Origin of the sequence: Kitasatospora sp. NPDC089913 (genome assembly GCF_044748625.1) — a bacterium.
GTDB lineage: Bacteria > Actinomycetota > Actinomycetes > Streptomycetales > Streptomycetaceae > Kitasatospora.
In genome coordinates this window covers 395,271-623,743 of record NZ_JBIVGI010000001.1, presented here as the reverse complement: position 1 = coordinate 623,743, position 228,473 = coordinate 395,271, and the positions used below count along the sequence as shown (strand labels likewise).

Sequence of the window (228,473 nt, the reverse complement as noted above, 5' to 3'; positions counted from 1 at the left end):
ATGCCACGCGGAGGGCCCGTATCGCTCCCACCGAAAGCCGGACAGCCAAGAACACGGAGCACCGGGAATCCCGCAGCACGGGAGAATCGGCGTCCGTCTTGCGACCGTGGGGTCTTCGACAGATGCGAGCGCGACCTGCTCCGTCCGAGGCGCGCAGGCCCGCAGCGCAACTTGTAGCATACGGGGACGGCCAGGCACGGTCAACGCCAACAACGGCAAGACGGTGGAGCCCGGCATGGAACAGGCCATATCCTCCGATTGCGCACCGCGAGGTGGCGGCCGAAGGGACCCCTTCCCCGGATGCCACCGCCGGGATCCCGGCCCTCTCGGACCGGATCGCGACAGCGGCGCTTCCGCAGACGACACCCTACGCGATGGGCCTTCTCACCGTGACCGGCACCCCCCTCCCCGAGCCCGACGATCTTGACGAGGACGGCGACGACGCGGTAAGGAGGTCCGCCGGCGCCGGCGAGAGCAGCCGTGCCAGCCGCCACTGGTGGGACCGCAACGCCGACGAGTACCAGGACGAGCACGGCGAGTTCCTCGGCGACGACCGCTTCACCTGGTGCCCCGAGGGCCTCGACGAGGCCGACGCCCGCCTGCTCGGCGAGGTCGCCGGGAAGGACGTGCTGGAGATCGGCGCCGGCGCCGCCCAGTGCTCGCGCTGGCTGACCGCCCGCGGCGCCCGCCCGGTCGCCCTCGACATCTCCTACCGCCAGCTCCAGCACTCCCGCCGGATCGACCTCGCCCGCGGCACCGCACCCGTGGCCGTGGTCCAGGCCGACGCCGCCGTCCTCCCGTTCGCCGACGGCGCCTTCGACCTCGCCTGCTCCGCCTACGGAGCCGTCCCGTTCAGCGCCGACACCGAGGCCCTGATGCGCGAGGTGCACCGGGTGCTGCGGCCCGGCGGGCGCTGGGTCTTCTCGGTCACCCACCCGGTCCGCTGGGCCTTCCCCGACGAACCCGGCGTCGAGGGCCTCACCGCGGTCTCCTCCTACTTCGACCGCACCCCGTACGTGGAGGAGGACGAACAGGGCCGCGCCAGCTACGTCGAGCACCACCGCACCCTCGGCGACCGGGTCCGCGAACTCGTCGCCGCCGGCTTCCGGCTGGTCGACCTCGTCGAGCCCGAGTGGCCGGAGGGGCACGAGCAGGACTGGGGCGGCTGGTCCCCGCTGCGCGGGCGACTCATCCCCGGCACCGCGATCTTCGTCGCCGAACGGGGCTGACACCTTGCCACTCGACCGATCAGCAGGGGCGGCCTGGCGCGACCTGCCGGTCCGCACCGCCCTGCCCGCGCTGCACGAGGCGCTGGACGGGCCCGGCACCGCCGTGCTCGCCGCACCGCCCGGCACCGGCAAGACCACCCTGGTGCCGCTCGCCCTCGCCGGACTGCTCGACGACGGCCGGCCCGTCCGCCGGGTGCTGGTCGCCGAACCGCGCCGGCTCGCCGTCCGGGCCGCCGCCCACCGGATGGCCTGGTTGCTCGGCTCCTCCGTGGGCCGCGAGGTCGGGTACACCGTGCGCGGCGAGCGCCGCGTCGGCCCGGGGACCGCGGTCGAGGTGGTCACCACCGGCGTGCTGCTGCAACGCCTCCAGCGCGACCAGGAGCTGCCCGGCGTCGACGTCGTCGTGCTCGACGAGTGCCACGAACGCCACCTGGACGCCGACACCGCGCTCGCCTTCCTGCTCGACGTCCGCGCCGCCCTGCGGCCCGAGCTGCGGATCGTCTGCGCCTCCGCCACCTCCGACACCGCGGCCTGGGCCGAACTCCTGGACGGCGCGCCGGTGGTCGAGGCGCACGGTGTCTCGCACCCGGTCGAGGTGGTGTGGGCGCCGCCGCCGCGCGCCGTCCGGCCCGCGCACGGCACCCGGGTGGACTTCGCCCTGCTCGACCACGTCGCGGCGACGGTGCGGCGGGCCCTGGACGAACGCGAGGGGGACGTGCTCTGCTTCCTGCCCGGTGTCGGCGAGATCGCCCGGGTCGCCGGGCAGTTGGGCGGGGCACCGGCCGAGGTGCTGCAGCTGCACGGGCGTGCGCCGCAGACCGTGCAGGACGCCGCGCTCACTCCCTCCGCCTCCCGCCGCGTCGTCCTGTCCACCGCCGTCGCCGAGTCGTCGCTCACCGTGCCCGGGGTCCGGATCGTGGTCGACGCCGGACTCGCCCGGGAACCCCGCACCGACCACGCCCGGGGGCTCGCCGCCCTGGTCACCGTCCGCGCCTCGCTCGCCGCCGCCCGCCAACGCGCCGGCCGCGCGGGCCGCGAGGCGCCCGGCACCGTCTACCGCTGCTGGCACGAGGCCGAGGACGCCCGCGCCGCCCGCTTCCCGACCCCCGAGATCGCGCTCGCCGACCTGACGTCGTTCGCCCTCCGGGCGGCCGTGTGGGGCGACCCGGACGCCACCGGACTCGCCCTGCCCGACCGCCCGCCGGCGGGCGCGATGGCCGCCGCCCGGGAGACGCTGCTCGCCCTCGGGGCGGTGGACGCGGACGGCCGGGCGACGGAGCGCGGCGGGCGGCTCGCCCGCACCGGGCTGCACCCGCGGCTGGCCCGTGCCCTGGTCGACGGCGCGCCCGCCGTGGGGGCCCGGCGGGCGGCCGAGGTGGTCGCGCTGCTCTCCGAGGAGCCGCCGCGGGCGCTGGGGGACGACCTCGGCGCGGTGTGGCGCGCGGTGAAGGCCTCCCGCGACCCCTACGCGGGCCGCTGGCGCGACGAAGTCCGCCGCCTGCTGCGCGCCACCTCCGACGAACCCGCCACCGCGCTGGACGACGCCACCGCCGTCGGCCTCGTCGTCGCCCTGGCCTTCCCCGAACGAATCGCCCGCGCGAGGGTCGAGCGGCCCGAACCCGGCCAGCGCAGCCCGTACCTGATGGCCTCGGGCACCGCCGCCGAACTCGCCCCCGGCACCACCCTGGGCTCACTCCCCTGGCTCGCCGTCGCGGCGGCCGACCGCCCGGCCGGCGCGCACTCGGCCCGGATCCTGCACGCCGCCGCCCTCGACGAGGAGACCGCCCTGCTCGCCGGCGCGCCGCTCCTCGCCTCCCGCGCCGAGGTCCACTGGGACACCCGTCACGGCGAGGTCGTCTCCCGCCGGGTCGAAGCCCTCGGCGCCGTCGAACTCGCCGAGAAGCCACTCGAGCGCCCCGACGCCGCTCTCGTCCGGGCGGCCGTCCTCGAAGGCCTCACCCGCGAGGGCGTGAGCGCCCTGCTGACCTTCCCGTCCAACCTGCGCGAACGCCTCGCCTTCCTCCACACTGCCATCGGCGACCCGTGGCCCGACGTCTCCGATTCCGCCCTGCTGGAACGCTCCGAGGAGTGGCTGGAACCCGAGCTGTCCCGAGCCCGCCGCCGCGCCGACCTGGCGAGGATCAACACGACCGACGCCCTGCAACGCCTGCTCCCCTGGGCGAGCGGCCAGGCCGGCCGCCTCGACGAGTTGGCCCCCGAGCGCATCACCGTGCCCACCGGCTCGAAGATCCGGGTCGACTACAGCACCGGTCGCCCCGTGCTGTCGGTGAAGTTGCAGGAGCTCTTCGGCTGGAAGGCCGCCCCGGCCCTGGCCGGCGGACGCGTCCCGCTCACCGTGCAGTTGTTGTCCCCCGCCGGCCGGCCCGCCGCCGTCACCGGTGATCTGGAGGGTTTCTGGAAGAACGGCTACCACGCCGTCAGAGCGGATCTCCGGGGCCGCTACCCCCGCCACCCCTGGCCCGAGGACCCGACCACGGCCGAGCCGACCAGGCGCACCAACGCCAGGAAGTAGCCGGGGAGTCCCCGGTCCGCCGAAGCGCGGCTAACGCACCACGGGGATCGCGCCGGAGCGCCAGTCGGCCAACCGCCTGCGGATGTTCGGGCGCATCGGCAGCCCGTCCGTCCCGTCCGGCGCGAACCACGCCACTTCGTGGGACTCGCCGGACACCCGCAACTCCCCGCCGAGCGGGCGCCCGAGAAGGCAGACGGAGAACTCCTGGCGGACCTCGCCGTCGTCGTACGCGAAGACATGACGGGGATCGGTGTAGGTACCGACGATCCCGGTGATCTCGATCTCGATGCCGGTCTCCTCCCACGTCTCCCGGACAGCGCACCCGGCGATCGACTCACCGATCTCCATCACGCCGCCCGGCAGGGCCCACATCCCGTTGTCGGTGCGGCGCTGGAGGAGGACACGGCCCGCGTCGTCGACCACGACGACCGAGGCCGCCGGGACGAGGGAGTTGACCTCCGGGGCGTCCGGATCGTCCTCGTAGTCACGCCTGGCCACAACCACCCGCCTCCGTCGGCCGCCCCGGACCCACCCGGAGCGGACAGCCCGTACGCACGACTACCACGCCTCCGCCGGAAAGCCGAGCACGGACGCGCCCCCTGCCTCGCCGCCGCGCCCGCCGAGCACCGCGCCCGCCGGGGCGGCCGTGCCCCCACGCACGGCCGCCCCGGCCCCGGAGAGCACTTTGCAAAGCACTTTGCAAAGTGCCAGCAGGACTTTGCAAAGTGCTCTGAACCCCCGTTTTCCCTGCCTCGAGGGGACTTTGCAAAGTCTCACCAGACTTTGCAAAGTCCATCCGCCCACCCGCTCACCCGCCACCCACCCATGACCTGCGCACCGTCACCCGCCACCGGACCCGAGCCACCCTCAGATGGGCGCTCCGCGCAGGAAGTCGACCCCGTCGACTTCCTGCGCGGCCACCGAGTTGCATCGACGCCGTCCTCGCGGTCGATCTCGACGCCCGGGCCGACGCGAAGTGGCCCGACGTCCCCTTCCCGCGGGAAGTCGGCCGCTCCGACTTCCCACGCGAGGCGCTCGACCCGAGAGCGGCTCCGGCGCTCAGGCCGTCAGGGCGACGACGGTGGTCCGGTCGGCACCCAGGCCGTCCTCCGCCGGCCCGGTGCAGACGCCTTCGCTGTCGATCCGGCCGGTCGCCATCACCCCGGCCCCGCCCGGTGGAACACCAACTCCCCACCCACCGAAACACCGTGCGTCCAGCGCGGGAGGAGCCTTCCGCCGGCCGGGTCGACGAAGGGTGCCGCCCCTTCCTGTCGCTGTCGGACCGTCGTCGGCCCGATGGAAGAGCAGTCCCCCGGGCATGCATGCTTCCTCCTCGGCCGGAGGGCAGGGGCGCGCCCCGCGCTACGCCGTCCCGGAGGGCGCGGACCACCAGGTCGAGGGGGCCGCGACGGTGTACCCCAGCGACTCGTACAGCGGCCTGCCCAGCTTCGAGGCGGTGAGGGTGGCCGGGAGGTCCGCCACCCCGGCGAGGGCACCGAGCATGACGGCCCGGCCCACGCCGCGCGAGCGGAAGGACGCGGAGGTGGCGATCCAGTAGTGGCTGGCGACGCCGCCGGCCACGACGCTCACGCCGGCGCCCGCGGTGACACCGTCGATCGAGGCGAGGAACACGTCCACACCCGGGTGTTCGACCAGCGCCTCCGGGAAGAGCTCACCGGGGCGGTGGGGCTCGAAGCCGTCCAGCTCGAAACCCTCGATCACGACCCGCTCGGCCGCCCGGAGGTCCTCGGGAGTCCGGACCCGGATCACGTCCAGTGCCGGGGCGTCGACGGGGCCGGGCGGGCGCAGCATGACCGGCATCTGCCAGGTGCGCATGCCCAGGTGGCCCAGGTCCGTCGAGCTGAACGGGTCCTCGACGGTCACCGGCCCGACGGCCCGGCGGAGCAGCTCGCCCACCTCGGCGACCTCGTCCGGGTCGAGGTCGGGCTCCTGGATCAGGATCCGCAGGCCCGCGCGCTCGTCACCGGCGACGGCGAGGAGACCGCGGCGCCGGATCACCTCGTGTCCCCGGCTCCGGCCGGTCGCCGCCCAGAAGGCGGCGGAGTTGCGGGCCTGGAGCAGCGGTGCCGCGGCCGGGGAGGCGGGCCGGTCGGTCGAGTCGGATTCCATGGTCATCGTGCTCACGGTAGTACGAAACCGACTCCGTGACACGGGTTGATCAATGGTGGCCGGGCCGGCGCAGTGCGGCGACGCGCTGCGCCGGCCCGGCCTGCCGGGACGTCAGAGCTGGCTGACCCAGTAGGGCTCGACGGTCATCCAGCCGTTGCCCCGGGCACCGTTGAGCTGCCCGGTGCTGGTGCGGGCGAGGGTGTACCAGGACTCCACGTAGTCCGGGTCGTCGGTCCACCAGGACGAGGGCAGCGCCGCGAGGACGGCGTTGACCAGCGGGATGTAGGCGCCCTGGTCGGCGATGGTGAGCAGGACGGCGGCGACGGCCTGGGCGAGGGCCAGGTAGTTGGTGTCGCCGTCGTCCTCCATCAGGACGACGTCGGCCAGGTTGTACTTGTAGTTCGACCAGTTGACCAGGATCTGGTTCGGGTAGTAGGTCGTGCCGTCGTACTGGAGGTACGGCATGGCGACCGAGTCGACGCGGACCTTGCCGTCCTGGCCGAAGCCGGAGAGCAGGCTGAACATCTCGGCGGCGCCCTTGAACCAGGGCTCCTCGTCGTCGTTCACCCGGACGGAGGTGATCTTGGTGCCCCACCAGCCGGCGGCCTGGACCGCGGCCGGGGCCGACGCGGCGGAGCCGACGCCGCGGGCGGCCAATTCCCGCTGGAGCAGGTCGATCCCGGCGTTCAGCGCCTTGGCCGTGTCGATGTCGACCAGGTAGACCGGGCGGGTGGGCAGGGTGGCCGCGTCGAGGGCGCAGGCCCGGCCGGCGGTGTCGTAGGCGCGGACGGTGCGGGCGTGCTCGTCGGTGCCGGCGGTGGCCACCAGCGGCGCGGCGCCGGCGTCCAGGGCGGCCCGCATCGACGGGTCGGCCAGCTGGACCCGCAGCAGCGGGCCGAGGTCGGCGCCGAGGCCCTTGGCGGCGGCGACGCCGAGGTCCGCGCGGGCGGTGGTGGCGGCGAGACCGCGGGCGGCGGCGCCGGACAGGCCGGCGGCCAGCGGGGCGAGTTCGGCGCCGGCGGGTGCGGCGGCGGTGGCGGAGCGCAGGCGCTCGCGCAGGGCGGGGTCGGCGAGGGAGGCGGCGAGGGTGCGGGCCACCTCGTCCTCGATCGCGGTCACCTTCGAGGTGGCGGCGGGGGCGGGGGCCGGGGTCGGGGCGGCCACGGCCTGGCCCGCGCCGAGCGCGAGCAGGGGCAGGGCCGTCAGCGCGACAACGGCGCGCCGCAGGCGGGACTGGGACATGAGGGGATCTCCAGACTCGTCGGGTGAGGCGTCGGAGCGGTGGAGCGGTGGAACCGTGGAGCCGTGAGGCGTCGGAGCGGTGAGGCGTCGAAGCATCGGGAGCCGTGGGCGGTGGGGCGTCGGAGCGGGTGGTGCCGTGCCCACGATCAAGGACGGCGGCGCCATGACAAGTGAACGGCCTTCCCGACGTGGCATCAACCCCCCGGTGCCGCGGCGCCGGACCGGCGGAACCCGGCGACCGTCCGGCCCCACGGACACCGGCGCGACGGCCGGCACCCCGCCGCCGACGCTCAGGACCGCTGCTCCGGCGGGGCATCGGCGGCAGGGACGACGGCGGGCGACGCGTCCGCGGGCACCGCGCCCGCGGGGGCGGCCGGGCCGGTCCGGTGAGCGGTGGACGGACGAACCGCCACGGGGATTTTCCGCGCCGTTCGCCGGGCGGCGACGGGCTCACCCGCCCCCGGAGAACCCCCCGCCCGAGTTGGCCGAGCCCGAGCCGCCGTACACCCAGCCGCCGGACGGGACCGGGGGCTTGCGCCGGACGCGGCGTTCGGTGCGGCGCACCACGCGCACGCCGGCCGGGCCGAGCAGGTCCTCCAGGGACCGGTGGAGCGCGTCGGCGTCGGTGCCCTTCGGCGCACTGTGCGGGCCCTCGCCGCCGGTCGAGGTCACCACCGTGATGGCGAGGGTACGGGCGGCGGGCGCGGGGTCGCCCTCGTAGGGCTCCTCCACGGACTCGTCCAGCCGGACGTGCCGCAGGTCGGAGATCGGCGCCCAGGCGCCGGTGCGGGCACCCAGGACGAACCGCAGTTCGGTCGGGGCCCGGGCCGGGGCGAACTGCACCCGGCGGACCGAGCGCAGCTCGGCGACCGCGAAGAGCACCCACAGGACCAGCGCGCCGGACAGCCACAGCAGCGCACAGACGGTCGCCGCGGCCGCGAAGGTGGCACCGATGATCACCGCGACCACCACGACGATCACACCGACCGGGAGGGCGACGACACCCGTGGCGGGCAGGACCACGAGGGCGCGCAGCACCAGGAGCGCGGCGGCGGGCCAGGAGCCTCCGCCCGGCTCGAACACCAGGTCCACGGTGGCCCCGTCACGGCCGGGGCGGAGCACCTCGTCGGCAGGCATACCCGCCAGGGTAGGACCGCTCCCCGGCGCCGGAAAGGCCCCGGGCGTCACTTCGACGAAGCTCCGCCCGGGGCGATTTGACGGAACGTCAGCGCACCACGGCCTGACGGAACGTCAGTGCGCCGCGACCTCCCAGTTGACGCCGACGCCGACCGAGACGTCCAGCGGGGCCCGCAGCGGGTAGGCGCCGGCCATCTGCTCGCGCACGAGCGCCTCGACCGGCTCGCGCTCGCCCGGGGCCAGCTCCAGCACGATTTCGTCGTGCACCTGGAGCAGCATCCGGGAGGCCAGCCCCGCCGTGCGCAGCGCCTCGTCCACCCGCAGCATGGCGATCTTGACGATGTCGGCGGCGGAGCCCTGGATCGGGGCGTTGAGGGCCATCCGCTCGGCCATCTCGCGGCGCTGGCGGTTGTCGCTGTTGAGGTCCGGCAGGTAGCGGCGGCGGCCGAGCAGGGTCTCGGTGTAGCCGGTGGCGCGGGCCTCCTCGACCACCCGGTGCAGGTAGTCGCGCACGCCGCCGAAGCGCTCGAAGTAGGTGTCCATCAGACCCTGCGCCTCGGCCGGCTTGATGCCGAGCTGCTGGGAGAGCCCGTAGGCGGACAGCCCGTAGGCGAGGCCGTAGGACATCGCCTTGATCTTGCGGCGCATCTCGGCGTCGACGGAGCCGCCGGGGACCTCGAAGACCTGGGAGGCGACGGTGGTGTGGAGGTCCTCGCCGGTGGCGAAGGCCTCGATCAGCGCCTCGTCCTCGGAGAGGTGGGCCATGATCCGCAGCTCGATCTGCGAGTAGTCGGCGGTGAGCAGCGACTCGTAGCCCTCGCCGACCACGAAGGCCCGGCGGATCATCCGGCCCTCCTCGGTGCGGACCGGGATGTTCTGCAGGTTCGGGTCCTGCGAGGAGAGCCGGCCGGTGGCGGCGACCATCTGGTTGAAGGTGGTGTGGATCCGCCCGGCCGGGGAGACCGTCTTGAGCAGGCCCTCGACGGTGGTGCGCAGCTTGGCCTGGTCGCGGTGGCGCAGCAGGATCACCGGCAGCTCGTTGTCGGTCTGGGTGGCGAGCCAGGTGAGCGCGTCGGCGTCGGTGGTGTACCCGGTCTTGATCTTCTTGGTCTTGGGCAGCGCCAGCTCGCCGAAGAGGATCTCCTGGAGCTGCTTGGGCGAGCCGAGGTTGAACTCGTGGCCGGCGGCGGCGTGCGCCTCCTCGACCACGCGCTGGATCTCGGCGGCGAACTGCGCCTCCAGGCCGGTGAGCCAGTCGCGGTCGGCGGCGATTCCGGTGCGCTCCATCCGGGCGAGCAGGGCGGCGATCGGCAGCTCCATGTCGCGCAGCAGCCCGGTGGCGCCGACCTCGGCGAGGCGGGTGTCGAACAGCGTGGCGAGGTCGAGCACGGCGCGGGCCTGGAGCATCAGCGCCTGGGCGCCGGCGGTCGGGTCCTCCTCCGGGGCGTCGAAGGCGAGCTGGCCGGACTCGGCGGCCGGGGCCGGGGTGAGCGAGCGGGCGAGGTACTCCTCGGCGAGCACCTCCAGGGTGAAGGTGCGGCGGCCGGGCTTCTCGAGGTAGGCGGCGAGGGCGGTGTCGGCGACGACTCCCTCGATGGTCCAGCCGCGCTCGGCGAAGGCCCGCATGACCTGCTTGGCGATGTGCAGGGCCTTGGGGGCGGCGGGGTCGGCGAGCCAGCCGGCGAAGGCCCGCTCGTCCTCCTCGGCGAGCAGCGCCGGGTCGAACCAGGCGGCCGTCTCCCCGGCGGCGAGCGCGACCTCGGTGACCTCGCCGCTGCCGAGCGCCCACCGGTAGACGGCGGCCAGCGCGACCGGGGTCTTGTCGGCGGCGTGCTCGCGCAGCCAGGCGGCGAGGGTGCCGGGGTCGGTGAGGAGTTCGCCGTCGACCTCGACGCCGGGGGCGAGTTCGGCGGCCTCGGGCTCGGCGGCGGCCGGGTCGATGCCGTGGACGCGGTCGCGGAAGTTGGCGTTGCGGAACTCCAGCGTCTCCATGAGGGCGGTGACGGCCTGGCTGTCGAACGGCGCGCGGGCCAGGTCGGCCACGCCGAGCGGGAGTTCGACGTCCCGGACCAGCTCGGTCAGGACGCGGTTGCGCTTGACCGAGTCGAGGTGCTCGCGCAGCTTCTCGCCGATCTTGCCCTTGACCTCGTCGGCCCGGGCGACGAGTTCGTCGAAGGACCCGAACTGGTTGACCCACTTGGCGGCGGTCTTCTCGCCGACGCCGGGAATGCCGGGCAGGTTGTCGGACGGGTCGCCGCGCAGGGCGGCGAGGTCCGGGTACTGGCGGGGGGTGACGCCGTACTTCTCGGCGACCTTCTCCGGGGTGTAGCGGGTCAGTTCGGAGACGCCCTTGGTCGGGTAGAGCACGGTGACGTGCTCGGTGACCAGCTGGAGCGAGTCGCGGTCGCCGGTGACGATGTCGACGTCGTAGCCGGCCGCCTCGGCGGCGGTGGCCAGGGTGGCGATGATGTCGTCCGCCTCGAAGCCCTCGGCGGTCAGCCGCGGCACGTGCATCGCGTCGAGCAGCTCGCCGATCAGCCCGATCTGGCTGCGGAACTCGTCCGGGGTCTTGGCCCGGTTGGCCTTGTAGTCGGGGAACTCGACCGAGCGGAAGGTCTGGCGGGAGAGGTCGAAGGCGACCGCGAGGTGGGTGGGCGCCTCGTCCCGGACGGTGTTGGCGAGCATCGAGGCGAAGCCGTACACCGCGTTGGTCGGCTGGCCGGTGGAGGTGTTGAAGTTCTCCACGGGCAGCGCGTAGAACGCCCGGTAGGCCATGGAGTGCCCGTCGAGCAGCATCAGGCGGGGCCGCGATCCGGCTCCGCCACCACCCGCCGCGCCCTTGTCCGTACTCTGCGTAGCCACGTCAACGTCCGTTCCTGCCGATTCCACTACCGGCCACCGATCCTAGGGCCCGCCACTGACAAAAGGGGCATGCCGGGGGCGGGCGCCCCGCGGGTGCGCTCGCACCCCGGGCGCCACTCCGGTTTTCTCCCGCCACCGCCACTACCGCCGAGTAGGACGGTCGTACGATCACAGTCAGTACGACGACGCGACCCCCGAGCGGCAGGAGCTCCCCATGACCGATCCGGCCCCCGACACCGACTCCGGCGCCGGCACCGCGCCCGGCACCGACGCCGCGCCCGCCCCTGCGCCCGGCGGCGCCGACGCCTCCCCCCTCATCGACGTCCCGCAGGAGATGCTGGACCACTTCGCCAAGCTCGGCGTGGACCCGGCCACCTTCTCCGGCGGCCGGCTGGGCGACAAGCTGGGCATCAGGATCGTCGAGGCCTCGGGCGACCGGGTGGTCGGCACCATGCCGGTGGACGGCAACCAGCAGCCGTACGGGCTGCTGCACGGCGGCGCCTCGGCGGCACTGGCGGAGACGCTCGGCTCGGTCGGGGCGATGCTGCACGCCGGGCCGGGCCGGTACGCAGTGGGCGTGGACCTGAACGCGACCCACCACCGCTCGGCGACCTCGGGCCTGGTCACCGGCGTGGCGACCGCGGTGTTCAAGGGCCGCACCGCCGCCACCTACGAGATCGCGATCACCGACGACACCGGCAAGCGGGTCACCAGCTGCCGCCTCACCTGCATGCTGCGCGACCTCTGAGCCAAATTTCCGTCAAATCCCTTGCCCGCCCCCTTGTTTGACCTTCGACAGCACTGGGCAGTCGTTGGTCTGGACAAGGGGGCGGTGGCATGTCCGGCCATCCGGAGCGATGTAACCGTGCGTAACAAGCAGGAAATCCGAGCAGTCGAGGACCCCGGGGGGTCGGATCCGGTCGAGAACAGCGCCCGACGGCCGTCGACGTCCGATATTCGGACGCATACGCCCGACTCCAACAGCGCGGACACTCTTGTCCGGTAATCGGTGAGTTCAGGAGTCACCTGCCGTTCTACGCCTTACATGGCGCGAGTTGGCCCGGGAACACTGGGGTCCGGTCGAGCCGGTCGAGCCGGAACGACCACATGCTGAGACGACTTCTCCGTGTGCTCATAACAAGAGAATCACAGCCTCGCCGCAGCACTGCCAGAGCCGCCGACCGGCATCTAGAGTCACGGCCAGTCACCGCGCCACCGGAATGGGCCAGGCCCACCGCGCATCCAGGCTCCCGCCGTTCAGGCGCGGCGCCCTCCTGAACCGAAGGGGACCCCCCGTGCGTCATCGTTCAGCAGTTGTCGTGAGCATTGCCGTCATCGGCGCCCTCAGCCTCACCGCGTGCGGCTCCCGCGACGACAAGAAGTCCGGGGACAGCGGCCAGGCCGGCGGCTCCACCACCGTCACCATCGGCGTCGACGCCCCCCTCACCGGCGACCTCTCCGCCCTCGGCCTCGGCATCCGCAACTCCGTCGAACTCGCGGTCAAGCAGGCCAACGAGAAGAACGAGGTCCCCGGCGTCAAGTTCCAGATCAAGGGCCTCGACGACACCGGCAAGCCCGCCCCCGGCCAGCAGAACGCCACCCAGCTGGTCGGCGACAAGGACGTCATCGGCGTCGTCGGCCCGCTGAACTCCAGCGTCGCCCAGTCGATGCAGCAGATCTTCAACGACGCCAACCTCGTCCAGATCTCCCCCGCCAACACCGGCGTCGCCCTCAGCCAGGGCGAGAAGTGGGCCAGCGGCGTCAAGGCCCGCCCCTTCAAGAGCTACTTCCGCACCGCCACCACCGACGCCGTCCAGGGCCCCTTCGCCGCCGACTTCCTGATCAAGGACGCGAAGAAGACCAAGGTCTTCCTCATCGACGACCAGAAGACCTACGGCGCCGGCCTCGCCGCCACCTTCAAGGGCCAGTTCACCAAGAACGGCGGCCAGATCGTCGGCGAGGAGCACGTCAACCCCGACGACCGCGACTTCGCCGCCGTCGTCACCAAGGTCAAGTCCTCCGGCGCCGAAGCCGTCTACTACGGCGGCGAGTACCCCGCCGCCGGCCCCCTCTCGCTCCAGCTCAAGGACGCCGGCGTCAGCATCCCGCTGATGGGCGGCGACGGCATCCAGAGCGGCGACTTCATCAAGCTCAACCCCAAGGGCCAGGGCGACTACGCCACCGCCGTCGGCCTGCCCGTCGAGCAGCTGCCGACCGCCGCCAAGTTCATCGCCGACTACAAGGCCGCCGGCTACAAGGACGCCTACGAGACCTACGGCGGCTACTCCTACGACAGCGCCTGGGCCATCATCCAGGGCGTCAAGGCCGTCGTCACCGCCAACAACGGCAAGCTGCCCGACAGCCCCCGCGCCAAGGTCGTCGAAGCCGTCCAGAAGGTCTCCTTCGAAGGCGTGACCGGCAAGGTCTCCTTCGACGAGTACGGCGACACCACCAACAAGCAGCTCACCGTCTACACCGTCAAGGACGGCAAGTGGGCCGTGGAGAAGTCCGGCACGTTCAGCGGCTGACCCTCACCTGATCCCGGATCAGGAACGCCACAGCACACCGGAGTTACCGCGCGGGGGCGCCACGAGTGCCCCCGCGCGCACCCACATCCACCACCCACGCGGACACCCCACACGCACAACGGAGGCCCAGCGGTGCACGACCTACCGCAGCAGCTGGCCAACGGCCTGATCCTCGGCGCCCTCTACGGCCTCGTCGCGATCGGCTACACGATGGTCTACGGCATCGTCCAGCTCATCAACTTCGCCCACGGCGAGATCGTCATGGTCGGCGGCTTCGGCGCCCTGACCGCCTACCTCGCCCTCCCCGGCGGCACCACCCTGTGGCTGGCCCTACCGCTGATGCTGATCGCCGGCATCCTGGTCTCCACCCTCACCGCCGTCGCCGCCGAGCGCTTCGCCTACCGGCCACTGCGCTCCGCCCCCCGGCTCGCCCCCCTCATCACCGCGATCGGCCTGTCCATCGCCCTGCAGCAGCTCGTCTTCGCCTTCTACCCCGACGCCAAGAAGGCCCGGGTCTTCCCGAAGATCCCCGGCGACCCCTTCGAGATCGGCTCCGTCGCCATCCAGCGCAGCGACATCTTCCTCCTCGTCGCCGCCCCGCTCTGCATGCTCGCCCTCGGCTGGTTCGTCACCCGCACCCGCTCCGGCCGCGCCATGCAGGCCACCAGCCAGGACCCCGACACCGCCAAGCTGATGGGCATCGACACCGACCGGATCATCGTCATGGCCTTCGCCATCGGCGCCGCCTTCGCCGCCGTCGCCGCCGTCGCCTACGGCCTGCGCAGCGGCCAGGTCGACTTCCGGATGGGCTTCCTGCTCGGCCTCAAGGCCTTCACCGCCGCCGTCCTCGGCGGCATCGGCAACATCTACGGCGCCATGCTCGGCGGCATCACCCTCGGCCTCGCCGAAGCCCTCGCCACCGGCTACATCCAGCACCTGCCCGGCATGCACCTCTTCGGAGGCGGCGCCTGGAAGGACGTCTGGGCCTTCGTACTCCTCATCGTCGTCCTGCTCGTCCGGCCCCAGGGGCTGCTCGGCGCGCGCGTCTCGGACAGGGTGTGAGCACCATGACCACCAGCAGCACCGAGACCACCCCGGTCATCGCCCTCCCCGGCCGCACCGCCGCCCTCCTCACCGGCCTCGGCGCCACCGCCACCGCCGCCTCCGCCCTGATGGCCTGGACCTGGACCTCCGACTACCCCGGCGACCTCACCTACTACGGCTCCCCCGCCGGCCTCCAGTGGCTCGCCCTCACCGCCGGACTCGCCACCCTCGTCCTCCTCCTCGCCACCCAGGGCGTCCCCGGCCTGCGCTGGGCCGCACCCCGCCGCAGCAACAACGCCGTCGTCCTCGCCGCCGCCGGCGCCGTCGCCGTCGGCTGGTTCTCGGTGATCTCCATCTCCACCGACCTCGGCGGCCTCGCCAACCTCGAACCCGGCGGCTGGGTCCTCGCCGCCGGCTCCCTGCTCGCCCTCGCCGGCTCCCTCGGCCTGCCGCTCGACCGACGCACCGCCGTCCCGCTGCGCATCCTCGACCGGCGACTGTTCCTCCTCGTCCCGATCGCCCCCCTCGTCTGGGTCGCCACCCACGCGATCCCCGAGGACAAGCCGGTCGCCCCCGTACTCACCGCCCTCGCCGGCGGCCTCGCCATCGCCACCGGCGCCGTCCTCCTGCTCCAGCTCGGCCACGCCGCCAACAGCTGGCTGCGACTCGGCACCGTCCACCGGCCGCTGCCCGCCCCGCGCGAACTGCCGTCCTGGGTCGAGGTCGCCCTCATCGTGGTCGCCTTCGCCATCGCCCTGTTCGCCATCACCTTCGGCATCGACACCGAGTACGGCGAACTCTTCACCGGCTACCTGCTGCTCGCCGCCTCCGTCGTCGCCGCGTTCGGCCGCTCCGGCCTGCTGCCCCGGCTCCGCGCCCTCACCGTCAAGTACCAGACCGTCACCACCGGCGCCGCCTTCGCCGCCGCCGCCAGCTTCCCCTTCACCCAGACCAGCGACCAGTACACCTCCGTCGCCACCAACATCCTGATCTTCGCCACCGTCGCCCTCGGCCTGAACATCGTCGTCGGCCTGGCCGGCCTGCTCGACCTCGGCTACGTCGCCTTCCTCGGCGTCGGCGCCTACAGCGCCGCCCTCGTCTCCGGCTCCCCCGCCTCGCCGATCCACGTCCAGTTCCCCTTCTGGGGCGCCATGCTCACCGGCGCCGTCGTCTCCATGGTCTTCGGCGTCGTCATCGGCGCCCCGACCCTGCGACTGCGCGGCGACTACCTCGCCATCGTCACCCTCGGCTTCGGCGAGATCTTCCGCATCACCATGCTCAACCTCAACGGCACCACCGGCCCGAAGATCACCAACGGCTCCAACGGCATCCCCCGGATCCCCGACCTCGAAATCCTCGGCTGGAACCTCGGCAAGCCCACCACCGTCTTCGGCATCGAACTCGGCCGGTTCTCCAACTACTACCTGCTGATGCTCGCCGTCACCGCCCTCGTCGTCCTCGTCTTCGCCCGCGTCGGCAACTCCCGCATCGGCCGCGCCTGGGTCGCCATCCGCGAGGACGAGACCGCCGCCGAAGCCATGGGCATCAACGGCTTCCGCCTCAAGCTCCTCGCCTTCGCCCTCGGCGCCTGCCTCGCCGGCCTCGCCGGCACCGTCCAGGCCCACGTCAGCTACACCGTCACCCCCGACCAGTACACCTTCGCCGAAGCCCTCCCCCCCAACTCCGCCTTCCTGCTCGCCGCCGTCATCCTCGGCGGCATGGGCACCATCAGCGGACCCCTGGCCGGCGCCACCCTGCTCTTCCTCATCCCGAAGAAGCTCGAATTCCTCGCCGACTACCAACTGCTCGCCTTCGGCATCGCCCTCATCGTCCTCATGCGGGTCCGCCCCGAAGGCCTCATCCCCAACCGGCGCCGCCAACTCGAATTCCACGAGGCCGACGCCGACATCCCGGCACAGGCCACCGGCGACACCGTCGCCCTCTCCAAGGCAGGGGCGTGACCCACAGATGACCACCACCGACGCCCCCGCCCCCACCCCGGCACCGGCACCCGCCCCCACCGAGACCCTGCTCGACGTCTCCGGCGTCACCATGCGCTTCGGCGGCCTCACCGCCGTCAACAACGTCTCCCTCACCGTCGGCCGCGGCGAGATCATCGGCCTCATCGGCCCCAACGGCGCCGGCAAGACCACCTTCTTCAACTGCCTCACCGGCCTCTACGTCCCCACCGAAGGCACCGTCACCTACCAGGGCACCGTCCTCCCCCCCAAACCCCACCTCGTCACCCAGGCCGGCATCGCCCGCACCTTCCAGAACATCCGGCTCTTCGCCAACATGACCGTCCTCGAGAACGTCCAGGTCGGCCGCCACAGCCGCATGCACCAAGGCCTCCTCTCCGCCGTCCTGCGCGGCCCCGGCTACCGCCGCTCCGAACAGGAGAGCCGCGACAAGGCCATGGAACTCCTCGAGTTCACCGGCCTCGCCGGCAAGGCCGACCACCTCGCCCGCAACCTCCCCTACGGCGAACAACGCAAGCTCGAAATCGCCCGCGCCCTCGCCTCCGACCCCGGCCTGCTGCTCCTCGACGAGCCCACCGCCGGCATGAACCCGCAGGAGACCCGCGCCGCCGAGGAACTCGTCTTCGCCATCCGCGACCGGGGCGTCTCCGTCCTCGTCATCGAGCACGACATGCGCTTCATCTTCAACCTCTGCGACCGCACCGCCGTGCTGGTCCAGGGCCAGAAGATCGTCGAGGGCGACCGCGAGACGGTCCAGAACGACGAACGCGTCATCACCGCCTACCTCGGCGCCCCGCTCGAAGGCACCACCCCCGTTACGGAGACCGACCAGTGACCGCACTCCTCGAAGTCCAGGACCTCCGCGTCTCCTACGGCAAGATCGAAGCCGTCAAGGGCATCAGCTTCACCGTCAACCAGGGCGAGGTCACCACCCTGATCGGCACCAACGGCGCCGGCAAGACCACCACCCTGCGCACCCTGTCCGGCCTGCTCAAGCCCACCGCCGGCACCATCACCTTCGACGGCCAGCCCCTCGCCGCCGTCCCCGCCCACAAGATCGTCGCCCTGGGCCTGGCCCACTCCCCCGAGGGCCGGCACATCTTCCCGCGCATGACCATCGAGGAGAACCTCCTCCTCGGCGCCTTCCTGCGCAACGACACCGACGGCATCACCAAGGACGTCGAACGGGCCTACGGCCTCTTCCCCATCCTCGGCGAACGCCGCAAGCAGGCCGCCGGCACCCTCTCCGGCGGCGAGCAGCAGATGCTCGCCATGGGACGCGCCCTGATGTCCCGGCCCAAGCTGCTGATGCTCGACGAGCCCTCCATGGGCCTCTCGCCGCTCATGATGCAGAAGATCATGGCGACCATCGTCGAACTCAAGGCCGACGGCACCACCATCCTGCTGGTCGAACAGAACGCCCAGGCCGCGCTCTCGCTCTCCGACCGCGGCTACGTCATGGAGATCGGCAGCATCGTCCTCCAGGGCACCGGCGCCGACCTCCTGCACGACGAGTCGGTCCGCAAGGCCTACCTCGGCGAGGACTGACCTCCCCGCCCGTACGGCGGAGGGCCCGGCACGAGTGTGCCGGGCCCTCCGCCGTACGCTCCGCCCGCCGACTACTCGGACGCGGCCTCCTCGGCCTTCTTCTTGTCCTGGGCCTCGCCCTCTTCGATCACGGCCTCGGCCACCGCCGCCATCGTCATCCGGCGGTCCATCGAGGTCTTCTGGATCCACCGGAACGCGGCCGGCTCGTTCAGCCCGAACTTCGTCTGCAGCACGCTCTTCGCCCGGTCCACCAGCTTCCGGGTCTCCAGCCGCTGGGTGAGATCCGCGATCTCCTCCTCCAGCGTCCGCATCTCCGTGTACCGGGACACCGCCATCTCGATCGCCGGCACCAGGTCGCTCTTGGAGAACGGCTTCACGATGTACGCCATCGCGCCCGCGTCCCGCGCCCGGTCCACCAGCTCGCGCTGCGAGAACGCCGTCAGCATCAGCACCGGCGCCAGGTGCGCCTCGTGGATCTGCTCGGCCGCGGACAGCCCGTCCAGCACCGGCATCTTCACGTCGAGGATCGCCAGGTCCGGCTTCAGCTCCTGGACCAGCCGGACCGCCGTCGCCCCGTCCCCGGCCTCGCCGACGACGGTGTACCCCTCCTCTTCCAGCATCTCCTTGAGGTCGAGGCGGATCAGCGCCTCGTCCTCGGCGATCACAATGCGGGTGATCTGGGGCGAATCGGTCTCAAGCGGCTCTGCCTGCTCGTCGGCGGTGCTCACGGGGCTCCTCGTTCCGGCGGGGTACTGCATGCACGAGGGTACCTAGACACGGTATGTTTGAGACCAAGCAGGGTCGGAGCAAACCTTCGATTCAGCGGTTGCCCCGGTAGCCCAGCGGAAGAGGCCATGGTCTCAAACACCATACAGCGTGGGTTCGAATCCCACCCGGGGCACTTTTCCTTCATTTCCAAGGTCATGAAAATCGGCCCAACGGTTGGCGATCTTCATCACTTCGAATGAAGATTCGCATGACCCCCAATGATGTACGCCCGAGCGGCGCAGGCTCGGGCACATGTACGACACGGCTGCACGGCAACGCGCCCTCGACCTCCATGCGTCCGGCCTGACCTTCAGCCAGGTGAGCCGCGCCACCGGGATCTCCCGTTATGCGGTCCGGCAGTGGACCACACAACCCGATCCCCGCAAGCCGAACGACTGCCCGGCACCCTCCGGCCGACCGAGCCCGTCCGTTCCCCGGGCCGACTACGCCTATCTTCTCGGCCTCTACCTCGGCGACGGCTGTATCAGTGAGGGCCGACGCAAAGTCCATGCCCTCCGAATCGCCTGCGGCAACAACTGGCCGGGCCTGATCAACGAGTGCGAGCGAGCAATGGCCGCCGTCATGCCACGAAACAAGGTCACGCGTGTGCGTGCCACCGGCTGCACCAGCGTGGTCGGCACCAGCAAGCACTGGCCCTGCCTGATCCCCCAACACGGTCCCGGCCCGAAGCACCTACGTCGGATAGCCCTCGAGCCCTGGCAGCAGGAGATCGTCGACGCCCACCCCTGGGAATTCCTCCGCGGCCTGATCCACTCCGACGGCTGCCGGATCACCAACTGGACGACCCGGACCGTCGGTGGCGTCCCGAAGCGCTACGAGTACCCGCGCTACTTCTTCACCAACACCTCGACCGACATCGTCCGCCTCTTCACCGACACCCTCGACGCGGTCGGTGTCCAGTGGAAGGCCACGGCCCCCCGACCGACCGGCCAGATCAACGTCTCCGTCGCCCGCAAGGAGTCCGTGGCGCTCATGGACGCCCACATCGGCCCCAAGCACTGACCCCGGTGCGGCTCCGCCCAGGGCGGAGCCGCACCGGACCGCGTCAGTTGTCCAGGGCACCCACGTGGTGGACCCGGACGAGGTTGGTGGAGCCGGCCAGGCCGGGCGGGGAGCCGGCGGTGATGACGACGATGTCGCCCTTCTCGCAGCGGCCCAGGGAGAGCAGCGCGGCGTCGACCTGTTCGACCATCTCGTCGGTGGTGGGCGCGAACGGGCCGAGGAAGGTCTCCACGCCCCAGGTGAGTGCCAGTTGGCTGCGGACGGCGGGTTCGTAGGTGAAGGCCAGGACCGGGATCGGTGAGCGGTAGCGGGTCAGCCGGCGGGCGGTGTCGCCGGACTGGGTGAAGGCGATCAGGTACTTGGCGTGCAGGAAGTCGCCGATCTCGGCGGCGGCCCGGGCGACGGCGCCGCCCTGGGTGCGGGGTTTGTTGCTCGGGGTGAGGACGGGCAGGCCTTCGGCGAGCACGTCCTGTTCGGCGGCCTCGATGATCCGGGCCATGGTGCGGACCGTCTCGGAGGGGTATTTGCCGACGGAGGTCTCGCCGGAGAGCATCACCGCGTCGGTGCCGTCGAGGACGGCGTTGGCGACGTCGGAGGCCTCGGCGCGGGTGGGGCGCGAGGAGTTGATCATCGAGTCGAGCATCTGGGTGGCGACGATGACCGGCTTGGCGTTCCGGCGGGCGAGCTTGACCGCCCGCTTCTGCACCATGGGCACGACTTCGAGCGGCATCTCGACGCCGAGGTCGCCGCGGGCGACCATGATGCCGTCGAAGCGGTCGACGATGGAGTCGAGGTTCTGCACCGCCTGCGGCTTCTCGATCTTGGCGATGACGGGGACCCGGCGCCCTTCCTCGTCCATGACCCGGTGGACGTCCTCGACGTCGCGGCCGCTGCGGACGAAGGAGAGTGCGATCAGGTCGGCCCCGGTCCGCAGGGCCCAGCGCAGGTCGGCGACGTCCTTGTCGCTGAGTGCGGGCACCGAGACGGCGATCCCGGGGAGGTTGAGGCCCTTGTGGTCGGAGACGAGGCCGCCCTCGACGACGAGGCAGCGGACCCGGGGGCCGTCGACCTCGACGACCTCGAGGGTGACCCGGCCGTCGTCGACGAGGATCCGTTCACCGGCGGTGACGTCTTCCGCGAGGCCGGGGTAGGTGGTGCCGCAGCCGTTCTGGTCCCCGTCGACGTCTTTGTCGGTGGAGATGGTGAACTCGTCGCCGCGTTCGAGAAGTACGGGGCCCTCGGCGAAGGTTCCGAGGCGGATCTTCGGGCCTTGAAGGTCGGCGAGCACGCCGATACTGCGGCCGCTCTCGTCGGCGGCCTTGCGGACCCGGCGGTACCGCTCCTCGTGCTCGATGTGGGAGCCGTGGCTCAGGTTGAATCGGGCGATGTCCATCCCGGCGTCGACCAGGGACTTGATCTGGTCGTAGGTGTCGGTGGCTGGCCCGAGGGTACAGACGATTTTTGCTCGGCGCATAGTGCTGAGAGTAGGCATTACCGGCGCGTAACGTCGATGCCGGTCCGGACAACCGGATGGCCGTTGCCGTAAGGAGAGTTGAACAATCTGACACAACGTCGGACCGAAGTGCGAGAGGTTCCCGGCGGTCCGCCCCCGCTCGATCCCCGATGCGATTCCGTGAAGGGCTGTTCACCCCTGGTTCACCGGGACTTACGCCCCCGCTCCCGGCCCGGCGGGACGCTCGTCACCCGGGTGGGCCATGAACGTTGTGACGAGGGGGGAAGCTTCCGGAATGAAGCGCGTGATCGGAGTACTGACGGCACTTCTGGTACTCGGGGGTCTGGTCGTCGCGGTCCTGAACAGATCGAAGGACGATCCCACTCCCGGGCCGGGCAAGGTCGTCACCCTCACCGGCATGGTCGGCTCGGAGAAGGGCGCGTTCTTCGGGGACCAGAAGGTCAAGGATGCGCTGAAGGCCCGCGGCCTGGTGGTGAACACCCAGAGCGCGGGCTCCTGGCAGATGGGCGATCTCAAGAACGACAACCTGGACTTCGTCTTCCCGGCGAGCCAGCAGCCCGCCGAGGCGATCAAGGCGGACCACCAGCTGAAGAGCACCCCGACCCGGCCGTTCTACTCGCCGCTGGTGATCGTCACCCGCCAGGACACCGCCGAGGTGCTGAAGGAGAACAACCTGGCCTCCTGCGACGAGAAGAGCAACGTCTGCAAGTTCTCGATGCAGGAGTTCCTCCGGGGCATCGACGAGAAGCGGACCTGGCAGCAGCTCCCGAAGCCGCCCGCGGAGAAGAAGCCCGGCGACCTCGTCGGATCCATCTTCCTGACCACCACCAACCCGGAGACGTCCTCCTCGGGCGCCCTGTATCTCGCCATGGTGTCCTACCTGCTGAACGGCGGGCAGGTGATCACGGAGCCCGGAGGGGTGACGGCGCCGATCGGCACGAAGCTGCGCGCGGTCATCACCCCGCAGGGGGTCATGAAGAACTCCACCGAGGAACCGTTCATGGACTTCGTGTCCGGCAACGGCCGCCCGCTGGTCCTGGCGTACGAGTCCCAGGTGCTCGAACTGGTCCTGAAGCAGAAGGCCCCGCCGGACATGGTGATGTTCTACCCGGACACCACCGTGGTGTCCGACCACACGATCGTGGCCCTGAACGACAAGGGCAAGCTGCTCGCCGACGCGCTGGCCACCGACCCGGCGCTGCGCGAGCAGGAGCTCCGGTACGGCTTCCGGCCGGCCGACGCGGCGGGCGCGGCGGAGTTCGCCGCCCGGGTCCAGAGCGCACAGCCGGGCGGGCCGAAGCCGTTGTTCGCGTTCGCGCCCGACCTGCGGGACGCCAAGATCTCGCAGGCCACGGTGCCGACGCCGGAGGTCATGACGAGCCTGGTCAACGCGACCAAGAACGGGTGACGGGGGACATGGGAACGGGAGCGGGCACGATGCGCAGGAGTGGTGTGCGGGGCCTGATGGCCGGGCTGGCGCTGCTGGTGGCGACCTCGGTGGCGGCGTGCACGTCGTCGCCGGCGCCGCCGCCGAAGCCCGGGCCGAGCGACGCGCCCGCGCCGAGCGCGCAGCCGGGGGTGCTGCGGGTGCTGGCGGGCAGTGAACTGCAGGACATGGCGCCGGTGCTGGAGGAGGCGCAGAAGGCCACCGGGGTGACGGTGCAGTTCGCCTGGACGGGTTCGCTGGACGGTGCGGACGCGGTGTCCGCGGGTCGGACGGACGGCAAGTACGACGCGATCTGGTTCCCGTCGAACCAGTATCTGCACCTGGACGAGGGGAGCAAGTCGAAGTTGCTCTCGGAGACTCCGATCATGGCCTCGCCGGTGGCTTTCGGTATCCGTTCGGCGGTGCTGGGCGACCTGGGCTGGGGTGACGGTTCGAAGGTGACCTGGGGCAATCTGGCGGAGGCCGCGGTCGGCGGCAAGCTGTCGTACGGCATGGCGGACCCGTCGCGGTCCAATTCGGGTTTCTCCGCGCTGGTGTCGGTGGCCTCGGCGTTCTCCGGCGCGAGTTCGGCGCTGACCGAGGCCGATGTGCAGAAGGCGACGCCGCAGCTGAAGCAGTTCTTCGCCGGCCAGAGGCTGACGTCCGGCTCTTCGGGCTGGCTGGCGCAGGCGTACGGCCGGGCGGAGCGGGGTTCGATCGGCGCGCTGGTGAACTACGAGTCGGTGCTGTTGTCGCTGAACAAGACGCTGGCGGCCGATCAGCAGCTCACCGTGGTCCGTCCGGTCGACGGTGTGGTCTCGGGCAACTATCCGTTGACGTTGCTGAGCTCTTCGCAGCAGCGGGAGCGGGAGTCTTTTCAGCGGCTGACCTCCTACCTGCTGAAGGAGGACGTGCAGAAGCGGATCTCCGAGCTGACGCTGCGCCGTCCGGTGACGGCGGGGGTGGCTCCGGCGGCGGGGTTGCCGACGGACCGGCGGCACGAGCTGCCGTTCCCCGGTACCCGGGCGGTGGCGGACGGGTTGTTGTCCTCGTACCAGAACGAGCTGCGTCGGCCTTCGCGCACGGTGTACGTGCTGGACACGTCGGGTTCGATGGCCGGGCAGCGGCTGAGTTCGCTGAAGTCGGCGATGGGCCGGTTGACGGGTGCGGACGACACTCGGGGGGTGCGGCGGTTCCGGGACCGTGAGGAGGTCACGTTGATCTCCTTCGCCTCGAAGGTGAAGTCGACGAAGACGCACTCGGTGCCGAGCGGGGTGGGGGCGCAGCAGGAGTTGGCGTCGATCAACGGGGATGTGCAGGCGTTGTCGGCGGACGGTGGGACGGCGGTGTACTCGTCGTTGCAGGAGGCGTACCGGGTGATCCAGCGGCAGCAGTCGGCGGCGGGGGACGACCGGTTCACGTCGATCGTGCTGATGACGGACGGGGAGAGCAACGAGGGGGCGTCGGACAAGGATTTCCGGACGTTCTACGGGGGGTTGTCGTCGGTGCAGAAGGCGACGCCGGTGTTCCCGATCCTGTTCGGTGATGCCGCGAAGGAGCAGTTGCAGGGGATCGCGGATCTGACCGGTGGGAAGTTGTTCGACGGGACGGGTTCGCTGGACGGGGCGTTCGAGGAGATTCGTGGCTACCAGTAGCGGTGGCGGGGGCGGTCCCGACGGGGCCGGTGGGCGGGTGTGGGTGTATCTGACCTCTGCCCGGCATTATGTGGCGAGCGGGGCGGCGGTGGTCGGGGTGGTGGCGTCGATCGCGTTGCAGAGTCCGGTGGCGTTGTCGGCGCTGCTGGTGGCGGGGCCGTACGTGGCGACGGTGACCCTGTGGCCGCGTCCGGACCCGCCGGGGCCTTCGAGGCCGCCGAAGCCGCCGACTTCTCCGGACGACCCGCCGGACGATCCGTCGAGCGGGGGGAGTGTGTCCGGGTCGGTGGGTTCCGGGGTGTCGGGGCCTGTGCCGGCCGAGCGGGAGTTCCCGTTGGGTACGGCGCGCCGTACTCGGCCGTTGGCTCCTGTGGCCGCGCGGGCCGCGCGGCCGGCGGCGGAGGCGTCCTCGCGGCCTCCGGTCCCGTCGGTGCTCTGGCCCCAGTTGGAGGAGTTGGCGGCGTTCGTGGGTTCGGCGCCGTTGCCGCCGTCGGCGAACGTGCCGGGGTTGCTGGAGCGGCTGCGCAGCGCCGGTCCGGGGCCGACCACGGAGCCGATCGTGCGGCGGCGGCTGCCGCTGGCGGTGGACGGTTATCTGCGGGCGTTGACGTGGCAGCCGTGGGCGGTGGACGGGGCCGACCCGGCGGCCGAGTTGGCGCGGGCGGTGGACGAGATGGCGGCCCTGGTTCCGGCGGCCTGACGGCGTCGAGGCAGCGGTTGTACGGCCCCGGTCCCCCGTGGACCGGGGCCGTTCGCGTTCCCCGCCCGCCTGCCCGTCCGTCCGTCCGTCCGTCCGCACGCCCGTCCGCCCGTCCGTCCGCCCGTCCGCCCGTCCGCCCGTCGGTCCCGTCAGGCTTCCAGCGCGCCGGGGAGTTCGAGCCGCCGCCGCACCCCCAGTTTGCGGAAGCTGTTGGTGAGGTGGGTCTCCACCGTCCGTACCGCGAGGTGGAGCATGGCGGCGATCTCGGCGTTGGAGTGCCCGGCGGCGGCGAGCCGGCAGATCCGCAGTTCGCTGTCGGTGAGTGCCTCCGCCCCGGCGTGGTCGCCGCGGCCGACGCGTGCGCCGGAGGCCCGCAGCGCCTCCAGTGCGGCGGAGCGCTGCCGGACGGCGCCGAGGCGTTCGGCGCGTCCGGCGGCCTCGCGCAGGGCCCGCCGGGCGGCGCCGCGTCGGCCGCCGTCGCCGAGCAGTCGGCCGTAGGTGATGAGGGCGGGGACGAGTTCGGTGTCGATCTCGGCGGTGCGCAGCAGTTGGACGGCTTCGGTGGCGAGGTCGAGGCCGTGCCGTCCGCCGGTGGCTGCGGCGAGGGCGCGCAGGGCGCGGCCGACGGTGCGCGGGGTGCCCCAGATCCGGGCGAGGCGGAGTTCTTCCTCGGCGAGGGTGACGGCCGGGCCGGGGGCGCCGAGTTGGAGGTGGCATTCGGCGGCGGCGGAGCGCCAGGGGGTGACGATGGGGCTGTGGACCTGGCGTTCGCCCTGGCGGCGGCCGCATTCGAGGAGGTCGGCGAGGGCTTCGGCGGGTTCGCCGGAGGCGAGTCGGAGCAGGCCGCGGGCGTAGAGGTATTCGTTCCATTCCCAGGAGTCGCGGGCGCGGTCGGCGGCGACGGCGCGGGCGAGGCCGTGGGCCTGCCAGAGCCGGCCGGTCTCGACGAGGGCGATGACGGCCTGGGCGACGAGGTGGGCGTTCTGCTGGCCGAGGAGTTCGGCGTAGCGGGCGGGGGTGGTGTCCCCGGCGGCGGTGCGGGCTTCGGGCGCGGTCTGGGCGGTCTGCTCGGTCCCGGCGACCGGTGCCGTCGGGGCGGTCGGGGCGACGGGGGCGCTCCAGGCGGGCAGTCGGGGCAGTCCGGGCGGGCCCCAGGGGGTGGCCGGGTGGGTGGTGCGGGCGGGTGCCTGGCCGGTGGTCGTGGGGCCGGCGGAGGAGCCGGGGGCGGTGAGGGCGTAGTCCTCCAGCAGGGCCTGGTACTCGCCGCGCATGATCCTGGCCTCGGCGCGGACGCTGAGCAGGCACTGGTAGCCGGGGTCGAGGGGGCCGCCGCGGAAGTGGGAGAGGCCGCGGACGGCCAGTTCGTCGGCCTCGTCGAGCAGGTCGGCCCACTGGGAGAGGGTGGCGAGGGAGATCAGCAGGTAGGAGCGGCAGAGCGGGTCGACGGGGGAGGCTTCGAGTTCGTGGACGCGTTCGGCGACCTCGGTGGCGGCGAGCAGGCCGCTGGTGGCGTCGAATTCGGTGAGCAGCGCGTAGGCGGGCGGTGCGAGGCGGTGCGGGGTGCGGGTGGCGAGGCGTTGGAGTCCTTCGACGACCTGGAGCCAGCTGCGGCCGTCGTGGGCGGCGATCTGGGCGGTGGCGGCCTGGACGGCGTGCAGGACGTCGTCCTGGTCGGCGAACCGGTGGGCCAGTTCGTCCATGAGTTCGATGGCGGCGGCGGTGTCGCCGCGGGTGGCGAGGACGGCGCCGAGGGTGCCGGCGGCGCGGAAGACGCCTTCGTCGGTCTGCTGGAGGTGGACGGCTTCGGCGAGGTGGCGCAGTCCCACGGTGCGTTCGGCGGGGCCGAGGGTGACTTCGAGGCTGCCGAGTTCGGAGAGCAGCAGTCCGCGGCGGCGGTCGCTGAGGGGTTCGGCGAGGACGCGGCGCAGCAGGGCGACGGCGTCGGCGGGGCGGTCGGTGTCGGCGGCGGCGCGGGCGGCGCGGCGCAGGGTGTCGGCGGCCCAGTGGGGGGCGGGGGCGGGGGTGAGCAGGAGGTGGCCGGCGACGAGTTCGTCGGGGGCGCCGGCGTGGTGGAGGTGCTCGGCGGCGGCGAGGTGGACGTCGGCGCGGTGTCCGGGGGCGTGGCCGGAGAGGACGGCGTCGGCGAGCAGGGGGTGGGCGAAGCGGGGCCAGTGGCCGGTGTCGGGGGTGTCGAGGTGGTGGTGGGCGGTGAGGTCGGCGAGCCAGCCGGTGAGGCGGCCGGGGTCGGCGGCGGCGAGGTGGGCGAGCAGGGGGACGGGGTCCAGGGGCGGGGTGCCGGGGGTGGGGGTGGTGTCGGCGGCGGGGTGTTCGCGCATCCGGGCGAGGACGCGGGCGGCGGTGACGGCGTGTTCGCCGGCGCCGTGCAGCCAGGTTTCGACGGCTTCGGCGAAGGCGCCGCCGGGGAGGGCGCCGCACTGCTCGGGGAGGGTCGGGGGGAGCGTTGCGGCGGGTGGGGCGGTGTCGGCCGGGTTCCCGTGCGGGCTGTCGTGCCTGTCGTGCTTGTCGTGCCTGTCGTGCCTGTCGTGCCTGTCGTCGGTCGCCGCGAGGTCGGCGAGCAGTGCGGTGAGCAGCAGCGGGTTGCCGCCGGTGGCGCGGGCGCAGTCGGCGGCGAGGGTGGGAGGTGTGCCGGGTCCGAGCCGCTGTCCGGCGAGCTGGACGGCCGCCGGGGTGCCGAGCGGGGCGAGGCGCAGGGTGGTGGCGAGTTCGGGCGGCAGGTCGCGGGCGAAGCGGTCGGTCCGGCCGGTGAGGGTGGCCTGTCGGGGTTCGGTGGCGATCAGCAGGGCGGGCAGGCGGTCGATGCGGCGGGCGACCTGGCGCAGCCAGCGGCGGGAGGGTTCGTCGGCGAGGTGGATGTCGTCGATCGCGAGGAGCAGCGGGTGGTGGGTGCCGTGCAGTCGGAGGAGGGACCAGAGGGTGGATTCGGCGGTGTCGGGTCCGGTGCCGTCGGCGGGCGTCTCGGTGGGGGCGGTGGACGCTGTGCGGGGGGTCCAGGCGGTGTGGACGTAGGGGCCGGCGGGGGTCGGGCCGGTGTCGAAGAGCTGGCGGGCGGCCGCGTAGGGGGTGGTGGTCTCCTCGGCGGAGCAGCGGGCCCGGAGCACGGTGGTGCCGTCGGCGGCGGCCCGGCGGGCGGCCTCGGCGAGGAGTGCGGTGCGGCCGGTGCCGACGGCGCCGGTGAGCAGCAGGACGTGGCCGGTGCCGCGGCGGGCGTCGGCGGCCCGGTCGGTGATCAGCCGCAGCTGCGGTTCGCGGTCCACGAGGCGGGTGGACGTGGCGGTGCTCATTCAGGTGCTCCTCTTTGCCCTTCCCGGGTCTTCGTCGGTGTCCGAACGGGCACACCCTGTCGTTCTACCGGGTAAACGGCTTGACGTCCTAACCACGTGTTACTGGCGAGTCAGGTTTCCGCCCCGGGGGCCGGTTTCTCGACCGGACCGCCACGGCCTCCCGATTTGTCGGTTTTGCGGTGTCCGGCGGCCTCTTCGATGCACCTCTCCCATGTTCCAGACCACCTGGGGGTCGGAAAGCGTTGCCTCCCCCCGATCGGCGGGGACCGGTCGGCGGGCCCGATCTCGTGGTGGACCACGATGGCCGGGGGCCTGCCCGGGCGGGAAGCATGGTGGTTGATTCCGGGGCACGGGCAGCGCTGCCGGATCGCCGTCGACAACGGTCGGCCAGCCCGGGTGGGGCGCCACGCCCTGACGTTCGGGGTCCGCCGGGTGGCCGGGCCGGCTTCTCCAGGAGGGGGCCAGATTTGACTGTTCTGCACACCGAGTACGACCGCCGGGGTACGGCGGCGGGGTTGTCCGGGTCGGCGTCCGCCACCCGTGCGGTCCCGCCGCAGCGCCCGTCGGCGTCCCGCTCGGTCACCACGAACACCCATGCCGTCGGCAGCGCCGCGGCGTCCGTCCACCCCCAGGCCGTCGTGGCCGTGCGCGGTGCGGCCGGGGCCGGGCGGGCGGCGGTCGCGGCGGGCGCCCGCAGTTCGACGGTGCCGGTCGCCGTCCAGGCCGCCGATCCGCTGTCCCGTGCGGGGGCCGAGGCGCAGCTGCGCCGTTTCCCCGGGGTGGCGGTGGTCGACCCGAGCGGTTCCGCGGGTCCGGGCACGGTCACCGTGCTGGTTGCCGAGTCCGCCGACGCGGCCGCGACGGCGGCCCTGCGCCGGCTGGTCCGCGGCGCCGGGCAGCGGGTGGTGCTGGTGGTCGAGCGGCTGCGCGAGACCGAGCTGATGGAGGCCGTCGAGTGCGGGGTGGCGGCGATCCTGTGGCGGCGGGAGGCGACGCCGGAGCGGCTCGGCCGGGCGGTGCTCGCCGCCGCCCGGGGTGACGGCGATCTGCCGGCCGATCTCCAGGGGCGCCTGATCGCCCAGGTGGGGCGGCTGCAGCGGTCCGTCCAGGGCATGCCGGGCCAGGCACCGACGGGTCTGTCGGAGCGTGAGTCGGACGTGCTGCGGCTGGTCGCCGAGGGCTGGGACACCGGGGAGATCGCGGCCCGGCTGTCGTACTCCGAGCGGACCGTGAAGAACGTGCTGCACGGTCTGACGACGCGGCTGCAACTGCGCAACCGGGCGCACGCGGTGGCCCACGCGGTGCGCGAGGGCTACATCTAGCGGAGCTGCCGCGGCAGCGCGGCGGGGCCGCGCCGGACCTGCGGCGGGGCTCCGCCGGCACTGCGGCGGGGCTGTGCCGTGACCGGGGCGGGCGGGTACCGTACCCGCCCGCCCGGGTCACGAACGAGTCGCCAAGATCTCACCTGTTGGAAAGGTCCGGGGGCTATCCGCCGGAGGGGAGCGCACGGCAGACTGCTGCGCGCGTACTTCTACGCGCGTCAACGCGCCTGCCCCGCCGACACCGGCGGTGCTCCCGGCCGTCGTTGACGGTCCGTTGCCGCCGTCCCCACCGGGAGAGTCGTCCATGCCCCTGAACCGCCGTGACTTCGTCACCCGGTCCGCCGCCACCGCCGCAGGAGCCGCCCTCGTGAGCGGCGGCGCCCTCGCCGCCGCCGGCCCGGCGGCCGCGGCCGGACCGGACGAGGCCCGCGCCAAGGGCCGGACCAAGCGCCAGGCCTTCACCGTCATGGGCACCACCGACCTCCACGGCCGGGTGCTCAACTGGGACTACTTCACCGACGCCGTCTACGCCGACAAGGCGCACAACGAGGTCGGCCTCGCCAAGATCTCCACGCTGGCCAAGCAGGTCCGCGAGGAGAAGGGCTGGGACCGCTGCCTGCTCATCGACGCCGGTGACACCATCCAGGGCACCCAGCTGACCTACTACTACGCCCGGATCGAGCCGATCGCCACCGAGGCCGACACCGCGCCCGAGCACCCGATGGCGCTCGCCATGAACACCATGGAGTACACCGCCGCCGCGCTCGGCAACCACGAGTTCAACTACGGCATCGACACCCTGCGCGCCTACGAGGAGCAGCTGGACTTCCCGCTGCTCGGCGCCAACGCGCTGAACGCCCGCAACGACAAGCCGGCCTTCCCGCCCTACGTGATCCGCAAGGTCAAGCTGGGCGGCGGCCCGGCCCTCAAGGTCGGCATCGTCGGTCTGACCAACCCGGGCATCGCGATCTGGGACAAGGCGAACGTCGCCGGGAAGATGACGTTCCCGGGCATCGTCGAGACGGCGAGGGTCTGGGTGCCGAAGGTCAGGGCCGCCGGCGCGGACGTCGTCGTGGTCGCCTGCCACTCCGGCATGGACGAGGCCACCTCCTACGGCGACCAGCTGCCCTGGGGGGAGAACGTCTCGGTCGCGCTGGCCGAGCAGGTGCCCGGCATCGACGCCGTCCTGGTGGGCCACGCCCACAAGGAGATCCCGCAGCGCCTGGTCGTCAACAAGGAGACCGGGAAGACCGTCGTGCTGTCCGAGCCGCTGTGCTGGGGCCAGCGGCTGACCTGCTTCGACTTCGAGGTCGAGCTCGACGGCGGCGCGTGGAAGGTCGTCTCGCTCTCCTCCCGGGTGCTGAACTCCAACACCGTGCCGGAGGACCCGGAGATCGTCGGCCTGATGACCGAGCAGCACAAGAAGGTCGTCGAGTACGTCAACCAGGTCATCGGCACCGCCAGGACCGAGCTGTCCATCGCCGAGGCGCCGTTCAGGGACACCCCGATCATCGACCTCATCGGCCGGGTCCAGGCCGACGTGGTGCGCGCCGCGCTGGCCGGCGGCCAGTACGCCAAGCTGCCGGTGCTCGCCCAGGCCGCGCCGTTCAACCGCAGCGCCGTCATCCCGGCCGGCCAGGTCAAGCTGCGCGACGCGGCCGGTCTGTACATCTACGAGAACACCCTGGAGGCCCGCATCCTGACGGGCGCCCAGATCAAGGACTACCTGGAGTTCTCGGCCAAGTACTACAACCAGCTCGCCCCGGGCGCGCCGGTCGACAAGGCCACCCTGACCAACGCCCAGAACACCCCGGACTACAACTACGACTCGGTGTACGGCGTTTCGTACGACATCGACATCGCCCAGCCGGTCGGCTCGCGGATCGTCGGCCTCGCCTTCGAGGGCCGTCCGATCGACCCCACCGCCCAGTTCGTCCTCGCGGTGAACAACTACCGCGCCAACGGCGGCGGCAACTTCCCGCACGTCGCGGCCGCCCAGAAGGTGTGGGCCAACTCGGACGAGATCCGCAACGCGATGATCGCCTGGGTGAAGGAGAAGGGCGTCATCGACCCGGCCGACTTCGCCGCCGAGTCCTGGCGCCTGGTCCGGGCCGGCAGCCCGGTCTTCTGACCGACCCGGCCCGGGGCCGGCAGCCCGGCCCGCACGACCGAACAGCCCCCGGGGCCCGTACCCCGGGGGCTGTTCCCCTCCTCCGCCCCCTCCCCCGCCCGCCTGCCCGCCCGCTCGCCCGCTCGCCCGCCCGCCCGCCCTCTCGCCCGCCGGTAACCTGGCCGGTATGCGGACCATCGCCTCCTGGCCCCTGGACGCCCCGCCCCCGGCCGACGTGCCGGCCGAGTTCCACGTCCCCTGCGCCCGCGTCGGACGGGACCTGCGGCAGCTGCCCGCCGGCGCCCGACTGCCGGACGGCGTCCGCTGGGAGCTCTCCGAGGAACCCTGGTCCGGGTTCCTGCTCGGCCTCGGCAGCGCCCGGGGCCTGTGCTACACCCTCGAAGTGGACCCCTACCTGCCGCCCGGGCCGCTCACCGCGCTCGTCGCCGAGCAGGTGCAGGACCACGTCACCGGCTACGAGTTCCTCCAGTGGCCGACCTGCCCCGGCCACGTCCACCTGCTGGTTCCGGCCGCGGACCCGGACGACGCCGAGCGGGCCTGGTGGCGCTGTCGGCGGTCCGGCGCCCCTCTCGTCCGCATCGGCGACCTGTGAGCCGCCACGGCCCGCGCACCGGCGCCCGGGCCGGGCCGGGCCGCTGCGACCCGCGCACCGGCCCCGGGCCGGTGCCCTACGGCGCGAGCAGCCCCGTCATGGCCTCCCGCTCGATCCGGGCCAGCTCCGCCAGCAGCGCGCCGGCCCGGGCCAGATGCGCCGCGTCCCCGCTCTCCCCCGCCGCGGCGACCAGGGCGGCCACCTCCGTCCAGCCGGCCGCCGCCTCGGCGTAGCGGTCGCGGGCGGCCCGCACCCGGGCGTCGTCGAGCAGCTCGGCGCACTCGCCGAGGAAGTCCCGGTACAGGTTGCGGAACAGTGCGCCACCGGTGCCCGCCAGCTCCATCATCCGGGCGGCCTGGGGCAGTTGGCGGCCGGGATCGGTGGCGCGGGTCAGCCAGCCCGGCACCAGGGCGGCGGCCCTGGCGATCCCGCGGTGGCCGAGGTTGGCGATCGGCGGGTGCAGGAACGCCTCCGCGCAGTCGGCCAGCGCCGGTGCCAGCAGCTCGCGCGGTTCGGGGAGTTCGCCGCGCCGGGCGAGGGTGAAGGAGCGGTTGCGGGCGGTCATCGGGCCGCGTTCGGCGCGCGCCGCCGCGAGCGAGGCCAGACTGGTGCGGACGGCGCCGCCCTGCTGCGCGGTGTCCACCAGGTGGGCGTCGTGCGCGTCGTGGCCGACCAACGCGACCGTGTGGCCGCCGAAGTGCACCTTCGAGCTGAAGTACTCCAGGTGGTAGCTGTCGAGCTGGAGCCCGACCGGGCGGCCGGCGGCGAGCCCGTCGGCCGCGTTCTGCCAGGCCCGGCGGGCCGAGCCGGTCTCCCGGACGTCCAGCTCCAGGCCGAGCCGGGCGGCCACGGCCCGGGTCGGCCCGAACGGCTTGGTCCGGCCGCCGAGGAAGGGGAAGTCCAGCCCCTTGCCGTCCCAGTAGACGAACGACAGCCCGGCACCGAGCCCGAACAGCATCGGCTCCGACAGCTCGATGCCCTCGTGCCGCAGCAGCACGCCCAGCGTCGTCGTCTCGCAGTGTGCGCCGCCGCCCACGCCCCGGTCCGCGTCCCGGTCCGGTTCCGTCATGATCCGCTCCCCCACGTCCCGTTCTCCGCCCTCTCCTCGACCCGGACGACCACCCTGGTCGTCCACTCCTCCGCCGCGGCCTCGCCCGGACCGACCAGGTACGCCTCGCGAACCGGCGGCACCGGCCGCAGTCCGCGCTCGTGCACCGCCGCCAGCAACGCGTGGTAGGCCAGCGGAAGCCGGGTGTACGGACCGTGGTGCACGACCGACAGGGCCGGACCGCCCGGCAGGACCGTCCGCTCCGGCCCCGGCGGCACCTCCGGAGCGACCGGGAGCGGCGGCACCTCGGCCCCCACCGCGATCCGCATCCCCTCCCCGAGGTCCAGCGGGAACAGCCCCCACAGCGGCGGCCGCCACGGCACCCCGTCCAGTTGTGCCAGCAGCCTGCCGACGCACTCGCCGACCCGCTCGCCCAGCCCGGCCGGCCCGGCCACGGCCCGGACGACGGCCAGCCGCCGTTCCGGCTCCCGGTCGTCGGCGACCTGGTAGTCGGGCAGCCCGCCGCCGTCCGCGAGCCGTTCCAGCAGTTCCAGCCGGGCCCGGTCCCGGGTGATCCGTTCGGCGACCCGGTCGCGTTCGGCGCGCAGCAACCGCGCCCGGTCCGCCCCGTCGGCGGCCAGGGTCGCGGCGATCACCGCGAGCGGCACGTCGAGTTCACGCAGCAGGGCGACGGTCAGGGCGTCGCGGGCCCGGTCGGCGGCGTAGTAGCGGTAGCCGGTGACGGGGTCGACCCGGGTCGGCGGCAGCAGCCCGCTGTCGTCGTAGTGGCGGAGCTGTTTGACGCTCAGCCGGCAGAGCCGGGCGAAGCGCCCGATGGTGAGGAGTTCGTCCTGTTCGCGCACGCCGCCATGGTGGACCCTCCCGCCGCGGGAGGGTCCACCGCGGTCGGCCGCCCGGCGGGGGGGGTCCACCGCGGTCGGCCGCCTGGCAGGGGGGACGCCGGGACGACCGGCCGGCGGGACGTCAGGACGACCGGCGGGCGGAACGCCGGGACGACCGGCCGGCGAGACGCTGGGACATCTTCCCGAGACCGCAGGATATTCAGCCGCGCGCCGGGCCTGCCTACCGTTGATCACGTCACCGAGAGCGGTGCACCGTCCCGAGAAGGAGCAGTCCCGTGCGCGCAGTTGTCCAGAAGTCCGTCGGCGGCCCCGAGGTCCTGGAGGTCGTCGAGACCGACCGGCCCGTCCCGCGCGGCGGCGAGGTGCTCGTCCGCGTCCACGCCAGCGGCGTCAACCCGGTGGACGTGGCGGTCCGTTCGGGCGCCTACCCGCTGCTCGGCGAGCCGCCCTTCGGCGTCGGCTGGGACATCTCCGGCGTCGTCGAGGTGGCCGGTCCGGGAGCCCGGTTCAAGGCCGGTGACGAGGTGTTTGGCCTGCCGTTCTTCCCCCGGGCCGCCACCGGCTACGCCGAGTACGTCGCGGTGCCGTCCCGCCAGGTGGCCCGCAAGCCCGCCGCGCTGAACCACGTCGAGGCCGCCGCACTGCCGCTGGCCGCGCTCACCGCCTGGCAGGGCCTGGTGGACGCGGCGGGCCTGTCCGAGGGGCAGCGGGTGCTGATCCACCGTGCGGCCGGCGGCGTCGGTCACCTCGCCGTCCAGATCGCCAAGGCCCGCGGCGCGTACGTGATCGCCCTGGCGAGCGAGCCGAAGCACGACTTCGTGCGCGGCCTGGGCGCGGACGAGGTGATCGACTACCGCACCGAGGGCTTCCTGGCGGCGGTCGGCCAGGTGGACGTGGTGCTCGACTCCTCCTCGCAGGGCACCGCCTCGCTGGAGGTGCTGCGCGAGGGCGGCGTGCTGGTCTCGATCATGGAGCACTGGAACACCGCGCTGGCCGCCGAGGTCGAGGCCGCCGGACGGCGGTTCGCCGGTGTCTCGGTGGAGCCGGACTACGCCTCGCTGGAGGCGATCGCCCGGCTGGTCGAGGAGGGCCGGATCCGGCCGCACATCGCCGAGACCTTCCCGCTGGAGGAGGCCGGCAAGGCGCACGAGCTGATCGCCACCGGCCGCACCCAGGGCAAGATCGTCCTCACCGTCGCCTGAGCCGTAGGGTTCCGGTGGAGAACGTACCGACCGGGGGAGGCGGCATGGACATCCTGACCGAGGCGCTGGGTTCGATGCGGACGGGGCAGCCCGCCTCCGTCCGCACCGAGGGCCGGGCCCCGTGGGGACTGCGGCTGCCCCCGGTCGCCGGCGCCGGGTTCCACGTCGTCCTCTACGGCACCTGCTGGCTGGTGCCGCTGGAGGACGACACGGCCGGGCCGATAGCGCTCAGCCCGGGGGACGTGGTCTTCCTGCGGGACGGCCGGGGCCACGTCCTCGCCGACCGGCCGGACACCCCGGCACTCCCCGAGCAGCCCTCGCAGTTCCGGCCGAGCCTGCCGATCGGCACCGTCACCGTCGGCGGGGACGGGCCGCGCACCAGCCTGCTGTGCGGCAACTACCACCTCGACCAGGCGCGCCCGCACCCGCTGGTGCGGCAACTGCCGGAGATCGTCCACCTGCAGACCCGGCACGGCCGCCACCCCGAACTGAGCGCCGCGGTCCAGCTCCTCGGCGCCGAACTGGAGAACCCGCGGATCGGTTCGGCCGGCATCGTGCCGGCGCTGATCGACTCGCTGCTGCTGTACATCCTGCGGGCCTGGTTCGAGGAGCAGCCGCCCGCCACCGCGGCCGGCTGGGCGGCGGCGCTCGGCGACGCGGCGGTGGCACCGGCGCTCACCGCGATCCACGAGGCGCCGTCCACGCCGTGGACGGTGGAGTCGCTGGCCACCAGGGCCGGCCTCTCCCGGGCGGCCTTCGCCCGCCGCTTCACCGCCCTGGTCGGCGAGCCGCCGATGGCGTACCTGACCCGCTGGCGGATGACCACGGCGGCCCGGCTGCTGCGCGAGTCCGAGGCCCCGCTCACCGCCGTCGCCGCGAAGACCGGCTACGGCTCGGAGTACGCCTTCGCCAAGGCCTTCAAACGCGAGTTCGGCCTCGCCCCGGGCGGCTACCGCCGCGAGGCCCGCACCGCCTGAGGCCGGGCGCCGACGCAACACCACACCGGAGCGCGGGCAGGGTGGGAGGATGGCCCCATGAGCGAGTTCCGGATCCCCGAACGGCACGCCCAGCTGCTGGCCTACGCCCGGACCCTGACCCCACCGTCGGGCTGGAAGATCGAGGTGTCGGGCGACGAGATCATCATGATGGCCGGGCCATCGGTGATCCACCAACGCAATCTGCTACTCGTCCGCGAGCAGTTCGATGCCCGTCGCCCGAAGGATCTGATGCCCAGCGAGAACACCGACCTCGGCTCTCCCCACACCGGCAAGCTCCGCAACCCCGACCTGACCTACATCCCCCTCGCCGCCGTCGAGCTCGGCGGCAACCAGGTCCCCGCCGAACTCGCCGTGATCGCCGTCGAGATCGTTTCCCCCTCCAACCCGGAGAACGACCTGGTCGGCAAGGTCCGCGACTACCCGCAGATGGGCATCCCGCTCTACCTGGTGATCGACCCGCGCGAGGGCACCCTCGCCCTGCACTCCGAACCCGGCGGCGGCACCTATCACCGCCGGTGGGCCGGGAAGTTCGGCGACGCGGTGCCGATCCCGGCACCCTTCGCCTTCGAGCTGGAGACCGCCGAACTGCTCCGCTACTGAAGCTTCTCCGCCACGCCCGCCCAGATGCCGACCTGGGAGTCGGTGGGCTGCTCGGGGGCGTCGGGGCGCCACATCGGGGCGGTGACCAGGCCGGGGTCGGTGAGCTCCAGACCGTCGAAGAAGCGCAGCACCTGTTCGCGCGAGCGCATGGTGAGCTGGGCGGAGGCACTGCGGTAGACGGCCGGGCCGCGAGCGGCGTCGGCGGTGGGGGTGAAGTCCAGGGTGCCGTGGGAGAGCACGAGCCGGCTGCCGGGCGGCAGGGCGTCCACCAGGGTGCGCACGATGCCGCAGGGGTCGTCCTGCTCGTCGACGAAGTGCAGCACCGCGACCAGCAGCAGCCCGACCGGTTCGCCGGAGTCCAGGGCCTGCCGGACCTCCGGGGCGGCCAGGATCCCCGCCGGGTCGCGCAGATCGGCCCGGACCACCGCGGTGCTCTGCGGGGTGCTGCCGCTCAGCAGCGCGCGGCCGTGCACCAGCACGATCGGGTCGTTGTCGAGGTACACCACCCGGGCGTCGGGCCGCACCCGCTGGGCGACCTCGTGGGTGTTCCCGGCGCTCGGGATGCCGGTGCCGATGTCGACGAACCGGCGGATGCCGTCCTCGGCCAGGTGCCGCACCGCGCGGCCGAGGAACGCCCGGTTGGCGAGGGCGCTGATCCGCACCATCGGGCTGATCGCGAGCACCTTCTCGGCGGCCTCGCGGTCGGCCGGGAAATTGTCCTTGCCGCCGATGTAGTAGTCGTACATCCGGGCGGGGTGCGGGACTTCGGGACGCAGATCGGCGGGCGGCCGCGCACCGTCCGCCCCGTCACCGTCCGCGCCGTCCCCGGCGAGCCACTCCCGGCCGATCTCCTGAAACCCGGTCACCCGGCCACCCCTTCGATCCGTCGGACACCGGAGAACGGGGCCCGGCCGGCCCTCCAGCGGGCCGGCCGGGTCCCCGGAGCCGCTCAGAACGGGAAGCGGCTGCGCCCGTGCTGGATCGAGATCCACTTCACCGTGGTGAAGGCGTCCACCGTGGACTCGCCGTTCAGCCGGCCGACGCCCGAGTTCTTCTCGCCGCCGAACGGCACCACGGGCTCGTCCGCGATGGTCCCGTCGTTGACGTGGATCATGCCGGTCTCGATCCGCTGCGCCACCCGCACCCCGCGCTCGACGTCGGCGGTGTGCACCGCGCCGCTGAGCCCGAACGGCGTGTCGTTGGCTATCCGCACCGCCTCGTCCTCGCCGTCGAACTCGACCACCAGCACCACCGGGCCGAACAGCTCGCGCTGCAGGATCGGCGCGCCGGCGGGCAGGCCGCCGAGCACGACCGGGTCCATCAGGCTGCCGACGGTGGTGCCGCGCAGCAGCGCGGTCGCGCCGTCGGCGACGGCCTGGTCCACCTGTGCGGAGATCGCGTCGGCCTGGACCGGGTTGATCAGCGGGCCGATGTGGGTGGCCGGGTCCCTCGGGTCGCCGACCTTCAGGGTGGCGACCTTGGCGACGAATTTCCGGGTGAACTCCTCGGCGACGCTGCGGTCGACGAGCACCCGGTTGGCGGCCATGCAGACCTGGCCCTGGTGCACGAAGCGGCTGAACACGGCCGCGTCCACGGCGTAGTCGATGTCGGCGTCGTCCAGCACGATCAGCGCGCTGTTGCCGCCGAGCTCCAGCACGGTCCGCTTGAAGTGGGAGGCCGCGACGGTGGCGACGTGCCGACCGACCTTGTCGGAGCCGGTGAAGGAGATCACCTTGGCGAGCGGGTGCTCGATGAACGCGTCACCGATCTCGGCGATGTCGGTGATCACGACGTTCAGCAGGCCGGCCGGAAGTCCGGCCTCCTCGAAGATCTTGGCGATCAGGGTGCCGCCGACCACCGGGGTCTCCTGGTGCGGCTTGAGCACCACGCCGTTGCCGAGCGCCAGCGCCGGGGCGACGGCCTTCATCGACAGGAACAGCGGGAAGTTGAACGGGCTGATCACCCCGACGACGCCGACCGGCAGCCGGTAGAGCCGGTTCTCCTTGCCGTCCACCGGCGAGGGCAGCAGCCGTCCCTCGGCCCGCAGGGACAGCTGCATCGCCTCGCGCAGCATGTCCTTGGTGAGGGAGAGTTCGAACCAGGCCTTGACGGCGGTGCCGCCGAGCTCGGCCATGATGTCCCGGGTGATCTCCTGCTCGCGGTCCTCCAGGATCCGCAGCGCGCGCTCGAAGACCAGCCGCCGGGTGTAGGGGTTGGTGGCCGCCCATTCCTTCTGCGCCGTCGCCGCGGCCCGGTAGGCCTGGTCGACCTCGTCGACGGTGGCCACGGTGATGCTCGCGAGCTTGTCCCCGGTGAAGGGGTCGACGTCGACGATGTCCCAGGAGCCGCTGCCCTCGCGCCACTCGCCGTCGATGTACTGCAGCGCCAACTCGGAAAGGTACGACATCCGATCCCTCTCATACCGTTCGGGAACGCCCGCGATTCTCCAACGGTCGTTCGCGATCAGAACTGATCGGGGCTCATCGTACTTACCTGCTACAGCTCTTGGCGTACGGAGCGGAGAACTTCTCGTGTCCGCTCAGGGGAAAGGCTGTCCGCCACCAGACCGTCCATCGCCCCCGCGTACTCGGCGACCTCGGCCGGCCTGTCGAGGTAGAGGGCGGTGGTGAACTGCTCCAGGTAGACGATGTCCGGCAGTTCCTGCTCGTCGAAGGCCAGCACCGAGAACGCCCCGCCCTCCGCGCGCAGCCCGCCGAAGCCCAGCGGCATCACCTGGAGCACCACGTTCGGGCGTTCGGTCAGCTCCAGCAGGCGGTCGATCTGCGCCCGCATCACCTGCTGACCGCCCCAGGGGCGGCGCAGCGCGGCCTCGTCCAGCACCGCGACCAGCCGCGGCGCCCGCTCGGCGCCCAGCACGTGCTGCCGCTTGAGCCGCACCTCCACCCGGCGCTCGATCTCGGCCGGTTCGGTCACATGGCCGCCGTGGGTGATCACCGCCCGCGCGTAGTCGGCGGTCTGCAGCAGCCCGTGGACGAACTGGACCTCGTAGCTGCGGATCTCGGTGGCGGCCTCCTCCAGGCCGAGGTAGTTCTGGAACCAGCCCGGCAGGACGTCCCCGTACCCGTGCCACCAGGAGGTCGCGTTGGCGGCCCGGACCAGCCCGAGCACCGAGGCCCGTTCCGGCTCCGCGTCGACCCCGTACAGGGTCAGCAGATCGGCGACGTCGCGCTCCTTGAAGCCGACCCGGCCGAGCTCCATCCGGCTGATCTTCGACTCGGAGGCCCGGATCGAGTACCCGGCCTCCTCCCGGCTGACCCCGCGGGCCTCCCGGAGCCGTCGCAGCTGCGACCCCAGCAGCAGACGCCGCACCGTGGCACCGCCACCCGCCTGAGTCGCACTCATCGCCTCAACCTCCGCACGTCAGCAGCCCCCCGGCCGTGGCCGCAGTCTTCCACCAGGGACCGACGAACAACAGTCCTCGGAACGCCCTCATCGGGATCTTCCGCCCCCTCGGGGCCGCCCGGACGAGCAGCGTCCGGATACGCGCGGTAGCCGAACCGTAGCTCCCCGGAACGCACTCTAGTCCCCCGCCGCCGCCGTGCACATCCCCAACCCCCGCCACCACCCGTAGGTCGACCACAACTCGGCCGGAACCGACAACAGTTGACGGAACCCGAGCGCGCGACCGAACGTCCCCCACGGTGTGCTGAGACGACTGCCCACCGCCGCGCTCCTGCTCGCCGTGCTGTCCGTGCTCGCCGCCGTCCCCGGCGAACCCTCCCGCGCACCCGCGGCCGCGCCCGCCGTCCCGGAGCAGGCCGTCCCGGAGCAGGCCGACGCCCCGCCCCTCACCGCCGAGGTCATGGACCGGGCCCGCCGGGTGGCGGAGGCCTGGCCCGGCTCCGAGGCCGAGCGGATCTGGCGCACCGGCTACTACCCGGCCCTGGGCGGCGAGACCTGGCTGCCGGAGGACTTCACCTCCGACGACGGAGCCTTCGCGGCCTTCCTCGACGGCCGGATCGACCTCGCCGCCGACTTCCCGCCGTTCTCCGGCACCGGGACGGTCTCCTTCCCGGACGGGACGTCCACGGCCCTGCCGCTGACCGACCCGCGTACCGTCTACGAGGACCGCATCAGGTACCGCGACGGCTGCCGTAACGAACCCTGCGACACCCGGCTCACCGTCACGGCCGTCCGACCCTCCACCCGCCGCCAGCGCACCAGTCGCGGGACGGTCACGGCACCGGTCTGGGAGTTCGTGTTCGCGGGCCTCGACCACCCCTACGCGGTGGCCGCCGTGCAGTCGCAGGCGCCGTTCATCGACTACAGCGTCGAGGACGCGGACCTTCCCGCCGGCGTGACCGATGTCGTCCTCGCTTCCGAGGAGGAGCAGTGGCTGGAGGGCATGGTCAGGCCGGAGAACTGCGCCGACGCACGGCCGGGCGAGGTGTACGCGACCGCCGACGTCCTGGTGCTGATCGGCCGCACGACCGGCCGCCCGAGGACCTGCCCGGAGCCCAGCAACGCCCAGTACCCCCGGTTCGCCTTCACCCGCCCCCTAGGCGACCGGGTGGTGCTCAACCTCGCCGGGCGCCCCGTCCTGTTCCCCGAACTCGTCCCGGAGGGCTGAGAACCGCCCCCGGGCACGCGAACGGCGCCTGCCCCCAAACTGGTCGGGGATGTGGGCAGGCGCCAGGGACCGCGGTGGCCCGGCGACGCTGACGGGGTGCGGCTCGGTACGACCCGGCGAATGCGGCGCCGGGCTACCTGGACCGGATCAGACCACCAGAGGGCGGTCCGTCGGCCGGATCGGTGCGGGCAGCGGGGTCTTGCCGCCCAAGTAGGTGTCGACCGCCGCGGCGGCCGAGCGGCCCTCCGCGATGGCCCAGACGATCAGCGACTGGCCACGGCCGGCATCGCCGCAGACGTAGACGCCATCGACATTGGTGGCGAACTTCGCGTCCCGGGACACATTACCGCGTGCGTCGAGGTCCACGCCCAGCTGCTCGACCAGACCGTTGCGGACGTCCGTGCCGGTGAAGCCCATCGCCAGGGTGACCAGCTGCGCCGGGATCGCCCGCTCGCTGCCCGGCACCTGCTCGAACTTCCCGTCCTTGAACTCCACCTCGACCAGGTGCAGCTCCTGGACGTTGCCGTCCTCGTCGCCACTGAAGTGGGTGGTGGAGACGGAGTAGATCCGCTCGCCGCCCTCCTCGTGCGCGGAGGTGACCTTGTAGGTCATCGGCATGGTCGGCCACGGCTGGCCGGCCGGCCGCTCCTCGCCCGGCCGCGGCATGATCTCCAGCTGGGTGACCGAGAGCGCCCCCTGCCGGTGGGCGGTGCCGACGCAGTCCGCGCCGGTGTCGCCGCCGCCGATGACCACGACGTGCTTGCCCTTGGCGCTGATCGGCGGCTCGACGAAGTCGCCCTCCTGCACCTTGTTGGCCAGCGGCAGGTACTCCATCGCCTGGTGGACGCCCTTGAGCTCGCGCCCGGGCACCGGCAGGTCACGGGCGGTGGTGGCGCCGGCGGCCACGACGACCGCGTCGAAGCGCTCGCGAAGCTGCTGCCCGGTGATGTCCTCGCCCACGTGCACGCCGGTGCGGAACCGGGTGCCCTCCGCGCGCATCTGCTCGACGCGGCGGTTGATGTGGCGCTTCTCCATCTTGAACTCGGGGATGCCGTAGCGCAGCAGTCCGCCGATCCGGTCGGCCCGCTCGTACACCACGACGGTGTGCCCGGCCCGGGTGAGCTGCTGGGCGGCGGCCAGCCCGGCCGGGCCGGAGCCGACCACGGCGACCGTCTTGCCGGACAGCCGCTCCGGCACCTGCGGGGTGACCCCGCCGCGGTCCCAGGCCTTGTCGATGATGGTGACCTCGACGTTCTTGATGGTCACCGCGTCCTGGTTGATGCCGAGCACGCAGGCCGACTCGCAGGGCGCCGGGCAGAGCCGCCCGGTGAACTCCGGGAAGTTGTTGGTCGCGTGCAGCCGCTCGATCGCGCCGGACCAGTCGTCCCGGTAGGCGAGGTCGTTCCACTCGGGGATGAGGTTCCCGAGCGGGCAGCCGTTGTGGCAGAACGGGATGCCGCAGTCCATGCAGCGGCCGGCCTGCTTGGTGATGATCGGCAGCAGGCTGCGCTCGACGTAGACCTCGTTCCAGTCCCGGATGCGCACGTCCACGGGACGCCGCTCGGCGAGCTGCTTGGGCGTGGTCAGGAAGCCCTTGGGGTCAGCCATGTGCCGCCTCCATCATCTTGCGAGTGGTCTCGGCCTCGGAGAGGCCATCGCGCTCAGCGGCGTCCTTGGCGGCGAGCACTGCCTTGTAGTCGGTCGGCATGATCGTGGAGAAGCGGGAGACCCCGCTGCCCCAGTCCGCCAGGAGTTCGGCCGCGACGGTGGAGCCGGTCTCCTCGTAGTGCTGCTGCACGGTCTCGCGCAGCCATTCGCGGTCGGCCGCGCCGGGGGCCTCGATGCCCACCATGCCGCTGTTGACGTTCGCCGGGCGCAGGTCCAGCACGTAGGCGACGCCGCCGGACATGCCGGCCGCCAGGTTGCGTCCGGTCTCGCCGAGGATGACGACCCGGCCGCCGGTCATGTACTCCAGGCCGTGGTCGCCCACGCCCTCGACGACCAGGGTGGCACCCGAGTTGCGGACGGCGAACCGCTCGCCGGCCTTGCCGCGCAGGTGGATCCGGCCGCTGGTGGCGCCGTAGCCGATGGTGTTGCCGGCGATGACGTGGTTCTGCGCGTCGTTGCCGATGGCCGCCGCGTCGCGGGCCGGGCGGACCACGAGCACGCCGCCGGACAGGCCCTTGCCGACGTAGTCGTTGGCGTCGCCCTCCAGCCGCAGCGTCACGCCGCGCGGCACGAAGGCGCCGAAGGACTGGCCGGCCGAACCGGTGAAGGTGACGTCGATGGTGCCCTCGGGCAGGCCCTCGCCGCGGTACCGCTTGGTCACGTGGTGGCCGAGCATGGTGCCGACGGTCCGGTTGACGTTGCGGATCGGCAGCTGGATGCGGACGGCGTCGCCGTTCTCCAGGGCGTCCTGGGCCAGGTCGATCAGCTGGTTGTCCAGGGCCTTGTCCAGCGCGTGGTCCTGCGTGGTGGTGCGGTGCAGCGCCGCGCCCTCGGGCAGCTCCGGGACGTGGAACAGCGGGGCCAGGTCGAGCCCGGCGGCCTTCCAGTGGTCGACCGCGGCCTCGGCGTCGATGTGCTCGGCGTGGCCGACGGCCTCCTCGATCGAGCGGAAGCCCAGGCCGGCCAGGATCTCCCGGACCTCCTCGGCGATGAACTCGAAGAAGTTGACCACGAACTCCGGCTTGCCGGAGAAGCGCTCGCGCAGCACCGGGTTCTGGGTGGCGACGCCGACCGGGCAGGTGTCCAGGTGGCAGACGCGCATCATGATGCAGCCGGAGACCACCAGCGGGGCGGTCGCGAAGCCGAACTCCTCGGCGCCCAGCAGCGCGGCGATCACCACGTCGCGGCCGGTCTTCAGCTGGCCGTCGGTCTGCACCACGATCCGGTCGCGCAGGCCGTTCAGCAGCAGGGTCTGCTGGGTCTCGGCGAGGCCGAGCTCCCAGGGGCCGCCCGCGTGCTTGAGCGAGGTCAGCGGCGAGGCGCCGGTGCCGCCGTCGTGGCCGGAGACCAGCACGACGTCCGCGTGCGCCTTGGAGACGCCGGCCGCGACCGTGCCGACGCCGACCTCGGAGACCAGCTTCACGTGGATGCGGGCCTCGGGGTTGGCGTTCTTGAGGTCGTGGATCAGCTGCGCCAGGTCCTCGATCGAGTAGATGTCGTGGTGCGGCGGCGGCGAGATCAGACCGACACCCGGGGTGGAGTGCCGGGTCTTGGCGACCCACGGGTAGACCTTGTGACCGGGCAGCTGGCCGCCCTCGCCGGGCTTGGCGCCCTGGGCCATCTTGATCTGGATGTCGTCGGCGTTGACCAGGTACTCGGAGGTGACGCCGAAGCGGCCGGAGGCGACCTGCTTGATCGCCGAGCGGCGCTCCGGGTCGTACAGGCGGTCCGGGTCCTCCCCGCCCTCACCGGTGTTGGACTTGGCGCCGAGCCGGTTCATCGCGATCGCCAGCGTCTCGTGCGCCTCGAGCGAGATCGAGCCGTACGACATGGCGCCGGTGGAGAACCGCTTGACGATCTCGGAGACCGGCTCGACCTCCTCGAGCGGCACCGGGGTGCGGCCGAGCCCGTCGAGCTTGAACAGGCCGCGCAGCGTCATCAGCCGCTCGGACTGCTCGTTCACCCGGTCCGTGTACTGCTTGAAGATGTCGTACCGGCGGTTGCGGGTGGAGTGCTGCAGCCGGAAGACGGTGTCCGGGTCGAACAGGTGCGGTTCGCCCTCGCGGCGCCACTGGTACTCGCCGCCGATCTCCAGGGCGCGGTGCGCGGCCGGGATGCCGGAGGCCGGGTACGCCTTGGCGTGCCGGGCGGCGGTCTCCCGGGCGACCTCGTCCAGGCCGATGCCGCCGAGCTTGCTGGTGGTGCCGGCGAAGTAGGCGTCGACCAGCTCCTGGGCGAGGCCGATGGCCTCGAAGACCTGCGCGCCGCGGTAGGAGGCGACGGTGGAGATGCCCATCTTGGACATCACCTTGAGCACGCCCTTGCCGAGCGCCTTGATCAGGTTCTTGATCGCCTTGTCGGCCTCGACACCGGTCAGGAAGGTGCCCTGGGCGACGAGGTCCTCGACCGACTCCATGGCCAGGTACGGGTTGACCGCGCCGGCGCCGTAGCCGATCAGCAGCGCGACGTGGTGCACCTCGCGCACGTCGCCGGCCTCGACCAGCAGCGACACCCGGGTGCGCTGCTTGGTGCGGATCAGGTGGTGGTGGATCGCGGAGGTGAGCAGCAGCGAGGGGATCGGGGCGTGCTCGGCGTCGGAGTGCCGGTCGGAGAGCACGATGATCCGGGCGCCGTCGGCGATCGCCGCGTCCGCCTCGCTGGCGATGGCGGCGAGCCGGGCGGCCAGGCCTTCGCCGCCGGTGGCGACCCGGTACAGGCCGGACAGGGTGACGGCCTTGAGGCCGGGCTGGTCGCCGTCCGCGTTGATGTGGACCAGCTTGGCCAGCTCGTCGTTGTCGATCACCGGGAAGGTGATGCCGACCGAGCGGCAGGAGGCGGCCTCGGCTGCCAGCAGGTTGCCCTCGGGGCCGAGGTTGGACAGCAGCGAGGTGACGAGCTCCTCGCGGATGGCGTCCAGCGGCGGGTTGGTGACCTGCGCGAAGAGCTGCACGAAGTAGTCGAACAGCAGTCGCGGCTTCTCGCTCAGCGCGGCGATCGGCGAGTCGGTGCCCATCGAGCCGAGCGCCTCGGCGCCGGTCTTCGCCATCGGGGCCAGGACGACCCGCAGCTCCTCCTCGGTGTAGCCGAAGGTCTGCTGGCGGCGGGTGACGGAGGCGTGGGTGTGCGCGATGTGCTCGCGCTCGGGGAGCCTGGCGAGCTCGATCTGCCCGCCCTCGACCCACTCCGCGTAGGGGTGCTCGGCGGCCAGCGCCGACTTGATCTCCTCGTCCTCGACGATCCGGTGCTCGGCGGTGTCGACGAGGAACATCCGGCCGGGCTGCAGCCGGCCCTTCTTGACCACCCGGGTCTGCTCGATGTCGAGCACGCCGACCTCGGAGGAGAGGACGACCAGGCCGTCCTCGGTGATCCAGTAGCGGGCGGGGCGCAGGCCGTTGCGGTCCAGCACGGCGCCGATCTGCGTGCCGTCGGTGAAGGTGACGCAGGCCGGGCCGTCCCAGGGCTCCATCAGGTTGGAGTGGTACTGGTAGAAGGCGCGGCGGGCCGGGTCCATCGTGACGTGGTTCTCCCACGCCTCGGGGATCATCATCAGCACCGCGTGCGGCAGCGAACGGCCGCCGAGGTGGAGCAGCTCCAGGACCTCGTCGAAGGAGGCCGAGTCGGAGTGGTCCGGGGTGCAGACCGGGAAGATCCGCTCCAGGCCCTGGCCGTTGCGGTTGGCGGGGATCAGGTCGGTGGCGAGCTGGGACTCCCGGGCGGTCATCCAGTTCCGGTTGCCCTTGACCGTGTTGATCTCGCCGTTGTGCGCGACGAAGCGGTACGGGTGGGCGAGCGGCCAGCTCGGGAAGGTGTTGGTGGAGAACCGCGAGTGCACCAGGCCGAGCGCGGAGGCGTAGAGCCGGTCCGACAGGTCGGGGAAGAAGGGCTCCAGCTGGCCGGTGGTCAGCATGCCCTTGTAGACGATGGTGCGCGCGGACAGCGACGGGAAGTAGACCCCGGCCTCGCGCTCGGAGCGCTTGCGGACCACGAAGGCGATCCGGTCGAGCTCGATGCCGCTCAGGTCCGCGGCGCCGAGGAACAGCTGGCGGAACCGGGGCATGACGCCGCGGGCGGTGGCGCCCAGCAGGTCCGGAGTGACCGGGACGTCGCGCCAGCCGAGGACGGTCAGGTCCTCCTCGGCCGCGATGGCCTCGATCCGCGCGACGGCGGCGGCGTCCTGGTCGTCGGCGTCGGGCAGGAAGGCGATGCCGACCGCGTAGGAGCCGGCGGCCGGGAGGTCGAAGTCGACCTTGGCGCGCAGGAAGGCGTCGGGGATCTGGGTGAGGATGCCGGCGCCGTCACCGGAGTCCGGCTCGGCGCCGGTGGCGCCGCGGTGCTCCAGGTTGCGCAGCACGGTCAGTGCCTGCTCGACGACGGTGTGGTCGGCGATGCCGGTCAGCGTGGCGACGAATCCGACGCCACAGGCGTCGTGCTCGTTCCGCGGGTCGTACAGGCCCTGAGCAGCAGGTCGCGCATCCGGAACGAGCGCGTACGGCGGGCGGGCGGCGCCGGCCTGGGGCTCGTTGGCGGAGTGCATGGATGCAGACAGCATCGGCTCTCCCGTCGTCGTCTTTGGAGGCTGGTGCAGTAGGGACGACGTTGGCCCTGATGCGATTTCGTGCAAGTTACATGATGCCGAACATCCCGGGAAGCGGGATACCTCGTCCACATCGCGGGACGGATCCGCAGGTCACGGGTGCTGCGGGAGGGCGTGCCGCGCCGCACGCCCTGACGATTGTGCCCGGCCGTCGACCGCCTGAAACAGGGGCGACATCCGCCCGCCACGGGTGTTGGCCAAGGGCGCCTGCGAATCCATTCCCACACTCGATCGGCAGATGCGATTCCTCGGCCCGATCGGCTCGAATACTGAGACAAGCCAGGCGGAGCCGGAGCTTCATGTGCGCAATGTCACCCAGGGGAATGCATAACCATGCAACAGCACAGCGTGCCGTCCTCCCACCGACCGGCCCCGCTCCCCCCGACCCCGCTCCCCCGGCCCCGCCGCCGCTCCCGCCCCCGACCGGGCCCGACCCGACTCCGCCCCCGGTCCCGGCCCGGCCCTCCGGCGCGCTCCTCCGCAGGTCCCTGCCGGGACTTTGCAAAGTCCCGGCAGACTTTGCAAAGTGCACTTTGCAAAGTGCGGCACTAGCCGATCTGCCCGCCGATCAGCCACCCCAGCAGATACGTCACCCCGGCGGCCGCACCACCCAGCACCAGCTGCCGCAGCCCGCTGAACCACCAGCTGCGCGCGGTCACCCGTGCCACCACCGCGCCGCAGGCGAACAGCCCGGCCGCGGAGAGCAGCAGCGCCGGCACCAGCGAGGTCGCCCCCAGCAGGTACGGCAGCAGCGGGAGCAGCGCGCCCACCGCGAAGCAGACGAAGGAGGATCCGGCCGCCACCCACGGCGAGGGCAGGTCGTTGGGGTCGACGCCCAGCTCCTCCCGGGCGTGCACCTCCAGCGTCCGGTCCGGGTCGGCGGACAGCTGCCGGGCCACCTCGTGGGCGAGCTCCGGCTCCACCCCGCGGTCGACGTACACCTGGGCCAGCTCGGCCAGCTCACCGTGCGGGTTGCGGCTCAGCTCCAGCCGCTCCGCCTCGATCTCGGCCTGCACCAGCTCCCGCTGGGAGGCCACCGAGGTGTACTCCCCCGCGGCCATCGAGCAGGCGCCGGCCGCCAGCCCGGCCAGGCCGGTGAGCACCACCGTGCTGCTGGGAACGGCGCCGCCGACGACGCCGGTCATCAGGGCGAAGTTGGAGACCAGCCCGTCCATCGCACCGAACACCGCCGGTCGCAGCCAGCCGCCGTTGACGTCCCGGTGGTGCCCCGCCGCGGGTATCCGCGGGTGCTGCCCGGCCTCGTGCTCCAGGATGGTCGCGGTCACGACTCTTCCCCCTCCGTCCATTGGTCCGATCGCCTTACTTATCGACCGTAGCCCTCTTGACCTGGGCATTTCCAGCAAAGTAAGGCTGTCCGAACATGACGGCGGCCGCCCTCCGCACCGGGTGCGGAAGGCGGCCACGGGCCTGGATCGGCGCAGCTCAGGCCGGGTTCCTGGCGTCCTTCTCCAACTTGTCGAGCTTCTCGGCGAGGGCGCCCTGGGCCGTCCCGCCCGACTTTCCGTCGGACTTTCCGTCGGACTTTTCCCCGGGCTTCCCGTCGGGCCGCACGTCGGACCTCTCGTCCGCCTTGCCGCCCGGCTCGCCGGCGGTCGGGTCGGCCGAAGCCCCCGCCGCTCCCGGTGCCCGCTCGTCCGCCTCGGCCATCGGGTCGATGCTCGCCGGGTCCTCCCGGCCGGGGTGCTTCTTGCCGACGATCACGAAGTACGCGACGGCGCCGAGGAAGACGAGGATCGCCACCCAGTCGTTCAGCCGCAGGCCGAGGATGTGGTGCGCGTCGTCGATCCGCAGCCACTCGATCCAGAACCGGCCGACCGTGTACGTGGCCACGTACAGCGCGAAGACCCGGCCGTGGCCCAGGGTGAACCGCTTGTCCGCCCAGATCACCAGCAGCGCGACACCCACGCACCAGAGCGACTCGTAGAGGAAGGTCGGGTGGTAGATCCCGGTGACCGTCTCCCCGCTCGGCAGCTTCTTGTCGATCTCCAGGCCCCACGGCAGCGTGGTCTCCCGGCCGTAGAGCTCCTGGTTGAACCAGTTGCCCCAACGGCCCAGCGCCTGGGCGAGCGCGATGCCGGGGGCGATCGCGTCGGCGTAGGCGGGCAGCGGCACGCCCCGGCGGCGGGCTCCGATCCAGGCGCCGACCGCGCCCAGCGCGATCGCGCCCCAGATACCGAGGCCGCCCTCCCAGATCTTGAAGGCGTTCCAGGGGTTCTTGCCCTCGGCGAAGTACAGCTGGTGGTCGGTGATCACGTGGTAGAGCCGGCCGCCGACCAGGCCGAACGGCACAGCCCAGACGGCGATGTCGCCGACCGTGTGCTTGCCACCACCGCGGGCGACCCAGCGCTTGCTGCCGAGCCAGACGGCCACGACGACACCGAGGATGATGCAGAAGGCGTAGGCGCGCAGCGGGACCGGTCCGATGTACAGGACACCCCGCGACGGGCTGGGAATGTAGGCGATATCCATGGCAGCTCCGACGCTACAGGGTCGACGGCCCGCCCAGGACACCCCGGCGGGTCACAGTCGGTGCACAGATCGGCGCGCGGCCCGGCCACGGAACCGCCGCCCCCTCCGGCGGGAAGGGGACGGCGGCGGTGTGCGGGCCCGCGGGCCGGGGTCAGCCCGCCTTCGGCGAGGGGTTGTTGCTCTCCGAGGCGGTGCTGGTGGGGGCGGGCGACTGTCCGTGGGTGCCAGGGGTGCCCAGCGTCTTGCCCTGGTTGGCGGCGTCGACCCACTTCACCAGGTTCTCCGGGGTGATCTCCTCGTTGTTGTACTTCGGGTAGATCGGCTGCCCGTTGAGCAGCACGGTGGGCGTGGACTTGTAGCTCGACTTGTCGAAGTCCTGCTGGACCGCCGACACCCATCCGCTGTACGTGGAGTTGTTGACGCAGGCCTCGAAGGCGGGGGTGTCGAGGCCGTTGACCTGCTTGCCGAGGCTGATCAGGGTCGCCTTGTCGCCGAAGGCGTCGCTGGTCTCGTCCGGCTGGTTGCGGTAGAGCACGTCGTGGTAGTCGCGGAAGTGCCCGGCGTCCTGGGCGCAGGCCAGCGCGTTGGCGCCGTAGCGGGAGCCCTTGCCCGGCACCGCCCGGTCGATGAACGAGACGATGTGGTAGTTGGTGTAGATCTTGCCCGCGTCCTCGAGCTGGCTGATGGTGGGCGAGAACTCCCGCTCGAAGGTGCCGCAGGCGGGGCAGCGCGGGTCCTCGTAGACGGTGAGGACGGCGGGCGAGTTGTCCGAGCCGACCGGGATCACCAGGTTCTTGTCCCCGATCGTTCCGGCCGGGGCGGCGGTGGGGGTCTCCGGCTTGGAGCGCTGGTCCTGCACCACCACGCCGGTGACCACGGCGGCGGCGATCACCGCGAGCGCCACCCCGCCGATGATCAGCTTCTTCTTCTTCCGGCCGCGGGCCTCGTCCGCGGCCCGGTCCGCCAGCATCCGCTCGCGGGCGGTGCGCTTGCCTTCTCGGTTCTTCTCGCTCATCAGCCTTGGACATTCCAGATTCGGGGGCGGGGGTGGTGCGGTGGGAGGAGGACGGGGCGCTCAGCGCGCCAGCCAGCCGTCCACCGAGAACTTGGTGCGGGGCCACCGGAGCAGCCAGGCGGCCAGCAGCAGGAACCCGGTGTCGCGCAGGATCTCCTGCAGGTACTCGGTCTGCGAGGAGTCGACCGCCCCGCCGCCGCCGAAGCATCCGCAGTCGATCGAGATGCCGCGTGCCCAGGCGGAGGCGATCCCAGCGACGAAGGCCAGCAGCAGCCCCGCCGAGAGTGCCGCGACCAGGCGGGTGCCCAGACCGACCACCAGCAGCAGCGCGAGCGCCAGCTCCAGGAAGGGCAGTCCGTGGCCGACCGGTTTGACCAGGGCCTCGGGCAGGATCTCGTACGCGCGCACCGCCTGGGCGGCCTCCGCCGGGTCGGCGATCTTCGCCAGCCCCGCCCAGCCCCAGACCACGGCCAGGCCCAACCGGGCCGCCGTGCCGATCCACTCCGTCACCGGCCCGGCCATCCGGACAACCCCCTCGGGAAACACCGTCACGCCCTATGAACCGCCGACGGTGACGCCGGGTTCCTCCGGTTTCGCGACTTAAGCCGAAAGAGTGAACATTGGTAGTGGTTGACCGGCTTTCACCCTAACGAGCGACCGGGTCGCAGCCGGGCGGCCACCCGAGCTCGTACCGGTCGACCGGGTACCTCGCGGGCTCGTACCGGCTGTCGCCGAGGAGGGCCGGCCGCCCCTGCGGATCCGAGCGCCCGGCCCGCGCCACCGCCTCCATCCGGACCGCCTCGGCGCACACGTAGGCGTCCCGCTCGGCCCGCTCCACCCCCCGTTTGGCCAGGGCCGGGACGACCGCCGCCTGCGCCCCGAGCGCGGCGCCGAGGGCCAGCGCGGCCGCGGCCGCCCGTAGCAGCACGGCTCGCTGAAGACCGGGCATCGGCCGACCCCTTCCGCTCGCTCCCGCGCCCCGGGGGCACGTGGTTCGTGCACTCGTCCCTCCACTCAACGCCGGTCAACCCCCGCTGATGCGCGCGCCCCGCACTGTTCACCCGTTCGGGTCCGGCCGGCCGCCCGCACCCGGGGGAACGCCGACGGCCCGCCACCTCCGGGGAGGTGACGGGCCGTCGGACCGTGGTGCTACTTCCGGCGGACGCCCTGCGCCAGCTCGCCGGCCAGCTCGCGGACCGCCGTCAGCGCGGCCCCCTCGTCCCCGTCCGCGTCCAGGATCCGCTGGACGAAGGCCGAGCCGACGATGACGCCGTCCGCGAACCCGGCGACCTGCGCCGCCTGCTCGCGGGTCGACACCCCGAGGCCGACGCAGACCGGCAGCTCGGTGGTGGCCCTGGTGCGGGCGACCAGGTCCTCGGCGAGGTCGCCGACCTGCGCCCGGCTGCCGGTCACGCCCATCACCGCGGCCGCGTACACGAAACCGCTGCCGGCCGCGGTGACCTCCGCGAGGCGGCCGTCCTTGCTGCTCGGCGCGACCACGAACACGGTGTCCAGACCGTGCTCCTCGGCCGCCTTGCGCCACTCCACGGACTCCTCCACCGGCAGGTCCGGCAGGATGCAGCCCGCCCCGCCGGCCGCGGCCAGGTCGGCGGCGAACCGCGCGACGCCGTACCGGTCCACCGGGTTCCAGTAGGTCATGACCAGCACCGCCGCGGCGGGGTGCGCCGCGGCCACCTCCCGGACGGTGCGCAGCACGTCCTTGATCCGCACCCCGCCCCGCAGCGCGATGTCGTCCGCGGTCTGGATGGTCGGGCCGTCCAGCACCGGGTCCGAGTGCGGCAGGCCGATCTCGACGATGTCGCAGCCGCCCTCGACCAGGGCGCCGGTGGCGCGGATGCCGCCGTCCACGGACGGGAAGCCGGCCGGCAGGTAGCCGATCAGCGCGGCGCGGCCCTCCGCCTTGGCGGCGGCCAGAATGCCACTGAGCTTGGAAGCCATGGTCACTTACCCCCGTGGGCGGAGCCGGCGCCCGGCTCGTCGTAGAGGCCGAAGTACTCGGCGGCGGTGTGCATGTCCTTGTCGCCGCGCCCGGAGAGCGAGACCAGGATCGTGGCCTCCGGCCCGAGTTCGCGGCCCAGCTCCAGGGCGCCGGCGAGCGCGTGCGCGCTCTCGATGGCCGGGATGATGCCCTCGGTGCGGGACAGCAGCCGCAGCGCCTGCATGGCGGCGTCGTCGGTGACCGGGCGGTACTCGGCCCGGCCGGTGTCCTTCAGCCAGGCGTGCTCCGGGCCGACGCCCGGGTAGTCGAGGCCGGCCGAGATCGAGTGCGACTCGATGGTCTGGCCGTCCTCGTCCTGCAGCACGTACGTCCGGGAGCCGTGCAGCACCCCCGGGTCGCCCTTGGTGAGGGTGGCGGCGTGCCTGGGCGTCTCGGCGCCCTCGCCGGCCGCCTCGCAGCCGATCAGCCGCACCCCGGCGTCCGGGATGAACTCGTGGAAGATGCCCATCGCGTTGGAGCCGCCGCCGACGCAGGCCACCACCGCGTCGGGGAGCCGGCCGGTGCGGTCCAGCACCTGCCGGCGCGCCTCGACCCCGATGACCCGGTGGAAGTCCCGGACCATCATCGGGAACGGGTGCGGACCGGCCACGGTGCCGAACAGGTAGTGGGTGGAGTCGACGTTGGCGACCCAGTCGCGGAACGCCTCGTTGATGGCGTCCTTGAGCGTTCGGCTGCCGGAGGTCACCGAGACCACCTCGGCGCCCAGCATCCGCATCCGGGCGACGTTGAGCGCCTGGCGCCGGGTGTCGACCTCGCCCATGTAGATGGTGCAGTCGAAGCCGAACAGGGCGCAGGCGGTGGCGGTGGCCACGCCGTGCTGGCCGGCGCCGGTCTCGGCGATGATCCGGGTCTTGCCCATCCGCCTGGTGAGCAGGGCCTGCCCCAGGACGTTGTTGATCTTGTGCGAGCCGGTGTGGTTGAGGTCCTCGCGCTTGAGCAGGATCCGCGCGCCGCCGGCCTCGGCGGAGAACCGCCGCACATCGGTCAGCGGGCTGGGGCGGCCGGTGTAGTCCTTGAGCAGCGCGTCGAGCTCGGCGGCGAAGGCCGGGTCGGCCTTGGCCTTCTCGTACTCCTCGGCGACCTGCTCCACGGCGGCGACGAGCGCCTCCGGGATGAAGCGGCCGCCGTACGCGCCGAAGTAGCCGCGCGCGTCCGGCACCTCGGCGCCGGGCAGGTAGTCCTTCTCGGACTTTTCGGACATGGTGAAGTCCCTCGGGATGATGTCGGCGCACGATCGCCGACGGATGACGTGACGTCTGATGGCCGTGGTCAGCCGGACGTCGGACGCCATCGCCTCCCCGGTACCTGTCCGGGCTCGCAGCCGATGACGTACCGCACCCGCCGCCCCAGCACCCGGCGCGCGGGCGCGCGGCAGCCGCGCGGGCGGCAGCCGGGGGCGAGACGAGTGGCGATCTTCATGGCGGCGGGATCAGTCCTTGTGCCGGATCGCCGGGTGGGCGCCGGCCGCGACCAGGTCGGCCACGGCGGCCCGCGGGTCCTTGCCGGTCACCAGGGACTCGCCGACCAGGACCGCGTCCGCGCCCAGGTTGGCGTAGGAGATCACGTCCAGCGGACCGCGCACCCCGGACTCGGCGATCTTGACGATGCCGTCCGGGATCGCGTGCACGACGTTGCCGAAGGTGTTGCGGTCCACCTCGAGGGTCTTGAGGTTGCGGGCGTTGACACCGATGATCCGCGCCCCGGCGTCCACCGCGCGCTTGATCTCCTCCTCGTCGTGCACCTCCACCAGCGGGGTGAGGCCGATCGACTCGGCGCGCTCGATCAGCGACACCAGGGCCGGCTGCTCGAGGGCCGCGACGATCAGCAGCGCGAGGTCGGCGCCGTGCGCGCGGGCCTCCCACAGCTGGTAGGCGGTGACGATGAAGTCCTTGCGGAGCAGCGGGGTGTCCACGGCGGCGCGGACGGCGTCCAGGTCCGCCAGCGAGCCGCCGAAGCGGCGCTGCTCGGTCAGGACGCTGATCGCGGCGGCACCGCCGGCCGCGTAGTCGGTCGCCAGGGAGGCCGGGTCGGCGATCGTGGCCAGCGCGCCCTTGGACGGGCTGGAGCGCTTGACCTCGCAGATCACCCGGATGCCGTCACCGCGCAGCGCGGCCACGCCGTCCTTGGCGTCCGGGGCCTTGGCGGCGAGCTCCTTGAGCTCGTCCAGCGAGACCCGGGCCTGCCGCTCGGCGAGGTCCTCGCGGACCCCTTCGACGATCGAGTCGAGCACACTCACTCGGGCGCCCCCATCATGATTTGCCGGTACTACTGGCGAGGAGCCGGTGGCCAATGGGCCTCCGGCCCTTCGATGGTATCGGCACGGGGGGGCGCACAGCGCATCCGCCCGGCGCGCGTCTCGTGGTGCGGACACCGTTCGGGGGCTCCGGCCTGCGTCTTCACCCCGCCGCCACCCCTCCCGGCCGTTCCGCCGGACACACCGGGCCGGTGCGCGCCGCCCCCCGGCACGGACCGGGCGGAGCCGGGAACGGACCGGGGGGAGCCTGGCTCAGAGCGGCCGGAGCCGGGCACGGACCGGGCGGAGCCGGGCTCAGAGCGCCGGCGGGGCCAGACCGGCGCCGACCGGAAGATTGCGAACCACCGTGAAGACCAGCACGAACAGCGCCACCAGCACCCAGCGCCGGGCCCCGAGCGCGAGCCGGGGTCCGGGCAGTCCGCGCAGCGCCGCCCAGAGCCAGCGCGCCCAGAGCACCGCCAGCACCACGAACAGCAGCACCGCCACCGCGTTGTCGTGCAGGGCGCCGTTGAAGTCCCCGTGGGTCAGCGCGTGCACACAGCGCAGCCCGCCACAGCCCGGGCACCACCAGCCGGTGGCCGCCAGGAAGGGACAGTCCGGGTAGTGCCCGGGGTTGTTCGGGTCCACCGCGGCGATGTACCCGGCGGGGACGGCCACGGCGACCGCGGCGGTCAGCGGCGGAACCAGCCGGCGGGGGCCGGACGGCCGGGCGGCGGCGGTGGGAGCGGGGGCGGCGTTCACGCCCATGATTGTGCCCCTCCCGGCGGCCCGGTGGGAGAAACGAAACGGCGGGCCTGCCGCCCGCCGTTCACGTGGGGAGGTGCGACCGGGTCAGGCCGTGCCGGCGGCCAGCGCCGCCTGCTCCTCCGGGGTGTAGGTGTAGGCGCTGGGCTGCGCGCCCATGCCCGCCATCGCCATGGCCTTGCCGACCACGCCGCCCAGCACCACGACCGCCAGGCCGCCCCAGACCAGCAGCACCGACGGCAGGATCATCGCGACACCCGCGATGGCGAAGCCGATGAAGGAGATCGTCACGCCGGTCCAGGCGGCGACGGTGTGGCCGCTGGCAGCCTTCGTTCCTGCAGACATCTGATGGTGCTCCTACGCTCTCGGGGCCCCGGCCGGGCCTGCGGGCCCCTGGCGGGTTGACGTCTCCATTGTGCCGGGCCGCACACCGGCGGCCCAAAGCGGGTGGCGGGTCTATCGCGTCACAGTGCGACCGGGCCCGGCGGGCTCAGCGCGCGGTCGGGTCCTCGCCCCGGTCCAGCGCCTTCCACAGGTCCGCCGGGGTCTGGTCCGCCGGATTCCGGGCCGCCGCCCGCCGGACCGGCGCCCGGCCGGTCGGCGCCTCGTAGCGGCTGCCCATGGCCGGCCAGCCGCGCCCGAACCGGACGGTCAGGAACCCGGCCAGCGCCAGCAGCAGCCCGCCCAGCAGCGCCACCCACGGCCAGGCGGTGTGCCCGACCCCGGTCGCGGCGGAACCGGTCAGCGCCAGCTTGCGGGCCGCCTCCCCGTCCAGCGCGGCGGTGTCCCCGGCGCCCGCGGCCGCGGCCGCCGCGGCGCCCAGCCCGGCCAGTACCGTCAGCGCCCCGACCACGAGCCGGCCCGCGCCGCGCACCGCGAACACCGCGACCGCCGCCGCCAGCGCCACCAGGGCCAGCCCGGCGGGCAGTTCGGAGATCTTCCCGCCGGTGACGGACACCTCCAGGGTGCCGGCCAGGCCCTCGGCCCAGACCCGCCCGGCGGCGGTCAGCACCAGCACCGCGCCCAGCACGGTGAGCAGCAGCATCACCCCGAGCGTGCGCCGCCCGGCCCGTGCGGCGGGCGCGGCGGGCGCGGGTGCGGGGGCGGCGGCGGGTTCGGCGGACACGGCGTCGGTACGGGCTTCAGCGGTCACCGGACCAGTGTCCCCCGCCCTCACCCCGCCGCCGCACCCGGGGTCGGCGGCTCGACCGGGAAGTCGCCCGTCTCCAGCACCAGCGTCCGCTCCCCCAGCGGCAGGAAGAGATCGTTCCCGAACGGCACCCGCTCCGCCTCCCGGTAAGCCCCGGTCCGGGACGGCGCGCTGTACACCGTGCTGAATCCCTCCGCCGGATCGATGACCACGTGGACCGGGATCCCGCACTCGGCGTACGCCTTGACCTTCTTGACGTAGTCGTTGGTCTCGCCGGAGGGGGAGACGACCTCCAGCACCGCCTCCACGTCGTGCCACTCGAACCGCCGCCTGCTGTTCCGCTCGGCACCCGGCGCGATCACCGCCATGTCGGGGGCGTAGCCGAACAGCGTCGACGGGAAGTCGATCATGACATCCGACAGGATGCGTCCCTTGCCCGAGAGCTGCTTCTTGATCTGCGTCGAAGCGCTGAGGATCACCTCCCACTGGTTCTCCCCCTGGGGGGTCATGATGATCCTTCCGTCCGTGATCTCGACCCGGTACCCCTCCGGAAGGTTCACACCTTCAAGAACGTCCCAAGCACTCGCCGTGGTCATCGCGGTCATCCCGGCCGCCTCCCTCAGCAGCTCGACGTGTCGCCGCTCTCACGATAGTGGTGCGCGCAGCGTATTCGCGGTGGCGACCGCCCGCAGGACGGCGGCGGCCTTGTTGCGGCATTCGGTGTCCTCGCCGTGCGGGTCGGAGTCGGCCACCACCCCGGCACCGGCCTGGACGTAGGCCGTGCCGTCGCGCAGCACCGCGGTGCGGATCGCGATCGCGGTGTCCGAGTCCCCCGCGAAGTCCAGGTAACCGACGCAGCCGCCGTACAGGCCGCGGCGGGTGGGCTCCAGTTCCTCGATGATCCGCATCGCCCGCGGCTTCGGCGCGCCGGAGAGCGTGCCGGCCGGGAAGCACGCGGTGAGGACGTCGAAGGCGGTGCGCCCCTCGGCGACCTTCCCGGTCACCGTGGAGACGATGTGCATGACGTGGCTGTAGCGCTCGATCTGCATGAAGTCGACCACCTCGACGCTGCCCGGCTCGCAGACCCGTCCGAGGTCGTTGCGGCCGAGGTCCACCAGCATCAGGTGCTCGGCCCGCTCCTTGGGGTCGGCGAGGAGTTCGGCGGCCAGCCCGGCGTCCTCGTGCGGGGTGGCGCCGCGGTGCCGGGTGCCGGCGATCGGGTGCAGCATCGCCTCGCCGTCGGTGACCTTGACCAGCGCCTCCGGGCTGGAGCCGACCACGTCGAAGCCGCCCTCCGCGCTCCCGTCCGGGCCGGGGAAGCGGAACAGGTACATGTAGGGGCTGGGGTTGGTGGTGCGCAGCACCCGGTAGACGTCCAGCGCGGAGGCCGGGCAGGGCGCCTCGAACCGCTGCGAGGGCACCACCTGGAACGCCTCGCCGGCCCGGATCCGCTCCTTGATCTCCTCCACCGCGGCCCGGTAGGGCGCCCCGCCGAACGGCGAGCGGACCTCGCCCGGGCCGGTCGGGGTGAAGGTGGCCAGGCCCGGGTCGACCGGCTTCAGCAGGTCGGCCTCCATCCGGTCGAGCCGGGCAACGGCGTCCGCGTAGGCCTCGTCCACCCCGCTCTCGAGGTCGTTGTGGTTGACGGCGTTGGCGATCAGCAGCACGGTGCCGTCGACGTGGTCGAGCACGGCGAGGTCGGTGGCGAGCAGCAGGGTGAGCTCGGGCAGCCGCAGGTCGTCCGGACTGAGGTCGGGAAGCTTCTCCAGGCGCCGCACCACGTCGTAGCCGAGGTAGCCGACCAGGCCGCCGGTGAGCGGCGGCAGGCCGTCGTCGGGGTGGCGCGGGGTGTGCAGGGTCCGCAGTGCGGCGCGCAGCACCTCGAGCGGGTCGCCGGTGGTGGGGATGCCGACCGGCGGGGCGCCGAGCCAGCGGGCGTCGCCGTCCGGGCCGACGGTCAGGGTGGCGGCGCTGCGGACCCCGACGAAGGAGTAGCGCGACCAGCTGCGGCCCTGTTCGGCGGACTCCAGCAGGAAGGTGCCGGGGCGCTCGGCGGCGAGGCCGCGGTAGAGGCCGATCGGGGTGAGGCCGTCCGCGAGGAGCCTGCGGGTGACCGGGATGACCCGGGTGTCGACGGCGAGCTTGCGGAAGGCTTCGAGGTCCATGCGGGGCGGCACCTTACGGGGAGGAGCGGGGCGGGCGGTTCAGCCGAGCGGGAGCACGTCGGCGTCGAAGCAGGTGCGGTCGCCGGTGTGGCAGGCCGCGCCGGTCTGGTCGACCTTGACCAGCAGGGTGTCGCCGTCGCAGTCCAGTGCGACGGACTTGACCAGCTGGACGTGGCCGGAGGTGTCGCCCTTCACCCAGTACTCGTGGCGGCTGCGGCTCCAGTAGGTGCAGCGGCCGGTGGTGAGGGTGCGGTGCAGCGCCTCGTCGTCCATCCAGCCCAGCATCAGCACCTCGCCGGTGTCGTACTGCTGCGCGACGGCGGGGAGCAGTCCGTCCGCGGTCCGCTTGAGCCGGGCGGCGATCTCGGGGGCCAGGGCGGTGGAGCCGGGAGCGGCGGGTGTGGTGGACATGGGGCCATTGTGACAGCCCGGTCCGGGCGCGAGGGCCGCCGTCCGGATCGCGGCCGCGCCCATGGGCGCAGGTGGGGGCGGGGGCGCGGGGTGCGGCGCGCGGCCGGGAGGACCATCCGATCGAACGAGTTGTGCCAACCGCCTGCCGGGTGCCCCCGCTCTGCGCCATTCTCGTGGTCATGACCTCCGAGCAGCACTCCGCCGGGCCCGCCGAGCCGTCCGGCCGCGACCGGTCCGACGCCGAGCGGCCCGGCGAGCGGTCCGACGAGCTGCCGGGCGGCGACGCCCGGGCCTCCCGGGGCCTGCGGGTCGGTGTCGCCGCGGTGCTGGTGCTGCTGCTCGCGGTGGTCGCCACGGTCCTGCTCTGGCCGGGGGACGACCCGGCCCCCGCGCCGCCCCCGCCCTCCCCCACCGCGACGCAGACACCCACCCCGACACCCACGCCCACCCCCACGCCGACCCCGACGCCGACGCCGACCAAGGCGGTCCCGTACGCCTTCTTCACCGTCGGCACCTGCCTGGACCACCCGCAGCTGAGCCGGACCGTCACCAAGCCGGAGGCCCGCCCCTGCGAGGGCAGGCACGACGGGGAGGCGATCGCCGACCAGCTGCTGCCGGACGGGCTGACCGGCGACTACCAGGTCGCCAACGCGATGCGGGACGGCTGCAAGGAGGCCCAGGCCGCCGCCGCGGCCCGGCAGGACGGCGGCGGGCCGTACTACAGCTACCCGGTGGGCCCGAGCTACGCCTTCTACCAGCAGGGCTGGCGCGACTACACCTGCATCCTGACGGCGGGAAACCGGCCGGACACCGGCAAGCTCACCGGGCACCTGCGCTGACTCCCCGTCGGCACTCGTAGGGTGGTCCGCATGTCTAACCACGCTCTCGCCGAGCGCCACCGTCTGGCCGAACTGCTGGCCGCCGCCGGGCCGGACGCGCCCACCCTCTGCGACGGGTGGTCCACCCGGGACCTCGCCGCCCACCTGGTCCTCCGCGAGCGGCGGCCGGACGCCGCCGCCGGTATCCGGATCGGCCCGCTGGCCGGCTGGACCCAGCGGGTGCAGGAGTCCTACGCCGAGCGGCCCTACGAGGAGCTGGTCCGGATGTTCCGCGCCGGTCCGCCCCCGTTCTCGCTGTTCTCGCTGCCCGGCGCGGACGAGGCGGGCAACACCGTCGAGTACTACGTGCACGCCGAGGACGTCGCCCGGGCCGGTGACGGCCCGGCGCCGACGGCGGTGCCGGCCGGCCGGGCCGAGGCGCTCTGGCGCCGGCTGTCGCTGCCCGCCCGGATGGAGGCGGGCCGCCGCTCCCCGGTGCGGCTGGAGCTGTGCCACCCCGACGGCCGGACCCTGGCCGTCGGCCCGGCCGGACCGGCGACGGTGCGGATCACCGGCGAGCCGGGCGAGCTGGTGCTGCTGGCCTTCGGCCGGGGCGCCCGCGCCCGGGTCGAGGTGGACGGCCCGCACGACGCCGTCGAGGCCCTGCGGCACGCCCTCCCGCTCCCCGAGCGCGACTAGGGGTTACGGCCCGTCGGTCCCCGCCCCGGCTGCGGATGTCGGTGGCGGGGTGCAGACTCGCAGGGGGCCGGGAGGGGCGCCGCCGGGCCGCGGTGGCGGCTGTCCGGCCCCTGCCCGTCGTTACCGTCTCCGTCGAAGGGACGCGACACCATGCTCACCACCGACTTCCCGGCCGGCTCCCCCTGCTGGGTCGACCTCGGCAGCCCCGACCCGGCCGCCGCCGCCGCGTTCTACGGGGCGGTGTTCGGCTGGACCTTCCGGTCGGCCGGCCCGGAGGCCGGCGACTACGGCTTCCTCCAGCTGGACGGCCGGACGGTCGCCGCCGTCGGCCCGCTCACCGAGGAGGGCGCGCGCTCCGCCTGGACGACGTACTTCCGCACCCCGGACGCGGAGGCCGCCGGCGCGGCCGTCGAGCGGGCCGGCGGCACCGTCCGGGTCCCGGCCTTCGACGTGATGGACGCCGGGCGGATGGCCCAGCTGACCGACCCCCAGGGCGCGCAGTTCGCGGTCTGGCAGCCGGGCGCCGTCACCGGCCTGGACGCCGTGTCCGAGGACGGCGCGCTGATCTGGATCGAGCTGCACACCGGCTCCGTCGACGCCGGCTTCGGCTTCTACCGCACGGTGTTCGGCTGGCGCGAGGAGGACTTCCCGGCGCCCGGCATGACGTACAAGGTGATCTCCCCGGCCGAGGGGGACCTGCGGGCCACCACCTTCGGCGGCATCGCCCCGGTGATGGCCGACTCCGGGCCGCCGGCCTGGACGCCGTACTTCGGCTCCTCCGACGTGGACGCGGTGGTCGCCCGGGCCACCGCCGCCGGGGCGAGCGTGCTGATGGGCCCGGAGAGCGTGCCGGACGTCGGCCGGCTCGCGTGGCTGGCCGACCCGTTCGGTGCCCCGTTCGCCCTGATCAAGGGCGAACCGCCGAAGGACGCCTGACCGGCGACCCACCGGCGCGGCCCGGCCCCGGCGTGCGACCGCCCCGACGCGCGACCGGGCGGTCGCACGCCGGGGCGGGGGCCGGCGCCGGGCCGAACGGTCAGCGGACCGGGTGCCCGGCCTCCCGCAGCGCGCCCTTGACCTCGCCGATCCGCAGGTCCCCGAAGTGGAAGACGCTGGCGGCGAGCACCGCGTCCGCGCCGGCCTCCACCGCGGGGGCGAAGTCGGCGAGCTTCCCGGCCCCGCCGGAGGCGATCACCGGGACGGAGACGGCCGCGCGGACGGCCCGGATCAGCTCCAGGTCGTAGCCGTCCTTGGTGCCGTCGGCGTCCATCGAGTTGAGCAGGATCTCGCCGGCGCCCAGCTCGGCGGCCCGCCCGGCCCACTCGACGGCGTCCAGACCGGTGCCCTTGCGGCCGCCGTGGGTGGTGACCTCGAAGCCGGACGCGGTCTCGGCGCCCTCGGCGCAGCGGCGGGCGTCCACCGACAGCACCAGCACCTGGCGGCCGAACCGCCGGGCGATCTCGCGGACCAGCTCGGGGCGGGCGATGGCCGCGGTGTTGACGCCGACCTTGTCGGCGCCGGCCCGCAGCAGCTTGTCCACGTCCTCGACGGCGCGGACGCCGCCGCCGACGGTGAGCGGGATGAACACCTGCTCGGCGGTGCGGCGGACCACGTCGTAGGTGGTCTCGCGGTCGCCGGAGGACGCGGTGATGTCGAGGAAGGTCAGCTCGTCGGCGCCCTCGGCGTCGTAGAGCCTGGCCATCTCGACCGGGTCCCCGGCGTCCCGCAGGTTCTGGAAGTTGACGCCCTTGACCACGCGGCCGGCGTCGACGTCCAGACAGGGGATGACACGTACTGCGAGGGTCACGGCTGCTTGCCTTCCAGAGCTTCCAGGGTGGCGGCGAGTCCGGCGCGGTGGGCGTCGAGTTCGACCTCGACGAGCAGCCGCGAGTCGACCAGGCTCTGCACCACCACGAGGGTGGTGACCGGGCGCACGGCCCCGAAGAGCTCCTGGTGGGCGCGGCCCGCCGCGTCGATGTCACGGGAGTGGGTGAGGTACACCCGGGTGCGGACCACGTCGTCCGCCGTCAGACCGTACGCGGCCAGGGCCTCCAGCGCGTTGCCGACGGCGGCCCGCAGCTGCTCGTAGGGGTCGCCCTCGCCCTGCAGCACGCCGTCCACCAGCGGCCTGGCGCCGGCCACGTGGACGTGGTCCCCGGCGGCGATCGCCTGGGCCGCGCCGAGGCGTTCCTCCCAGGGGGAGAACCCGCCGACCCGGCCGCCCACGATCCGACGCTCCGTCATCCCGAAACCGCCTCCAACGCCTCTCCGAGGGTGAACTTCTGCTCGTAGAGTGCCTTGCCGACGATCGCGCCCTCGACTCCCTCGCCGACCAGGCCGGCGATCGCGACCAGGTCGTCCAGCGAGGAGACGCCGCCGGAGGCGACCACCGGGCGGTCGGTGGCGGCGCACACGTCGCGCAGCAGCTGGAGGTTGGGGCCGGTCAGGGTGCCGTCCCGGTTGACGTCCGTGACCACGTAGCGGGCGCAGCCCTCGGCGTCCAGGCGGGCCAGCACCTCGAAGAGCTGGCCGCCCTCGCTGGTCCAGCCCCGGCCGCGCAGGGTGGTGCCGACCACGTCCAGGCCGACGGCGATCCGGTCGCCGTGCTCGGCGATGACCTTGGCGACCCAGTCGGGGCTCTCCAGGGCGGCGGTGCCGAGGTTGACCCGGGTGCAGCCGGTGGCGAGGGCGGCGGCCAGCGAGGCGTCGTCGCGGATGCCGCCGGACAGCTCGACCTTGATGTCGAGGGTCTCGGTGATGCCGCGGACCAGCTCGCGGTTGGAGCCGGTGCCGAAGGCGGCGTCGAGGTCGACCAGGTGCAGCCACTCGGCGCCGGCGCTCTGCCAGGCGAGGGCGGCGGCGAGCGGCTCGCCGAAGGAGGTCTCGGTGCCGGAGGCGCCCTTGACCAGGCGGACGGCCTGCCCGTCCCGGACGTCGACGGCGGGCAGCAGTTCGAGGCGGCTCATGAGGTACACGTCTTCCGTGGTCAGAGGGTGTTGACCCAGTTGGTCAGCAGGGCGGCGCCGGCGTCGCCGGACTTCTCGGGGTGGAACTGGGTGGCCCAGAGCGGGCCGTTCTCGATCGCCGCCACGAACGGCTGCCCGTGCGTGGCCCAGGTGACCAGCGGCGGGTTGATCCGCGCGCTGTGCGTCTCGAGTTCCCAGTGGCGCACCCCGTAGGAGTGGACGAAGTAGAAGCGGGCGTCCGCGTCCAGGCCGGCGAACATCCGGTTGCCCTCGGGGGCGTCCACGGTGTTCCAGCCCATGTGCGGGACGACCGGGGCCTCCAGCGGCTCCACGGTGCCCGGCCACTCGTCGCAGCCGGCGGTCTCCACCCCGTGCTCGACGCCCTTCTCGAAGAGGATCTGCATGCCCACGCAGATGCCCATGACCGGTCGGCCGCCGGCCAGCCGGCGCCCGACGATCCAGTCCCCGCGGACCGACTTCAGTCCGCGCATGCAGGCCTCGAAGGCGCCGACGCCGGGGACGAGCAGGCCGTCGGCGTCCATCGCCTTCCGGTAGTCGGAGGTGACGGTGACGGTGGCGCCGGTCCGCTCCAGGGCGCGCTGCGCCGAGCGGAGGTTGCCGGAGCCGTAGTCGAGCACCACGACGTTCTTGCCCATGTTCAGGTGTCCAGTCTTTCGTTCGCCGGTCTTCGTTCGCGCGGTTACAGGCGCATCAGGCCGGCGCCCAGGCACATGGCCGAGCCCAGCGCGAGGACGAGGATGACGCCCTTCGCCTGCTTCTGCTTCCAGAACGAGATCACGCCGCCGGCCAGGAAGAGCCCGACGAAGATGAGGATCATCGCGGTGTTGCTCACAGCGCACCCTTGGTCGACGGGAGGATGCCGGCCGCGCGCGGGTCGCGCTCGGCGGCGTAGCGCAGGGCCCGGGCCAGCGCCTTGAACTGGCACTCCACGATGTGGTGCGCGTTGCGCCCGTAGGGCACGTGGACGTGCAGGGCGATCCGGGCCTGGGCCACGAAGGACTCCAGGATGTGCCGGGTCATGGTGGTGTCGTAGGCGCCGATCATCGGCGCCATGTTCTCCGGCTCGGTGTGCACCAGGTAGGGGCGGCCGGAGAGGTCGACGGTCACCTGGGCGAGCGACTCGTCCAGCGGGACGGTGCAGTTGCCGAAGCGGTAGATGCCGACCTTGTCGCCGAGCGCCTGCCGGAAGGCCGCGCCCAGTGCGAGGGCGGTGTCCTCGATCGTGTGGTGGCTGTCGATGTGCAGGTCGCCGTCGGTCTTCACGGTCAGGTCGAAGAGGCCGTGGCGCCCGAGCTGGTCGAGCATGTGGTCGTAGAAGCCGACGCCCGTGGAGATGTCGGTCTTGCCGGTGCCGTCGAGGTCTATTTCGACCAGGACGGACGTCTCCTTGGTGGTGCGTTCGACGCGTCCGATGCGGGTCATACGGGGTTACAGCTCCTTGATCACTGAGGCGACGGCGGCCAGGAAGGCGTCGTTCTCGGCGGGGGTGCCGGCGGTGACGCGCAGCCACCCGGGGACGCCGTTGTCACGGACCAGGACGCCGTGGTCGAGGATGGCCTGCCAGACGGCGTGGGTGTCGGCGAAGCGGCCGAACTGGACGAAGTTGGCGTCCGAGTCGGTCACCTCGAGGCCGAGGCCGCGCAGGGCCCCGACCAGCCGGTCGCGCTCGTCCTTGAGCCGGCCGACGTAGCCGAGCAGGGTGTCGGTGTGCTCCAGGCAGGCCAGCGCGGTCGCCTGGGTGACGGCCGACAGGTGGTACGGCAGGCGCACCAGCTGGACCGCGTCCACCACCGCCGGGTCGGCGGCCAGGTAGCCCAGCCGCAGCCCGGCCGCGCCGAACGCCTTGGACATGGTGCGGGTGACCACCAGGTTGGGGCGGCCCGCGATCAGCGACAGCAGCGATTCGCGGTGCGAGAACTCGACGTACGCCTCGTCGACCACGACCAGGCCGGGCCGGGCGGCCTGCGCGGCCTCGTACAGCCGCAGCACGGTGTCGGCGGCGACGGCGGTCCCGGTCGGGTTGTTGGGCGAGCAGACGAACAGCACGTGCGGCCGGTGCTCGGCGATCGCCGCGGCGGCGGTGTCCGGGTCGACGGTGAAGTCGTCGTTGCGCGGGCCGGAGATCCAGTCGGTGCCGGTGCCCCGGGAGATCAGCGCGTGCATCGAGTACGAGGGCTCGAAGCCGAGCGCGGTGCGGCCGGGGCCGCCGAAGGTCTGGAGCAGCTGCTGCAGCACCTCGTTGGAGCCGTTGGCGGCCCAGACGTTCTCCCGGGCGACGGCGAAGCCGGTGGTCCGGGTCAGGTACCCGGCCAGGCCCTCGCGCAGCTCGACCGCGTCCCGGTCGGGGTAGCGGTTGAGGTGGCGGGCGGCCTCGGCGACCCGCTCGGCGATCCGGGCGACCAGCTCCTCGGGGAGCGGGTACGGGTTCTCGTTGGTGTTCAGCTGGACCGGGACGTCGAGCTGCGGGGCGCCGTAGGGCGACTGGCCGCGCAGCTCGTCCCGGACGGGGAGGTCGTCGATCGTGGTCACGTGCCGGGAACCGTCCACTCGTTCTGCCAATTCTTCTCGTCTCCGACGAACCGCGCCTTGATCGCGTCGCCGTGACCGGGCAGGTCCTCGGCGTCCGCCAGGGTGACCACGTGCGCGGCGATGCCGGCCAGCGCCTCGCGGTCGTACTCGACGACCTGCACGCCGCGCAGGAAGGTCTGCACGGACAGGCCCGCGGAGTGGCAGGCGCAGCCGCCGGTGGGCAGCACGTGGTTGGAACCGGCCGCGTAGTCGCCGAGCGAGACCGGGGTGTACCGGCCGATGAAGATCGCGCCCGCGTTGCGGACCTTCGCGGCGACCGCGTGCGGGTCCCGGGTCTGGATCTCCAGGTGCTCGGCCGCGTAGGCGTTGACGACGGCCAGGCCCTGCTCCACGTCGTCGACCAGGATGATGCCGGACTGCCGGCCGCCGAGGGCCTCGGCCACCCGCTCGCCGTGCTTGGTCCGGGCGACCTGGACCTTCAGCTCGGCCTCGACCGCGTCGGCGAGCGCCACCGAGGCGGTGACCAGCACCGAGCCCGAGGTCGGGCCGTGCTCGGCCTGGCTGATCAGGTCGGCGGCGACCTCCGCCGGGTCGGCGCTGTCGTCGGCGAGCACGGCGATCTCGGTCGGTCCGGCCTCGGAGTCGATGCCGATCCGGCCCGCGAAGTAGCGCTTGGCGGCGGCCACGTAGATGTTGCCGGGGCCGGTGACCATGTTCACCGGCTCGCACTCCTCGGTGCCGAGCGCGAACATCGCGACCGCCTGGGCACCGCCGACCGAGTACACCTCGGTGACGCCGAGCAGCGCGCACGCGGCCAGGATGGTCGGGTGCACCCGGCCGCCGAAGGCCTTCTGCGGCGGCGAGGTCACCGCGATCCCGGCGACGCCCGCCTCCTGGGCCGGCACCACGTTCATCACTACGGAGGACGGGTAGACGGCCAGACCGCCCGGCACGTACAGCCCGACCCGGTCCACCGGCACCCAGCGCTGGGTCACCGTGCCGCCGGGCACCACCTGGGTGGTGTGCCCCTCGCGGCGCTGGTCGGCGTGGACCAGCCGGGCCCGGCGGATCGACTCCTCCAGTGCGGCGCGCACCTTCGGCTCCAGCTCCGCGAGGGCCTCGGCGAGCTGCTCGGCCGGGACCCGGGTGGACTCCAGCCGCACGCCGTCGAAGCGTTCGGTGATCTCGATCAGCGCCGCGACCCCGCGATGATGCACGTCCTCGGCGATCGGGCGCACCTTCTCCAGGGCGGCCGCGACGTCGAAGTCGGCACGGGGCAGCAGGTCGCGCGGGTCGTCGAGCGAGCCGCGCAGATCGATTCGAGAGATCACGCCCCCAGTGTAAGGAGTGGCCGGAACCCGCGATCCCGCATTTCAGTCCGTGATACGAAGGGCGAGACAACCGGGGGACACGGGGGGCGGCATGGCGGAGCGGGCACCGGACGGCTGGACGGCGGCCGAGCAGGCACTGTGGCAGGCGTTCCGGCACGGCCGGACCCTCGACCTGCGCAGCGGCGACGCGGCGGCGGACGACCCGTTCGGCGAGGCCGTCTGGGACGCCCGCCGCACGGTCCGGGCCGAGGTGCTGTCCCGGCTGCTGCTGGACGGTCCCGGCCCCGTGCCCGGCCGGGTCGCCTCGCTGAAACTGACCGGCGCCCTGGTCACGGGGCCGCTGCGGCTGGCCGGCGGCACGATCGGGCACTACGTCGAGCTCCACGACTGCCGGTTCGACCAGAAGATCCTGATGTCCGAGGCCGAGGCCGGCACGCTGCGCTTCATCAACTGCCTCCTCCCCCGGCTGGAGGCCTCCCGGCTGGCCACCTCCGGCGACCTGCACCTGGCCCGCTGCCGAATACGCCAGGGGGTCCGGCTCACCGATGCCCGGATCGGCACCGACCTGCTGCTCAACCAGGCCGTGCTGGGCGGCGACCGGTTCGGCCGGGCGCTGTCCGCCGACGGCATCGCGGTGAACCAGGACTGCGAGGCCGACCGGCTCGCCACCGACGGCGAGGTCAGCCTGCGCACCGCCCGGATCGGCGGCCGGCTCTCGCTGCGCGGCGCCCAGCTGCGCGCCGTCCCGGGCAACCGCAACGCCCTCAACGCCGTCCGGCTCACCGTCGGCCACACGCTGTACCTGAGCGGCTCGGCCGACGGCGGCTGGTACGGCTCGCAGACCTACTACGGCTCCGGGTACGGCGAGGTGCCGCCGCCGGGCTCGCCGAGCACACCGTTCCGCGCCTTCGGCCAGGTCCGGCTGTCCGACGGCCGGTTCGAGAACGCCTGCCTGCTCTCCGACGCCGAGTTCCACCTCGACGGGGACGACGAGGTCACCCTGCGCCGGATCCAGACCCCGGAGCTGCGCTTCACCTGCCGCTTCCCGGCCGGCGGCACGGTCTCGCTGTCCCGGGCCCGGATCGGCAACCTGGTCGACGCCCCCGGCGCCTGGCCGCAGGGCGGCACGGTCCGGCTCACCGGCTTCACCTACGAGTGCCTGCGCCCGGCCGTGCCGTTCCCCACCCAGGAGCGGATCGCCTGGCTGGAGGGCGCCGCGGTGGAGTTCCAGCCCGAGTCCTACGAGCAGCTCGCCGCCGCGCTGCGCCGCGACGGCGCCGACGACGACGCCCGCGAGGTGCTGCACGCCAAGCAGCGGCGCCGCCGGCAGACCCTGCCGCTGCCGGCCCGGATCTGGGGCCGGGTCCAGGACGCCACGGTCGGCTACGGCTACCGGCCCGGCCGGGCCGCGCTCTGGCTGCTGCTCGCGTGGGCGCTCGGCAGCCTGTACTTCGCCACCCACCCGCTCCAGCCGCTGAAGGCCGACGAGCGGCCGCACTGGAACCCGGTGCTGTACGCGCTCGGCCAGCTGCTGCCGGTCGTCGACCTGGGCCAGGGCGGCTGGAACCCCGGCGGAGCCTCCCAGTGGGTCTCGGCGGGCCTGGTCGTCGTCGGCTGGGTGCTCGCCACCACCGTCGCCGCCGGCGCCAGCCGGATGCTCCAGCGCGGCTGACGCCCGCCGGGCCGGTAACCCCGGAGCGCTCGCGGCGTCCGGGGAACTACGCTGTCCGCCGTGACAGAACGGCTGCCGCTCTTCCCGCTGAACAACGTGCTCTACCCGGGCCTGGTCATGCCCCTGAACGTCTTCGAGGAGCGCTACCGCCGTCTCGTCGCCGATCTGCTCGACGGGCCCGAGGACCGCCCGCGCCGCTTCGGCGTGCTCGCCATCAAGGACGGCCGCGAGGTGGCCCCGGTCCGTCCCGAGGACGGACCGGCCGGTCCGCTGGACGGCCTCGGCACCGCCACCGGCGACCCGCTGGAGGCGCTGCACCACATCGGCTGCGTCGCGGACGTCACCTCCGTCCAGCCGCAGGCCGACGGCCGCTACGAACTGCTGGTCACCGGCACCACCCGGTTCCGGCTGCGCTCGGTCGACGTCGGCGGCCCGTACCTGGTCGGCGAGGCCGAACCGATCGAGGAGCGCACCGGCGAGGGCTCCGGGGCCCTGGCCGCCGAGGTCGAGCGCGCCTTCCGCACCTACCAGCGGCGGCTCGCCGGGGCCCGGGAGGCCAGCACCGTCGGCCGCCAGGAGCTGCCCGACGACCCGCAGGTGCTGTCCTACCTGGTCGCGGCCGCCGCCGTGCTGGAGGTCCCGCTCAAGCAGCGGCTGCTCGCCAGCCCGGACAACGCCCATCGGCTGCGGGCCGAACTCGAGCTGCTGCGCCGCGAGAGCGCGGTGCTCGGCTGGCTCCCCTCGCTGCCCGCCGTCAATCTGACCCGTCAGTCCTTCAGCCCCAACTGAACCGGCCCGGACCCACCGGCCCGGACCCAGCACCCGAACCCGCCCCGACCGACCACCGGAGGCCCCGTGGCCACGAAACCGAAGAAGGGCGGCCGGGGCACCCCCGCGACCGTCGCCCTGGAGACCGCCGGGGTGCCGTTCACGGTGCACGCCTACGAGCACGACCCGGCGGCCGCCTCGTACGGCGAGGAGGCCGCCGAGGCGCTCGGGGTGACCGCCGAGCGGGTCCTCAAGACCCTGGTCGCCGACGTGGACGGCGTGCTGACCGTGGGCGTGGTCCCGGTCTCCGGGCAGCTGGACCTCAAGGCGCTGGCCGCGGCGGTCGGCGGCAAGCGCGCCGGGATGGCCGACCCGGCCGCCGCCGAGCGCAGCAGCGGCTACGTCCGGGGCGGCATCTCCCCGCTCGGCCAGCGCCGGGCGCTGCGCACCGTCGTCGACGCGAGCGCGCTCGCCCACCCCACCGTCTACGTCTCCGCGGGGCGCCGGGGCCTGGAGGTCGAACTCTCCCCCGCGGACCTGGTCACCCTGACCGGGGCCCGCACCGCCCCCATCGCCCGCTGAGACGGGTCGCGCGGGCGGTCAGCCCTCCCGCCGGTCCCGCGGCGCGTCCTCCCACCGGTCCGCCCGGTCCGCCCGATCCGCTCCGCGGTCCTCCGGCGGGGCGGCCGGGTGCGCGGCCGGGTGCGCCGCGGGAAGGCCCGCGCCCTGGACCGGCGGCCCCGGGACCCAGTACGGCGGCGGGTCCTCCTCGCGCTTGCCGAACGCGGCCGACAGCGCCAGCAGCAGCACCATGGCGGCCATCGGCCACGCCAGCACCGCGCCGTACGCCCCGAGGTCGATGTCCGCCGAGAAGTGTCCGCCGTTGCCGACCCGCCGCGCCTGGGCGACCAGGTCCCGGCCCGGCCCGAGCCAGCGGCCGAGCCCCCACGCGCCGACCGAGGCCAGCAGTCCGCCGACCGCGAGCCCGGCCGCCACGGAGATCCCGCCGCCCCGCTTCCGGGTGAACAGGAACGCGCCCAGCGCGGTCAGGAGGCCCGCCCCCAGGCCGAGCAGCACGAAGACGCTGTCGGCCCCGGCCCGCTGCTCGCCCTCCGGGTCGGCGTAGAGGATCTTGTTGCCGTCCACCACCAGCGGCACCTTGGGCGCCAGCCAGACCCACAGCGCGCCCATCGCGACCCCGAGCACCAGACAGGCCAGCACGGTGGCCGCGCCGATCCTCAGCTCGGGCAGCAACCGCTGCGCGAGCGGCTCGGCCGACCGCTCCTTCCCGGCCGTCGGGTCCACCCCGGGCGGCAGCCCGTACAGCTCGGACGCGGGCCCGGGCGCGGCGTACGGATCACGGTCGGCGGCGTACGGGGCGGGCACGGCATCGGTGACACCGTCGGCGCGCGCGGGATCCGGAGGTGTGTTCGGTACGGTCACGCCCCCATCGTTTCACGCTCACGACCGCCGCGGCCCGGCCACCCACCCAACCGGCCGGGGGCCCGGGCGTGATCCACGGGCCAGGCCCGGCACAGGCCGGGGACGGTCGCGGGAGAGCCCTAGGGGTTGTCTGACAATTCCCGCCGCGCGCGCGACGCGAATTGTCAGACAACCCCTAGCGCCGGGTCGCCCGCCGGTACGCCCAGGTGGCCACGGCCAGCGAGACCACGCCCACCCCGGCGCACACCCCGAGGTCCGCGACCACCGCCGCCCAGTCGGGGCCCGGCCGGAACGTCCGGGCGAAGGCCTCCACCCCGTAGGTGGAGGGCAGCAGGTCGCGCAGCCACAGCACCGGCTGCGGCAGGTGGTCGACCGGCAGGACACCGAGCAGCAGCGCCGCCGACATGCCGAGCTGCCCCAGCATGGTGGCGATCTCCTGCCGGGGCGCGAGCAGCCCGCAGGCCGCGCCGAGCCCGGCCAGCGCCGCGCCGGCCAGCGGCACCACGGCGAGCAGCACCCACAGCTGCCCCAGCGGCAGCCCGAACATGACCGCGCCCGCGGCCGCCGTGACCAGCGCCCCCGGCAGGGTGAACGAGGCGAACGCGGCGGCCGCGCCGAGCACCACCGAGGCGGCCGGCACCGGCAGCGTCGCGTAGTGGTCCAGGCCGCCGCTGGCCCGCAGCCGCCCGAAGTACTGGGCGAGCAGGTTGAGCGCCACGAAGGCGACCACCAGCACGCTGGAGCCGGCCACCACGTACCGGGCGGCCGAGGTCTGCCCGGAGTCGACGACGCCGCGCATCATCACCAGGATGCCGAGCGACTGGAAGGTGGCCACGAACAGCAGCGGGATCCGCGCCACCCTGGCCCGGGCGAGCTGCGCCCGGTAGACGGCCGCGAGGGCGGGCAGCAGCCGGGCGGCGGGGGCGAGCGGGGCGGGTTCGCCGGCCGTGGCCGGGGTGGTCCGCGGCGGTGCCGAGAGCAGCGTCACTTGGCCAGTCCTCCGTGGCGGCCGCCCAGCTTGAGGTACGCGTCCTCGAGGCTCGGGGTGGCCAGGGTGAAGTCGTCCAGGGCGGCGAACGCCGGGCCGGTGGTGACGGCCGAGACCAGTTCGCGGGCCTGCTCGGGAGTGGTGCGGACGGTCCAGCGGCGGCCGGTGCGCTCGGCCCGCTCGGCCAGCGCCGCCACGGCGGGCACGCCCAGCGGCGCCTCGTCCCGCCAGACCAGGTCGAGCCGGACGTCGCCGTCGACGAGCGCCTTGAGCCCGCCGGGGGTGTCGCAGGCGATCACCCGGCCCTCGTCGATCACGGCGACCCGGTCCAGTACGGTCTCCGCCTCGATCACGTTGTGGGTGACCAGCAGCACGGTGGTGGAGCGTTCGGCCCGGCGGCGCTCGACCGCCGACCAGACGGCCCGCCGGGCGACCGGGTCCATGCCGGTGGTCGGCTCGTCGAGGACGAGCAGCGGCCGGTCGCCGACCAGGGTGGCGGCGAAGCAGGCGAGCCTGCGCTGGCCGCCGGACAGCTTGGCGAGCGGCCGGTGGGCGAGCGGTTCCAGGCCCAGTTCGGTGATCACCGCGTCCGTCGCCGCGCGGGCCTCGGTCCGGCCGAGGCCGCGCAGCCGCCCGGTGGTCTCGGCCGCGAGGGCGACGGTCAGCTCGTCGAGCGCGGTGGACTCCTGGCCGAGGTAGCCGAGCAGCCGGGCGGCCCGTTCGGGGTGCCGGACCACGTCGTGGCCGAGGATCTCGATGCTGCCGGAGTCGGGCCGCAGCAGGCCGGTGAGCTGGCGGACCAGGGTGGACTTGCCCGCGCCGTTGGGTCCGAGCAGGCCGAAGATCTCGCCCTGCCGGACGGTCATGGTGATGCCGTCGTTGGCCCGGACCGTCTCACCGCCGCCGCCCCGCCCGGCGCGGTACGTCCTCACCAGGTCGCGTACGGCGCAGCACGGCGCGGTGTCCTGGGGTGCCCGCCCGGCCGACTCGCTCACGACCGAAGACTCTACGCGGTGCGACCGGCGAACCGGACAACGGGGCCCGTTCCGCCCCGCTCCCCGCCGCCCCGCCTGCGGTCAGTCGTCGACCACGACCAGGTTCCCGCCGGGGACGCGGGCGGCGAGCTCCTTCCAGAACCCGGCCCGGATCGCGTACCGGTCGTGCTCGTCGATCTGGTCGTCCTTGTGCGCGAGCAGCCCGAACCGGGCGGCGTAGCGCAGCAGCTCGCCGTCGACCCGGTGCGGGATCCGGGGGTAGTCGGGCCACAGCACGGTGAGCCGTTCGACGTCGCCGGCCCGGCTGGTCCAGCGGCGGGCGAAGACCTGGCCGACCTCGTGGGCGTCGCCGCCGATGGAGGTGATGTCCTCCTCGCGGTCGGCCCAGCGCTGCTCGGCCGTGGTGAGCTGGGCGAGGGTGGGCAGGCCGTCCCCGGCGGTGACGGCGGGTTCCTGGGCGGGCCGCTCGATCCAGCCCCGGTCGGAGGACCAGCGCAGCACCGGGCCGGTCTGGTGGCGGTCGGCGGCGGTGGCCTGCCGGTCGGCGCTGCGCCCGGCGAGGTCCTTGGGGGTGGGGACGACCTTGAGCCCGACGGCGGTGGCCGGCTGGGCGCGTCCGTCGGGGGCAGGACCGGCGGCGGCCGCGGTGGCGACGGCCGCCGCGGGTGCCCCGGCGGCGGGACGGCCGGGCACCGGCCCGGCGGGCAGCGGGCCGGGCAGTCCGGCCGGCGGCGCGGCGGGCGGCGCGGCGAGGATCTTGGCGATGTCGTGCCGGGCGCCGGGGGCGGGGAAGACGCTGGAGGTGTCGCGCAGGCTGAACGATCCTTCGATCCACTCGCGGTCCAGCACCCGGCGTTCGTCGGCCTCGCCGACCAGGTCCTCGGACTGGTTGAAATCGCCGTCGGCGGCCTGGAGCGCCCAGAGGTGGACGACGACGCCGTGCTCCTTGGCGGACATCATGCCGGGCAGCAGGTCCCCGTCGCCGGTGATCAGCACGACGTCGGCGCAGGCCCGGTTGCGGGCGAGTTCGGAGAGTTCGGCGTGCATCGCGGCGTCGACGCCCTTCTGCACCCAGCGGCCCTCGGCCCGGGTGAGCGCGCCGAGCCGGACGGTGACCCGGGGCAGGACCCGCAGCCGCCGGTGCTCGGGCATCGGGCGGCGCTCGGGCGCGGCGTCGAACCAGTAGATCCGCAGCAGCGGGAGGCCGGTCTCGGCCTCGGCGCGTTCGCGCAGCGCGGCGATCAGCGCGATGTGGTCGACGGTGACCTTGGAGCGGGACGGGTCACCGGCGAGCAGGCTGGCGGCGGCGCCCAGCAGGTATCCGGCATCCACGAGGACGACACAGCGGTCCATCGCGCACCTCTTTCCGCTCGCCCTCGGGGTGGGGGCTCCGCCGGGCCGACGGTGCCGGGGTGGGCGCGCTCCGCCCGGCGGCCGGGCGGGGTGGGGTGAGGGGGTGCCCGCAGCCGCCCGATCGTTGGGTCACCTTTTCCCACTGACCCGCCCGCCGAACCTCGGGCTCCGCCGCTGTCCCGCGACAGGCCGAAGGGCCCCGTCCGGTCGTGGACGGAGCCCTTCGGCGCGATGCGGCAGGTCAGCCCCGGAGCTCGGCGGCGACCAGCTCGGCCAGCTGGACGGCGTTGAGCGCGGCGCCCTTGCGCAGGTTGTCGTTGGAGACGAACAGCGACAGGCCGTTCTCGACCGTCTCGTCGACCCGGATCCGGCCGACGTAGCTCGGGTCCCGGCCGGCGGCCTGGAGCGGGGTGGGGATCTCGCTCAGCTCGACGCCGGGGGCGCCGGTGAGCAGCTCGACCGCGCGCTCGGGGCTGATCGGGCGCTCGAAGCGGGCGTTGATCTGCAGCGAGTGGCCGGAGAAGACCGGCACGCGCACGCAGGTGCCGGCCACCTTGAGCCCGGGGATGCCGAGGATCTTGCGGCTCTCGTGGCGGAGCTTCTGCTCCTCGTCGGTCTCGTTGGAGCCGTCCTCGACGATCGAGCCGGCCAGCGGGACGACGTTGAAGGCGATCGGGCGCTTGTAGACCTGGGGCTCGGGGAAGTCCACCGCGGAGCCGTCGTGGGCGAGCGCGGCGGCGCTGTCGACGACCTTGGCGGCCTGGCCGTGGAGTTCGGCCACGCCGGCCACGCCGCTGCCGGAGACGGCCTGGTAGGTGGAGACGACCAGGGCGGCGAGGCCGGCCTCCTCGTGCAGCGGGCGCAGCACGGGCATGGCCGCCATGGTGGTGCAGTTCGGGTTGGCGACGATGCCCTTGGGGCGGTCGGCGAGGGCCTGCGGGTTGACCTCGGAGACGACCAGCGGGACCTCGGGGTCGCGGCGCCAGGCGGAGGAGTTGTCGATGACGACGGCGCCCGCGGCGGCGGCCTTGGGGGCGAGCTCCTTGGAGGTGGAGCCGCCGGCGGAGAAGATCACGATGTCCAGGCCGGTGTAGTCGGCCGTGGCCGCGTCCTCGACGGTGATCTCGGTGCCCTGCCAGGGCAGGGTGCGCCCGGCCGAACGGGCCGAGGCGAACAGCCGCAGCTGCTCCACCGGGCCGACGCCGCCCGGGAGGCCCGCGCGCTCCGCCAGGATCTCGCGGACCACGCCGCCGACCTGACCGGTGGCCCCGACAATGCCGATCTTCATCCGTCTGCTCCTCTTGATGTCGCCGTTCGATGTCGCCGTTCACGGCCGCACTCCGCCCATCATGCCTTGTCACGGGCGCCGGACGGCCGGACATTCCATCCTGTGGTCCTCAGTGGTCCAGACCACTGAGGAGTTCCAGCACCCGCTCGACCGCCGCCGGACCGGCCGGCAGCAGCGGCAGCCGCACGTCCGGGGTCGGGATCCGCCCCTGCGCGTGCAGCACCCCCTTGACCACCGCCGGGTTCGGCGCCGCGAAGGCCGCCACCGCCAGCCCGGCCAGCCGGTGGCCCAGCGCCCTGGCCCGGGCCGCGTCCCCGGCCCGCCACGCCTCGGCCAGCTCGACCCAGCGCGCGGTGGCGAGGTGGGCGGAGGCCAGGACGCCGCCGGCCGCGCCCAGCGCGAGCAGCGGCGCCAGCACCGCGTCGTCCCCGCCCAGCACCGAGAACCCGGCCGGGGCGGAGGCCAGCAGCTCCACCGCCGCCTGGTCCACCCCGCCGGTGGCGTACTTCACACCCACCACCCCGGGCAGCGCGGCCAGTTCCAGCAGCGCGGCGCCCGACAGCTCCTGCCCGGTCCGGTACGGGATGTGGTAGAAGACCAGCGGCACCGAACTGGCCTCGGCCAGCGCCCGGAAGTGCGCCACGGTGCCCGCCTCCCCCGGCCGGACGAACGACGGCACGGTGACCAGCGCACCCGCCGCCCCCGGCACCCGTTCGGCCAGCCCGGCCAGCTCCTCGGCGGCCGCGGCGGTGCCCGGCCCGCCCGCCCCGACCAGCAGCGGCACGTCCCGGTCGGCGCAGACCGCCGCGCAGACCCCGATCACCGCCCGCCGCTCGTCCGCGGTCAGCGTGGCCGGCTCGCCGGTGGTGCCGAGCGCGACCAGACCGGACGCGCCCTCGTCCAGCAGCGAGCCGGCCAGCTTCTCCAGCGCGTCCAGCGCCACCGAGCCGTCGGCCGCGAAGGGGGTGACCAGGGGGACGAGAATGCCCTTGAGTTCCATGCCCACGATCCTGCGGCCGGGTGATCCCCCGGGTCCAGTTCATGTTTCCGACGCTTCTCGTAAGCTGGGCCGATGCTCGACGTCCGACGCCTGCGCCTGCTGCGCGAACTCGCCCACCTCGGCACCATCGCCGCCGTCGCCGAGGCGCTCAGCTTCAGCCCCTCGGCGGTGTCCCAGCAGCTGTCCGTCCTGGAGAAGGAGGCCGGTGTCCCGCTGCTCGAACGCACCGGCCGCCGGGTCGTCCTCACCCCCGCCGGACGCAACCTGGTCCGGCACGCCGAGGCCGTGCTCGAACGGCTGGAGCAGGCGGGCGCCGAACTCGCCCACGCCCGCGAGGGCCTGGCCGGCCCGCTGCGGATCGGCACCTACCCGTCGGCGGCCCGCGCCATCGTCCCGGCCGTGCTCGCCGAACTCGCCGGCTGGCACCCGGGGCTGGAGCCGATGGTCACCGAGGTGGACCCGGCCGAGGTCGCGGCGGCGCTGCGGGCCGGCGAACTCGACGTCGCCCTGGTCCACGAGTACGACCTGGTCCCGGCCGACCCGGAACCCGGCCTGGCGACGACCCGGCCCGTCTTCACCGAACCGATGTACCTCGCCGCCCGCGCCCCCGGCACCGTCGCCGACCAGCGCGCCGAACCGTGGATCCTCTCCCCGCCCGGCACCCTGTGCCACAGCATGGCCGTCCGGGCCTGCGAGAGCGCCGGGTTCGCGCCCCGGATCAGGCACCGGATCGACGACTTCGCCACCGTGCTCGCCCTGGTGGCGGCCGGTCAGGGCGTGGCGCTGGTCCCCCACCTCGGCATCGACCGGCCCCCGCCCGGGGTCGTCCTCACCCGGCTGCCGATGTACCGCCGCACCCGCGCCGCCTTCCGCGCCGGCGCCGGGGCCCACCCGGCGGTCTCCGCCTTCGTCTCCGCCCTGCACACCGCCGTCCCGGCCCCGCTGCGCAACTCCGCCTGACGGGGCGCCGGGGCCTGACGGGGGCGCCCGGTCCGGGCGCCCCCGCCGGCGGCGTCAGCCCCCCGTGCCGGCGGCCGCGTTGGCCGCCAGACAGCTCGGCCCGAGCAGCTGCTTGAGGTCGCCGAACAGCGCCGGGTCCGACTTCACCCGGTGCCGGTCCAGCCGCAGCAGCGTCGTCCGGTGCTCCTCCTCCAGCCGGACCCGGACCTCCGTCGTCCCCCGGTGGCTGCTCAGCACCTCGCCGAGCCGCGCCACCAGCGGCGGCGTCACCTTGCCGTCCGGGATGATGATGACGATCGGCGGCTCGGCGTGCGCGTTCGACAGGTCGGGGGCGCTCAGTTCCATCCCCATCAGCCGCGGCACGTCCTCCCGCTTGTCCACCTTGCCCCGGACGAACACCACCGCGTCCTCGACCAGTTGCGCGGACACCAGCTGGTAGCTGGCCGGGAAGAACATGCAGTCGATCGAGCCCGCGAGGTCCTCGACCGTCGCGATCGCCCAGGCGTTGCCCTGCTTGGTCATCTTCCGCTGGAGGCCCGAGATGATGCCGCCGATGGTGACGATCGTCCCGTCCGGCCGCTCGGCGAGCTCCGCCACCGCGCAGTCCGCCTTCTCCGCGAGCACGTGCTCGATGCCGTGCAGCGGGTGCGAGGAGACGTACAGGCCCAGCATCTCCCGCTCCTGGGCGAGCAGGAAGGACTTCTCCCACTCCTCCTCGGAGAAGACCACGTCCAGCCCGAAGGTCGGCTCGTCGCTGGTCGCGTCACCGCCGAAGAGGTCGAACTGCCCCTCCGCCTCCTTGCGCTTGATGCCCACCACGTTGTCGATCATCGGCTCGAACTCCGCGCTCAGGCCCTTGCGGGTGTGCCCGAGCGAGTCGAAAGCGCCGGCCTTGATCAGCGACTCGACGGTCCGCTTGTTGCAGACCACCGACTCCACCTTGTCCAGGAAGTCCGGGAAGGAGGCGAACTTCCCCTTGGCCCTCCTGGTCCGGATCATCGACTCCACGACCGGCCCGCCGACGTTGCGGATGGCGGTCAGGCCGAACCGGACCAGGGTGTCCCCGTGCGGCGTGAAGTCGGAGTCCGACTCGTTGACGTCCGGCGGGAGCACCTGGATGCCCATCTTGCGGCACTCGTTGAGGTAGACCGCCGACTTGTCCTTGTCGTCCTTGACCGAGGTCAGCAGGCCCGACATGTACTCGGCCGGGTAGTTGGCCTTGAGGTACGCCGTCCAGTACGAGACCAGCCCGTACCCCGCCGTGTGCGCCTTGTTGAACGCGTAGCCGGAGAAGGGGACGAGGACGTCCCACACCGCCTGGATCGCCGCGTCCGAGTAGCCGCGCTCCCGGCAGCCCTTCTGGAACGGGACGAACTCCGCCTCCAGGATCTCCTTCTTCTTCTTGCCCATCGCCCGGCGCAGCAGGTCGGCCTGGCCGAGCGAGTACCCGGCGAGGATCTGCGCCGCCTTCTGCACCTGCTCCTGGTAGACGATCAGGCCGTAGGTGGGCCGGAGCACCTCCTCCAGGGGAGCCTCCAGCTCCCGGTGGATCGGGGTGATCTCCTGCTGGCCGTTCTTGCGCAGCGCGTAGTTGGTGTGCGAGTTGACGCCCATCGGGCCCGGCCGGTACAGCGCCAGTACGGCGGAGATGTCCTCGAAGTTGTCCGGCTTCATCAGCCGCAGCAGCGAGCGCATCGGGCCGCCGTCGAGCTGGAAGACACCCAGCGTGTCGCCCCGGGCCAGCAGTTCGTAGGTCGGCTTGTCGTCCAGGGGCAGCTCGAGGAGGTTGATCCTGACGCCCTTGTTCTTCTCGATCGCCTTGACGGCATCGTCCATGATCGTCAGGTTGCGCAGGCCGAGGAAGTCCATCTTGAGAAGGCCGAGGCCCTCGCAGGTGGGGTAGTCGAACTGCGTGATGGTGACGCCGTCGGTGTGCCGGGTCCAGACCGGGATGTGGTCGGTCAGCGGCTCGGCGGACATGATGACGCCCGCCGCGTGCACACCGGGCTGGCGGATCAGGCCCTCGATGCCGCGCGCGGTGTCGATCACCTTCCGCACGTCGGGGTCGTTCTCGTACAGCCCGCGGATCTCGCCGGCCTCGCTGTAGCGCGGGTGGCTGCTGTCCGTGATGCCGGACAGCGGGATGCCCTTGCCCATGACGTCCGGCGGCATCGCCTTGGTGATCCGGTCACCCATCGCGTAGGGGTAGCCGAGGACCCGCGAGGAGTCCTTGATGGCGGCCTTCGCCTTGATGGTGCCGTAGGTGACGATCATGGCGACCTTGTCGGATCCCCACTTCTCGGTCACGTACCGGATCACGTCACCGCGCCGGCGCTCGTCGAAGTCGATGTCGACATCGGGCATGGAGACGCGCTCGGGGTTGAGGAAGCGCTCGAAGATCAGGCCGTGCGGGATCGGGTCGAGGTCGGTGATGCCCATCGCGTAGGCGACCAGCGAACCGGCCGCCGAACCGCGGCCGGGGCCCACCGCGATGCCCTGCCCCTTGGCCCACATGATGAAGTCCGCGACCACGAGGAAGTACGCCGGGAACCCCATCTGCACGATGGTGTCCATCTCGTACTCGGCGAGCTTGCGGTGCTCGTCGTCGTACCCGTTCGGGAAGCGCCACTCCATGCCCTGCCACACCTGGGACCGGAAGAAGTCCGCCTCGGAGTCGAAGCCCTCCGGGATCGGGAAGCGCGGCATCAGGTTGCGGAACTCGAACATGCCCGCGGTGTCCACCCGCTCGGCCACCAGCAGTTGGCTGTTGCGGCAGCCCTCCTGCCAGGCGTCGGACCCGTCCAGCGCGTACATCTCGGCGGCCGACTTGATGTAGTAGCCGGTGCCGTCGAACCGGAAGCGGTCCGGGTCGGAGAGGTTCTTCCCGGTCTGCACGCAGAGCAGCAGGTCGTGGGCGCCCGCGTCGGCCTCGGTGGTGTAGTGCGAGTCGTTGGTGACCACCGGCGGGATGCCGAGCCTGCGCCCGATCTCGATCAGCCCGTCCCGGACCCGCTTCTCGATGTCGAGGCCGTGGTCCATCAGCTCCAGGAAGTAGTTCTCCCTGCCGAAGATCTCCTGGTACTCGCCGGCCGACCGCAGCGCCTCGTCGAACTGCCCGAGGCGCAGCCGGGTCTGCACCTCGCCGGACGGACAGCCGGTGGTCGCCATCAGACCGCCGGACAGCTCGGAGATCAGCTCCTTGTCCATCCGCGGCCACTTGACCAGCCAGCCCTCGGAGTACGAGCGCGAGGTCAGCTTGAAGAGGTTGTGCAGGCCCTCCTTGTTCCGGGCCCAGATCGTCTTGTGGGTGTAGGCACCGGACGCCGAGACGTCGTCCTTCTTCTGGTGCGGCTGGCCCCACAGGATCCGCTTGGTGTTCGAACGGGACTCCGGGGCGACGTACGCCTCGATGCCGATCACCGGGGTGATGCCCGCGTCGGTGGCCTGCCGGTGGAACTCGGCGGCGCCGTACATGTTGCCGTGGTCGGTCATCGCGACATGGGTCTGCCCGAGCCGCTCGACCTCCTTGAACATCTGCTTCAGCCGGGCTGCGCCGTCCAGCATCGAGTACTCGGTGTGGACGTGCAGGTGCGCGAACGGCTGATCGCTCAAGGCGGGGCCTCCGTAGCTCGTGCTGGCAGATGGGCCGGCGAACGCGCAGGTCACAGAGGGTTCCCGAAAGAAATGAACAAGGCCCGAGCCACTGACCGGACCCGGACCGCCACTCACGCGTTCACGCTCCCTACTCTAGCCCTCAGGCCCTCGACTCCCCTTATCCACCCACCGCAAGGGAACCGCCACCATGCCCCATCAGTCGCCCTCCGCCACCGACCGTGCGGAGACCGTCCTCGGCGTCTTCGACACGGCGTTCGGCGAACTCCTCGCCCAGGACCCGGCGGCCTTCCGGGTGAAGTTCCGCAAGATGGCGGCCTCGGCGTTCGCCTTCTACCGGGGCACCGCCGCCCTCTACTACGCGGACCTCACCACCGCCCCGTTCGATTCCTACGGCGCGTCCTTCCTCGACGACCGCACCCGCCGGGTCTGGATCCACGGCGACCTGCACGCGGAGAACTTCGGCACCTACCTGAACGCCGAGGGCCGGCTCGTCTTCAACGTGAACGACTTCGACGAGGCCTACGTCGGCGCCTTCACCTGGGACGTCCAGCGGCTCGCCGCCTCGCTCGCCCTGATCGGCTACGCCAAGGCCCTGTCGGACGCGACCATCACCGAACTGGTCACGGCCTTCGCCGGGGCGTACCGGGCCCGGATCGCCGCCCACGTCACCTCCGGCGACGCCGACCCGTACACCCTGGACACCGCCACCGGCCCGATCCTCGACACCCTGCGGAAGGCCAGGCTGCAGACCCGGGTCTCGCTGCTCGACGGCGACACCGTGGTCGAGGACTACGACCGCCGCTTCCGCCTCGGCGGCGGCGCGTTCGCGCTGGACGAACCCACCAAGCAGGAGGTCCTGACCGCCTTCGAGCGCTACCTCGCCACCCTGCCGCCGTCCTCCCGGGTCAGCCCGACCGCCCTGCGGGTCAAGGACGTGGTCGGCCGTCGCGGCATCGGCATCGGTTCGGCGGGCCTGCCGTCCTACAACGTCCTCCTCGAAGGGCACACCGACGCCCTCGAGAACGACGTGATCATCTACATGAAGCAGGGCCAGACCCCGGCGGTCGCCCGCCATGTCACCGACCCCGCCATCGCCGGCTACTTCGAGCACGAGGGCCACCGCACGGTGATCTCCCAGCGCGCCCTGCAGTCCCACAGCGACCCCTGGCTCGGCCACACCACGCTGCGCGGCCGCGGCCAGCTGGTCGCCGAGGTGTCCCCGTACGCGACCGACCTCGACTGGCGGGACCTCAACGAGCTCCCCGACCTGCTGGCGGTCACCGAGTACCTGGGCCGCGCCACCGCCACCATGCACGCGGCGGCGGACGAGTCGTCCAGCGGCCACACCCTGGTCCCGTTCTCCACCGAGCACGCCATCCACGAGGCCATCGGCCGCGACGAGGCCGGCTTCACGCAGATGCTGGTCGACTTCGCCCACGCCTACGGTGCCCAGGCCCGCGCCGACCACCAGCTCTTCGTCGACCTCTACCGCAACGGCCGCATCCCGGGCCTGTAGGCCCTACCCGGTCAGGGCCGCCAACCGCTCGCGGGCGGCGGCCCTGACCTCTGTCTCCTCCAGCGCGTCGTCCCTGAGGTACACCAGCCGCTCCCTCACCTCGGGCCGGTCCGGCGCGTGCCGGACCCCCAGCAGTCGGGCATCGCCCTCGCAGTCCCAGAGGCACTCCACGTACACCGACTCCAGTCCGGTCGGATCGATCTCCGCGAGTGCCTCCAGATAGCTGACCCGCTCGTAGGAGTGCGGCGTCCACAGCCACAATCGCCTGAGCAGAGACACCGCCCCGCGGGCCTCGGCCCCGAACCGCGCCAGCCCGTCGGCCGTCCGCTTCGGCCCGCACCACCGCCGCTCCACCCAGTCCCGCTCCAGGTCCGCAACCAGCACGGGCACGTCCTCGGCCTCCCCGCACGCGGCCAGCACGTCGTGCCCCCGCCGCCGCAACCACTCCGGTTCCGTCGCTACGGCCCACTCCCTCGCGGCGGGCACCGCCAGCGCCCCGAGCTTGTCGACCACCCCGATCAGCGGCCACAACATGTACTTCCCGTCCGCCGTGCCCAGCGACGGCACCAGCGGGATCACTCCGGGCTCCGGCCCCCGGTCGTCGATCACATCGAGCGCGGCGGCCCTGCGCTCCTCCGACTCCTCGGGATCCGCCAGCAGCTCCAGCAGCCGGGCGTTGTCGACCTCCGCGAACGGCTTGCGCTCCCGGGACCCGTGCACCGGCCCCGGACCGGCCAGCCCCCACCGGTACCACGGCTCCCCCCACCGGTCCTCCGGGTCCCGCTCCGCCCGCTCCCGCCCGGTCTCCGCCAGGTCGTCCCACCACTCCACCGGCCACCGGCACGCCATCTCCTCCAGCACCGCGACCCAGTGCTCCCCCTCCTTCACGTAAGCCCGCAGGGCGTCCCGCGCCTCCCCCGACCCGCCCAACGCCAGCAACCCCAGCACCCGGGCCGCCCGCTCATTGGCCGTCTCCCCCAAGCCCAGGCCCTCCACCACCGGCCCGAGCGGCAAGCCCAGATCCCGCACCAGCCGCGCCAGGTACAGCCCCCGCTCGTCGACCGAGTCCCACCGCCAGTCCCACCGGACGCACCCGTAGACGATCTCCGCCGCGCCCGCCGGATCCTCCAGAGCCATCCGCGCCCCGAGTCCCCGCCCCCGCTGCACCAGCCCGATCAACGACCCCGCCGGCGCGTACCGCCCGTCACTCATCCTCGTCACACCCCCATCCTCCCCCGGGCCATTCAGCAGCCGGACACCTCCACCAAGGCGCAGACCACCTCCATCACCACCAGCACCGCGCCAGCCCCACCGTCTCCGAGCGCACCATCGACGGCCGCCTCCTCGTCGACTTCGGCGCCGCCCCCGTCTCCACCCTCCTCAACCTCCTCACCCTGCTGCGCGAGGTGACCCGGGAATGAGCACCTTCCTCGTCGGCGCCGCCTTCACCGTCCTCCTCGCCCTCGCCATCGCCACCGTGATCACCGGCGTCGTCACCGCCCTCAGGATCGGCCCGCCCCCACCCCCGATCACCCGCCACGGCCACTGGGAACCCCACACCCACCCCGACGGCACCACCGAACACACCTGGACCCCCCACCAGACCGATCCCAAGAACCCACAGCCAGCAAGGGGCCACCAGGAAAGACCTCCCTCGGAGTGAGAAGTCGGGACCGGCGACTTCCCACTCCGATCCCGGCTGTGCACCTCGGAACAACCGGCTGCACGTGGGAAGTCGGCCGTTCCGACTTCCCACGCCCCCGGTGACGCAGCTCGGCCCCGGTGGCTCCCTTGCCACGCGCAAGGGAGCCACCGGATTCGGCTTTCACGATGTGCCCCAGCAGTAGGAAGTCGACCTCGTCGACTTCCTACTGCTCCTGCCCCTCGACCTCACCGGGGAACGGCCGGATATGAGCGGCTGTCCCTCGCTCGGTTCGAGCGAGGGACAGCAGGCGCCAAGCCGGGCGAATCAACCCCACCCACCGCTCGCTCGTACTTCCCCGGTTAGCCCCTTGCGGACAGCAAGGGACCACCGGAACAGAACTCTCAGATCAGGAAGTCGGCCGCGCCGACTTCCTGCGCAACAGGCACAACGGACTACGCCGCGTCCAGCTCCGCCAGGAAGTCCAGCGCGACCGCCCACGCCTGCTCCGCCGCCTCGGCGTCGTAGTCGGGCAGCTCCGGGTCGGTGAAGAGGTGCCCGGCGCCGCGGTAGCGGTGCACCTCCACGTCCGCGCCGGCCTTGCGCATCCCCAGGTACCAGGCGTTCAGCCAGTCCTCCGACTCGAACGGGTCCGGCTCCGCCACGTGCAGCTGGACGGGGATCGCGGTGGCCGCGTCCTCGCGGATGTCCGAGGTGCCGTGCAGGAGCAGCAGGCCGAGGGCCTTCTCGTCGGCGAGTGCGAGGTTCTGGGCGAGCGAGCCGCCGAGCGAGAAGCCCGCGTAGACGAGCGGCGTCCCGGAGCCCAGCAGCGGAGCGGCGACCCCGACGGCGCGGCGCAGGAGTTCGTCGCTGCCGATCTCCTCCTTGAACGCCATACCCTCCTCGACGTCGTCGAAGGTCCGCCCTTCGAAGAGGTCGGGGGTGTGCACGGTGTGCCCGGCGGCGCGCAGCCGGTCGGCGGCAACCTGGACGGCGGGGCGCAGGCCGTACACGGAGTGGAGGAGCAGGACGTGTGCCACGGGCGGGACTTCCTTGCGACGGGGGCCGGAACAGCCTCCCATCATCGCGCATGTCCGCCGGGTGACCGCGCCCACCCGGCGGGGTGGCGGGACGTCACGCCGTGGTGAAGTGACAACGAACAGTCAGTTCAGCATATGGAACACCGCGTTACCCGCCGGTAGCCTGTCCGCCGTGACTGACCTTGTCAATGACATGACCGCCGCCCGCCCCCACCGACGCCAGGTGCTCAAGGCCACCGCCGTCGTCGCGGGCGCCGCCGCCCTGCCGCTCGCCCTCGGCGCCGCCGCCCAGGCCGCCACCGTCCCGCAGTTCCTCCACGGCGTCGCCTCGGGCGACCCGCTGCCCGACGGCATCCTGCTCTGGACCCGGGTCACCCCGGCCCCCGAGGCCGTGCCCGGCTCCGGCCTCGGCGCCGACACCGAGGTCCGCTGGGAGATCGCCGCCGACAAGGGCTTCGCCCGGATCGCCGCCGGCGGCACCGTCACCAGCAACGCCGCCACCGACCACACCGTCAAGGTCGACGTCCGCGGCCTCGCCCCGGACACCGCCTACTGGTACCGCTTCACGGCCGGCGCGACCGTCTCCCCCGTCGGCCGCACCCGCACCACCCCGGCCGCCGACGCCGCCCTCGACCGGCTCCGCTTCGGCGTCGCCTCCTGCGCCAACTGGGAGGCCGGCTACTTCTCCGCGTACCGCCACCTGGCGGCCCGCGGCGACCTCGACGCCTTCCTCTTCCTCGGCGACTACATCTACGAGTACAAGAGCGGCGAGTTCTGCGCCCGCGGCTCCGTGGTCCGCCCGCACGCCCCCGCCCACGAAATCCTCAGCCTCGCCGACTACCGCACCCGGCACGGCCGCTACAAGACGGACGAGGACCTCCAGGCGCTGCACGCGCAGGTCCCGACCATCGCGATCTGGGACGACCACGAGTTCGCCAACGACGCCTGGTCCGGCGGCGCCGAGAACCACACCCCGGGCGCCGAGGGCGACTGGGCGGCCCGGGTGGCCGCCGCGAAGCAGGCCTACTTCGAGTGGATGCCGGTCCGCCCCTCCATCGCCGGCACCACCTACCGCCGCCTGCGCTACGGCAAGCTCGCCGACCTGCACCTGATGGACCAGCGCTCGTTCCGCTCCCAGCAGGTCAAGGTCGGCAACGGCGACGTCGACTCGGCCGACCGCACCCTGACCGGCCGTGCCCAGATGGACTGGCTGAAGTCCGGTCTCGCCGCGTCCGACACCGCCTGGCGCCTGATCGGCAACGAGGTGATGATCTCCCCGGTCGCCCTCTTCTCGCTGCCGGACTACCTGCTGCGCCCGCTGGCCAAGCTGCTCGGCCTGCCCGGCGAGGGCCTGGCGATCAACACGGACCAGTGGGACGGCTACACCCACGACCGCCGTGAGCTGCTCGGCCACCTGAAGTCGAACGGCATCACCAACACCGTCTTCCTGACCGGGGACATCCACTCCGCCTGGGCCTCGGACGTCCCGAACGAGGCCGCCACCTACCCGCTGTCGGGCAGTGTCGCCACCGAGTTCGTGGTCACCTCGGTCACCTCGGACAACATCGACGACTTCCTCAAGGTCGCGCCGCAGACCCTCTCCCTGGTCGCCGCCGCCGCGATCAAGGCCGCCAACCGCCACGTCCAGTGGGTCGACCTCGACTCCCACGGCTACGGCGTCCTGGAGGTCACCCCGGCCCAGACCCAGATGGACTACTACGTGCTCTCCGACCGGACCCGCAAGGACGCCACCACCAAGTGGTCGCGCTCCTACCGCACCCGGTCCGGCACCCAGCAGGTCGAGCGGGTCTACTCCCCCGTCAAGTAGTCCCACGGGTCGAGCAGGCCCACGAACGACGGACCCCGCCCGCCGTCCCCCGGCGGGCGGGGTCCGCCTCCCGGGGTCCGCCTCCCGGGGTCCGCCCACCGCACCGCTACGACACCACGTCCTTGCGCGCGAAGCCCCGGAACGCGAGCGCCAGCAGCACCACCGCGTAGGACAGCGACAGCGAGACCCCCTGCACCATCCCGCCCCACTCCATCCGCGGCTGCAGGGCGTCCGCCCACGCCCACTGCCAGTGCGCCGGCAGCCAGGCCCGCAGGTCGCCGAGGGCGGTGATGGCGTCCAGCACCCCGGCGACGATCGAGGCGAACACCGCCCCGCCGACCGCCCCCAGCGGCGCGTCCGTGGCGGTCGAGAGCCAGAACGCCAGCGCCGCGATCACGACCTCGCTGAGGAACACGAACGCCACCGCCACCGCCAGCCGGGGCAGTGCCTCGCCCGCGGTCAGACTCGCCCCGGCCGGCAGCCGCAGGTCGCCCCAGCCGTACGCCGCCGTGCCGACCGCCAGCCCGACCAACGGCAGCAGCACCACGGCGGCCGCCGAGAACAGCAGCCCGACCAGGAACTTGCGCATCAGCAGCCGCGCCCTCGGCACCGGCGCCGCCAGCAGGTACCGCAGCGAGGACCAGCTGGCCTCCGAGGCCACCGTGTCGCCGCAGAACAGCGCGACCGGGATCACCAGCATGAAGCCGGTGCCCATGAACAGCATGGTGGTCGCGAAGTTCGGCCCGGACGAGGTCGCGAGCTCGATGAACGTGGTCCGGTCGGCCCGCCCGGGCGTCCCGGCCACCGCGAACGCCGCCAGGACGACCAGCGGCATCCCGGCCAGCACCGCGCCGATCACCATCGTGCGGCGCCGCCGCAACTGGCGGACCACCTCCACCCGGAACGGCAGCGTCCGCCCGGGCCGGTAACCGGCCGCGTGGTCCGCCGACACCTCAGCAACCGCGGCGCTCACGCCGCACCTCCGATCAGTGACAGGAACGCGTCCTCCAGCCGGCGCTGCGGCCCGGCCGACTCCACCGGCACCCCGAGCCGGACCAGCTCGGCCAGCAGCCGGCTCGCCGCCATCCCGTCCAGCCCGACCAGCAGCCCGCCCTCGACGGCCTCCGCCGCGGCGACCCCGTCCAGCGCGGCGACCTTGTCGGCCGCCGCCGCCAGCTCCGCCGCGTCGTACGACGCCGCAGTGCCGATCAGCAGCTGCGAACCCGCGCCGACGATCTCCGCGACCGCGCCCGTGGTCACCAGCCGGCCCCGGTCCATCACCACCAGGTCGGTGCAGCTCTGCTCGACCTCGGCCAGCAGGTGGCTGGAGACGATGACGGTCCGCCCGGCCGCCGCGTACCGGATCATCACCTCGCGCATCTCGCGGATCTGCGGCGGGTCGAGCCCGTTGGTCGGCTCGTCGAGGATCAGCAGGTCCGGCAGCCCCAGCATGGCCTGGGCGATCGCCAGCCGCTGCCGCATGCCCTGCGAGTAGGTGCGCACCGCCCGGTCCAGCGCCTCGCCGAGCCCGGCGATCGCCAGCGCCTCGTCCAGGTGGGCGTCCGCCTCCGGACGGCCGGTGGCCTGCCAGTAGAGCCGCAGGTTGGCCCGCCCGGTGAGGTGCGGCAGGAAACCCGCGCCCTCGACGAAGGCGCCGACCCGGGACAGCACGGGTGCGCCGGGCCGGATCAGGTGGCCGAAGACCCTGATCTCGCCGGCGTCCGGCCGGATCAGCCCCATCAGCATCCGCAGGGTGGTGGTCTTCCCGGCGCCGTTGGGGCCGAGCAGGCCGAGCACCTGACCCCTTTCCACCCGGAAGCCCAGCTCGCGGACGGCGTACCGGTCGGCGGCGCCCTTGTAGCGCTTGCTCAGGCCGGTGATCACCAGCGGCACCCCGGCGAGCGCCGGGTCGTACCCGGGTCCGTGCGCGCGCCGCCCGGCCCCGGCCGCCCGCAGCCGCGGCACCAGCACCAGCCCGGCGGCCAGCGCGAGCGCGACCAGCGGCAGCACCCAGGTGCGGTTCGGCAGCGGCGCGGCCTCGGTGACCAGCCCGTCCACCGTGGGCAGGGTGACCGGCCCGGTGACGGCCGCCCGGTAGGTGGCCGGCTCGACCGGCGAGGCGTACGCGAGGTCGGTGGAGGCGAGCACCAGCCGCAGCCGGTGCCCGGCGTCGAAGGTGTGGTCGACGGTGGGCAGCGCCACGGTGACGCTCCGGCCGTCGGGGGCGTCCGCCCCGGTCACCCGCAACGGGGCGGACAGTTGCTGCGGCAGGCTCTGCTTGCCGTCGGGGGCGACGTCGTACAGCTTGGCGAAGAGCACCGCGTCCGGCCGGTCGGCCCGGACCCGGACCGGCACCGTCGGCTGCCCGGTCAGGTGGACCGAGGAGTCCAGCGGCGCCGACTCGAAGGTGGCGAACTGGCCGGGGAAGTCCAGCGCGAGGCCGGCGCCCAGCGCGGACGCCTGGCCGAGCAGGCCGCCGAGGCCGGGCAGGGCGGAGATGTTGGACGGCGCCCCGCCGGGCGGGTTGGCGAAGGACTGCTCGGGTGCGCCGTCCGGGGCCTTCAGCTCGAACCGCCGCGAACCGGTGCCGCCGAGGCCGGGGTAGCTGTCGGCGGTCGCGCCGCGCAGCACCGCCTGGAAGCCGGTCGAGTCGACCCCGCCGGTCCGGGTCACCCGGAACGCCGCGCCGGCCCCGCCGGTGCTCGCGCCCCCGTCACCCTTCAGATAGTGGTCGAACCAGGCCGTGACCCGGTCGTCCACCCGGTCGCTGGTGTCGGTCGCGCCGTCGTGCCCGCCCGCGAACCAGTCCACCGCCACCGGGGCGCCGTTGGCGGCCACCGCCTTGGCGATCGCGTCGCCCTGGTCGAGCGGGAACAGCGAGTCCTGCTGGCCCTGGACCACCAGGGTGGGCGCCTTGAGCCGGTCCGCGACCGAGGAGGGGCTGGACCGGTCGAGCAGGGCCACGGCCTCCGGGTCGGCCCGCCCGGCGGTCGCCACCCGGTCGTACATCCGGCACAGCTCGTCCAGGAACCGCCCGCAGCCGACCTGCCCGTCGCCCTGCTCGGGGGCGAGGGCCGGACGCGCCGCGCCGCCGGACGGGCCGAGTTCGCCCACCGAACCGGTGGTGAAGAAGATCCCGGACCACAGCTTCTTGAACACGCCGTCGACCGCGCCCGAGCCGCGCACCCCCTGCGGGAACAGCGCGTCGGCCAGGTTCCACCAGGTGATCGCACTGGCCACGGCGTCGATCCGGGGGTCGTACGCGGAGCCGAGCAGCGCCACCGCGCCGCCGTAGGAGGCGCCGGTGATGCCCACCCGAGGGTCGCCGGGCCCGTCCAGCTGGACCTCGGGGCGCTGCGCCAGCCAGTCGACCAGGTGCTTGACGTCCTCGACCTCGCGGTCCGGCGCGTTCAGCCCGATCTTCCCGCCGGAGCGGCCGAAGCCGCGCGCCGACCAGGTCAGCACCGCGTACCCCTGCCGGGCCAGCTTCTGGGCGCGCTCCCGCTCGCCCTCCTTGGAGCCGCCGAAGCCGTGCCCGAGCAGGACGGCGGGGCGCGGGCCGCTGCCGGTGGTGAAGAAGGAGGTGTCGAGCTGGACGATCTGCGAGCTGCCGGGGGTCTCGGCCATCGCGAGGAAGCGGTCCTCCTGGCGGACGGCCTGTTCGCCCCCGGCGGCGACGGCCGCGGCCGTCCCGACCGCGACGACGGCCGTCAGGGCCACCGCCCCGGCCACCAGTCTCCGTCCGGCGGCCGTCCCACGGCCTCGCCACCGGCGCCACGCCCCACCGAGCTCCATGGGCGTGATCGTAGTCGCCCCCGGAGTAGGCGTCCGATAAGAACAGCGGCCCCCGGACGCGCACGGCCCCGGGGACGCGCGGCCCCCGGGAGCTCTCCCGGGGGCCGCGCCCTGCCTCGTCCCCCGGTGCTACAGCACCCGGGTCATCGTCCGGTGCGGAATCCCGGCGTCGTCGTACACCGGCCCCTCGGCCGTGTACCCGAGGCGCTCGTAGAACCCGAGCGCCTGCACCTGGGCGTGCAGCTCCATCTCGCGCGCGCCGTGCTCCCGCCCCGCGGCCTCGACGGCCCGCACCAGTTCGGCGCCGAGCCCGGTCCCCCGGGCGGTCTTCAGCACGGCGAGCCGGCCGAGCAGCACCCGGCCGGCGACCCCGCCGGTGATCCCGAGCGCCTGCTCGCCGAAGATCAGCCGCGCCGTGCCGACGGGCTCACCCTCCGGTCCGACCGCCAGCAGGTGTTCCGAGGTGGGGTCGAGGTCGTCCCACTCCTCCTCCTCGGCGATCCCCTGCTCGACGATGAAGACCTCCCGCCGGACCTCGTGCACCAGCGCGAGGTCCGCCTCCCCCCGCGCGACCCTGATCGTCACCGTCATCCCGGTTCCCCTCGACTCTCCGACCCGGCCCTGCGGATCGGCCCTGCCACTCGGCGCTGCGAATCGGCCCTGCGAATCGGCTCTCCGGCCGGACGCTCCGGCTCAGCTCTCCGACGCGATGATGTCCAGCGCCTTCCGCAGGTCCGCGGGGTACTCGCTGGAGAACTGCACCCACTCGCCGTCCGACGGGTGCTCGAAGCCGAGCGAGACGGCGTGCAGCCACTGCCGGGTCAGCCCGAGCCGCTTGGCGAGGGTCGGGTCGGCCCCGTAGGTGATGTCGCCGACGCAGGGGTGCCGCAGCGCGGACATGTGCACCCGGATCTGGTGGGTGCGGCCGGTCTCCAGCTTGATGTCCATCAGCGAGGCGGCCCGGTAGGCCTCGATGAGGTCGTAGTGGGTGACCGACGGCTTGCCCTCGCGGGTGACGGCCCACTTCCAGTCCGCGCTGGGGTGGCGCCCGATCGGCGCGTCCACGGTGCCGCTCAGCGGGTCCGGGTGGCCCTGGACGAGCGTGTGGTACTTCTTCTCGGTCACCCGGTCGTGGAACTGCCGCTTGAGGTCGGTGTAGGCGCGCTCCGACTTGGCCACCACCATCAGCCCGGAGGTGCCGACGTCGAGCCGGTGCACGACGCCCTGGCGCTCGGCCGCGCCGGAGGTGGAGATCCGGTAGCCGGCCGCGGCCAGCCCGCCGATCACGGTGGGGCCGGTCCAGCCCGGGCTCGGGTGCGCGGCGACGCCGACCGGCTTGTCGACGAGCACGATGTCCTCGTCGTCGTGGACGATGCGCATGCCGTCGACCGGTTCGGCGACGATCTGCACCGGCGCGGCGGGGGCCGGGATCTCGACCTCCAGCCAGGAGCCGGCGGTGACCCGGTCCGACTTGCCGGCGACGGCGCCGTCGAGCGTCACCTTGCCGTCGGCGGCCAGCTCGGCGGCCTTGGTCCGGGAGAAGCCGAACATCCGGGCCAGGGCGGCGTCGAGGCGTTCGCCCTCCAGGCCGTCGGGAACGGGGAGGCTTCGGGTCTGCGCTGCGGTACTCACCCGTACGAGTATGCCGGACGCGCGGGCCCTCGCCCGCGCCGCGCCCGGCGGGGGCGGAGGCCGCAGCGCCCTACTCGCCCTTGTCCGCCCGCTCGCCCTTCTCCGCCTGCTCGCCCTTGTCCGCCTGCTGGTGCACGGTGCCGTCCGGGTTGCTGCCCCGGAAGGAGAGCAGGACGACCAGGATGCCGCCGCAGACGATCGCCGAGTCGGCGAGGTTGAAGACCGCGAAGTGCTGGACGGAGATGAAGTCGACCACGTGCCCGCGGAAGACCCCGGGCGAGCGGAACAGCCGGTCGGTCAGGTTGCCGAGCGCGCCGCCCAGCAGCAGACCGAGCGCGATCGCCCAGGGGAGGCTGTACAGCCGCCGGGCGATCCGCCAGATCACCACGATGACGGCCGAGGCGATCATGGTGAAGACGACGGTCAGCGCCTGTCCCATGCCGAAGGCGGCGCCGGAGTTGCGGATCACCTGGAAGGTCACCACATCGCCGATCACCTTGATCGCCGAGTGGTTCTCCAGCCGGGCCACGACCAGCAGCTTGCTGCCGAAGTCGACCAGGAAGGCGAGCAGCGCGACGACCAGGAGCACGCCGATCCGCCTGCGCCCCTTCGGCTCCTCCGCCCCGGCCGGCTCGACCGGGAGCGACGCCGGAGCCTGGACCGCGGCCTGGACCGGGGCCGGAGCCGGGAGGGACTCCTGGGCCGGCGCGGGGGCCGCGACCGCCTCGGGGGCCGCCGGCCGGGCCGGAGCCCCGTCACCGGGCCCGGCCACGTCCCCGGCCGGGGCCACGACGTCGGCGGGCGTGGGGACGGAGTCGTCCCGCGTCTGGGGGGAACCTTGCGTACTGATGATCCGCTCCGCTGCCGTGACGTGGGGGGCCGATGGGCCGGTGGGAAGCCCGATCTCCGACGGATCGTCCGACGGATCAGGCGACGTTACGGGGTCGAGCCTACGGCAAGCCCGACCCCTCCCGTCGTCCCGGTCGGCCGCCCGGAGCGGTCAGCGGCGTTCCTGCTTGGCCTTGCACTGGACGCAGAGCGTCGCCCGCGGGAAGGCCTGCATCCGTGCCTTGCCGATGGCCTGGCCGCAGGACTCGCAGGTGCCGAATCCGACGCCCTCCAGCCGGGCCAGCGCGTGCTCGGTCTGGGCGAGGCTGTCGCGGGCGTTGTTGGCCAGCGCCACCTCGCTCTCGCGCGAGATGTTCTTCGTACCGGCGTCCACCTGGTCGTCGCCGGCTCCGTCGTTGGAGTCCCGCATCAGACCGGTGATGGCCGCCTCGGCCGCGTCGATCTCCTGCTGGAGCCGCTCCAGATCGTTGATCAGCTCGGCGTGCAGCTCGCGCACCTCCTCGGAGGTCCACGGGTCCTCGCCGGGCCGGACCGGCAGCTCGGCCGGGTCGACCGACTCGGCACCGCCGGTACGGGCGGTGGCCCCGGCCGGCGTACGGGTGCGGCCGGGGGCCACGAGAGTGGTGTCGGTGGTGTTCTTGCGCCGTGCGGTAGTGGTCACGGTCCCCTCCCCTGGATCGCCTGCCACGGCCTTGCGTGCCCGCTTGGTGGCGGTACCCGCGACGGTTGTCTTCTCAGCCATGGCTTCGACCCCATCTACGAACGAATCGAGCCGCCGGTTCCCGGCGGCCTCCAGTGCCGGAACGATAATCCCGATCAAAAATGGTCACAACATGACATACCGACGCCTCACCATGATCCCACCCAGCCAGCCGCCACACGCGACACGCCCATCGCGCCGAACAGAGTTGTGCCCCCCGCCCCGGCGCGCCGAAACCGACTTGCGACGGCCGATACACTGGGCCTGCAAGGCGCAGATGGGGACGAGTACCGCAGTACGCAGCCACCAGCGACCCGGGGACGGTGCGAGCCCGGGGGTGTGCACCGCGCGAAGATCACCCCGGAGCCGCCGGAAGAACGGTCCGCGATCCCCTTCGTCGGCCCGCTAGACCCGGCAGCAAGCCCAAACAAGAGGGCCGCGGACAGCATCGCGGCCAAGGAGGGTGGTACCGCGGGGCGGCATGCCGTCTCGTCCCTCCGTCGGATCCCGTCCATGCATCCGCCGGAGGTAGACGCCCGTCATGGCCAGCTCCTACAACCCCGTCCCCGCGCAGGTCGACCTGCCCGCCCTCGAACACCGGATCCTGTCGTTCTGGCAGGACAACAAGGTCTTCCAGCGCAGCCTGGAGCAGTCCGAGGGCCGCCCCGAGTGGGTCTTCTACGAGGGCCCGCCGACCGCCAACGGCATGCCCGGCGCCCACCACATCGAGGCCCGCGTCTTCAAGGACGTCTTCCCCCGGTACCGGACGATGAAGGGCTACCACGTCGCCCGCAAGGCCGGCTGGGACTGCCACGGCCTCCCGGTGGAGCTCGCCGTCGAGAAGGAGCTCGGCTTCTCCGGCAAGCAGGACATCGAGGCGTACGGCATCGCCGAGTTCAACGCCAAGTGCCGCGAGTCGGTGACCCGCCACACCGACGCCTTCGTCGAGCTCACCAACCGGATGGGCTACTGGGTCGACCTCGACCAGGCCTACCGCACCATGGACCCGTCCTACGTGCAGTCCGTCTGGTGGTCGCTCAAGCAGATCTTCGACAAGGGCCTGCTGGTCCAGGACCACCGGGTCGCCCCCTGGTGCCCGCGCTGCGGCACCGGCCTCTCCGACCACGAGCTGGCCCAGGGCTACGAGACCGTCGTCGACCCCTCGGTCTTCGTCCGCTTCCCGCTGACCAGCGGCCCGCTGGCCGACCGGGCCGCGCTGCTGGTCTGGACCACCACCCCGTGGACCCTGGTCTCCAACACCGCCGCCGCCGTCCACCCCGAGGTCACCTACGTGGTGGCCACCGACGGCACCGAGCAGCTGGTGGTCGCCGAGCCGCTGCTGGCCAAGGCCCTCGGCGAGGGCTGGGAGGCGACCGGCGAGTCCTTCACCGGCGCCGAGATGGAGCGCTGGGCCTACCGCCGCCCGTTCGACCTGGTCGAGATCGAGAACGCGCACTACGTCCTCAACGCCGAGTACGTCACCACCGAGGACGGCACCGGCATCGTCCACCAGTCGCCCGCCTTCGGTGCCGACGACCTCGCCACCTGCCGCAAGTACGGCCTGCCGGTGGTCAACCCGGTCCTCACCGACGGCACCTTCGACCCCGAGCTCCCGCTGGTCGGCGGCCAGTTCTTCAAGAAGGCCGACGAGGCCCTGGTCGCGGACCTCCAGGAGCGCGGCCTGCTCTTCCGCCACCTCCCGTACGAGCACAGCTACCCGCACTGCTGGCGCTGCCACACCGCGCTGCTCTACTACGCGCAGCCGTCCTGGTACATCCGCACCACCGCGGTCAAGGACGCGATGATCCGGGAGAACGAGGCCACCAACTGGTTCCCGGACACCGTCAAGCACGGCCGCTTCGGCGACTGGCTGAACAACAACATCGACTGGGCGCTCAGCCGCAACCGCTACTGGGGCACCCCGCTGCCGGTCTGGCGCTGCGAGGAGAACCACCTCACCTGCGTCGGCTCGCTGGCCGAGCTGTCCGAGCTCACCGGCACCGACCAGAGCGGCCTCGACCCGCACCGCCCGTTCATCGACGAGGTCACCTTCGGCTGCCGCGAGTGCGGCGGCACCTCGACCCGTGTGCCCGAGGTCATCGACGCCTGGTACGACTCGGGCTCGATGCCCTTCGCCCAGTACGGCTACCCGTACCAGAACAAGGAGCTGTTCGAGAAGCGCTACCCGGCGCAGTTCATCTCCGAGGCGATCGACCAGACCCGCGGCTGGTTCTACACCCTGATGGCCGTCGGGACCCTGGTCTTCGACAAGAGCTCGTACGAGAACGTCGTCTGCCTGGGCCACATCCTGGCCGAGGACGGCCGCAAGATGTCCAAGCACCTGGGCAACATCCTGCAGCCGATCCCGCTCATGGACCAGCACGGCGCCGACGCCGTCCGCTGGTTCATGGCCGCCGGCGGCTCGCCCTGGTCGGCCCGCCGGGTCGGCCACGGCACGATCCAGGAGGTGGTCCGCAAGACCCTCCTCACCTTCTGGAACACCGTCGCCTTCCAGGCCCTGTACGCCCGCACCTCCGGCTGGGCGCCGTCCGCGGCCGACCCGGCCCCGGCCGACCGCCCGCAGCTGGACCGCTGGGTGCTCTCCGAGCTGAACGCCCTGGTCCGCGACGTCGACGCGGCCTTCGAGGCCTACGACACCCAGCGCGCCGGCAAGCTGCTCTCCGCCTTCGTCGACGACCTCTCCAACTGGTACGTCCGCCGCGGCCGCCGCCGCTTCTGGCAGGGCGACGCCGCCGCGCTCGCCACCCTGCACGAGGCGCTGGAGACCGTCACCCGGCTGATGGCCCCGCTCACCCCGTTCATCACCGAGCAGGTCTGGCAGGACCTGGTCGTCCCGGTCGTCCCGGACGCCCCGGCCTCGGTCCACCTGGCCTCCTGGCCGGAGGCGGACGAGTCGCTGATCGACACCGACCTCTCCCGCCACATGGCGCTGGTCCGTCGGCTGGTCGAGCTGGGCCGGGCCACCCGCGCCGAGTCGGGCGTGAAGACCCGCCAGCCGCTGTCCCGCGCGCTGGTCGCCGCCCAGGGCTGGGACGAGCTGCCGCAGGACCTGCGCGCGCAGATCGCCGAGGAGCTCAACGTCTCCGCCCTGGAGTCGCTCGCGAACGTCGGCGGCTCGCTGGTCGACACCACCGCCAAGGCCAACTTCCGCGCGCTGGGCAAGCGTTTCGGCAAGGGCGTGCAGGACGTCGCCAAGGCGGTCGCCGCCGCGGACGCCGCCCGGCTCGCCGCCGAGCTTCGCGCCGGGGGCACCACCTCGGTCGAGCTGAACGGTGAGACGGTGGCCCTGTCCCCGGACGAGGTGATCATCACCGAGACCCCGCGCGAGGGCTGGGCCGTCGCCAACGAGTCCGGCGCCACCGTCGCGCTGGACCTCGCGATCACCCCCGAGCTCAAGCGCCTCGGTGTCGCCCGGGACGCGATCCGCCAGATCCAGGAGGCCCGCAAGAACTCCGGCCTGGACGTCGCCGACCGGATCGTGCTGCGCTGGCGCGCGAGCAACGACGAGACCGCCGAGGCCATCGCCGAGCACGGTGCCCTGGTCGCCGAGGAGGTGCTCGCCACCGACTTCGCCGCCGGCGCCGCCGACTGGGAGTCCGACACCTTCGCCGACGAGTCCCTCGGCCTCGCCTTCCAGCTGCGCAAGGCCTGACCCGGCTCCGGAGCCGCCGTCGCCCACCGGGCGGCGGCGGCTCCGCCGTTCCCCCTCCCGCCAGGAAGGCCCCCCACGGGAGGCGGCCCTGCCCGACCCCGCCCGCACGAAGGGCGGCCCCGCGCACCCATGGACGGCTCCGCGCACACGAAAGCGCCCCCTCCCCGACCCCGAAGGGTCGAGCAGGGGGCGCCCGTGCCGACGGCTACCGCTTAGTTGTCGCCGTCCTCGTCGATCAGGAAGCCCCGCATCGGAGCCGGCGCCTGCTGCATCGGCTGCGGCGGCTGCGGACGGACGGCCGCCATCGGCTGGGTCATCCCGGCCGGCTGCATCTGCGGCGCACCCGAGTTGCCCGCGGCCGACGGCCCGCCGAAGCTCGGCGCACCGTTCCCGCCGAAGGCGCTCTGCCCGCCGAAGGACGGCTGGCCGCCGAACGACTGCTGGCCACCACCGAAGCTCGGCGCCGGGCTCATCGCGCCCGCACCGGCCGGAGCCATCGACGACGCGGCCGGCGGCAGCGAAGCGGTGGCCGGGATCCGCGGCGGCGCGAGCGAGTCGTCCGCCTGCGACTCCAGCTGACGGAGCTGGGTCTCCAGGTAGGACTTCAGGCGCGTCCGGTACTCACGCTCGAACGCCCGCAGGTCCTCGACCTTGCGCTCCAGCGTGGCGCGGGCGGACTCCAGGGAGCCCATCGCGACGCGGTGCTTCTCCTGCGCGTCCCGCTCCAGCGCGTCGGCCTTGGCGCGGGCGTCCCGCTCCAGGCCCTCGGCGCGGCTGCGCGCCTCGCCGACGATCTTGTTGGCCTCGGAACGGGCCTCGGAGATCGCCTGGTCCGCGGTCTGCTGGGCGAGCGCCAGCACCCGCGCGGCGCTGTCGCCACCGGGGTTCTGCTGCTGCTGCATCGGGGCGCCCATCGGGCCGCCCATCTGCTGCGGGCCGCCCATGGGGCCGCCCATCTGCTGCATCTGCTGCTGGCCCATGCCCTGGCCCATCGGGTTGCCCATGCCCTGCGGGCCGCCGGGGCCGCCCATCGGCTGGAGCATCTGACCGCCCATCGGCTGGACCAGCTGCTGCTGGCCGCCCATGGTCTGGCCCATCTGCTGCTGGCCCATCTGCTGCTGCTGGCCGGGGCCGCCCATCGGGCCGCCCTGACCTGCGGGCAGCTGCGGGGCGCCGGACGGCAGGCCGAGCGGCTGGTTGCCCATCTGCTGCTGCGGACCGGGGCCCATCTGCTGCTGCTGCGGACCGCCCGGGCCCATCTGCTGCTGCGGACCGGGGCCGCCCTGCTGGCCGGGGACCGGCGGGCCGGATATGGCGGCCGGCACCGGGGCGCCGGGACGCGCGTCCTGCGGCGGCTCCTTGCGCATGTTGGCCTGGTTCTGCGCGGCGGCACGGGTCGCTGCGGCCAGCTTGGCGCGCAGGTCCTCGTTCTCGCGGAGGAGACGGGTCAGCTCCGCCTCGACCTCGTCGAGGAAGGCATCGACCTCGTCCTCGTCATAGCCTTCGCGCAGGCGGACGGTCGTGAACTGCTTGTTCCGAACGTCCTCGGGGGTCAATGGCATCTCTTCACCTCAACGTGATCGTCGGCACACCGGCATCCTGTCGCATCGCTCACCTACGACTAGGGCCGCACAAGCGAGATCAGGACATACACAATGATCATCAGTACGAAGAAGGACAGGTCGAGCGCCACGCCCCCGAGACGCAACGGCGGAATGAACCGCCGCAGAAGCTTGAGCGGCGGATCCGTGACAGTGTACGTGGCCTCCAGGACCAGGACCATGGCCTTGCCGGGCCGCCACGAACGCGCGAACTGGAAGACCCAGTCCATCACCAGCCGCACGAGCAGGAACACCAGGAAGACGGTCAGTGCGTAATAGAGCACCTCCCACACGATCTCCATCGCGCTTCCCTCTCCCCGGTTGTCGGCCCTTGGGCCGCTCGCCTTGTCGCTGACTCACTGTCGATCAGATCCACACGTAAAGTCGTGGTCGGGTCAGCTCTGGTTGAAGAACCCACCCTCGGCGATCCGAGCCTTGTCCTCCGCCGTGACATCGACGTTAGCAGGCGACAGGAGGAACACCTTCTGCGTCACGCGCTCGATACTGCCGTGCAGACCGAAGACGAGTCCAGCGGCGAAGTCTACGAGCCGCTTGGCATCCGTGTCGTCCATCTCGGTCAGATTCATGATCACAGGAGTCCCGCCACGGAACTGTTCCCCGATGGTACGGGCCTCGTTGTAGGTCCTCGGGTGCAGCGTGGTGATGCGGTAGGGCTCTCGTTCGTTCACTACCTTGGGCATGATCACCGGGGCGCTCTTCTCCAGGTTGTGGCGGCGTTCGGGTGTGATGGACGACACTGGTGCCATCCTCGGGGTCTCCTGGCGGATCGGGACCGCGGCCGGCACCGGCTGCGGGGTGATGGAGGAGACCGGCGCGGGTGCCGGGGAGGCCGGCCGCGGAATGTCCTCGGTCCGTCCGGTCCGGATCGGCTCGGGGTCCGCGTCGTAGTCGTCGTCGGGGTCGTACCCCTGGCCGTCGTACGTCTCGTCCTCCACGAGGCCGAGGTAGACCGCCATCTTGCGCATTGCGCCGGCCATGCTCCTGTCTCCTCCGCTTGTGGTGGACCGACTCCGTCCCGACGGCCGGGCCGAACGGCCCCGTCCGCGGATTCCGCGGTCCGCCCACGACGCTTCGTCAGGCCGACGGCCAATCAGAGTTCGTGGATGAGGGCCGCGGAGCTGCGATCCACGGTTGGCTAGCGCTCCGATAAGCTGCTAGCTTCTGTCCTATTTTGTCCTGCAGTCTGATCTACTACCCGGTGACGTTACCTGAGGGGTGACCGCACTCCGAGTACCGCCGTTCCGACGCGCACATGTGTCGCTCCGGCGGCAATGGCCTGCTCCAGGTCGCCGCTCATCCCTGCCGAGACCATGGTGGCAGCCGGATGGGCCGCCCGTACGGCGGTTGCGATTTCCGCCAGCCGATCGAAGGCCGCCGCCGGATCGCCGGCCAGCGGACCCGCGAGCGGAGCGACCGTCATCACACCGTCCATGCGCAGTCCGGGCGTGTCGGCGATCGCGTCGGCCAGCGCGAGCACGTCCGCCGGGGCGACCCCGGCACGGTGCTCGCCCTCGCCGGCCTCCTTGTCCAGGGCCACCTGCACCAGGCAGCCCAGGTCGGCGCGTCCGGCCTTGACGACCGCCGCGCCGAGCGACTCCACCAGCCGCGCCCGGTCCACCGAGTGCACGTGGTCGGCGTACCGGACCACCGAGCGGACCTTGTTGGTCTGCAGCTGGCCGACGAAGTGCCAGTCAAGAGGAAGGTTTCTGCACTGCTCCGCCTTGGGTGCGGCGTCCTGGTCGCGGTTCTCCGCGACATCGGTGACGCCCAGCCCGGCCAGCAGCGCGGTGTCCTCGGCGGGGTAGGTCTTGGTGACCACGATCAGCCGGACCTCGTCGCGGGCCCGCCCGGCGGCGGCGCAGGCGTCGGCGATCCGCCGCTCGACGACCTCCAGGTTGGTACCGAGTTCCTCGTACCGGGCCCGTTGGCCCTCCGTCAGCGCGTCCAGCCAGGACTTGTCCGGGAATCGGGCGGAATCGCCCGGGAACGGTCCGTAGATGTCATTCGTCATCAGTGTGAAGAGCCCAACCAGACGTAGCTCGCGAGCCGGCCCGTGCGCTGCTCGCGCCGATAGGAGTAGTGGTCGGCCGATTCGAGGGTGCAGACCGGTGACAGCACCGGCCCGGTGACACCCGCGGCGGCCAGCTGGGCCGCGACTCCCGCCGGCACGTCCAGGGCCGGGGTCCCCCAGGAGGTCACCGCATGTGCCGCGGGCACCCGCCCAGCGACCTCGGCCCGCAGCTGCGCGGGCACCTCGTAGCAGCGGCCGCAGACGGCGGGTCCGGTGGCGGCGGCGATCCGCGCGGGCTCGGCGCCGAGCGCCACCATCGCCCGGACCACGGCCGGCACCACACCGGCCGCGAGACCGGGCCGTCCGGCGTGGGCCGCGCCGACCACCCCCGCGACCGGGTCCGCCAGCAGCACCGGGGTGCAGTCCGCGGTCAGCACGGCCAGCGCCAGCGGCCGGTCGGTGACCACCGCGTCGACCGTGGGGGCCTCCCCCGCCGGCTGCCGCTCCGTCACCACGGCCACGTCCGCCCCGTGCACCTGGTTCATCCACACCACGTCGGCCGGGTCGAGGCCGAGCTCGCGGGCCGCGATCGCCCGGTTCTCCAGGACGGCCGCCGGGTCGTCCCCCACCGCGCCGCCGAGGTTCAGCTCCCCGTACGGCGAAGTGCTCACCCCGCCCCACCGACTGGTGAAGGCGAAGTGAGCACCGTCGCGGACCGCGTGGTCGATCACTTAAGGAAGTCCGGCACGTCGAGTTCCTCGGCCGGGCTCTCCACGAACGGCTGCCGGGCCGGCTGCACCTGCGGCGGCACCGGGGCGGCCGTGGTGGTGGCCGGCGACTCGGCCGGACGGGAGGAGGAGGCGCTGTCGCCCTCGGAGCGGGAGGTGACCGAGCCGATGCCGCCGTACGCGGGCCGGCCGGCCGGACGCTCCGGGGTGCCCGAGGAGGCCGGCGGGTTGGCCGGGGCCGCGCTCGCCTTGACCACCGGCTCGCGGACGATCGCCGGCGGCTGGCCGCCGTCGAAGCCCGCCGCGATGACGGTGACCCGGACCTCGTCGCCCAGGGCGTCGTCGATGACGGCACCGAAGATGATGTTCGCCTCGGGGTGGGCCGCCTCGCTGACCAGCTGGGCGGACTCGTTGATCTCGAACAGGCCGAGGTCGGAGCCGCCGGAGATGGACAGCAGCACACCGCGGGCGCCGTCGATCGAGGCCTCCAGCAGCGGAGAGGAGATCGCCATCACGGCGGCCGCCTTGGCGCGGTCCTCGCCGCGGGCCGAGCCGATGCCCATGAGCGCCGAACCGGCGTCCGACATGACCGACTTGACGTCGGCGAAGTCGAGGTTGATCAGACCCGGCGTGGTGATCAGGTCTGTGATCCCCTGGACACCGGAGAGCAGCACCTGGTCGGCGGAGCGGAACGCGTCCAGCACGCTGACCTGGCGGTCCGAGATGGACAGCAGCCGGTCGTTGGGGATGACGATGAGGGTGTCGACCTCTTCGCGCAGCGAGGCGATGCCGTCCTCGGCCTGGTTGGCGCGCCGCCGGCCCTCGAAGGTGAACGGGCGGGTGACCACGCCGATGGTCAGCGCGCCCAGCGAGCGGGCGATGTTGGCGACCACCGGCGCGCCGCCCGTGCCGGTGCCGCCGCCCTCGCCGGCGGTGACGAAGACCATGTCGGCCCCCTTGAGGACCTCCTCGATCTCCTCGCGGTGGTCCTCGGCGGCCTTCCGGCCGACCTCGGGGTTGGCGCCGGCGCCGAGGCCCCGGGTGAGTTCACGGCCCACATCGAGCTTGACGTCGGCGTCGCTCATGAGGAGGGCCTGCGCATCGGTGTTGATCGCGATGAACTCGACGCCCTTGAGACCGACCTCGATCATCCGGTTGATGGCGTTGACACCACCGCCGCCGATACCGACGACCTTGATGACTGCGAGGTAGTTCTGCGGTGCTGCCACGTCGAAGGCCTCTCGCCTCGAATTTCCAGGTCGGCCCGAATGCCCGATCAGGGCCGGACCGACGGATGTCGATGGGTAGGGAGCCTGGTTCCTGACGTAATGTCCGAAATGCCGACCGCCGACCCCAACCCTAAACTTGACCTTTAGGGTTAGTGCTGTGCCTCTGTCACATCACCAGGGAACACAGTCTGGTGAGACAGGACACTAGGTGGCTCCGGCCACGTGTTTCAACGAACACGCCGAGCTTCCCTTTTTCTTTTGAGCCTATGTGATCATCGACCGGCGGATGACACCGGGGTGACCACCAAGGGTCGGGCCGCCACGAAGCCGCGTCAACCCCGCCCGCAGCCCGCCGCCGTCCTCCGGCGGCACGCTCCACGCGCACCCTTGCGCACAGAACCTACCGGATCATCCGGACACCGCAGGCGCGTCCGGAGCGCTCACATCGAAGTTCGTACCCTTCTGACGCAGCAGCGCCACCAGCACCCGGGCTTTGCGATCCGTCTGCTCGGGACTCCCCCAGCGCACCGTCGCACCCCCGGCCAACTGCAGCTGGATGTCGTCGAACGAGTGCACCAGAACGGCCCCGGCCCGCTGCCGGACCTCCTCCGGCAGCCCGGCCGCCACCGCCACCGCGCCCTCCACCAGCTGGTTCCGGCCGATCACCGACTCGGTGTCGACAGCCTGCTGGCTGAGCCTCAGCTCCACCACCGGCACCCCGGACGGGGCGGCCGGCTCGGTGGCGAAGCTCACTCCGGCCGCGTCGACCTGGGTGAAGCGGCCGTCCTCGCCCTTCACCGCGGCGACCGCCGTGCGCTGGGTGACCTTCACCCGAAGGGTGTTCGGCCAGCCCCGCCAGACCTCCGCCCCGGCCACCCGGGGGATCGCCTCCACCCGCGCGCGGGCGTCGTCGAGGTCCACCCGGGCCAGCGGCCCCGAACCGACGCCGCCGATCGCCGTCCTGACCTCGTCGGCCGTCAGCCGCTCGTCCTGGAGGCCCTGCACCGCGACGGAGCGCACCTCCAGCACCGAGGAGAAGAAGACCAGCCAGGACAGCAGCCCCAGCAGCAGCGCGACCAGGGCGCCCAGCACCACCGCGCCCCGGCGGGAGAGCCGGAGCCGGGGAGCGTGCTCCCCGGCCTCGAACTCCTCGTCCAGGGGGTCGGCGAGCCGGGCGTCAGCCACGACGGCGGCCGCCCCGGGCGGCCTCGATGGCCTCGTAGACCATGCCGACGAGCAGCTCGTCGGCGTCCCGGCGGCCGAACTCGGCGGCCGACCGGCTCATGTCCCACAGCCGCTGCGGGTCCGTCAGGACCGGCAGCACGTTCTGCAGCACCCAGTCCGGGGTGAGCTCGGCGTCGTCGACCAGCAGGCCGCCGCCGGCCTTCACCATCGGCTGGGCGTTCAGCCGCTGCTCGCCGTTGCCGATCGGCAGCGGCACGAACGCGGCCGGCAGGCCGACCGCGGCCAGCTCGGCCACCGTCATGGCGCCGGCCCGGCAGAGCATCATGTCGGCCGCCGCGTAGGCGAGGTCCATCCGGTCCAGGTACGGCACCGCGCGGTACGGCGGCATCCCCGGGATGTCGTCCACCTGGGGCAGCTCGTTCTTGGGGCCGACCGCGTGCAGGATCTGCACCCCGTACTGCTGGAGCCGGGGGGCGATCGCGGTGATCGTCTCGTTCAGCCGGCGGGCGCCCTGCGAGCCGCCGGTGACCAGCAGGGTGGGCAGCCGCTGGTCGAGGCCGAAGTAGTGCCGCGCCTCCGGGCGGGCCGCGTTCCGGTCCAGGGTCGCGATGGTCCGGCGCAGCGGGATGCCGATGTAGCGGGAGTCGCGCAGCTTGCTGTCCGGCGTGGAGACGGCGACGAAGTCGCTGTACCGGGCGCCGATCTTGTTGGCCAGGCCGGGCCGGGCGTTGGCCTCGTGCACCACGATCGGCACCCCGGCCCGCTTGGCGGCCAGATAGGCGGGCATCGCGACGTAGCCGCCGAAGCCGACCACGGCGTCCGCGTTCACCCGCTCGATGATCTCCTGGGCGGCCCGGACGGTGCCGCGCAGCCGGCCCGGTACGGTGATCAGCTCGGGGGTGGGCTTGCGGGGCAGCGGGACGGCCGGGATCAGCTCCAGCTGGTAGCCGCGCTCGGGGACCAACCGGGTCTCCAGGCCGCGCTCGGTGCCGAGGGCGGTGATCCCGACGGACGGGTCGTGCCTGCGGAGGGCGTCCGCGAGGGCCATGGCCGGCTCGATGTGACCGGCGGTCCCCCCGCCGGCGAGTACGACATGCACCGAAATTCACCGCTCCCTGCGTGCCGGTCCTGGGACCGGGCGCGCTGTGGTTCGTCGTCGTGGCAGCACCCGGGCCAGCTGCTTCCTGATCCGGGAGTTCTTGCTCCGGGCGGCCAGGGCCGCCTTCGCGCCCGAGCTGCTGCGTGCCAGGCAGAGCAGCACCCCGATCGCGGACATGGCCGACAGCATGGCGGAACCGCCGTAGGAGAACAGCGGGAGCGGGACGCCCGCGATGGGCAGCAGTCCCAGCGCCGACCCCAGGTTGATCACGGCCTGAGCCATGATCCAGGTGGTGGCGGCCCCCGCGGCGTACCTGACGAAGGGATCCCTCGTACCGATGGCCACACGGATACCCGCGTAGCCTAGTGCCGCGAAGAGACCGATCACCGACAGCGTCCCCACCAGACCCATTTCCTCACCGGTGGTGGCGAAGATGAAGTCGGTGTGCGCCTCCGGGAGCTGGCCCCATTTCTCGACGCCGGCGCCGAGTCCGGAGCCGACCAGGCCCCCGAGGCCGAACGAGTAGACGCCGTGCAGGGCCTGGAAGCAGGCGCCGGCCGGGTCGAGCTTGGTCACCCCGATGCAGGACAGCCGCTCGGCCCGGTGCGGGACGGTGACGACCAGCGCGGTGCAGACCACCACGGCCACCCCGAGGGTGGCGACGAACAGCCGCATCGGTGCCCCGACCATCCAGAGCAGTCCGAACAGCATGGCCACCAGGATCATCGTGGTGCCCATGTCGCCGCCGAGCATGATCAGCACGATCAGCAGCAGGGTGCCGGGCACCAGCGGGATCAGCAGGTGCTTCCACTCGCCGAGGGTGCCGGTCTTCTGCTTGCGGGCCAGCAGGTCGGCGCCCCAGAGCACGAGGGCGAGCTTGGCGAACTCGGAGGGCTGGAACTGGAACACCCCGAAATCCAGCCAGTTCCGGTTGCCGTTGACCTCCATGCCGATGCCGGGGATCGCCACCAGCACCATGGCCCCGATCACGGCGAACATCACCGGGTAGACGATCACCCGCAGCACCGCCACCGGGACGAGGGCGAAGCCGAGCAGCAGCGCGAGGCCGAGCAGGACGGCGAGCAACTGCTTGTAGAAGTAGAACTGGGTCGAGCGGTGCTGGCCCAGCGCGAGGATCTGCGAGGCCGAGGAGACCATCATCAGACCGAGCACGACCAGCAGCAGCACCGTGCCGGCGATCAGCAGGTACGGCGTCAGCGGCCGGTCCAGGGCGTACCGCACCCGGGCCCGGAACGCCTGCAGCCGGGCCAGCGGACCGGCCGACTTGTAGGCGGTGGTGGTGGCCGAGATCACCCGCAGCGGCTCGGCCGGGCCGCCCTTCTCCGGCATGCCCGAACCACCCGCCCTGCCGCTCCCGGCCACAACGCTCCCCTTCTGTCGTGCCCCGTCGGCCTCCGGCGGGCGCGGCGACCGCGGCCGGAGGCCGTCCGCCGCGCTACCGGTCCCCGTCCGCCAGCTCCCGGACGGACGCGGCGAAGAGGTCTCCGCGCTCGCCGTAGTTGGTGAACATGTCCATCGAGGCACAGGCCGGGGCCAACAGCACCGTGTCACCCGTTCGGGCGAGCGAAGCGGCCGCGCGGACCACCTCGGTCATCGCCACCGCGCCAGTCTGGCCCTCGGCCGCCTCGATCACCGGGACATCCGGCGCGTGTCGCGCCAGCGCCTCCCGGATCAGCGCGCGGTCCTCGCCGATCAGCACGGCGGCCCGCAGCCGCTCGGCCGCCCCCCGGACCAGGTCGTCGAACTCCGCGCCCTTGGCCAGGCCGCCGGCGATCCAGACCACCGGCCGGTACGCGGCCAGCGAGGCGGCGGCGGCGTGGGTGTTGGTCGCCTTGGAGTCGTCGATCCAGGTGACGCCGTCGACCACCGCGACCTCGGCGATCCGGTGCGCGTCGGGGCGGAAGGCCCGCAGGCCCTCGCGGACCGCCTTCGGCTCCACCCCGTAGGCGCGGGCCAGCGCGGCGGCGGCCAGCGCGTTGCTGATGTTGTGCGGGGCCGGCGGGCTGACGTCCTCGACCGAGCCGAGCTCAGCCGCGTTCTTGGCCCGGTCGGACACGAACGCCCGGTCCACCAGCAGGCCGTCGACCACGCCGAGGTTCGACAGGCCGGGCGCGCCGAGGCCGAAGCCGATCGCCCGGCAGCCCTCCTCGACGTCGGCCTCGCGGACCAGCGCCTCGGTGGCCGGGTCGGCCAGGTTGTACACGCAGGCGACGGTGTTGCCCTGGTAGATCCGGCCCTTGTCGGCGGCGTACGCCTCCATCGAGCCGTGCCAGTCCAGGTGGTCCGGGGCCAGGTTGAGCACGGCCGCCGAGTGCGGGCGCAGCGAGGACGCCCAGTGCAGCTGGTAGCTGGAGAGCTCGACGGCGAGCACGTCGTACGGCTCCTCGGCGAGCACCGCGTCCAGCACCGAGACGCCGACGTTGCCGACGGCGGCGGTGCGCCAGCCGGCGGCGGTCAGGATCGAGGCCAGCATCTGGACCGTGGTGGTCTTGCCGTTGGTGCCGGTGACGGCCAGCCAGGGGGCCGGCTCGCCGGTGGCGGGGTGCGGCCTGCGCAGCCGCCAGGCCAGCTCGACGTCGCCCCAGATGTCGACGCCGGCCCGGCCGGCGGCCGCGAACAGCGGGCTGCTCGGCGGCCAGCCGGGCGAGGTGACGACGAGGCGGGTGCCCTCGGGCAGGGTGTCGCCGTCGCCGAGGCGGACGGTGACGTCGAGCGCCTCGAGCTCGGCCGCGCGGGCCTTCAGGCCCTCGCCGGAGCCGCCGTCGACGACCGTGACCAGCGCGCCGAGACCGTGCAGGACCCGGGCGGCGCTGATGCCGGAGACGCCGAGACCGGCGACGGTGACCGGCAGGCCGGACCAGTCGGGCAGGTCGGTGTCCGGGGCCCCGGACAGGTCGGCGTCGGTCATCCGGTCACCCATCCCGCGTAGAAGAGGCCGAGGCCGACGGCCACGCACAGGCCCTGGATGATCCAGAACCGGACCACGACCAGGACCTCGCTCCAGCCCTTGAGTTCGAAGTGGTGCTGCAACGGGGCCATCTTGAACACGCGCTTGCCGGTCATCCGGAACGAGCCGACCTGGATGATCACCGAGAGGGTGATGATCACGAAGAGGCCGCCCAGCAGGACGAGCAGGATCTCGGTGCGCGAGCAGATCGCCAGACCGGCCAGCGCGCCGCCGAGGGCCAGCGAGCCGGTGTCGCCCATGAAGATCTTGGCGGGCGAGGTGTTCCACCAGAGGAAGCCGAAGCAGGAGCCCATCAGGGCGGCGGCGACCACCGCGAGGTCCAGCGGGTCGCGGACGTCGTAGCAGTTGGCGGTGGCCGAGGAGACGTAGGCGCAGCTCTGGCCGTACTCCCAGACGCCGATGAAGGTGTAGGCGCCGAAGGCCATCACCGAGGCGCCGGTGGCCAGACCGTCCAGACCGTCCGTCAGGTTGACGCCGTTGGAGGTCGCGGCGATCAGGAAGTACGCGAAGATGACGAACAGGACCGGGCCGACGGCCCACTCGAAGTCCCGGACGAAGGAGAGGTGCTCCGAGGCCGGGGTACGGCCGGCGTTGTCGGGGAACTGCAGGGCCAGCACCGCGAAGGCCAGACCGACGATCGACTGGCCGGCCAGCTTGGCCTTGGCCCGCAGGCCGAGGGAACGGCGCTTGACGACCTTGATGTAGTCGTCGAGGAAGCCGACCAGGCCCAGACCGGTCGTCAGGAACAGCACCAGCAGGCCGGAGGCGGTCGGGCTCTCGCGCGTTATCGCCTTGGTGGCGAAGTAGGCGATCAGGGTCGCCAGGATGAACGCGATGCCGCCCATGGTGGGCGTGCCCTTTTTGCTGTGGTGCGCCTTGGGGCCGTCGTCACGGATGTACTGGCCGTAGCCCTGCCGGGCGAGCAGCTTGATCAGCGCGGGGGTGCCGGCCAGCGACAGGATCAGGCCGATCATGCCGGAGAAGAGGATCTGCTTCATTACTCGGCCGCACCGTCCGCGAGGAGGGCCTCGGCCACCTTCTCCAGCCCCACCGAACGGGACGCCTTCACCAGCACCACATCCCCCGGCCGCAGCTGACTGCGCAGCAGTTCGACCGCCGCGTCCGCGTCGGACACCAGCACCGACTCCTCACCCCACGAACCTTCGTTCCTCGCGCCCAGTTCCATGCAGGCCGCCTCGCGTCCGCCGACCGCCACCAGCTTGGTGACGTCCAGCCGGACGGCGAGCCGCCCGATGGCGTCGTGCTCGGCCAGGCTGTCCTCGCCGAGCTCCCGCATCTCGCCGAGCACCGCCCAGGTGCGACGGCGCTCCGGGCCGCGCCCCCCCATCGAGATCAGCGCCCGCAGCGCGGCCCGCATCGAGTCGGGGTTCGCGTTGTAGGCGTCGTTGACGACGGTGACACCATCGGCCCGGTCGACGACCTCCATGCGCCAGCGGGACAGCGCACCCGCCTCGCTCAGTGCTTCGGCGGTGTCGTCGACGGTCATCCCGAGCTCCGTCGCCACCGCTGCGGCGGCGAGGGCGTTCGAGACGTGGTGCTCACCGTACAGGCGCAGCTGCACGCGCGCGGAACCGGCCGGGGTGCTCAGCGTGAACGATGGACGTCCGGTGGAGTCGAGGCGAACATCCCGTGCCCGGACGTCGGCCTCGGCGGACTCGCCGAAGTACACCACCCGGGCCTTCGTCCGGGAGGCCATCGCGCGCACCAGGCGGTCGTCCGCGTTGAGGATCGCGACGCCGTCCGCGGGCAGCGCCTCGACCAGCTCGCCCTTGGCCTCGGCGATCGCCTCCTGGGAGCCGAACTCGCCGACGTGGGCCGTGCCGACGTTGAGCACCAGGCCGATCCGGGGCGGGGTGATCGAGGTGAGGTACTCGATGTCGCCCTTGTGCCGGGCGCCCATCTCCAGCACCAGGTGCCGGGTGCCCTCCTCGACCCGCAGGGCGGTCATCGGGTGGCCGATCTCGTTGTTGAGCGAGCCCGGCGGGTAGACGGTGTCGCCCAGGCGCTGGAGCAGCTGGGCGATGAGGTCCTTGGTACTGGTCTTGCCGGCCGAGCCGGTCAGCGCGACCACGGCGGCGTCGGCGCGGCCGACCACGGCGCGGGCGAGCTTGCCCAGCGCGTCCACCACGCTGTCGACCAGGACGGTCGGGCCGCCGACCGGGCGGGAGGCCAGCACCGCGACGGCTCCGGCGGCGAGCGCCCGGTCCGCGTAGTCGTGGCCGTCCACGTTCTCGCCGACGAAGGCCGCGAAGAGCCCGCCGGGGCGGACCTTGCGGGAGTCGACCTCGACCGGGGCGGTCACCAGGGCGTCCGGGTCGGCGCCGGTCAGGGTTCCCCCGACTGCGGCGGCCACCTCGGCGAGGGTCAGTGCGATCACGGCTGGTCCACTCCTCGGGTGCCCTGGTTCTCCTGGCCGGCCGTGGTCCGCGCGATGGATTCGCGCAGCACCTCGCGGTCGTCGAAGGGGCGGATCTCGTCTCGTACGTACTGGCCGAGCTCGTGGCCCTTGCCGGCCACCAGCACGGTGTCGCCGGCCTGGGCCCGGGCGACGGCCAGCTCGATCGCCTCGGCGCGGTCCGGCACGACCAGGACGGCGCCGCGCTCGGCCTCGGGCACCGCGGCGGCACCGTTCAGCATGGTGGCGAGGATCGCCAGCGGGTCCTCGCTGCGGGGGTTGTCGCTGGTCAGGACCGCGGTGTCGGCGAGCCGGGCGGCGATGCCGCCCATCGGGGCGCGCTTGTGCGGGTCGCGGTCGCCGCCGCAGCCGACCACCACGTGCAGCCGGCCCTTGGTCACCTCGCGCAGCGAGCCGAGGACCGCCTCCAGGGCGTCCGGCTTGTGGGCGTAGTCGACCACCGCGACGTACGGCTGTCCGGCGTCCACCCGCTCCAGCCGGCCGGGCACCCCGGGGACGGCGGCGACGCCGGCGACGGCCGACTCCAGCGGGAGTCCGGCGGTGGCCAGCAGCACGATCGCGGCCAGCGCGTTGGCGACGTTGAAGGGGCCGGGCAGCGGGACCGCGGCGTCCGCCTCGACGCCGCCGGGGCCGAGCACCCGGAAGGTCGAGCCGACCGGGCCGAGCTGGACGTCCACCGCGCGCCAGTCCGCCTCCGGGGCGCCGGTGGCGGAGAAGGTGGCGACCGGGATCTTCGCCTCGGCGGCGAGCCGGCGGCCGTAGGCGTCGTCCAGGTTGACCACGCCGGCGCGGGACTTGCCGGGCTGGAACAGCCGGGCCTTCGCCTGGAAGTAGTCCTCCATGTCCGGGTGGAAGTCGAGGTGCTCGGGGGTCAGGTTGTTGAACAGCGCGACGTCGTAGACCACGCCGTCGGTGCGGCCGTAGACCAGGGCGTGGCTGGAGACCTCCATGGTCACCGCGTCCGCGCCGCGCTCCCCCATCACGGCGAGGATCGCGTGCAGGTCGGTGGCCTCGGGGGTGGTGCGCTCGCTCTTGATCCGCTCGTCCCCGACCCGCATCTCCACGGTGCCGATCACCCCGGGGTGGCGCCCGGCGCCGCGCAGGCCGCCCTCGACCAGGTAGGAGGTGGTGGTCTTGCCGTTGGTGCCGGTGAGTCCGATCATCAGCAGCCGCTCGGAGGGGCGGTCGTAGACGGCCGCGGCGAGCTCGCCCATCCGGGCCCGGGGCCGGTCGACGACCAGCAGCGGCAGACCGGTGCCGGCCGCCAGCTCGGCTCCCGCCGGGTCGGTGAGCACCGCGACGGCGCCGGCTCCGGCGGCCTGTCCGGCGAAGGCCGCGCCGTGGTGGTTGGCCCCGGGGAACGCCACGTAGAGGTCGCCGGGGCGGACCTCGCGGGCGTTGTGGGTGACGCCGGTGACCTCGGGCCCCTCCACGGGGTCCAGGCCCAGCAGACGGGCGACCTCGGCGAGCGTCCGGGCACCGGTCCGCGCGGGGCGGGGCGGGCTCACGGTGTTTTGATCGGGTTTCGGCACGGCGGAGAGGCTATCCGCCGAAGGGTGTCCAGGGCCAAACCGGCCCTTTTGCGCACCGGCGGCCGCACCCGCCAGGTCGTTGTCCATGGTCGATCACGGCTTCCACTCGACGGGCAGGTTGGGCGCCTCGCTCCCGCTCGGCGGGACCTGGAGGGTCTTCAGGGTGAACTCCATCACCTGCTTGAACACCGGGCCGCACAGCTGGCCGCCGAAGTGGCCGTTGACCGGGTCCTGGATCACGCAGGAGACGGTGACCCGGGGCTGGTCGGCCGGCGCGAAGCCGATGAAGGAGGCGGTGTACCCGCGGTACCCGCCGTTCTTCGGGTCCACCCGGTTGGCGGTGCCGGTCTTGCCGGCGACCCGGTAGCCCGGGATCGCGGCCTTGCCGCCGGTGCCCTGCTCGTCGGAGACGACCGACTCCAGCATCTCGGTGAGGGTCTTCGCGGTCTGTTCGCTCACCACCCGCGACTGCGCGCCCGCCGGGGCCGGGGTGTACTTGCCGTCCGGCGCGGTGGTGCCCTGGACCACGCTGGGGGCCACCCGGACACCGCCGTTGGCGATGGTGGAGAACACCGAGGTCGCCTGGAGCGCGTTGACCGACAGGCCCTGGCCGAACGGGATGGTGTACTGCTTGGACGCCTTCCAGTCCTCCGGCTTGTCGAGCAGTCCGGCGGTCTCGCCGGGGAAGGCCAGACCGGTCTGCTGGCCGATGCCGAACTTCCGCAGGTAGTCGTAGAGGACCCGGTTGGCCTCGGGCTGGGTGGCGCCGAGGGTCTGGGCGGCCTCGATGGTGCCGATGTTGGAGGACTTGGCGAGCACGCCGGCGAGGGTCAGGTACCAGGTGTCGTGCTCGACGTCGTCCTTGAACGCCACGTCGCCGCGCACCAGCGGGTACGGCACGGTGACCTTGGTGTCCCAGGTGGCCTTGCCGGTGTCCAGCACCGCCGCCATGGTCATCAGCTTGGCGGTCGAGCCGGGCTCGTAGGCGTCCTGCAGTGCCGCGTTGCCGAGCTGCGAGTTCTTGGCCGTGCTCAGATCGTTCGGGTTGAATCCGGGCGAGGTCGCCATGGCCAGGACCTGGCCGTTCCTGACGTCCTGGACGATCACGTAGCCCTTCTCCGCCCCGGCGTTGGCGACCTGGTCGGTGATGGCCCGCTGGGCGGCCCACTGGATGTCCCGGTTGACGGTCAGCCGCAGGTCGGTGCCGGGTACGGCGGGCTCCAGCGAGCCGCCCGCGGTCGGCACCAGCCGGCCGCCGGCCTGGGCGTAGCTGCTGTGCCCCTCCTTGCCGGCCAGCTGCTTCTGGAACTGCTGCTCCAGCCCGCCGGCGCCCTCGCCCTCGGCGTTGACGAAGCCCACCAGGTTCGCGGCCAGCCCGTCGGAGGGGTAGACCCGCTTCTGGGTGTCCCGGTTGAAGACGCCGGCCAACGGGTTGACGCACTCGTTGTCGACCCGGGTCCGGCCGCCCTCGTCGGCGGGCTTGTTCAGCAGCCGCTTCTGGGCCTGGCAGGCACGCGAGCCGGCCTGCTTCTCCAGGCTGGACTTGAGGTCGGTGATCTGGTTCTTGACGTCCGGGGTCTGCTGGGCGGCGAGCCGCTTGTAGCGGGTCTTCGGGGTGCGCAGGTCGGCGGCGAGCTTCTCCTTGGGCAGGCCGAGGACCGGCGCCAGCAGCGCGGCGGCCTGCTCGGGGGCGTCGGGGAGGCCGGTCGCCTCGGGGGTGAACATCGCCGGGTCGGCGGTGATGTCGTAGGCGTCCACGGTGGTGGCCAGCGCGACGCCGTCGGAGGACGTTATCGAGCCGCGCTCGGCGGTGATCGGGATGTTCAGGTAGCGGTTGGTGTTGGCGTCGGAGGCCAGCGCGTCCGAGTCCAGCAGCTGGAGCTGGACCAGCCGCCCGGCGAAGACCGAGAACACCACCGACAGCACGACGGTGATCACCCGCAGCCGGCGGCGCGGGTCGGCCAGCCGGATCCCCCGGGACGCCGGACGGCGCTGCGGCGGGCGGCGGCGCGGCGGCGCACCGGCCGGCGGGCGCCCCTCCGCGCGGCGCTGCTGCGGGGGACGCACCCCGCGCACGGCCGGGCGGACCGTGGCGGCGGACGGCCGGCCGCCGCGCGCGGGGCGCCCCTGGGCGGACTGCGGACGGGGCTGACGGTTCCCGGCGGGCTGGTCCTTCGGCGACTGCCCGCGCGCGGCCCGGCCCCTGGCGGCGGACGGCTTCGGCGGCTGCGACCCGGCGGCCGCCGGCCTGGCCGGCTGCGACCTGGCCGGCTTGGGCGGCTTGGGCTCGGGCGGCTGGGGCTTCGCGGGCTGCGCCCCGGGGGGCGGCGGCTTGGGGCTGCGGGCCCGCCCGGCGGCCGGCGGCTTGGCGCCGGACTGTCCGCGCGGGGCACCCGGGCGCGGCGCGGCGCCCTTGATCGTCCGGCGCCCGCCGGCGCCTTCGCCGGAGGGCTGACGGGGCGTGCTCATCGGGCGCCACCCCCGCCCGTGGCCGGGGCCGGCCCGGCCGGGCCGGGGTTGACCTGCACGGTGACGTCGCCACCGGTGCCCGGCCCGGCCGACGGCGCCGCGGTGGCGGCCGGCGCCGCCGGGGAGGGCTGGGCACTCGGCTGGGCGGTCGGCTGAGCCGTCGACCGGCCCGGCGCGGGCTGCTTCCCGGGCCACGGTTCCACGCTGGACCGTTTCACCGGCGGGCTGTCCTGGGCCGGCTTGGGCGTGCCGACCACCGCACCGCCGTTCGGCAGGTCGAGGAAGGCCATCCCGCCGGCCGGCACCATGCCCAGCTCGACGGCCCGGCGCGCCAGCGCGTCCGGCGCGGAGTTCTGGTCGATCTGGTGCTGGAGCCCCTGCTGTTCGTCGGTCAGCACGGTGGTCTGCCGGTTCAGCCGCGACAGCTCGAAGGAGCCCTCGTTGAGCGCGGTGTTCAGGGCGAGCAGCCCGAGCAGCCCCGCCCCGAGCAGCAGCACCACCAGCACCGCGAACGGCGTCCGCCCCCGTACCGACCGGCCCGGGCGCACGGTGATCCGCGCCCTGCCGCCCTGCCCGGGGAGCACCCGGCTCCCCGCCCCGCCTCCGGCCACCGGCCCCACCGTCTTCCTCCGCCCTTCGGACCGCCCCGGTTCCGGTCAGCCCCGGGTGCTTCGGTCCCTGATCCTCTCCGCCACCCGCAGCCGCACGGGTGCGGCACGCCGGTTCTCCTCGATCTCCTCCTCGGTGGCCTGCTCGGCACCGCGGGTGATCAGCTTGAGCCAGGGCTGGTGCTCCTCGGGGACGAACGGGAGCCCGGGCGGCGCGGTGCTGGTCGCACCGGCCGCGAGGTACTGCTTGACCAGGCGGTCCTCCAACGACTGGTAGGACATCACCACGATCCGTCCGCCGAGCGCCAGCACGTCCAGCGCCCCGGGGATCGCCCGGTCCAGCACCTCGAGCTCGCCGTTGACCTCGATCCGCAGCGCCTGGAACGTCCGCTTGGCCGGGTTGCCGCCGGTACGGCGGGTGGCGGCCGGGATGGCGTTGCGCACCAGATCGACCAGACGCGCGCTGTTGGTGAACGGTTCCTTCTCGCGCTCCCGGAGGACGACCGAGGCGATCTTCCCGGCGAACCGCTCCTCGCCGTACAGCTTGAGGATCCGGGCCAGCTGGCCGTGGCTGTAGGTGTTGAGCACCTCGGCGGCGCTGATCCCCCGGGTCTGGTCCATCCGCATGTCCAGCGGCGCGTCCTGCGCGTAGGCGAAGCCGCGGTCGGCCTCGTCCAGCTGCATCGAGGAGACACCGAGGTCGAACAGGATGCCGTCGGCCTTCGGGATGTCCAGGCGCTCCAGGACCTCGGGGATCTCGTCGTAGACCGCGTGCACCAGGGTGGCCCGGTCGCCGAAAGGGGCCAGCCGCTCGCCGGAGAGCTTCAGCGCGGCCGGGTCGCGGTCCACCGCGACCAGCCGGACGTCCGGGAACTGGGTGAGCAGTGCCTCGCTGTGTCCGCCGAGGCCGAGCGTGGCGTCCACCACGACCGCGCCGGGCCGGGAGATCGCCGGGGCCAGCGCGTCCATGCACCGCTGCAGCATCACCGGGACGTGCTTGGGACCCGGATCGTTGGTGCTCATGCGCTGTGGCGCCCTTCCTCGGTGCGGAAGCCGCCCGACGTCCGGGCAGCCCCGACCATTCTGTCCCACCGGGAGGCGGAGCCGTCGCACGGGCCGGGCCGCGCGGCCCGTGGTCCCCGCCCGCTCCTGGGGAAGGCCGTGTCCGCCCGGCGCCGGGGAAGGTGCGCCAGGTGGTACGGGGAGCGGGTGGAGGCCGCGGGCCGCGTCGGTCGCGCACGGCCGGAAAGGCCCGGTTGACGGGCCTCGGCGGGTGTGCTCCACTGCGCCGCAACTCTATCGCGCGCGCCCCTCCAGTCAATGGTCCGCTCCGGCGCACCACCCGGGCGGCGGTACGGATCACCGCAGGTCGCGAGGGTGCTCGTGGCACGTGCCGGGTGCCCGGTCGCGACCGGACGGACGGCGGGCGCCCCGGCGGACGGCGTTGTCGACATGCCCTCGGTCACAGGCGTCCGCTCTGTAGCAATCGGCCCCACCACGACCGGGTAAATCGCACTAACGTCTTCACCATGACAGTGACACCCGACCGGCCCACGCCGACCGCCGCTGCCGATTCCGCCACCCCGGCCGTCATCGACCGCTTCGTCGCCGCCAACCGCGACTACGCGGTGACCTTCCGGGACGGCGGCATGGACGCCCGCCCCGTGCAGAAGATCGCCGTGGTGGCCTGCATGGACGCCCGCCTCGACCTGTTCGCCGCCCTCGGCCTCGAACTCGGCGACGCCCACGTCATCCGCAACGCGGGCGGCGTGGTCACGGACGACACCATCCGCTCCCTCACCATCAGTCAGCGCGCCCTCGGCACCCGCTCGGTCGCGCTGATCCACCACACCGGCTGCGGCCTGCTCGGCCTCACCGAGGACTTCCGGCGCGAGCTGGAGCTGGAGGTCGGCCAGCGCCCGCAGTGGGCGGTCGAGGCCTTCGTGGACCTCGACGGCGACGTCCGGCAGTCCATGCAGCGGGTCCGCACCTCCCCGTTCCTGCCGCACACCGACGACGTGCGCGGCTTCGTGTTCGACGTCCACACCGGTCTGCTGCGCGAGATCGACTGATCCCCCGCCCGGCCGGCCCGGCCGACGGTGTCCGGGCCGCCGGACACCCCGGTCCGGCGCCGGGGGAACGGGCGGGCGGCCCGCCCGGAGGCGGGCGGACGGCAACAGGGTGACTTCCTCCGCCGCGCAGGGGAGAATGCGCCTGCCGGTCTGACCCCGAACCACCTGGGGAGGCCTGCCGCAGGCCGTATCCCGGCACCGGCTCCCCCACGGAACCGCGACCGGGGACGCCGCGTCCAGCATGGGGTGGGGGCCGGGCTCGGACGGAGCCGGTCGTTGGTGTGCCAGGGAGCGTACGGGTGACGAGCTACAGCGATCAGGCCGGTCTCAACGGTCGTGCGGGAGGCGACCTGGAGGCGGTGGAACACCGCCCGATCGGTCTGCCGGAACTCGCCGCCGTCGTCGACCGGATCCGGGCCAACATCGAGAGCGTGATCGAGGGCAAGCCGGAGGCCGTCCGGATCGCCCTGACCGTCCTGCTCGCCGAGGGCCACCTGCTGCTGGAGGACGTGCCCGGCGTCGGCAAGACCATGCTGGCCAAGGCGCTCGCCCGCTCGGTCGACTGCACCGTGCGACGGATCCAGTTCACCCCGGACCTGCTGCCCTCGGACGTCACCGGCACCAACATCTTCGACCAGCAGCAGCGCGACTTCGAGTTCCGCCCCGGCGCGATCTTCGCCCAGATCGTGGTCGGCGACGAGATCAACCGCGCCTCGCCGAAGACCCAGTCCGCCCTGCTGGAGTCGATGGAGGAACGCCAGGTCACCATCGACGGCACCAGCTACCAGCTGCCCTCGCCGTTCATGGTGGTCGCCACCCAGAACCCGGTCGAGATGGAGGGCACCTACCCCCTCCCGGAGGCCCAGCGGGACCGCTTCATGGCCCGGATCTCGATGGGGTACCCCAGCGCCGAGGCCGAGTTCGCCATGCTCGACGTGCACGCCGGCGCCAGCCCGCTGGACGACCTCCAGCCGGTCGCCCACGCCTCCGACATCCTCAAGCTGATCGACCTGGTCCGCACCGTGCACGTCGCCGACCCGGTCCGCCGCTACGCCGTCGACCTGGTCGCCGCCACCCGCACCAGCCACGAGCTGCGCCTCGGCGCCTCCCCCCGGGCCACCCTGCACCTGGTCCGGGCCGCCCGCGCCGCCGCCGCCCTGGACGGCCGCGACTACGTCACCCCGGACGACATCCAGCGCCTCGCCGTGCCGGTGCTCGCCCACCGGCTGATGCCGACCGCCGAGACCCAGCTCAGCCGCCGCACCTCGGAGCAGATCGTGACCGACCTGGTCGCCCGCCTCCCGCTGCCGCGCCCGCAGGGCGGCCCGGCCGTCCGGAGGGGCTGAGGTGGGCCCGTCCGGCGAACCGTCGGGCCTGCGCGCCGGCCTGCGCGGCCTCACCACCCGGGGCCGCTCCTTCCTCGCCGCCGGACTGACCGCGGTGGTCTGCTCGTACCTCCTCGGCCAGGACGCGCTGCTGCGCGTCGGGGTGCTGCTCGCCGCGCTGCCGCTGGCCGCCGCGCTGCTGCTGGCCAACACCCGCTACCGGGTCGCCAGCGGCCGCCGGCTCAGCCCGCACCGCTCGGTGGCCGGCCAGGAGGCCCGGGTGCACCTGCGGGTGGACAACGTCTCCCGGGTGCCCACCGGCCTGCTGCTGCTGGAGGACAAGGTCCCGTACGTGCTCGGGCCCCGGCCCCGGTTCGTGCTGGACCGGGTCGAACCGCGCGGCCACCGCGAGGTCTCCTACCGGGTCCGCTCCGACCTGCGCGGCCGCTACCCGCTCGGCCCGCTCCAGCTGCGGCTCTCCGACCCGTTCGGGATGTGCGAGCTGAACCGTTCCTTCGCCGCCTCCGACGTGCTCACCGTCGTCCCCCAGGTGCTGCCGCTGCCGCACGTGCGGCTCACCGGCGAGTTCGCCGGGCAGGGCGAGAGCCACAGCCGCTCGCTCGCGCTGGCCGGCGACGACGACGTCATCCTGCGCGAGTACCGGGCCGGCGACGACCTGCGCCGGGTGCACTGGAAGTCCACCGCCCGCTACGGCGAGCTGATGGTCCGGCGCGAGGAGCAGCCCCACCGGGCCCGCGCCACCGTGCTGCTGGACACCCGCGAGACCGGCCACCGCGGCAGCGGCCCGGCCTCCTCCTTCGAGTGGGCCGTCGCCTGCGCCGCCTCGGTCTGCGTCCACCTGCTGGAGCGCGGCTACCAGACCCGCCTGCTCACCGACACCGGCCACGCCGTCCCCGGCTTCCAGGCCGACAACGGCCACACCGCCGCCGACACCTCCGGAGTGATCCTGGACGCGCTCGCCGTGGTCGACCTCTCCGACGGCGCCGGGCTCTCCCGCGCCGAGGAGCCGCTGCGGGCCGGCGGCGAGGGTCTGGTGGTGGCCGTCCTCGGCGAACTGGACGAGGAGCAGACCGCCCGGCTCGCCCGGCTGCGCGGCCGTACCGGCGGCGCCGTCGTCCTCCTGCTCGACACCGGCACCTGGGCGGGCCTGCGCCTGCTCTCCCCCGACACCGGCGGCGAGGAGTTCCGCGACCGGGCCCGCCGGCTGCGCGAGGCCGGCTGGACGGTACTGACCGTCCGCGCCGGCGACTCCCTCCCCGACCTCTGGCGCGCCGCCGACCGGCCCGAGTCGTCCGCCCCCTACCGAGAAGAGGCCGGCGCGTGACCACCCGGGCCAAACTGACCGTTTACTCGGCGCTGGCCACCGCCCTGGCCGCGCTCTGCCTCACCCCGTTGCTGACCACCAAGGGCTGGATCGCCCACGCCTTCCTGGTGGTCGTGGTCGTCGCGGCGGTCGGCGCCGGGCTGCGGCGCACGCCGTTCTACCGGTGGACCGTCCCGGCCGGCCAGCTGCTGGCGCTCGCCCTGCTGCTGCTGATCGGCTTCGCCTCCTCGGCCGCGGTCTTCGGCGGCCTGGTGCCCGGCCCCGAGTCGGTCCGGCTGCTCGGCCGGATCCTCTCCCAGGGGTTCCACGACGTCCGTGACTACGCCATCCCCGCTCCGCCCAGCCCCGGGCTGCGGCTCATCCTGGTCGCCTCGGTCGGTCTGATCGCCGTCGTGGTGGACACCGTCGCGGTCACCTACCGGCGCTCGGCCCTGGCCGGGCTGCCGCTGCTCGCGCTCTACTCGATCGGCAACGGCCTGGCCGGGGACGACGGCAACTGGCTCTGGTTCGCCACCGCCGCCGCCGGCTACCTGGTGCTGCTCTTCGCCGAGGGCCAGGACCGGGTCTCCCGCTGGGGCCGGATCTTCCGGGGCTCCGAGCGGGACGGCGAAGGGAGCGGCACCCTGGGCCGGAGCGGCCAGCAGGTCGGCGTCCTGGCGCTGGCGCTCGCCCTGCTGCTGCCCGTGTTCCTGCCGCGCTGGGACTCCGGCCTGGTGCACAGCGGCACCGGCACCGGCACCAGCACCGGCGGCGCGGTCAGCAGCCTGGACCCGCTGATCACCCTGACCGGCGCGATCCCCAAGCCGCGCAACGTCGAACTGTTCAGCTACAAGTCCGAGAGCCCGGCCGCCGACTCCACCTATCTGCGCACCGGTTCGCTGGACGTCTTCGACGGCGTCAGCTGGAAGCGCGGCGCGGCCGCCACGGTGCCGTTCACCGGCACCTTCCCCGCCCCCGAGGGGCTGGGCAGCATCGACCTGGCCGAGCAGCTGAAGGCCGAGGTCCGGATCGGGCCCCAGCTGGACGACGCCTGGCTGCCGATGCCCTACCCGCCGGTCGGTGTCACCCTCCGTGACAACTCCGCCTGGCAGCTCGACCCGGTCACCTCCAGCCTCCTGCCCGCCCGGGAGAAGGCGATCAAGGGCCTCAACTACACGGTGACCGCACTGGACGTCCGGCCGACCGCGACCGTCCTGCGCACCGTGCCGGCGCCGCCCGAGCGGATCCGCGACCAGTACCTCGTGGTGCCGCGCGACCTGCCGCCGGTGGTGCGGGACACCGCCCTGCGGGTCACCGGGAAGGCGAAGACCGGGTACGACAAGGCCGTCGCCCTGCGCGACTGGTTCACCGGCCCCGAGTTCGCCTACGACGCCACCACCAGGACCGACAGCGGCAGCGACGCGATGAAGGACTTCCTGGAGCGCCGCCGCGGCTTCTGCGTCCACTTCGCCTCCACCATGGCCGTGATGGCCCGCATCCTGGGCGTCCCGGCCCGGGTCGCGCTCGGCTTCACCCCCGGCAACACCAAGGGCAACAACGTCTACGCGGTGACCGACGCGATGTACCACGCCTGGCCCGAGCTCTACTTCGAGGGCTACGGCTGGCTGCGCTTCGAGCCCACGCCGACCCGCGGCGTCCAGCCCGACTACTCGGACCCGGTCTCCGCCCCGGCCACCCAGCCGACCACCCAGCCGACCGTCGAGCCGCAGGCCAGCGCGCCGGTCCAGCTGCCGTCCGCCAACCCGGACTGCGACGCGAAGCTGCGCCGGACCGGTGACTGCGGCGACCGGCAGCAGAGCGCCGGAGGCGCCGGCGAGGAGTCCTGGCTGCTCTCCGGGAAGGTCCTGACCGCGCTGGCCGCGGTCGCGCTGGTGCTGTTCCTGCTGCTCACCCCGATGGTCTGGCGGGCCCGGCTGCGCCGGCGCCGGCTGGGCGGCGGCGGGCGGCGGCGCCCCGGCGGGCCGGGACCGGTCCCGCTCACCGACGCGCAGGTGCTGGCCGCCTGGGACGAACTGATCGACTCCGCCTGGGACCTCGGCATCCCGCCGGACGAGTCGCGCACCCCGCGCGCCGCCGCCCGCCGGATCGCCGAGGCCGGCGAGCTGGACGAAGACGCGACGGCGGCCGCCGGCCGGGTGGCGGTGGCCACCGAACGGGTGCTCTACGCCCGCTCCGCCGAGGTCGGGGAACCGCTCGCGGCCGACGTCAGGACCGCCAGGAACGGCCTGCGGGCGCACGCCGGCCGGCGCGGCCGGATCCGGGCCCTGCTGCTGCCGGCCTCCTCCGCGCAGTTGCGGTGGCGGATCTCGGAAGCCCTGCTGACGGCCCGGCTGGCGGTCGGGGGCCGGATCGCCCGGGCGGTCGGCGCGGTCACCGGGCCGGTCCGCCGGCTGACCGCCCGCCGCCCCGGCCGGGGCGGCCGCGGCGGGAGCGGCGGGAACGGGTCCTGAACCGGGACCCGGACGCACCGAGGGCGGGCAGTCGGTCGACTGCCCGCCCTCGGTGCGTCCGTACCGGCGACGGTACGGACCTCAGGTCTCAGAATCCGCCACCGGTCTGCTCGTCACGCCGACGCTGCCAGCGCTGCTCGACCCGGTCCATCATCCCGGCCTTGCGGCGCGGCACGGCGGCCGGACCGGGGTGCTGGGCCTGCCCGGCGGGACCGCGGCGCCAGCCGGTCACGGCGAAGACGGCGCACCCGAGCATCACCAGGAAGCCGACCACACTGACCCAGATCTGATTGGGTACGACCATGCCGCCCATCAGCAGGCCGATACCGACCACGAAGCCGCCGACGGCGAGATAGACCCGTCGACGGGTGTAGGTGCGCAGACCGGTTCCCTCGAGCGCCGTAGCGAATTTGGGATCTTCGGCGTACAGCGCTCGCTCCATCTGGTCGAGCAGTCGCTGCTCGTGCTCCGAGAGCGGCACGGAGTCCTCCTACTCGTCGGTCGCGGGTGCGACCGGTCCGCCGCCCCGGTCGGGGTGGCAAGTCCAATCAGCCTTCAGAACACGCGGTCGGACGCCTGTGCGGGGGCCCGGGCCCGTGTCGTCCATATGCCCCGAGCATCCGGCGGTCATGCTTTCCGGCTTTACCCAGATCATACGGTCCACGGGCTCGCGACGGAGTGGTCGACCACGCGTGGACCCGGCCACTTCGGCGGCTCCTCGCCGCACCACGCTCAACGCGGCGGGGGCCGGACTAGTGCCCGATCCGATGGAATCGGTCCGGACCTGGGGAGATCCCGAGGAGAAGGCGGGGAAACCAGCGGGGGACGCACCGTCGGTCCGTCGGCGAACAGTGGGAGTTCCGTGGGCGAACGGCGGTGGTCCGCCCGGTCAGCCCAGGGTGGCCAGCAGGTGGAGCTGGGTCGCCACGGCGTGGAAGGCCGGCTGCCCGGCGGCGGCCTCCTCCAGCTTGAGCAGCGCCTCCATCGCGCCGGGCTCGGTGTCCACCAGCACACCCGGGACGAGGTCGGCGAAGACCCGGACGCCGTGCACCGACTCGACCCGCAGGCCGGCCCCGACCGCCAGCCGGTCGAGCTCCTCGCCGGTGAAGCGGCGCGGCATCGGGTCCTGCTCGCCCCAGCGGCCGTCGGCGGCGCCCAGCACCGCGCGGGCGTCGTCGAAGTGGCCGCCCAGTGCCCGGGCGAGCACCGCGCCGTTGCGGTTGGCGGCCAGCAGGCTGACGAAGCCGCCCCGGCGCAGGGTCGCGGCCAGACTGCCGAGCGCCTCCGCCGGGTCGTCCACGACCTCCAGCACACCGTGGCAGAGCACCGCGTCGACGGTGCCCGGCGGGACCAGCTCGGGGAGCGTCTGGGTGTCGCCCTGGACGGCGCGGACCAGATCGGTCACGCCGGCCTCGGCGGCCCTGCGCTCCAGGGCGAACAGCGCGTCGGGGCTCGGGTCGACCACGGTGACGCGGTGGCCCAGCCGGGCCACCGGCACGGCGAAGTTGCCGGTGCCGCCACCGGTGTCGACCACGTCGAGCACCGGCTGGTCCAGCTCGGCCACCCGCTTCTCCAGGGCGGCCCGCACCACCTCCCACACCACGGCGGTACGCAGGGCGCTGCGGGGACGCGTCGGGTACAAGGCGAGGCTCCTTGGCACGTGCAGGGTCGATCGGGTTGTCCCCAACCTTAGACCGACCGCTCCCCCTCCCCCGTCCCCCGCCCCGCCCCGATCGGTCCCGTCCCGGTCAACCGGCCTCCCGGGTGCCGGCGTCCGCGCCGCTCTCCCCGCCTCCGCCGCCTCCGCCCGTGCCGTCCAGCGGCAGCCGCGGGGCGGGCGGGGCGGCCCGCAGGCCGAGCAGCCGCTCGACCAGCCGGAGGAACAGGGCGGAGTTGCGGATCAGGTCGTCGGCGTCACGGGCCGAGGCCGCGCCCCTGATGCCCGCCTCGGCGGCCGCCCTGCGGCGCGCGCCCGCGGCGAAGTACGGCGCCCACTCGGCGAGCTCGGGCGCCACCTCGGGCAGCACCTCCCAGGCGCTGCGGATCGCCCGTCGGCGGCGTTCGCTCTTCTCCGGGCGGCCGCGCACGGCGAGCACCGCCGCCACCGTGCGCAGCGCCGCGAGGTGCGCGGCGGCGTACCGCTCCAGCGGGTCCGGCAGGGAGCGGGCACGGTCGAGGGTGCGATGGGCCTCGGCCAGCAGGTCGAGTGCGGCCGGCGGGGCGGCGAGGCGGCGCAGCACCGGGTCGGCCCCGGTGTCGGCGGACGGACGGTGGGCGGAGGGGCGCGGCGCGGCCCCCGGTCGGTAGGCGGCGGAGTGGAGGCGGGCGGTGACGTGCTCAGGGTGACTGATGGTCATGGTCTCCCCCGTTCCGAGGCAGCGCGCGGACCGGGTGGTCCGTGCTCCTCCATCGTGAACGGCACCACTGACAATCCGGCCCGGTGGCGGTCCCGCCCACCGGTGGGCCGCCCGGCGACGGTCCGCCGCCCGCCCGGTGGCCGAAGCGCCGTCCCCCACGGACGGCGCTCCGGAGCTCCCGGTCCCCCGGAGATGCCGGTCCCCCCTGACCCGCTCCGCCGCCCCGTGCCGGCGGTGCGCGGTCTCCGACCGGCTCCGGGGCGGACACCCCCTCGACACGCTTCCGCCGGTCCCCCGTGACCGCCGGACGCCGATCGTCCGCCCCTCGGGCCGCAGGCGCCCGACGCGCCGCCGTCCCGGTGCCACCACTGTGACGTCCTCGCAGGTCGCGGGGCATCCGTGCAGGTACTCAATCGGGCGTCTGAGTATCCGTACTCAGACGCCCGGGGACGGGAACCGCGGGCCCCGGCGGCGGCGTCCCGGTACGGTACGGCGAGGGCCGGACCGAACACCGGACCGGATCGCGAGCAGGAAACGGACGGGGAGCCGATGACGATCGTCCCGCTGATCTTCACCAGCGGACTGGCGAGCGGGATCAACGCGTACGCGGTGGTCCTGCTGCTCGGCCTGCTCGGCCGGTTCGGCGGGGCCGACTCGGTGCCGCCGGCCCTGGAGCGCACCGACGTGCTGATCGCCGCCGCCGTGCTCTTCCTGCTGGAGGCGGTGGCCGACAAGATCCCGTACGTGGACACCGTCTGGGACGCCGTCCACACCGTGGTCCGCCCGATCGCCGGCGCCACCGTCGGCGCCCTGATCGCCGCCGCCACCACCGACCCGGGCTCGCTGGGCGAGGTCGCGGCGGGCGCGATGGGCGGCACGACGGCGCTGGTCAGCCATCTGGTGAAGGCCTCGCTGCGGATGGCGGTGAACACCTCGCCCGAGCCGGCCAGCAACATCGTGGTCTCCCTGGCCGAGGACATCTCGGTGGCCGGCCTGGTCACCCTGGCGATCTTCCACCCCTGGCTGGCCGCCTCGATCTCCGCCGTACTGCTGCTGGTCGGCATCCTGCTCGTGTGGTTCGCGATCAACCGGATCCGCGCCTTCCGCGCCCGCCGCCGCGAACGCCGCGCCGCCCGTGCGGCCGCCGGCCGACCGGTGGCGGAGGAGGCTCCGTACCGGATCTAGGATCGAGGCATGGCACGGATCGTCATCATCGGCGCAGGAATGAGCGGACTCGCGGCGGCCTCGCGGCTGGCGACCCTCGGGCACAAGGTGACGGTCTGCGAGGCGCGCGACACCTACGGCGGCATGGTCGGCCGCTACGAGCGGGACGGCTTCGCCTTCGACACCGGCCCCGGTCTGCTCACCCTCCCCGCCGTCTACCGCGACCTCGCGCTGAAGACCGGACGGGAGCCGCTGGAGGAACTGGTGCGGCTGCGCCCGGTCGATCCGGAGAGCCGGCACCTCTTCCCCGACGGCACGGCGGTGTCCCTCCCCAACGCCTCCCGGGGCGGGGTGGTCCAGGCACTGGACGAGGCCTTCGGCCCCGGAGCCGGGCAGCGCTGGGCCACCGTGCTCAACCACGGCCGCACGGTCTGGGAGGCCACCCGCCGCCCGCTGCTGGAGGAGCCGCTGCCGGCCGACCCGAGGCCGCTGTACGCCGACCCGTACCCGGTGCCGGACGCGGCCCCGGTCCGGCGCGGTCTGTTCGGCCGTCGGCGCGGCCGGCGCGACTGGACCCTCGCCGACGTCGCCGCGACCGAGCTCGGCGGCCACCCCGGGCTGACCGCCCTGCTGCACGAACACGCGCTGCGGTTCGGTCTCGACCCGCGCACCGCCCCGGCCGGGGCCACCGTGCTGCCGTACATGGAGCAGTCCTTCGGCGTCTGGTACGTCGAGGGCGGCCTGCGCGCGCTGGCCGACGCCTTCTTCCGCCGCTGCGAACAGCGCAAGGTGGAGTTCCGGTTCGGGACTCCGGTCGCCCGGGTGGTCGTCGAGGACGGCCGGGTGACCGGTGTGCAGACCAAGGGCGACCGGATCGACGCCGACCTGGTGGTCTCCTCGATCGACGCCCGGGTGCTGCACACCCAGTGGATGGGCCCGGCCGAGAGCTCGGACGACTGGCCCTCCTCGGCCGAGCGGCTGCACGGCGTCCCCGGCCGGGTCAGCGTGCTGCTGGCGCTGCGCGGCGAACGCCCGGAGGGCACCGCGCACCGCACGGTGGTGCACGCCGCCGACCCGGCCGCCGAGCTGGCGGGGGTGTTCGGCCCGGGGGTGCCGCCGGACTACCGGCCGACCGTCCAGGTGCTGCGGCCCGACGACCCCTCGCTGCACCCGGCGGGCCACGAGGCGGTGGTGCTGACCGCGACCACGCCCTCGCTCGACCTCGACTGGGGTGTTCCCGGCGTCCCGGAGGCCTTCGCCGACCGGATGCTCGACCAGGTCGACGCGGCCGGCCTGGGCCTGCGCGAGCGGATGCTCTGGCGGGTGGTCCGCACACCCGAGCACACCGAGCGGGAGACCGGCTCCTTCTTCGGCTCCGTCCCTCCCCCGGCGCTGGCGGGCCTCGGCGGCGGCCTCCTCCAGGCCCCGAACGAGGACCACCCGGGCCTCTACCTGACCGGCGGCGCCGCCCACCCCGGCGGCGGACTGGCCCGGGTCGGCATGTCCGCCTGCATCGTGGCCAACCTCATCGGCCCGGCCTGAGCCCCGCCGACCGTCGCGCAGCGACCGTCACGCACCGACCGAGCAGGCCCCCGAGCAGCTCCCGTCGGGACCGCGGGCTCAGCCCTGGTGCTGCTGCCAGGTGGGCTGCTGCTGGTAGCCGTACTGGTCGTACTGCGGCTGCTGCGGGATCCCGGTGGTGTGCTGCTGGTCGGGCTGCTGCTGGGCCTGCCACTGCTGCTGGTCGTAGCCGTACTGGCCGGCCTGCTGCGGGTCGTTCAGCGGGTCGTGCTGCTGCTCGTGCGGCTGGGGCTGCTGCTGGTAGGCCGCGTAGGAGTCCGGCTGCTGCTGGTAACCGCCGTACGGGTCCTGCTGCTGGTAGCCGCCGTAGCCCTGGTCGTAGCCGAACACCGGCTGCTGCTGGGCCTGCCACTGCTGCTGTTGCTGCTGGTCGTAGCCGTACTGGCCGGCCTGCTGCTGGAGCTGCTGCGCCGGGTCGTAGCCGCCCTGGTAGGCCTCCGCGTAGGCGTCCTGGTGGGACTGCTGGGGCACCGCCTGGGTGTTCCCGACCGCGTGGAGCACCTCGGTCTGCTGCTGCTCGTAGTAGCTGGCGGCGTACACCCCGTCGGTGGCAAGCTCCTGCATCTCGAAGGCGGCGGTCTGCTCGACCGGCGCCTCCTCCGGCGGCCGGGGCGCGCTGTCCGCGGCCGGCCGGGCCTCCTCGACGGCGCCGACCTCACCGACCCGCTCCGCCGCGACCACGGCCGCGGCGGCGACCGCGCCGCCGCCGGTGAGCGCGCCGAGCAGCGGCACCTTGGCGAGCGGTCCGGGCAGGCTCCCGTCCGCGCGGCGCAGCGACCAGCCGGCCGCGTACCCGCGCTTCACCGAGAGGGTCACGAAGGTCTGGCCCACCGCGAACATCGCGGCGCCGCCGCCGATCACCGGGACCGAGCCCATCGCCATGCCGCCGGCCACCGCCAGGAAGCCGACCAGGGCGAGACCGCGCCAGTGCAGCGGGGCCCGGTTCTGGAACAGCAGCTCGGCGACCAGCCAGAGCGCCACCACCGCCAGCGCGGCGTACAGCAGCAGGTACCCGATCCCCATCCCGCCCGCTACCTCCAGTCGCGTGCCCGCGCCCGCCGCGCGTGTGCGGCGACTGTACCCGTTCAACGGCCCGGGTACCGCATCGCGTTCCCACCCGTCGGGGCTACCGGGAAGGGTGCCCGCGGCGGTGCCCCGAGGGGTGGGAAGCGCGCAGCTCAGCGCTGGTGCAGACCGAGGTTCTGGTAGATCTCGAGGGTCGCGGTGGAGTGGTTCAGGGTGATGAAGTGCAGGCCGGGGGCGCCCTCGGCGAGCAGCCGCTCGGACATCGCGGTGGCGTGCTCCATCCCGACCTCGCGCAGCGCCGCCGGGTCGTCGATGACGGCGCGCAGCCCGGCCTCCAGCTCGGCCGGGAAGGGCGAGCCGCTCAGCTGGGGGAACCGCTCCAGCTGCCGGGCGTTGGTGACCGGCATGATCTCCGGGATGATCGGTGTCTCGCAGCCGGCGGCCGTCACCCGGTCGCGCAGCCGCAGGTAGTCGTCGACCTCGAAGAACATCTGGGTGATGGCGTAGTCGGCACCGGAGCGGATCTTCGCCACGAAGTGCCGGATGTCCTCGTCCCAGTCGGTCGACCGCGGGTGCATGTTGGGCGAGGCCGCCACGCCGACGCAGAAGTCGCCGATGCCCTTGATCAGCTCGACCAGCTCGTACGCGTAGGTGACGCCCTCCGGGTGGCTGACCCACTCGCCCATCGGGTCGCCGGGCGGGTCGCCGCGCACCGCGAGGACGTTGCGGACGCCCTGGTCGGCGTACTGGCCGATGATGTTGCGCAGTTCCGCGACCGAGTGGTCGACGGCGGTCAGGTGGGCGACCGGGGTGAGCGTGGTCTCGGTGGCGATCCGGCCGACCATGTTCACCGTGCGCTCCCGCGAGGAGCCACCGGCGCCGTACGTCATGCAGACGAAGTTGGGGTCGAGCGGTTCGAGCCGCCGGATGGCGTCCCAGAGCTTCTGCTCGCCCACCTCGGTGCGCGGCGGCATGAACTCGAAGGAGAAGGACCGCTTTCCGGCCGCCAGCAGGTCGCGGACGGTCTGTGCACGGTCCGGTCTGGTCGAAGCGATACCGAGTGCCATGGTGGCAGGTTAGCCGTCGGCCGAAGGGCGCGGACAACTCCGTCCCATGTTTTGAGACATCGGACGGACAAGGGGCGGACCCCGGGCCGACGGCACCGGTGGCGGGTCCGGCACCCCCGTGAACAGCGTTTCACCCGTCCGGCCGAAACCGGCCCGTACGGCTGTTCTCCTCCGCCCCGGATACCCTTGCTGCACCACCGCTACCTCCGGAGCCCCATCGTGACCTCGTCCAGCCCGCGGCCGGCCAACCCCATTGACATGGAGGACGTGCGCGAGCGCGTCAACGCCGCCCTCGTCGGCTTCATGGACGGCCAGTCGGCCCTGCTCAGCAAGGTCTCCCCGCAGCTGGACCCGGTCACCGACGCGCTGCGCGACTTCCTGCTGGACGGCGGGAAGCGGCTCCGCCCGGCCTTCTGCTACTGGGGCTGGCGCGGCGCGGGCGGCCCGGCGCGGGGCGAGGGAATCACCCGGGCGGCGGCGGCGCTGGAGCTGCTTCAGGCCAGCGCGCTGGTCCACGACGACCTCATGGACCGCAGCGACACCCGGCGCGGCCTGCCCTCCGTGCACCGCCGCTTCGAGGCGCTGCACCGCGCCCGGGGGTGGCGCGGCGACCGCGAGCAGTACGGTGCCTCGGCCGCGGTGCTGCTCGGTGACCTGCTGCTGATCTGGTGCGACGAGCTGTTCCTGAACTCCGGCCTGGAGCCGGAGGCGGTGCTGGCCGCCAAGCCGATGTTCGACCTGATGCGCACCGAGGTCATGGTCGGCCAGTACCTGGACGTGCTGGAGCCGGTCGCCGGGGACTCCGCCGACGGCGGCGCGCTGGAACGGGCGCAGACCGTCCTGCACTACAAGTCGGCCAAGTACACGATCGAGCGGCCGCTCCAGGTCGGCGCGATGCTCGCGGGCGCCGAGCCCCGGCTGGTGGAGGCCTACGGGGCGTTCGGCCTGCCGCTGGGCGAGGCGTTCCAGCTGCGGGACGACCTGCTCGGCGTGTTCGGCGACCCGGCGGTCACCGGCAAGCCGGCCGGCGACGACCTGCGCGAGGGCAAGCGGACGCTGCTGGTCGCGCACGCCATGCGGGGGCTGCCGGCCGACGAGGCGCGCCGGCTGGACGAGCGGCTGGGCGCACCCGACCTGACCCCCGCCGAGGTCGCCGGGCTGCGCGAGCTGGTGGCCCGCAGCGGGGCACCGGAGCGGGTGGAGCGGCGGATCGACGAGCTGATGGGCCAGTCGCTGGCGGCGCTGGAGGCGGCCCCGCTGGCGGACGGGCAGGCCCGGACGGCCCTGCTGGCGCTGGCCGAGGCCGCCACCGTCCGCAAGTACTGAGCCGGACGGCGGCGGCCCCGGAAAGCCTCGGGACCTCGGGGCGGGAGCCCGGGATCAGACGGCGCGCAGCCGCCGGGCGAACTCGGCGGCCGCCGCGCCCGGGTCCTCGGCCGCGGTGATGGCCCGCACGACCACCACCCGACGGGCCCCGGCGGCCAGCACCTCGTCCAGGTTGCCGAGGTCGATCCCGCCGATGGCGAACCACGGCCGCCCGGTGGACAGCTTCGCCGCGTACTCGACCAGACCCAGGCCCGGCGCGAAGCGGCCCGGCTTGGTCGGGGTCGGCCAGACCGGACCGGTGCAGAAGTAGTCGACGCCGGGCTCGACGGCCGCCGCGTCCACCTCGGACTCGGCGTGGCAGGAGCGTCCGATCAGCACGTCCTCGCCGAGGATCGCGCGGGCGGCGGGCACCGGCAGGTCGTCCTGCCCGAGGTGCAGCACGTCGGGACCGGCCGCGTGGGCGACATCGGCCCGGTCGTTGACCGCGAGCAGCTTGCCGTGCCGGCGGCAGGCGTCCGCGAAGACCTCGAGCGCGGCCAGCTCCTGCTTGGCCTCCAGGCCCTTGTCCCGGAGCTGGACGATGTCCACGCCGCCGGCCAGCGCGGCGTCCAGGAACCCGGCCAGGTCGCCCTGCTCGCGCCGGGCGTCGGTGCAGAGGTACAGCCGGGCGTCGGCGAGCCGGCCGCGCCGGTCGGTCACCACGCCATCGCCTGGGCCCGCCGCTTGACCTCGGTGGCCCGGTTCTCGCAGAGCGCCTGCATCGGGGTGCCGGGCAGCGAGGGGTCCTCGGTGAACATCCACACCAGGATCTCGTCGTCGCTGAAGCCGCTGTCGCGCAGCACCGTCAGCGTGCCGATCAGGTGCTTGACCGGGCCGGTCTCGTCGATGAACGCCGCCGGGACCTGCAGCGACTTGTTGGGGCCGCGGCGGACGGCGATCAGGTCACCCTTCTTGACCATGCTGCGGACCTCGGTGATCACCAGGCCCCACCGCTCGGAGATGTCGGGCAGGTAGAGCCACGCGGGGACCAGGGATTCAATCTTGGCTTCGATCTCACTCACCCCACCAGACTGCCACCTCCGTGGCCCCCCGCGCACCAATCGGCCTCCCCGGCGGCTACCCGGCGACGGCCGACTTCAGCGGAACGGCCGGGTCGGCCGCCCGGGCCGGGTCCAGGACGGCGCCGCGCTCGACCAGCCGGCGGCCCTGGGTCAGGTCGCGCGGCCGGTCCACCGCGAGCAGCGCCCGCAGCACGCCGTCGCGCAGCCACAGCACCGTCCAGCCGGCGTCGTCCGGCGAGCCGCGCCACAGCAGTTCGTCGTCCGCGCCGTGCCGCCCGGCGTACTGCACCATCCGTCCGAACTGCTCCGACCAGAAGTACTGCACCGGGTCGTACGGCGGGGCGTCCGTACCGAGCAGGGTGGCGGCGGCGGCCTCGCCGGACTGCAGCGCGTGGTCCCAGTGCTGGACGGTCAGCCGGGTGCCGGAGCGCGCCGAGGGGTAGCCGACGCAGTCGCCGGCCGCGAGCACGCCGGGCACGGTGGTGCGCAGCCGCTCGTCCACCAGGACGGCGCCGGCCGCGTCCAGCGCGACGCCGGTGCCGGCCAGCCAGCCGGTGGCCGGGCGGGCGCCGATGCCGACCACGACCTCGTCCGCGGGCAGCCGCGAGCCGTCGGCGAGCAGTACCGCGCCCGGTTCGACGGCGGCCACGCCGGTGCCGCAGCGCAGCACCGTCCCGGCCTCGGCGTACCAGCCGGCCATCGCCCGGCCGACCTCGGTGGGCAGGGCGCCGGGGACGGGCGCCGGCCCGGCCTCGACCACGGTCACCTCGCAGCCCGCCGCCCGGGCGGCGGTGGCCACCTCGGCACCGATCCAGCCCGCCCCGACCAGCACCAGGCGCAGGCCGGGACGGAGCAGGGCGCGCAGCGCCAGCGCGTCGTCCAGGGTGTGCAGCAGGTGGGCCCGCTCGGCTCCGGGCAGGACCCGCGGTTCGGAGCCGGTGGCGATCAGCAGCGCGTCGTACCGGACGTCCCCGGCGTCGGTGTGCAGGGTGCCGGCGGTGCCGGGTCCGCCGTCGGGGGTGAGTCCGGTGGCGCGGCGGCCGGTGAGGAGTTCGACCTCGAGCTGCCCGAAGTCGAGGTCGAGGGCGGTGCTGTCGGTCTTTCCGAGCAGGACGTCCTTGGAGAGCGGCGGCCGGTCGTAGGGAGCGTGCGGCTCCTCGCCGACCAGGGTGATCCAGCCCTGCCAGCCGTCCCGCCGCAGCACCGCGGCGCACTGCGCCCCGGCCAGGCCCGCGCCGACCACGACCACCCGATCCGTCCGTCCCGTACCGCTCAGCTCAGCCACGTCCGTCACTGTACTGAGCCCGGTCGTAGGCCCTCCGACCCAGGACCGCCTCCCGGTCCGGGCCCGTCACGGGCACCTTCAGCCCTCCGACCCCCCGGAGTTAAGGTGGGGGCACCATCACGGGAGCCCGGCGGACCGGGCTGAGAGGCGGGCTGGCACGGCCCGCGACCGTCCGAACCTGATCCGGGTCATACCGGCGAAGGGAGAGCAGCGACTTTGACACGCTTGGCATCGGGCGACCGCGCCGAGGTGCTGGTGGTCGGCGGCGGGATCATCGGGCTCGTGGTCGCCTGGCAGGCGGCCCGGCGGGGCCTCGGGGTCACCGTGCTCGACCCGGCCCCCGGCGGCGGCGCCGCCCGGGTCGCGGCCGGCATGCTCGCCCCGGTCACCGAACTCCAGTACGGCGAGGAGCCCCTGCTCCGCCTCGGCATGGCCTCCAACGAGCGCTGGGCGGCCTTCGCCGCCGAACTCACCGAGGCGAGCGGCGGCCTGGACACCGGCTACCGGCAGTGCGGCACCCTCGCCGTCGCGCTGGACTCCGACGACCGCGAGGAACTGCGCGAACTGCACGCCTTCCACCGGCGGCTCGGCCTGGACTCGCAGTGGCTCACCGGCCGCGAGGCCCGCCGGCTGGAGCCGATGCTCGCCCCCGGCGTGCGCGGCGGACTGCACGTCACGGACGACCACCAGGTGGACGGCCGCCGGCTGGCCGCCGCCCTGGTCCGGGCCTGCGAGCGGGCCGGCGTGGTGCTGCGCCGCGCCGAGGCCGCCGGGCTGCTGGTCGAGGGCGACCGGGCGACCGGCGTCCGGCTCACCGACGGCACGGCCCTCACCGCCGGGCGGACCGTGCTCGCGGCCGGCTCGCGCAGCCACCTGCTGGCCGGACTGCCCCCCGGCGTGCTGCCCGCGATCCGCCCGGTCAAGGGCCAGGTGCTGCGGCTGCGGGTACCGGCGGCCTACCGGCCGTTCCTGTCCCGCAACGTCCGCGCCGTCGTGCGCGGCGGCCACATCTACCTGGTGCCGCGCGCCGACGGAGAGCTGGTGATCGGCGCGACCACCGAGGAGCAGGGCCACGACACCACGGTCACCGCCGGCGGCGTCTACGAGCTGCTGCGCGACGCGCACGAGCTGGTGCCCGGCATCACCGAGCTGCCGCTGGTCGAGACCGGCGCCGGACTGCGGCCCGGCTCGCCGGACAACGCACCGCTGCTCGGCCCGACCGCCCTGCCCGGCCTGGTCGCCGCCACCGGCCACTACCGCAACGGCGTGCTGCTGACGCCCGTCACCGGCGACCTCCTCGCCGAGTACCTGGCCACCGGCGACCTGCCGGAACTCGCCCGCCCGTTCTCCCCCCACCGATTCACGAAGGTCCCGGCATGAGCCCCCGCACCAGCGACACCACCCCGAACGTCCGGCTGAGCGTCAACGGCGAGCAGCGCGAGGTCCCCGCCTCGACCACCCTGGCCGAGGTGGTCGCCACCCTCAGCGAGGCCCACTCCGGGGTCGCCGCCGCCCTCAACGAGACCGTGGTGCCGCGCACCCGGTGGCCGCTCACCGCACTGTCCGCGGGTGACCGGATCGAGATCCTCACCGCCGTCCAGGGAGGCTGACCGATGGCCGACGACCTTCTCACCATCGCCGGGACGTCCTTCTCCTCCCGGCTGATCATGGGCACCGGCGGCGCCCCCAGCCTGGAGGTCCTGGAGCAGGCCCTCCAGGTGTCCGGCACCCAGCTGACCACGGTGGCGATGCGCCGGGTCGACGCCACCACCCAGGGCTCGGTGCTCGACGTCCTGACCCGCAACGGCATCCGCGTGCTGCCCAACACCGCGGGCTGCTTCACCGCCGGCGAGGCCGTGCTGACCGCCCGGCTGGCCCGCGAGGCGCTCGGCACCGACTGGGTGAAGCTCGAGGTGATCGCCGACGAGCGGACCCTGCTGCCGGACCCGATCGAACTGCTGGACGCCGCCGAGACCCTGGTCGACGACGGCTTCACGGTGCTGCCGTACACCAACGACGACCCGGTGCTGGCCCGCAAGCTGGAGGACGTGGGCTGTGCGGCGATCATGCCGCTGGGCTCGCCGATCGGCTCCGGCCTGGGCATCCGCAACCCGCACAACTTCCAGCTGATCGTCGAGGACGCCGGGGTCCCGGTGATCCTGGACGCCGGCGCCGGCACCGCCTCGGACGTCGCGCTGGCGATGGAACTGGGCTGCGCCGCGGTGATGCTGGCCTCCGCGGTCACCCGGGCCCAGGACCCGGTGCTGATGGCCGACGCGATGCGGCACGCCGCCGAGGCCGGCCGGCTCGCGTACCGGGCCGGCCGGATCCCGCGCCGCTTCCACGCCGAGGCCTCCTCCGCGATGGCCGGCCGCGCCGACCTCGACACCCGCGAGCGCCCGGCGTTCTGACGGCGGTCCCGACGTCCGGCCGGTGTCACAAAGCGGGCACAGAGCGGCCCCCGGAGCGGTGTCTCCGGGGGCCCTCCGATCCCAACGGCCTAGACTCGCCGGGTGGACATGGCTTTGCGCGACCCCCTGATCGGTACCCTGCTCGACGGCCGGTACCGGGTCGAGCGACGGATCGCCGCCGGTGGGATGTCCACCGTCTACCGGAGCACCGACACCCGGCTCGACCGGGTCGTCGCGCTCAAGGTCATGCACGCCTCGCTGGCCGGGGACGCCGCGTTCACCGCCCGCTTCATCCGCGAGGCCAAGGCCGTCGCCCGGCTCGCCCACCCCAACGTGGTCAACGTCTTCGACCAGGGCGCGGACGGCGGCCATGTCTTCCTCGCCATGGAGTACGTGCCCGGCCGCACCCTGCGCGACCTGCTGAACGACCGCGGCGCGCTCTCCATCCGGGCCGCGCTGGACATCCTGGAGCCGGTGCTCGCCGCGCTCGGCGCCGCCCACCGGGCCGAGCTGGTGCACCGCGACGTCAAGCCCGAGAACGTCCTGATCACCGACGACGGGCTGGTCAAGGTCGCCGACTTCGGCCTGGTCCGGGTGCTGAACGCCGCCGACGGCGCGGCCTCCTCCAGCACCTCGACCACCGACACCGTGCTCGGCACCGTCTCCTACCTGGCGCCCGAACAGATCCGCCCCGGCGCCGAGACCGACCGGCGGGTGGACGTCTACGCGGCCGGCATCCTGCTGTACGAGATGCTCACCGGCTCCCGTCCGCACACCGGCGAGAACCCGGTCCAGGTGATGTACCGGCATCTGCACGAGGACGTCCCGCCGCCGTCCGCGACGGTGCCCGGGGTGGTGCCCGAACTGGACGCGATAGTGGCCGGGGCCTGCGCCCGTGACCGCGAGCTCCGCCCGTACGACGCGGTGGAACTGCTCGCCGCGCTCCAGCGGGTCCGCCGCGGGCTCACGCCGACCCAGCTGGACGCCGAGCCGCCCGCCTCCACCCGCCCCAGCCCCCGGTACCCGACCGGCGAGGCGACCTCGGTGCTCACGCCGGTGGCCCCGGCGGCCCCGGTCGAGCGCACCAGTGTGCTGGACGTGCCGCCGGACGTCATGGAGCAGCTGCTCACCGAGCCCCGTCCGTACGACGAGCCGCCGCCGGTCCGGACGCCCCGCGCCCGCCGGTCCGGGGCCGGACGCCGCTCCGGGTCCGCCCGACGGCGGCTGCCGCGCAAGCCGCTGATCTGGGCGGCCGTGCTGACCACCCTGGTGTTGCTGGTCGGCGGGGCGACGTACGCGATCTCGGGCGCGGTGTACGGCACGGTGCCGGGTGTGCTCGGCAAGGACCGGGCCGAGGCTGAGCGGATCCTGGACGCCGCCGGCATGCACGGGCGGATCACCGAGGTGTACAGCGAGACCGTCCCGGCCGGCCAGGTGGTCGCGGCCGCCCCCGGGGTCGGCACCCGGTCCCGGAAGAGCGACGTCGTGACGCTCACCGTCTCGCGCGGCCCGAAGCGGATCGCCGTGCCGGACCTGGTCGGCAAGCCCTCCGCGCAGGCCGCCTCGGCACTCGCCGGAACGCAGCTGGCGGCCGGCACGGTGACCTCGGTGTTCAGCGACACCGTGCCGGAGGGTTCGGTGATCAGCAGCTCGCCCGCCGCCGGGGAGCAGGTGGCGGAGAACACGCCGGTGGCGCTGGTGGTCAGCAAGGGCATGGTGGCGGTGCCGGACGTGACCGGGATGAGCAAGGAGGCCGCGGAGAAGGCGCTCCAGGCGGCCGGGTTCGCGATGCAGAGCAGCGGGGTCAACCTGTTCGGCACCGGCAAGGTGACCGGTCAGTCCCCGGCGGCCGGTGAGCGCAAGCCGCAGCGCACCGTGGTGACGGTCACCTTCCCGTTCTTCTAGGAACGGCCCGGCCGGCTTGCGGGAACGGCCCGTCCGGGCCGCGGCGCCCCCCGCGCACGCGCCCTACCGGAGCGGACCGTCGCCCGGCTCCTCCTGGTGGGAGTACCGCTGCTCCCGCCACGGGTCGGCCCGGTTGTGGTAGCCGCGCTCCTCCCAGAAGCCGCGCCGGTCGGCCCGCATGTACTCGACCGCCCGGACCCATTTGGGTCCCTTCCACGCGTACAGCCGGGGGACGACCAGTCGGACCGGGAAGCCGTGCTCGGCGGTGATCGTCTCGCCGTTGCGGTGGGTGGCGAGCAGGGTGTCGGGGGCGGCGAAGTCGGCCAGCCGCAGATTGGCGCTGTAGCCGTACTCGGCCCAGACCATGACGTGGGTGACGTCCCGGTCCGGCGGCACCAGGTCGAGCAGCAGCGCGGCGGCCACGCCGGTCCAGTCGCTGTCGAGCACCGAGAACCGGGTGACGCAGTGCAGGTCGGCCCGGACCGTGGTGCGGGGCAGGGCGTCGAAGGCCTCGAAGTCCCAGCTGTGCTTCTCGGCCGAGGCGGTCGCGCCGAACACCTGGAGGTCCCAGGTCAGCGGCTTGAACCGGGGTACCGGTCCGTAGTGCAGGGCGGGCCAGCCCCGCTGGACCCGCTGGCCCGGCGGGAGCCGGGGGTCAGACGGCGACGACGGTTCTTGCTCGGACTGACCCATGGATCCATGGTGACAGACGGCGGGCAGCGGGCCGCGCGCGCCCCTTTGCCACCTCGCACGCCCCGCTCGTACGGCTCAAGGCGCTGGCAAATCGGATATTCCGACACATGTCCTAGTGAGTGTGAACTTACTGGAATTTCTTCCCGCCCCGGTGCCAGGATGCCTGCAGCCGGAGGGTAACGGCCGTGTCCCGCACGCACAGCAGGAAGGCAACGCCATGAAGGGCGACACCGAGGTCATCGAGTTCCTCAACGAACAGCTCACCGCCGAGCTGACCGCGATCAACCAGTACTTCCTGCACGCCAAGATGCAGGAGAACTTCGGCTGGACGAAGCTCGCCAAGTACACCCGGCACGAGTCCTTCGACGAGATGAAGCACGCCGAGGTGCTCACCGACCGGATCCTCTTCCTGGACGGCCTGCCCAACTACCAGCGGCTGTTCCACGTCCGGATCGGCCAGACGGTCAAGGAGATGTTCGAGGCGGACCGGCAGGTCGAGGTCGAGGCGATCGACCGGCTGAAGCGCGGGATCGTGGTGATGCGCGCCAAGAACGACGTCACTTCGGCGAACATCTTCGAATCGATCCTGGAGGACGAGGAGCACCACATCGACTACCTCGACACCCAGCTCGAGCTGCTGGAGAAGCTCGGGGAGGCGCTCTACCTCGCGCAGCTGATCGAGCAGCCGGAGTCCTGACCGGGGCCGGAGCACCGGGCGGGACCGGGCGCCGCGGCCCGCGGGCCGGGGCTCAGGCCACGCGCAGCGTCACCACCGGCGCCGCCGCCGGTACCGGTGCCGGCTCGGGCTCCCCGGAGTCGGCGCCCGGGTCGGCCAGGCCGAGCTTGGCGGCCAGCCGGGCGGTCGGGCACGGCCGGGCACCGTGCTCGCCGAGCAGTGCCTGGATGCGCCGGACGCAGGATCCGCAGTCGGTGCCGGCCTTGCAGCCCTTGGCGATCCGGCGCGGGGTGTCGGCTCCCGCGTCGATCGCCCGCTTCACCTGGTCCTCGGTGACCGCATGGCACATGCACACGTACATCGCGGTCTCTCCCGGGGTGAAGCGAGTGGATCTTGACTAAGGCTTGCCTTAGTTCACTAAGCCTCACCTTACCCGCCGATCCGGGTACGCAAAAGCCTCTCCGGCCGGGGAAAACCCCAGGCCGGAGAGGCTTCGGTCACATCCGGGACGGTCTCAGACGGTGCCGCGGTACATCTCGGCGACCAGGAAGGCCAGGTCCAGCGACTGGCTGCGGTTGAGCCGCGGGTCGCAGGCCGTCTCGTAGCGCTGGTGCAGGTCGTCGACCAGCACCTCGTCGCCACCGCCGACGCACTCGGTGACGTCGTCGCCGGTCAGCTCCACGTGGATGCCGCCCGGGTGGGTGCCGAGCGCCCGGTGCACCTCGAAGAAGCCCTTGACCTCGTCGAGCACGTCGTCGAAGCGGCGGGTCTTGTGCCCGCTGGACGCCTCGAAGGTGTTGCCGTGCATCGGGTCGCAGATCCAGACCGGCTGCGCGCCCGAGGCGGTGACCTTCTCCACCAGGGTCGGCAGGGCGTCGCGGACCTTGCCCGCACCCATCCGGGTGATGAAGGTGAGCCGGCCGGGCTCGCGCTCCGGGTCCAGCTTCTCGATCAGGGTGAGCGCCTCGTCGACCGTGGTGGTCGGGCCGAGCTTCACACCGATCGGGTTGCGGATCTTCGAGGCGAACTCGATGTGCGCGTGGTCCAGCTGCCGGGTGCGCTCTCCGATCCACACCATGTGGCCGGAGACGTCGTACAGCTCGCCGGTGCGCGAGTCCACGCGGGTCAGCGCGGTCTCGTAGTCCAGGACCAGCGCCTCGTGGGACGAGAAGAACTCGACGGTCCGGAACTCCTCCGGCGCGACACCGCAGGCGTTCATGAACGCCAGCGCGTTGTCGATCTCGCGGGCCAGCTGCTCGTAGCGCTGACCGGCCGGCGAGTTGCGCACGAAGTCCTGGTTCCAGGCGTGCACCTGGCGCAGGTCCGCGTAGCCGCCGGTGGTGAAGGCACGCACCAGGTTGAGCGTCGCGGCGGACGCGTTGTACATCCGCTTCAGGCGCTCCGGGTCCGGGATCCGGGACTCGGGGGTGAACTCGAAGCCGTTCACCGAGTCGCCCCGGTAGACCGGCAGGGTCACGCCGTCGCGGGTCTCGGTCGACTTCGAGCGCGGCTTGGAGTACTGGCCGGCGATCCGGCCGACCTTCACCACCGGCACCGAGGCCGCGTAGGTGAGCACGGCCGCCATCTGCAGCAGGGTCTTGAGCTTGTTGCGGATGTGCTCCGCGGAGACGCCGTCGAAGGCCTCGGCGCAGTCGCCGCCCTGCAGCAGGAACGCCTCGCCCCGCGCCACGGCACCGAGTCGGGCGCGCAGCTGGTCGCACTCGCCGGCGAAGACGAGCGGCGGATACGAGGCGAGGTCCGCAAGGGTCTTGCGCAGAGCCTCTTGGTCCGGCCATTCGGGCTGCTGCGCCGCGGGCAGGGTTTGCCAGGTGTGGGGATTCGTCACGGTCACGCGGTCAAGGCTACGGGGTGCGGCAACCGAATTGTGACCACCGCCCGAGGGATGAGACACCTCTCGGACAATCGGGTGACGGGCCTCACGCCGCCCCGGGGATCCGCTAGGCTCGGTCCCGTGAACACGCCGCACACCCGATCCTGGTGGTGGGCCGACCCTTCGGGTGGCCCACAGTCAGCGCGTTCCTAGACGCACACGACGGCCGCCCCCCGGGGCGGCCGTCGGCGTTCCACCAGCCGGTCGGCAGCCTCCCGGAGCGGAAACCCCACCCCGCCGCAGAAGCCACCCCGGAAGGAACGCCGCCACCGTGACCAGTGCCGCCGACCTGCTCGCCCGCCTCACCGCCGCCGACGCACCGGCCTTCGCCCTGCTGCACCGCCGCACTCCCCGCACCGCGCCGGACACCGTCGAGATCCTGCTCGGCACCGTCGGCAGCCACGACCGGCTGGCGGACCTGCCGGTCCGCCACGGCGTCCCCGCCGACGGCCCGGTCCACGACCTGCTGGCCCTGGTCCCCTACCGGCAGATCCGCGAGCGCGGCTTCGAGGCGCACGACGACGGCACCCCGCTGCGGGCGCTCTCGGTCACCGAGCAGTACGCCCTGCCGCTGGCCGAGGTCACGGACGCGCTGCCGCAGCTGCCGGTCTCCCTGACCGACGGCGGCTTCGACATCGACGACGCCGAGTACGCCGAGATCGTCCGCCGGGTGATCGAGGACGAGATCGGCCGCGGCGAGGGCGCCAACTTCGTCGTCCGCCGCGACTTCACCGCGACCCTGGAGGACTTCTCGCCCGCGCTGGCCCTCACCCTGTTCCGGCGGCTGCTGGAGCAGGAGCGCGGCGCCTACTGGACCTTCCTGGTGCACACCGGCGACCGGGTGCTCGTCGGCGCCTCCCCCGAGGTGCACGTCCGGCAGAGCGGCGGGACGGTCGTGATGAACCCGATCTCCGGCACCTACCGCTACCCCGCCGCCGGCTCCGACCTGGACTCGCTGATCTCCTTCCTCCACGACCCCAAGGAGCTCGAGGAGCTGACCATGGTGGTCGACGAGGAGCTCAAGATGATGTGCACCGTCGGCGACCTCGGCGGCCAGGTGCTCGGCCCCCGGCTGAAGGAGATGTCCCACCTCGCGCACACCGAGTACGAGCTGCGCGGCCGCACCTCGCTGGACGTCCGCGAGGTGCTGAAGGAGACCATGTTCGCCGCCACCGTCACCGGCAGTCCGGTGCAGAACGCCACCCGGGTGATCAAGCGGTACGAGCGCGGCGGGCGCGGCTACTACTCCGGCGCGCTCGCCCTGATCGGCCGCTCGGCCAGCGGCGGCCAGCTGCTGGACTCCCCGATCTGCATCCGCACCGCCGACATCGACCCGGCCACCGGCCGGCTCGCGGTCCGGGTCGGCGCCACCCTGGTCCGGCACTCCGACCCTGACGGCGAGGTCGCCGAGACCCACGCCAAGGCCGCCGGGGTGCTCACCGCGATCGGCGCCCGCCCGGCCCCGGCCCGGACCCCCGGCCGCAACGGCCCGCGACTCGCCGACCACCACCGCGTCCAGGCCGCGCTGGACGCCCGCCGGGCCGGCCTCGCCCCGTTCTGGCTCCGGATGCAGCAGCCGGCCCGGATCACCGAGGAGCTGGAGACCCTCGTCGTCGACGGCGAGGACACCTTCACCGCGATGCTCGGCCACCTGCTGACCTCGCTCGGCCACCGGGTCACCGTGGCCCGGTTCGACGAACCGGGCCTGCGCGAGCGGGTCGCCGCGCACCCCGGCGCGCTGGTGCTCGGCCCCGGTCCGGGCGACCCGGCCGCCGCCGACGACCCCAAGATGGCCGTGCTGCGCCCGATCGTCACCGACGCGCTGGCCGCCGTCCGGGAGGGCCGGCGGACCGCCCCGCTGCTCGCCGTCTGCCTCAGCCACCAGCTGCTGTCCGGCGCGCTCGGGCTGCCGCTGGCCCGCAAGGCGGTGCCGTACCAGGGCGCGCAGGAGAGCGTGGACCTCTTCGGCGAGCAGCGGACGGTCGGCTTCTACAACACCTTCACGGCGCGCTGCACCGACGCCGACGCCGCCCGGCTGGCCGCCGCGGGCGTCGAGGTGGCCCGGGACCCGCTGACCGGGGACGTGCACGCGCTGCGCGGCCCAGGCTTCGCCGGACTGCAGTTCCACCCCGAGTCGGTCCTCACCAGGGACGGCGTGGAGATCGTCGCCGGGCTGCTGCGCGGGGCGGTGGCCGGCGTACCGCGCTGAGCCGCCGTCACCGGGCCGACGGCGTACCTGTCGGGCGGGGTGGGCCGGGCGGGGTGGTGCGGCCGCACACCCCGCCCGGGCGTCACACCGCGTCGTCCAGCCCCTGCTCGATCGCGTACCTGACCAGCTCGACCCGGTTGTGCAGCTGGAGCTTGCCCAGGGTGTTCTGGACGTGGTTCTGCACCGTGCGGTGGGACAGCACCAGCCGATCGGCGATCTGCTTGTACGACAGCCCCTTCGCGACCATCCGCAGCACCTCGGTCTCCCGGGCCGTCAGCTGCGGGACGACCGGCGCGGCCGGGGCGGGCGGCTCGGCCGCCAGCCGGCGGAACTCGCCGAGCACCAGCCCCGCCAGGCCGGGGGTGAACACCGCGTCGCCGACGGCGGTGCGGCGCACCGCGTCCAGCAGTTCCTCCCGCCCGGCCGACTTGACCAGGTAGCCGGTCGCACCCGACTTCACCGCCTCCAGGACGTCCGCGTGCTCGCCGCTCGCGGACAGCACCAGCACGCGTGCCGACGGGTCGTGCCCGACCACCTGGCGGCAGACCTCGGCACCGGACAGACCGGGCAGGTTGAGGTCGAGCACCACGACCTGCGGGGAGCAGGCGCGGGCCCGGCGGACGGCCTCCTCGCCGTCCCCGGCGGTGGCCACCACGTCGAGCCCGGCCTCGGCGAGGTCCCGGGAGACGGCGTCGCGCCACATCGGGTGGTCGTCCACCACCATCACCCGCACCGGGCGGTCGGCGGCCGCCTGCTGATCCGTCGACAGGTCGGTGGTCATGCGCGGAACCCTTTCGCGGGAGGTGTCACAGGAGGCCGGCCGGGGCGCCGGACGCGGTGCGCGGGACCCTGAGCTCCACCTCGACGCCCTCCCCGGGCGCCGAGTACAGCTCCGCGGTGCCGCCGAGGTCCAGCAGCCGGCCCCGGATCGACTGGGAGACGCCCAGCCGCCCGGCCCGCTCCGCCTCGCCGAGCCGCCCCGGCGCGAAGCCGGGACCGTCGTCGCGGATCGAGACCGTGACGGCCTCCGGCTCGTCCTCGACCAGGATCCAGGCCCGCGCCCCCGGCCCGGCGTGCCGGCGCACATTGTCCACCGCGGCGCCGACGGCGGCGGCCAGCTCACCGGCGGCCCGTCCGGGCAGCAGTACCGGGGTGCCGGGGGCCGAGACGGTCACCCGCTCGTCGGTGCACGGGGCGAGCAGGGCGCGGAGGTCCTGCGGCTCCTCGGGCGCGCGCTGCTCGGGCAGCGGTCCGCCGCTCATCAGCGCGCGCAGGGCGCGTTCCTGCTCGCCGGCCAGCCGCCCCAGCTCGGTGAGGCCGGCGCCGCCGGCCGGGGCCTCGCTGCCCCGGCGCTGGACGAGGGCGAGCACCTGCAGCACGCCGTCGTGGATGTCCCGGGAGAGCCGCTCCCGCTCCCGGGTGGCCGCCTCGACCTGGAGTGCCCGGGTGAGCGTCGCCTCGCTGGCCCGGGCCAGTTCGATCACGTAGCCGATCGCGCAGCCGGCCACCATCAGCAGCACGATGTTGTGGAGGTTGTCGCCGGTCGCGCCGCCGTGGCCGAGGATGTTGGCCACCCCGATCACCGAGCCGGCCGCCGCCGCCCAGCGCCAGCCGCCCCGGCCGGCGAAGCCGAGCACGGTGCCGGCCGCCCAGATGGTGGGCAGGGTCGGCGCGCCGTGGCTGATCCGGGAGGGCTCGTCGATCATGCCGCTCATCACGATGCCGGTGACGACGAGCGTGAGGTCGGTGGCGAGCACGTACCAGGTGCAGCGCTGCGGGCCGGAGAAGGCCCGGGTGGAGGCGAGCGTCCAGAGGGTCAGCGCGCCGAGGTAGATCCAGCCCGCGACGGGGTGCAGGAACTCCAGGTAGGAGTCGAAGTAGCGCAGCAGCGCGTACACCAGGGCGAGCACCCGGAACGAGGAGATCGCCCGCCAGAGCGGCAGTTCGACGGACATGCCGCCCGCCGCCACCGCCGCGCCGACCGCGCCCGGGCGCGCCGCTCCGGCTCCGCCGCCGTCCGTCATCCCCGTCGCCCTCCCCCGGCGCCGGACCGGCCCCGGCTCAGGCCGGCCCGGTCTCCTTCTGCTGCTCCTGCGCGGCCTTGTCCTGCTCGGCCTTCTCCAGCTTCTCCGCCTCGGCCTTCTCGGCCTTGGCGGCGGCCTGCTCGGCCTTCTGCACGGCCTTGCGCTCGGCGTCGGCCTTCTTCTTGTCGTCGGCCAGCTGCCGCTTGGCGGCGGTCGCGTAGATGTCCACGTACTCCTGGCCGGACAGCCGCATGATCTCGTACATCACCTCGTCCGTCACCGAACGGAGGATGAAGCGGTCGTTCTCCATGCCGTGGTAGCGGGAGAAGTCCAGCGGGCGGCCGATCCGGATGCCCGGGCGGGTGCCGAAGTTCGGGACCACCTGGCCGGGCGGCTGCACCTTCTCGGTGTCGATCATCGCGACCGGGATGACCGGCGCGCCGGTGGCCAGCGCGACCCGGGCCAGGCCGCCGACCTTGCCCCGGTAGAGCTTGCCGTCGGGCGAACGGGTGCCCTCCGGGTAGACGCCGAACAGCTCGCCCCGGTCCAGCACGGCGATCGCCGAACGGATCGCCGCCTCGCCGGCGCCGCGCACGCCCGAGCGGTCCACCGGGAGCTGGCCGACGCCCTTGAAGAAGGCGGCCGTCAGCCGGCCCTTGATGCCGGGCGTGGTGAAGTACTCCGCCTTGGCGATGAAGGTCACCCGGCGCTTGATCAGCGCGGGGAAGAAGAAGGAGTCCGAGAACGAGAGGTGGTTGCTCGCGATGATCGCGGCACCCTCGGTGGGGATGTTCTCCTCACCCTCGATCCACGGCCGGAAGAAGATCCGAAGCAGTGGCGCGACGATCATCTTCATCAGTCGGTAGAACAACCCGGGCCTCCTGTATTGCGGACCGGTCGATCCTAATGCCCTTCGGTGTCCGCCCGTGCCCCGCCCCGCCCCGACGGGGTGTCCCGGGGGCGGTGCGGCCCGCTGCCCGGCGGGGGTGTACGGGGCGGGCGGGCACGTGGGACGATGCGAATTCCGCAGCCTCCGGTGCCGGCCGGTCCCCGGACGCTCCCGCACGTCCAGCGCGTACCGCTCGTACCGGCGCCACCTCCGGCGCCACCGTCCAGCGTCCTCGCCCGCGAAGGAGCCCGCCATGCCGCTGCTGCCCGGCGCCGAACCGTACCGCCACCGGGGCGGGCCGGTGGGCGTCCTGCTCTGCCACGGGTTCACCGGCTCCCCGCAGTCGCTGCGGCCGTGGGCGGAGGACCTGGCCCGGGCCGGGCACACCGTCGCGCTGCCGGTGCTGCCGGGCCACGGCACCCGCTGGCAGGACATGCAGCTCACCCGCTGGGAGGACTGGTACGCGGAGGTCGAACGGGAGCTGCTCGCGCTGGCCGGGCAGTGCGAGCGGGTCTTCGTCGTCGGGCTCTCGATGGGCGGCGGGCTGGCGCTGCGGCTGGCCTCGGTGCACGGCCCGAAGATCGCCGGACTGGTGCTGGTCAACCCGTCGGTGCGGTCGGACAACCCCGCGAGTGTCATTCTGCCGGTGCTGCGCCACCTGGTGCCGAGCGTGCCCGGGGTCGCCAACGACATCGCCCGGCCCGGCGCGGACGAGCTGGCCTACGACCGCACCCCGCTGCACGCCGCCTGGTCGCTGGCCCGGCTGTGGAAGGACGTCCAGGCCCGGCTGCCCCGGGTGACCCAGCCGGTGCTGCTCTTCCGCAGCCCGCAGGACCACGTGGTCTCGGCGGCCAACTCCGAGCTGGTGCTGGCCCGGATATCCTCGACCGATGTGACGGAGCGGCTGTGCCAGCGCAGCTACCACGTCGCGACGCTGGACCACGACGCGGGGGAAATATTCGCGGCCGCCCAGGACTTCATCCGACGGTTGGCTCCCGCGCACGCGGCGGGCGTCATCCCGGTGAAATCCGACCACCACCAAGGCTGAAGGGCCGGAAGTGCACGAGAGCAGCACGGCGGGCGGCGAGGACGACGCGCCCCGCGAGGACGGTGCGACCACGGGCGGCGCGCGGCCGGGCGCCGGGCGGGCCGACGGCGAGCAGACGGGCCGGGGCCCGGCCGGGGGCGCGGCGGCCCCGGCCACGGGCGGCGAGGCGGCGACGGCCGGCGCGTCCGGGGCCGGTCCGGGGTCCGCGTCGGGTCCGGCTCCGGGCCCGGGCTCGGCTCCGGGCCCGGCCTCCGGCTCCGCCGAGGCCCCGGTGGCGGGCGAGGGCGGCGGGGCGGCCGAGCCGTCCCGGACGCGGCGCGCGCCCGAGCGCAGCCAGGCCGAGCAGGACGAGATCTTCGCCGCGCTGGTCGCCCAGTTCGACGACCCGGTGGACCTCAACAACCCCAACTGGCCCGAGGTCGAGAACCTCCGGGCGCGCGGCGAGCTCAAGGGCTTCAAGGACCCCTCCGGCGCCGACCGGCTCCCCGGCGACCCCGGTGACCTCTCCGACCTGGCGCCCCAGCCGCGCCCCCGCTCCGGCCGTCCGGTGATGCCGGCCGCCGGGGCCGCCGGGCCGCGCGACTTCGAGCTGTCCGAGGAGACCGACGAGGGTCACTTCGTCCCGCCGGAGCCGCCGCCGCTGCCCGAGGCCGACACCACCGCCAAGTTCGCCTGGCTGGCCGTGCTCGGCGGGCCGGCGCTGCTGCTCTTCGACGCGGTGGTCTGGCGCGAGGTCTCCGGCTGGCCGGCCTGGGTCGGGGTCGCCTCCTTCCTCGGCGGGTTCGCCACCCTGGTGGTCCGGATGAAGGACCGCGACGAGGACGAGCCCGAGGACCCGCACGGCGGCGCCGTCGTCTGACCCCTTCGACCCCTTCGCTGCCCGCGCCCCGGGCGGTCCCCGGGCGTCCGTCGCACGGCGCCGGGCCGGGCCGGGCCGGGCCGGGCCGGGCAACGACACGGTCGACGGCGGGTCCGGCACCGACACCCTGAACGGCCCCTCGGACACCGGCAGTTGCACCGCGGCGGCGGGTGACCCGGTCATCGGCCGCCCGTAGCGCGTGTCCTTCGGTACGCCCGCGCGACGCGGCACCCGGGAGGTGTGCCGCGCCGCGCGGCGGTGTCAACGGCCGGCCGGACCCGGCCCCGGTGCGGGCGGCCGGAGCACGGCCAGCACCGGCAGGTGGTCGGTGGCGGCCCGCAGGTCGGCCCCGGTGACGCCGGGCAGCCCGTGCGGGACACCGCAGGCCAGCACCTCGATGTCGGGGGTGGCGAAGACGGCGTCGAGCCGCTGGTAGGGGTTCTCCGGGACGGAGGTCATCTCGCCGCCCCAGGGCGCCACCCGGTACCCGTCCTGGAGCCGGGCGGCCAGCGAGCGCCAACCGGGCCCGTCCGGGTGCTCGTTGAAGTCCCCGGCGATCACTCCGGGTCCCGCGTACCGCAGTTGCCCGGTGAGCAGTCCGAACTGCCGCAGCCGCTCGTCCGCGTCCAGGCTGAGGTGGCAGCTGGTGACGGTGAACGGCGCCGCGCCGGCCACCTCGACCAGCGCGGTCGCGAAGCCGCGCGCGTGCAGCCCCCTGGTCTTCGGCAGCAGCCGGTCGTGGACGGCCAGCACCCGGACGCCGGGCCGGCCGAGCAGCAGCGGCCCGGCGGCGATCCGGCCGCCGCCGCTCAGCACCACGGTGCCGGTCGCCCGGGCGAGCCGACCGGCCTGCCCCTCGGGGCGCCAGTAGCGCGGCGACTCCTGTACGCAGACCAGGTCCGGTTCGCAGGCCCGGATCACCCGGGCGAGCGCGCGCCGGTCGTCCCGCAGGGAGCGGATGTTGTAGCTGAGCAGCCGGATCCGGCCCGGTGCGGGCGGCGGCAGTTCGGCCGGTGCGGTGGTCATCGCTGGTCCTCCCCTGGGCGTCCCGGACGACGCTACCGCCCGGGAGGCCGGCGCCGCCGACGGCGCGGCATCCCGCGGGGGCGGGAAACGACGGCGGCCCGGTCCACGGGGAACCGGGCCGCCGGTCGGCGGTGCGGGAGGCGGGTCGGACCGTCCGGGTCAGACCGTACGGGCCAGGTCGGCCGCGCCGGCGATCCCGGCGGCCGAACCGGTCGAGGCGAGCACCACCTCGGCGCGCGGGCGGTGCACCCCGCCGGTCAGGTAGTGCTCGAAGGCCTTGGCGACCGGGTCGAGCAGCAGTCGGCCGGAGTCGGAGACGCCGCCGCCGAGGACGAACACGGCCGGGTCGAAGAGCGCCGCGAGGTCGGCCATCCCCCGGCCCAGCCAGTCGGCCAGCTCGGCGTAGCACTCCAGGGCGAGCGGGTCGCCCTCCTCGGCGGCCTGGGTGATGTGGATGCCGCGGATGGTCTCGGCGACGCCGTCGTTGAGCTCCAGCATCCGCTTGCCGCGCACGGCGTCCTCGGCGGCGTGCTCCCGGCCGTACCGGCGCAGGGCGCGACCGGAGCCGTACTGCTCCCAGCAGCCCCGGCCGCCGCAGCCGCAGGGCAGGCCGTCCGGGACCATGTTGAGGTGGCCGATCTCGCCGGCCACGCCGAACCGGCCCCGGTGCAGCCGGCCGTCCAGGACGAGGCCGCCGCCGATGCCGGTGCCGACGGTGATCAGCACCATGTCGCTGTGGCCGGCCGCGGCACCGAAGCGGTACTCGGCCCAGGCGGCGCAGTTGGCGTCGTTCTCGACCACCGCCGGCAGGCCGGTCAGCTCCTCGACCCGGCCGCGCAGGGGCTCGTCCTCCCAGGCGATGTTGGGGGCGAAGATCACCGTCGAACGCTCGCGGTCGACGAAGCCGGGGGCTCCGATGCCCGCCGCGGTCACGTCGGGGAACTGCTCCTTGAGTTCGCGCACGGCCTGCGCGATGGCGTCGACCGCCCACTGCGGGTCGGCCGGGGTGGGCACCCTGGTCCGGGCCAGGATCTCGCCGGCCTCGTCGACCACGCCTGCCGCGATCTTGGTCCCGCCGACGTCGACGCCGATGGTCAGAGCCATGTGTCCCTCAGCTATTCACTCGTTCCCGCTGGACGGAACGCTACCGCCCAACCATGCCCCCGTACACACCGTCGCATACATTAACCGAAGACAATCCCGGGCCAACCCGGCCCAGCTCCTTCAAAAGTCGTACATTTTCACCGGTGGCATCACAGGGTGAAGCCAGGACGTGACCCGGAGGGGATCAGGGGTTCACTGCTTGGCGGACGGTCCCTCAGCTGCGTCGTCGAGGTCCACCCGTTCGGCGCGGGCCGGCTCCCCGGCGGTCCAGCGGTGCTCGTGACCGACCACGGCGGCCCGGTAGGCGGCCAGCAGCTCGGCACCGGCGGCGGCCAGACCGGTACCGGCGGCGGCGAGGTGCCCGTACACCTCGGGCTGCTTCTCGCGCAGCCGGTCGGCGAGCCCGGCCAGCGAGATCAGGGTCTCGGCGCTCGCCTCCTGGGCCTTCTCGCCGACGACGGAGGCGAACCGGCGCACCTCGTCCACCAGCGGGCCCAGTTCCGGCCCGAACGGGTGCTCGGCGGTGGGCTCGGTCCGGTCGGTGGTGGTCATCGCGCGCGCCTCCTCAGCAACGGTGCCCGCACCCGCGGCCACCCGCCCCGACGCTACCGGACCCCGTCGGGCCCCCCGCACGGAAGACGAGCGCGCGCCCCGCCCCGCGCCCACGAGGGAGGCGAGGGGGCGGCAACACCGCCCCGAGCCGGAGGGGCGCGCCGGTGCCGAAAGGGAGAGCGTGAGGGAGCGGAGCGAGGGAGCGCCGACCGTCGGCGCCGGACCGAAGCGCCCCGGAGGCGAGCGGGCGACTAACGCGGCCAGAGGGCCGGATCGGGAGCGAAGCGGATCGACAGCAGCCCGTCCCGCAGGCCCGCGCCGGCGACCGTGCACCGCCGCAGCGCCGACGGAAGGGCCAGCACCCGGCGGTGCGCGCCCAGGCCGACCACCAGCTCGTCCCCGCGCCGGACCAGGTCCAGGTCCTCCCGCACGGCGCCGGGCAGCGCCAGGTGCCAGACCAGCAGGCCGTCCGCGGCCAGCCGGTCCTCGACGGTCCACGGCCCGGCGGCCCGTGCCTCCGGGCCGGACCCGGCACCGTAGAGGCGGTCGGCGACGGCCTCCAGGGTGGCCTCGGCGGGCCCGGTGGTCAGCAGCGGGATGCCGTCCAGGGTGGCGGCCAGCGCGGTCAGCTCGTCCCGGCGGCGACCGGCCAGGGCGGCCAGCCACGGGTCGGGCGATTCGGCGGCGGCGTCCGGCAGCACGCCGTGCACCACCACGGCGTCCGGGCGGTGGCCGTGCAGGGCGAGACCGGCCCGGATCCGCCGCAGTTCCGCGAAGGGGTGGGCGTCGGCGGCGGTGACCAGGCGGACGCTGGTGCCGGGCGAGGTGATCGCGGCGCGGGCCGCGGCGAGCGCGCCGGCGGCCTTGGTGCGGGTCTCGTACAGCCAGTCGGCAGGCATCGGGACCCCGGCGAGGCCGGCCAGCAGGGGCCGCAGGGCCCGGGCGGCCTGGCGCTGCTCGGGGACGAGCCGGGCCAGGTAGCGCTCCAGCTGCTCGGGCAGGGCGAGGGTGGCGATCAGGTCGGCCGGCGGCGGGGCGAGCACCACCAGGACCTCGGCCTCGACGGCGGGCAGCGCCCGGAGCAGGGCGAGCCGGGCGGTGCCGGGCAGCGCGGTGAGTTCCTCGGGATCCAGCGGGTCGGCTCCGAGCAGGTCGAGCGCGGGCTTGAGCCGGCCGCCGATCTCGTCGAGCGCGTGCCGGAAGGCGGCCTGCTCGTCGGTCCTGGCGACGGCCAGACCGGGCGCGTACCCGGCCGGCTCGGCCTCCAGCCGGACGCCGAGCACGGCGTCCAGGGTGCGGTGCGGGTCGTCGGCCGCGAGGAGCAGGGTGCGCCGGCCGCTCCGGGCGGCGTGCAGGGCGGTGGCGGCGGCCACCTCGGGTGCCGCCGGGTCGCCGCTGACCAGGATGGTGCGTGTCGCCGTCATGCCGTACCGCCCCTGTTCGTCCGCGCCGCCGGGCCTCAGCCCGCCGTGCCCGCGGCGGTGTCCTCGACCCGCTTCTTCAGACCGGCCAGGGCCCGGTCGATGATGACCTTCTCGGCCTTGCGCTTGATCATGCCGAGCATCGGGATCTTGACGTCCACCGCGAGCTGGTAGGTGACCTCGGTGCGGTCGGCGCCGAGCGGGGCCAGGGCGTAGGAGCCGTCGAGCGAGCGGAGCATCTGGCTGCGCACCAGGGTCCAGGCGCACTCGCGGTCGCCGTCCCAGGTGTAGGCGAGGACGTGCTCGTCGCGGATGGCACCGGCGTCGAGGACCAGGCGGACCTGGGCGGCGCGGCCGTCGTCGGCGGTCTCCAGGACCTCGATCTCCTTGACCTCGCCGGTCCAGGCCGGGTAGGCGGCGAAGTCGGCGATCACGGCCATGACCGTCGCCGGGGTCGCGTCGATGGTGATGCTCGACCTGGTGTGCTCCGCCATGGAATGGCCCTCCGCGTCGTCCCGTGCTGGTCCGGCCGAGGCTGCTCGGCCGGGTGCGCCCGGAGCAGGCTATCGCGCCCCGCGATCCGGCCGGTCCCTCGGTACGCCCCGGGGCGCCCGGGTGCGCCCCCGTCGCCGGAGCGCACGGTCCGTGGCCGACGGCTACCGGCCGGTCACCTCCGGGCTGCCGTAGGGTGCCATTCGAACGACCCGGTCCCGACCTGGTCGGAGGGGTCAAGGTGTGACACTTCGAACACCGGAGCCGACCCCCCTGGTCGAAGCTGCCTACCGGGCAGTAACGTCCTGCCGTCCCGCAGCGTCGCGAACGAGGAGCAGTCTTGCTCGACTTCAGCCTTCCGGCCCTCTACCAGGTACCGAGCGGCGGTAACCTCTCCGACCTCGTGCACCAGAACGCCGAGCGGCACCCCGATGTCGCGGTGCTCAGCCGCAAGGTGGACGGCCAGTGGCAGGAGTTGACCGCCGCCCAGTTCCAGGTCGAGGTCCGGGCGGCCGCGAAGGGCCTGATCGCCGCCGGTGTCGCGCCGGGCGACCGGGTGGGCGTCATGTCCCGCACCCGGTACGAGTGGACGCTGCTGGACTTCGCGATCTGGACCGCCGGCGCGATCACGGTGCCGGTGTACGAGACCTCCTCCGCCGAGCAGGTCGAGTGGATCCTCGGCGACTCCGGGGCGGTCGCGGTGTTCACCGAGACCGACACCCACACCGCCGTGGTCGCGGAGGTCCGGGACCGGCTGCCGGAGCTGCGGCACACCTGGCAGATCGAGGGCCCGGCGCTCGCCGCGCTGGCGGAGTCGGGCCGCGAGGTCACCGACGCCACCGTCACCGAGCGCCGCTCGGTGGCCGACGCCGACTCGATCGCCACCATCGTGTACACCTCGGGCACCACCGGTCGCCCGAAGGGCTGCCAGCTGACCCACGGCAACTTCATGGCCGAGTGCGGCAACGTGGTGGAGCGCCTGGCCCCGCTGTTCCGCACCGGCGAGAGCTCCGTCCTGCTCTTCCTGCCGCTGGCCCACGTGCTCGCCCGGATCGCCGAGATCGCCCCGGCGATGGCCCCGATCAAGCTCGGCCACGTCTCCGACATCCGGGACGTCACCGCCGAACTGGCCGCCTTCCGCCCGACGCTCATCCTGGGTGTGCCCCGGGTCTTCGAGAAGGTCTACAACACCGCCCGGGCCAAGGCGCAGGCGGACGGCAAGGGCAAGATCTTCGACAAGGCCGCCGACACCGCGATCGCCTACAGCCGGGCGCTGGACGCGGGCGGCGCGGGCCTGCTGCTCAAGCTCAAGCACGCCGTCTTCGACAAGCTGGTCTACAGCAAGCTGCGGGCCGCGCTCGGCGGCCGGGCCACCCACGCGATCTCCGGCGGCGCCCCGCTGGGCGAGCGGCTCGGGCACTTCTACCGGGGCATCGGCTTCACCGTGCTGGAGGGCTACGGCCTGACCGAGACCTGCGCGGCAACCGCCTTCAACCCGTGGGACAAGCCGAAGATCGGTACGGTCGGCCAGCCGGTCCCCGGCGCCGCCGTCCGGATCGCCGAGGACGGCGAGGTGTTCTTCAAGGGACCGCACGTCTTCACCGGCTACTGGAACAACCCGCAGGCCACCGCCGACACCCTGAAGGACGGCTGGATCGCCACCGGGGACATCGGCTCGCTGGACGACGAGGGCTATCTGACCATCACCGGCCGCAAGAAGGAGATCATCGTCACCGCGGGCGGCAAGAACGTCGCCCCGGCCGTGATCGAGGACCGGATCCGGGCGCACGCCCTGGTCGGCGAGGTCATGGTGGTCGGCGACCGCAAGCCCTTCGTGGCCTGTCTGATCACCGTCGACGAGGACTTCTTCCCGAACTGGAAGCAGCTCAACGGCAAGCCCGCCGGGGCCACGGTGGCCGACCTGCGCGAGGACCCGGACCTGCTGGCCGCGCTGCAGCAGGCCGTGGACGACGGCAACGCGGCGGTCTCGCAGGCCGAGGCGGTGAAGAAGTTCCGGCTGCTCGACACCGTCTTCTCCGAGGAGAGCGGCCATCTGACGCCCTCGCTCAAGCTCAAGCGCAACGTCGTGCTGAAGGACTACGCGGCCGACGTCGAGGCGATCTACCGCAAGTAGGACCGCCCGCCGCCCGTGCGGCCCGCCCCGGACCCCGGGGCGGGCCGTCCGCGCGTCTCAGCCCGCCAGCAGCGAGGTCAGCCGCCCGGCCAGCAGGTCCCAGCGCCAGGAGCGGTCCACCCAGCGCCGCCCGGCCTCGCCCATCCGCCGCCGCAGCTCCTCGTCCCGCAGCAGCCGGACGATCCGCTCCGCCGCCGCCGAGGGCGTGCCGCCCGGCACCACGTAGCCGGTCTCGCCCTCCAGCACCGCGTCCGGCGCGCCGCCGGAGTCCCCCGCCACCACCGGCAGACCTGTGGCCGAGGCCTCCAGGTAGACGATGCCGAGCCCCTCGACGTCCAGTCCGCCGCGCCGGGTGCGGCACGGCATGGCGAAGACGTCGCCGGCGCCGTAGTGCGCGGGCAGCTCCTCCCACGGCACCGAGCCGGTGAACCGGACGGCGGAGCGCACGCCCCGGGCGTCCACCAGCTTCTCCAGCTCCGCCCGGTACGGGCCGCCGCCGACGATCAGCAGCACGGTGTCCGGCACCTCGGCGAGGATCTGCGGCATCGCCTCGATCAGGGTGTCCTGCCCCTTGCGCGGCACCAGCCGGGAGACGCAGACCACCACCGGCCGGTCCGCCAGCCCGAGCCGCTCGCGCACCGCGGCACCGCCGGAGTCCGGGTGGAAGGTCCGCTCGTCCACGCCGGGCGGCAGCTGCGCCATCCGCGCGGCCGGCTCCGGGCCGACCGCGGCGGCGATCCGGGAGCGGGTGTACTCGCCGAGGTAGGTGAGCACGTCGGTGCCCTCGCCGATCCGGCGCAGCAGCTGCCGGGCCACCGGCAGCTGGGCCCAGGCGGCCTCGTGCCCGTGGGTCATGCCGAGCAGCCGGCCGGCCCCGGCCCGGCGCAGCGCGGGGGCCATCAGCCCGAGCGGCGCGGCGGCGCCGAACCAGACCGAGTCGCAGCCCTCCGCCCGCAGGATCTCGGCCGCCCGCCGGGTGACCCGGGGTGTGGGAACCATCACCTTCGTGCGGTCGCGGACCACCGGGAAGGGCTGCTCGGCGTCGAAGCGCGCGACCTCGGTGCCGTCGCGCCAGGTGGAGGCGTACACCACGATGCTTCCTGCGGGCTGACGGACGGCCATGTTGTGCACGAAGGCCTGGATGCCGCCGGGCCTCGGCGGGAAGTCGTTGGTGACGATCAAGGTCTTGTGCATCAGGCCACGGCTCGCTCGGTCGGGGGGTGCTCGGTGTACCGCTGGGTGATCCGTACGATAGGTCAACACGACGACCCGCCGGGAACGGATCCACGCAAGGCAACCGTTCCCTCCCCGGGTCTGTCCTAGGACAAGGGTGGTCGGCGCGTCCGGCCCGGCCCCGCGGTGGCGGCCGGCCCCGACCCCGCCCGGACTGCCCGGGCGTCCGTCGCGCGGCGCCGCCGACGGAACGTCCGAGACGAACGAGGGAGCGCAGTGGAGTTGGCCCCGGCCACCGAGTCCGGTACACCCAGCGGCGCCGAGGGCTCCGGCACGGCGCTCGCCGTGCGCCGCGAGCCCGTGCAGCGCACCACGCGCCCCTCCGGCCGTTCCGGCGCGCTGCTGGCGCTCGGCGCGAGCTGGGTGGCCACCCGGACGCTGCTGCTGCTCCTGGTCACCGGCGTGCTCCGGATGCCCGGCGGGGACATCACCGCCGACGTCTGGCTGATCTACCACGGCTGGTACGGCGTCCTGCAGACCGGCACCTTCCCGCTGGACGACGTGACCTGGCAGTACCCGCCCGGCGCCGCCCTGGTGATCCTGCTGCCCGGCCTGCTGCCCTGGTCGTACCTGGTGTCGTTCTGGGTGATCTGCGGCATCGCCGACGCGCTCGCGATGGGCCTGCTGGTCCGCACCGGGCTGCGCAGGGGCCGGGCGCTGACCGGCGCCTGGGTCTGGGTGGCCGGCGTCCCGCTGCTCGGCCCGATGATCTACAACCGCTACGACGTGATCGTGACCGCGATCGCGGTGGCCGGGCTGCTGGCGCTGATCCGCCGGCCGGCGATCGGCGGTCTGCTGCTCGGGCTCGGCGGCATCGTCAAGATCTGGCCGCTGCTCGGCCTCATCGGCACCCCCTCCGGCCGCCGTACCCGGCGGTCCTGGACGGCCGCGGCCGCCACGACCGCCTCGATCGGCTTCCTGCTGGCGGCGGGGATGAACGGCGCGTTCGAGTTCCTGACGTTCCAGAAGGACCGCGGCATCGAGGTGGAGTCGGTCGGCGCGCTGCCGATCCACTTCGCCCGGATCGCCGGGAGCTGGGACGGCAAGGTGATGATGAACTACGGCTCGGTCGAGATGCTCGGGCCGTGGGTGCCGCTGGTCAGCAAGGTGATGCTGGCGGGTACCGTGCTCGGCTTCGGCTGGCTGCTGCTCTGGCGGTTCACCGCGCGCCGGCGCAACGCCGCCACCATGTACGACGCGGCGCTCGCCGCACTGCTGATCTTCACCGTGACCAGCCGGGTGATCAGCCCGCAGTACCTGGTCTGGCTGGTCGGCGCGGCGGCGGTCTGCCTGACCGTGCGCGGCACCAGCCAGCGGCCGGTGGCGCTGCTGATCCTGGCCGCGACCCCGCTGACGCTGGTGGAGTTCCCGCTGGTCTTCGGCGACGTGGTCGCCAGCAGGCCCGGCGCGATCGCCGTCCTGACCGCCCGCAACGTGCTGCTGCTGGTCGCGACCGTGCTGTCCTGCGTCCGGCTCTGGCGCTCGACCCGGCGCACCGACCGGGTGCCGGCCACCGTGGTGCTGCCCCGCGCCGAGCCGGTGCCGGCCGTCTCGTTCTCGGTGCGGCCGGGCATCGCGTACGAGCAGGACCTGCTGGACGGCATGGACCGGCCCGCGGCGCCGGCCGCGCCCGGCGAACGGCGCTGACCGGGACGAGGCCGCACCCGGGGCGGACGCGGCCCGGCGTCCGCCGGGGCGCCCCGTCCCGCCGGGGCCCGGAACTCAGCCCGCCAGGGCCCGGACCTCGGCCAGCCAGAGGCGGGTGAACCCGTCCAGCCCGAGGCCCAGCCGGTCCCGGAACAGCCCGTCCAGCCACGCCTCCCGGTCCGCGCCGGGGGCGGCCGCGCCGACGGCCCGGTAGAGCGCCACCAGGCGCTGCGGGCCGTACCGGCGGGCGATCAGGTCGCAGGCCAGCCAGGACTGCTCGTAGGCCTGTGCCAGGCCTTCCCCGCCGGCCGTGAGCGCGGCGTCCGCGGGCAGCGCGGCGGGCAGCCGTCCGGCCGTGACGTCCCGGGCCAGCTCCGGCGCGATCTGCCGGGCCGAGCGCCCGGAGTCGCGGTAGCCGGTCCAGTCGGCGACCCCCTCGGACAGCCAGAGCGGGGTCCAGGCCCGGGTGTCGGCCCGGGTCGCCACGTGCACCGCCTCGTGGGTCACCACCACCTGCCGGCCGAAGTCGCTCAGCCGCGCGAACACCCCGGGGTTGACCAGCACCCGGTCGGCCGGGGCGTGCAGGGGCGCGCCGGGCGCCGAGACGGTGACCGCGGCGAGGTCCGACCAGCCGGGCCGGTCGTCCGCCAGCAGCCGCGCGAACTGCTCCCCCGTGGCGGGCAGTTCGAGCAGCAGCCGACCCGCCCAGGCGCTGCCCCAGAGCGCCTCGACGGCGGACACCGCCCGGTCGCCGACGGCGGCCGCCGCCGCGCGCGCGGCCTGCCCCGCGCCGTCCGCGCCGTCCACGTCGTCCACCCCGAGCACCAGGCAGCGCGCCCCGGCGGCGGCCCCGACCGGGCCGAGGTCCCACAGCGGCGGCGGCCCCCCGGCGGCCTCCTCGCGTTCGATCCGCCGGCCGGCGGCGGTGCGCAGCAGCGTCAGCCGGCGCGGGTGCACCACCGGCCGCTCGTCGTACCCGGTCACCGTGACGGTCAGTTCGGCGGTGGCGGTGGACCGCCCGGCCCGGTCCACCGGGCCGAGCAGCAGGTTCCGGTAGTCGGCGCGCAGCGGCAGCGGGGGCGGCCCCTCGCCCAGCGTCCGGGCCCGCCCGGCGAGCAGCGCCGAGACCTCGGCGTACTCGTCCGAGGCCGCCGCGGCGGGCCGCGCGGGGACGGCGCCGGGCAGCGACAGCTGGGCGAGGCCGCCGGCCGCGAGCAGCAGGGCGGTGCGCCGGGACGGGCCTCGGCCGCCGGCACGGTCCGGGCGGCTCAGAGCCGGATCACCCCCGAGACCGGCATGGCGTTGACGCTCTCGTAGCGCACCCGGGCACCCGGGTAGGGGGCGTGCACGATCACCCCGCCGCCGGCGTACATCCCGACGTGGTGCATGTCCCGGTAGAAGATCACCAGGTCTCCCGGCCGTGCTTCGGAGATGCCGACCCGCCGGCCGGCGTACGCCTGGGCCTGCGAGGTGCGCGGCAGGGTCACTCCCGCCTGCCGCCAGCTGTAGTACATCAGACCGGAGCAGTCGAACGCCTTGGGCCCGGTGGATCCGTAGACGTAGGGCGAGCCGATCATCCGCACCGCGGCGGCCAGCGCGGCGCCGCCGCGTTCGGAGGCGGGCGGGGTGGTGCCGAGGTCGAGCCGGTCGGTGCCGCGGGTGGCGCGCTGCTCGGCCTCGCGGGCGTCCTGGGCGGCGAGCCGGGCGCGTTCGGTGGCGCCGAGGCTGTTGAGCAGCCGCTGCGCCCTGGCGAGCCGCTGCTGGATCTGCTGCTTGCCGTCGGCCAGCGCCTTGCGGGTCTGTTCCAGCTCGGCGAGCTTCGCCGAGGCCTCGGCCCGGCGCTGGTCGAGCACCCGCTGACGGCCCAGCACCTCGTGCAGGGTCTCGTTCTGCCGCTCGGCGGCCTGGTCGAGGGTGCGGGCCCGGGAGAGGTAGCCCTCCGGGTCGGTGGAGAGCATCAGCTGGACGGTCTGCGCCATGCCGCCGCCCCGGTACTCCGCGCCGGCCACGGTGGCGAGGTCGCCGCGCAGCTGGTTGAGCTCGTCCTGGGAGACGGCGATCTGCTGCTGGAGCGTGCCGGTCTCGTGCTGGAGCCGCTGCTGGGCCTCCTGGGCGGCGTTGAAGCGCTCCGAGGCCTGCTCGGCCTCGTCGTAGAGCTGCTCGACCTGGGCCTTGACGTCCTTGCGGTTCGCCGGGGCGTCGGGCGCGCCGGGAGCCGCCTGCGCGGTGCCGCCGGTCGCCACGCCCAGCGCGGTGGTGGCCGCCGCGGTGAGCACCAGCGCCCGGGCGAGCGTGTGAGCACCTGACAGCGGGGAACGGCGGTGCGCGGTCATTCGACGTCGGCTCCGATCCTGGGCCCGGACCCGCCGCCGCACCGGACCGGTCGGCTGTCGAAGCGGGCATCCGGTGGCAGACGTTAGCGAGTCAGGGCAACCGTTTCCAAACCCCTCCGAACCCGAATATTCGGTCACCGATCGGACATCAGACCGGTTCGCCCACCGGGCCTTCCGGCGACCGGGCGACGACCGGGGGCAAAGCCGCAGGCCCGGCCTCCCCTCGGGGAGACCGGGCCTGCCGGGATTCTGCCGACCCGGGGGTCAGAGGCGCACGATGGTGTTGACCGGCATGTTGGACGCCGACTCGTAGCGGACCGACGCGCCCGGCTTCGGGGCGTGGATGACCTGGCCGCCGCCGACGTAGATGCCGACGTGGTGGCGGTCGCCGTAGAAGATCACCAGATCGCCGGGCTGGGCCTGGGAGATGTCCGAGCCGATCCGGGTCCCGGCGTTGGCCTGCTCCTGCGAGGTGCGCGGCAGCGACACACCCGCCTGGGCGTACGCCCAGCCGGTGAGGCCGGAGCAGTCGAAGGAGTTCGGGCCGGTGGCGCCGTAGACGTACGGGGCGCCGAGCTTGCTCTCGGCGGCGGCGATCGCGGCGGCGGCGCGCGAGCCGTTGGCGGCCGGCGCGGCCGGCTTGGCGGGCGCCGAGGCGGCGGGAGCCGGGGAGCTCAGGTCGCTGCGGCTGGTGTCGCGGGTGGCGCGCTCGGCGTCCGCCTTGGCCTTGGCGACCTTGGCGGCCTCGGCCTTGGCGGCGTCCGCCTTGGCCTTGGCCTCGGCGGCGGCCTTCTCCTCGGCCGCGCGCAGGGCCTGGCGCTCCTGCTCGGTGAGCGTGTTGAGCAGCTGCTGGGCCTTCGCCAGCTTGCCCTGGACCTCGTCCTTGGAGGTCTTCAGCTGCTGGGTGGTGGACTCCAGCTCACCGAGCTTGGTCTGGGTCTCGGTGCGGTCCTGGTCGAGCCTGCGCTGCTGCTCCTGGAGCTCCTTCAGCGCGCCGGACTGGGTGGAGCCGGCCTGGTTGAGGGCGTCGGCCTGGCTGAGGAAGTTGTCCGGGCTGGCGGACAGCATCAGCTGGACGGTCTGCGATATGCCGCCGGTGCGGTACTGCTCGCCGGCGATCTCGGAGAGGCCGCCCTGGGCCTCCGTCACCACGGCCTGCTGGCGGGCCACCTTGTCCTGCAGCTCGGCGACCTGCTTCTGCAGCTCCTGCTGCTTGGCCTGGGCGCCGTTGTACTTCTCGGTCGCGACCTCGGCCTGCTCGTTGAGCTGGTCGACCTGCTCCTTGACCTGGTCCTTGGTCGGCGCGGGGTCGGCGTGGGCGCCGGACTGCGCGGAGAGGGCGACGGCAGCGGCGGCGAGACCGGTCATGATCGAGACCCGGGTGCGGCCGGCGGGCTTGGGACGACGATGGGACGCCACGAAGGCGGACTCCTTCTTCCTCATCCGCCTACCGGGTGAGCTGACGGGTTCGGGCGGAAGCGTGCCCTACGACGCCTCACCGTCCGCGCGAGCGGCCGACCTGGCGCCGATTCACCCCGGAGGAACGTGGTTCCCCGGCTCCGCTCCACAGCGGACCCCCGACTGCTGGGTCTGGTTCGGGCGGGCACCTGCGGCCCCGCCCGGCTGCTTCGCGAACTCGGCGGCGAACCCCACCGCCACCCAGGCTGGGTGATCGACTGTGCGAGGTTCGAAGCACGACCCTAGTAACAGATCCGTGATCCGTTCAAATCCTTGTCAGAAAAAAGCCAGAAGAATACCCAAGTTCCTTTGTGAATATGACCGAGTGTGATCACATCCCCACATCAGGCTGATCATTTCCACCTGGACGGCCTAATGCCCGACCCAAACCCCAACGCCACCCCCGGTCGGGGGTGGCGCTGATCACAGGGGCCGGAAACCGCCCCCGGGGGTGTCGTGGCGGAGCGTCAGACCCGGCGGATCGCGTTGATCGGCATGGCGTCGGCCTTCATCACCTTCACCACGTCACCGGTGTGCGGCGCGTGCACCACCATGCCGTTGCCGATGTACATACCGACGTGGCTGCGGTCGGCGCGGTAGATGATCAGGTCGCCCGGCTGCGCCTCGGCGAGGGACGGCACCCGGCTGCCGTAGTTGGCCTGCGCCTGCGAGGTGCGCGGCAGCGAGACGCCGGCCTTGGCGTAGGACCAGACCATCAGGCCGGAGCAGTCGAAGGTGTTCGGGCCGACGTCGCCCCAGCCGTACGGGGAACCCTGCTTGCTCATCGCGTTGGCGACGGCCGACCCCGCCATGCCACTGGCCTGGGGCAGGCTGGCCGGGTCGGTGCGCTCGCTGCCGCGCGAGGCGCGGTCGGACTGCTGCTGCGCCGCCTTGACGGCCGCGCGGTCGGCGGCGCTGAGCGAGTTCAGCAGCTCCTGCGCCTCGCGGAGCTTCTTGCCGACCTCGGTCTTGGACTGGTTCAGGTCCTTGGTGGTGCTGTCCAGCGAGGCCAGCACGGCGGCGGCCTCGGCCTTCTGCTGGTCGAGCCGGCGCTGCTGGTCCTGCAGCCCCTTGAGCGCCTCGGCCTGGCTGGAGCTGGCCTGCTGCACGCTGGAGGCCTTGTCCAGGTACCCGGACGGGTCGGAGGACAGCATCAGCTGGACGGACGGGTCGATGCCGCCGGTGCGGTACTGCTCGCCCGCCACCGCGGCCAGCCCCGACTGAAGCTGGGTCATCTGCTCCTGGCCGCGCGCGACCTGGTCCTGGAGCTGGTCCGCCTGCTTGCGCAGCTGGTCGGCCCGCTCCTTGGCGCCGTTGTACCGCTCGGTGGCCTGCTCGGCCTCCTCGTTCAGCTGGTCGATCTGCGCCTTGACGTCGTCCTTCTTCGGCGACGGGCTCGGCGCTGCGTGGGCGGCGACCTGGGCGGAGAGAGCGACCGCGGTCGCAGCGGCCGCGGTGAGCACGGAGACCCGCGCGCGGCTCGGCTGCTTGGGACGGCGGTGGGAGGCCAAGAGGACCGGCTCCTTCTTCCAATGGCCTCACCCGTTGGGGTGAGAATCCGGAAAATAGGTTTGACGCCAGACCCTAGTGAAGATCCACGTTTCGCGCCACTCCCACGATTGCGTGAACCTGCCGCCCGCACCCGGACTTCACGAAACCCGCACAAGACCGCAATCCCGGCGCTGACCAGCCGTCATTGCCGTCGGCCCGCGCCGCGCGGGACCTACGGACGGGCCAGCCGGTTCAGCAGCAGCACCGAGGCGACGGGGCGCGCGCCGGCCTTCCGCACGCCGTCCGCGACCTCCTTGTCCGCCGACACCACCACCACCGGGCGGCCCTGCGGCTCCGCCCGGACCAGCCGGCGGATCAGCTCGTCCGCCGTCTCGCCGGTCCGGCTGAACCGCACCCGCACCCCGCGCGGCGGCGCCATGATCACCGGCACGTCGAGGTCCTGGCCGTCGAACACGCAGGTGACCTCCGCCTGGGTGCGCTGCGCCAGCATCGCCAGTCCGCCCAGCAGCCGGATCCGCTGCTGCTCCAGCGGCAGCGTCGGATAGCCCGTCTTGGTGACGTTGTAGCCGTCCACCACCAGATGGACCTGCGGGATCGCCAGCAGCTGGTCCAGCAGCGCCGGGTCGTCCTCGGCCAGCCCGCGCCGCGCCACGTCGTGCGGCGAGGCCGAACCCGGCACCACCGCCTCCACCAGGTCCGCCGGGCGGATCTGGGAGACCGGCAGCGCCAGCTCCCGCTGGAGGCCCTGGGCCGACTGGAGCACGGTGTCCAGCAGCAGCCGCAGCCGCATGTCCTCGACGCCGCGCCCCTCCCGGGCAGAGCGCCGGCCCTGCTCGGCGGAGTTCTCCAGCTCCGTGACCCGGTGCCGCAGCCGCCGCGCCTCGGTCTCCGCCGCGCCGCGCTCGGCCGCCGCCTGCGTCCTGACCGCCTCCAGCTCGGCGGCGACCTTCCGGGTCTCCGCCTGGGCCCGCCGGGTGTCGCTCTCCAGCGAACGCAGCCGCCGGCGCAGCGACTCGGCCTCCTTGCGGACGTCCTCCGACTCGGCCCGCTGCCGCTCCAGGTCGGACCGCGCCGCGGCCCGCAGCTCGGCCAGCTCCGCCTGCAGCTTCTCGACCAGCCGGGTCGCCTCGGCGACCGCGCCCTCGGTGCCGGCCCGCTCGGCCTCGTCGCCGGCCTCCGCGACCAGCCGGCTCCACCCGGCGGAGCGCACCAGGTAGGCGGCCGCCGCCACGTCCATCGGGTCGGCGGCGCCCGGCACGGTGCCCGCCTCCAGGGCCCGGACCAGGTCCGGCTGACCCAGCCGCAGCCGCTCCGCTATCCGCACCCGGAAGGCCGGCTCCGCCTCCAGCGCCGCGGCCAGCGCGGTCGCCGCGTACTTGGCCCGGCGGGCGGGGGTGAACTTGGCGTACTGGCGCAGCGACTGGGGCAGTTCGCCGAGCGGCAGACCGCCGAGCGCGTCGGAGGCCAGACCGACCACCCGCCGGCGCACCCCCTCCGGGAGCGGCCGGTCCAGCGTCTCGGCGACCGGCCCCGACACCTCCGGCCCGTCCGGTCCCGCCGACGGGTCCGGGCCGCCCGCTCCGCCGTCCGCTGCCGCCGGCTCCTCACCGGCGCCGGACTCCTCGCCCGCGGGCGCCTCCGCCGGGGCCCCGGCGCCGGAGGGGGCGGCCACTGCCGCGTCCGGCGCCTGCGCGTCCACAGCGGGCTGCCGCCCCTGCGGCCCGGCGGGCTCCTTCGCTGCGTCCACCACGTCCTCGGCTCCGATCCTGGTCCAGCGGGGTACGGCCGCAGGCCGCCACCCCCGTCACACTCCGCGCGTTCTCTCTGTATTGTCCCGTGCGGCGGGCGGCCACGCCGCTCACCGCCCACCGCACGGACCGGGCGGTCAGCCCTGCCCGGGAGCGCCGTCCGCGCCGTCCGCGCCGGGACGGGCCACCAGCTCGACCTGGTCCACGGCGTTGCACCAGCGGCAGCGCACCGACTCCACGGTCTCGCTGAGCACCTGGGTCTCCTCGACCTTGGACTCGCCGGCCAGGTCGAAGTGCAGGAACTCGGTCACCCGGGCGGTCCGGGTCACGTCGAAGCGGGTCAGGTTTCCGCAGAGCGTGCAGCGCCAGCGCGTCTCGGCGGTCAGAGCGGGGACGGTCATCGGGGGTCCTCTCGGGTGGTCCCGGAACGGGCTCAGGCGCTCCCCCCGGAGCCCCGGCGTCGGCGGCGGGAGGCGGGAATGCCCGCCCCAAGCCTATTGCCTGGGGCAACCTTCCCGGCCACCGGCCGAGCACTCCCGGGCGGTAGCCCACCTGCCGTAACCACGCGGTGCCCGCCCGGAACCGGGGGGATGCTGGAGCCCATGGCGATCCCGGTCCCCCACCCCGGCGCGCACCGCGGCCGACCGGCCGCCGCCGCTCCGGCCGTCTGCTACGCGCTGATCGCGCTGAACACCGCGGTCTTCCTGCTCGGACCGGCCGCGGGGCTCAACCCCCTCTACGGCCGGGACCAGGTCCGGGTCTGCGCCGAGCAGCGCTACGAGCAGCGCTGGGGGGCCGTCCCCGCCGAGCTCCTGACCGGTCACCCGCTGACCGCGGACCAACTTGCCGAGGCCCCCGAGCCGGTGCCCGGCTGCCCGGCCTCGGCGACCCCCGGCAAGCACCCGGCGCTGTCCGTGCTCAGCGCGCTCTTCCTGCACGCCGGCTGGCTGCACCTGCTCGGCAACCTGCTCTTCCTCCACGTCTTCGGCCCCACCGTGGAGCGACGGCTCGGCCGCCCCCGGTTCCTCCTCTTCTATCTGGCGGCCGGCGCGCTGACCACCTACGGCTTCGCCCTGGCCGAGGCGCACTCGGCGGACTCGACCCGGGTGCTGATCGGCGCCTCGGGGGCGATCTCCGCCGTGCTCGGCTCCTACCTGCGCTTCCACCCGCACGCCCGGGTCACCACGCTCGTCCCGCTGCTGCTCTTCCTGCCGCTGCGGTTCCCGGCCTGGCTGGTCCTGGGCCTCTGGTTCGCGCTCCAGTGGTGGTCGGTGCACTCCGCCGGACCGGGGGTGGCGTACCTGGTGCACGTGATCGGCTTCGTGGCGGGCTTCCTCTACGCCTGCACCCTGGCCGAGCGCCGCACCCGCCCCCGCCGGACCCTCCGCCGCCCCACCCGCCCGGGCCGCACCCGCCCCCGCGACGCCGTGACCGACGCCCGCTACCCTGGCGGCACCTCACAAAGGAGTACGCCACCGTGATCACCGCCATCGTCCTGATCAAGACCAGCGTCGACCGCATCCCGGAGATCGCCGAGGCGATCGCCGCCATCGAGGGCGTCAGCGAGGTCTACTCGGTGACCGGCGGCTACGACCTGGTCGCGATGGTGCGGGTGCGCCGGCACGACGACCTCGCCGAGGTGATCCCCGGCCGGCTGAACAAGGTCCCGGGCGTGGCGCACACCGAGACCCAGATCGCCTTCCGCACCTACTCCCAGCACGACCTGGAGGCCGCGTTCGCGATCGGCCTGGAGGAGTAGCGGCCGACCGCGGGCCCGCCGGGCCGAGGGTCCCCGACGGGGCCTCAGCCCTCCCGGCGGGTGTCCGCGACGCAGCGGCCGCCCTCGTTCCGGTAGCTCCACGCCGCGCCGTCCGTGACCAGCTCGCGGACGGCGGTCAGGAACCGGTCCACGTGCTCGTCCGGGGTGCCGGCGCCGAAGCTCACCCGGATCGCGTTCAGGCTGCGCTCGCCCGGCAGTGAAGCCTCCGGCGCGCCGCACTCGGAGGGCGCGGCCTCCTCGTCGCCGAGCAGCGTGCGCACCAGCGGGTGGGCGCAGAACAGACCGTCCCGCACGCCGATGCCGTACTCGGCGGACAGCGCGGCCGAGAAGTGCGAGCTGTTCCAGCCTTGGACGACGAAGGACAGCACGCCCACCCGGTCGGCGTCGGCACCGAACAGGTTCAGCACCCTGACCTCGGGGATCTCCGCCAGACCGGCCTTCAGCCGGGCTACCAGCACCCGCTCGCGCGCCTCCAGCGCGTCGAACCCGGCCTCGGTGAGCGCCCGGCAGGCGGCCGCGATCGCGTACACGCCGATGACGTTCGGGGAGCCCGCCTCGTGCCGGGCCGGGCCGGTGTGCCACTGCACGGCCACCGAGCCGTCGGTCTCCCGGGCCACGGTACGGGTGGCGCCGCCGCCGGCCAGGTAGGGCTCGGCCTCGTCCAGCCAGTCGGCCCGGCCGGCCAGCACCCCGGCGCCGAACGGCGCGTACAGCTTGTGGCCGGAGAAGGCGATCCAGTCGACCCCCAGCTCGCGCACCGAGACCCGGTGGTGCGGGGCCAGCTGCGCGGCGTCCAGCACCACCCGGGCGCCGTACCGGTGGGCGGTCCGGGTCAGCTCGGCGACCGGCCAGAGCTCGCCGGTGACGTTCGAGGCACCGGTGACGCAGAGCAGCTTCGGGCCCTCGGGCGCACCGGCGAGCGCGGCGTCGAACGCGGCGACCGCCTCGGCGTGCGAGCGGGGGGCGCGCAGACAGGTGACGGTCAGACCGGCGTGCGCCCACGGCAGCAGCGAGGCGTGGTGCTCGGTCTCGAAGGCGAACACCTGGGTCCCGGCCGGGACGGCGCCGGCCAGCAGGTTGAGCGAGTCGGTGGTGGCGCGGGTGAAGACCACCTGGTCGCCCTCGCGCAGGTCCAGGAACTCGGCGACGGTCCGGCGGCTCTGCTCGAACAGGTCGGTGGAGAGCTGGGACAGGTAGCCGGCGCCGCGGTGCACGCTGCCGTAGTACGGGGCGTAGGCGGCGACCTCGTCCCAGACCCGCTGGAGCGCCGGGGCGCTGGCGGCGTAGTCGAGCGCGGCGTAGGCGACCTTGTCGCCGTTGGCGAGCGGGACCTCGACGTCGTGGCCGAGCACGGCGAGGGGGGTGCTGAGATCGGTGGCGAGAGACATGGGGATGCACTCCGTCTACGGGTCAGGGACCCCGGGAGTGCGTGATGATCCGGGTGTCCGCGCTTGCCACGCGGACGGCTCGCCGCACGGCCCGGTCCTCACCCAGGGCACCCCGCCACGGACGGAGGGTTGCCGGACAGCAAGCTGGGGCTTGTCGCTGTCGCTCATGACCTGGCCAAGACTCTAGGTCGGCTCCACCCCTCGGTCAAACAGCGGTCCACATCCCGGACACACGTCGGGGCCCACCGGGAGGATTCCCGATGGGCCCCCAACGGCCCTGTCACACCCGGGCGGTGGCCTCGGACCAGTGCTTCAGCAGGTCCCGCGCGGCACCCGAGTCGACGGCCGCCGCGGTACGCCGCATGGCCGCGCCCAGCTGCTCGGCGAGCGGCGCGTCGGTGAGGTCCAGCGCCACCAGCGCGGCCGCCGCGTTCAGCAGCACCGCGTCCCGGACCGGACCGTGCTCCCCGGCGAGCATCCGGCGCGCGACCTCCGCGTTGTACGCCGGGTCCGCGCCGCGCAGCGCCTCGATGCCGACCGGCTCGATGCCGACCTCGCGCGGGTCGAAGACGGTCTCGGTCACGGCGCCGTCGCGGACCACCCACACCCGCGAGGTGGTGGTGATGGTCAGCTCGTCCAGTCCGTCGTCGCCCCGGAAGACCAGCGCGGTGGCACCGCGCCGGGCGAGCACCCCGGCGATCAGCGCCGCCAGCCGGGTGTCGAAGCAGCCGATCGCGTGCGCCGTCACCCGGGCCGGGTTGGTCAGCGGCCCCAGGATGTTGAAGGCGGTGGGCACCCCGAGGTCGCGCCGGGCCGGCGCGGCGTGCCGCATCGAGGGGTGGAAGGTCGCGGCGAAGCAGAAGGTGAGCCCGACCTCCTCGGCGATCTCGGCGACCCGGCGCGGCCGGAGGTCCAGGCTGATGCCCAGCTTCTCCAGCACGTCCGAGGAACCGCTCGAGGAGGAGGCGGCCCGGTTGCCGTGCTTGACCACCTTGGCACCGGCCGCGGCGGCGACGATCGCCGACATGGTGGAGATGTTGACGGTCTTGGCCCGGTCGCCGCCGGTGCCGACGATGTCCACCGCCGGGCCTGGGATGTCCAGCGGCTCGGCGTGCGCGTACATCGAGTCGACGAGTCCGGAGATCTCCTCGACCGTCTCGCCCTTGGCCCGCAGCGCCACCATGAACCCGGCCACCTGCACCGGGGAGGCCTCGCCGCTCATGATCCGGTCCATCGCCCACGCGGTGGCCGAGCGGTCGAGGTCCTCTCCCCTCAGCAGCGCCGACAGGATGTCCGGCCAGGAGCGGACCACCTGCGCGGGGTCGCTCCCACCGTTCGCAGGCTGCACGTTCACCATGGCTGACTCCGGCTCTCGCTGCCCCGGCTACCCGGGGAAGGACGTGGGGACGGAGTCAGCCTATCGAGCGGCGGCCCGCCGGGGCTCCGCCGTTCACCCTTCTTCTCTCGCAGTGAGACGCCGGGTGGAACGCCGGACCGAACGCCGGGTGGAACGCCGGACGGAACACGGGCCGGGGACCCGACCTAGCGGACGGCGGGCGCCCGCTTGGCCAGCCTGGCCCGCAGCAGCGTGGCGGCGGCCTCCGCCAGCGCCACCGGGTCCACCGGCTGGGAGATCGCCGCGTCGGCCCGGCTCCAGGCGGCCAGCCAGGAGTCCTGCGGCCGGCCGATCAGCACCAGCACCGGCGGGCAACCGTAGATCTCGTCCTTCAGCTGCCGTCCGAGCCCGAGCCCGCCGGCCGGCACCGCCTCGCCGTCCAGGACGCAGAGGTCGACGCCGCCCTTCTCCAGCGCCTTGAGCACCGCGGGGGTGGTCGCGCACTCCAGGTAGGCCAGCTCCGGGAGGTCCTCCGCGGGCCGCCGCCCGAGAGCGGTCAGCACCTGCTCGCGGGTGGTTCGGTCGTGGCTGTAGACGAGAACGGTCAGCGTCTCGTCGGTCGTGTGCGCCATGGGCCCTGCTCCCTCACGTGTGATCCGGACCACGTTCGCCTGTCCCCGGATGCTACTCCCGATCACCGCCCGCCGAGCCCCTCCCGCGCGATCTCGTCCCGACCGCGCCGCGTCCGCGACTGGTCCGGCCGGAGCAGGGCGCGTCACCCCCGCCCGCGCGGTCCACCCGTACGGCGGACGAGTGGAACTTCCCCTTACCCCCGAAGCCCCCCGGACGCCCGCCACGACACGCCGGACGGGGTCCGGACGGGCCCTTCGAGCAACCGTCAGAAAAGGGACACGCCGCTGCTCAGCGGCAGTCCGGACGCCCCGTCGGGCCCCAGGGGGGCATACCGCACGCACCGGACACTCCGAGGGTGACCCCCCGACGTGAAGACGGAATAAGGGACCGACATAATGTCCGTCGTGGCGACAGCAACAGCAGTAGAAACCGGGCACGCGCACGGATCGGTCAACCGGCCGAACATGGTCAGCGTCGGAACGATCGTCTGGCTCAGTTCCGAGTTGATGTTCTTCGCGGCCCTCTTCGCGATGTACTTCACGCTCCGCTCCGTCAAGGGGCCGGAGTTCTGGACCGAGAAGGCGCACGCCCTCAACGTGCCGTTCTCCTCGGTCAACACCACGATCCTGGTGCTCTCCTCGCTCACCTGCCAGCTCGGCGTCTTCGCCGCCGAGCGCGGGGACGTGAAGAAGCTCCGCTCGTGGTTCGTCATCACCTTCGTGATGGGCGCGATCTTCATCGGCGGCCAGATCTTCGAGTACACCGAGCTGGTCAAGAAGGACGGCCTGTCGCTGTCCTCCGACCCGTACGGCACGGTGTTCTACCTGACCACCGGCTTCCACGGTCTGCACGTGACGGGTGGTCTGATCGCCTTCCTGCTGGTCCTGGGACGGACGTACGCAGCCAAGCGCTTCACGCACGAGCAGGCCACCGCCGCCATCGTGGTGTCGTACTACTGGCACTTCGTCGATGTCGTGTGGATCGGCCTGTTCGCGACCATCTACCTGATCAAGTAACCAGCTGATCAGGTCGCTGGCCACCGGCCCCGGGTCCCGCCCTCACCGGCGACGGCCCGATTTCGCCGGTGGCGACGCTCCCACCGACCGACCGCGCGCGCAGCCTTGGACAGGCAGCCTCGTGCCGGCCAGACCGGCCGCCGGGTGCACCCACCAGTCGACCAGATCCTGACACCGGGGTTATTCCGTGAAAAAGCTCTCCGCACGACGGCGCCACCCACTGGCGGCGCTGGTCGTCCTACTTCTCGCCCTGGCGGCAACCGGGGGGCTGTACGCCGCGTTCGCGCCCGCCGGCAAGGCGCAGGCCGACGTGGCGGCGCAGTCGCTCGCGATCGATGAGGGCAAGAAGCTCTTCGCCGTGGGCTGCTCCTCCTGCCACGGCCTGAACGGGCAGGGCAGCAGCGACGGCCCGAGCCTGGTCGGCGTCGGCTCCGCCGCGGTCGACTTCCAGGTGGGCACCGGCCGTATGCCGGCCCAGCAGCCCGGCGCCCAGGTGCCGCGCAAGCCGAACATCTACTCGCAGGCGGAGATCGACCAGCTCGCCGCCTTCGTCGCCTCGCTCGGCCCCGGTCCGGTCACGCCGACCGAGGAGCAGTACACCTCGACCAACCCGGACGACCTGTCCAAGGGCGGCGAGCTGTTCCGCACCAACTGCGCCCAGTGCCACAACTTCGCCGGCCAGGGCGGTGCCCTCACCCAGGGCAAGTACGCCCCGTCCCTGGAGGGCGTGGACGCCAAGCACATCTACGAGGCCATGCAGACCGGCCCGCAGAACATGCCGTCGTTCCCGGACACCACCATGCCCGAGGAGCAGAAGAAGCAGATCGTGGCCTTCGTCCGCCACACCACCAACGATGAGCCCAACCCCGGCGGTCTCACGCTCGGCAGCCTCGGTCCGGTGACCGAGGGCCTGTTCGGCTGGATCTTCGGTCTCGGTGCGCTCATCGCGGTCGCGATCTGGGTCGCCGCCCACACCACCAAGGCCAAGAAGTCATGAGCCACGACATGTCAGAAGAGAAGCTCCCGGAGTCCCACGGCTCCGCCGGGCACCACGAGGTGGCCGCCCACGGCGATCCGTTCGCCGACCCGGGCCTGCCGGCCCACGAGCCGCGTCGCACCGACATCGACGAGCGGGCCGCCAAGCGGGCCGAGCGCCAGGTGTCGCTGATGTTCGTCGTCTCGATGCTCGCCACGATCGGCTTCATCGCCTCGTACGTGGCCATCGACCCGGACAAGATCGTCTACATCTGGCCGCTGGGCCACGTCAGCGCGCTGAACTTCGCGCTCGGCATGACCCTCGGTGTCGCGCTGTTCCTCATCGGCGCGGGCGCGGTCCACTGGGCCCGCACCCTGATGTCGGACCACGAGATCCCGGCCGAGCGTCACCCGATCGAGGCCGACGACGAGGTCCGCGCCGACGTCATCGAGCAGTTCCGGACCGGTGCCGCGGAGTCCGGCTTCGGCCGCCGCAAGATGATCCGCAACACCCTCATCGGTTCGATGGCCCTGGTGCCGCTGTCCGGTGTGGTCCTCCTGCGCGACCTGGGCCCGCTGCCCGAGGACAAGCTGGAGCACACCGGCTGGGAGGAGGCGACCGACGCCAAGCCCCTGCAGCTGATCAACATGAACACCAACCAGCCGATGAAGGCCGAGGACATCATCACGGGGTCGCTGACCTTCGCGATGCCCGAGGGCCTGCACACCCATGACGAGGACTTCCAGCAGCGCATCGCCAAGGACGCCCTCATGCTGGTGCGCATCGCGCCGGAGGACATCAAGGACGACAAGTCCAAGGAGAAGGGCTTCGAGGGCATCCTCGCCTACTCCAAGATCTGCACCCACGTCGGCTGCCCGATCAGCCTGTACGAGCAGCAGACCCACCACGCGCTCTGCCCCTGCCACCAGTCGACCTTCGACCTGGCGGACGGCGCGCGCGTGATCTTCGGCCCGGCCGGCCACCCGCTGCCGCAGCTGAAGATCACCACTGACGAGAAGGGCTTCCTGGTCGCCCACGGCGACTTCGACGAGCCCGTCGGCCCGAGCTACTGGGAGCGTGCTCGATGAGCAGTACGAGCAGCACCACCTCCGGCGCCAAGCCCGCCAGCACGCGCGCCAAGCCCGCGAACAAGTGGGAGCAGGCCGCGGACTGGACGGACGGTCGGCTGGGGATCTACTCCCTCGCCAAGACCAACCTGCGGAAGATCTTCCCGGACCACTGGTCCTTCATGCTGGGCGAGATCTGCCTCTACACCTTCATCATCATCATCCTGACCGGTGTCTACCTGACGCTGTTCTTCAAGCCCTCGATGGGCGAGGTCATCTACAACGGCTCGTACATCCCGCTCAAGGGCATCCCGATGTCCGAGGCGTACGCGTCGACGGTGGACATCAGCTTCGAGGTGCGCGGCGGTCTGCTGGTCCGCCAGATCCACCACTGGGCGGCCCTGGTCTTCGTCGCGGCGATGTTCGTGCACATGATGCGCGTCTTCTTCACCGGCGCGTTCCGCAAGCCCCGTGAGATCAACTGGGTCTTCGGCTTCCTGCTGCTCGTCCTGGGCATGTTCGACGGCTTCTTCGGCTACTCGCTGCCCGACGACCTGCTCTCCGGCACCGGTATCCGGTTCATGGAGGGCGCCGTCCTGGCGACCCCGCTGATCGGCACCTACGTCCAGATGTTCCTGTTCGGGGGCGAGTTCCCCGGCCACGACATCGTGCCGCGGTTCTTCACCATCCACGTGCTGCTGATCCCGGGCATCATGCTCGGCCTGCTGGTGGCGCACCTGATCCTGGTCTTCTACCACAAGCACACCCAGTGGGCGGGCCCGGGCAAGACCGAGAAGAACGTCGTCGGCATGCCGCTGATGCCGGTCTACATGGCCAAGGCCGGTGGCTTCTTCTTCCTGGTGTTCGGTCTGATCGCGGCCATCTCGGCGATCGCCTCGATCAACCCGATCTGGGCGTACGGCCCGTACCGTCCCGACCAGGTGTCCACGGACGCCCAGCCGGACTGGTACATGGGCTTCTCCGAGGGCCTGATCCGCATCATGCCGGGCTGGGAGGTCAGCCTGTGGGGCCACACCCTGAACCTCGGTGTGGCGATCCCGCTGATGGTCCTCTTCCCGGCGGTGCTGGTCTCGATCGCCGCCTACCCCTTCATCGAGGGCTGGATCACCGGCGACAAGCGCGAGCACCACATCCTGGACCGCCCGCGCAACGCCCCGGTCCGCACCGCGCTGGGTGCCGCCTGGATCAGCCTCTACCTGGTCCTGCTGGCGGCGGGTGGCAACGACCTGTTCGCCACCCACCTGCACCTGTCGATCAACTCGGTCACCTACTTCGTCCGCGTGGGCATGTTCGTGGTCCCGGTCATCGTCTTCATCGTCACCAAGCGCTGGTGCCTCGGCCTCCAGCGCCGCGACAAGGAGAAGGTGCTGCACGGCCGCGAGACCGGCGTCATCAAGCGCCTGCCGCACGGCGAGTTCGTCGAGGTGCACGCCCAGCTGCCGCAGAAGGACCTGCACAAGCTCACCGCGCACGAGCAGATCGAGCCGTTCGAGCTGCCGGCCGAGACGGACGAGAACGGCGTGGCCAGCAAGGCCAACGTCCTCGACCGCACCCGGGCGAAGCTCTCCCGCGGCTTCTACGGCGAGGGCAGCCAGATCCCCAAGCCGACCTCCGAGGAGCACCACGAGATCACCAGCGGCCACGGCCACCACTGATCCCGTACGCACCCCGCGTCGCACCCCGAGGGCCGCTGACCAGAGTTCTTCTGGTCGGCGGCCCTCGGGCTTTCCCGGTACCCGGGGGCGCCCCGCGGCGCCCCTCCGAACCTCAGGAGCCCCTGTGCAGCTGTCCGTCGACCCCGCCGCCACCACTCCCCCGTACGAGCAGATCCGGGCCCAGATCGCCGAACAGGCCCGGACCGGCGAGCTGGCGACCGGACTGCGGCTGCCCACCGTCCGCGCGCTGGCCGAGCAGCTCGGGCTGGCGGCCGGGACGGTCGCCCGCGCCTACCGGGAGCTGGAGACCGACGGGGTGGTGGAGACGCACGGCCGGCGCGGCACCCTGATCGCCGCGGTCGGCGACTCCGCCCACCGGCTGGCCGCGGCGGCCGCCGCCGAGTTCGCCGAGCGGGTCCGGCGGCTCGGGGTGCCGGCCGCGGACGCCCTGGCCGCCGCCGACAACGCGCTGCGGCTGGCCTACCGGGAGGGGGCCGGCGAGGGCCCGCAGGGCCCCTGAGGGCCCCCGGGGGGCCGCCCTCAGAGCTGCGGGGCGATCATCCCGCCGGCGGGGGCCCTGGTGGCCGGTGTGGTGGTGCTGACGGGCTGCCCGAGGGCGCTGTGCCCGACCCACTCGCCCCAGCCGACGTTCCAGTCCCCGAAGCCGTTGCCGAACGGCTCCATGCTCTTGCCCCGGCTGTTCACCACCGTCACCAGGTCCCCCACCCTGGTGTTCTGGTAGAACCAGTGGGCGTTCTCGGTGCTCATGCCGGTACAGCCGTGGCTGACGTTCTCCACGCCCTGGGAGCCCACCGACCAGGGTGCCGCGTGCACGTACTCGCCGCTCCAGGTGACCCTGGTGGCCCACTCGACGTCGAGGTCGTAGGACTCCTGGCTGCCGGCCGCTATGCCGATCGTCTCGCCGCTCATCCGGACCTTGCGCTCCTGGCCGAGCACCACCTTGACGCCGTTGCGGGTGTCGAAGCCGGGCTTGCCGGTGGTGACCGGGATCGTCCGGACCACCTGGCCGTCGCGCTTGAGGGTCAGCTCGTGGGCCGCCGCGTCGACCACCGTCTCGACCCGCTCGCCGATCCGCATCGCCAGGGTCGCCCGGTCGCCGCCGTACAGGCCGTCGGAGATCCGGCCGCCGGTGGCCTCGAAGGCCAGCGCGACGACGGTGCCGGTGGGCCAGTACTCCTCGGGGCGGAAGTGCAGGTTCTTGTCGTCCACCCAGTACCAGGCGCCGGTCACGGCGGGCTGCGAGGTCACCGTCAGCGCCCGCTCCACCTCCTGGCGGGCCTGCGGGTCCTTGACCGCCTCGGAGAGCTGCACGGTGAGCGGCTGGCCGACCCCGTAGACGCCGCTGCCGGAGGAGTCGGGGCCGAGCTTGGCGGTCAGCAGCCGCTGGGCGGCCAGGGTGGCGAACCCGGAGGTGGTCTCGCCGCGTCCGCCGCCGCCGTCGGCGGCGGCGATCCGCACGGTGTAGGCGGTGGCCGCCTTCAGCCGGCCGGTGGTCCGCCAGCTGCGCTGGTCCTCCGAGAGCTGCCCGGCAACGATCCGGCCGTCCGGGCCGACCACGGTGACGTCGGTCAGCCGGCTGCCCGGCTCCGCGGTGACCGTGACCGGCTGCGAGGGGTCCACCTTGTCCGTGGCGGAGAGGTGGACCAGCCGGGCCGCGTCGACCTTGCGGACCGGGTCCGCGACCTCCTCGCCGCCGGAGGTGCAGCCGGCCAGCGGGGCCAGCACAACGAGGGCCAGCGTGATGCCGCCGAGACCCGCGATTCCGCGCCTGTCGGCCATGACCGCCTCCCAGGGGTTCGCACGATTGGTCAGATCGTAGGAACCCCCTCCGGCTGAGCGACATCCGAACGGCGTCCGGTTGGGCCGGCGGGGTGAGGCGGTCACTCCGGGGACGCAACAGGGCCGGGCTTCCCGTGCGGGAAGCCCGGCCCTGTGGGAGAGAACCGGTCCTACTGGTTCTGGTTCTCGCCCCGGTAGAACTCGAAGACCCAGCCGAAGAGGCCGATCAGGATGACCGGGATCGACCAGTAGAGCAGCCACCAGCCGAAGATCACGCCGAGGAAGGCCAGCGCGCCGCCGACCGCCAGCGAGAGCGGCTGCCAGCTGTGCGGGGCGAAGAAGCCCAGCTCGCCGGAGTCGTCCGCGACCTCGGCCTCGGGGTTGTCACCCGCGCCGCTGTCCACCCGGCGGGCGGTGAAGGCGAGGTAGTACCCGATGAAGGCGCACAGCGCGAAGGCGAGGAAGAGCGCGGTGGTGCCCGCGGCCTCGATGCCGTGGTCGGAGCTGTTGGTCCACAGGCCGTAGGTGATCGCCATGGCCAGTACGAAGACCGCCAGGCCCAGGAAAATCTTGCCCTGTTCCCTCATCAGGCGTCGCCTTCCTTCTTGCCCTTGCCGAGCTTCGGGGCGTCGTACTTCGCCGGGGTCACACCGGCGAAGTGCTTGGCCGGCTCACCGTGGTACTCCAGGTAGTCCAGCGCGGCGATCTCCGGGTAGTGGAGGTCGAAGGCCGGGGATTCGGAGCGGATCCGGGGCAGGGTGAGGAAGTTGTGCCTCGGCGGCGGGCAGGAGGTCGCCCACTCCAGCGAACGGCCGTAGCCCCACGGGTCGTCGACGGTCACCTTCTCGCCGTACTTCGCCGTCTTCCACACGTTGTAGAGGAACGGCAGGATCGACAGGCCGAGCAGGAACGAACCGATGGTCGAGACGGTGTTCAGGGTGGTGAACCCGTCGGCGGCCAGGTAGTCGGCGTAGCGGCGGGGCATGCCCTCCGCGCCGAGCCAGTGCTGCACCAGGAAGGTGGTGTGGAAGCCGATGAACAGCGTCCAGAAGGTGACCTTGCCGAGGCGCTCGTCGAGCATCTTGCCGGTCATCTTCGGCCACCAGAAGTGGAAGCCGGCGAACATCGCGAAGACGACGGTGCCGAAGACCACGTAGTGGAAGTGGGCGACGACGAAGTACGAGTCCGAGACGTGGAAGTCGATCGGCGGGGAGGCCAGCAGGACACCGGTCAGACCGCCGAAGAGGAAGGTGACCAGGAAGCCGACCGTCCAGAGCATCGGGGTCTCGAAGCTCAGCGAGCCCTTCCACATGGTGCCGACCCAGTTGAAGAACTTCACACCGGTCGGGACCGCGATCAGGAAGGTCATGAAGGAGAAGAACGGCAGCAGCACCTGTCCGGTGACGTACATGTGGTGGGCCCACACCGTCACGGACAGACCGGCGATCGCGATGGTGGCCGCGATCAGGCCGGAGTAGCCGAACATCGGCTTGCGGCTGAAGACCGGGATGATCTCCGACACGATGCCGAAGAACGGCAGCGCGATGATGTACACCTCGGGGTGACCGAAGAACCAGAACAGGTGCTGCCAGAGCAGCGCGCCACCGTTGGCCGGGTCGAAGACGTGCGCCCCGAACTTGCGGTCCGCCTCCAGGGCGAACAGCGCGGCGGCGAGCACCGGGAAGGCCAGCAGGACCAGCACGGCGGTCAGCAGGACGTTCCAGACGAAGATCGACATCCGGAACATCGTCATGCCGGGCGCGCGCATGCAGATGATCGTGGTGATGAAGTTGACCGCACCGAGGATCGTGCCGAAGCCGGAGAAGGCCAGACCCATGATCCACATGTCGGCGCCGATGCCCGGCGAACGGACCGCGTCGGAGAGCGGCGCGTAGGCGAACCAGCCGAAGTCGGCGGCACCCTGCGGGGTGAGGAAGCCGGCCACCGCGATCAGCGAGCCGAACAGGTACAGCCAGTAGGCGAACATGTTCAGCCGCGGGAACGCGACGTCAGGTGCGCCGATCTGCAGCGGCATGATCCAGTTCGCGAAACCGGCGAAGAGCGGCGTCGCGAACATCAGCAGCATGACCGTGCCGTGCATCGTGAACGCCTGGTTGAACTGCTCGTTCGACAGGATCTGGGTCCCGGGACGAGCCAGCTCGGCGCGCATGACCAGGGCGAGGATGCCGCCGATCAGGAAGAAGGCGAACGACGTGCCCAGGTACAGCGTGCCGATCGTCTTGTGGTCAGTGGTGGTCAGCCACTTGATGATGGTGGAACCCGGCTTCCGGGTCCGCTGCGCCCCGACCGTGACGGCCCCGGCGCCCCCGCCGGCCGCGGCGGGCTCGTTGAGGATGGTCACTTCTCTTCACTTCCCATGGTCGTGATGCCGGAGGGCACCGCGCCGGTCTGACCCTTGGCCCGGAGGTCCTTCAGGTGCTGGTCGTACTCGGCACGGTCGACGACCTTCACGTTGAACAGCATGCGCGAGTGGTCGACGCCGCAGAGCTCGGCGCACTTGCCCATGTACTCACCCTTGACGGTCGGGGTGACCTCGAACTTGTTGACCACACCCGGAACGACGTCCATCTTCATCATGAAGTTGATGGGCCAGAAGTCGTGGATCACGTCACGCGAGGTGAGGCGGAACTGCACCGTCTCGTTCACCGGCAGGTAGAGGGTCGGCGGCTCGCCGGGGGTACCCACCTCGTACGCGGCCTGCTGGTTGGCCGGGTCGGGGTTCTCGGTGTTCTCGTAGTTGAACGCCCAGCTCCACTGGAAGCCCACCACGTTGACCATGTGCTGTGGCTTCTCGGAGACGGAGATCAGCTTCGACTCGTCGCGGGCGACGAAGTAGAAGAGGACCGACACGATGATGATCGGGACCGCGGTGTAGAGCGCCTCGATGGGCACGTTGTACCGGGTCTGCGGGGGGACCTGCACACCGGTGCGGCTGCGCCGGTGGAAGATCACGCTCCAGATGATCAGACCCCACATCAGTACGCCGACCACCAGCGCCGCGATCCAGGAGCCCTGCCACATGTGGAGGACCATCGGCCCTTCCTTGGTGACGGGGCTCGGGAGGCCAAGCCTGGGGAGGTCGTTGGCCGAGCAGCCGGTGGCGGTCGCGATGACGAGGCCCAGTGCCAGCGCCTGAGGCAGCTTCCGCCGCATCGTGCGCCGCGGCGAGCGGTCGGAGCCGTTGGGACTCACGTAGCGCCTTCCCGAAGTCTCGCCCGCCTTCGCGTCGCCCCGGGGAGGCTTTCCCTCCCCGGCGACCCGACCACGGGCACGGTTTGAATGCTTATGCGGGCCAAACCCTACTCCAGCCTTATGCGCTGCTGACGGGCAGGTCCCAGTAACGCGCCGCCCGAACACCCGATCAGGCCCGGCAGGGGCTGCGCCGCAGGTCATCCTAGGCATTAGGGGTCCGTACGCCCGATCGAGGGATGACCTCCGACAACGTGGTGACGCCCCGTCGGGAGCGGACTATCCGGACATTCGGGATGATCGACTGACGGGGGGTGAGGCGCCCTCGGAACCCCGGACACACCCGTCCGTGTCGTTAAATGTGACCGTGTACTTCGATGTGGCCTCCACCGCACCGCTCCACCCCGTCGCACGGCAGGCGCTGACCGCCGCCCTGGACGAGGGATGGGCCGACCCCGCCCGGCTCTACCGCTCCGGGCGCCAGGCCCGGATGCTGCTGGACGCCGCGCGGGAGACCGTGGCCGAGGTGATCGGCTGCCGGGCCGACGAGATCGCCTTCACCTCGAGCGGGACCCAGGCCGTCCAGCTCGGGGTGCTGGGCGCGCTGCGCGGCAACCGGCGGCGCGGCGGGCACCTGGCGCACTCCGCCGTCGAGCACTCCAGCGTGCTGCACAGCGCCGAACGGCACCTGGCCGAGGGCGGCGAGGTGACCGCCGTGCCGGTGGACCGGCACGGCCGGGTCGACCCGGAGGTCTTCGCCGCCGCGCTGCGGCCGGACACCGCGCTCGCCGTGCTGCAGTCCGCCAACCACGAGGTGGGCACGGTGCAGCCGGTCGACGAGGTGGCCGCGCTCCGCGGCGGGGTGCCGCTGCTGGTGGACGCCGCGCAGAGCGCCGGGCGGACGGACCTGCCGACCGGCTGGTCGCTGCTCACCGCCAGCGCGCACAAGTGGGGCGGACCGGCCGGGGTCGGGGTGCTCACGGTGCGCAAGGGCGTCCGCTACGTCTCGCCGCTGCCCTCCGACGAGCGGGAGGCGGGCCGGGTTCCGGGCTTCGTCAACGTGCCGGCGATCGTCGCGGCCGCGGCCTCGCTGCGCGCGGTACGGGCCGAGGCGGAGCGGGAGAACGCCCGGCTGCACGAGCTGGTCGAGCGGATCCGGACCCGGGTGCCGCGGCTGGTGCCCGAGGTGGAGGTGGTCGGCGACCCGGTGCGGCGGCTGCCGCACATCGTCACCTTCTCCTGTCTGTACGTGGACGGCGAGGTGCTGCTGGGCGAACTGGACCGGGCCGGGTTCGCGGTCTCCTCCGGCTCCTCCTGCACCTCGTCCACGCTGACCCCGAGCCATGTGCTGGCCGCGATGGGCGTGCTCACCGAGGGGAACGTCCGGGTCTCGCTGCCGTTCGGCACCACCGGGGCGGACGTCGACCGCTTCCTGACCGTGCTGCCGGAGCTGGTGGCCGGCGTCCGCGCCCCGCTGGGCCTGGACCTGCCCGCACCCGCCGCGGCCCGGGAGCACGACGGGGGGCCGCTGGTCCTGGACGCGCTGGGCAAGCGGTGCCCGCTGCCGGTGATCGAACTGGCGAAGCGGATCGGCGAGGTCCCGGTGGGCGGCACGGTCGTGGTGCTGGCCGACGACGAGGCGGCCCGGCTGGACGTGCCGGCCTGGTGCGGGATGCGCGAGCAGGAGTACCTGGGCGAGGCCCCGGCCGCCGAGTACGGCGGCGACCGGGGCTCGGCCTACCTGGTGCGGCGGGTCAGTTGACCAGGTGCGCGCGGACCTCGGCGCCGGCCTCGTCGCCGTAGGCCGCGACGAAGCGCTGCAGGAAGTCGTGCGGGCGCAGCTCGTACTCCTGGGTGCCGACGGTCTCGATCACCAGGGTGGCCAGCATGCAGCCGAGCTGGGCGGCGCGCTCCAGCTCCAGCTCCCAGGACAGACCGGCCAGGAAGCCGGCCCGGAAGGCGTCGCCGACACCGGTCGGGTCGGCCTTGGTGGTCTCGGGGGCGCAGCCGACCACGATCGGGGACTCGCCCTTGCGCTCGATCCGGACGCCCTTGCTGCCGAGGGTGGTGATCCGGGTGCCGACCCGGGTGAGGATCTCCTCCGCGTCCCAGCCGGTCTTGGACTCGATCAGCGCGGCCTCGTACTCGTTGGTGAAGAGGTACGCGGCGCCGTCGACGATCTGGCGGATGTCGTGGCCGTCGAGGCGGGCCAGCTGCTGCGACGGGTCCGCGGCGAAGGCGTAGCCGCGGGTGCGGCACTCCTGGGTGTGGCGGACCATCGCCTGCGGGTCGTCCGCGCCGATCAGCACCAGGTCGAGGCCGCCGACGCGGTCGGCGATCGGCTTGAGCTCGATGTTGCGGGCCTCGGCCATGGCACCGGTGTAGAACGAGGCGATCTGGTTGTGGTCCTCGTCCGTGGTGCACATGAAGCGCGCGGTGTGCCGGGTCTCGGAGATGTGGACGGACCGGCAGTCCACGTTGTTGCGCTCCAGCCAGCTGCGGTACTCCGCGAAGTCCGCGCCGGCCGCGCCGACCAGGACCGGGCGCAGGCCGAGCACGCCCATGCCGAAGGCGATGTTCGGCGCGACGCCGCCGCGGCGGATGTCGAGGGTGTCGACCAGGAAGGACAGCGACACGGTGTGCAGCTGCTCGGCGACCAGCTGGTCGGCGAACCGGCCGGGGAAGGTCATCAGGTGGTCGGTCGCGATCGAACCGGCGACGGCGATACGCACGGGGTCTCCTCAGGATGGCAGCGGGGCCATGGAACAACGGGGGTGGAACCCACCCACGGTACCCGGCGCGCCCGGGGCCCCAGCAAGACGCCGGGTGCGATCCCGGCCGACTGCTGTCACCCGCCACCCCCGAAGGTGTACTACCCCGGGGTAGCTCTGGTGACTGCCGGACGCCCGGCCTAGGGTCGCAGTCAGGGGCTCCTCCCGGCCCCGACCGGGACCGTGGCGGCGCTGCCACGGCAGGTGGATCGGAGTTGATGGCCGATGTTGCCCAGTCACCACCCGCTGCGGGTTCCGCCCGCGCTGCTCGGCGACGCCGACGGTGAGTCGCTCGACGCGCTGGTGGACTCCTCGCACCGGCTGCGACGTTTCTGGCCGCTGCTGGCGGCCGGCCCGCAGGACAGCGCGCCGGCCGGCTCAGGCTTCCGCGTCCCCTCCCGGGCCCGGCGCGTGGTCGCGTCGATGCCCGAGTACGGGCCCTGAGCGGGGCTGCCCAGGGTCCCGGGGGACGGCGGGGACGGACGGGGAACCGGAATCGTCCGGGCCACGTCACATCCCCGCGGTGCGGCCGCCGAGGCGTACCGCTGAGCCCTCGGGAGGAAGTTCAGATGGATCTGGAGAGCATGCCCAGGCGTTCCGGCCGGGCCCGCGCGACGGCGTTGGCCGGCCTCGCCCTGGCGGCGGTGGCCGTCCTGGCCGGGTGCGACGGCGGGACCAAAGCGGCTTCGGACACGGCGGCCTCCGGCGCGGAGCGGGCCCCGGCGAGCGCTTCCGCCTCGCCCGGCGCGGCCACCGGCAGCGCGGACCCGGCCGCCCCGGCCGCGACCTCGGCCCCGACCGCGCCGGCCCCGGTGACCACGCCGCCGGTCGACCCGACGGTCACCGCCCCGGACCCGAGGCCGGCCAGTCCGGCGCCCGCCACCAAGCCGGCAGCGCCCGCGACGACCCCCACCCCGGCGCCCACTCCCCCGGGCGGCAACGGCATCGCGGTGGGCGAGCCGCCGCCGAACGGCACCGGGAGCGGCTCGCCGGTGCACCCGGCGATCACCTACCGGGTGGACGGCAACAAGCTGACAATCTGGTTCTACGGCGGCATCTGCCAGCGCTACGCGCTCAAGGCCGACGAGTCCAAGCCGGGCCGGGTGGACGTCCGGGTGACCACGGCGGCGCCGGTCCCGGCCGGACAGGCCTGCGCCGAGCTCGCCAAGCGGCAGACCGTGACGGCCGACCTGAAGCAGCCGCTCCAGGGCCGGGCGGTGACCGATCTGGCGACCGGGCAGGAGGTGCCGCTCGAGGCGGACGCCAAGATCGGCCCGGATCCGGTGGTCCCGGACGTCCCCGGCAATCCGTGACCCCGGCGCGGACCGCGCGCGGACACGACGAAGGCGGCCTCCGGGATCCCGGGGGCCGCCTTCGTGCCGGACCGCTGTCGACCTGCTGACCGGGGACCGGCCGGCCGACCGCGGACCGACTAGCTGAACGAGTCGCCGCAGGCGCAGGAGCCGGTGGCGTTCGGGTTGTCGATCGTGAAGCCCTGCTTCTCGATGGTGTCGACGAAGTCGACGGTGGCGCCACCCAGGTACGGGGCGCTCATCCGGTCGGTGACGACCTTCACACCGTCGAAGTCCTTCAGCACGTCACCGTCGAGCGAGCGCTCGTCGAAGAACAGCTGGTAGCGCAGGCCCGAGCAACCGCCGGGCTGGACGGCGACGCGCAGCGCCAGGTCGTCCCGGCCTTCCTGCTCCAGCAGGCCCTTGACCTTGGCCGCGGCGGCATCGGTGAGGAGGATGCCACTCTCGACGGTGGTCTCGTCCTGGACGGTCATCTGCGTTCTCCCGGTCTTGACGACGGTCTGCCGCCAGTACCAACCGACGGCCGTCCGGATTCATTTCCCGGACGACGGAGTGTTTTCGGTGGATTCTCGGCGGCGGTGTTCCGTGGGCCGGGCGTGCACCCGTTCCCCATACGCCTTCCATGCTCGCACACCGGCGGCCCCGGGCCGCATCCCGCTCGGACCGATCCGGGCGAACCGGCCCCGCGGCGCGGGCCCGGCGGTCAGGATGGTGGGTATGCTCCTGCGCCCGCTCCAGGACTCCGCCGCCGACGCGGAAGCGGTCCGGCACATCGCCGCCGCCGCGTTCGCCTCGCTCCCCGACGCCCCGCCGCTCACCGGGCCGCCCCCGGCGTCCGTGTTCCAGCTGGCCCGCACCAGACACCTCGCGCGCACCGATCCGCAGGGCTGCTGGATGGCCGAGCTGGACGGCGGGCCGGTCGGCGCGGTGCTGGCGCTGCGCCGCGAGGGCGTCTGGGTGCTGGCGCTGCTCGTGGTGCTGCCGCAGGCGCAGGGCAAGGGGGTGGGGCGGCTGCTGCTGGAGCGGGCCCTCGCGCACGGGCGCGGCTGTCTGCGCGGGATGCTGTGCGCCTCGCCGTCGCCGGCGGCGGTGCGGCGGTACCGGCTGGCCGGGTTCACGCTGCACCCGGCGATGCAGCTGACCGGGCGGGTGGACCGGTCCCGGCTGGTCGACCCGGGGGACCTCCCGGTGCACCCCGGCAACGCCACCCACCGGCACCTGCTGGACTCGGTGGACCGGCGGCTGCGCGGAGCCGCGCACGGCCCGGACCACGAACTGCTGCTCGCGCACTGCGAGGAGGTGCTGGTCGCGGACACCCTGGCGGGCAGCGGCTACTGCTACCGGGAGGGCGGCGAGGTGCGGCTGCTGGCGGCCACCTCGAAGCGGATCGCCACCCGGCTGCTGCGCGAGGCGCTGGCCCGGGTGCCGGAGGGGATCGAGGCGCGGGTGGAGGCGCTGACCGCCGAGCAGGAGTGGGCGCTGGACGTCGGCCTCGAGCTGGGCCTGTCGGTGGCGACCCGGGGGTATCTGGGGCTGCGCGGGATGCGCCCGCCGGCGCCGTACATCCCCGACGGCGGGCTTCTCTAGGGGCGCTCCTCCGGATCACGCCGGACGCGCGCGACCCCCGCCGGGCCGGGGCCGGGCGGGGGTCGGTGCGCTTCGGGGCGGGTGCGCCGCGGGCGTCACTCCATGGTGTCGAGGATCTCCTTGACCATCTCCATGGTGGTGCCCGGGTGCAGGAAGGCGAAGCGGGCGACCGTCTCGCCGTCCCAGCCGGTCGGGGTGACGAAGCCGATCTGGTCCGCGAGGAGCTGCTGCGACCAGCGGTAGTAGTCGTCGTTGGTCCAGCCGTTGCGCTTGAAGCAGACCGCGGACAGCTGCGGGTCGAACAGCAGCTCCAGGTGCTCGCTGTCGCGGATCAGCTGCGCGGTCTCCCGGGCCAGCGTCAGGCCGGCCTCGATGGCGTCGGTGTACGCCTGGACGCCGTGCACGGCCAGCGAGAACCACAGCGGCAGACCGCGGGCGCGCCGGGTCAGGTGGTAGGCGTAGTCGGTGGGGTTCCACTCGTCGCCCTCGGTGTGCAGCACGTCCAGGTAGGAGGCGTCCTGGGTGTGCACGGCACGGGCGAGCTGCGGGTTGCGGTAGATCAGCGCGGCGCAGTCGAACGGCGCGAACAGCCACTTGTGCGGGTCGACGACGAAGGAGTCGGCGTGCTCGATGCCGTTGTAGCGCTCGCGGACGGAGGGGGCGAACAGGCCCGCGCCGCCGTAGGCGCCGTCGACGTGGAACCACAGCCCGCGCTCGCGGGCGACCTCGGACAGGCCCTGGAGGTCGTCGACGATGCCCTCGTTGGTGGTGCCGCCGGTGCCGACGACGGCGATCACCGTCTCCGGGTTCGGGTCGGCGGCCAGGGCGGCGCGCAGCGCCTCGCCGGTGAACCGGCGGTCGACGGTCGGGACCTTGAACGCCTCGACGCCGATGATGTTGAAGGTGTTCTTCACCGAGGAGTGCACCTGGTCGGCGACCGCGATCCGAAGCCGGGCCTCCGGCCCGACGTTCAGCCGGCGGCGGGCGGTGTCCCGGGCGACGACCAGGGCGGAGAGGTTGCCGGCCGAACCGCCGGAGACGAAGGTGCCGCCGGCCGAGTCCGGCATGCCCGCGCGGTCGGCTATCAGGCGCAGCACCTGGTTCTCGGCGGCGATCGCGCCGGCCGCCTCCAGCCAGGAGATGCCCTGGAGCGAGGCGCAGGAGACCACCATGTCGAAGAGCAGCGCGGCCTTGGTGGGGGCGCACGGGATGAAGGACAGGTAGCGCGGGCTGTCGGCGGAGATCACCGCGCGGGAGAGCTCGTGGTCGTAGAGCTTGAGCACGTCGGCCGGGTCGTTGCCGTCCTGGTTGAGCAGGCCGGACAGCTGGGCGCGCAGGTGCTCGCCGTCACCGGGGTGGTCGAGCGGGACGGGGTCGTACTGCAGCCGCTCGCGCATGTAGTCGAAAACCAGGTCGACCAGGTCGCTGTCGGGCCGGTGCATGCGGTCGGGGGCTGCGGACACGGGTGTCCCTCTCGGCTGTGGGGGTCGGGGAGGGTCCGGTGGAACGGGGGGGGTTGGCACCGCACGGCCGGACATGATCAGCGTAGGCAGCGGCGGGCCCTCCCCGCGCGTCGGAACGCGGCCGGTCGGGCAGCTTTCGGGCGTCTTCGGCGGGCCCCGCGCAGGATTCCTGCGCGGGGGGCGAAATGGGCCGAACGGGGAGGTTCCCGCAGGGCGTGCGCCGCGGTCGCGCGCTAGCCGATCAGCTGGGAGAGGACCACCGAGGAGCGGCTGCGCTGGACGCCGGGCTCACGGCGGATCCGCTCGATGACCGCCTCCAGGTGGCGCATGTCGGCGGCCCGCAGGTGGACCAGCGCGTCCGGATCGCCGGTGACCGTCCAGGCGGCGACCACCTCGGGGAACTGCCGCAGGCTGGCGAGGATCTCCTCGGGGGCGGTCCGCTCGCGGCAGTAGACCTCGACGAAGGCCTCGGTCTGCCAGCCGAGCACCGAGGGGTCGAGCACCACGGTGAAGCCGCGGACCACCCCGCGCGCCCGCAGCCGGTCGATCCGGCGGCGGACGGCGGTGGCGGAGAGGTTGACCTGAAGCCCGATCTCGGCGTACGAGGCCCGGCCGTCCCCGGCCAGCCGGGCGAGCAGGAGGCGGTCGGTCTCGTCCAGGGAGGCCCCGGCCGTCTCGTTCGCTGGGCTGCTGCTCATCGGTGCGGGGCTCCACGGGTCGTGCGGCGTCGGGATCGGGGCGGGCCCTCGCCCGCCGGGGGACGGCGGCGGCCCGCCGAAACGGTTCGGCTCCATTCTGGCGGATGTCAGGAGCGAGTTCACCGCTGGCGGATGACAACGGGAGGACGTCCGCCGGTCGGCCGGTCGGCGCTCAGCCGGTGAGCAGGACGATCTTGCCCCGGGTGCGGCCCTCGGCACTCAGCGCCTGGGCGGAGGCGGCCTGGGCGAGCGGGAAGGTGGAGGCGACGGTCACGGTCAGCCGTCCCTCGTCGGCGAGCGCGGCCAGCTCGGCGAGCCCGGCGGCGTCCGGGCGGACCCAGACGTACCGGCCGCCGCGGGCCTTGACCCCGAAGTCCGCGATCGAGGCGATCCGCGCCGGGTCGGCGACCAGTCCGGCCGAGACCTCGACGGCGTCCCCGCCGACCAGGTCCAGGGCCGCGTCCACCCCCTCCGGGGCCAGCGCCCGGACCCGCTCCGCCAGTCCCTCGCCGTACCGGACCGGCTCGGCGCCGAGCTCGCGCAGATAGTCGTGGTTGCGTTCGCCGGCGGTGCCGATCACCCGGGCCCCCAGGGCGCGGGCGATCTGCACGGCCAGGTGGCCGACCCCGCCGGCGGCGGCGTGCACCAGGACGGTGTCACCGGGGCCGACCCCCACCGCCCGCAGCGACTGGAGGGCGGTGAGTCCGGCCAGCGGCAGTCCGCCGGCCTGCGCCCAGTCCAGCGCGGCCGGCTTGCGGGCCAGGGTGCGGACCGGAGCGGCCACCAGCTCGGCATAGGTGCCGTGCTCGACCGTGTCCTTGCGCACATAGCCGTAGACCTCGTCGCCGGGCGCGAACTCGGTGACGCCGCCGCCGACGGCCCGGACCACGCCCGCCGCGTCCCAGCCCATCACCAGCGGGAAGTGCGCGTCGAGCAGGCCGTCCAGCAGCCCGTCCCGCACCTTCCAGTCGACCGGGTTCACCCCGGCCGCCCTGACCTGCACCAGTACCGAGTCCGGGCCGACCTTCGGGTCGGGGAGGTCGGTGTACTCGACGGCCTCGGGGCCGCCGTAGTGGTGGATCGCGATTGCCTTCATGCCACCAGCGAAACCCGGCCGGACCTGAATCCGGTTCCGGCCACGCCGGGCGGGCCCGGGAAGGCTCCGAACCGGCGAGCGGTTCTCGTCACATCGACAGGATGGCCATCGTCACTCTGACGCTAACCGGTTATCATAGATTGCGTCAGTTAGACGAAAAGGCTGCACCGCTTGATCGGCCGCACAGAAGGGCACCCGCCCGTGACCACCACCATCACCGAGACCTACGGCGTCGACCCCACCCCGACGCCGCTCGCTCTGCTGCTGCTCGGCCGCCAGGCCGACCCGAACAGCGAGCGCGGCGTCGAGTGCCCCGGCGACCTCCCCCCGGCCTCCGACCCGGACCTGGTCGAGCGCGCCCGCGCCGCCAAGGCCGCGCTCGGCGACCGCGTCTTCATCCTGGGCCACCACTACCAGCGCGACGAGGTGATCGAGTTCGCCGACGTCACCGGCGACTCCTTCAAGCTCGCCCGGGACGCCGCGGCCCGTCCGGAGGCCGAGTACATCGTCTTCTGCGGTGTGCACTTCATGGCCGAGTCGGCCGACATCCTCACCGGCGACGCCCAGCAGGTCGTCCTGCCGGACCTCGCCGCGGGCTGTTCGATGGCCGACATGGCCACCGCCGAGCAGGTCGCCGAGTGCTGGGACGTGCTGACCGACGCCGGGATAGCCGACGTGACCGTCCCGGTCTCGTACATGAACTCCTCCGCCGACATCAAGGCCTTCACCGGCCGGCACGGCGGCACCATCTGCACCTCCTCCAACGCCCGGCGGGCGCTGGAGTGGGCGTACGAGCAGGGCCAGAAGGTCCTGTTCCTGCCCGACCAGCACCTGGGCCGCAACACCGCGGTGCGGGACATGGGCTTCTCGCTGGACGACTGCGTCGTCTACAACCCGCACAAGCCGAACGGCGGCCTGACCGTCGAGCAGCTGCGGGACGCGAAGATGATCCTCTGGCGCGGCCACTGCTCGGTGCACGGCCGGTTCACCCTGGACTCGGTGAACGACGTGCGCGAGCGGGTCCCCGGCGTCAACGTCCTGGTGCACCCCGAGTGCCGGCACGAGGTCGTCGCAGCCGCCGACATGGTCGGCTCGACCGAGTACATCATCAAGGCGCTGGACGCCGCCGAGCCCGGTTCCAAGTGGGCCATCGGCACCGAGCTCAACCTCGTCCGCCGGCTCGCCAAGGCGCACCCGGACAAGGAGGTCGTCTTCCTCGACCGGGCGGTCTGCTTCTGCTCCACCATGAACCGGATCGACCTCCCGCACCTGGTGTGGGCGCTGGAGTCGCTGGTCGAGGGCCGGGTGCCGAACGTGATCAAGGTCGACCCGGAGACCGAGAAGTACGCCAAGGCGGCGCTGGACCGGATGCTGGCCCTGCCGTAACGATTCGCCCGGTCCGCGAGCGGTCCGGGCAGCGAGCGGTCCGGGCAGCGACAAAGGGCGGGCCCCCTCCGTGCGGAGGGGGCCCGCCCCCGTGTCTGGCGCGAGACGGCGGCTACTCGGGAATGCCCGGGATGAGGCCGTCGCCCTCCGCCCGCAGCATCTCGCGGACGTCCTCGATGGTGGCCTCGGAGTCCGGCAGGATCAGGTCGGACGGCTCCAGCGAATCGTCCGCCAGCGGGGTGCCGAACTCCCGCACGGCGCCGAGCAGCTCGGCGAGCGCCCGGCGGAAGTGTTCCTCGTCCCCCGACTCCAGTGCGGTGAGCAGCTCGTCGTCGAGCTCGTTGAGCCGGTTCAGATGGGCCTCGCCCACCTGGAACTGCCCCTCACCCATGACCCGCATGATCATGCCGTGCGTCTCCCTGTTCCTGGGGATGGTCCCGGAGGTGCTCCGGGGCGGAGCTCAGGTCGGTTGCGGCTCCGACTACTTGTTGTAGTTGATCCGCGGGCCGTCCTGCTGCTGCGGCGCGGCGTCCTGCGGGCGACCCTGCTCGATCGCCTGCGGGGCGGCCGGGGAGCCCCCGGTCAGCTCGGCCTTCATCCGGGCCAGCTCCAGCTCGACGTCGGAACCGCCGGCCACCCGCTCCAGCTCGGCCTCGATGTCGTCCTTGCGGCCGAGACCGCTGGCGTCGTCGAGCGCGCCGGAGGCCAGCAGCTCGTCGATCGCACCGGCCCGGGCCTGCATCTGCGCGGTCTTGTCCTCGGCCCGCTGGATCGCCAGACCGACGTCGCCCATCTCCTCCGAGATACCGGAGAAGGACTCGGCGATCCGGGTCTGCGCCTGCGCCGCGGTGTAGGTGGCCTTGATGGTCTCCTTCTTGGTGCGGAAGGCGTCGACCTTGGCCTGCAGCCGCTGGGAGGCGAGCGTGAGCTTCTCCTCCTCGGCCTGGAGCTGCTGGTACTGCACCTCCAGGTCGTTGATCTGGGACTGCATGTTCGCCTTGCGGGTGAGGGCCTCGCGGGCGAGGTCCTCCCGGCCGAGCGAGAGCGCCTTGCGGCCCTGGTCCTCGTACTTCGCCGACTGCTGCTGCAGCTGGGTCAGCTGGAGCTCCAGACGCTTGCGCGAGGTGGCCACGTCGGCGACGCCACGACGCACCTTCTGCAGCAGCTCGAGCTGCTTCTGGTACGAATAATCGAGCGTCTCACGCGGATCCTCCGCCCGGTCCAAGGCCTTGTTCGCCTTGGAGCGGAAGATCAGCCCCATACGCTTCATGATTCCGTCGCTCATGGGCCTCGGGTGCCCCCTTCTCCGGCCTGCGGTATCAGTCTCTTACCAGACACGACGAGTGTAGTTGCAGCGAGCCCGTCGCCGCAGTGCACCTGCCTGCAACAAGCCTGCTACAGGTCGGTCCCGGGAAGCCTCATCCGCGGGGTGGATCCCGCCCTCATTCCACCCGCCGGTCAGCGGAGTGATCCCCTACGGGACTCCCCCCGCAACTCCCCCCGCGGTCCCCCCCGGGAGCCGTCGCGGCCGGTCCGGGACGCGATCGATACGCGTTCGGTTCCCGGGGGGCCCGGAGAAGCGTCGCCGCACCCCGTAGGCTGGTGGTGTGTTCCGACGCCGTTCAGATGATGCCGCCGCCTCCGCCACCGTGCTGGAGAAGCAGGACGGCAAGACGCAGACCCGCGACCCGCAGGCGAAGAAGGGACGGCCCACGCCCAAGCGCAGTGAGGCCGAGACCAACCGCCGGACCAGGGTCACTGTGCCCAAGGACCGCAAGGAGGCCTCCCGCCAGGCCCGCGAGCGGATGCGCTCCGAGCGCGAGAAGCAGCGCCAGGCGCTGATGGACGGCGACGAGCGCCACCTGCCGGCCCGTGACAAGGGCCCGGTGCGGAAGTTCACCCGCGACTACGTGGACGCCCGCTGGTCGCTCGCCGAGTTCTTCCTGCCCGCCGCCGTGCTGATCCTGGTGCTCAGCATCGTCAAGGTGCCGGCCCTGCAGCTGCTCTCCACGCTGCTGTTCCTGCTCTTCTTCGTCCTGGTGATCCTGGACTTCGTCCGGCTCGGCTTCGGCCTGCGCAAGCAGCTCGCCGAGCGCTTCGCCGGGCAGAACACCCGCGGCGCGGTCGCGTACGGCCTGATGCGCATCCTGCAGATGCGCCGGCTGCGACTGCCCAAGCCGCAGGTGCGGCGCGGGGAGAAGCCCTGACCGCCGAACCGGTGGACTCCGGCTGGGCCCCTCCCCTGTGGGACGGGCCCGGCCTCTACGCGCTCCCCGGCCAGGGGGGCGGCGGCCACGACCGGATCGCGCAGGAGCGGGACGGGTACGAGCGGCACGGCCACGAGCGGCGGCTGCCCTCGCGCAGCGGCTCCTTCGCCGGCGGCACCGGCCCCGCTCCGGGACGCTCCGGCACCTTGCGCAACCTCGTCCGGCAGGAGATGGTCGCCCGGCAGCTCGCCGAGCAGCTCACCGGACGGGCCGCCCAGCGCGTGCTCGACATCGGCTGCGGCCAGGGCACCCAGGCGCTGCGGCTGGCCCGGGCCGGCCACTACGTCACCGGCATCGACTCCGACCCGGCCGCGCTCGGCGCCGCCCAGGAGACGCTGGCCGGGGAGCCCGACGCCGTACGCGAGCGGATCCAGCTGCTGATCGGCGACGGGCACCAGTGCGGGCGCTGGTTCGGGGCGCGCAGCTTCGACGTCGTGCTCTGCCACGGCGTGCTGATGTACCTGCCGGACCCCGATCCGATGATCGCCTCGCTGGCCCGGCTGCTCGCCCCGGGCGGGCTGCTCTCGCTGGTGGTCCGCAACCGCGACGCGCTCGCGCTGCGGCCCGCGGCCGCCGGCGACTGGCGCGCCGCCCTGGAGGCCTTCGACAGCGACCGGTACTACAACCGGCTCGGTCTGGCCGCCCGTGCCGACCGGATCGGCGACCTCGCCGTCACCCTCTCCGAGGTGTCCGTGCCGCTGCGGCACTGGTACGGCGTCCGGGTCCTCACCGAGAGCACCCCCGACGACGCGCCGCCCGTGGACGGCCGGCAGCTCGCCCAGCTGCTGGAGGCCGAGGAACGCGCCGGGCGCACCGACCCGTACCGGCAGGTCGCCGCGCTGCTGCACGTCGTCGGGATGAAGTAGCCCCGCCGGGGCGGGCCCGGCGGGGGCCGCCCGCGCACCGGCGGGCGGCCCCCGCTCCTTCGGACCGGATCAGCCCTCGTGCAGGCTCATCGTGTAGATCTCGCGGTCGTCGTCCAGCAGGACCGCGCGGTCCACCCCGTCCTCGGCCAGCTGCTTCCAGTTCTCCCCGATCCACGTCTCCGCGTCGCCCTGGCCGGCGAACTCCTCCGCCTGCCCGCTGCCCGGGGCCACCACCGTGCCGTCCGCCTTCTCGTACCGCCACGTCCAGACCATGCCCGGCTCCTCCCGCCGACGACCAGCGATGCGCTCTGTGCTGCGCACCCTAAGCCCTCAGGTTGCCCGGCCGGATCTTCGGTATGCGCCGTGCGCGAGGATGGGTGCATGACACCAGACGCACCGCTCCCCCGCACCCTGCTCCTCGGCGGCGCGCGGTCCGGCAAGTCGACCCGGGCCGAACAGCTGCTGGCCCGGTACGACGACGTGCTGTACGTGGCCACCGGCGGCACCCGGGACGGCGACGCGGAGTGGGCGCAGCGGGTCGCCCTGCACCGGGACCGGCGCCCGGCGAGCTGGCGCACCGCCGAGACCTGCGAGTTGGAGGCCGTCCTGGCCGACACCGCCGACCCGGCGCCGGTGCTGGTCGACTGCCTGGCGCTGTGGCTCACCTCGGTGATGGACGAGTGCGGGGCCTGGGACGACGCGGTCTGGGCGGACGGCGGCGAGGCCGGGGTCCAGCGGCGCTGCGCGGCGCTGGCGGCCGCCTGGGCGGGGACCCGGCGGCAGGTGGTGGCGGTCAGCAACGAGGTCGGTATGGGCGTCGTCCCGGCCACCGCGGCCGGCCGCCGGTTCCGCGACACCCTGGGCCGGCTCAACATGGCGGTGGCGGACGCCTCCGAGCGTGTGCTGCTGGTGGTGGCGGGGCAGGTCCTCACCGTCAAGCCCGCCGCCGGGTGAGGACCTGCCGCCCGGTTCCCTCCGGGACGCTCGGCCCGGCGCCGACGGTCGGCGGGCACGGCGCCGCCTCCTTCGTCGGGGGCTCCGGGCCCTGCTCCCTTTCGGCACCGGCGCCCCTCCGGTGAACACGTACGGCGTGTAGCCTTCCGGACGATGGACACGACCGTGGATCTCGATACGTTCTCCTCGCTCGTCGAGCGCCCCGACGAGAGCGCCCGGCGCGCCGCCGAGGAGCGGTGGCAGGAGCTGGACCGGCCGCCGGGCGGCCTCGGCAAGCTGGAGGAGCTGGGCGCCTGGCTGTCCTCCGTGCAGGGGCGCTCCCCCGTGCGGCCGCTGTCGGCGCCCAAGGTGGTGCTGTTCGCCGCCGACCACGGGGTGGCCCGGGTCGGGGTCTCCCGGCTGCCCGCCGGGGGCGGCACGGCCGCGCGCGTGCGGGCCGTGCTCGACGGCACCGCGCCGGTCGCGCTGCTCGCCCGGCGCTTCGGCGCCGAGGTGCGGGTGGTGGACGTCGCGGTCGACGCCGAAGCCGCGGACTTCCCCGACGAGGTGACGGCGCACCGGGTGCGGCGCGGCTCCGGGCGGATCGACGTCGAGGACGCGCTGAGCCCTGAGGAGACCGCTGCGGCGTTCCGGGCCGGGATGGCCGTCGCCGACGAGGAGGCCGACGCCGGGACCGACCTGGTGGTGCTGGGCGACCTCGGGGTCGGTTCGACCACGGTGGCGGCGGTCCTGGTCGGCGCGCTCTGCGGGACGGACGCGGCGGCGGTCACCGGACGCGGCTCGGGCATCGACGACCGGGTGTGGATGGTCAAGTGCGCGACCGTGCGCGACTCGCTGCGGCGGGCCCGGCCGGTGCTGGGCGACCAGTTGGCGCTGCTCGGGGCCACCGGCGGCGCGGACTTCGCGGCGATCACCGGCTTCCTGCTGCAGGCCGCGGTGCGGAAGCTGCCGGTGGTGCTGGACGGGGTCGTCTCGGCGGCCTGCGCGCTGGTCGCGCAGCGGATCGCGTTCCGGGCGCCGGAGTGGTGGCGGGCCGGGCAGACCAGCGGCGAGCCGGCCCAGGCCAAGGCGTACGACCGGCTGACCCTGACGCCGCTGCAGGAGCAGGGGATCACCATGGGCGAGGGCGTCGGCGCGCTGATGGCGCTGCCGCTGCTCCAGGCCGCGGCGGACACGCTGGCCGACGAGCCGCCGACGGCGTACGTACCGGCGGCGCCGAAGGAGCCGGCCCGGCTGCCGACGGCGGCGGAGCTGCTGGGCAAGCTGTAGCGAGTACGTCAGGAAGGGCCGGGGCCCGGGATCCGTCGCGACCGACGGGCCCCGGGCCCCCGGCACGCGCGGTGCCCGGCCGGGCACCGGACGGGAGTGGGTGGTTGACGGTGCGGGACGGGCTGCGGGAGGGACTGCGGGACGGGCTGCGGTTCGCGTTCGGGACCCTGTCGGTCCTGCCGGTGCGGGTCGACCGGTGGGACCGGGCGTCCGGGGGGCGGGCGATGGTGGCCGCGCCGCTGGTCGGGGCGGTGCTCGGGACGCTCGCCGGGGCGACGGGGGCACTGGTCGCCTGGCGGGCGGGCGGGCCGCTCGGGGCGGTGGCGGCGGTCGCCCTGCTGGCGGTGCTCACCCGGGGACTCCATCTGGACGGCCTGGCGGACGTCGCGGACGGCCTGGGCAGCGGCAAGCCCGCCGAGGACGCGCTGCGGATCATGAAGCAGTCGGACATCGGCCCGTTCGGCGTGCTCACCCTGGTGCTCGTGCTGCTCGCGCAGGTGGCCGCGCTGGCCGGGCAGTTCGCGCATTCCCCGCTGCGGGGCGCGCTCGCGGTGCTCCTGGCGGCGGTGGCCGGGCGCTGCGCGCTCGCCTGGGGCTGTCTGCGCACGGTGCCGGCGGCCCGGCCGGGCGGACTGGGCGCGATGGTGGCGAGCACCGTGACGCCGGGTGCGGCGCTCGCCTCGACCGGGGCCGCGGCGGCCCTGCTCGGCCTCGCCGGACTGCTCGACGGATGGTCAGCCCTCCTGCTGCCACTGGCCGTTGTGATCGGAACCGCCGCCGCCGGGCCACTGCTGCTGCGGTGCGTGCGGCGGTTCGGCGGGATCACCGGGGACGTGCTCGGCGCGACGGTGGAGACCGCCGCGACGGGTGCGCTGCTGGCACTGGCCCTGCTGCGCGGATGACGGCGCCGGAACCCCGGCGTCGAAAGGCGACGGACCGGGCGGCGCGTGATCCCACCATGCGGACTACCATGCGGGGAGCACCGCAGCCCTGCACCGTCGCAGGTCCTGCCCGTCCGGCGCCCGTCGCGGCGCCGGGGCCTCTGGTGTGCGCGACCGCCGCGGCGGTGGGCGCGCGCAGCCAGGGGTCCCGGGTCCGACACCGTCGGCCGGTCGGCCTCGCCGGCGGTTCCGGGCTGCGCCGGTGCGGCATTCGCGCCGCGACCGGTCGTGGACCGCGAAAGAACAGGACGCATTACGTGACTGCATTGTCTGTGAGCACCTCCGCCGCCGCCTCGCTGCGCGCGGACGCCCTGGTGATCGGCGTGGCGAAGGGCTCCAAGGGCATCGTGCTGGCCCCGGGCGCCGAGGCCGTGGCCGAGGCGTTCGAGGGCAAGCTGGCCGAGGTTCTGGCCACCCTGGGCGCGACCGGCGCCGAGGGCGACGCCGTCAAGGTGCCCGCCCCGGCCGGCCTGAAGGCCTCGCTCGTGCTCGCGGTCGGCCTCGGCGACGCCGTCGAGGGCGCGTACGGGCTGGAGGCCCTGCGCCGCGCCGCCGGTGTCGCCGCCCGCACCCTGGCCGGCAGCAAGAAGGTCGCGCTGGCGCTGCCGGCCGAGTCCGCCGAGGAGGTCGAGGCGGTCGCGCTGGGCGCGCTGCTCGGCACCTACGCGTTCGGCACCTACAAGCAGAACGGCAACGGCGGCAAGGAGCCGGTCGGCGAGCTGCTGGTGCTCTCGGCCCGCAAGGGCAGCAAGGAGGCCAAGGCGGCCGTCGAGCGCGCCCTGGCCGTCGGCGAGGAGATGAACCGCGCCCGCGACCTGGTCAACACCGCGCCGAACGACCTGACCCCGAAGTCCTTCGCGGCGATCGCCCAGGCGGCCGGCAAGGAGCACGGCCTCAAGGTCGAGGTGCTGGACGAGAAGGCCCTGCTCAAGGGCGGCTTCGGCGGTCTGCTGGGCGTCGGCAACGGCTCGGCCAACCCGCCGCGGCTGGTCAAGGTGGCCTACACCCACCCGAAGGCGAAGGCCACCCTGGCGTTCGTCGGCAAGGGCATCACCTACGACTCGGGCGGCATCTCGCTGAAGCCGGCCGGCCACAACGAGACCATGAAGTGCGACATGGCCGGCGCCGCCGCGGTGTTCGCCGCCGTGGTCGCCGCCAAGCGCCTCGGCCTCCAGGTCAACGTCACCGCGTGGCTGGCGCTGGCCGAGAACATGCCGTCCGGCACGGCCACCCGCCCGGGCGACGTGCTGCGGATGTACGGCGGCAAGACCGTCGAGGTGCTGAACACCGACGCCGAGGGCCGTCTGGTGCTGGCCGACGCCATCGTGCGGGCCGGCGAGGAGAACCCGGACGTCATCGTCGACGTGGCGACCCTGACCGGGGCGATGATCCTGGCCCTGGGCAACCGCACCTTCGGTGTGATGGCCAACAACGACGAGCTGCGCGCGGACCTGCACGCGGTCGCCGGCGAGGTCGGCGAGCCGTCCTGGCCGATGCCGCTGCCGGCCGAGCTGCGCAAGGGCATGACCGAGTCGACCATCGCCGACCTGGCCAACATGGGCGACCGGATGGGCGGCGGCCTGGTGGCCGGCCTGTTCCTGAAGGAGTTCGTGGCCGAGGGCATCGACTGGGCGCACCTGGACATCGCCGGTCCGGCGTTCCACGAGGCCGCGCCGTTCGGCTACACCCCGCGGGGCGGCACCGCGTCGGCGGTCCGCACCCTGGTCCGCTTCGCCGAGCAGAAGGCCGCCGGCGGCAAGGCCTGACGGACGGGTACGACCGAGGACGGGGTCCGGCGCGCACGCGCCGGGCCCCGTCCGGCTTCCACCGCCGGTTACCTGCCGGTAGGGGACGCGGGCGCGCGCCGCACCCGTGTTCGCTGCGGGCGAAACTTTGTTCCACAGTGCGGAACCGCCGGCCGCAGGGGTCCCGGAAAACCCCCTCCCGGCCCCTGTCAACCCCGCCCTGAGCTGCGACGATGCCCCTCCGTCCGGGGTATTCCCACCCCTGCGACCACCACTCGGGACGCCTCCGGGGCGGACCCGGACATCAGTCGCCGCGAACAAGTGCGAAGATGTATTTCCGGCACGACTGGGCGCCCCACAAGGGCTACCGACCCACCGGACCGCGACCGGCCCGGCGATCCACATCCCATTGCATGGAGGACGTGACGTGGCGAACGACGCCAGCACCGTTTTCGACGTAGTCATTCTCGGAGGCGGAAGCGGCGGTTACGCCGCGGCGCTCCGCGGCGCCCAGCTGGGCCTGAGCGTCGCCCTGGTCGAGAAGGGTGAGCTCGGCGGCACCTGCCTGCACCGCGGCTGCATCCCGACCAAGGCGCTGCTGCACGCGGCCGAGATCGCCGACGAGACGAAGGAGGCCGCCGAGTTCGGCGTGCTGGCCACCTTCCAGGGCATCGACATCAACGGCGTCCACAAGTACAAGGACGACGTCGTCGCCGGCCTGTACAAGGGCCTCCAGGGCCTGGTGGCGTCCCGCAAGGTGACGTTCGTCCAGGGTGAGGGCAAGCTCTCCTCGCAGACCTCGGTGGACGTCAACGGCCAGCGCATCGAGGGCCGCCACATCCTCCTCGCGACCGGTTCCGTGCCGCGCTCGATCCCGGGTCTGGAGATCGACGGCAACCGCGTCATCTCCTCGGACCACGCCCTCAAGCTCGACCGCATCCCGAAGTCGGCCGTCATCCTCGGCGGCGGCGTGATCGGTGTCGAGTTCGCCTCGGTCTGGAAGTCGTTCGGCGTCGACGTCACCATCGTCGAGGCCCTGCCGCACCTGGTCCCGCTGGAGGACGAGAACTCCTCCAAGCTGCTGGAGCGCGCCTTCCGCAAGCGTGGCATCAAGTTCGAGCTCAAGGCCCGCTTCTCCGGCGTCGAGTACACCGAGACCGGTGTGCGCGTCTCCACCGAGAACGGCAAGCAGATCGACGCCGACCTGCTGCTCGTCGCCATCGGCCGCGGCCCGGTCTCGGCCGGCCTCGGCTACGAGGAGAACGGTGTCGCGATGGACCGCGGCTACGTCCTCGTCGACGAGTACATGCGCACCAACGTGCCGACCGTCTCGGCCGTCGGCGACCTGGCCCCGACCCTGCAGCTGGCCCACGTCGGCTTCGCCGAGGGCATCCTCGTCGCCGAGCGCCTGGCCGGCCTCAAGCCGGTGCCGATCGACTACGACGGCGTCCCGCGCGTGACCTACTCCAACCCCGAGGTGGCCTCCGTCGGCATCTCCGAGGCCAAGGCCGTCGAGCTGTACGGCAAGGAGAAGGTCGTCACCGTCAAGTACAACCTGGCCGGCAACGGCAAGAGCAAGATCCTGAAGACCGCCGGCGAGATCAAGCTCGTCCAGGTCAAGGACGGCGCCGTGGTCGGCGTCCACATGGTCGGCGCCCGCATGGGCGAGCAGGTCGGAGAGGCCCAGCTGATCTACAACTGGGAGGCTCTCCCGGCCGAGGTCGCGCAGCTCATCCACGCGCACCCGACCCAGTCCGAGGCCCTGGGCGAGGCGCACCTGGCGCTGGCCGGCAAGCCGCTGCACGCGCACGACTGATCGCGCCCCCCACACCCCCCATCTTCCAGTTCGCAAGACTTGAATAGGAGTCGCTGAAACCATGGCGGTCTCAGTAACACTGCCCGCGCTGGGCGAGAGCGTTTCCGAGGGCACCGTCACCCGTTGGCTGAAGGCCGAGGGTGAGCGCGTGGAGGTCGACGAGCCGCTGCTCGAGGTGTCGACCGACAAGGTCGACACCGAGATCCCGGCCCCGGCCTCCGGCATTCTGGCCTCGATCAAGGTCGCCGAGGACGAGACCGTCGAGGTCGGCGCCGAGCTCGCGATCATCGACGACGGCTCGGGCGCGCCGGTCGCCGCCGCGGCTCCGGCCGCCGCTGCCCCGGCCCCGGTCGCGGAGGCCCCGGTCGCCGCTCCGGCCCCGGTCGCCGAGGCACCGGCCGCTCCGGCCGCCCCGGTCGCCGCCGCTCCGGCGGCCCCGGCCGCCGACGCCACCCCGGTGCTGCTGCCGGCCCTGGGCGAGTCGGTCGCCGAGGGCACCGTCACCCGCTGGCTGAAGGCCGAGGGTGACACGGTCGAGGTCGACGAGCCGCTGCTCGAGGTCTCCACCGACAAGGTCGACACCGAGATCCCGTCGCCGGTCGCCGGCACCCTGGTGAAGATCCTGGTCGGCGAGGACGAGACCGCCGAGGTCGGCGCCCAGCTCGCGCTGATCGGTGCCGCGGGTGCCGTCGCCGCTCCGGCCGCTCCGGCTGCTCCGGCCCCGGTTGCCGCTCCGGCCCCCGTTGCCGCCCCGGCTCCGGTCGCTGCGCCGGCCCCCGTTGCCGCCCCGGCCCCCGTTGCCGCCCCGGCTCCGGTCGCCGCTCCGGCCCCCGTTGCCGCCCCGGCTCCGGTCGCCGCTCCGGCCCCCGTTGCCGCCCCGGCCCCCGTTGCCGCCCCGGCCGCTCCGGTGGCCGACGCCGGTGACGCCTACGTCACCCCGCTGGTGCGCAAGCTCGCCGCCGAGCACGGCGTCGCGCTGACCGCTGTCACCGGCACCGGTGTCGGCGGCCGCATCCGCAAGCAGGACGTCCTGGCCGCCGCCGAGGCCGCCAAGGCCGCGCCGGCCCCGGTCGCCGCCGCCCCGGTCGCGGCCGCCGCCGCGCCGAAGGCCGCCGCCGCCCCGTCGGCCCTGCGCGGCCAGACGGTCAAGATGACCCGCATGCGCAAGGTCATCGGCGACAACATGATGAAGGCCCTGCACGAGCAGGCGCAGCTCACCAGCGTGGTCGAGGTGGACGTCACCCGGATCATGTCGCTGCGCGCCAAGGCCAAGGACTCCTTCCTCGCCCGCGAGGGCGTGAAGCTGTCCCCGATGCCGTTCTTCGTCAAGGCCGCCGCCCAGGCGCTGAAGGCCCACGCGGTCGTCAACGCCCGGATCAACGACGCCGAGGGCACCATCACCTACTTCGACACCGAGAACATCGGTATCGCGGTGGACTCGGAGAAGGGTCTGATGACCCCGGTCATCAAGGGTGCGGGCGACCTCAACATCGCCGGCATCTCGAAGAAGACCGCCGAGCTGGCCGGCAAGGTGCGCGACAGCAAGATCACCCCGGACGAGCTGTCCGGCGCCACCTTCACCATCAGCAACACCGGCTCGCGCGGCGCGCTCTTCGACACCGTCATCGTGCCGCCGAACCAGGCCGCCATCCTGGGCATCGGCGCGACGGTCAAGCGCCCGGTCGTCATCGAGGCCGACGGCGGCACCGCCATCGGCATCCGTGACATGACCTACCTGTCGCTCTCCTACGACCACCGCCTGGTGGACGGCGCCGACGCCGCCCGCTACCTGGTGGCGGTCAAGGAGATCCTCGAGGCCGGCGAGTTCGAGGTCGAGCTCGGCCTGTAGGGCTCCCGCCCGAGGGTCTCCCTCCGGCAGCACCGGAACCCCGCGTCGTCCCCGGACGGCGCGGGGTTCCGCGCGTCCGGGGCGGGGTGACGGTGGGCGGGGTGACGGTGCGCGGGGGCGGACGGCAGGAGGGGGCGGACGGCGGGCATCTTCGCGCCGTTCCGGGTTTTTCGTACCGTTCCGGGCGATTCACCCGCTCTTCGCATGCGCGCGTGCGACCGAACAGGGATGCTGGAGCGGTGATGGACGAGACCGACTTCTGGCAGATCATCGACGACACCCGGGAGGACGCCGAGGGCGACCCGGACGAGCAGGCGGACCGTCTGGTGGAGCGGCTCGTCGAGCTGACCCCGGACGACGTCATCGACTTCGCCCGGCTCTTCGAGGCCCGGTTCCAGCGCGCCTACCGCCACGACCTGTGGGGCGCGGCCTACCTGTTGCTGGGCGGGGCCTCCGAGGACTCCTTCGACTACTTCCGGTGCTGGCTGATCGGCCAGGGCCGGGACGTCTTCGAGGGCGGGCTGCACGAGCCGGACGACCTGGCCGACCTGCTGCCCGGCTTCGACGAGGAGGAGGACGGCGAGGCCGAGGACCTCGGCTACGCGGCCGACGAGGCGTACGAGCAGCTGACCGCGCTGCCGCTGCCCGAGGTGGGCGGACGCCAGCCCGCGCAGCCGTTCGGGGCCGGGTTCGACTTCGACGACCCCGAGGTCATGGCGAAACGGTTCCCCAAGCTCTGGGAGCGGTACGGGGACTGACCCGCCGGAGCGGAGCGGGCGGGCCGGGGAGGGGCGGGAACGCACCGGCCGGAGCCGGGGGCGGACGGGAACGCACCGGCCGGAGCCGGGGCGGGCGGGCCGGGCGGACCCGGGTCGAACAACCCCGGTTGCCGCCGGCCCACCCGCCCGGGCGGGGGGGCTCAGGTGTCGGAGCCCGCCGCCGCGCTGGTGTCCTGCTTGATGCCCTTGAGGATCTGGTCCAGCACGGACGGGTCGGGCGCGCCCGCCGCGTCGTCCACCCCGCCCTCGAAGGCCACGAAGCCGCCGCCCTTGGCGGGGACGGCCACCATCAGGATGTAGCCCTTGCTGCCGTCCGAGGTGGTGATGTGCCAGCGCACCGCGTAGCCGGAGATCCCCGCGACGGTGGTGCTGGACGAGCCCGCGTCGGTGTGCCCGGTGATGTTGTTGAAGATCGCCGCCGCGTAGGTCGGCATGGCCGCCTCGGCCGCCGCCCGGGCGGTGGTGCCGGCGATGGTGTCCTTCTCCACCGAGAACTGGCCCCGGATGCAGTTGCCGCCACCGGGGCAGGTGTACTGGCCGCTGCCGAGGAAGACCGTGGAGTGGGACCCGCTGGTGTTCGCCTCCCAGCCCTCGAACACCGGCACGGTGATGGCGTGCTGCGGGTCCGCCACGGTGTCCTTGAGCACCGGGCTCGGCTTCGGCGGCGTGGTCGGCGGCGGCGGGGAGGACCTGGTCGGGCTGGGGGTGGTGGCGCTCGGGCTCGGCGTGTCGGTGACGGTGACCGTGGTCACCGGCGGGGTCGGCTTGGCGATGGGGCCGTCACCGCCGCTGTTGAGTGCCACGGCGGCCACCACACCGACCACCGCCAGCACGCCGACCACGATGCCGACGGCCGTCCCGGTCCTGATCCGGTTCGGCCGCTCGGGCGGCGGATAGGCGGCCGGCGGGTAGCCGTAGGCCGGCGGGTTCTGCGCCGGGTAGCCGTACCCGGGCTGGCCCTGCTGCGGGGCTCCGTAGCCGTAGGCCGGCGGCGCGGGCGCGGAACCCCCCGAGGGGTTCTGCCAGGCGACCTGCGTCGGGGCGTCGGCAATCGGGCCGCCGCCCGCCTGGACGGGGCGCACGTCACTGGTCCAGGCCGCGCCGTCCCACCAGCGCTCATGACCGGCCGTGCCGTCCGCACCCGGTACCGGGTACCACCCGGGAGGCGTCGAGTTGCTCACGGCCGTAACCTACCCGTCCGGGTGACGCTCCAGACAGGGCGGGTCTGTCACGACTCTGCACCACCCGCGCACGTGATCTGACGGTGCGTCAGTGAAGCGGAACGGGTCGTGCGGGAACGGTCCGGCGGGCTGCTCGGACGGTCGGGCGGTCGGGCGGGCGGTGGCTCAGCCGGTCGGCCGGTCGTCGAGGGACCGGGCCATCCAGATGTCGTCGACGTAGGTGCCGTCGATCAGGAACTCCTCCTTGAGCGAACCCTCGACCACGAAGCCGCAGCGCTCGTAGAGGGCGCGGGCCGGGACGTTGTGGCCGAGCACCCGCAGGGTGATCCGGCGGGCGCCCTGCTCCCGGGCGATCCGGCAGGCGGCCTCGACCAGTGCGACGCCGATGCCCCGGCCGCGCACGGCGGTGTCGACCGCGAGGCCCTGGATCTGGCGCACGTGCCGGTTGCTGGCCAGCGGGGTCGGCGGCACGACCCGCACGTAGCCGACCGCTCGGCCGTCGAGCAGGGCCAGCAGGAACTGGTCCGGGGTGTGCCGCTCGTCGAACACCTCCGCGTCCTCGTCGGGCCTGGGGGCGACCTCGGCCAGCGCGGTCCAGGTGGCGCGGTTGAGGGCGGAGAGTTCCTTCTCGTCCTCGGCCCGGGCCGGACGGATGATCAGCTGATCGTTCTCGTGCATGCGCCGCATGCTAATCACCCCCGGCCGGGACGTGCGCGGCATTTCCCGCGGCCCCGCCGGACCGCCGCTCCCCGGAAGGCCTCCGGCCGACTGCGAGGATGGGCCCATGAGAATCGCGGTCACAGGATCCACGGGACTGATCGGCGCGGCACTCGTCGGCTCGCTGCTGGCGGACGGGCACGAGGTGGTGCGGCTGGTCCGGCACCGCTCGCGGACCGGGCCCCGGCCGGACGGCACCACCGCCATCGGCTGGAACCCGCTGCTGGGCCAGATCGACCGGGCCGGGCTGGCCGGGGTCGAGGCGGTCGTGCACCTGGCGGGCGCCGGTGTCGGCGACCGCCGGTGGAGCGAGTCCTACAAGCGGGAGATCCGGGAGAGCCGGGTCCTGGGCACCGAGACCCTGGCGACCGCCCTGGCCGGACTGGCCGAACCGCCGAAGGTGCTGGTGAGCGCCTCGGCCGTCGGCTACTACGGGCAGACCGGGGACGAGGTGATCGACGAGTCCTCGCCCGCCGGGGACGACTTCCTGGCGGAGGTCTGCGTGGAGTGGGAGGCCGCCGCCCGGCCGGCCGAGCGGGCCGGGATCCGGGTGGTGCACCCGCGCACGGGGCTGGTCCTCTCCGCCGCCGGCGGCGCGGGCGGGCGGCTCTTCCCGCTCTTCCGGCTGGGCCTCGGCGGCCGGCTCGGCGACGGCCGGCAGTACTGGAGCTTCATCTCGCTCGCCGACGAGATCGCGGCCCTGCGCTTCCTGATCGACCGGGAGGACATCGACGGGGCGGTGAACCTGACCGCCCCCGAGCCGGTGACCAACGCCGAGCTCACGGCGGCGCTCGGGCGGGTGCTGCGCCGACCGACGCCGTTCCCGGTGCCGCAGGCCGTACTGGACACGGTGCTGGGCGAGCTGTCGGTCGAGGTGGTCGGCAGCCACCGGGTGGTGCCGCGCCGGCTGCTGGACGCGGGCTTCCGCTTCGCGCACCCGGACGTCGACTCGGCCGCTCGGGCGGCCCTCTGACGTTCGGGGCGGCTCCCTGGCGCTCGGGCCCTCTGACGTTCGGGGCGGCCCCCTGGCGCTCGGGGCGGCCCTCGAGTCCGGCAGTCCGACCCGGGAGGGGCCGGGCGCGCGCGGTCGCGTCCGGCCCCGCCGCGTAGACGCGCTACGACGTCCGCCCTGGCCAGGGGCATATGCGCGGCGGACTCCGGGCGACCGCGGCGCAGGGCTCCGAAAGGGGGCGCACGGGAGCACACGGCGGGCGCGCTGCGCGCCCCTGGTGACCGTGCGCGCCCGTCGGACGGAAACACGGGCGAGGAGGATGACAGTCCGTGACCGCGCCGCCACCGGATGCGGCCACTCCCCTTCCCCACCGGGTTCGGGGTCCGTGCGCTTGTCTGACGCTCGTACTGACTGGGCATCACACCGGTCGGACCGTGTCCCAGCACCCTGCTGCCTGCACCGGCCCGAAATCCCGGGACCAGGGAGGGAGCCACCCGTGCCCACGTACGACTTCACTCGCCGCACCCGCCGACAGTCCGACCCGGACGTCGTCGTGGTGGGAGCCGGCCTCGCGGGCCTTGCCGCCGCTCGCGTACTCACCGCCCACGGCCTCGCCGTTCAGGTCCTGGAGGCCGCGGAGCGGATCGGGGGCCGAGCGGCCTCCCACGAACTCGACGGCTTCCGGCTCGACCACGGCAGCCATCTGCTGAACACCGCCTATCCCGAGCCCCGCCGCGTGCTCGACCTCGACCGCCTCGATCCGCGCCCGCTCACGTCGGGCGTGCTCGTGCACAACGGCGGGCGCCGGTACCGGGTCGGGGACCCGCAGCTGACCACCGCCCGGCAGGCCGCCGCCCGGGCACCGCTGGGCAGCCCGCTGGACAAGGCGCGGCTCGGCAGCTGGCTCAACCGCCTCGCCAACACCCCGCCCGCCCGGCTGAAGGCCCGGCCGGAGACCACCGCCGCCCGGGCCCTCGGCGACCGGGGCCTCGCCCCGCGCACCGTCGACGGCCTGCTGCGGCCGCTCCTCGGCGCCCTGCTCAGCGACCCCGCGCTCGGCACCAGCAGCCGGGTCGCCGACCTGGTGCTCCGCTGCTACGCGCGCGGCCGGCTCTGTCTGCCCGCCGGCGGGATGGCGGCCGTGCCGGCCCAGCTGGCCGCCGCGCTGCCCGCCGGCACCGTCCGCACCGGAGTGCGGGTCACCTCGATCGCGGCCGACGGTGTGGAGACCGCCGGCCACGGGCGGATCGGCGCGCAGGCCGTGGTCGTCGCGACCGACCCCCGCTCCGCCGCCGACCTGCTGCCCGGTCTGCGGCTGCCGGACTTCCACCCCGTCACGACCTTCTACCACGCGGCCGACCGCACCCCCCTGGGGGAGGCGGCCCTGCTGCTGGACGGCGACCGGCCGGGCGGGCAGCCGTCCCTGGTGTCGCACTCGCTGGTGCTCAGCGAGCTGCACCCCTCGTACGCCCCGACCGGACAGGCGCTGATCGCCACCACCGTGCTCGGCCGCCGCACCTTCGACGCCGGCGGCCCGGCGGCGCTGGAGCCCGCCGTCCGGGCCCGGCTGGCGGAGCTGTACGGCACACCGACCGGTGGCTGGCACTTCCTGAGCGTTCGGCACCTGCCGGACGCGGTGCCCGCCATGCCGCCGCCGCACAACACCCGGCGACCGGTCCGGCTGCTCGCCGGGCTCTACGTCTGCGGCGACCACCGGGACACCAGCAGCGTGCAGGGGGCGCTGGTGTCGGGGCGGCGCGCGGCCGAGGCCGTGGCGCGCGACCTCGGGCTGCCGATCGCCGTACGGGAGGCGGAGGCGGCCTGAGGACGGACGGTGCCGGGGGGTGTCCTGTGCGGGTCACCCCCCGGCACCGCTCGGCGTGCACGCGGGCGTGCGGTGCCGGGGGGTGCATGCGGTGCATGCGGTGTGTGCGGTGCGTGCGGTGTGTGCGGTGCGTGCGCCCGGACCGCGGCACGCGGCCCGGCTGCCCGGACGGCGTCGGTCCGCGTGCCAATATGCCGATATGACCGCTGATCGGACGATCTCCGCACCTCCGTCGGCCGCCCGGTGAGCGCCCGGTGAGCGCCGACTTCGAGGTCCAGCCGCTCTCGCTGATCCTGGTCCCCGCCGCCGCGGTGGCCGCCCCGCTGATCGCCGACCGGCTGCTGCGCTGGCTCGCCGTCCCCACCGTCGTGTTCGAACTCCTGCTCGGCGTGCTGATCGGCCCCGACCTGCTGAACTGGGTGCACGTGGACGACCTGATCGACGCGCTGTCGCAGTTCGGTCTGGCGATGCTGATGTTCCTGGCCGGCTACGAGATCGACTTCGCCAAACTGCGCGGCGGACCGCTGCGCCGGGCCGGCACCGCGTGGCTGATCACCGTGGCGGTCGCCCTCGTCGTGGGCGCGATCGTCAACCCGGACCCCCTGGACGGCGCCTTCACCGGGCTCGTCCTGACCACCACCGCGCTCGGCACCATCCTGCCGATCCTGCGCGACGCCGGAGAACTTCCCACCCCGTTCGGCGCGCTGGTCATGGCCACCGGCGCGGTCGGCGAGTTCGGGCCGATCATCGCCGTCGCGGTCCTGCTCAGCGGCAACAGCGCGGGCCGCACCGCCCTGATCCTGGCCGCCTTCGCGGTCATCACCGCCGTCGCCGTCGGCGGCGCCCGGCGGCCGCGACCGGCCTGGATGACCCGGCTGATCCGCCGCACCCTGCGCACCTCCGGCCAGTTCGCCGTCCGGACCGTGATCCTGGTGCTCGCGACCATGGTGGCCGCCGCCATCTGGCTGGAACTCGACATGCTGCTCGGCGCGTTCACCGCCGGCATCGTCTCCCGGCTGCTGCTCTCCGACATCCCCGAGGAGGCCGAGGAGGTGATCGAGGCCAAGCTGGAGGGCATCGGCTTCGGCTTCCTCGTCCCGGTGTTCTTCGTGGTCAGCGGGATGAACTTCGATCTGGACGCGCTGCTCGGCGATCCGGGCACCCTGCTGCTCGTCCCGGTCTTCCTGCTCCTGCTGCTGGCCGTGCGCGGGCTGCCCGCGGCGCTGCTCGCCCCCGCCGGCCTGGGACGGCGCGACCGGGGAGCACTCGGCCTCTACGCCTCGACGGCGCTGCCGCTGGTCGTGGTGATCACCACGATCGAGGTGGACGCCGGCCATCTGCCGTCCTCCACCTCGGCGGCCCTGGTCGGTGCGGGCATGTTCTCCGTACTGCTGTTCCCGCTGGCCGCGCAGCGGCTGCGCGGGGACGTCCGGCCGCCGGCCGCCGTGGAGGGCGACCGGCCGCGGGTGAACGCCGAGAGCTGGTGACTCCGCCGGTCCGGTCGGAGCCCCCGGTTCAGATCACCCCCGCCTGACGGGCCGTCTCCTCGAACGCCCGGGCCACCGGGCTTCCCCGGTAGGGCGTGAGGCGGCGGTGGAAGTCGCGCACGTACTCCAGCGACCGGGCCGAGCGCATCTCCCCCGCCGCCCGCAGGGCGTCGGTCGCCATGCCGCAGGCCTCGTCGAGGTCCCCCATGCCGAGCCTGGCGGTGGCCAGCACGAGCCGGCAGAAGATCCGGCTCCGGGCATAGGCGGGCGAACGCAGCCGCAGCGACTTCTCGGCGTGCTGGGCGGCCGTCCGCCACTGCTGGAGGTCCCGGTAGCAGTGCGCGAACTCGTCCGAGAGCTGCGCCTCGTCGAAGAACCGTGCCCAGGCCGGCAGTTCGTCGCCGGTGCGGGCCGCCGCCAGCGCCCGTTCGGCCCGGACCAGCGCCGTGGTGCAGGAGCGGACGTCGCCGAGCAGCCCGTGCCCGCGCGCCTCGGCCGCGTGCAGCAGCGCCTGCACGGTCGGCGGCACCGCCGTGCCCACCCCCTGCTGGGCCACCCGGGCCAGTTGGACGGCCTCCCGGCCGTGGCCGAGGTGCACGGCCTGCTGGCTCATCGTCACCAGGACGTACCCGCCGAGCGCGCGGTCCCCGGCGGCCTGGGAGAGCCGCAGGGCCTGGACGAAGTAGCGCTGGGCCAGACCGTGCGCGGCGATGTCGAAGCTCGTCCAGCCGGCCAGCCGGGTCAGGTCGGCGACCGCGCCGAACAGGGCCCGGCCGATCTGCTCGCCGTAGCGGCCGCGCAGCATCGGCTCGGCCTCGCTCTCCAGGTAGCGGACCAGCGCCTGGCGGGCGTGGCCGCCGCCGTAGGCGTGGTCCAGCGCGCGGAACAGGTCGCCGACGGCGCGGATGGCGGCGATGTCGCCCCGGCCGACGCGCAGGGCCGGGCGCGGGTCACGGGCCGGGTCCTGGAACGGCGGCTCGACCGCGATCGGCGGGCGGCGGCTCTGGGTGGGCACCCGGGCCCCGAACGCGGCCGCCCCGGCGGCGGGGCCGGTCGTCGGGCCGCCCGCGGGCGCGGCGGCCGGTCCACCGGCGGGACCGGCCGCGGTGGCGGCGGTCCGGGCGGCCTGGGCACCCGGGGCGGCCTGGCCGCGCGTCGCGGGGCCGGCCGGCGCGTCCGTCCCCGGGTCGGGCCGGGCCAGGGTGGAGCCGTCACGGGCGACCCGTTCGTCGGTCCGGCCGATCAGCCAGTCCCGGCTCGGCACCACCAGGCCGGCCGGGGTGAAGGCGATCCGGCGCAGCTCGGACTGCGGTCCGTTGTCCTTGCGCCACATGCTCGCGACGATGTCCACCGCTTCCTGCGGCGTCTCGGCGAACTCCAGGCCCGCGTAGACCGGGGCACAGGCGTCCAGGCCGAGGTCCTGCGCGGTGAGGCGGCGGCCGAGCCGTCGGGTGAACACCTCCGCGATCAGGGCCGGGGTGGCGCCGCGGGGCTGCTGGCCGCGGAGCCAGCGGGTCACCGAGGTCTTGTCGTAGCGCAGGTCGAGGCCGTGCTCCAGGCCGAGCTGGTCGACCCGGCGGGCCAGGCCGGCGTGCGAGAAGCCGGCCTCCTCGATCAGGGCGGCCAGGTGGAGGTTCTGGGTGCCGGCCGTCTGGTGCCGTTCGGCGGGCGCCCGCTCGGGGACGTGGCGCTCGGGCCGGGCGGGAACGGTCCGCGCCGGCGGTGACTGGCCGGGCGCGTGCCGCTCCGCGGCGGGCGCGTGCCGGTCCGGACCGGGCCGGTCGAGGGCGTGCCGGTCGGGCGTGGCCTGCTCGGGCAACCGCAGTTCGTCGGCGGCCGGGGCGTCGGGGGCGTCCGGAAGGGCCCGGCCGACCGGACCCCGGTGCTGGTCGAGCGGGTCGAGCGGTCCGTACGCCGGGCTGTCGGTTGCAGGCCTTTGGGGCATAGTCAGTCAACACCTCTCGGACGCCGCACCGGCTCCACCAGCGGTTCGGCTGCCTGTGGCGACGCCCCCTGTCGGGAATCGGCGTGAATGTAGCGAGCATTCGGGCGCTATGGGTGGTTCTGACCGAGCAATCCTCCGAACGGGTGAAGCATCCGCGCCCATTGTGGGGAAGACCCCTCAGGGCGGGTTTGGCTTTCGGGGCGTCTTCCGGCCGTCGACCGTCATGGCGGAGAACGCCACTGTTCTCCCTGGTGCTGTGGAGGACCACCACATGGGAGCCCGGCCGTCGGGTTCCTACCGTTCTCGGCCATGGACACCACTTCAGCCCGCCCGCTCGACGGCCGCACCGCCCTGGTCACCGGGGCCGCCTCCGGCATCGGCCGGGCCTGTGCCGAGGTCCTCGCCGGGGCCGGTGCCCGGGTCCACGTGGTCGACCTCGCCGCCGACCCCGCCCGCCGGCTGGCCGAGCGGATCGGCGGCGTCGCGCACGTCACCGACCTCGCCGATCCGGAGGCCGTGGAGGCCCTGCCGGCCGACGCCGACATCGTGGTCAACAACGCCGGCCTCCAGCACGTCGCCCCCGTGCACGAGTTCCCGCCCGAACGCTTCGTCCAGATCCAGCGGGTGATGGTCGAGGCCCCGTTCCGCATCCTGCGCCGCACCCTCCCCCACATGTACGCGCGGCGGTGGGGCCGGGTCGTCAACATCTCCTCCGTCCACGGGCTGCGGGCGAGCCCCTTCAAATCCGCCTACGTGACCGCCAAGCACGCCCTGGAGGGCCTCAGCAAGACCGTCGCCCTGGAGGGCGCGCCGCACGGCGTCACCAGCAACTGCATCAACCCCGGTTACGTCCGCACCCCCCTGGTGGAGCACCAGATCGCCGCCCAGGCGGTGGCGCACGGCGTGCCCGAGGAGGAGGTCGTCGAGCGCGTGCTGCTCGAACGCACCGCCGTCAAGCGCCTCATCGAGCCCGTCGAGGTCGCCCGGCTCGCGCTCTACCTGTGCCTCCCGCACGCCGCCTGCCTCACCGGCGCCTCGCTCCCGCTCGACGGCGCCTGGACGGCGCACTGAGCGGAGGAGGTGATGGTTCCTCCGACCATGTCGGCGGAGCCGGGTATGTCGGCCGGTCACATAGTCCGGGACACCGCGGCTCCCTACCTTGTGGCGACGTCCCCGCTCCTCCCCCGCTGTCCCTCCCCCGTCCTGTCCTGTCCCCGGCCCGGAAGTGGTGACCCCATGACAACCGCCGTCTCGGATCGAGCACGGAGCCGCTCACTGCCCAGAGTCGTGGCGGCGAGCCTGATCGGTACCACCATCGAGTGGTACGACTACTTCCTCTACGGAACAGCCGCGGCCCTGGTGTTCGGGAAGGTGTTCTTCCCGAACAGCGACCCGCTGACCGGCACGCTGCTGTCGTTCCTCACCTACGCGATCGGGTTCGCGGCGCGCCCGCTCGGGGCGCTGGTCTTCGGACACTTCGGGGACCGGGTCGGCCGCAAGCGGCTGCTGGTGGTCAGCCTGCTGCTGATGGGCGGCTCGACCACGCTGATCGGGTGCCTGCCGACCTACTCGTCGGTCGGGGTGACGGCGCCGGTGCTGCTGACGCTGCTGCGGCTGGTGCAGGGCTTCGCCCTCGGCGGCGAGTGGGGCGGCGCGGTGCTGCTGGTGTCGGAGCACGGCGACGCCCGGCGGCGCGGCTTCTGGGCGTCCTGGCCGCAGGGCGGTGCCCCGGCCGGGAACCTGTTGGCGGCCGGTGTGCTCTCGCTGCTGACGGGCATCCAGTCGGAGGCGACGTTCCTGGCCTGGGGCTGGCGGGTGCCGTTCCTGCTCTCGGCGGTGCTGGTCGGGGTCGGCCTGTGGATCCGGCTGGCCGTGGACGAGTCGCCGCTGTTCAAGGAGGCACTGGCCCGGGCGGCCGCACGCGGCAAGGCCGAACAGCCGCCCCTGGTCGGGGTCCTGCGGCACCACTGGCGCGAGGTGCTGGTCGCGATGGGCGCACGGATGGCGGAGAACATCTCGTACTACGTGATGACCACCTTTGTGCTCGCGTACGCCGTCTCGCACGTGCACTTCCCCAAGCAGACCGCCCTGAACGCGGTCCTGATCGCCTCGGCGGTCCAGTTCGCGCTGATCCCGGTGTTCGGGGCGCTCTCCGACCGGGTCGGACGCAAACCGGTGTACCTGGTGGGCGCGGTCGGCGTCGGGGTGTGGGCGTTCGTCTTCTTCGGGATGGTGGACACCGGCTCGTTCGGCTCCCTGGTGCTCGCGGTGACGGTCGGACTCGTCTTCCACAGCGCCATGTACGCACCCCAGGCCGCCTTCTTCTCCGAGCTGTTCGCCACCCGGATGCGCTACTCGGGCGCGTCGATCGGCGCACAGTTCGCCTCGGTGGCCGCCGGCGCCCCCGCGCCGCTGATCGCCACCGCGCTGCTGAAGGACTACGGCAGCTCGACCCCGATCTCGGTGTACGTGGCGATCGCCACCGCGATCACCGTCCTGGCGGTGCTGTGCGGGCGGGAGACCCGCGGGCACGACCTGGCGGAGGTGACGGGCGCCCGGCCGGCCGAGGACGGCGCGGAGCCGGGAGCGGCGACGGTGGCGAAGGCGGCCACCGCCTGACGCACCGTCCGGCCCGTCGGCGCCCGTCACCGTACGGGCGCCGGCGGGCTACGGCCGCCCGGGCCGAGCGGCTAGCATCGCGCTTCCCTCCCCGGGACACGAACACCCACTGCCGATTGGCGGCCGTACCATGAACGACCTCCACGCCGGCTCGGCGCCGGCACTGCGGCGGCTGCTGGACCTGCTCGCCTCCGGCGCCGCCACCGAGGACTTCGCCGACGTACTGGCCGACGCGCGCCGCCGGGGCGCGCCCGCCGACGTACTGGGCGAGATCGACGACGCGACCTGGCAAGCGCTGAGGGTCCACCGGACCCTGCGCCAGCACCGGCGCCGGGAGGCCGAACTGACCGCCCTCTTCGACACCGCCGGCGACCTCGCGGCCTCCCGCGACCTCGACGCCGTCCTGCAGGCGATCGTCCGCCGGGCCCGGATGCTGCTGGGCACCGACACCGCCTACCTCACCCTCCCGGACGAGGCCGCCGGCGACACCTACATGCGGGTCACCGACGGCTCGGTCTCGGTCCTCTTCCAGACCCTGCGGCTCAGCCTCGGCGACGGCCTCGGCGGCCTGGTCGCGCAGAGCGCCCGTCCGTACGCCACCCCCGACTACCGCAGCGACGACCGCTTCCACCACACCGACGTCATCGACGCGGGCGTGGTCGACGAGGGCCTGGTGGCGATCATCGGTGTCCCGCTGCTGCTCGGCGGGCGGGTGATCGGGGTGCTGTTCGCCGCCGACCGCTCGCCCCGCGCGTTCTCCCCCGACGAGGTCGCGCTGCTCTGCACCCTGGCCGCGCACGCCGCGATCGCGCTGGACACCGCCAAGGCGCTCGCCGACACCCGGGCCGCGCTCGCCGAGCTGAACAGCGCCAACGAGCTGATCCGCGCCCACTCCGCCGCCGTCCAGCGGGCCCAGCGCGGCCACGACCGGCTCACCGACCTGGTCCTGCGCGGGGCCGAGGTTCCGGACGTCGCCGCGGCCGTGGCCGCCCTGCTCGGCGGGGGGATAGCCGTACTGGACGCCGAGGGCGAGCCGCTCGCCGGCCGGGCCGCCGCGCCCGGCGCCGGGCCGGCCGAGGCGGCGGCGGCGTCCCGGGCCGAGGGGCGGGCGGTGCGCCACGGCGGGGCGTGGGTGTGCGCCGTGCTGGCCGGGCAGGAGCAGCTCGGCACGCTGGTGCTGCGCGGCAGGCCGGACCTCGACGACGCCGACCGCAGGCTGTTCGAACGGGCCGGGGTGGTGACCGCACTGCTCCTGCTGCTGCGGCGGTCGGTCGCCGAGACGGAGAACCGGGTCCGCGGCGAGCTGCTGGCCGACCTGCTCACCGCTCCCGACCGGGATCCGGCCGGGCTGACCGCGCGGGGGCGCCGACTGGGAATCGATCTCGGCCGGCCGCACCTGGTGCTGGTCGCCGAGCCGGGGCGCGGCGGGGCCGGCGGGGGTGCGGGTGCGGGTGCGGGTGCCGTTCGCTCGCGGCTGGCGGGGGCGGCAGGGCGGTACCTGTTCGGCGCGCGGGGCATCAGTGCCGAGCACGGCGAGGCGGTGGTGCTGCTGGTGCCGGACGGGGGTGGCGGCGGGGCCGGGGACGGGACCGCGGCCGACGTCGGGGCGTCGCGGGAGCCCGGGGCGTCGCGGGAGGCCGGGGCACCGCTCGGGGCGGCGACGGCAGGCCGGGCCGCGGCCGGGGACGTCGCCCAGCGGGCGGCGGAACAGGCCGCCGAGCGGCTGGCCCGGCTGGCGGGCTTCCCGGTCACGGTGGGCGCCGGCCGCCCCGCCGCCGGGCCGGTCGCGCTGGCCACCGCGTACGCCGAGGGGCTGCGCTGCGTCCGGGCGCTGCGGGTGCTCGGCCGGGACGGGGAGGGCGCCTCCGCGGGGTCGCTCGGTTTCCTCGGGGTGCTGCTCGGCGACGGCCACGACGTCTCCGGATTCGTCGCCGCGACGCTGGGGCCGCTGCTGGACTACGACGCCCGGCGCGGCACCGAACTGGTCCGCACCCTGCGCGCGTACTTCGACTGCGGCGGCAGCCTCACCCGGGCGAAGGACGAGCTGCACGTCCATGTGAACACCGTCGTCCAGCGGCTGGACCGGGTCGAGGTGCTGCTGGGCGGGGACTGGAACGGTCCCGAGCGCTCGCTGGAACTCCAGCTGGCCCTGCGGCTCCAGCTGCTCTCCGGGGCCTGAGCGGGGACCTGGACGGTCCGTACGGGCCGGGGCGTACAGTGGCGAGGTTGGTCTCGAACGCCTGGCAAGGAGCAGCAGCGGTGAGCGAGAACGTTCGGTTCGTCCGGATGGGCATCGGCGAGGGTGCCGTCCCGTACCAGGAGGCCTGGGAGGAGCAGCAGCGGCTGCACGCCCTCCGGGTCGCCGACGAGATCCCCGACACGGTGCTGCTGCTGGAGCACCAGCCCGTGTACACCATGGGCAAGCGCACCAATCCGGCGGACCTGCCGCTGGACGGCACCCCGGTGGTCGAGGTGAACCGGGGCGGCGAGATCACCTGGCACGGCCCCGGCCAGCTGGTCGGCTACCCGATCGTGAAGCTGCCCGACCCGATCGACGTGATCGCGTACGTGCGGCGGCTGGAGGAGGCGCTGATCCGGGCCTGCGGCGCGTTCGGCGTGGAGACCACCCGGGTCGAGGGCCGCAGCGGTGTCTGGGTGCTGGGCGGGGACATCCCGGACGCGGTGGTGGACCCCGCGCAGGTCGTGGACATCGGCAGGCTCACCCTGCGGATGGGCCTGCCGCTGGGCATCGACCCCCGACTGGCCGGTCCGGAGTACGCGCCGTCCAACGCGGGCCAGCGCGGCGACGACCGCAAGCTGGCCGCGATCGGCGTCCGGGTCGCGCGCGGGGTGACCATGCACGGCTTCGCGCTGAACTGCGACCCGGACATGACCTGGTTCGACCGGATCGTGCCCTGCGGCATCCGGGACGCCGGGGTCGCGTCGCTGGCCGGCGAGCTCGGGCGGACCCTGCCGGTCGCCGAGGCGCTGCCGCTGGTCGAGAAGCACCTCGCCGAGGTGCTCGCCGAGCTGCCGGAGCCGGTGGCCGGGCGCTGAGCCCGGACGCCGGGCCGGATCCCGGGTCCGGATGTCCGGTTCGGCGCGTTCGCGCGTCCGCGCGCTGGCGCCCGGGAATCTACTTGCCGGTAGCCCTGTTGCCCTGCGATTGCGGGGTCACCGCCCCGGCGAAGGCCGTACAAGCACAGGCGTACCCTGGGGGTACCCCGTCTAGTTCTAGGAGTCGCACGTGTCCGCTGTCGCGCCCGACGGCAGGAAGCTGCTCCGCCTGGAGGTCCGCAACAGCGAGACCCCCATCGAGCGGAAGCCCGAGTGGATCAAGACCCGCGCGAAGATGGGGCCGGAGTACAACGCCCTCCAGTCGCTGGTGAAGAAGGAGGGGCTGCACACGGTCTGCCAGGAGGCCGGCTGCCCCAACATCTTCGAGTGCTGGGAGGACCGCGAGGCGACCTTCCTCATCGGCGGCGACCAGTGCACCCGCCGCTGCGACTTCTGCCAGATCGACACCGGCAAGCCCGCCGACTTCGACCGGGACGAGCCCCGCCGCGTCGCCGAGTCCATCGTCACCATGGACCTCAACTACGCCACCATCACCGGCGTCGCCCGCGACGACCTGCCGGACGGCGGCGCCTGGCTGTACGCGGAGACCGTGCGCCAGGTGCACGCGATGACCGCCTCCCGCGAGGCCGGACGCACCGGCGTCGAGCTGCTGATCCCGGACTTCAACGCGGTGCCGGAGCAGCTGGCCGAGGTCTTCTCCTCCCGCCCCGAGGTGCTGGCGCACAACGTCGAGACCGTGCCGCGGATCTTCAAGCGGATCCGCCCGGCGTTCCGCTACGAGCGCTCGCTGAACGTCATCACCCAGGCGCGCGAGGCCGGGCTGGTCACCAAGTCCAACCTGATCCTGGGCATGGGCGAGACCCGCGAGGAGGTCAGCCAGGCGCTGGCCGACCTGGTCGGGGCCGGCTGCGAGCTGATCACCATCACCCAGTACCTGCGGCCGTCGCTGCGCCACCACCCGGTGGAGCGGTGGGTCAAGCCGCACGAGTTCGTCGAGCTGCAGCAGGAGGCCGAGGAGCTCGGCTTCGCCGGGGTCATGTCCGGACCGCTGGTCCGCTCCTCGTACCGCGCCGGGCGGCTGTACCGGCAGGCGCTGGAGCACCGTGAGCGCCAGAACGGGACCGCCGCCGCGGCTCCTGCCGCCACGACCCCCGTCGCGGCGGTCTGACGGGCAGCGGCGACGGTTTCACGCCATCGGAGGGGCGGGGCTTCGGCTCCGCCCCTTTCGCTTCACCGGACTTTGACCACCTGGTCACGGACTGGTAACACGGAGTGGGGACGATGGCGTCTCCAAGAGTGTTCGATTTTTCTCGGCCACACCTCCGAGCACGACCGCACCTCCGCGCGCATCCGGTCACGGGTCCGCCCGCGCGTCCGCTCGGTCCGAGGGGAGCTGTTTCGGCATGCGGGTCGATTTCCGGGTGGAACTCCGGTCGGTGGGCACCGCGCTCCGGCTGGCCGAGAGCGTGCTGCTGGCGGGCGGACAGCGCCAGGCGCGGCGGAACGCCTGGGCCGCCGTCTGCGAGAACCGCAGGCACGCGGCGGCGCGGGAGCTCGACGGCGGACCGGTGGGCGCCCCGGCGGGGGGACCGGCGGGCGCCCCGGCGAAGGCCGCGCGCCGCTGACGAGGGCGGGCGGGCCGGGGCGGGCGCTCCGGGGACCGATCGGAGGTCGTTCGGGGGTGTTCCGGGGGCACTCCGGGAGCACTTCAGGCGCACTCCGGGGGGCCGGAACACCGGGCGGAACAGGGGCAGCCGGGTCACGGTTCGGGGCGAACGGGTACCCGGGCTTGGATATCCCGTACCCGCGCCACGTACCATGAGCGTTATGGCGAGGGAAACATCCGAGAACCCCGGGCGACTGAAGCAGATCCGCCTGGCATACACCATGACCAAGAAGGTCGACACCAAGATCGGCCTGATCATCGCCGGCGTCGGCCTGCTGACCTTCGGCGTGTTCCTGGCCATCGGTTTCGCGATCGAGCACCCCGTCTACCTGGGCATCCTGGGCTTCATCGTGGCCTTCCTGGCCATGGCGATCGTCTTCGGGCGCCGGGCGGAGCGCGCGGCGTTCGGGCAGATGGAGGGGCAGCCGGGTGCCGTCGCCGCCGTGCTGAACAACATCCGGCGCGGCTGGAGCGCGAGCTCCACCCCGGTGGCCGTCACCCGCAGCCAGGACGCGGTCTACCGCGCCGTCGGCCGGGCCGGCATCGCGCTGATCGGTGAGGGCAACCCGAACCGGGTCCGCCAGCTGCTCGCGTCCGAGAAGAAGAAGATGGCCCGGGTCGTCGGCGACGGCGTACCGGTGCACGACATCGTGGTGGGCGACGGCAAGGACGAGGTCCCCCTCAAGAAGCTGCAGATCCACCTGATGCGTCTGCCGCGCGCCATCACGCCCGCCCAGGTCACCGAGACCAACGACCGGCTGCGCGCGCTCGGCGACCTGCTCTCCAAGGCGCCCATCCCCAAGGGCCCGATGCCCAAGGGCGCCCGGATGCCCAAGGGCGGCCAGGTTCGCTGAGCCCCTCCCCCGTCGACACCAGAACGGCCCCGCCGCGGAGCTTCCGCGGCGGGGCCGTTCGGCGTTCCGGCCCTCGCGGCCGACTCGGGCCCGGGCCCGGAGGCTCTCAGACCCGCACCTCGACGGTGCCGACCGCCTTGTCGTGCAGCCCCCGGGTGTCGCGGTCCCAGACCAGGGCCGGCACCACCAGGAAGAGCAGCGCCGTCCGCAGCAGCACCTGCGGGATGGTCGCCCGGCCGCCGTCGAGCCGGACCACCCGCAGGCCGAACAGCCGCTTGCCGAAGGTCGTCCCGGTGGTCGAGAGCAGCAGCACGATGACGGCGAAGAGCAGCGGAGTGGTCCACATGTTCGCCGAGCCCGCGGAGCCGTTGCCGAGCAGCCCGTAGGCGACCAGGGCCACCAGCCAGCCGTCGACGAACAGGGCACCCAGCCGGCGGCCCGGGCCGGCGATCGAGCCGGAACCCTCCTTGGGCAGTCCGAGGCGCTCACCGCGGTAGCCGAAGTCGGCTCCCATCTTCTCGGCGGCCGCCTTCGGGCCGTCGATCCACGATCCCAACGCTTCTCTGGTGTCCACGAATCCACATTAACCGGGCGAACGCCGGGAGCGGCCACCGCCTCCCCGGCCCGAGCCGTGCCGCCCGCCACCGGAGAGTGAATCGGCCGCCCGCGGCTTTCCCCCGGCGCTCCCAAGTGGTCCAGACCACTTCACCTCCCCCACCTGGCCGGGCAAGGCGTTTTGTCCATGACCGTACGGCTTTGCCACCCGCACGACCACGCCGGTTAACATTCAGGAAACGACTGGGTCACCGGCCGGAAACGGCCCATTCCTATGGTGAGCCCCATTCGCTACGCCGAGGAGGATGGATGTTCAACAACGCCGCCGAAGTGAAGCAGTTCATCCAGGACAACGACGTGAAGTTCGTCGATGTCCGCTTCTGCGACCTGCCAGGCGTCCTGCAGCACTTCTCCGTACCCGCGGCGACGTTCGACCCGTCCGAGATCCTGATGTTCGACGGCTCGTCGATCCGCGGCTTCCAGGCCATCCACGAGTCCGACATGGCCCTGGTCCCCGACCTCGCCACCGCTCGGCTCGACCCGTTCCGCCAGGAGAAGCACCTCAACATCAACTTCTTCATCCAGGACCCGGTGACCGGCGAGGCCTACAGCCGCGACCCGCGCAACGTCGCCAAGAAGGCCGAGGCCTACCTCGCCTCCTCCGGCATCGCGGACACCGCGTTCTTCGGCCCGGAGGCCGAGTTCTACGTCTTCGACTCGGTCCGGTTCGACACCAGCGCCAACGCCTCGTACTACCACATCGACTCCGAGGCCGGCGCCTGGAACTCCGGCTCCACCGAGGGCGACGTCCGCGGCTACAAGGTCAAGTACAAGGGCGGCTACTTCCCGGTCCCGCCCGTCGACCACTTCGCCGACCTGCGCGCCGAGATGTCCCTGGAACTCGCCAAGGCGGGCCTGGAGGTCGAGCGCCAGCACCACGAGGTCGGCACGGCCGGCCAGGCGGAGATCAACTACAAGTTCAACACCCTGCTGCACGCCGCCGACGACCTGATGCTGTTCAAGTACATCATCAAGAACGTCGCCTGGCGGGCCGGCAAGACGGCCACCTTCATGCCGAAGCCGATCTTCGGCGACAACGGCTCGGGCATGCACGTCCACCAGTCGCTGTGGACCGAGGGCGTACCGCTCTTCTACGACGAGCAGGGGTACGCCGGGCTCTCCGACACCGCCCGCTACTACATCGGCGGCCTGCTCAGGCACGCGCCGTCGCTGCTCGCCTTCACCAACCCGTCGGTGAACTCCTACCACCGCCTGGTCCCCGGCTTCGAGGCCCCGGTCAACCTGGTCTACTCCCAGCGCAACCGCTCCGCCGCGATCCGGATCCCGATCACCGGCTCCAACGCCAAGGCCAAGCGCATCGAGTTCCGCGCCCCCGACCCCTCCTCCAACCCCTACCTCGCCTTCGCCGCCATGCTGATGGCCGGCCTGGACGGCATCAAGAACAAGATCGAGCCCCTGGAGCCGGTCGACAAGGACCTCTACGAGCTGGCCCCCGAGGAGCACGCCAACGTCCCCCAGGTCCCGTCCTCCCTCCCCGCCGTCCTGGAGGCCCTCGAGGCCGACCACGAGTACCTCCTCGCGGGCAACGTCTTCACCCCGGACCTGATCGAGACCTGGATCGACTTCAAGCGCACCAACGAGATCGCCCCCATCGCCCTCCGCCCCCACCCGCACGAGTTCGAGCTCTACTACGACCTGTAGGAGCCCCTCCGACCTGCGGAAACGCAGTTCGGTCTCTCAGTGTTTCCGCAGGTCAGGACCCTTTCTGACCTGCGGAAACGCCCATCGGAGGACCGCCGCCGACTTGCGATGTGAAATGAGTGTGAAATGAGCACACGGAGATCGAACTCGGCGAGAGACACGTGGGGCGCCCCCTAACGCGCAGGTCACTGCCCTACGGCAGGTACATTCGCCACGCTGGGTAATCGGAGGCGGCGCGATATCGCCGCCTCCACTCAGCAGCCACCGGGCAAGCAGGATGCGCCGGTGTCGGGTGCCGAGGGTTATGAGCTGCGGCACGGGCTCCGAGCAGCAATCTCCGTCGCCCGACGCCGGTGCAGCAGGTTCGTCGTAGAGGCCAGCGCCGCCGCCCATTCCGGTCTCGGGGAGGGCGAGTTCGACGCGGGTGGCGGCCTCGTGGTCGCCAGCGAGGGCGGCGGCCATCGTGCGGACCTGCTCGTAGCAGGTCATGGCGAGGAGCGGCGGGGCTCGGCTGCTCTGGGGCTCGCGATATGAAAATGAGAGTGCACAGAGTTCGATCCCGGCATGAGTTTCTGTGCAGTACCTGCTGTGGACTCCCACGGGCGACACGGCAAACCCCGTCGCCACCGGCCTCGACGGCAGACCCAGCCCCGCGCCTGGACCGGCACCGCGAACGATCGCCGCTCTGCCGTCGCAACCCGCACGATGTTCATTGGTGTGGTTCAACGCTCGTGCGGCAGCGGTGCGCCAGGTTACCCGGCTTCCCGACGGATCCGGGGCGGAGGCCGCGGGTACCAGGGTGGACCGGGCGAGTTCTATCCAGCGCCGGTATCCGGCTCACTGCCCTGCCCGTCCGGTCCGGGCGCCTGGGCCGCGAGTTCCTGCCGCACCCGGCGCCAGGCCCGGATTACTTCGGGCAGTTTGGCCAGTACCTCGCGGATCTGGGCGAGTACGAGCATGACGCATCCGAAGGTCGCGAGGATGCCGATGGTGATTCCGTCCCAGTTCACTGTGGCACGCCCACTTCCGGGGCGAACACGCCCCGACGGCAGAGCCAGTCGAGCGCGTCCGCGCCCAGTCGGTCCGGTGCTTCCCTGAGTGCGGCTTCTACGGCTGCGAGGTCGTGCAGCTTCCCGGGCGCGTCCGTCCGGTCCAGTGTGTCGATTCTCCGCAGGGCGGTGGCCACGACGGCGGGCCAGCCCGGCATGCCGAAGTGACCCGGGGTCTTGACAACGGCCGACATCGCCCGGTGCATCAGCGCGGTCCGCCAGCCCAGCTCCTTCATCTGCTTGCCGGTGAACCAGATCCGGTTATCGACGTCCTGGCAGAACTCGTCGGTGGGCTCTCCGCAGGCCAACAGGGTGAAGGAGGAACCGCCCGCCCACCGCAGCCGCACGTCGGAGGCGATCGCCCGGAACACGAGCAGTTCCTCTGGGCCGCCGTCCCGGGCGGAGATCAGGGCTTCGCGGGCCGCGCGGTAGAGGTCGACGCTCTGGGCGAAGATCTCGCCGTCGGACGGCCCGGTACCGGCCGCGTGTATCGCGTCCAAAGGGCCGTCGCGCCAGACGTCGGCCACCAGTCCGACCGCGGCAGTGTCGACGAGGGCCTCGGTGTTCTCGTGGTCGAGCCCGAAGTACGCCAGCACTTGCCCGTACTTGTCCACCAGCTCGTCCGGGTCACCGTCGAAGCCGGTGAGCGGCGACTCCTCCTCGACCGACAGTCTGCGCCGCAGCGGTGGGAGGTCGTGAGTGCGCTCCAGCTCGATCCCACGACGGGCAAGGTCCTCGAAGACGGCATCCGGTCCGCAGTCGATGTGTTCCCAATCGTGGCGGCCGAAGCAGGACTCCGGGCACTCCATTTCCGCGCAGGCCTCCGGTTCCGGCACCGCGGCTTCGTTGATCAGGTGGCGGACGAGGCGTCGCGCCACGGCCTCACGGGCGGAAATCATCTCCAGCGAGAGCCGAAAGCCCGCCTCCCGAAGCTCCTCGTCCGCCGGCTCGGAACCGGGCGGCCGGGGAGCGTCCTCGCTGGTCCAGGCGTGCGCCGACTCCAGCGACACCAGCAGCCACGCCACCTCGAGCGGTTCGACGTCGTCGTCCTCGGCAAGACCTGTCACGGTCTCCGCGGCCCGCCGCACATGTTCGAGGGAAGCCAGGTGGCGGAGGCGGGTCACGCTCCACGCCGCAGACTGCGCGTGCGCCAGGTCGGCCTCCTGGACGAGCGCGCCGTCGCGGAGCCGGCGAGCCCGCTTCACCAGCCGGGTCAGGCAGTTCCGGCATCCGAACAGGCCCGTGGTCGGAGTCGGCCCGAGCGGGACGGCCGCTCGACCGTCGAACGGCTGGTCGCACAAGCAGCAATCGAGTGCGGCAACTTGACGCGAGGTAGGTACCGTCGGCAGGGCGGAGCGGATCATGGCCCGGGCATAGGCGGGAATGTGCACAGGTGTGGCTCCTCGGGGCGGGACGCGGCCGCGGTCCGGCGCGTACGCCCATCCTCGACACCACCGCCAACGACCTGTCACCATTCTGACAGTCACATCCCGAGAAGTCTGGCGAAACCTGACAACCGCCGAAACGGGATCGTGCGGTCGTCCGGAATCCGACCCAGGAAGGCGGTCTGTCGAGCCGTGCCAGCCACTCCGGCCCACCAACCGACCGGTTCTCACCAGGAGTTGGTCCGCTCATTGCAGGAACTGCAGCGCGCGGCCGGGCTGTTGAGTTCACGCAGGATCAGCGCCCTGATCGCGGACCGGCCCGACCTCCCCGGCTGCCCCAGCCACGAAGGCGTCCGCACCGCTCTCAACGGCCTTCACGTACCGAAGTGGGACACCGTCGAGGCGATCGTCGCGGTGCTGGCCGACCAGTGCGACCCGCCCAGAGACCCGCAGGGCGAGGTCCGGCGGTTCCAGCGCCTGTGGCGGGCGGTGAACACTGGCGAAGCGGGCACCATGAGGTCCGCCAGGGAGCTGACGCTGCACGGCTGGGGCGGCGAGAACGGCGAGTGGACACCGGAGTTGGTCGCCGGAATGCTGCTGAATCCGTTCAACGCCGTCGAGATCCACCCGTCCCTCGCCGTCCCGCACGAGCCCCTGGTGACGGAGGACGACTGGGTAAGCTCCGGCGTCCGGCTCATCGAGGAGCACGGTGCGGAATTCGCCCTGCGCGCACTGCTACGCATCCTCAAGGGCGACTACATAGGAGCCGAGAGCGGCTCGCCCTACGGCTACCGGGACCCGGACTACGAGGCGCTGGAGATGCACCTCGGCTTCCGGTACGGCTGCCAGGAGATCGTCCGGCGCCTGCGCGCGGAGCCGAACCTGCTCCCTGCCTCGATCCGAGCCATGCACGCCGACGACACGATGGACCGCGAGGACCGCATCGAGATGCTGCGCGCCGAGGCCGACCACAGCCTGGTGCGCGAGGTGATGACCCTGACCCCGGACACCTGGGGCGAGATCTCCGAGGAGGCCCAGCACCAGGTCTTCGGTTATCTCGTGAAAAGCATGATCCCGGTCGGCAGGCCCGGCCAGCCACCGTCGGAGCGCTTCCTGATCACCTGGCGCATCCCGGAAGCCCGCGGCCAATAGGTGCGCGCGCCCAACCCCGTCGGGCGAGGGGGGTACGGGCCTCCAGGAGTCAGGCAGGCGGGTCAGGTGGGAGCAGGGGTGTGGCAGCGGGTGGGAAGGAAGGTGTCGAGGGCCGGACTGCTGCCCGTGTTGTATCAACCGCGGCCCTGGCATGCTGGGCCACCCGCGCTAGGCACCTACCTTCTTGGGCCGGCCGGGAGCGCCGTCGATCCGGTGAAACGTCCTCGATGCCGCCCGCCTCGTGAGACGCTCGTTCTCGTCGGACGGGCCGAAGGCGTGCCGAGGGGAAGGATGTGGGCCGGAATGGGCGATCGGAGCGAGGCCGCCATCCGGGACGAGCTGGCCCAGAACCTCGGGCTCATCGAGCCCGGCCTCTCGCTTGTGGGAGTTGAGTTCCACCTCAAGAACGCCCACGGCGCGCGCGGATTCGTGGACATCCTGGCACGCGACTCGCTCGGCAACCTGGTCATCATCGAGCTGAAGCGCAGTGAATCCACGTCGAGGCAGGCGATCCACGAACTCTTCAAGTACACGATGCTTGTTCGGGCCGGGCACGGGATCGGTGTCGAAAGACTGCGCTGCTTCCTCCTGTCGACCTCGTGGTCAGAACTCCTGGTGCCGTTCTCCGATTTCGTTCGCAGCGTCGAGTTCGCCGCCGAGGCGAAGCGGCTGGTACTGGACGACGCGGGGCGGGTGACCGCCATCCTCCCGGTACCCCTGGTTACCGATCCAGCCCCTGTCAGGCTGTTGCCGTGGCACAGCATCTATCTGTACGACGACGCTGATACCAGGTCAGCCGGTGCGCTGGAACTTGCCAACGGGATGCGGCGCGCCGGAATCTCCGACTACGTCCTCGCACTGCTCGACCATCGCGGGGAGGGCGGCAACGTGATCCACCGGAGTGCCATCTATGCTGCCGTCTCGATGCACTTCGCCGACGGACGCGACCTGGTGCCGTACACCTCACCCGAGTATGCCGAGTACGATCTACTGACTTACCGGGCATCCCTGCGGGTCGCCGCGGAGAGCATTGAGATCGGATATCCGGACAAGCTCCGCCAGATCCTGCGCTCCTGGGAAGTCGACCGGGTCGTCCGCGGCGGACATTTCTCATCGGACGCTCTGTGGTCCGACAACGGACTGATCAGCCTGATGCTCTCCGAGGACGGCGAGCACTCCGGTTGGCTCGAGATCCTGGCATCTCCGCGACACCCACCTGGGTGGAAGAAGTCACTCGCGCGAATTGCGCAGTTCCTTGAGGGCAACCGCAACTGGAGTCGTGGCATCGAGGAGGTGCTGGGCAACCTGGAGCACACGGCGACCGCCTCGCTGGAGATCTTCAATCCGCGCGATGTCATTGCAGCCGTCGGCCATGCCGTGCGACACGAGAACACCTCGGCGTTTCCGATCCTAGAACTGATCGTTGATACCGATGGCGAGACGAGAATATTCAAGGGATTCGCCTGCTGGGACGGCACGACTCGGCCAGCGGATCCGACAGAGGTATTGGGCCGGGTCCTGGCGGGCGGCGCAGCCGAATACGGCGGCCTGTATCATTTCGACCTAATGGGCTCCCATGACCCGGCGTTGATGGCATATCACGGACTCTCGTACGAGCTGTTCGAAGTCACTGACGGCACATTCACCCGGAGATTTGACGCGGTGGACGGCGGCTGGGTCGAGTTCGACGAAGGGCAGCATCATCTTTTCAGGCCGACAGTGGAATTCCTGTTGGCCAATCAAGCGTACTGTCGGGCCCTCGAAGCACTGACCCACGTAATAGAGATATCCGAGTGACGCCTCGGTCACTGA

The 228,473-nt window shown here is 73.2% G+C and carries 198 protein-coding genes, 1 tRNA gene, 1 pseudogene and 3 riboswitches; of the genes and pseudogenes, 83 read left to right on the top strand and 117 right to left on the bottom strand.

The window, feature by feature from the left end:
* Positions 1-374 precede the first annotated feature (374 nt).
* Positions 375-1,229, top strand: a complete 855-nt coding sequence (locus ACIPYS_RS02770; RefSeq protein WP_400742200.1) for a class I SAM-dependent methyltransferase — start codon at positions 375-377, stop codon at positions 1,227-1,229.
* Positions 1,230-1,233: 4 nt separating this feature from the next.
* Positions 1,234-3,762: an ATP-dependent helicase HrpB gene (gene hrpB, locus ACIPYS_RS02765; RefSeq protein ID WP_400742197.1), complete on the top strand. Its 2,529-nt coding sequence runs from the start codon at positions 1,234-1,236 to the stop codon at positions 3,760-3,762.
* Between the two features lie 30 nt (positions 3,763-3,792).
* On the opposite strand, the gene ACIPYS_RS02760 is transcribed toward hrpB, so the two are convergent.
* The 5 genes from ACIPYS_RS02760 to polA all read right to left on the bottom strand — a co-directional run bounded on the left by ACIPYS_RS02760 (position 3,793) and on the right by polA (position 11,067).
* The gene (locus ACIPYS_RS02760; protein ID WP_093862455.1) at positions 3,793-4,260 is read right to left on the bottom strand and encodes an NUDIX domain-containing protein; all 468 of its coding nucleotides are present in this window, start codon (positions 4,258-4,260) and stop codon (positions 3,793-3,795) included.
* Between the two features lie 864 nt (positions 4,261-5,124).
* Positions 5,125-5,898, bottom strand: coding sequence for a GNAT family N-acetyltransferase (locus tag ACIPYS_RS02755; RefSeq protein ID WP_400742193.1), 774 nt, complete (start codon positions 5,896-5,898; stop codon positions 5,125-5,127).
* Positions 5,899-6,003: 105 nt separating this feature from the next.
* Positions 6,004-7,134 carry a DUF3103 family protein gene (locus ACIPYS_RS02750; RefSeq protein WP_400742190.1) on the bottom strand — a complete coding sequence of 377 codons (1,131 nt, stop codon included), beginning with the start codon at positions 7,132-7,134 and terminating at the stop codon, positions 6,004-6,006.
* Between the two features lie 450 nt (positions 7,135-7,584).
* Positions 7,585-8,271, bottom strand: a complete 687-nt coding sequence (locus tag ACIPYS_RS02745; RefSeq protein WP_400742187.1) for a hypothetical protein — start codon at positions 8,269-8,271, stop codon at positions 7,585-7,587.
* Positions 8,272-8,385: 114 nt separating this feature from the next.
* Positions 8,386-11,067 carry a DNA polymerase I gene (polA, locus tag ACIPYS_RS02740; RefSeq protein ID WP_400742846.1) on the bottom strand — a complete coding sequence of 894 codons (2,682 nt, stop codon included), beginning with the start codon at positions 11,065-11,067 and terminating at the stop codon, positions 8,386-8,388.
* A gap of 400 nt (positions 11,068-11,467) precedes the next feature.
* On the opposite strand from polA, the gene ACIPYS_RS02735 reads away from it, so the two are divergent.
* The 6 genes from ACIPYS_RS02735 to ACIPYS_RS02710 all read left to right on the top strand — a co-directional run bounded on the left by ACIPYS_RS02735 (position 11,468) and on the right by ACIPYS_RS02710 (position 18,232).
* Entirely contained in the window at positions 11,468-11,881 is a 414-nt protein-coding gene (locus ACIPYS_RS02735; RefSeq protein WP_045940274.1) for a PaaI family thioesterase, read from the top strand.
* Positions 11,882-12,428: 547 nt separating this feature from the next.
* Positions 12,429-13,661, top strand: coding sequence for a branched-chain amino acid ABC transporter substrate-binding protein (locus ACIPYS_RS02730; RefSeq protein ID WP_093862449.1), 1,233 nt, complete (start codon positions 12,429-12,431; stop codon positions 13,659-13,661).
* Positions 13,662-13,793: 132 nt separating this feature from the next.
* On the top strand, positions 13,794-14,723 hold the full coding sequence (locus ACIPYS_RS02725) for a branched-chain amino acid ABC transporter permease (RefSeq protein ID WP_093862448.1): 930 nt from the start codon (positions 13,794-13,796) through the stop codon (positions 14,721-14,723).
* Between the two features lie 5 nt (positions 14,724-14,728).
* Positions 14,729-16,666, top strand: coding sequence for a branched-chain amino acid ABC transporter permease (locus ACIPYS_RS02720; RefSeq protein WP_400742182.1), 1,938 nt, complete (start codon positions 14,729-14,731; stop codon positions 16,664-16,666).
* Between the two features lie 7 nt (positions 16,667-16,673).
* Positions 16,674-17,519, top strand: a complete 846-nt coding sequence (locus tag ACIPYS_RS02715; RefSeq protein WP_093862447.1) for an ABC transporter ATP-binding protein — start codon at positions 16,674-16,676, stop codon at positions 17,517-17,519.
* Entirely contained in the window at positions 17,516-18,232 is a 717-nt protein-coding gene (locus ACIPYS_RS02710) for an ABC transporter ATP-binding protein (protein WP_093862446.1), read from the top strand. Before ACIPYS_RS02715 ends, ACIPYS_RS02710 begins: the two co-directional genes overlap by 4 nt.
* Before the next feature lie 71 nt (positions 18,233-18,303).
* On the opposite strand, the gene ACIPYS_RS02705 is transcribed toward ACIPYS_RS02710, so the two are convergent.
* The gene (locus ACIPYS_RS02705) at positions 18,304-18,960 is read right to left on the bottom strand and encodes an ANTAR domain-containing response regulator (RefSeq protein WP_030307471.1); all 657 of its coding nucleotides are present in this window, start codon (positions 18,958-18,960) and stop codon (positions 18,304-18,306) included.
* Positions 18,961-19,060: 100 nt separating this feature from the next.
* On the opposite strand from ACIPYS_RS02705, the gene ACIPYS_RS02700 reads away from it, so the two are divergent.
* Positions 19,061-19,133, top strand: a tRNA-Leu gene (locus ACIPYS_RS02700).
* A gap of 119 nt (positions 19,134-19,252) precedes the next feature.
* Positions 19,253-20,023, top strand: a complete 771-nt coding sequence (locus ACIPYS_RS02695) for a transcriptional regulator (RefSeq protein WP_400742176.1) — start codon at positions 19,253-19,255, stop codon at positions 20,021-20,023.
* A 43-nt stretch (positions 20,024-20,066) separates the two neighbouring features.
* Here ACIPYS_RS02695 and pyk read toward each other — a convergent pair whose 3' ends face one another.
* Complete coding sequence (gene pyk, locus ACIPYS_RS02690) at positions 20,067-21,497, bottom strand: pyruvate kinase (protein ID WP_093862444.1); 1,431 nt, start codon at positions 21,495-21,497, stop codon at positions 20,067-20,069.
* Positions 21,498-21,771: 274 nt separating this feature from the next.
* On the opposite strand from pyk, the gene ACIPYS_RS02685 reads away from it, so the two are divergent.
* Together ACIPYS_RS02685 and ACIPYS_RS02680 are read left to right on the top strand one after the other, a co-directional pair.
* Positions 21,772-22,905: a substrate-binding domain-containing protein gene (locus ACIPYS_RS02685; RefSeq protein WP_159425020.1), complete on the top strand. Its 1,134-nt coding sequence runs from the start codon at positions 21,772-21,774 to the stop codon at positions 22,903-22,905.
* Between the two features lie 29 nt (positions 22,906-22,934).
* On the top strand, positions 22,935-24,578 hold the full coding sequence (locus ACIPYS_RS02680; RefSeq protein WP_400742172.1) for a VWA domain-containing protein: 1,644 nt from the start codon (positions 22,935-22,937) through the stop codon (positions 24,576-24,578).
* Between the two features lie 66 nt (positions 24,579-24,644).
* Here ACIPYS_RS02680 and ACIPYS_RS02675 read toward each other — a convergent pair whose 3' ends face one another.
* A complete protein-coding gene (locus tag ACIPYS_RS02675; protein ID WP_400742170.1) occupies positions 24,645-25,127 on the bottom strand; it encodes a hypothetical protein in 483 nt (160 codons plus the stop codon).
* Between the two features lie 10 nt (positions 25,128-25,137).
* Between ACIPYS_RS02675 and ACIPYS_RS02670 the strand changes: the two genes are divergently transcribed.
* Entirely contained in the window at positions 25,138-25,278 is a 141-nt protein-coding gene (locus ACIPYS_RS02670) for a hypothetical protein (RefSeq protein ID WP_159425019.1), read from the top strand.
* Positions 25,279-25,427: 149 nt separating this feature from the next.
* On the opposite strand, the gene ACIPYS_RS02665 is transcribed toward ACIPYS_RS02670, so the two are convergent.
* A complete protein-coding gene (locus ACIPYS_RS02665) occupies positions 25,428-28,580 on the bottom strand; it encodes an AAA family ATPase (protein WP_400742165.1) in 3,153 nt (1,050 codons plus the stop codon).
* A 644-nt stretch (positions 28,581-29,224) separates the two neighbouring features.
* Between ACIPYS_RS02665 and ACIPYS_RS02660 the strand changes: the two genes are divergently transcribed.
* The 3 genes from ACIPYS_RS02660 (at position 29,225) to ACIPYS_RS02650 (ending at position 32,625) form a co-directional block, all read left to right on the top strand.
* Positions 29,225-29,902, top strand: coding sequence for a response regulator transcription factor (locus tag ACIPYS_RS02660; RefSeq protein ID WP_231978866.1), 678 nt, complete (start codon positions 29,225-29,227; stop codon positions 29,900-29,902).
* 304 nt (positions 29,903-30,206) lie between these two features.
* Positions 30,207-32,033, top strand: coding sequence for a bifunctional UDP-sugar hydrolase/5'-nucleotidase (locus tag ACIPYS_RS02655; RefSeq protein ID WP_093862438.1), 1,827 nt, complete (start codon positions 30,207-30,209; stop codon positions 32,031-32,033).
* 166 nt (positions 32,034-32,199) lie between these two features.
* Positions 32,200-32,625: a hypothetical protein gene (locus tag ACIPYS_RS02650; protein ID WP_400742162.1), complete on the top strand. Its 426-nt coding sequence runs from the start codon at positions 32,200-32,202 to the stop codon at positions 32,623-32,625.
* Between the two features lie 76 nt (positions 32,626-32,701).
* On the opposite strand, the gene ACIPYS_RS02645 is transcribed toward ACIPYS_RS02650, so the two are convergent.
* Positions 32,702-33,694, bottom strand: a complete 993-nt coding sequence (locus ACIPYS_RS02645) for a BtrH N-terminal domain-containing protein (protein WP_400742159.1) — start codon at positions 33,692-33,694, stop codon at positions 32,702-32,704.
* Positions 33,691-34,536, bottom strand: a complete 846-nt coding sequence (locus tag ACIPYS_RS02640) for a MerR family transcriptional regulator (RefSeq protein ID WP_400742156.1) — start codon at positions 34,534-34,536, stop codon at positions 33,691-33,693. Before ACIPYS_RS02640 ends, ACIPYS_RS02645 begins: the two co-directional genes overlap by 4 nt.
* 275 nt (positions 34,537-34,811) lie before the next feature.
* On the opposite strand from ACIPYS_RS02640, the gene ACIPYS_RS02635 reads away from it, so the two are divergent.
* The 3 genes from ACIPYS_RS02635 to ACIPYS_RS02625 are packed head-to-tail and all read left to right on the top strand — an operon-like array spanning position 34,812 to position 37,336.
* The gene (locus ACIPYS_RS02635; RefSeq protein ID WP_093862435.1) at positions 34,812-35,738 is read left to right on the top strand and encodes an NADP-dependent oxidoreductase; all 927 of its coding nucleotides are present in this window, start codon (positions 34,812-34,814) and stop codon (positions 35,736-35,738) included.
* A gap of 44 nt (positions 35,739-35,782) precedes the next feature.
* The gene (locus tag ACIPYS_RS02630) at positions 35,783-36,715 is read left to right on the top strand and encodes an AraC family transcriptional regulator (RefSeq protein WP_093862434.1); all 933 of its coding nucleotides are present in this window, start codon (positions 35,783-35,785) and stop codon (positions 36,713-36,715) included.
* 57 nt (positions 36,716-36,772) lie between these two features.
* Positions 36,773-37,336 (top strand): Uma2 family endonuclease, encoded by a 564-nt coding sequence (locus ACIPYS_RS02625; protein ID WP_400742151.1) that lies wholly within the window; start codon positions 36,773-36,775, stop codon positions 37,334-37,336.
* Here ACIPYS_RS02625 and ACIPYS_RS02620 read toward each other — a convergent pair.
* The 3 genes from ACIPYS_RS02620 to ACIPYS_RS02610 all read right to left on the bottom strand — a co-directional run bounded on the left by ACIPYS_RS02620 (position 37,330) and on the right by ACIPYS_RS02610 (position 40,699).
* Entirely contained in the window at positions 37,330-38,202 is an 873-nt protein-coding gene (locus ACIPYS_RS02620) for an SAM-dependent methyltransferase (RefSeq protein ID WP_400742148.1), read from the bottom strand. The two genes, ACIPYS_RS02625 and ACIPYS_RS02620, sit on opposite strands and share 7 nt — an antisense overlap.
* Positions 38,203-38,285: 83 nt before the next feature.
* A complete protein-coding gene (locus ACIPYS_RS02615; RefSeq protein WP_093862417.1) occupies positions 38,286-39,743 on the bottom strand; it encodes an aldehyde dehydrogenase family protein in 1,458 nt (485 codons plus the stop codon).
* A gap of 89 nt (positions 39,744-39,832) precedes the next feature.
* The gene (locus ACIPYS_RS02610) at positions 39,833-40,699 is read right to left on the bottom strand and encodes a helix-turn-helix transcriptional regulator (RefSeq protein WP_093862416.1); all 867 of its coding nucleotides are present in this window, start codon (positions 40,697-40,699) and stop codon (positions 39,833-39,835) included.
* 301 nt (positions 40,700-41,000) lie between these two features.
* Between ACIPYS_RS02610 and ACIPYS_RS02605 the strand changes: the two genes are divergently transcribed.
* Positions 41,001-41,927, top strand: coding sequence for a hypothetical protein (locus ACIPYS_RS02605; RefSeq protein ID WP_400742142.1), 927 nt, complete (start codon positions 41,001-41,003; stop codon positions 41,925-41,927).
* 147 nt (positions 41,928-42,074) lie between these two features.
* Here the strand turns inward: ACIPYS_RS02605 and ACIPYS_RS02600 are convergent, their stop codons facing one another.
* From ACIPYS_RS02600 to hisI, 17 genes are all read right to left on the bottom strand, one after another.
* Positions 42,075-43,535 (bottom strand): glutamate synthase subunit beta, encoded by a 1,461-nt coding sequence (locus ACIPYS_RS02600; protein ID WP_093862414.1) that lies wholly within the window; start codon positions 43,533-43,535, stop codon positions 42,075-42,077.
* Positions 43,528-48,129: a glutamate synthase large subunit gene (gltB, locus tag ACIPYS_RS02595; protein ID WP_400742841.1), complete on the bottom strand. Its 4,602-nt coding sequence runs from the start codon at positions 48,127-48,129 to the stop codon at positions 43,528-43,530. The genes ACIPYS_RS02600 and gltB overlap by 8 nt, the downstream gene beginning before the upstream one ends.
* Before the next feature lie 608 nt (positions 48,130-48,737).
* Positions 48,738-49,496, bottom strand: coding sequence for a VIT1/CCC1 transporter family protein (locus tag ACIPYS_RS02590; protein WP_093862412.1), 759 nt, complete (start codon positions 49,494-49,496; stop codon positions 48,738-48,740).
* 136 nt (positions 49,497-49,632) lie between these two features.
* The gene (gene lgt, locus ACIPYS_RS02585; protein WP_400742137.1) at positions 49,633-50,679 is read right to left on the bottom strand and encodes a prolipoprotein diacylglyceryl transferase; all 1,047 of its coding nucleotides are present in this window, start codon (positions 50,677-50,679) and stop codon (positions 49,633-49,635) included.
* 151 nt (positions 50,680-50,830) lie between these two features.
* On the bottom strand, positions 50,831-51,694 hold the full coding sequence (locus tag ACIPYS_RS02580) for a thioredoxin domain-containing protein (protein WP_093862410.1): 864 nt from the start codon (positions 51,692-51,694) through the stop codon (positions 50,831-50,833).
* A gap of 60 nt (positions 51,695-51,754) precedes the next feature.
* A complete protein-coding gene (locus tag ACIPYS_RS02575) occupies positions 51,755-52,216 on the bottom strand; it encodes a MauE/DoxX family redox-associated membrane protein (RefSeq protein WP_093862409.1) in 462 nt (153 codons plus the stop codon).
* A 124-nt stretch (positions 52,217-52,340) separates the two neighbouring features.
* Positions 52,341-52,643: a hypothetical protein gene (locus ACIPYS_RS02570; protein WP_159425012.1), complete on the bottom strand. Its 303-nt coding sequence runs from the start codon at positions 52,641-52,643 to the stop codon at positions 52,341-52,343.
* A gap of 200 nt (positions 52,644-52,843) precedes the next feature.
* Positions 52,844-53,653: a tryptophan synthase subunit alpha gene (gene trpA, locus ACIPYS_RS02565; RefSeq protein WP_400742132.1), complete on the bottom strand. Its 810-nt coding sequence runs from the start codon at positions 53,651-53,653 to the stop codon at positions 52,844-52,846.
* Between the two features lie 2 nt (positions 53,654-53,655).
* Positions 53,656-54,915, bottom strand: coding sequence for a tryptophan synthase subunit beta (gene trpB / locus ACIPYS_RS02560; RefSeq protein WP_093865183.1), 1,260 nt, complete (start codon positions 54,913-54,915; stop codon positions 53,656-53,658).
* 68 nt (positions 54,916-54,983) lie between these two features.
* Positions 54,984-55,133, bottom strand: coding sequence for a tryptophan biosynthesis modulator TrpM (gene trpM, locus ACIPYS_RS02555; protein WP_380605817.1), 150 nt, complete (start codon positions 55,131-55,133; stop codon positions 54,984-54,986).
* A 10-nt stretch (positions 55,134-55,143) separates the two neighbouring features.
* Positions 55,144-55,950 carry an indole-3-glycerol phosphate synthase TrpC gene (gene trpC, locus ACIPYS_RS02550; protein WP_030391399.1) on the bottom strand — a complete coding sequence of 269 codons (807 nt, stop codon included), beginning with the start codon at positions 55,948-55,950 and terminating at the stop codon, positions 55,144-55,146.
* A gap of 312 nt (positions 55,951-56,262) precedes the next feature.
* Complete coding sequence (locus ACIPYS_RS02545) at positions 56,263-56,715, bottom strand: DUF2752 domain-containing protein (RefSeq protein ID WP_093862406.1); 453 nt, start codon at positions 56,713-56,715, stop codon at positions 56,263-56,265.
* 84 nt (positions 56,716-56,799) lie between these two features.
* Entirely contained in the window at positions 56,800-57,057 is a 258-nt protein-coding gene (locus ACIPYS_RS02540; protein ID WP_093862405.1) for an HGxxPAAW family protein, read from the bottom strand.
* 145 nt (positions 57,058-57,202) lie between these two features.
* Positions 57,203-57,865: a TIGR02234 family membrane protein gene (locus ACIPYS_RS02535; protein WP_286158586.1), complete on the bottom strand. Its 663-nt coding sequence runs from the start codon at positions 57,863-57,865 to the stop codon at positions 57,203-57,205.
* 20 nt (positions 57,866-57,885) lie between these two features.
* On the bottom strand, positions 57,886-58,458 hold the full coding sequence (locus ACIPYS_RS02530) for a Uma2 family endonuclease (RefSeq protein WP_400742838.1): 573 nt from the start codon (positions 58,456-58,458) through the stop codon (positions 57,886-57,888).
* A 48-nt stretch (positions 58,459-58,506) separates the two neighbouring features.
* A complete protein-coding gene (locus ACIPYS_RS02525; RefSeq protein ID WP_400742124.1) occupies positions 58,507-60,027 on the bottom strand; it encodes an anthranilate synthase component I in 1,521 nt (506 codons plus the stop codon).
* Between the two features lie 39 nt (positions 60,028-60,066).
* The gene (hisI, locus tag ACIPYS_RS02520; protein WP_045938149.1) at positions 60,067-60,438 is read right to left on the bottom strand and encodes a phosphoribosyl-AMP cyclohydrolase; all 372 of its coding nucleotides are present in this window, start codon (positions 60,436-60,438) and stop codon (positions 60,067-60,069) included.
* 179 nt (positions 60,439-60,617) lie between these two features.
* Between hisI and ACIPYS_RS02515 the strand changes: the two genes are divergently transcribed.
* From ACIPYS_RS02515 to ACIPYS_RS02505, 3 genes are all read left to right on the top strand, one after another.
* Positions 60,618-61,277, top strand: a complete 660-nt coding sequence (locus ACIPYS_RS02515; protein WP_400742120.1) for a hypothetical protein — start codon at positions 60,618-60,620, stop codon at positions 61,275-61,277.
* Positions 61,278-61,307: 30 nt separating this feature from the next.
* The gene (locus ACIPYS_RS02510) at positions 61,308-61,955 is read left to right on the top strand and encodes a TIGR03085 family metal-binding protein (protein ID WP_093862401.1); all 648 of its coding nucleotides are present in this window, start codon (positions 61,308-61,310) and stop codon (positions 61,953-61,955) included.
* A gap of 150 nt (positions 61,956-62,105) precedes the next feature.
* Positions 62,106-62,891 carry a VOC family protein gene (locus ACIPYS_RS02505; protein ID WP_400742116.1) on the top strand — a complete coding sequence of 262 codons (786 nt, stop codon included), beginning with the start codon at positions 62,106-62,108 and terminating at the stop codon, positions 62,889-62,891.
* 100 nt (positions 62,892-62,991) lie between these two features.
* On the opposite strand, the gene hisF is transcribed toward ACIPYS_RS02505, so the two are convergent.
* From hisF to hisD, 8 genes are read right to left on the bottom strand one after another with little or no spacing between them, the layout of a single operon-like run.
* Positions 62,992-63,762 (bottom strand): imidazole glycerol phosphate synthase subunit HisF, encoded by a 771-nt coding sequence (hisF, locus tag ACIPYS_RS02500; RefSeq protein ID WP_093862399.1) that lies wholly within the window; start codon positions 63,760-63,762, stop codon positions 62,992-62,994.
* A complete protein-coding gene (locus ACIPYS_RS02495) occupies positions 63,759-64,199 on the bottom strand; it encodes a Rid family hydrolase (RefSeq protein WP_093862398.1) in 441 nt (146 codons plus the stop codon). The genes hisF and ACIPYS_RS02495 overlap by 4 nt, the downstream gene beginning before the upstream one ends.
* Positions 64,196-64,921 carry a bifunctional 1-(5-phosphoribosyl)-5-((5-phosphoribosylamino)methylideneamino)imidazole-4-carboxamide isomerase/phosphoribosylanthranilate isomerase PriA gene (priA, locus tag ACIPYS_RS02490; protein ID WP_045938181.1) on the bottom strand — a complete coding sequence of 242 codons (726 nt, stop codon included), beginning with the start codon at positions 64,919-64,921 and terminating at the stop codon, positions 64,196-64,198. The genes ACIPYS_RS02495 and priA overlap by 4 nt, the downstream gene beginning before the upstream one ends.
* 20 nt (positions 64,922-64,941) lie before the next feature.
* A complete protein-coding gene (gene hisH, locus ACIPYS_RS02485; RefSeq protein ID WP_093862397.1) occupies positions 64,942-65,577 on the bottom strand; it encodes an imidazole glycerol phosphate synthase subunit HisH in 636 nt (211 codons plus the stop codon).
* Positions 65,578-65,621: 44 nt separating this feature from the next.
* Positions 65,622-65,759: a hypothetical protein gene (locus ACIPYS_RS02480; RefSeq protein WP_037778773.1), complete on the bottom strand. Its 138-nt coding sequence runs from the start codon at positions 65,757-65,759 to the stop codon at positions 65,622-65,624.
* 11 nt (positions 65,760-65,770) lie between these two features.
* The gene (gene hisB / locus ACIPYS_RS02475) at positions 65,771-66,364 is read right to left on the bottom strand and encodes an imidazoleglycerol-phosphate dehydratase HisB (RefSeq protein ID WP_093862396.1); all 594 of its coding nucleotides are present in this window, start codon (positions 66,362-66,364) and stop codon (positions 65,771-65,773) included.
* Positions 66,365-66,370: 6 nt separating this feature from the next.
* Positions 66,371-67,471 carry a histidinol-phosphate transaminase gene (locus ACIPYS_RS02470; protein WP_093865181.1) on the bottom strand — a complete coding sequence of 367 codons (1,101 nt, stop codon included), beginning with the start codon at positions 67,469-67,471 and terminating at the stop codon, positions 66,371-66,373.
* Positions 67,468-68,802 carry a histidinol dehydrogenase gene (hisD, locus tag ACIPYS_RS02465; RefSeq protein WP_093862395.1) on the bottom strand — a complete coding sequence of 445 codons (1,335 nt, stop codon included), beginning with the start codon at positions 68,800-68,802 and terminating at the stop codon, positions 67,468-67,470. The genes ACIPYS_RS02470 and hisD overlap by 4 nt, the downstream gene beginning before the upstream one ends.
* A gap of 91 nt (positions 68,803-68,893) precedes the next feature.
* Between hisD and ACIPYS_RS02460 the strand changes: the two genes are divergently transcribed.
* The 3 genes from ACIPYS_RS02460 (at position 68,894) to ybaK (ending at position 71,824) form a co-directional block, all read left to right on the top strand.
* On the top strand, positions 68,894-70,474 hold the full coding sequence (locus tag ACIPYS_RS02460) for an oxidoreductase (RefSeq protein ID WP_400742106.1): 1,581 nt from the start codon (positions 68,894-68,896) through the stop codon (positions 70,472-70,474).
* Between the two features lie 51 nt (positions 70,475-70,525).
* Positions 70,526-71,263: an LON peptidase substrate-binding domain-containing protein gene (locus tag ACIPYS_RS02455; RefSeq protein WP_400742835.1), complete on the top strand. Its 738-nt coding sequence runs from the start codon at positions 70,526-70,528 to the stop codon at positions 71,261-71,263.
* Positions 71,264-71,329: 66 nt separating this feature from the next.
* Entirely contained in the window at positions 71,330-71,824 is a 495-nt protein-coding gene (gene ybaK / locus ACIPYS_RS02450; protein ID WP_400742103.1) for a Cys-tRNA(Pro) deacylase, read from the top strand.
* A gap of 18 nt (positions 71,825-71,842) precedes the next feature.
* On the opposite strand, the gene ACIPYS_RS02445 is transcribed toward ybaK, so the two are convergent.
* The 6 genes from ACIPYS_RS02445 to ACIPYS_RS02420 form a co-directional block, all read right to left on the bottom strand.
* Positions 71,843-72,685 (bottom strand): ABC transporter permease, encoded by an 843-nt coding sequence (locus ACIPYS_RS02445; protein ID WP_400742100.1) that lies wholly within the window; start codon positions 72,683-72,685, stop codon positions 71,843-71,845.
* 175 nt (positions 72,686-72,860) lie between these two features.
* Entirely contained in the window at positions 72,861-73,673 is an 813-nt protein-coding gene (locus ACIPYS_RS02440; protein ID WP_400742097.1) for an ABC transporter permease, read from the bottom strand.
* On the bottom strand, positions 73,670-74,668 hold the full coding sequence (locus ACIPYS_RS02435) for an ABC transporter ATP-binding protein (RefSeq protein ID WP_400742094.1): 999 nt from the start codon (positions 74,666-74,668) through the stop codon (positions 73,670-73,672). Before ACIPYS_RS02435 ends, ACIPYS_RS02440 begins: the two co-directional genes overlap by 4 nt.
* Positions 74,669-74,749: 81 nt before the next feature.
* On the bottom strand, positions 74,750-76,021 hold the full coding sequence (locus tag ACIPYS_RS02430; RefSeq protein WP_400742092.1) for an NYN domain-containing protein: 1,272 nt from the start codon (positions 76,019-76,021) through the stop codon (positions 74,750-74,752).
* A gap of 241 nt (positions 76,022-76,262) precedes the next feature.
* On the bottom strand, positions 76,263-77,309 hold the full coding sequence (locus ACIPYS_RS02425; protein ID WP_093862388.1) for an aspartate-semialdehyde dehydrogenase: 1,047 nt from the start codon (positions 77,307-77,309) through the stop codon (positions 76,263-76,265).
* A 109-nt stretch (positions 77,310-77,418) separates the two neighbouring features.
* Positions 77,419-78,309: a dihydrodipicolinate synthase family protein gene (locus tag ACIPYS_RS02420; protein ID WP_093862387.1), complete on the bottom strand. Its 891-nt coding sequence runs from the start codon at positions 78,307-78,309 to the stop codon at positions 77,419-77,421.
* Positions 78,310-78,381: 72 nt separating this feature from the next.
* Between ACIPYS_RS02420 and ACIPYS_RS02415 the strand changes: the two genes are divergently transcribed.
* Complete coding sequence (locus tag ACIPYS_RS02415; RefSeq protein ID WP_400742088.1) at positions 78,382-79,269, top strand: LysR family transcriptional regulator; 888 nt, start codon at positions 78,382-78,384, stop codon at positions 79,267-79,269.
* A 54-nt stretch (positions 79,270-79,323) separates the two neighbouring features.
* Here the strand turns inward: ACIPYS_RS02415 and dnaE are convergent, their stop codons facing one another.
* Complete coding sequence (dnaE, locus tag ACIPYS_RS02410) at positions 79,324-82,881, bottom strand: DNA polymerase III subunit alpha (protein WP_093862385.1); 3,558 nt, start codon at positions 82,879-82,881, stop codon at positions 79,324-79,326.
* 190 nt (positions 82,882-83,071) lie between these two features.
* On the opposite strand from dnaE, the gene ACIPYS_RS02405 reads away from it, so the two are divergent.
* Entirely contained in the window at positions 83,072-84,400 is a 1,329-nt protein-coding gene (locus ACIPYS_RS02405; protein WP_400742084.1) for a DUF2252 domain-containing protein, read from the top strand.
* Positions 84,401-84,403: 3 nt separating this feature from the next.
* Here the strand turns inward: ACIPYS_RS02405 and ACIPYS_RS02400 are convergent, their stop codons facing one another.
* Positions 84,404-85,621 (bottom strand): hypothetical protein, encoded by a 1,218-nt coding sequence (locus ACIPYS_RS02400; RefSeq protein WP_400742081.1) that lies wholly within the window; start codon positions 85,619-85,621, stop codon positions 84,404-84,406.
* 196 nt (positions 85,622-85,817) lie between these two features.
* Between ACIPYS_RS02400 and ACIPYS_RS02395 the strand changes: the two genes are divergently transcribed.
* A complete protein-coding gene (locus ACIPYS_RS02395; protein WP_400742078.1) occupies positions 85,818-86,063 on the top strand; it encodes a hypothetical protein in 246 nt (81 codons plus the stop codon).
* Positions 86,064-86,497: 434 nt separating this feature from the next.
* On the opposite strand, the gene ACIPYS_RS02390 is transcribed toward ACIPYS_RS02395, so the two are convergent.
* Complete coding sequence (locus tag ACIPYS_RS02390) at positions 86,498-87,082, bottom strand: dienelactone hydrolase family protein (RefSeq protein ID WP_231977820.1); 585 nt, start codon at positions 87,080-87,082, stop codon at positions 86,498-86,500.
* Between the two features lie 193 nt (positions 87,083-87,275).
* Between ACIPYS_RS02390 and ACIPYS_RS02385 the strand changes: the two genes are divergently transcribed.
* Entirely contained in the window at positions 87,276-88,910 is a 1,635-nt protein-coding gene (locus ACIPYS_RS02385) for an alkaline phosphatase (protein ID WP_093862378.1), read from the top strand.
* 106 nt (positions 88,911-89,016) lie between these two features.
* Here the strand turns inward: ACIPYS_RS02385 and ACIPYS_RS02380 are convergent, their stop codons facing one another.
* The 6 genes from ACIPYS_RS02380 to ACIPYS_RS02355 all read right to left on the bottom strand — a co-directional run bounded on the left by ACIPYS_RS02380 (position 89,017) and on the right by ACIPYS_RS02355 (position 95,847).
* On the bottom strand, positions 89,017-89,883 hold the full coding sequence (locus ACIPYS_RS02380; RefSeq protein WP_093862377.1) for an ABC transporter permease: 867 nt from the start codon (positions 89,881-89,883) through the stop codon (positions 89,017-89,019).
* Positions 89,880-92,705, bottom strand: coding sequence for an alpha/beta fold hydrolase (locus ACIPYS_RS02375; RefSeq protein ID WP_400742073.1), 2,826 nt, complete (start codon positions 92,703-92,705; stop codon positions 89,880-89,882). Before ACIPYS_RS02375 ends, ACIPYS_RS02380 begins: the two co-directional genes overlap by 4 nt.
* Positions 92,706-92,834: 129 nt before the next feature.
* Positions 92,835-93,296 (bottom strand): GNAT family N-acetyltransferase, encoded by a 462-nt coding sequence (locus ACIPYS_RS02370; RefSeq protein WP_093862375.1) that lies wholly within the window; start codon positions 93,294-93,296, stop codon positions 92,835-92,837.
* Positions 93,297-93,398: 102 nt separating this feature from the next.
* On the bottom strand, positions 93,399-94,337 hold the full coding sequence (locus ACIPYS_RS02365; protein WP_093862374.1) for an RluA family pseudouridine synthase: 939 nt from the start codon (positions 94,335-94,337) through the stop codon (positions 93,399-93,401).
* A 70-nt stretch (positions 94,338-94,407) separates the two neighbouring features.
* The gene (gene lspA, locus ACIPYS_RS02360) at positions 94,408-95,127 is read right to left on the bottom strand and encodes a signal peptidase II (RefSeq protein WP_400742068.1); all 720 of its coding nucleotides are present in this window, start codon (positions 95,125-95,127) and stop codon (positions 94,408-94,410) included.
* Between the two features lie 210 nt (positions 95,128-95,337).
* Positions 95,338-95,847, bottom strand: coding sequence for a TraR/DksA family transcriptional regulator (locus ACIPYS_RS02355; protein WP_231977818.1), 510 nt, complete (start codon positions 95,845-95,847; stop codon positions 95,338-95,340).
* A 580-nt stretch (positions 95,848-96,427) separates the two neighbouring features.
* Between ACIPYS_RS02355 and ileS the strand changes: the two genes are divergently transcribed.
* Positions 96,428-99,559, top strand: coding sequence for an isoleucine--tRNA ligase (ileS, locus tag ACIPYS_RS02350; RefSeq protein WP_400742065.1), 3,132 nt, complete (start codon positions 96,428-96,430; stop codon positions 99,557-99,559).
* Between the two features lie 212 nt (positions 99,560-99,771).
* Here the strand turns inward: ileS and ACIPYS_RS02345 are convergent, their stop codons facing one another.
* The 16 genes from ACIPYS_RS02345 to rsmH form a co-directional block, all read right to left on the bottom strand.
* The gene (locus tag ACIPYS_RS02345; protein WP_093862370.1) at positions 99,772-101,121 is read right to left on the bottom strand and encodes a DivIVA domain-containing protein; all 1,350 of its coding nucleotides are present in this window, start codon (positions 101,119-101,121) and stop codon (positions 99,772-99,774) included.
* Positions 101,122-101,180: 59 nt separating this feature from the next.
* Positions 101,181-101,462, bottom strand: a complete 282-nt coding sequence (locus ACIPYS_RS02340; protein WP_030391443.1) for a YggT family protein — start codon at positions 101,460-101,462, stop codon at positions 101,181-101,183.
* A 93-nt stretch (positions 101,463-101,555) separates the two neighbouring features.
* A complete protein-coding gene (locus ACIPYS_RS02335) occupies positions 101,556-102,158 on the bottom strand; it encodes a cell division protein SepF (RefSeq protein ID WP_030391444.1) in 603 nt (200 codons plus the stop codon).
* 227 nt (positions 102,159-102,385) lie between these two features.
* Complete coding sequence (locus tag ACIPYS_RS02330) at positions 102,386-103,192, bottom strand: YggS family pyridoxal phosphate-dependent enzyme (RefSeq protein ID WP_093862369.1); 807 nt, start codon at positions 103,190-103,192, stop codon at positions 102,386-102,388.
* The gene (pgeF, locus tag ACIPYS_RS02325; protein ID WP_400742058.1) at positions 103,192-103,923 is read right to left on the bottom strand and encodes a peptidoglycan editing factor PgeF; all 732 of its coding nucleotides are present in this window, start codon (positions 103,921-103,923) and stop codon (positions 103,192-103,194) included. Before pgeF ends, ACIPYS_RS02330 begins: the two co-directional genes overlap by 1 nt.
* Positions 103,920-105,149, bottom strand: coding sequence for a cell division protein FtsZ (gene ftsZ / locus ACIPYS_RS02320; RefSeq protein WP_093862368.1), 1,230 nt, complete (start codon positions 105,147-105,149; stop codon positions 103,920-103,922). The genes pgeF and ftsZ overlap by 4 nt, the downstream gene beginning before the upstream one ends.
* Positions 105,150-105,557: 408 nt before the next feature.
* Positions 105,558-106,334, bottom strand: a complete 777-nt coding sequence (locus ACIPYS_RS02315) for a cell division protein FtsQ/DivIB (RefSeq protein ID WP_400742054.1) — start codon at positions 106,332-106,334, stop codon at positions 105,558-105,560.
* Entirely contained in the window at positions 106,327-107,433 is a 1,107-nt protein-coding gene (gene murG / locus ACIPYS_RS02310; RefSeq protein ID WP_053648156.1) for an undecaprenyldiphospho-muramoylpentapeptide beta-N-acetylglucosaminyltransferase, read from the bottom strand. Before murG ends, ACIPYS_RS02315 begins: the two co-directional genes overlap by 8 nt.
* A 6-nt stretch (positions 107,434-107,439) precedes the next feature.
* Positions 107,440-108,783: a putative lipid II flippase FtsW gene (gene ftsW / locus ACIPYS_RS02305; protein ID WP_093862366.1), complete on the bottom strand. Its 1,344-nt coding sequence runs from the start codon at positions 108,781-108,783 to the stop codon at positions 107,440-107,442.
* 106 nt (positions 108,784-108,889) lie between these two features.
* Entirely contained in the window at positions 108,890-110,362 is a 1,473-nt protein-coding gene (gene murD, locus ACIPYS_RS02300; protein WP_400742049.1) for a UDP-N-acetylmuramoyl-L-alanine--D-glutamate ligase, read from the bottom strand.
* Positions 110,359-111,420, bottom strand: coding sequence for a phospho-N-acetylmuramoyl-pentapeptide-transferase (gene mraY, locus ACIPYS_RS02295; protein WP_030391452.1), 1,062 nt, complete (start codon positions 111,418-111,420; stop codon positions 110,359-110,361). Before mraY ends, murD begins: the two co-directional genes overlap by 4 nt.
* Positions 111,420-112,820, bottom strand: coding sequence for a UDP-N-acetylmuramoyl-tripeptide--D-alanyl-D-alanine ligase (murF, locus tag ACIPYS_RS02290; RefSeq protein WP_400742045.1), 1,401 nt, complete (start codon positions 112,818-112,820; stop codon positions 111,420-111,422). Before murF ends, mraY begins: the two co-directional genes overlap by 1 nt.
* On the bottom strand, positions 112,817-114,478 hold the full coding sequence (locus ACIPYS_RS02285; protein ID WP_400742042.1) for a UDP-N-acetylmuramoyl-L-alanyl-D-glutamate--2,6-diaminopimelate ligase: 1,662 nt from the start codon (positions 114,476-114,478) through the stop codon (positions 112,817-112,819). Before ACIPYS_RS02285 ends, murF begins: the two co-directional genes overlap by 4 nt.
* 6 nt (positions 114,479-114,484) lie before the next feature.
* The gene (locus tag ACIPYS_RS02280; RefSeq protein ID WP_400742040.1) at positions 114,485-116,860 is read right to left on the bottom strand and encodes a penicillin-binding transpeptidase domain-containing protein; all 2,376 of its coding nucleotides are present in this window, start codon (positions 116,858-116,860) and stop codon (positions 114,485-114,487) included.
* Positions 116,857-117,471: a cell division protein FtsL gene (locus ACIPYS_RS02275; RefSeq protein WP_400742038.1), complete on the bottom strand. Its 615-nt coding sequence runs from the start codon at positions 117,469-117,471 to the stop codon at positions 116,857-116,859. The genes ACIPYS_RS02280 and ACIPYS_RS02275 overlap by 4 nt, the downstream gene beginning before the upstream one ends.
* 45 nt (positions 117,472-117,516) lie before the next feature.
* Positions 117,517-118,491, bottom strand: a complete 975-nt coding sequence (rsmH, locus tag ACIPYS_RS02270) for a 16S rRNA (cytosine(1402)-N(4))-methyltransferase RsmH (protein ID WP_093862361.1) — start codon at positions 118,489-118,491, stop codon at positions 117,517-117,519.
* A 506-nt stretch (positions 118,492-118,997) separates the two neighbouring features.
* Between rsmH and ACIPYS_RS02265 the strand changes: the two genes are divergently transcribed.
* The 4 genes from ACIPYS_RS02265 to ACIPYS_RS02250 all read left to right on the top strand — a co-directional run bounded on the left by ACIPYS_RS02265 (position 118,998) and on the right by ACIPYS_RS02250 (position 124,660).
* Positions 118,998-119,540 (top strand): carbonic anhydrase, encoded by a 543-nt coding sequence (locus ACIPYS_RS02265; RefSeq protein WP_093862360.1) that lies wholly within the window; start codon positions 118,998-119,000, stop codon positions 119,538-119,540.
* Between the two features lie 359 nt (positions 119,541-119,899).
* Positions 119,900-120,886: an AAA family ATPase gene (locus ACIPYS_RS02260; protein ID WP_400742832.1), complete on the top strand. Its 987-nt coding sequence runs from the start codon at positions 119,900-119,902 to the stop codon at positions 120,884-120,886.
* A 1-nt stretch (position 120,887) separates the two neighbouring features.
* Entirely contained in the window at positions 120,888-122,210 is a 1,323-nt protein-coding gene (locus ACIPYS_RS02255) for a DUF58 domain-containing protein (protein ID WP_400742034.1), read from the top strand.
* Positions 122,207-124,660 carry a transglutaminaseTgpA domain-containing protein gene (locus ACIPYS_RS02250; RefSeq protein ID WP_400742032.1) on the top strand — a complete coding sequence of 818 codons (2,454 nt, stop codon included), beginning with the start codon at positions 122,207-122,209 and terminating at the stop codon, positions 124,658-124,660. Before ACIPYS_RS02255 ends, ACIPYS_RS02250 begins: the two co-directional genes overlap by 4 nt.
* Before the next feature lie 88 nt (positions 124,661-124,748).
* Here the strand turns inward: ACIPYS_RS02250 and ACIPYS_RS02245 are convergent, their stop codons facing one another.
* The 3 genes from ACIPYS_RS02245 to ACIPYS_RS02235 form a co-directional block, all read right to left on the bottom strand.
* Entirely contained in the window at positions 124,749-125,141 is a 393-nt protein-coding gene (locus ACIPYS_RS02245) for a DUF3040 domain-containing protein (RefSeq protein ID WP_045938200.1), read from the bottom strand.
* Between the two features lie 408 nt (positions 125,142-125,549).
* The gene (locus tag ACIPYS_RS02240; RefSeq protein WP_093862358.1) at positions 125,550-126,302 is read right to left on the bottom strand and encodes a methyltransferase domain-containing protein; all 753 of its coding nucleotides are present in this window, start codon (positions 126,300-126,302) and stop codon (positions 125,550-125,552) included.
* Between the two features lie 106 nt (positions 126,303-126,408).
* Positions 126,409-127,017, bottom strand: coding sequence for an SAV_6107 family HEPN domain-containing protein (locus tag ACIPYS_RS02235; protein WP_400742027.1), 609 nt, complete (start codon positions 127,015-127,017; stop codon positions 126,409-126,411).
* A 549-nt stretch (positions 127,018-127,566) separates the two neighbouring features.
* Here ACIPYS_RS02235 and ACIPYS_RS02230 point away from each other — a divergent pair.
* A complete protein-coding gene (locus ACIPYS_RS02230; protein ID WP_093862357.1) occupies positions 127,567-128,202 on the top strand; it encodes a DUF4126 domain-containing protein in 636 nt (211 codons plus the stop codon).
* Positions 128,203-128,211: 9 nt separating this feature from the next.
* The gene (locus tag ACIPYS_RS02225; RefSeq protein ID WP_400742023.1) at positions 128,212-129,723 is read left to right on the top strand and encodes a phytoene desaturase family protein; all 1,512 of its coding nucleotides are present in this window, start codon (positions 128,212-128,214) and stop codon (positions 129,721-129,723) included.
* Between the two features lie 78 nt (positions 129,724-129,801).
* Here ACIPYS_RS02225 and ACIPYS_RS02220 read toward each other — a convergent pair whose 3' ends face one another.
* Both ACIPYS_RS02220 and metF read right to left on the bottom strand, forming a co-directional pair.
* Entirely contained in the window at positions 129,802-130,785 is a 984-nt protein-coding gene (locus ACIPYS_RS02220) for a hypothetical protein (protein ID WP_400742020.1), read from the bottom strand.
* Between the two features lie 155 nt (positions 130,786-130,940).
* Positions 130,941-131,855 carry a methylenetetrahydrofolate reductase [NAD(P)H] gene (metF, locus tag ACIPYS_RS02215; protein WP_093862354.1) on the bottom strand — a complete coding sequence of 305 codons (915 nt, stop codon included), beginning with the start codon at positions 131,853-131,855 and terminating at the stop codon, positions 130,941-130,943.
* A gap of 219 nt (positions 131,856-132,074) precedes the next feature.
* On the opposite strand from metF, the gene ACIPYS_RS02210 reads away from it, so the two are divergent.
* A complete protein-coding gene (locus ACIPYS_RS02210; RefSeq protein ID WP_400742016.1) occupies positions 132,075-133,181 on the top strand; it encodes a polyprenyl synthetase family protein in 1,107 nt (368 codons plus the stop codon).
* A 54-nt stretch (positions 133,182-133,235) separates the two neighbouring features.
* Here the strand turns inward: ACIPYS_RS02210 and thiE are convergent, their stop codons facing one another.
* The 3 genes from thiE to ACIPYS_RS02195 are packed head-to-tail and all read right to left on the bottom strand — an operon-like array spanning position 133,236 to position 135,527.
* Complete coding sequence (gene thiE, locus ACIPYS_RS02205) at positions 133,236-133,880, bottom strand: thiamine phosphate synthase (RefSeq protein WP_400742013.1); 645 nt, start codon at positions 133,878-133,880, stop codon at positions 133,236-133,238.
* On the bottom strand, positions 133,877-134,242 hold the full coding sequence (locus tag ACIPYS_RS02200) for an Rv2175c family DNA-binding protein (RefSeq protein ID WP_093862352.1): 366 nt from the start codon (positions 134,240-134,242) through the stop codon (positions 133,877-133,879). The genes thiE and ACIPYS_RS02200 overlap by 4 nt, the downstream gene beginning before the upstream one ends.
* Before the next feature lie 55 nt (positions 134,243-134,297).
* Positions 134,298-135,527: an NAD(P)/FAD-dependent oxidoreductase gene (locus ACIPYS_RS02195; RefSeq protein WP_400742009.1), complete on the bottom strand. Its 1,230-nt coding sequence runs from the start codon at positions 135,525-135,527 to the stop codon at positions 134,298-134,300.
* 109 nt (positions 135,528-135,636) lie between these two features.
* A riboswitch (TPP riboswitch) is annotated at positions 135,637-135,749 on the top strand.
* On the opposite strand from ACIPYS_RS02195, the gene thiO reads away from it, so the two are divergent.
* From thiO to pknB, 4 genes are all read left to right on the top strand, one after another.
* On the top strand, positions 135,744-136,907 hold the full coding sequence (thiO, locus tag ACIPYS_RS02190; protein WP_093862350.1) for a glycine oxidase ThiO: 1,164 nt from the start codon (positions 135,744-135,746) through the stop codon (positions 136,905-136,907). Its footprint overlaps the riboswitch before it by 6 nt.
* Positions 136,904-137,137 (top strand): sulfur carrier protein ThiS, encoded by a 234-nt coding sequence (gene thiS, locus ACIPYS_RS02185; RefSeq protein WP_093862349.1) that lies wholly within the window; start codon positions 136,904-136,906, stop codon positions 137,135-137,137. Before thiO ends, thiS begins: the two co-directional genes overlap by 4 nt.
* A 3-nt stretch (positions 137,138-137,140) precedes the next feature.
* The gene (locus ACIPYS_RS02180) at positions 137,141-137,938 is read left to right on the top strand and encodes a thiazole synthase (protein ID WP_400742004.1); all 798 of its coding nucleotides are present in this window, start codon (positions 137,141-137,143) and stop codon (positions 137,936-137,938) included.
* 108 nt (positions 137,939-138,046) lie between these two features.
* Positions 138,047-139,843 (top strand): Stk1 family PASTA domain-containing Ser/Thr kinase, encoded by a 1,797-nt coding sequence (gene pknB, locus ACIPYS_RS02175; RefSeq protein WP_400742829.1) that lies wholly within the window; start codon positions 138,047-138,049, stop codon positions 139,841-139,843.
* 63 nt (positions 139,844-139,906) lie between these two features.
* Here pknB and ACIPYS_RS02170 read toward each other — a convergent pair whose 3' ends face one another.
* Positions 139,907-140,536 (bottom strand): sulfite oxidase-like oxidoreductase, encoded by a 630-nt coding sequence (locus ACIPYS_RS02170; RefSeq protein ID WP_400742002.1) that lies wholly within the window; start codon positions 140,534-140,536, stop codon positions 139,907-139,909.
* A 217-nt stretch (positions 140,537-140,753) separates the two neighbouring features.
* On the opposite strand from ACIPYS_RS02170, the gene bfr reads away from it, so the two are divergent.
* Positions 140,754-141,233, top strand: coding sequence for a bacterioferritin (gene bfr / locus ACIPYS_RS02165; protein ID WP_030391478.1), 480 nt, complete (start codon positions 140,754-140,756; stop codon positions 141,231-141,233).
* Positions 141,234-141,285: 52 nt separating this feature from the next.
* Here the strand turns inward: bfr and ACIPYS_RS02160 are convergent, their stop codons facing one another.
* Both ACIPYS_RS02160 and ACIPYS_RS02155 read right to left on the bottom strand, forming a co-directional pair.
* A complete protein-coding gene (locus tag ACIPYS_RS02160) occupies positions 141,286-141,573 on the bottom strand; it encodes a bacterioferritin-associated ferredoxin (protein ID WP_400741998.1) in 288 nt (95 codons plus the stop codon).
* 153 nt (positions 141,574-141,726) lie between these two features.
* Positions 141,727-143,064, bottom strand: coding sequence for a class II 3-deoxy-7-phosphoheptulonate synthase (locus tag ACIPYS_RS02155; RefSeq protein WP_030391480.1), 1,338 nt, complete (start codon positions 143,062-143,064; stop codon positions 141,727-141,729).
* A 310-nt stretch (positions 143,065-143,374) separates the two neighbouring features.
* Between ACIPYS_RS02155 and ACIPYS_RS02150 the strand changes: the two genes are divergently transcribed.
* Positions 143,375-145,312, top strand: coding sequence for an anthranilate synthase family protein (locus ACIPYS_RS02150; RefSeq protein ID WP_093862344.1), 1,938 nt, complete (start codon positions 143,375-143,377; stop codon positions 145,310-145,312).
* Positions 145,313-145,394: 82 nt separating this feature from the next.
* Here the strand turns inward: ACIPYS_RS02150 and ACIPYS_RS02145 are convergent, their stop codons facing one another.
* The 3 genes from ACIPYS_RS02145 to ACIPYS_RS02135 are packed head-to-tail and all read right to left on the bottom strand — an operon-like array spanning position 145,395 to position 148,192.
* Positions 145,395-146,093, bottom strand: a complete 699-nt coding sequence (locus tag ACIPYS_RS02145; protein WP_400741994.1) for a response regulator — start codon at positions 146,091-146,093, stop codon at positions 145,395-145,397.
* A 25-nt stretch (positions 146,094-146,118) separates the two neighbouring features.
* On the bottom strand, positions 146,119-147,336 hold the full coding sequence (gene macS / locus ACIPYS_RS02140) for a MacS family sensor histidine kinase (RefSeq protein ID WP_400741991.1): 1,218 nt from the start codon (positions 147,334-147,336) through the stop codon (positions 146,119-146,121).
* Between the two features lie 37 nt (positions 147,337-147,373).
* The gene (locus tag ACIPYS_RS02135) at positions 147,374-148,192 is read right to left on the bottom strand and encodes a 1-acyl-sn-glycerol-3-phosphate acyltransferase (RefSeq protein WP_093865174.1); all 819 of its coding nucleotides are present in this window, start codon (positions 148,190-148,192) and stop codon (positions 147,374-147,376) included.
* A 286-nt stretch (positions 148,193-148,478) separates the two neighbouring features.
* Between ACIPYS_RS02135 and ACIPYS_RS02130 the strand changes: the two genes are divergently transcribed.
* From ACIPYS_RS02130 to ACIPYS_RS02120, 3 genes and pseudogenes are all read left to right on the top strand, one after another.
* Positions 148,479-149,273, top strand: coding sequence for a carboxylesterase (locus ACIPYS_RS02130; protein WP_093862342.1), 795 nt, complete (start codon positions 148,479-148,481; stop codon positions 149,271-149,273).
* Between the two features lie 10 nt (positions 149,274-149,283).
* Entirely contained in the window at positions 149,284-150,132 is an 849-nt protein-coding gene (locus tag ACIPYS_RS02125) for a hypothetical protein (protein WP_231977814.1), read from the top strand.
* A gap of 79 nt (positions 150,133-150,211) precedes the next feature.
* Positions 150,212-150,328, top strand: a pseudogene (locus tag ACIPYS_RS02120) (hypothetical protein); the annotation flags it as partial.
* Positions 150,329-150,393: 65 nt separating this feature from the next.
* Here the strand turns inward: ACIPYS_RS02120 and ACIPYS_RS02115 are convergent.
* The 5 genes from ACIPYS_RS02115 to ACIPYS_RS02095 form a co-directional block, all read right to left on the bottom strand.
* Positions 150,394-151,158, bottom strand: coding sequence for an endonuclease/exonuclease/phosphatase family protein (locus ACIPYS_RS02115; protein WP_400741986.1), 765 nt, complete (start codon positions 151,156-151,158; stop codon positions 150,394-150,396).
* A gap of 159 nt (positions 151,159-151,317) precedes the next feature.
* Positions 151,318-152,262 (bottom strand): ROK family glucokinase, encoded by a 945-nt coding sequence (locus ACIPYS_RS02110; RefSeq protein ID WP_400741983.1) that lies wholly within the window; start codon positions 152,260-152,262, stop codon positions 151,318-151,320.
* Positions 152,263-152,454: 192 nt separating this feature from the next.
* Entirely contained in the window at positions 152,455-152,814 is a 360-nt protein-coding gene (locus ACIPYS_RS02105; protein ID WP_093862339.1) for a DUF5304 family protein, read from the bottom strand.
* Between the two features lie 251 nt (positions 152,815-153,065).
* On the bottom strand, positions 153,066-154,238 hold the full coding sequence (locus ACIPYS_RS02100) for an ArsA family ATPase (protein ID WP_400741979.1): 1,173 nt from the start codon (positions 154,236-154,238) through the stop codon (positions 153,066-153,068).
* Between the two features lie 35 nt (positions 154,239-154,273).
* Positions 154,274-154,729 carry an SRPBCC family protein gene (locus ACIPYS_RS02095; protein WP_093862337.1) on the bottom strand — a complete coding sequence of 152 codons (456 nt, stop codon included), beginning with the start codon at positions 154,727-154,729 and terminating at the stop codon, positions 154,274-154,276.
* A 338-nt stretch (positions 154,730-155,067) separates the two neighbouring features.
* On the opposite strand from ACIPYS_RS02095, the gene ACIPYS_RS02090 reads away from it, so the two are divergent.
* Complete coding sequence (locus ACIPYS_RS02090; RefSeq protein ID WP_400741975.1) at positions 155,068-156,861, top strand: AMP-dependent synthetase/ligase; 1,794 nt, start codon at positions 155,068-155,070, stop codon at positions 156,859-156,861.
* A gap of 57 nt (positions 156,862-156,918) precedes the next feature.
* Here ACIPYS_RS02090 and ACIPYS_RS02085 read toward each other — a convergent pair whose 3' ends face one another.
* Positions 156,919-158,055 carry a glycosyltransferase family 4 protein gene (locus ACIPYS_RS02085; protein WP_400741972.1) on the bottom strand — a complete coding sequence of 379 codons (1,137 nt, stop codon included), beginning with the start codon at positions 158,053-158,055 and terminating at the stop codon, positions 156,919-156,921.
* A gap of 255 nt (positions 158,056-158,310) precedes the next feature.
* Here ACIPYS_RS02085 and ACIPYS_RS02080 point away from each other — a divergent pair, with 255 nt between their 5' ends.
* A complete protein-coding gene (locus tag ACIPYS_RS02080; RefSeq protein WP_173862141.1) occupies positions 158,311-159,741 on the top strand; it encodes a glycosyltransferase family 87 protein in 1,431 nt (476 codons plus the stop codon).
* 75 nt (positions 159,742-159,816) lie between these two features.
* Here the strand turns inward: ACIPYS_RS02080 and ACIPYS_RS02075 are convergent, their stop codons facing one another.
* The 6 genes from ACIPYS_RS02075 to ACIPYS_RS02050 all read right to left on the bottom strand — a co-directional run bounded on the left by ACIPYS_RS02075 (position 159,817) and on the right by ACIPYS_RS02050 (position 167,193).
* Complete coding sequence (locus ACIPYS_RS02075; protein ID WP_093862334.1) at positions 159,817-160,773, bottom strand: hypothetical protein; 957 nt, start codon at positions 160,771-160,773, stop codon at positions 159,817-159,819.
* A gap of 236 nt (positions 160,774-161,009) precedes the next feature.
* Positions 161,010-162,074, bottom strand: a complete 1,065-nt coding sequence (locus tag ACIPYS_RS02070; protein ID WP_093862333.1) for a C40 family peptidase — start codon at positions 162,072-162,074, stop codon at positions 161,010-161,012.
* Positions 162,075-162,338: 264 nt separating this feature from the next.
* Positions 162,339-163,493 (bottom strand): NlpC/P60 family protein, encoded by a 1,155-nt coding sequence (locus ACIPYS_RS02065; protein ID WP_400741967.1) that lies wholly within the window; start codon positions 163,491-163,493, stop codon positions 162,339-162,341.
* Positions 163,494-163,503: 10 nt separating this feature from the next.
* A riboswitch (cyclic di-AMP (ydaO/yuaA leader) is annotated at positions 163,504-163,656 on the bottom strand.
* A gap of 343 nt (positions 163,657-163,999) precedes the next feature.
* A complete protein-coding gene (locus tag ACIPYS_RS02060) occupies positions 164,000-165,043 on the bottom strand; it encodes a C40 family peptidase (RefSeq protein ID WP_093862332.1) in 1,044 nt (347 codons plus the stop codon).
* Positions 165,044-165,255: 212 nt separating this feature from the next.
* Positions 165,256-166,794 carry an NYN domain-containing protein gene (locus ACIPYS_RS02055; protein ID WP_400741963.1) on the bottom strand — a complete coding sequence of 513 codons (1,539 nt, stop codon included), beginning with the start codon at positions 166,792-166,794 and terminating at the stop codon, positions 165,256-165,258.
* A gap of 135 nt (positions 166,795-166,929) precedes the next feature.
* Complete coding sequence (locus ACIPYS_RS02050) at positions 166,930-167,193, bottom strand: hypothetical protein (protein ID WP_093862331.1); 264 nt, start codon at positions 167,191-167,193, stop codon at positions 166,930-166,932.
* A gap of 201 nt (positions 167,194-167,394) precedes the next feature.
* Here ACIPYS_RS02050 and ACIPYS_RS02045 point away from each other — a divergent pair, with 201 nt between their 5' ends.
* Together ACIPYS_RS02045 and ACIPYS_RS02040 are read left to right on the top strand one after the other, a co-directional pair.
* Positions 167,395-168,273 (top strand): rhomboid family intramembrane serine protease, encoded by an 879-nt coding sequence (locus ACIPYS_RS02045; RefSeq protein ID WP_400741958.1) that lies wholly within the window; start codon positions 167,395-167,397, stop codon positions 168,271-168,273.
* Entirely contained in the window at positions 168,270-168,551 is a 282-nt protein-coding gene (locus ACIPYS_RS02040; RefSeq protein WP_030391503.1) for an Lrp/AsnC ligand binding domain-containing protein, read from the top strand. Before ACIPYS_RS02045 ends, ACIPYS_RS02040 begins: the two co-directional genes overlap by 4 nt.
* 44 nt (positions 168,552-168,595) lie before the next feature.
* On the opposite strand, the gene ACIPYS_RS02035 is transcribed toward ACIPYS_RS02040, so the two are convergent.
* The 3 genes from ACIPYS_RS02035 to ACIPYS_RS02025 all read right to left on the bottom strand — a co-directional run bounded on the left by ACIPYS_RS02035 (position 168,596) and on the right by ACIPYS_RS02025 (position 171,928).
* Positions 168,596-169,960 carry an aminotransferase class V-fold PLP-dependent enzyme gene (locus ACIPYS_RS02035; RefSeq protein WP_400741954.1) on the bottom strand — a complete coding sequence of 455 codons (1,365 nt, stop codon included), beginning with the start codon at positions 169,958-169,960 and terminating at the stop codon, positions 168,596-168,598.
* Positions 169,961-170,014: 54 nt separating this feature from the next.
* A riboswitch (SAM riboswitch) is annotated at positions 170,015-170,132 on the bottom strand.
* Between the two features lie 108 nt (positions 170,133-170,240).
* The gene (trpD, locus tag ACIPYS_RS02030) at positions 170,241-171,317 is read right to left on the bottom strand and encodes an anthranilate phosphoribosyltransferase (protein ID WP_093862328.1); all 1,077 of its coding nucleotides are present in this window, start codon (positions 171,315-171,317) and stop codon (positions 170,241-170,243) included.
* 185 nt (positions 171,318-171,502) lie between these two features.
* Positions 171,503-171,928 (bottom strand): hypothetical protein, encoded by a 426-nt coding sequence (locus tag ACIPYS_RS02025; protein WP_093862327.1) that lies wholly within the window; start codon positions 171,926-171,928, stop codon positions 171,503-171,505.
* A 396-nt stretch (positions 171,929-172,324) separates the two neighbouring features.
* On the opposite strand from ACIPYS_RS02025, the gene ACIPYS_RS02020 reads away from it, so the two are divergent.
* The 5 genes from ACIPYS_RS02020 (at position 172,325) to ACIPYS_RS02000 (ending at position 177,184) form a co-directional block, all read left to right on the top strand.
* On the top strand, positions 172,325-172,945 hold the full coding sequence (locus ACIPYS_RS02020; RefSeq protein WP_030301107.1) for a heme-copper oxidase subunit III: 621 nt from the start codon (positions 172,325-172,327) through the stop codon (positions 172,943-172,945).
* Positions 172,946-173,132: 187 nt separating this feature from the next.
* A complete protein-coding gene (locus tag ACIPYS_RS02015) occupies positions 173,133-173,942 on the top strand; it encodes a c-type cytochrome (protein ID WP_093862326.1) in 810 nt (269 codons plus the stop codon).
* Positions 173,939-175,009, top strand: a complete 1,071-nt coding sequence (locus ACIPYS_RS02010; protein WP_093862325.1) for a ubiquinol-cytochrome c reductase iron-sulfur subunit — start codon at positions 173,939-173,941, stop codon at positions 175,007-175,009. Before ACIPYS_RS02015 ends, ACIPYS_RS02010 begins: the two co-directional genes overlap by 4 nt.
* Complete coding sequence (locus tag ACIPYS_RS02005) at positions 175,006-176,664, top strand: ubiquinol-cytochrome c reductase cytochrome b subunit (RefSeq protein ID WP_093862324.1); 1,659 nt, start codon at positions 175,006-175,008, stop codon at positions 176,662-176,664. The genes ACIPYS_RS02010 and ACIPYS_RS02005 overlap by 4 nt, the downstream gene beginning before the upstream one ends.
* Positions 176,665-176,788: 124 nt before the next feature.
* Positions 176,789-177,184: a GntR family transcriptional regulator gene (locus ACIPYS_RS02000; RefSeq protein WP_400741947.1), complete on the top strand. Its 396-nt coding sequence runs from the start codon at positions 176,789-176,791 to the stop codon at positions 177,182-177,184.
* Between the two features lie 20 nt (positions 177,185-177,204).
* Here the strand turns inward: ACIPYS_RS02000 and ACIPYS_RS01995 are convergent, their stop codons facing one another.
* The 4 genes from ACIPYS_RS01995 to coxB all read right to left on the bottom strand — a co-directional run bounded on the left by ACIPYS_RS01995 (position 177,205) and on the right by coxB (position 181,677).
* On the bottom strand, positions 177,205-178,464 hold the full coding sequence (locus tag ACIPYS_RS01995) for an Ig-like domain-containing protein (protein WP_093862322.1): 1,260 nt from the start codon (positions 178,462-178,464) through the stop codon (positions 177,205-177,207).
* A gap of 170 nt (positions 178,465-178,634) precedes the next feature.
* A complete protein-coding gene (locus ACIPYS_RS01990; protein ID WP_045938258.1) occupies positions 178,635-179,051 on the bottom strand; it encodes a cytochrome c oxidase subunit 4 in 417 nt (138 codons plus the stop codon).
* Positions 179,051-180,826, bottom strand: coding sequence for a cytochrome c oxidase subunit I (gene ctaD / locus ACIPYS_RS01985; protein WP_093862321.1), 1,776 nt, complete (start codon positions 180,824-180,826; stop codon positions 179,051-179,053). The genes ACIPYS_RS01990 and ctaD overlap by 1 nt, the downstream gene beginning before the upstream one ends.
* A complete protein-coding gene (gene coxB, locus ACIPYS_RS01980) occupies positions 180,823-181,677 on the bottom strand; it encodes a cytochrome c oxidase subunit II (protein ID WP_093862320.1) in 855 nt (284 codons plus the stop codon). The genes ctaD and coxB overlap by 4 nt, the downstream gene beginning before the upstream one ends.
* A 364-nt stretch (positions 181,678-182,041) precedes the next feature.
* Between coxB and ACIPYS_RS01975 the strand changes: the two genes are divergently transcribed.
* Positions 182,042-183,436 carry a cysteine desulfurase/sulfurtransferase TusA family protein gene (locus tag ACIPYS_RS01975; RefSeq protein WP_400741941.1) on the top strand — a complete coding sequence of 465 codons (1,395 nt, stop codon included), beginning with the start codon at positions 182,042-182,044 and terminating at the stop codon, positions 183,434-183,436.
* Here ACIPYS_RS01975 and ACIPYS_RS01970 read toward each other — a convergent pair.
* The gene (locus ACIPYS_RS01970; protein WP_093862319.1) at positions 183,429-184,406 is read right to left on the bottom strand and encodes a carbohydrate kinase family protein; all 978 of its coding nucleotides are present in this window, start codon (positions 184,404-184,406) and stop codon (positions 183,429-183,431) included. The genes ACIPYS_RS01975 and ACIPYS_RS01970 overlap by 8 nt on opposite strands.
* A 264-nt stretch (positions 184,407-184,670) precedes the next feature.
* Between ACIPYS_RS01970 and ACIPYS_RS01965 the strand changes: the two genes are divergently transcribed.
* Complete coding sequence (locus ACIPYS_RS01965; protein WP_400741937.1) at positions 184,671-184,889, top strand: hypothetical protein; 219 nt, start codon at positions 184,671-184,673, stop codon at positions 184,887-184,889.
* A 125-nt stretch (positions 184,890-185,014) separates the two neighbouring features.
* Complete coding sequence (locus ACIPYS_RS01960; RefSeq protein WP_400741934.1) at positions 185,015-185,758, top strand: hypothetical protein; 744 nt, start codon at positions 185,015-185,017, stop codon at positions 185,756-185,758.
* 119 nt (positions 185,759-185,877) lie between these two features.
* Here the strand turns inward: ACIPYS_RS01960 and erpA are convergent, their stop codons facing one another.
* The gene (gene erpA / locus ACIPYS_RS01955) at positions 185,878-186,231 is read right to left on the bottom strand and encodes an iron-sulfur cluster insertion protein ErpA (RefSeq protein ID WP_030391519.1); all 354 of its coding nucleotides are present in this window, start codon (positions 186,229-186,231) and stop codon (positions 185,878-185,880) included.
* A gap of 244 nt (positions 186,232-186,475) precedes the next feature.
* Here erpA and ACIPYS_RS01950 point away from each other — a divergent pair, with 244 nt between their 5' ends.
* On the top strand, positions 186,476-187,345 hold the full coding sequence (locus ACIPYS_RS01950; RefSeq protein ID WP_400741931.1) for a GNAT family N-acetyltransferase: 870 nt from the start codon (positions 186,476-186,478) through the stop codon (positions 187,343-187,345).
* Between the two features lie 95 nt (positions 187,346-187,440).
* Here the strand turns inward: ACIPYS_RS01950 and ACIPYS_RS01945 are convergent, their stop codons facing one another.
* The 3 genes from ACIPYS_RS01945 to ACIPYS_RS01935 all read right to left on the bottom strand — a co-directional run bounded on the left by ACIPYS_RS01945 (position 187,441) and on the right by ACIPYS_RS01935 (position 190,602).
* Entirely contained in the window at positions 187,441-188,808 is a 1,368-nt protein-coding gene (locus ACIPYS_RS01945) for a pyridoxal-dependent decarboxylase (protein WP_093862315.1), read from the bottom strand.
* Between the two features lie 233 nt (positions 188,809-189,041).
* Positions 189,042-189,506 (bottom strand): Lrp/AsnC family transcriptional regulator, encoded by a 465-nt coding sequence (locus ACIPYS_RS01940; protein WP_093862314.1) that lies wholly within the window; start codon positions 189,504-189,506, stop codon positions 189,042-189,044.
* Positions 189,507-189,678: 172 nt separating this feature from the next.
* Complete coding sequence (locus ACIPYS_RS01935) at positions 189,679-190,602, bottom strand: NADP-dependent oxidoreductase (protein WP_173862139.1); 924 nt, start codon at positions 190,600-190,602, stop codon at positions 189,679-189,681.
* A gap of 201 nt (positions 190,603-190,803) precedes the next feature.
* Between ACIPYS_RS01935 and nadA the strand changes: the two genes are divergently transcribed.
* Positions 190,804-191,988, top strand: a complete 1,185-nt coding sequence (nadA, locus tag ACIPYS_RS01930) for a quinolinate synthase NadA (protein WP_369826238.1) — start codon at positions 190,804-190,806, stop codon at positions 191,986-191,988.
* A gap of 112 nt (positions 191,989-192,100) precedes the next feature.
* Here nadA and ACIPYS_RS01925 read toward each other — a convergent pair whose 3' ends face one another.
* Together ACIPYS_RS01925 and ACIPYS_RS01920 are read right to left on the bottom strand one after the other, a co-directional pair.
* Entirely contained in the window at positions 192,101-192,394 is a 294-nt protein-coding gene (locus ACIPYS_RS01925) for a hypothetical protein (RefSeq protein WP_093862313.1), read from the bottom strand.
* A 75-nt stretch (positions 192,395-192,469) separates the two neighbouring features.
* Positions 192,470-193,273, bottom strand: coding sequence for a PspA/IM30 family protein (locus ACIPYS_RS01920; RefSeq protein ID WP_078879583.1), 804 nt, complete (start codon positions 193,271-193,273; stop codon positions 192,470-192,472).
* A gap of 322 nt (positions 193,274-193,595) precedes the next feature.
* Here ACIPYS_RS01920 and ACIPYS_RS01915 point away from each other — a divergent pair, with 322 nt between their 5' ends.
* Both ACIPYS_RS01915 and ACIPYS_RS01910 read left to right on the top strand, forming a co-directional pair.
* Positions 193,596-194,195 carry a DUF3043 domain-containing protein gene (locus ACIPYS_RS01915; RefSeq protein WP_093862312.1) on the top strand — a complete coding sequence of 200 codons (600 nt, stop codon included), beginning with the start codon at positions 193,596-193,598 and terminating at the stop codon, positions 194,193-194,195.
* Positions 194,196-194,425: 230 nt separating this feature from the next.
* Positions 194,426-195,121: a bifunctional 2-polyprenyl-6-hydroxyphenol methylase/3-demethylubiquinol 3-O-methyltransferase UbiG gene (locus ACIPYS_RS01910; protein WP_093865167.1), complete on the top strand. Its 696-nt coding sequence runs from the start codon at positions 194,426-194,428 to the stop codon at positions 195,119-195,121.
* Between the two features lie 69 nt (positions 195,122-195,190).
* Here the strand turns inward: ACIPYS_RS01910 and ACIPYS_RS01905 are convergent, their stop codons facing one another.
* Positions 195,191-195,394 (bottom strand): hypothetical protein, encoded by a 204-nt coding sequence (locus tag ACIPYS_RS01905; protein ID WP_030391529.1) that lies wholly within the window; start codon positions 195,392-195,394, stop codon positions 195,191-195,193.
* Between the two features lie 108 nt (positions 195,395-195,502).
* Between ACIPYS_RS01905 and cobU the strand changes: the two genes are divergently transcribed.
* From cobU to ACIPYS_RS01870, 7 genes are all read left to right on the top strand, one after another.
* Positions 195,503-196,075 carry a bifunctional adenosylcobinamide kinase/adenosylcobinamide-phosphate guanylyltransferase gene (gene cobU, locus ACIPYS_RS01900; RefSeq protein WP_093862311.1) on the top strand — a complete coding sequence of 191 codons (573 nt, stop codon included), beginning with the start codon at positions 195,503-195,505 and terminating at the stop codon, positions 196,073-196,075.
* Between the two features lie 153 nt (positions 196,076-196,228).
* Positions 196,229-197,344, top strand: a complete 1,116-nt coding sequence (locus tag ACIPYS_RS01895; protein ID WP_093862310.1) for a nicotinate-nucleotide--dimethylbenzimidazole phosphoribosyltransferase — start codon at positions 196,229-196,231, stop codon at positions 197,342-197,344.
* 104 nt (positions 197,345-197,448) lie between these two features.
* Positions 197,449-198,246: an adenosylcobinamide-GDP ribazoletransferase gene (locus ACIPYS_RS01890; RefSeq protein ID WP_231977810.1), complete on the top strand. Its 798-nt coding sequence runs from the start codon at positions 197,449-197,451 to the stop codon at positions 198,244-198,246.
* Positions 198,247-198,542: 296 nt separating this feature from the next.
* Complete coding sequence (locus ACIPYS_RS01885) at positions 198,543-200,051, top strand: leucyl aminopeptidase (RefSeq protein ID WP_093862309.1); 1,509 nt, start codon at positions 198,543-198,545, stop codon at positions 200,049-200,051.
* A gap of 388 nt (positions 200,052-200,439) precedes the next feature.
* A complete protein-coding gene (lpdA, locus tag ACIPYS_RS01880; protein ID WP_093862308.1) occupies positions 200,440-201,846 on the top strand; it encodes a dihydrolipoyl dehydrogenase in 1,407 nt (468 codons plus the stop codon).
* Positions 201,847-201,907: 61 nt separating this feature from the next.
* The gene (sucB, locus tag ACIPYS_RS01875) at positions 201,908-203,695 is read left to right on the top strand and encodes a 2-oxoglutarate dehydrogenase, E2 component, dihydrolipoamide succinyltransferase (RefSeq protein WP_400741918.1); all 1,788 of its coding nucleotides are present in this window, start codon (positions 201,908-201,910) and stop codon (positions 203,693-203,695) included.
* A 242-nt stretch (positions 203,696-203,937) separates the two neighbouring features.
* Positions 203,938-204,453 carry a DUF4240 domain-containing protein gene (locus ACIPYS_RS01870; protein WP_045944233.1) on the top strand — a complete coding sequence of 172 codons (516 nt, stop codon included), beginning with the start codon at positions 203,938-203,940 and terminating at the stop codon, positions 204,451-204,453.
* A 161-nt stretch (positions 204,454-204,614) separates the two neighbouring features.
* Here ACIPYS_RS01870 and ACIPYS_RS01865 read toward each other — a convergent pair whose 3' ends face one another.
* Positions 204,615-205,655 carry a DUF2510 domain-containing protein gene (locus ACIPYS_RS01865; RefSeq protein WP_093862306.1) on the bottom strand — a complete coding sequence of 347 codons (1,041 nt, stop codon included), beginning with the start codon at positions 205,653-205,655 and terminating at the stop codon, positions 204,615-204,617.
* 165 nt (positions 205,656-205,820) lie between these two features.
* Positions 205,821-206,342, bottom strand: a complete 522-nt coding sequence (locus ACIPYS_RS01860; RefSeq protein ID WP_400741913.1) for a GNAT family N-acetyltransferase — start codon at positions 206,340-206,342, stop codon at positions 205,821-205,823.
* 97 nt (positions 206,343-206,439) lie between these two features.
* Here ACIPYS_RS01860 and ACIPYS_RS01855 point away from each other — a divergent pair, with 97 nt between their 5' ends.
* From ACIPYS_RS01855 to ACIPYS_RS01845, 3 genes are all read left to right on the top strand, one after another.
* Positions 206,440-207,345: a TIGR01777 family oxidoreductase gene (locus ACIPYS_RS01855; RefSeq protein ID WP_400741910.1), complete on the top strand. Its 906-nt coding sequence runs from the start codon at positions 206,440-206,442 to the stop codon at positions 207,343-207,345.
* A 475-nt stretch (positions 207,346-207,820) separates the two neighbouring features.
* The gene (locus ACIPYS_RS01850; protein ID WP_231977809.1) at positions 207,821-209,149 is read left to right on the top strand and encodes an NAD(P)/FAD-dependent oxidoreductase; all 1,329 of its coding nucleotides are present in this window, start codon (positions 207,821-207,823) and stop codon (positions 209,147-209,149) included.
* 254 nt (positions 209,150-209,403) lie between these two features.
* Positions 209,404-210,636: a cation:proton antiporter gene (locus ACIPYS_RS01845; RefSeq protein WP_400741906.1), complete on the top strand. Its 1,233-nt coding sequence runs from the start codon at positions 209,404-209,406 to the stop codon at positions 210,634-210,636.
* 28 nt (positions 210,637-210,664) lie between these two features.
* Here ACIPYS_RS01845 and ACIPYS_RS01840 read toward each other — a convergent pair whose 3' ends face one another.
* Positions 210,665-212,581: a regulator gene (locus ACIPYS_RS01840; RefSeq protein WP_400741903.1), complete on the bottom strand. Its 1,917-nt coding sequence runs from the start codon at positions 212,579-212,581 to the stop codon at positions 210,665-210,667.
* Between the two features lie 309 nt (positions 212,582-212,890).
* Between ACIPYS_RS01840 and ACIPYS_RS01835 the strand changes: the two genes are divergently transcribed.
* The 7 genes from ACIPYS_RS01835 to ACIPYS_RS01805 all read left to right on the top strand — a co-directional run bounded on the left by ACIPYS_RS01835 (position 212,891) and on the right by ACIPYS_RS01805 (position 220,798).
* Positions 212,891-213,652: a 3-hydroxybutyrate dehydrogenase gene (locus tag ACIPYS_RS01835; protein WP_093862302.1), complete on the top strand. Its 762-nt coding sequence runs from the start codon at positions 212,891-212,893 to the stop codon at positions 213,650-213,652.
* 165 nt (positions 213,653-213,817) lie between these two features.
* Positions 213,818-215,200, top strand: coding sequence for an MFS transporter (locus tag ACIPYS_RS01830; RefSeq protein WP_400741899.1), 1,383 nt, complete (start codon positions 213,818-213,820; stop codon positions 215,198-215,200).
* Between the two features lie 130 nt (positions 215,201-215,330).
* A complete protein-coding gene (locus ACIPYS_RS01825; protein WP_400741896.1) occupies positions 215,331-217,379 on the top strand; it encodes a helix-turn-helix domain-containing protein in 2,049 nt (682 codons plus the stop codon).
* Positions 217,380-217,486: 107 nt separating this feature from the next.
* Positions 217,487-218,257: a lipoyl(octanoyl) transferase LipB gene (gene lipB, locus ACIPYS_RS01820; RefSeq protein ID WP_400742824.1), complete on the top strand. Its 771-nt coding sequence runs from the start codon at positions 217,487-217,489 to the stop codon at positions 218,255-218,257.
* A gap of 190 nt (positions 218,258-218,447) precedes the next feature.
* Positions 218,448-219,446 (top strand): lipoyl synthase, encoded by a 999-nt coding sequence (lipA, locus tag ACIPYS_RS01815; protein WP_093862299.1) that lies wholly within the window; start codon positions 218,448-218,450, stop codon positions 219,444-219,446.
* A gap of 235 nt (positions 219,447-219,681) precedes the next feature.
* Positions 219,682-219,903 (top strand): hypothetical protein, encoded by a 222-nt coding sequence (locus ACIPYS_RS01810; protein WP_093862298.1) that lies wholly within the window; start codon positions 219,682-219,684, stop codon positions 219,901-219,903.
* Positions 219,904-220,096: 193 nt separating this feature from the next.
* Positions 220,097-220,798 carry a DUF4191 domain-containing protein gene (locus ACIPYS_RS01805; RefSeq protein ID WP_400741891.1) on the top strand — a complete coding sequence of 234 codons (702 nt, stop codon included), beginning with the start codon at positions 220,097-220,099 and terminating at the stop codon, positions 220,796-220,798.
* Positions 220,799-220,904: 106 nt separating this feature from the next.
* On the opposite strand, the gene ACIPYS_RS01800 is transcribed toward ACIPYS_RS01805, so the two are convergent.
* Entirely contained in the window at positions 220,905-221,372 is a 468-nt protein-coding gene (locus tag ACIPYS_RS01800) for an RDD family protein (protein ID WP_400741888.1), read from the bottom strand.
* 290 nt (positions 221,373-221,662) lie between these two features.
* Here ACIPYS_RS01800 and glnA point away from each other — a divergent pair, with 290 nt between their 5' ends.
* Positions 221,663-223,075: a type I glutamate--ammonia ligase gene (gene glnA / locus ACIPYS_RS01795; protein ID WP_093862295.1), complete on the top strand. Its 1,413-nt coding sequence runs from the start codon at positions 221,663-221,665 to the stop codon at positions 223,073-223,075.
* Positions 223,076-223,890: 815 nt separating this feature from the next.
* On the opposite strand, the gene ACIPYS_RS01790 is transcribed toward glnA, so the two are convergent.
* The gene (locus ACIPYS_RS01790) at positions 223,891-224,085 is read right to left on the bottom strand and encodes a hypothetical protein (RefSeq protein ID WP_400741884.1); all 195 of its coding nucleotides are present in this window, start codon (positions 224,083-224,085) and stop codon (positions 223,891-223,893) included.
* Positions 224,082-225,515, bottom strand: coding sequence for a hypothetical protein (locus ACIPYS_RS01785; RefSeq protein WP_400741882.1), 1,434 nt, complete (start codon positions 225,513-225,515; stop codon positions 224,082-224,084). The genes ACIPYS_RS01790 and ACIPYS_RS01785 overlap by 4 nt, the downstream gene beginning before the upstream one ends.
* Before the next feature lie 243 nt (positions 225,516-225,758).
* On the opposite strand from ACIPYS_RS01785, the gene ACIPYS_RS01780 reads away from it, so the two are divergent.
* On the top strand, positions 225,759-226,661 hold the full coding sequence (locus ACIPYS_RS01780; RefSeq protein ID WP_400741879.1) for a hypothetical protein: 903 nt from the start codon (positions 225,759-225,761) through the stop codon (positions 226,659-226,661).
* A 303-nt stretch (positions 226,662-226,964) separates the two neighbouring features.
* Positions 226,965-228,458, top strand: coding sequence for an endonuclease NucS domain-containing protein (locus ACIPYS_RS01775; protein ID WP_400741876.1), 1,494 nt, complete (start codon positions 226,965-226,967; stop codon positions 228,456-228,458).
* Positions 228,459-228,473 lie beyond the last annotated feature (15 nt).

Bases quoted from the DNA above. Each gene is read 5' to 3' on its own strand.
- ACIPYS_RS02510 (WP_093862401.1), top strand. From the start codon at position 61,308: ATGTCTAACCACGCTCTCGCCGAGCGCCACCGTCTGGCCGAACTGCTG.
- ACIPYS_RS02280 (WP_400742040.1), bottom strand. From the start codon at position 116,860: ATGAGCACGCCCCGTCAGCCCTCCGGCGAAGGCGCCGGCGGGCGCCGG.
- ACIPYS_RS02685 (WP_159425020.1), top strand. From the start codon at position 21,772: ATGAAGCGCGTGATCGGAGTACTGACGGCACTTCTGGTACTCGGGGGT.
- ACIPYS_RS02130 (WP_093862342.1), top strand. From the start codon at position 148,479: ATGCCGCTGCTGCCCGGCGCCGAACCGTACCGCCACCGGGGCGGGCCG.
- ACIPYS_RS02540 (WP_093862405.1), bottom strand. From the start codon at position 57,057: ATGTCTGCAGGAACGAAGGCTGCCAGCGGCCACACCGTCGCCGCCTGG.
- ACIPYS_RS02460 (WP_400742106.1), top strand. From the start codon at position 68,894: ATGGCGGAGCGGGCACCGGACGGCTGGACGGCGGCCGAGCAGGCACTG.
- ACIPYS_RS02600 (WP_093862414.1), bottom strand. From the start codon at position 43,535: ATGGCTGACCCCAAGGGCTTCCTGACCACGCCCAAGCAGCTCGCCGAG.
- bfr (WP_030391478.1), top strand. From the start codon at position 140,754: ATGAAGGGCGACACCGAGGTCATCGAGTTCCTCAACGAACAGCTCACC.
- cobU (WP_093862311.1), top strand. From the start codon at position 195,503: ATGACACCAGACGCACCGCTCCCCCGCACCCTGCTCCTCGGCGGCGCG.
- ACIPYS_RS02515 (WP_400742120.1), top strand. From the start codon at position 60,618: ATGACCTCCGAGCAGCACTCCGCCGGGCCCGCCGAGCCGTCCGGCCGC.
- ACIPYS_RS02385 (WP_093862378.1), top strand. From the start codon at position 87,276: ATGACCGCCGCCCGCCCCCACCGACGCCAGGTGCTCAAGGCCACCGCC.
- ACIPYS_RS02095 (WP_093862337.1), bottom strand. From the start codon at position 154,729: ATGGCGGAGCACACCAGGTCGAGCATCACCATCGACGCGACCCCGGCG.
- ACIPYS_RS02050 (WP_093862331.1), bottom strand. From the start codon at position 167,193: ATGACCGTCCCCGCTCTGACCGCCGAGACGCGCTGGCGCTGCACGCTC.
- ACIPYS_RS02570 (WP_159425012.1), bottom strand. From the start codon at position 52,643: ATGCCCGGTCTTCAGCGAGCCGTGCTGCTACGGGCGGCCGCGGCCGCG.
- trpA (WP_400742132.1), bottom strand. From the start codon at position 53,653: ATGGCTTCCAAGCTCAGTGGCATTCTGGCCGCCGCCAAGGCGGAGGGC.
- murD (WP_400742049.1), bottom strand. From the start codon at position 110,362: ATGACCGACGCCGACCTGTCCGGGGCCCCGGACACCGACCTGCCCGAC.
- hisB (WP_093862396.1), bottom strand. From the start codon at position 66,364: ATGACCCGCATCGGACGCGTCGAACGCACCACCAAGGAGACGTCCGTC.
- ACIPYS_RS02735 (WP_045940274.1), top strand. From the start codon at position 11,468: ATGCTGGACCACTTCGCCAAGCTCGGCGTGGACCCGGCCACCTTCTCC.
- ftsW (WP_093862366.1), bottom strand. From the start codon at position 108,783: ATGCCGGAGAAGGGCGGCCCGGCCGAGCCGCTGCGGGTGATCTCGGCC.
- ACIPYS_RS02530 (WP_400742838.1), bottom strand. From the start codon at position 58,458: ATGACCACGGCGAGTGCTTGGGACGTTCTTGAAGGTGTGAACCTTCCG.
- ACIPYS_RS02170 (WP_400742002.1), bottom strand. From the start codon at position 140,536: ATGGGTCAGTCCGAGCAAGAACCGTCGTCGCCGTCTGACCCCCGGCTC.
- metF (WP_093862354.1), bottom strand. From the start codon at position 131,855: ATGGCACTCGGTATCGCTTCGACCAGACCGGACCGTGCACAGACCGTC.
- ACIPYS_RS02145 (WP_400741994.1), bottom strand. From the start codon at position 146,093: ATGACCACCGACCTGTCGACGGATCAGCAGGCGGCCGCCGACCGCCCG.
- ACIPYS_RS02235 (WP_400742027.1), bottom strand. From the start codon at position 127,017: ATGACCATCAGTCACCCTGAGCACGTCACCGCCCGCCTCCACTCCGCC.
- ACIPYS_RS02375 (WP_400742073.1), bottom strand. From the start codon at position 92,705: ATGGAGCTCGGTGGGGCGTGGCGCCGGTGGCGAGGCCGTGGGACGGCC.
- erpA (WP_030391519.1), bottom strand. From the start codon at position 186,231: ATGACCGTCCAGGACGAGACCACCGTCGAGAGTGGCATCCTCCTCACC.
- ACIPYS_RS01940 (WP_093862314.1), bottom strand. From the start codon at position 189,506: ATGAGCAGCAGCCCAGCGAACGAGACGGCCGGGGCCTCCCTGGACGAG.
- ACIPYS_RS02160 (WP_400741998.1), bottom strand. From the start codon at position 141,573: ATGTACGTGTGCATGTGCCATGCGGTCACCGAGGACCAGGTGAAGCGG.
- trpM (WP_380605817.1), bottom strand. From the start codon at position 55,133: ATGAAGATCGCCACTCGTCTCGCCCCCGGCTGCCGCCCGCGCGGCTGC.
- ACIPYS_RS01960 (WP_400741934.1), top strand. From the start codon at position 185,015: ATGGATCTGGAGAGCATGCCCAGGCGTTCCGGCCGGGCCCGCGCGACG.
- ACIPYS_RS01910 (WP_093865167.1), top strand. From the start codon at position 194,426: ATGGTCGCCCGGCAGCTCGCCGAGCAGCTCACCGGACGGGCCGCCCAG.
- ACIPYS_RS02750 (WP_400742190.1), bottom strand. From the start codon at position 7,134: ATGTCCCAGTCCCGCCTGCGGCGCGCCGTTGTCGCGCTGACGGCCCTG.
- ACIPYS_RS01840 (WP_400741903.1), bottom strand. From the start codon at position 212,581: ATGCCCCAAAGGCCTGCAACCGACAGCCCGGCGTACGGACCGCTCGAC.
- trpB (WP_093865183.1), bottom strand. From the start codon at position 54,915: ATGTCCGAAAAGTCCGAGAAGGACTACCTGCCCGGCGCCGAGGTGCCG.
- ACIPYS_RS01870 (WP_045944233.1), top strand. From the start codon at position 203,938: ATGGACGAGACCGACTTCTGGCAGATCATCGACGACACCCGGGAGGAC.
- ACIPYS_RS02340 (WP_030391443.1), bottom strand. From the start codon at position 101,462: ATGGAGATCGTGTGGGAGGTGCTCTATTACGCACTGACCGTCTTCCTG.
- ACIPYS_RS01925 (WP_093862313.1), bottom strand. From the start codon at position 192,394: ATGATCATGCGGGTCATGGGTGAGGGGCAGTTCCAGGTGGGCGAGGCC.
- trpD (WP_093862328.1), bottom strand. From the start codon at position 171,317: ATGGTGAACGTGCAGCCTGCGAACGGTGGGAGCGACCCCGCGCAGGTG.
- ACIPYS_RS01835 (WP_093862302.1), top strand. From the start codon at position 212,891: ATGGACACCACTTCAGCCCGCCCGCTCGACGGCCGCACCGCCCTGGTC.
- glnA (WP_093862295.1), top strand. From the start codon at position 221,663: ATGTTCAACAACGCCGCCGAAGTGAAGCAGTTCATCCAGGACAACGAC.
- ACIPYS_RS02575 (WP_093862409.1), bottom strand. From the start codon at position 52,216: ATGGCCGGGCCGGTGACGGAGTGGATCGGCACGGCGGCCCGGTTGGGC.
- ACIPYS_RS02650 (WP_400742162.1), top strand. From the start codon at position 32,200: ATGCGGACCATCGCCTCCTGGCCCCTGGACGCCCCGCCCCCGGCCGAC.
- hisI (WP_045938149.1), bottom strand. From the start codon at position 60,438: ATGTCCACCACACCCGCCGCTCCCGGCTCCACCGCCCTGGCCCCCGAG.
- rsmH (WP_093862361.1), bottom strand. From the start codon at position 118,491: ATGAGCACCAACGATCCGGGTCCCAAGCACGTCCCGGTGATGCTGCAG.
- ACIPYS_RS02395 (WP_400742078.1), top strand. From the start codon at position 85,818: ATGAGCACCTTCCTCGTCGGCGCCGCCTTCACCGTCCTCCTCGCCCTC.
- ACIPYS_RS02285 (WP_400742042.1), bottom strand. From the start codon at position 114,478: ATGGACAACGACCTGGCGGGTGCGGCCGCCGGTGCGCAAAAGGGCCGG.
- ACIPYS_RS02100 (WP_400741979.1), bottom strand. From the start codon at position 154,238: ATGACGGCGACACGCACCATCCTGGTCAGCGGCGACCCGGCGGCACCC.
- hisH (WP_093862397.1), bottom strand. From the start codon at position 65,577: ATGGGCAAGAACGTCGTGGTGCTCGACTACGGCTCCGGCAACCTCCGC.
- ACIPYS_RS01805 (WP_400741891.1), top strand. From the start codon at position 220,097: ATGAGCGTTATGGCGAGGGAAACATCCGAGAACCCCGGGCGACTGAAG.
- ACIPYS_RS01935 (WP_173862139.1), bottom strand. From the start codon at position 190,602: ATGAAGGCAATCGCGATCCACCACTACGGCGGCCCCGAGGCCGTCGAG.
- ACIPYS_RS02680 (WP_400742172.1), top strand. From the start codon at position 22,935: ATGCGCAGGAGTGGTGTGCGGGGCCTGATGGCCGGGCTGGCGCTGCTG.
- lipB (WP_400742824.1), top strand. From the start codon at position 217,487: ATGGGCATCGGCGAGGGTGCCGTCCCGTACCAGGAGGCCTGGGAGGAG.
- mraY (WP_030391452.1), bottom strand. From the start codon at position 111,420: ATGAAGCAGATCCTCTTCTCCGGCATGATCGGCCTGATCCTGTCGCTG.
- ACIPYS_RS02230 (WP_093862357.1), top strand. From the start codon at position 127,567: ATGACGATCGTCCCGCTGATCTTCACCAGCGGACTGGCGAGCGGGATC.
- ACIPYS_RS02415 (WP_400742088.1), top strand. From the start codon at position 78,382: ATGCTCGACGTCCGACGCCTGCGCCTGCTGCGCGAACTCGCCCACCTC.
- ACIPYS_RS02525 (WP_400742124.1), bottom strand. From the start codon at position 60,027: ATGGACCTCGAAGCCTTCCGCAAGCTCGCCGTCGACACCCGGGTCATC.
- ACIPYS_RS02220 (WP_400742020.1), bottom strand. From the start codon at position 130,785: ATGGGGATCGGGTACCTGCTGCTGTACGCCGCGCTGGCGGTGGTGGCG.
- ACIPYS_RS02545 (WP_093862406.1), bottom strand. From the start codon at position 56,715: ATGGGCGTGAACGCCGCCCCCGCTCCCACCGCCGCCGCCCGGCCGTCC.
- ACIPYS_RS01990 (WP_045938258.1), bottom strand. From the start codon at position 179,051: ATGAGGGAACAGGGCAAGATTTTCCTGGGCCTGGCGGTCTTCGTACTG.
- ACIPYS_RS02615 (WP_093862417.1), bottom strand. From the start codon at position 39,743: ATGTCGTACCTTTCCGAGTTGGCGCTGCAGTACATCGACGGCGAGTGG.
- ACIPYS_RS02005 (WP_093862324.1), top strand. From the start codon at position 175,006: ATGAGCAGTACGAGCAGCACCACCTCCGGCGCCAAGCCCGCCAGCACG.
- ACIPYS_RS02625 (WP_400742151.1), top strand. From the start codon at position 36,773: ATGAGCGAGTTCCGGATCCCCGAACGGCACGCCCAGCTGCTGGCCTAC.
- ACIPYS_RS02745 (WP_400742187.1), bottom strand. From the start codon at position 8,271: ATGCCTGCCGACGAGGTGCTCCGCCCCGGCCGTGACGGGGCCACCGTG.
- sucB (WP_400741918.1), top strand. From the start codon at position 201,908: ATGGCGGTCTCAGTAACACTGCCCGCGCTGGGCGAGAGCGTTTCCGAG.
- ACIPYS_RS01830 (WP_400741899.1), top strand. From the start codon at position 213,818: ATGACAACCGCCGTCTCGGATCGAGCACGGAGCCGCTCACTGCCCAGA.
- ACIPYS_RS02425 (WP_093862388.1), bottom strand. From the start codon at position 77,309: ATGAAGATCGGCATTGTCGGGGCCACCGGTCAGGTCGGCGGCGTGGTC.
- ACIPYS_RS02135 (WP_093865174.1), bottom strand. From the start codon at position 148,192: ATGAAGATGATCGTCGCGCCACTGCTTCGGATCTTCTTCCGGCCGTGG.
- ACIPYS_RS02085 (WP_400741972.1), bottom strand. From the start codon at position 158,055: ATGCACAAGACCTTGATCGTCACCAACGACTTCCCGCCGAGGCCCGGC.
- ACIPYS_RS02345 (WP_093862370.1), bottom strand. From the start codon at position 101,121: ATGCCATTGACCCCCGAGGACGTTCGGAACAAGCAGTTCACGACCGTC.
- ACIPYS_RS02370 (WP_093862375.1), bottom strand. From the start codon at position 93,296: ATGACGGTGACGATCAGGGTCGCGCGGGGGGAGGCGGACCTCGCGCTG.
- ACIPYS_RS02045 (WP_400741958.1), top strand. From the start codon at position 167,395: ATGGCGATCCCGGTCCCCCACCCCGGCGCGCACCGCGGCCGACCGGCC.
- ACIPYS_RS02715 (WP_093862447.1), top strand. From the start codon at position 16,674: ATGACCACCACCGACGCCCCCGCCCCCACCCCGGCACCGGCACCCGCC.
- ACIPYS_RS01965 (WP_400741937.1), top strand. From the start codon at position 184,671: ATGTTGCCCAGTCACCACCCGCTGCGGGTTCCGCCCGCGCTGCTCGGC.
- ACIPYS_RS02420 (WP_093862387.1), bottom strand. From the start codon at position 78,309: ATGGAACTCAAGGGCATTCTCGTCCCCCTGGTCACCCCCTTCGCGGCC.
- pyk (WP_093862444.1), bottom strand. From the start codon at position 21,497: ATGCGCCGAGCAAAAATCGTCTGTACCCTCGGGCCAGCCACCGACACC.
- ACIPYS_RS02225 (WP_400742023.1), top strand. From the start codon at position 128,212: ATGGCACGGATCGTCATCATCGGCGCAGGAATGAGCGGACTCGCGGCG.
- ACIPYS_RS02070 (WP_093862333.1), bottom strand. From the start codon at position 162,074: ATGACCGCGCACCGCCGTTCCCCGCTGTCAGGTGCTCACACGCTCGCC.
- ACIPYS_RS02430 (WP_400742092.1), bottom strand. From the start codon at position 76,021: ATGGACCGCTGTGTCGTCCTCGTGGATGCCGGATACCTGCTGGGCGCC.
- ACIPYS_RS02010 (WP_093862325.1), top strand. From the start codon at position 173,939: ATGAGCCACGACATGTCAGAAGAGAAGCTCCCGGAGTCCCACGGCTCC.
- thiS (WP_093862349.1), top strand. From the start codon at position 136,904: ATGAGCCCCCGCACCAGCGACACCACCCCGAACGTCCGGCTGAGCGTC.
- gltB (WP_400742841.1), bottom strand. From the start codon at position 48,129: ATGCACTCCGCCAACGAGCCCCAGGCCGGCGCCGCCCGCCCGCCGTAC.
- ACIPYS_RS01860 (WP_400741913.1), bottom strand. From the start codon at position 206,342: ATGCGGCGCATGCACGAGAACGATCAGCTGATCATCCGTCCGGCCCGG.
- ACIPYS_RS02480 (WP_037778773.1), bottom strand. From the start codon at position 65,759: ATGATCCTCATCTTCGTCGGGCTCTTCCTGGCCGGCGGCGTGATCTCG.
- ACIPYS_RS02330 (WP_093862369.1), bottom strand. From the start codon at position 103,192: ATGACGAATGACATCTACGGACCGTTCCCGGGCGATTCCGCCCGATTC.
- ACIPYS_RS02770 (WP_400742200.1), top strand. From the start codon at position 375: ATGGGCCTTCTCACCGTGACCGGCACCCCCCTCCCCGAGCCCGACGAT.
- priA (WP_045938181.1), bottom strand. From the start codon at position 64,921: ATGAGCCGCCTCGAACTGCTGCCCGCCGTCGACGTCCGGGACGGGCAG.
- ACIPYS_RS02755 (WP_400742193.1), bottom strand. From the start codon at position 5,898: ATGACCATGGAATCCGACTCGACCGACCGGCCCGCCTCCCCGGCCGCG.
- ACIPYS_RS02115 (WP_400741986.1), bottom strand. From the start codon at position 151,158: ATGACCACCGCACCGGCCGAACTGCCGCCGCCCGCACCGGGCCGGATC.
- ACIPYS_RS02025 (WP_093862327.1), bottom strand. From the start codon at position 171,928: ATGGCGCACACGACCGACGAGACGCTGACCGTTCTCGTCTACAGCCAC.
- ACIPYS_RS02105 (WP_093862339.1), bottom strand. From the start codon at position 152,814: ATGACCACCACCGACCGGACCGAGCCCACCGCCGAGCACCCGTTCGGG.
- ACIPYS_RS01905 (WP_030391529.1), bottom strand. From the start codon at position 195,394: ATGGTCTGGACGTGGCGGTACGAGAAGGCGGACGGCACGGTGGTGGCC.
- ACIPYS_RS01950 (WP_400741931.1), top strand. From the start codon at position 186,476: ATGCTCCTGCGCCCGCTCCAGGACTCCGCCGCCGACGCGGAAGCGGTC.
- ACIPYS_RS01775 (WP_400741876.1), top strand. From the start codon at position 226,965: ATGGGCGATCGGAGCGAGGCCGCCATCCGGGACGAGCTGGCCCAGAAC.
- ACIPYS_RS02505 (WP_400742116.1), top strand. From the start codon at position 62,106: ATGCTCACCACCGACTTCCCGGCCGGCTCCCCCTGCTGGGTCGACCTC.
- ileS (WP_400742065.1), top strand. From the start codon at position 96,428: ATGGCCAGCTCCTACAACCCCGTCCCCGCGCAGGTCGACCTGCCCGCC.
- lgt (WP_400742137.1), bottom strand. From the start codon at position 50,679: ATGGATATCGCCTACATTCCCAGCCCGTCGCGGGGTGTCCTGTACATC.
- ACIPYS_RS01855 (WP_400741910.1), top strand. From the start codon at position 206,440: ATGAGAATCGCGGTCACAGGATCCACGGGACTGATCGGCGCGGCACTC.
- ACIPYS_RS02405 (WP_400742084.1), top strand. From the start codon at position 83,072: ATGCCCCATCAGTCGCCCTCCGCCACCGACCGTGCGGAGACCGTCCTC.
- ACIPYS_RS02335 (WP_030391444.1), bottom strand. From the start codon at position 102,158: ATGGCCGGCGCAATGCGCAAGATGGCGGTCTACCTCGGCCTCGTGGAG.
- ACIPYS_RS02020 (WP_030301107.1), top strand. From the start codon at position 172,325: ATGTCCGTCGTGGCGACAGCAACAGCAGTAGAAACCGGGCACGCGCAC.
- macS (WP_400741991.1), bottom strand. From the start codon at position 147,336: ATGACGGACGGCGGCGGAGCCGGAGCGGCGCGCCCGGGCGCGGTCGGC.
- ACIPYS_RS02110 (WP_400741983.1), bottom strand. From the start codon at position 152,262: ATGGCTCTGACCATCGGCGTCGACGTCGGCGGGACCAAGATCGCGGCA.
- ACIPYS_RS02180 (WP_400742004.1), top strand. From the start codon at position 137,141: ATGGCCGACGACCTTCTCACCATCGCCGGGACGTCCTTCTCCTCCCGG.
- pknB (WP_400742829.1), top strand. From the start codon at position 138,047: ATGGCTTTGCGCGACCCCCTGATCGGTACCCTGCTCGACGGCCGGTAC.
- ACIPYS_RS01995 (WP_093862322.1), bottom strand. From the start codon at position 178,464: ATGGCCGACAGGCGCGGAATCGCGGGTCTCGGCGGCATCACGCTGGCC.
- ACIPYS_RS01825 (WP_400741896.1), top strand. From the start codon at position 215,331: ATGAACGACCTCCACGCCGGCTCGGCGCCGGCACTGCGGCGGCTGCTG.
- ACIPYS_RS02665 (WP_400742165.1), bottom strand. From the start codon at position 28,580: ATGAGCACCGCCACGTCCACCCGCCTCGTGGACCGCGAACCGCAGCTG.
- ACIPYS_RS02590 (WP_093862412.1), bottom strand. From the start codon at position 49,496: ATGGACGGAGGGGGAAGAGTCGTGACCGCGACCATCCTGGAGCACGAG.
- ACIPYS_RS02580 (WP_093862410.1), bottom strand. From the start codon at position 51,694: ATGAGCGAGAAGAACCGAGAAGGCAAGCGCACCGCCCGCGAGCGGATG.
- ACIPYS_RS01810 (WP_093862298.1), top strand. From the start codon at position 219,682: ATGCGGGTCGATTTCCGGGTGGAACTCCGGTCGGTGGGCACCGCGCTC.
- ACIPYS_RS02720 (WP_400742182.1), top strand. From the start codon at position 14,729: ATGACCACCAGCAGCACCGAGACCACCCCGGTCATCGCCCTCCCCGGC.
- ACIPYS_RS02035 (WP_400741954.1), bottom strand. From the start codon at position 169,960: ATGTCTCTCGCCACCGATCTCAGCACCCCCCTCGCCGTGCTCGGCCAC.
- ACIPYS_RS02645 (WP_400742159.1), bottom strand. From the start codon at position 33,694: ATGACGGAACCGGACCGGGACGCGGACCGGGGCGTGGGCGGCGGCGCA.
- ACIPYS_RS02495 (WP_093862398.1), bottom strand. From the start codon at position 64,199: ATGACGGAGCGTCGGATCGTGGGCGGCCGGGTCGGCGGGTTCTCCCCC.
- ACIPYS_RS02695 (WP_400742176.1), top strand. From the start codon at position 19,253: ATGTACGACACGGCTGCACGGCAACGCGCCCTCGACCTCCATGCGTCC.
- ACIPYS_RS02630 (WP_093862434.1), top strand. From the start codon at position 35,783: ATGGACATCCTGACCGAGGCGCTGGGTTCGATGCGGACGGGGCAGCCC.
- ACIPYS_RS01895 (WP_093862310.1), top strand. From the start codon at position 196,229: ATGGACACGACCGTGGATCTCGATACGTTCTCCTCGCTCGTCGAGCGC.
- polA (WP_400742846.1), bottom strand. From the start codon at position 11,067: ATGCTGCTCGACGGGCACTCCATGGCCTACCGGGCGTTCTACGCGCTG.
- ACIPYS_RS01920 (WP_078879583.1), bottom strand. From the start codon at position 193,273: ATGAGCGACGGAATCATGAAGCGTATGGGGCTGATCTTCCGCTCCAAG.
- ACIPYS_RS02265 (WP_093862360.1), top strand. From the start codon at position 118,998: ATGACAGTGACACCCGACCGGCCCACGCCGACCGCCGCTGCCGATTCC.
- ACIPYS_RS02610 (WP_093862416.1), bottom strand. From the start codon at position 40,699: ATGAGTGCGACTCAGGCGGGTGGCGGTGCCACGGTGCGGCGTCTGCTG.
- ACIPYS_RS02655 (WP_093862438.1), top strand. From the start codon at position 30,207: ATGCCCCTGAACCGCCGTGACTTCGTCACCCGGTCCGCCGCCACCGCC.